This window comes from Larkinella rosea, assembly GCF_003858635.1.
GTDB classification, from domain to species: Bacteria; Bacteroidota; Bacteroidia; order Cytophagales; family Spirosomataceae; genus Larkinella; species Larkinella rosea.
Map to the genome: position 1 here is coordinate 1,451,937 of NZ_RQJO01000007.1, position 230,686 is coordinate 1,682,622.

At 50.3% G+C, this 230,686-nt stretch carries 199 protein-coding genes (2 of these 199 only partly in view); 118 read left to right on the forward strand and 81 right to left on the reverse strand.

Annotation, left to right across the window (positions count from 1 at the left end; all coding sequences use genetic code 11):
* The 3 genes from EHT25_RS06140 to EHT25_RS06150 form a co-directional block, all read right to left on the reverse strand.
* Positions 1-1,761 carry the 5' portion of a putative Ig domain-containing protein gene (locus EHT25_RS06140; protein ID WP_124872201.1) on the reverse strand. Its footprint begins 1,386 nt before the window's first position, so 1,761 of the gene's 3,147 nt are visible here — the first part of the coding sequence; the start codon lies at positions 1,759-1,761; its stop codon lies beyond the left edge, outside the window.
* A 202-nt stretch (positions 1,762-1,963) separates the two neighbouring features.
* Positions 1,964-2,725 carry a LytR/AlgR family response regulator transcription factor gene (locus tag EHT25_RS06145; protein ID WP_124872204.1) on the reverse strand — a complete coding sequence of 254 codons (762 nt, stop codon included), beginning with the start codon at positions 2,723-2,725 and terminating at the stop codon, positions 1,964-1,966.
* Positions 2,725-3,732 (reverse strand): sensor histidine kinase, encoded by a 1,008-nt coding sequence (locus EHT25_RS06150; protein WP_124872207.1) that lies wholly within the window; start codon positions 3,730-3,732, stop codon positions 2,725-2,727. Before EHT25_RS06150 ends, EHT25_RS06145 begins: the two co-directional genes overlap by 1 nt.
* 447 nt (positions 3,733-4,179) lie before the next feature.
* Here EHT25_RS06150 and EHT25_RS06155 point away from each other — a divergent pair, with 447 nt between their 5' ends.
* The 3 genes from EHT25_RS06155 (at position 4,180) to EHT25_RS06165 (ending at position 8,128) form a co-directional block, all read left to right on the forward strand.
* Positions 4,180-5,223, forward strand: a complete 1,044-nt coding sequence (locus EHT25_RS06155) for an ABC transporter transmembrane domain-containing protein (RefSeq protein WP_124872210.1) — start codon at positions 4,180-4,182, stop codon at positions 5,221-5,223.
* 110 nt (positions 5,224-5,333) lie between these two features.
* Positions 5,334-6,695, forward strand: coding sequence for an HlyD family secretion protein (locus EHT25_RS06160; protein ID WP_124872216.1), 1,362 nt, complete (start codon positions 5,334-5,336; stop codon positions 6,693-6,695).
* Positions 6,692-8,128 carry a TolC family protein gene (locus EHT25_RS06165; protein ID WP_124872221.1) on the forward strand — a complete coding sequence of 479 codons (1,437 nt, stop codon included), beginning with the start codon at positions 6,692-6,694 and terminating at the stop codon, positions 8,126-8,128. Before EHT25_RS06160 ends, EHT25_RS06165 begins: the two co-directional genes overlap by 4 nt.
* Positions 8,129-8,164: 36 nt before the next feature.
* Here EHT25_RS06165 and EHT25_RS06170 read toward each other — a convergent pair whose 3' ends face one another.
* From EHT25_RS06170 to EHT25_RS06180, 3 genes are all read right to left on the reverse strand, one after another.
* Positions 8,165-8,866, reverse strand: coding sequence for an OmpA family protein (locus tag EHT25_RS06170; protein WP_229311448.1), 702 nt, complete (start codon positions 8,864-8,866; stop codon positions 8,165-8,167).
* A gap of 143 nt (positions 8,867-9,009) precedes the next feature.
* Positions 9,010-10,797 (reverse strand): translation elongation factor 4, encoded by a 1,788-nt coding sequence (gene lepA / locus EHT25_RS06175; RefSeq protein WP_124872233.1) that lies wholly within the window; start codon positions 10,795-10,797, stop codon positions 9,010-9,012.
* A 192-nt stretch (positions 10,798-10,989) separates the two neighbouring features.
* Positions 10,990-12,216: a DUF819 family protein gene (locus EHT25_RS06180; protein ID WP_124872239.1), complete on the reverse strand. Its 1,227-nt coding sequence runs from the start codon at positions 12,214-12,216 to the stop codon at positions 10,990-10,992.
* Between the two features lie 608 nt (positions 12,217-12,824).
* On the opposite strand from EHT25_RS06180, the gene EHT25_RS06185 reads away from it, so the two are divergent.
* Positions 12,825-13,313, forward strand: coding sequence for an Lrp/AsnC ligand binding domain-containing protein (locus EHT25_RS06185; protein WP_124872244.1), 489 nt, complete (start codon positions 12,825-12,827; stop codon positions 13,311-13,313).
* A 3-nt stretch (positions 13,314-13,316) separates the two neighbouring features.
* Here the strand turns inward: EHT25_RS06185 and EHT25_RS06190 are convergent, their stop codons facing one another.
* Positions 13,317-13,964, reverse strand: a complete 648-nt coding sequence (locus EHT25_RS06190) for a DUF8453 domain-containing protein (protein WP_124872249.1) — start codon at positions 13,962-13,964, stop codon at positions 13,317-13,319.
* A 45-nt stretch (positions 13,965-14,009) separates the two neighbouring features.
* On the opposite strand from EHT25_RS06190, the gene sufB reads away from it, so the two are divergent.
* The gene (gene sufB / locus EHT25_RS06195) at positions 14,010-15,455 is read left to right on the forward strand and encodes a Fe-S cluster assembly protein SufB (RefSeq protein WP_124872254.1); all 1,446 of its coding nucleotides are present in this window, start codon (positions 14,010-14,012) and stop codon (positions 15,453-15,455) included.
* 204 nt (positions 15,456-15,659) lie between these two features.
* Positions 15,660-16,370 (forward strand): DUF1028 domain-containing protein, encoded by a 711-nt coding sequence (locus EHT25_RS06200; RefSeq protein WP_124872257.1) that lies wholly within the window; start codon positions 15,660-15,662, stop codon positions 16,368-16,370.
* A 6-nt stretch (positions 16,371-16,376) separates the two neighbouring features.
* Here EHT25_RS06200 and EHT25_RS06205 read toward each other — a convergent pair whose 3' ends face one another.
* The 3 genes from EHT25_RS06205 to EHT25_RS06215 all read right to left on the reverse strand — a co-directional run bounded on the left by EHT25_RS06205 (position 16,377) and on the right by EHT25_RS06215 (position 19,041).
* Positions 16,377-17,126, reverse strand: coding sequence for a hypothetical protein (locus EHT25_RS06205; protein ID WP_124872260.1), 750 nt, complete (start codon positions 17,124-17,126; stop codon positions 16,377-16,379).
* Positions 17,123-18,229: a serine hydrolase domain-containing protein gene (locus EHT25_RS06210; RefSeq protein ID WP_124872263.1), complete on the reverse strand. Its 1,107-nt coding sequence runs from the start codon at positions 18,227-18,229 to the stop codon at positions 17,123-17,125. The genes EHT25_RS06205 and EHT25_RS06210 overlap by 4 nt, the downstream gene beginning before the upstream one ends.
* A gap of 83 nt (positions 18,230-18,312) precedes the next feature.
* The gene (locus tag EHT25_RS06215) at positions 18,313-19,041 is read right to left on the reverse strand and encodes a hypothetical protein (RefSeq protein WP_124872266.1); all 729 of its coding nucleotides are present in this window, start codon (positions 19,039-19,041) and stop codon (positions 18,313-18,315) included.
* Positions 19,042-19,207: 166 nt separating this feature from the next.
* On the opposite strand from EHT25_RS06215, the gene EHT25_RS06220 reads away from it, so the two are divergent.
* Positions 19,208-19,519, forward strand: coding sequence for a DUF3817 domain-containing protein (locus tag EHT25_RS06220; protein ID WP_124872269.1), 312 nt, complete (start codon positions 19,208-19,210; stop codon positions 19,517-19,519).
* Between the two features lie 234 nt (positions 19,520-19,753).
* The gene (locus EHT25_RS06225; protein WP_124872272.1) at positions 19,754-20,677 is read left to right on the forward strand and encodes a polysaccharide deacetylase family protein; all 924 of its coding nucleotides are present in this window, start codon (positions 19,754-19,756) and stop codon (positions 20,675-20,677) included.
* A 59-nt stretch (positions 20,678-20,736) separates the two neighbouring features.
* Here the strand turns inward: EHT25_RS06225 and EHT25_RS06230 are convergent, their stop codons facing one another.
* On the reverse strand, positions 20,737-21,159 hold the full coding sequence (locus EHT25_RS06230; RefSeq protein ID WP_124872275.1) for a GNAT family N-acetyltransferase: 423 nt from the start codon (positions 21,157-21,159) through the stop codon (positions 20,737-20,739).
* Positions 21,160-21,215: 56 nt separating this feature from the next.
* Here EHT25_RS06230 and EHT25_RS06235 point away from each other — a divergent pair, with 56 nt between their 5' ends.
* The 7 genes from EHT25_RS06235 to EHT25_RS06265 all read left to right on the forward strand — a co-directional run bounded on the left by EHT25_RS06235 (position 21,216) and on the right by EHT25_RS06265 (position 27,218).
* Positions 21,216-22,580: a TrpB-like pyridoxal phosphate-dependent enzyme gene (locus EHT25_RS06235; protein ID WP_124872279.1), complete on the forward strand. Its 1,365-nt coding sequence runs from the start codon at positions 21,216-21,218 to the stop codon at positions 22,578-22,580.
* Between the two features lie 105 nt (positions 22,581-22,685).
* On the forward strand, positions 22,686-23,240 hold the full coding sequence (locus EHT25_RS06240; RefSeq protein ID WP_124872282.1) for a GNAT family N-acetyltransferase: 555 nt from the start codon (positions 22,686-22,688) through the stop codon (positions 23,238-23,240).
* A 140-nt stretch (positions 23,241-23,380) separates the two neighbouring features.
* Complete coding sequence (locus EHT25_RS06245; protein WP_124872285.1) at positions 23,381-24,898, forward strand: malate:quinone oxidoreductase; 1,518 nt, start codon at positions 23,381-23,383, stop codon at positions 24,896-24,898.
* Between the two features lie 11 nt (positions 24,899-24,909).
* Complete coding sequence (locus EHT25_RS06250) at positions 24,910-25,380, forward strand: YdeI/OmpD-associated family protein (protein WP_124872289.1); 471 nt, start codon at positions 24,910-24,912, stop codon at positions 25,378-25,380.
* Between the two features lie 144 nt (positions 25,381-25,524).
* Positions 25,525-26,379 (forward strand): AraC family transcriptional regulator, encoded by an 855-nt coding sequence (locus EHT25_RS06255; protein WP_124872291.1) that lies wholly within the window; start codon positions 25,525-25,527, stop codon positions 26,377-26,379.
* Between the two features lie 69 nt (positions 26,380-26,448).
* The gene (locus tag EHT25_RS06260) at positions 26,449-26,919 is read left to right on the forward strand and encodes a hypothetical protein (RefSeq protein ID WP_124872294.1); all 471 of its coding nucleotides are present in this window, start codon (positions 26,449-26,451) and stop codon (positions 26,917-26,919) included.
* Entirely contained in the window at positions 26,916-27,218 is a 303-nt protein-coding gene (locus tag EHT25_RS06265; RefSeq protein ID WP_124872297.1) for a DUF3817 domain-containing protein, read from the forward strand. Before EHT25_RS06260 ends, EHT25_RS06265 begins: the two co-directional genes overlap by 4 nt.
* Positions 27,219-27,279: 61 nt before the next feature.
* Here the strand turns inward: EHT25_RS06265 and EHT25_RS06270 are convergent, their stop codons facing one another.
* The 7 genes from EHT25_RS06270 to EHT25_RS06300 all read right to left on the reverse strand — a co-directional run bounded on the left by EHT25_RS06270 (position 27,280) and on the right by EHT25_RS06300 (position 34,180).
* Positions 27,280-28,680 (reverse strand): DUF6600 domain-containing protein, encoded by a 1,401-nt coding sequence (locus tag EHT25_RS06270; protein ID WP_124872300.1) that lies wholly within the window; start codon positions 28,678-28,680, stop codon positions 27,280-27,282.
* 69 nt (positions 28,681-28,749) lie between these two features.
* Positions 28,750-30,981 (reverse strand): xanthine dehydrogenase family protein molybdopterin-binding subunit, encoded by a 2,232-nt coding sequence (locus tag EHT25_RS06275; protein ID WP_124872303.1) that lies wholly within the window; start codon positions 30,979-30,981, stop codon positions 28,750-28,752.
* Entirely contained in the window at positions 30,978-31,988 is a 1,011-nt protein-coding gene (locus EHT25_RS06280; RefSeq protein WP_124872309.1) for an FAD binding domain-containing protein, read from the reverse strand. Before EHT25_RS06280 ends, EHT25_RS06275 begins: the two co-directional genes overlap by 4 nt.
* Entirely contained in the window at positions 31,985-32,518 is a 534-nt protein-coding gene (locus EHT25_RS06285; protein ID WP_124872313.1) for a (2Fe-2S)-binding protein, read from the reverse strand. The genes EHT25_RS06280 and EHT25_RS06285 overlap by 4 nt, the downstream gene beginning before the upstream one ends.
* A gap of 70 nt (positions 32,519-32,588) precedes the next feature.
* A complete protein-coding gene (locus EHT25_RS06290) occupies positions 32,589-33,182 on the reverse strand; it encodes a hypothetical protein (protein ID WP_124872318.1) in 594 nt (197 codons plus the stop codon).
* A gap of 3 nt (positions 33,183-33,185) precedes the next feature.
* Positions 33,186-33,617, reverse strand: a complete 432-nt coding sequence (locus tag EHT25_RS06295; RefSeq protein ID WP_124872324.1) for a hypothetical protein — start codon at positions 33,615-33,617, stop codon at positions 33,186-33,188.
* Positions 33,614-34,180 (reverse strand): RNA polymerase sigma factor, encoded by a 567-nt coding sequence (locus EHT25_RS06300; RefSeq protein WP_124872328.1) that lies wholly within the window; start codon positions 34,178-34,180, stop codon positions 33,614-33,616. Before EHT25_RS06300 ends, EHT25_RS06295 begins: the two co-directional genes overlap by 4 nt.
* A 157-nt stretch (positions 34,181-34,337) precedes the next feature.
* On the opposite strand from EHT25_RS06300, the gene EHT25_RS06305 reads away from it, so the two are divergent.
* Both EHT25_RS06305 and EHT25_RS06310 read left to right on the forward strand, forming a co-directional pair.
* The gene (locus tag EHT25_RS06305) at positions 34,338-34,679 is read left to right on the forward strand and encodes a DUF6249 domain-containing protein (RefSeq protein ID WP_124872331.1); all 342 of its coding nucleotides are present in this window, start codon (positions 34,338-34,340) and stop codon (positions 34,677-34,679) included.
* Positions 34,680-34,833: 154 nt separating this feature from the next.
* A complete protein-coding gene (locus EHT25_RS06310) occupies positions 34,834-35,691 on the forward strand; it encodes an endonuclease/exonuclease/phosphatase family protein (protein ID WP_124872336.1) in 858 nt (285 codons plus the stop codon).
* Positions 35,692-35,809: 118 nt separating this feature from the next.
* On the opposite strand, the gene EHT25_RS06315 is transcribed toward EHT25_RS06310, so the two are convergent.
* The 3 genes from EHT25_RS06315 to EHT25_RS06325 form a co-directional block, all read right to left on the reverse strand.
* Positions 35,810-36,655, reverse strand: coding sequence for a mechanosensitive ion channel family protein (locus EHT25_RS06315; RefSeq protein ID WP_124872342.1), 846 nt, complete (start codon positions 36,653-36,655; stop codon positions 35,810-35,812).
* 87 nt (positions 36,656-36,742) lie between these two features.
* Complete coding sequence (gene corA, locus EHT25_RS06320; protein ID WP_124872347.1) at positions 36,743-37,693, reverse strand: magnesium/cobalt transporter CorA; 951 nt, start codon at positions 37,691-37,693, stop codon at positions 36,743-36,745.
* Positions 37,694-37,848: 155 nt separating this feature from the next.
* Positions 37,849-39,579: a serine hydrolase gene (locus EHT25_RS06325; RefSeq protein ID WP_124872350.1), complete on the reverse strand. Its 1,731-nt coding sequence runs from the start codon at positions 39,577-39,579 to the stop codon at positions 37,849-37,851.
* Between the two features lie 199 nt (positions 39,580-39,778).
* Here EHT25_RS06325 and EHT25_RS06330 point away from each other — a divergent pair, with 199 nt between their 5' ends.
* The gene (locus tag EHT25_RS06330; RefSeq protein WP_124872354.1) at positions 39,779-40,690 is read left to right on the forward strand and encodes a helix-turn-helix domain-containing protein; all 912 of its coding nucleotides are present in this window, start codon (positions 39,779-39,781) and stop codon (positions 40,688-40,690) included.
* A 100-nt stretch (positions 40,691-40,790) separates the two neighbouring features.
* A complete protein-coding gene (locus EHT25_RS06335) occupies positions 40,791-41,555 on the forward strand; it encodes an SDR family NAD(P)-dependent oxidoreductase (protein WP_124872357.1) in 765 nt (254 codons plus the stop codon).
* Positions 41,556-41,578: 23 nt separating this feature from the next.
* On the opposite strand, the gene EHT25_RS06340 is transcribed toward EHT25_RS06335, so the two are convergent.
* The 15 genes from EHT25_RS06340 to EHT25_RS06410 all read right to left on the reverse strand — a co-directional run bounded on the left by EHT25_RS06340 (position 41,579) and on the right by EHT25_RS06410 (position 56,656).
* Entirely contained in the window at positions 41,579-42,289 is a 711-nt protein-coding gene (locus EHT25_RS06340; RefSeq protein WP_124872360.1) for a hypothetical protein, read from the reverse strand.
* Positions 42,290-42,360: 71 nt separating this feature from the next.
* On the reverse strand, positions 42,361-42,720 hold the full coding sequence (locus EHT25_RS06345; protein WP_124872366.1) for a DUF4180 domain-containing protein: 360 nt from the start codon (positions 42,718-42,720) through the stop codon (positions 42,361-42,363).
* Positions 42,721-42,840: 120 nt separating this feature from the next.
* Positions 42,841-43,407, reverse strand: coding sequence for a DUF1572 domain-containing protein (locus EHT25_RS06350; RefSeq protein WP_124872370.1), 567 nt, complete (start codon positions 43,405-43,407; stop codon positions 42,841-42,843).
* A 97-nt stretch (positions 43,408-43,504) separates the two neighbouring features.
* A complete protein-coding gene (locus EHT25_RS06355; RefSeq protein WP_124872373.1) occupies positions 43,505-43,786 on the reverse strand; it encodes a putative quinol monooxygenase in 282 nt (93 codons plus the stop codon).
* Positions 43,787-43,795: 9 nt separating this feature from the next.
* Entirely contained in the window at positions 43,796-44,350 is a 555-nt protein-coding gene (locus EHT25_RS06360; RefSeq protein ID WP_185731291.1) for an RNA 2'-phosphotransferase, read from the reverse strand.
* Positions 44,351-44,531: 181 nt separating this feature from the next.
* Positions 44,532-45,614, reverse strand: a complete 1,083-nt coding sequence (locus EHT25_RS06365) for a glycoside hydrolase family 43 protein (RefSeq protein WP_124872376.1) — start codon at positions 45,612-45,614, stop codon at positions 44,532-44,534.
* 62 nt (positions 45,615-45,676) lie between these two features.
* Positions 45,677-45,967, reverse strand: a complete 291-nt coding sequence (locus tag EHT25_RS32950) for a hypothetical protein (protein ID WP_124872379.1) — start codon at positions 45,965-45,967, stop codon at positions 45,677-45,679.
* Positions 45,968-46,040: 73 nt separating this feature from the next.
* Positions 46,041-46,376: a potassium transporter KefB gene (locus EHT25_RS06375; RefSeq protein WP_124872381.1), complete on the reverse strand. Its 336-nt coding sequence runs from the start codon at positions 46,374-46,376 to the stop codon at positions 46,041-46,043.
* Between the two features lie 245 nt (positions 46,377-46,621).
* Positions 46,622-47,764 carry an acyltransferase family protein gene (locus EHT25_RS06380; RefSeq protein WP_124872384.1) on the reverse strand — a complete coding sequence of 381 codons (1,143 nt, stop codon included), beginning with the start codon at positions 47,762-47,764 and terminating at the stop codon, positions 46,622-46,624.
* A gap of 129 nt (positions 47,765-47,893) precedes the next feature.
* The gene (locus EHT25_RS06385) at positions 47,894-48,283 is read right to left on the reverse strand and encodes a VOC family protein (RefSeq protein ID WP_124872387.1); all 390 of its coding nucleotides are present in this window, start codon (positions 48,281-48,283) and stop codon (positions 47,894-47,896) included.
* Positions 48,284-48,595: 312 nt separating this feature from the next.
* Positions 48,596-49,276 (reverse strand): hypothetical protein, encoded by a 681-nt coding sequence (locus tag EHT25_RS06390; protein ID WP_124872390.1) that lies wholly within the window; start codon positions 49,274-49,276, stop codon positions 48,596-48,598.
* A 156-nt stretch (positions 49,277-49,432) separates the two neighbouring features.
* Positions 49,433-50,503 (reverse strand): HNH endonuclease family protein, encoded by a 1,071-nt coding sequence (locus EHT25_RS06395; RefSeq protein ID WP_124872393.1) that lies wholly within the window; start codon positions 50,501-50,503, stop codon positions 49,433-49,435.
* Between the two features lie 261 nt (positions 50,504-50,764).
* Entirely contained in the window at positions 50,765-52,069 is a 1,305-nt protein-coding gene (locus tag EHT25_RS06400) for an amidohydrolase family protein (protein WP_124872396.1), read from the reverse strand.
* A 113-nt stretch (positions 52,070-52,182) separates the two neighbouring features.
* Entirely contained in the window at positions 52,183-55,248 is a 3,066-nt protein-coding gene (locus tag EHT25_RS06405) for an amidohydrolase family protein (protein WP_124872399.1), read from the reverse strand.
* 205 nt (positions 55,249-55,453) lie between these two features.
* On the reverse strand, positions 55,454-56,656 hold the full coding sequence (locus EHT25_RS06410) for a hypothetical protein (RefSeq protein ID WP_124872403.1): 1,203 nt from the start codon (positions 56,654-56,656) through the stop codon (positions 55,454-55,456).
* Positions 56,657-56,999: 343 nt separating this feature from the next.
* On the opposite strand from EHT25_RS06410, the gene EHT25_RS06415 reads away from it, so the two are divergent.
* Entirely contained in the window at positions 57,000-58,217 is a 1,218-nt protein-coding gene (locus EHT25_RS06415) for an acyltransferase family protein (RefSeq protein WP_124872406.1), read from the forward strand.
* Positions 58,218-58,221: 4 nt separating this feature from the next.
* Here the strand turns inward: EHT25_RS06415 and EHT25_RS06420 are convergent, their stop codons facing one another.
* From EHT25_RS06420 to EHT25_RS06440, 5 genes are all read right to left on the reverse strand, one after another.
* Positions 58,222-59,031: a sugar phosphate isomerase/epimerase family protein gene (locus EHT25_RS06420; protein WP_124872409.1), complete on the reverse strand. Its 810-nt coding sequence runs from the start codon at positions 59,029-59,031 to the stop codon at positions 58,222-58,224.
* Positions 59,032-59,135: 104 nt separating this feature from the next.
* Positions 59,136-59,927, reverse strand: a complete 792-nt coding sequence (locus EHT25_RS06425) for a phytanoyl-CoA dioxygenase family protein (RefSeq protein WP_124872412.1) — start codon at positions 59,925-59,927, stop codon at positions 59,136-59,138.
* 44 nt (positions 59,928-59,971) lie between these two features.
* A complete protein-coding gene (locus EHT25_RS06430) occupies positions 59,972-60,877 on the reverse strand; it encodes a sugar phosphate isomerase/epimerase family protein (protein WP_185731292.1) in 906 nt (301 codons plus the stop codon).
* Positions 60,878-60,891: 14 nt separating this feature from the next.
* Positions 60,892-62,262 (reverse strand): Gfo/Idh/MocA family protein, encoded by a 1,371-nt coding sequence (locus EHT25_RS06435; protein ID WP_124872417.1) that lies wholly within the window; start codon positions 62,260-62,262, stop codon positions 60,892-60,894.
* The gene (locus EHT25_RS06440) at positions 62,259-62,993 is read right to left on the reverse strand and encodes a 3-keto-disaccharide hydrolase (RefSeq protein ID WP_124872420.1); all 735 of its coding nucleotides are present in this window, start codon (positions 62,991-62,993) and stop codon (positions 62,259-62,261) included. Before EHT25_RS06440 ends, EHT25_RS06435 begins: the two co-directional genes overlap by 4 nt.
* Positions 62,994-63,108: 115 nt before the next feature.
* Between EHT25_RS06440 and EHT25_RS06445 the strand changes: the two genes are divergently transcribed.
* From EHT25_RS06445 to EHT25_RS06505, 13 genes are all read left to right on the forward strand, one after another.
* Positions 63,109-63,969, forward strand: coding sequence for a helix-turn-helix domain-containing protein (locus EHT25_RS06445; protein ID WP_124872423.1), 861 nt, complete (start codon positions 63,109-63,111; stop codon positions 63,967-63,969).
* Between the two features lie 109 nt (positions 63,970-64,078).
* Positions 64,079-64,834, forward strand: coding sequence for a hypothetical protein (locus tag EHT25_RS06450; protein WP_124872427.1), 756 nt, complete (start codon positions 64,079-64,081; stop codon positions 64,832-64,834).
* A 79-nt stretch (positions 64,835-64,913) separates the two neighbouring features.
* Positions 64,914-65,936 carry an isoaspartyl peptidase/L-asparaginase family protein gene (locus tag EHT25_RS06455; protein WP_124872430.1) on the forward strand — a complete coding sequence of 341 codons (1,023 nt, stop codon included), beginning with the start codon at positions 64,914-64,916 and terminating at the stop codon, positions 65,934-65,936.
* 140 nt (positions 65,937-66,076) lie between these two features.
* Positions 66,077-66,937, forward strand: a complete 861-nt coding sequence (gene hisG, locus EHT25_RS06460) for an ATP phosphoribosyltransferase (protein WP_124872432.1) — start codon at positions 66,077-66,079, stop codon at positions 66,935-66,937.
* 91 nt (positions 66,938-67,028) lie between these two features.
* On the forward strand, positions 67,029-68,297 hold the full coding sequence (gene hisD / locus EHT25_RS06465; protein ID WP_124872435.1) for a histidinol dehydrogenase: 1,269 nt from the start codon (positions 67,029-67,031) through the stop codon (positions 68,295-68,297).
* Between the two features lie 43 nt (positions 68,298-68,340).
* On the forward strand, positions 68,341-68,571 hold the full coding sequence (locus EHT25_RS06470; protein WP_124872438.1) for a hypothetical protein: 231 nt from the start codon (positions 68,341-68,343) through the stop codon (positions 68,569-68,571).
* A complete protein-coding gene (locus EHT25_RS06475) occupies positions 68,568-68,942 on the forward strand; it encodes a type II toxin-antitoxin system VapC family toxin (protein ID WP_124872442.1) in 375 nt (124 codons plus the stop codon). The genes EHT25_RS06470 and EHT25_RS06475 overlap by 4 nt, the downstream gene beginning before the upstream one ends.
* Positions 68,943-68,954: 12 nt before the next feature.
* Entirely contained in the window at positions 68,955-70,052 is a 1,098-nt protein-coding gene (gene hisC, locus EHT25_RS06480; protein ID WP_124872445.1) for a histidinol-phosphate transaminase, read from the forward strand.
* A 15-nt stretch (positions 70,053-70,067) separates the two neighbouring features.
* Complete coding sequence (locus tag EHT25_RS06485) at positions 70,068-70,601, forward strand: hypothetical protein (RefSeq protein ID WP_124872448.1); 534 nt, start codon at positions 70,068-70,070, stop codon at positions 70,599-70,601.
* Between the two features lie 130 nt (positions 70,602-70,731).
* Positions 70,732-74,070 (forward strand): UvrD-helicase domain-containing protein, encoded by a 3,339-nt coding sequence (locus tag EHT25_RS06490; RefSeq protein ID WP_124872451.1) that lies wholly within the window; start codon positions 70,732-70,734, stop codon positions 74,068-74,070.
* Positions 74,071-74,175: 105 nt separating this feature from the next.
* Positions 74,176-76,131: a glycoside hydrolase family 127 protein gene (locus tag EHT25_RS06495; protein ID WP_124872454.1), complete on the forward strand. Its 1,956-nt coding sequence runs from the start codon at positions 74,176-74,178 to the stop codon at positions 76,129-76,131.
* Between the two features lie 195 nt (positions 76,132-76,326).
* The gene (locus tag EHT25_RS06500; protein ID WP_124872458.1) at positions 76,327-77,160 is read left to right on the forward strand and encodes a helix-turn-helix domain-containing protein; all 834 of its coding nucleotides are present in this window, start codon (positions 76,327-76,329) and stop codon (positions 77,158-77,160) included.
* A gap of 135 nt (positions 77,161-77,295) precedes the next feature.
* Entirely contained in the window at positions 77,296-77,811 is a 516-nt protein-coding gene (locus EHT25_RS06505; protein WP_124872462.1) for a dihydrofolate reductase family protein, read from the forward strand.
* Positions 77,812-77,866: 55 nt separating this feature from the next.
* Here EHT25_RS06505 and EHT25_RS06510 read toward each other — a convergent pair whose 3' ends face one another.
* Together EHT25_RS06510 and EHT25_RS06515 are read right to left on the reverse strand one after the other, a co-directional pair.
* On the reverse strand, positions 77,867-78,940 hold the full coding sequence (locus EHT25_RS06510) for an AI-2E family transporter (protein WP_124872465.1): 1,074 nt from the start codon (positions 78,938-78,940) through the stop codon (positions 77,867-77,869).
* Positions 78,941-80,015: 1,075 nt separating this feature from the next.
* Complete coding sequence (locus EHT25_RS06515; protein ID WP_124872468.1) at positions 80,016-81,392, reverse strand: L-serine ammonia-lyase; 1,377 nt, start codon at positions 81,390-81,392, stop codon at positions 80,016-80,018.
* A gap of 115 nt (positions 81,393-81,507) precedes the next feature.
* Between EHT25_RS06515 and EHT25_RS06520 the strand changes: the two genes are divergently transcribed.
* Positions 81,508-83,622: an outer membrane protein assembly factor BamB family protein gene (locus tag EHT25_RS06520; protein WP_124872471.1), complete on the forward strand. Its 2,115-nt coding sequence runs from the start codon at positions 81,508-81,510 to the stop codon at positions 83,620-83,622.
* A gap of 159 nt (positions 83,623-83,781) precedes the next feature.
* Here the strand turns inward: EHT25_RS06520 and EHT25_RS06525 are convergent, their stop codons facing one another.
* From EHT25_RS06525 to EHT25_RS06540, 4 genes are all read right to left on the reverse strand, one after another.
* Complete coding sequence (locus tag EHT25_RS06525) at positions 83,782-85,245, reverse strand: nicotinate phosphoribosyltransferase (protein WP_124872474.1); 1,464 nt, start codon at positions 85,243-85,245, stop codon at positions 83,782-83,784.
* Positions 85,245-86,084 carry a ribose-phosphate diphosphokinase gene (prs, locus tag EHT25_RS06530; RefSeq protein ID WP_124872477.1) on the reverse strand — a complete coding sequence of 280 codons (840 nt, stop codon included), beginning with the start codon at positions 86,082-86,084 and terminating at the stop codon, positions 85,245-85,247. Before prs ends, EHT25_RS06525 begins: the two co-directional genes overlap by 1 nt.
* A 100-nt stretch (positions 86,085-86,184) precedes the next feature.
* Positions 86,185-86,865 (reverse strand): NUDIX hydrolase, encoded by a 681-nt coding sequence (locus tag EHT25_RS06535; protein ID WP_124872480.1) that lies wholly within the window; start codon positions 86,863-86,865, stop codon positions 86,185-86,187.
* A gap of 17 nt (positions 86,866-86,882) precedes the next feature.
* Complete coding sequence (locus EHT25_RS06540; protein ID WP_124872483.1) at positions 86,883-87,731, reverse strand: AraC family transcriptional regulator; 849 nt, start codon at positions 87,729-87,731, stop codon at positions 86,883-86,885.
* 147 nt (positions 87,732-87,878) lie between these two features.
* On the opposite strand from EHT25_RS06540, the gene EHT25_RS06545 reads away from it, so the two are divergent.
* The 3 genes from EHT25_RS06545 to EHT25_RS06555 all read left to right on the forward strand — a co-directional run bounded on the left by EHT25_RS06545 (position 87,879) and on the right by EHT25_RS06555 (position 90,220).
* Complete coding sequence (locus EHT25_RS06545; RefSeq protein ID WP_124872485.1) at positions 87,879-89,072, forward strand: MFS transporter; 1,194 nt, start codon at positions 87,879-87,881, stop codon at positions 89,070-89,072.
* The gene (locus EHT25_RS06550) at positions 89,069-89,455 is read left to right on the forward strand and encodes a VOC family protein (protein WP_124872488.1); all 387 of its coding nucleotides are present in this window, start codon (positions 89,069-89,071) and stop codon (positions 89,453-89,455) included. The genes EHT25_RS06545 and EHT25_RS06550 overlap by 4 nt, the downstream gene beginning before the upstream one ends.
* 90 nt (positions 89,456-89,545) lie before the next feature.
* Positions 89,546-90,220, forward strand: a complete 675-nt coding sequence (locus EHT25_RS06555; protein WP_124872491.1) for an HAD family hydrolase — start codon at positions 89,546-89,548, stop codon at positions 90,218-90,220.
* Here EHT25_RS06555 and EHT25_RS06560 read toward each other — a convergent pair.
* The gene (locus EHT25_RS06560; protein ID WP_124872494.1) at positions 90,198-90,707 is read right to left on the reverse strand and encodes an MOSC domain-containing protein; all 510 of its coding nucleotides are present in this window, start codon (positions 90,705-90,707) and stop codon (positions 90,198-90,200) included. The genes EHT25_RS06555 and EHT25_RS06560 overlap by 23 nt on opposite strands.
* A gap of 332 nt (positions 90,708-91,039) precedes the next feature.
* Here EHT25_RS06560 and EHT25_RS06565 point away from each other — a divergent pair, with 332 nt between their 5' ends.
* From EHT25_RS06565 to EHT25_RS06580, 4 genes are all read left to right on the forward strand, one after another.
* Complete coding sequence (locus tag EHT25_RS06565) at positions 91,040-94,249, forward strand: SusC/RagA family TonB-linked outer membrane protein (RefSeq protein WP_124872497.1); 3,210 nt, start codon at positions 91,040-91,042, stop codon at positions 94,247-94,249.
* A 35-nt stretch (positions 94,250-94,284) separates the two neighbouring features.
* Entirely contained in the window at positions 94,285-95,871 is a 1,587-nt protein-coding gene (locus EHT25_RS06570; protein ID WP_124872499.1) for a SusD/RagB family nutrient-binding outer membrane lipoprotein, read from the forward strand.
* A 152-nt stretch (positions 95,872-96,023) separates the two neighbouring features.
* The gene (locus EHT25_RS06575) at positions 96,024-96,638 is read left to right on the forward strand and encodes a hypothetical protein (protein ID WP_124872501.1); all 615 of its coding nucleotides are present in this window, start codon (positions 96,024-96,026) and stop codon (positions 96,636-96,638) included.
* A gap of 88 nt (positions 96,639-96,726) precedes the next feature.
* Positions 96,727-98,181: an amidohydrolase gene (locus tag EHT25_RS06580; RefSeq protein ID WP_221622259.1), complete on the forward strand. Its 1,455-nt coding sequence runs from the start codon at positions 96,727-96,729 to the stop codon at positions 98,179-98,181.
* A gap of 117 nt (positions 98,182-98,298) precedes the next feature.
* On the opposite strand, the gene EHT25_RS06585 is transcribed toward EHT25_RS06580, so the two are convergent.
* On the reverse strand, positions 98,299-99,933 hold the full coding sequence (locus EHT25_RS06585) for a tannase/feruloyl esterase family alpha/beta hydrolase (RefSeq protein ID WP_124872505.1): 1,635 nt from the start codon (positions 99,931-99,933) through the stop codon (positions 98,299-98,301).
* A gap of 237 nt (positions 99,934-100,170) precedes the next feature.
* On the opposite strand from EHT25_RS06585, the gene fbaA reads away from it, so the two are divergent.
* Positions 100,171-101,250 (forward strand): class II fructose-bisphosphate aldolase, encoded by a 1,080-nt coding sequence (gene fbaA / locus EHT25_RS06590; protein WP_124872507.1) that lies wholly within the window; start codon positions 100,171-100,173, stop codon positions 101,248-101,250.
* A gap of 949 nt (positions 101,251-102,199) precedes the next feature.
* On the opposite strand, the gene EHT25_RS06595 is transcribed toward fbaA, so the two are convergent.
* Complete coding sequence (locus EHT25_RS06595) at positions 102,200-103,558, reverse strand: M24 family metallopeptidase (RefSeq protein ID WP_124872509.1); 1,359 nt, start codon at positions 103,556-103,558, stop codon at positions 102,200-102,202.
* A gap of 194 nt (positions 103,559-103,752) precedes the next feature.
* On the opposite strand from EHT25_RS06595, the gene EHT25_RS06600 reads away from it, so the two are divergent.
* The 6 genes from EHT25_RS06600 to EHT25_RS06625 all read left to right on the forward strand — a co-directional run bounded on the left by EHT25_RS06600 (position 103,753) and on the right by EHT25_RS06625 (position 113,629).
* Entirely contained in the window at positions 103,753-106,452 is a 2,700-nt protein-coding gene (locus EHT25_RS06600) for a DUF5686 and carboxypeptidase regulatory-like domain-containing protein (RefSeq protein ID WP_124872511.1), read from the forward strand.
* 429 nt (positions 106,453-106,881) lie between these two features.
* On the forward strand, positions 106,882-107,109 hold the full coding sequence (locus tag EHT25_RS06605) for a hypothetical protein (protein WP_124872513.1): 228 nt from the start codon (positions 106,882-106,884) through the stop codon (positions 107,107-107,109).
* A gap of 89 nt (positions 107,110-107,198) precedes the next feature.
* Positions 107,199-108,473 (forward strand): TolC family protein, encoded by a 1,275-nt coding sequence (locus EHT25_RS06610; protein WP_124872515.1) that lies wholly within the window; start codon positions 107,199-107,201, stop codon positions 108,471-108,473.
* A gap of 25 nt (positions 108,474-108,498) precedes the next feature.
* Positions 108,499-109,626 carry an efflux RND transporter periplasmic adaptor subunit gene (locus EHT25_RS06615; RefSeq protein ID WP_124872517.1) on the forward strand — a complete coding sequence of 376 codons (1,128 nt, stop codon included), beginning with the start codon at positions 108,499-108,501 and terminating at the stop codon, positions 109,624-109,626.
* Positions 109,627-109,732: 106 nt separating this feature from the next.
* Positions 109,733-112,834, forward strand: coding sequence for an efflux RND transporter permease subunit (locus tag EHT25_RS06620; RefSeq protein ID WP_124872519.1), 3,102 nt, complete (start codon positions 109,733-109,735; stop codon positions 112,832-112,834).
* 69 nt (positions 112,835-112,903) lie between these two features.
* Positions 112,904-113,629 (forward strand): hypothetical protein, encoded by a 726-nt coding sequence (locus EHT25_RS06625; protein WP_229311450.1) that lies wholly within the window; start codon positions 112,904-112,906, stop codon positions 113,627-113,629.
* Here the strand turns inward: EHT25_RS06625 and EHT25_RS06630 are convergent.
* Together EHT25_RS06630 and EHT25_RS06635 are read right to left on the reverse strand one after the other, a co-directional pair.
* Positions 113,607-114,377 carry a LytR/AlgR family response regulator transcription factor gene (locus tag EHT25_RS06630; RefSeq protein WP_124872521.1) on the reverse strand — a complete coding sequence of 257 codons (771 nt, stop codon included), beginning with the start codon at positions 114,375-114,377 and terminating at the stop codon, positions 113,607-113,609. The two genes, EHT25_RS06625 and EHT25_RS06630, sit on opposite strands and share 23 nt — an antisense overlap.
* A complete protein-coding gene (locus EHT25_RS06635) occupies positions 114,374-115,528 on the reverse strand; it encodes a sensor histidine kinase (protein ID WP_124872523.1) in 1,155 nt (384 codons plus the stop codon). Before EHT25_RS06635 ends, EHT25_RS06630 begins: the two co-directional genes overlap by 4 nt.
* Positions 115,529-115,808: 280 nt before the next feature.
* Here EHT25_RS06635 and EHT25_RS06640 point away from each other — a divergent pair, with 280 nt between their 5' ends.
* The 4 genes from EHT25_RS06640 (at position 115,809) to EHT25_RS06655 (ending at position 118,680) form a co-directional block, all read left to right on the forward strand.
* The gene (locus tag EHT25_RS06640; RefSeq protein ID WP_124872525.1) at positions 115,809-116,642 is read left to right on the forward strand and encodes an ABC transporter ATP-binding protein; all 834 of its coding nucleotides are present in this window, start codon (positions 115,809-115,811) and stop codon (positions 116,640-116,642) included.
* Positions 116,643-116,753: 111 nt separating this feature from the next.
* Positions 116,754-117,548, forward strand: a complete 795-nt coding sequence (locus EHT25_RS06645) for a hypothetical protein (protein WP_124872527.1) — start codon at positions 116,754-116,756, stop codon at positions 117,546-117,548.
* 2 nt (positions 117,549-117,550) lie between these two features.
* Positions 117,551-117,922, forward strand: a complete 372-nt coding sequence (locus tag EHT25_RS06650; RefSeq protein WP_124872529.1) for a GntR family transcriptional regulator — start codon at positions 117,551-117,553, stop codon at positions 117,920-117,922.
* An 80-nt stretch (positions 117,923-118,002) separates the two neighbouring features.
* Complete coding sequence (locus tag EHT25_RS06655; RefSeq protein ID WP_124872531.1) at positions 118,003-118,680, forward strand: hypothetical protein; 678 nt, start codon at positions 118,003-118,005, stop codon at positions 118,678-118,680.
* 6 nt (positions 118,681-118,686) lie between these two features.
* Here EHT25_RS06655 and EHT25_RS06660 read toward each other — a convergent pair whose 3' ends face one another.
* The gene (locus tag EHT25_RS06660) at positions 118,687-121,083 is read right to left on the reverse strand and encodes a penicillin acylase family protein (protein ID WP_124872533.1); all 2,397 of its coding nucleotides are present in this window, start codon (positions 121,081-121,083) and stop codon (positions 118,687-118,689) included.
* 107 nt (positions 121,084-121,190) lie between these two features.
* Between EHT25_RS06660 and EHT25_RS06665 the strand changes: the two genes are divergently transcribed.
* A complete protein-coding gene (locus tag EHT25_RS06665) occupies positions 121,191-121,691 on the forward strand; it encodes a GbsR/MarR family transcriptional regulator (RefSeq protein WP_124872535.1) in 501 nt (166 codons plus the stop codon).
* 41 nt (positions 121,692-121,732) lie between these two features.
* Positions 121,733-122,302 (forward strand): hypothetical protein, encoded by a 570-nt coding sequence (locus tag EHT25_RS06670; RefSeq protein WP_124872537.1) that lies wholly within the window; start codon positions 121,733-121,735, stop codon positions 122,300-122,302.
* 3 nt (positions 122,303-122,305) lie between these two features.
* Here the strand turns inward: EHT25_RS06670 and EHT25_RS06675 are convergent, their stop codons facing one another.
* The gene (locus tag EHT25_RS06675) at positions 122,306-123,109 is read right to left on the reverse strand and encodes an alpha/beta fold hydrolase (protein ID WP_229311451.1); all 804 of its coding nucleotides are present in this window, start codon (positions 123,107-123,109) and stop codon (positions 122,306-122,308) included.
* A 98-nt stretch (positions 123,110-123,207) separates the two neighbouring features.
* On the opposite strand from EHT25_RS06675, the gene EHT25_RS32600 reads away from it, so the two are divergent.
* Both EHT25_RS32600 and EHT25_RS06685 read left to right on the forward strand, forming a co-directional pair.
* Positions 123,208-123,453 (forward strand): hypothetical protein, encoded by a 246-nt coding sequence (locus EHT25_RS32600; protein ID WP_185731293.1) that lies wholly within the window; start codon positions 123,208-123,210, stop codon positions 123,451-123,453.
* 11 nt (positions 123,454-123,464) lie between these two features.
* The gene (locus tag EHT25_RS06685) at positions 123,465-123,662 is read left to right on the forward strand and encodes a hypothetical protein (protein WP_124872541.1); all 198 of its coding nucleotides are present in this window, start codon (positions 123,465-123,467) and stop codon (positions 123,660-123,662) included.
* 70 nt (positions 123,663-123,732) lie between these two features.
* Here EHT25_RS06685 and guaA read toward each other — a convergent pair whose 3' ends face one another.
* The 3 genes from guaA to EHT25_RS06700 all read right to left on the reverse strand — a co-directional run bounded on the left by guaA (position 123,733) and on the right by EHT25_RS06700 (position 129,252).
* A complete protein-coding gene (gene guaA / locus EHT25_RS06690; protein ID WP_124872543.1) occupies positions 123,733-125,265 on the reverse strand; it encodes a glutamine-hydrolyzing GMP synthase in 1,533 nt (510 codons plus the stop codon).
* Between the two features lie 126 nt (positions 125,266-125,391).
* Positions 125,392-127,872: a sialate O-acetylesterase gene (locus EHT25_RS06695; RefSeq protein ID WP_124872545.1), complete on the reverse strand. Its 2,481-nt coding sequence runs from the start codon at positions 127,870-127,872 to the stop codon at positions 125,392-125,394.
* Between the two features lie 153 nt (positions 127,873-128,025).
* Positions 128,026-129,252: an exo-beta-N-acetylmuramidase NamZ family protein gene (locus EHT25_RS06700; protein ID WP_124872547.1), complete on the reverse strand. Its 1,227-nt coding sequence runs from the start codon at positions 129,250-129,252 to the stop codon at positions 128,026-128,028.
* 142 nt (positions 129,253-129,394) lie between these two features.
* Between EHT25_RS06700 and EHT25_RS06705 the strand changes: the two genes are divergently transcribed.
* Positions 129,395-130,633: an ABC transporter permease gene (locus EHT25_RS06705; RefSeq protein WP_124872549.1), complete on the forward strand. Its 1,239-nt coding sequence runs from the start codon at positions 129,395-129,397 to the stop codon at positions 130,631-130,633.
* A gap of 35 nt (positions 130,634-130,668) precedes the next feature.
* Here the strand turns inward: EHT25_RS06705 and EHT25_RS06710 are convergent, their stop codons facing one another.
* The 5 genes from EHT25_RS06710 to trpF form a co-directional block, all read right to left on the reverse strand.
* Positions 130,669-133,638 (reverse strand): CotH kinase family protein, encoded by a 2,970-nt coding sequence (locus tag EHT25_RS06710; protein WP_124872551.1) that lies wholly within the window; start codon positions 133,636-133,638, stop codon positions 130,669-130,671.
* Positions 133,639-133,866: 228 nt separating this feature from the next.
* Complete coding sequence (locus EHT25_RS06715) at positions 133,867-137,616, reverse strand: CotH kinase family protein (RefSeq protein ID WP_124872553.1); 3,750 nt, start codon at positions 137,614-137,616, stop codon at positions 133,867-133,869.
* A 682-nt stretch (positions 137,617-138,298) separates the two neighbouring features.
* Positions 138,299-139,309, reverse strand: a complete 1,011-nt coding sequence (locus EHT25_RS06720) for a toast rack family protein (protein ID WP_124872555.1) — start codon at positions 139,307-139,309, stop codon at positions 138,299-138,301.
* A 14-nt stretch (positions 139,310-139,323) separates the two neighbouring features.
* Entirely contained in the window at positions 139,324-139,839 is a 516-nt protein-coding gene (locus tag EHT25_RS06725) for a PspC domain-containing protein (protein ID WP_124872557.1), read from the reverse strand.
* A 144-nt stretch (positions 139,840-139,983) separates the two neighbouring features.
* Complete coding sequence (trpF, locus tag EHT25_RS06730; protein ID WP_124872559.1) at positions 139,984-140,610, reverse strand: phosphoribosylanthranilate isomerase; 627 nt, start codon at positions 140,608-140,610, stop codon at positions 139,984-139,986.
* Here trpF and EHT25_RS33295 point away from each other — a divergent pair.
* Both EHT25_RS33295 and EHT25_RS06735 read left to right on the forward strand, forming a co-directional pair.
* Positions 140,594-140,716 carry a hypothetical protein gene (locus tag EHT25_RS33295; protein ID WP_262707815.1) on the forward strand — a complete coding sequence of 41 codons (123 nt, stop codon included), beginning with the start codon at positions 140,594-140,596 and terminating at the stop codon, positions 140,714-140,716. The two genes, trpF and EHT25_RS33295, sit on opposite strands and share 17 nt — an antisense overlap.
* A gap of 184 nt (positions 140,717-140,900) precedes the next feature.
* Complete coding sequence (locus EHT25_RS06735; RefSeq protein ID WP_124872561.1) at positions 140,901-142,769, forward strand: patatin-like phospholipase family protein; 1,869 nt, start codon at positions 140,901-140,903, stop codon at positions 142,767-142,769.
* Positions 142,770-142,824: 55 nt separating this feature from the next.
* Here the strand turns inward: EHT25_RS06735 and EHT25_RS06740 are convergent, their stop codons facing one another.
* Positions 142,825-143,520 (reverse strand): FadR/GntR family transcriptional regulator, encoded by a 696-nt coding sequence (locus EHT25_RS06740; RefSeq protein WP_124872563.1) that lies wholly within the window; start codon positions 143,518-143,520, stop codon positions 142,825-142,827.
* Between the two features lie 197 nt (positions 143,521-143,717).
* Here EHT25_RS06740 and EHT25_RS06745 point away from each other — a divergent pair, with 197 nt between their 5' ends.
* The 19 genes from EHT25_RS06745 to EHT25_RS06835 all read left to right on the forward strand — a co-directional run bounded on the left by EHT25_RS06745 (position 143,718) and on the right by EHT25_RS06835 (position 167,069).
* Positions 143,718-146,906, forward strand: coding sequence for a SusC/RagA family TonB-linked outer membrane protein (locus EHT25_RS06745; protein ID WP_124872565.1), 3,189 nt, complete (start codon positions 143,718-143,720; stop codon positions 146,904-146,906).
* 13 nt (positions 146,907-146,919) lie between these two features.
* Positions 146,920-148,392, forward strand: a complete 1,473-nt coding sequence (locus EHT25_RS06750) for a RagB/SusD family nutrient uptake outer membrane protein (protein ID WP_124872567.1) — start codon at positions 146,920-146,922, stop codon at positions 148,390-148,392.
* Positions 148,393-148,584: 192 nt separating this feature from the next.
* Entirely contained in the window at positions 148,585-149,496 is a 912-nt protein-coding gene (locus tag EHT25_RS06755) for a dihydrodipicolinate synthase family protein (RefSeq protein ID WP_124872569.1), read from the forward strand.
* 89 nt (positions 149,497-149,585) lie between these two features.
* A complete protein-coding gene (locus EHT25_RS06760) occupies positions 149,586-151,352 on the forward strand; it encodes a sialidase family protein (RefSeq protein WP_124872571.1) in 1,767 nt (588 codons plus the stop codon).
* 29 nt (positions 151,353-151,381) lie between these two features.
* The gene (locus EHT25_RS06765) at positions 151,382-152,536 is read left to right on the forward strand and encodes a sialidase family protein (protein WP_124872573.1); all 1,155 of its coding nucleotides are present in this window, start codon (positions 151,382-151,384) and stop codon (positions 152,534-152,536) included.
* 37 nt (positions 152,537-152,573) lie between these two features.
* On the forward strand, positions 152,574-154,382 hold the full coding sequence (locus EHT25_RS33110) for an exo-alpha-sialidase (protein WP_229311452.1): 1,809 nt from the start codon (positions 152,574-152,576) through the stop codon (positions 154,380-154,382).
* Between the two features lie 80 nt (positions 154,383-154,462).
* A complete protein-coding gene (locus EHT25_RS06775; RefSeq protein WP_185731315.1) occupies positions 154,463-155,566 on the forward strand; it encodes a sialidase family protein in 1,104 nt (367 codons plus the stop codon).
* Positions 155,567-155,577: 11 nt separating this feature from the next.
* Positions 155,578-156,363: an SGNH/GDSL hydrolase family protein gene (locus EHT25_RS06780; protein WP_124872577.1), complete on the forward strand. Its 786-nt coding sequence runs from the start codon at positions 155,578-155,580 to the stop codon at positions 156,361-156,363.
* A complete protein-coding gene (locus tag EHT25_RS06785) occupies positions 156,347-157,288 on the forward strand; it encodes a succinylglutamate desuccinylase/aspartoacylase family protein (protein WP_124872579.1) in 942 nt (313 codons plus the stop codon). Before EHT25_RS06780 ends, EHT25_RS06785 begins: the two co-directional genes overlap by 17 nt.
* Positions 157,281-158,093 carry an SDR family NAD(P)-dependent oxidoreductase gene (locus EHT25_RS06790; RefSeq protein ID WP_124872581.1) on the forward strand — a complete coding sequence of 271 codons (813 nt, stop codon included), beginning with the start codon at positions 157,281-157,283 and terminating at the stop codon, positions 158,091-158,093. The genes EHT25_RS06785 and EHT25_RS06790 overlap by 8 nt, the downstream gene beginning before the upstream one ends.
* Complete coding sequence (locus EHT25_RS06795; RefSeq protein WP_221622245.1) at positions 158,090-159,175, forward strand: PLP-dependent lyase/thiolase; 1,086 nt, start codon at positions 158,090-158,092, stop codon at positions 159,173-159,175. The genes EHT25_RS06790 and EHT25_RS06795 overlap by 4 nt, the downstream gene beginning before the upstream one ends.
* Positions 159,176-159,317: 142 nt before the next feature.
* Positions 159,318-160,595 (forward strand): MFS transporter, encoded by a 1,278-nt coding sequence (locus EHT25_RS06800; RefSeq protein ID WP_124872583.1) that lies wholly within the window; start codon positions 159,318-159,320, stop codon positions 160,593-160,595.
* On the forward strand, positions 160,592-161,236 hold the full coding sequence (locus EHT25_RS06805; RefSeq protein WP_124872585.1) for an RraA family protein: 645 nt from the start codon (positions 160,592-160,594) through the stop codon (positions 161,234-161,236). The genes EHT25_RS06800 and EHT25_RS06805 overlap by 4 nt, the downstream gene beginning before the upstream one ends.
* The gene (locus EHT25_RS06810; RefSeq protein ID WP_124872587.1) at positions 161,233-161,616 is read left to right on the forward strand and encodes a RidA family protein; all 384 of its coding nucleotides are present in this window, start codon (positions 161,233-161,235) and stop codon (positions 161,614-161,616) included. Before EHT25_RS06805 ends, EHT25_RS06810 begins: the two co-directional genes overlap by 4 nt.
* A 9-nt stretch (positions 161,617-161,625) precedes the next feature.
* Complete coding sequence (locus tag EHT25_RS06815; RefSeq protein ID WP_124872589.1) at positions 161,626-163,095, forward strand: M81 family metallopeptidase; 1,470 nt, start codon at positions 161,626-161,628, stop codon at positions 163,093-163,095.
* Positions 163,096-163,165: 70 nt separating this feature from the next.
* A complete protein-coding gene (locus tag EHT25_RS06820) occupies positions 163,166-163,999 on the forward strand; it encodes an SMP-30/gluconolactonase/LRE family protein (RefSeq protein WP_124872591.1) in 834 nt (277 codons plus the stop codon).
* A 43-nt stretch (positions 164,000-164,042) separates the two neighbouring features.
* Positions 164,043-165,071 (forward strand): hypothetical protein, encoded by a 1,029-nt coding sequence (locus EHT25_RS06825; protein WP_124872593.1) that lies wholly within the window; start codon positions 164,043-164,045, stop codon positions 165,069-165,071.
* A 105-nt stretch (positions 165,072-165,176) separates the two neighbouring features.
* A complete protein-coding gene (locus EHT25_RS06830; protein WP_124872595.1) occupies positions 165,177-166,115 on the forward strand; it encodes an aldo/keto reductase in 939 nt (312 codons plus the stop codon).
* Between the two features lie 162 nt (positions 166,116-166,277).
* A complete protein-coding gene (locus tag EHT25_RS06835) occupies positions 166,278-167,069 on the forward strand; it encodes an SDR family NAD(P)-dependent oxidoreductase (protein ID WP_124872597.1) in 792 nt (263 codons plus the stop codon).
* Between the two features lie 4 nt (positions 167,070-167,073).
* Here EHT25_RS06835 and EHT25_RS06840 read toward each other — a convergent pair whose 3' ends face one another.
* On the reverse strand, positions 167,074-168,606 hold the full coding sequence (locus EHT25_RS06840; protein ID WP_124872599.1) for a sulfatase family protein: 1,533 nt from the start codon (positions 168,604-168,606) through the stop codon (positions 167,074-167,076).
* 281 nt (positions 168,607-168,887) lie between these two features.
* Here EHT25_RS06840 and EHT25_RS06845 point away from each other — a divergent pair, with 281 nt between their 5' ends.
* From EHT25_RS06845 to EHT25_RS06890, 10 genes are all read left to right on the forward strand, one after another.
* Positions 168,888-169,274: a hypothetical protein gene (locus EHT25_RS06845; RefSeq protein WP_124872601.1), complete on the forward strand. Its 387-nt coding sequence runs from the start codon at positions 168,888-168,890 to the stop codon at positions 169,272-169,274.
* Between the two features lie 206 nt (positions 169,275-169,480).
* Complete coding sequence (locus EHT25_RS06850; protein WP_124872603.1) at positions 169,481-173,887, forward strand: CusA/CzcA family heavy metal efflux RND transporter; 4,407 nt, start codon at positions 169,481-169,483, stop codon at positions 173,885-173,887.
* Positions 173,888-173,895: 8 nt separating this feature from the next.
* Entirely contained in the window at positions 173,896-175,104 is a 1,209-nt protein-coding gene (locus EHT25_RS06855) for an efflux RND transporter periplasmic adaptor subunit (protein WP_124872605.1), read from the forward strand.
* Between the two features lies 1 nt (position 175,105).
* Positions 175,106-175,816 carry a VIT1/CCC1 transporter family protein gene (locus tag EHT25_RS06860; RefSeq protein WP_124872607.1) on the forward strand — a complete coding sequence of 237 codons (711 nt, stop codon included), beginning with the start codon at positions 175,106-175,108 and terminating at the stop codon, positions 175,814-175,816.
* A gap of 16 nt (positions 175,817-175,832) precedes the next feature.
* The gene (locus EHT25_RS06865; RefSeq protein ID WP_124872609.1) at positions 175,833-176,267 is read left to right on the forward strand and encodes a hypothetical protein; all 435 of its coding nucleotides are present in this window, start codon (positions 175,833-175,835) and stop codon (positions 176,265-176,267) included.
* 384 nt (positions 176,268-176,651) lie between these two features.
* Positions 176,652-177,083: a Rieske 2Fe-2S domain-containing protein gene (locus EHT25_RS06870; RefSeq protein ID WP_310588734.1), complete on the forward strand. Its 432-nt coding sequence runs from the start codon at positions 176,652-176,654 to the stop codon at positions 177,081-177,083.
* Positions 177,084-177,123: 40 nt separating this feature from the next.
* A complete protein-coding gene (locus EHT25_RS06875) occupies positions 177,124-177,564 on the forward strand; it encodes a thioredoxin family protein (protein WP_124872613.1) in 441 nt (146 codons plus the stop codon).
* Positions 177,565-178,518: an FAD:protein FMN transferase gene (locus EHT25_RS06880; RefSeq protein ID WP_124872615.1), complete on the forward strand. Its 954-nt coding sequence runs from the start codon at positions 177,565-177,567 to the stop codon at positions 178,516-178,518.
* Between the two features lie 28 nt (positions 178,519-178,546).
* On the forward strand, positions 178,547-178,771 hold the full coding sequence (locus EHT25_RS06885; RefSeq protein ID WP_221622260.1) for a DUF4266 domain-containing protein: 225 nt from the start codon (positions 178,547-178,549) through the stop codon (positions 178,769-178,771).
* Positions 178,772-178,782: 11 nt separating this feature from the next.
* Positions 178,783-179,988, forward strand: a complete 1,206-nt coding sequence (locus tag EHT25_RS06890; protein WP_124872619.1) for a DUF3570 domain-containing protein — start codon at positions 178,783-178,785, stop codon at positions 179,986-179,988.
* A gap of 119 nt (positions 179,989-180,107) precedes the next feature.
* Here the strand turns inward: EHT25_RS06890 and EHT25_RS06895 are convergent, their stop codons facing one another.
* Complete coding sequence (locus tag EHT25_RS06895; protein ID WP_124872621.1) at positions 180,108-182,561, reverse strand: TonB-dependent receptor; 2,454 nt, start codon at positions 182,559-182,561, stop codon at positions 180,108-180,110.
* Positions 182,562-182,723: 162 nt separating this feature from the next.
* On the opposite strand from EHT25_RS06895, the gene EHT25_RS06900 reads away from it, so the two are divergent.
* Positions 182,724-183,563: an AraC family transcriptional regulator gene (locus EHT25_RS06900; RefSeq protein ID WP_124872623.1), complete on the forward strand. Its 840-nt coding sequence runs from the start codon at positions 182,724-182,726 to the stop codon at positions 183,561-183,563.
* A 418-nt stretch (positions 183,564-183,981) separates the two neighbouring features.
* Positions 183,982-185,178 (forward strand): tRNA 2-thiouridine(34) synthase MnmA, encoded by a 1,197-nt coding sequence (gene mnmA, locus EHT25_RS06905; RefSeq protein ID WP_124872625.1) that lies wholly within the window; start codon positions 183,982-183,984, stop codon positions 185,176-185,178.
* Positions 185,179-185,231: 53 nt separating this feature from the next.
* On the opposite strand, the gene EHT25_RS06910 is transcribed toward mnmA, so the two are convergent.
* On the reverse strand, positions 185,232-186,308 hold the full coding sequence (locus tag EHT25_RS06910; RefSeq protein ID WP_124872627.1) for a hypothetical protein: 1,077 nt from the start codon (positions 186,306-186,308) through the stop codon (positions 185,232-185,234).
* Positions 186,309-186,668: 360 nt separating this feature from the next.
* On the opposite strand from EHT25_RS06910, the gene EHT25_RS06915 reads away from it, so the two are divergent.
* From EHT25_RS06915 to EHT25_RS06925, 3 genes are all read left to right on the forward strand, one after another.
* Positions 186,669-187,193 carry a hypothetical protein gene (locus EHT25_RS06915; RefSeq protein ID WP_124872629.1) on the forward strand — a complete coding sequence of 175 codons (525 nt, stop codon included), beginning with the start codon at positions 186,669-186,671 and terminating at the stop codon, positions 187,191-187,193.
* Between the two features lie 62 nt (positions 187,194-187,255).
* Entirely contained in the window at positions 187,256-188,884 is a 1,629-nt protein-coding gene (locus EHT25_RS06920) for a S8 family serine peptidase (RefSeq protein ID WP_124872631.1), read from the forward strand.
* A gap of 75 nt (positions 188,885-188,959) precedes the next feature.
* Positions 188,960-189,469 (forward strand): O-acetyl-ADP-ribose deacetylase, encoded by a 510-nt coding sequence (locus EHT25_RS06925; protein WP_124872633.1) that lies wholly within the window; start codon positions 188,960-188,962, stop codon positions 189,467-189,469.
* Here the strand turns inward: EHT25_RS06925 and EHT25_RS06930 are convergent.
* The 3 genes from EHT25_RS06930 to EHT25_RS06940 all read right to left on the reverse strand — a co-directional run bounded on the left by EHT25_RS06930 (position 189,466) and on the right by EHT25_RS06940 (position 191,819).
* Entirely contained in the window at positions 189,466-190,668 is a 1,203-nt protein-coding gene (locus EHT25_RS06930) for an NAD(P)/FAD-dependent oxidoreductase (protein WP_124872635.1), read from the reverse strand. The genes EHT25_RS06925 and EHT25_RS06930 overlap by 4 nt on opposite strands.
* A gap of 160 nt (positions 190,669-190,828) precedes the next feature.
* Positions 190,829-191,209 (reverse strand): hypothetical protein, encoded by a 381-nt coding sequence (locus EHT25_RS06935; protein ID WP_124872637.1) that lies wholly within the window; start codon positions 191,207-191,209, stop codon positions 190,829-190,831.
* 82 nt (positions 191,210-191,291) lie between these two features.
* Positions 191,292-191,819 (reverse strand): NUDIX hydrolase, encoded by a 528-nt coding sequence (locus EHT25_RS06940; RefSeq protein WP_310588735.1) that lies wholly within the window; start codon positions 191,817-191,819, stop codon positions 191,292-191,294.
* A gap of 96 nt (positions 191,820-191,915) precedes the next feature.
* Here EHT25_RS06940 and EHT25_RS06945 point away from each other — a divergent pair, with 96 nt between their 5' ends.
* Positions 191,916-192,836 carry a DUF2911 domain-containing protein gene (locus tag EHT25_RS06945; RefSeq protein WP_124872641.1) on the forward strand — a complete coding sequence of 307 codons (921 nt, stop codon included), beginning with the start codon at positions 191,916-191,918 and terminating at the stop codon, positions 192,834-192,836.
* Positions 192,837-192,902: 66 nt separating this feature from the next.
* On the opposite strand, the gene EHT25_RS06950 is transcribed toward EHT25_RS06945, so the two are convergent.
* Both EHT25_RS06950 and EHT25_RS33300 read right to left on the reverse strand, forming a co-directional pair.
* Entirely contained in the window at positions 192,903-194,606 is a 1,704-nt protein-coding gene (locus EHT25_RS06950; protein ID WP_124872643.1) for a sodium:solute symporter family protein, read from the reverse strand.
* Positions 194,603-194,728 carry a hypothetical protein gene (locus EHT25_RS33300; RefSeq protein WP_262707816.1) on the reverse strand — a complete coding sequence of 42 codons (126 nt, stop codon included), beginning with the start codon at positions 194,726-194,728 and terminating at the stop codon, positions 194,603-194,605. The genes EHT25_RS06950 and EHT25_RS33300 overlap by 4 nt, the downstream gene beginning before the upstream one ends.
* Before the next feature lie 164 nt (positions 194,729-194,892).
* Between EHT25_RS33300 and EHT25_RS06955 the strand changes: the two genes are divergently transcribed.
* Complete coding sequence (locus EHT25_RS06955) at positions 194,893-195,681, forward strand: SDR family NAD(P)-dependent oxidoreductase (RefSeq protein ID WP_124872645.1); 789 nt, start codon at positions 194,893-194,895, stop codon at positions 195,679-195,681.
* A gap of 39 nt (positions 195,682-195,720) precedes the next feature.
* Here the strand turns inward: EHT25_RS06955 and EHT25_RS06960 are convergent, their stop codons facing one another.
* Positions 195,721-198,027, reverse strand: coding sequence for an OmpA family protein (locus EHT25_RS06960; RefSeq protein ID WP_124872647.1), 2,307 nt, complete (start codon positions 198,025-198,027; stop codon positions 195,721-195,723).
* Between the two features lie 156 nt (positions 198,028-198,183).
* Positions 198,184-199,551, reverse strand: coding sequence for a tRNA lysidine(34) synthetase TilS (tilS, locus tag EHT25_RS06965; protein WP_124872649.1), 1,368 nt, complete (start codon positions 199,549-199,551; stop codon positions 198,184-198,186).
* 185 nt (positions 199,552-199,736) lie between these two features.
* Here tilS and EHT25_RS06970 point away from each other — a divergent pair, with 185 nt between their 5' ends.
* From EHT25_RS06970 to EHT25_RS07020, 11 genes are all read left to right on the forward strand, one after another.
* Entirely contained in the window at positions 199,737-201,815 is a 2,079-nt protein-coding gene (locus EHT25_RS06970) for an OstA-like protein (RefSeq protein ID WP_124872651.1), read from the forward strand.
* A gap of 187 nt (positions 201,816-202,002) precedes the next feature.
* Entirely contained in the window at positions 202,003-202,644 is a 642-nt protein-coding gene (locus tag EHT25_RS06975) for a T9SS type A sorting domain-containing protein (RefSeq protein ID WP_124872653.1), read from the forward strand.
* A gap of 141 nt (positions 202,645-202,785) precedes the next feature.
* Positions 202,786-203,670, forward strand: a complete 885-nt coding sequence (locus tag EHT25_RS06980) for an outer membrane protein assembly factor BamD (RefSeq protein ID WP_124872655.1) — start codon at positions 202,786-202,788, stop codon at positions 203,668-203,670.
* A 63-nt stretch (positions 203,671-203,733) separates the two neighbouring features.
* A complete protein-coding gene (locus tag EHT25_RS06985; RefSeq protein ID WP_124872657.1) occupies positions 203,734-204,054 on the forward strand; it encodes a DNA-directed RNA polymerase subunit omega in 321 nt (106 codons plus the stop codon).
* Positions 204,055-204,166: 112 nt separating this feature from the next.
* Positions 204,167-205,387 carry a bifunctional phosphopantothenoylcysteine decarboxylase/phosphopantothenate--cysteine ligase CoaBC gene (gene coaBC / locus EHT25_RS06990; protein WP_124872659.1) on the forward strand — a complete coding sequence of 407 codons (1,221 nt, stop codon included), beginning with the start codon at positions 204,167-204,169 and terminating at the stop codon, positions 205,385-205,387.
* Complete coding sequence (gene porD / locus EHT25_RS06995) at positions 205,384-206,301, forward strand: type IX secretion system protein PorD (protein ID WP_124872661.1); 918 nt, start codon at positions 205,384-205,386, stop codon at positions 206,299-206,301. Before coaBC ends, porD begins: the two co-directional genes overlap by 4 nt.
* 3 nt (positions 206,302-206,304) lie before the next feature.
* On the forward strand, positions 206,305-206,547 hold the full coding sequence (locus tag EHT25_RS07000; protein WP_124872663.1) for a hypothetical protein: 243 nt from the start codon (positions 206,305-206,307) through the stop codon (positions 206,545-206,547).
* Between the two features lie 9 nt (positions 206,548-206,556).
* Positions 206,557-208,221, forward strand: coding sequence for a DNA repair protein RecN (gene recN, locus EHT25_RS07005; protein ID WP_124872665.1), 1,665 nt, complete (start codon positions 206,557-206,559; stop codon positions 208,219-208,221).
* 29 nt (positions 208,222-208,250) lie between these two features.
* A complete protein-coding gene (locus EHT25_RS07010; protein ID WP_124872667.1) occupies positions 208,251-208,685 on the forward strand; it encodes a hypothetical protein in 435 nt (144 codons plus the stop codon).
* 70 nt (positions 208,686-208,755) lie between these two features.
* Positions 208,756-209,403, forward strand: coding sequence for an SCO family protein (locus tag EHT25_RS07015; RefSeq protein WP_124872669.1), 648 nt, complete (start codon positions 208,756-208,758; stop codon positions 209,401-209,403).
* Complete coding sequence (locus EHT25_RS07020; protein ID WP_124872671.1) at positions 209,400-209,843, forward strand: c-type cytochrome; 444 nt, start codon at positions 209,400-209,402, stop codon at positions 209,841-209,843. Before EHT25_RS07015 ends, EHT25_RS07020 begins: the two co-directional genes overlap by 4 nt.
* Here the strand turns inward: EHT25_RS07020 and lptC are convergent.
* The 3 genes from lptC to EHT25_RS07035 all read right to left on the reverse strand — a co-directional run bounded on the left by lptC (position 209,840) and on the right by EHT25_RS07035 (position 212,493).
* Entirely contained in the window at positions 209,840-210,394 is a 555-nt protein-coding gene (lptC, locus tag EHT25_RS07025; RefSeq protein WP_124872673.1) for an LPS export ABC transporter periplasmic protein LptC, read from the reverse strand. The genes EHT25_RS07020 and lptC overlap by 4 nt on opposite strands.
* Before the next feature lie 97 nt (positions 210,395-210,491).
* Positions 210,492-211,718 carry a BamG family beta-barrel-assembly machinery protein gene (gene bamG / locus EHT25_RS07030; RefSeq protein WP_124872675.1) on the reverse strand — a complete coding sequence of 409 codons (1,227 nt, stop codon included), beginning with the start codon at positions 211,716-211,718 and terminating at the stop codon, positions 210,492-210,494.
* Between the two features lie 43 nt (positions 211,719-211,761).
* Positions 211,762-212,493: a type III pantothenate kinase gene (locus EHT25_RS07035; RefSeq protein WP_124872677.1), complete on the reverse strand. Its 732-nt coding sequence runs from the start codon at positions 212,491-212,493 to the stop codon at positions 211,762-211,764.
* A gap of 68 nt (positions 212,494-212,561) precedes the next feature.
* Between EHT25_RS07035 and EHT25_RS07040 the strand changes: the two genes are divergently transcribed.
* The 5 genes from EHT25_RS07040 to EHT25_RS07060 all read left to right on the forward strand — a co-directional run bounded on the left by EHT25_RS07040 (position 212,562) and on the right by EHT25_RS07060 (position 218,416).
* On the forward strand, positions 212,562-213,707 hold the full coding sequence (locus EHT25_RS07040) for a mechanosensitive ion channel family protein (RefSeq protein ID WP_124872679.1): 1,146 nt from the start codon (positions 212,562-212,564) through the stop codon (positions 213,705-213,707).
* A 389-nt stretch (positions 213,708-214,096) separates the two neighbouring features.
* Positions 214,097-216,133 (forward strand): transcription termination factor Rho, encoded by a 2,037-nt coding sequence (gene rho / locus EHT25_RS07045; protein ID WP_124872681.1) that lies wholly within the window; start codon positions 214,097-214,099, stop codon positions 216,131-216,133.
* Positions 216,134-216,391: 258 nt separating this feature from the next.
* Entirely contained in the window at positions 216,392-217,318 is a 927-nt protein-coding gene (locus tag EHT25_RS07050) for an OmpA family protein (protein WP_124872683.1), read from the forward strand.
* Between the two features lie 32 nt (positions 217,319-217,350).
* Positions 217,351-217,836, forward strand: coding sequence for a helix-hairpin-helix domain-containing protein (locus tag EHT25_RS07055; protein ID WP_124872685.1), 486 nt, complete (start codon positions 217,351-217,353; stop codon positions 217,834-217,836).
* A gap of 34 nt (positions 217,837-217,870) precedes the next feature.
* A complete protein-coding gene (locus EHT25_RS07060; RefSeq protein ID WP_124872687.1) occupies positions 217,871-218,416 on the forward strand; it encodes a helix-hairpin-helix domain-containing protein in 546 nt (181 codons plus the stop codon).
* An 89-nt stretch (positions 218,417-218,505) separates the two neighbouring features.
* On the opposite strand, the gene htpG is transcribed toward EHT25_RS07060, so the two are convergent.
* Positions 218,506-220,335, reverse strand: coding sequence for a molecular chaperone HtpG (gene htpG / locus EHT25_RS07065; protein ID WP_124872689.1), 1,830 nt, complete (start codon positions 220,333-220,335; stop codon positions 218,506-218,508).
* 295 nt (positions 220,336-220,630) lie between these two features.
* Here htpG and EHT25_RS07070 point away from each other — a divergent pair, with 295 nt between their 5' ends.
* A complete protein-coding gene (locus EHT25_RS07070; protein ID WP_124872691.1) occupies positions 220,631-220,939 on the forward strand; it encodes a rhodanese-like domain-containing protein in 309 nt (102 codons plus the stop codon).
* Positions 220,940-220,944: 5 nt separating this feature from the next.
* Here EHT25_RS07070 and dapF read toward each other — a convergent pair whose 3' ends face one another.
* Both dapF and rplS read right to left on the reverse strand, forming a co-directional pair.
* Positions 220,945-221,715: a diaminopimelate epimerase gene (gene dapF / locus EHT25_RS07075; RefSeq protein WP_124873541.1), complete on the reverse strand. Its 771-nt coding sequence runs from the start codon at positions 221,713-221,715 to the stop codon at positions 220,945-220,947.
* Between the two features lie 139 nt (positions 221,716-221,854).
* The gene (gene rplS / locus EHT25_RS07080; RefSeq protein WP_124872693.1) at positions 221,855-222,226 is read right to left on the reverse strand and encodes a 50S ribosomal protein L19; all 372 of its coding nucleotides are present in this window, start codon (positions 222,224-222,226) and stop codon (positions 221,855-221,857) included.
* A gap of 174 nt (positions 222,227-222,400) precedes the next feature.
* On the opposite strand from rplS, the gene EHT25_RS07085 reads away from it, so the two are divergent.
* Positions 222,401-223,900 (forward strand): NAD(P)H-hydrate dehydratase, encoded by a 1,500-nt coding sequence (locus EHT25_RS07085; protein ID WP_124872695.1) that lies wholly within the window; start codon positions 222,401-222,403, stop codon positions 223,898-223,900.
* A 728-nt stretch (positions 223,901-224,628) separates the two neighbouring features.
* On the opposite strand, the gene feoB is transcribed toward EHT25_RS07085, so the two are convergent.
* Both feoB and EHT25_RS07095 read right to left on the reverse strand, forming a co-directional pair.
* Positions 224,629-226,767: a ferrous iron transport protein B gene (gene feoB, locus EHT25_RS07090; RefSeq protein ID WP_124872697.1), complete on the reverse strand. Its 2,139-nt coding sequence runs from the start codon at positions 226,765-226,767 to the stop codon at positions 224,629-224,631.
* 58 nt (positions 226,768-226,825) lie between these two features.
* Complete coding sequence (locus EHT25_RS07095; protein ID WP_229311453.1) at positions 226,826-227,065, reverse strand: FeoA family protein; 240 nt, start codon at positions 227,063-227,065, stop codon at positions 226,826-226,828.
* 308 nt (positions 227,066-227,373) lie between these two features.
* On the opposite strand from EHT25_RS07095, the gene EHT25_RS07100 reads away from it, so the two are divergent.
* The 5 genes from EHT25_RS07100 to ccsA (EHT25_RS07120) form a co-directional block, all read left to right on the forward strand.
* The gene (locus EHT25_RS07100) at positions 227,374-228,042 is read left to right on the forward strand and encodes a heme exporter protein CcmB (RefSeq protein WP_124872699.1); all 669 of its coding nucleotides are present in this window, start codon (positions 227,374-227,376) and stop codon (positions 228,040-228,042) included.
* Positions 228,043-228,049: 7 nt separating this feature from the next.
* Positions 228,050-228,748 (forward strand): cytochrome c biogenesis protein, encoded by a 699-nt coding sequence (gene ccsA / locus EHT25_RS07105; protein ID WP_124872701.1) that lies wholly within the window; start codon positions 228,050-228,052, stop codon positions 228,746-228,748.
* A 42-nt stretch (positions 228,749-228,790) separates the two neighbouring features.
* On the forward strand, positions 228,791-228,997 hold the full coding sequence (locus EHT25_RS07110) for a CcmD family protein (protein ID WP_124872703.1): 207 nt from the start codon (positions 228,791-228,793) through the stop codon (positions 228,995-228,997).
* Between the two features lie 90 nt (positions 228,998-229,087).
* Positions 229,088-229,528: a cytochrome c maturation protein CcmE domain-containing protein gene (locus EHT25_RS07115; protein ID WP_124872705.1), complete on the forward strand. Its 441-nt coding sequence runs from the start codon at positions 229,088-229,090 to the stop codon at positions 229,526-229,528.
* 85 nt (positions 229,529-229,613) lie between these two features.
* Positions 229,614-230,686, forward strand: partial view of a cytochrome c biogenesis protein CcsA gene (gene ccsA, locus EHT25_RS07120; RefSeq protein WP_124872709.1) — the start only. Its footprint extends 1,570 nt past the window's final position; the window shows 1,073 of its 2,643 coding nt (coding positions 1-1,073); the start codon lies at positions 229,614-229,616; the stop codon falls past the right edge of the window.

The following is a 230,686-nucleotide window of genomic DNA, read 5'->3' on the forward strand; positions in this document are numbered from 1 at the left end:
ACAGCCCGTGATGGTCAGTGAAACCCCCAGCGTGTTTTGAAGAATAGGTAAGGTTGTCCCGACAAGACTCAAAACCGGAGCCGTACCTGCCGAATTGACTGTAAGTTGGAAAACCGCTGAGGTTAGGCTATTGCAGCCCGTAATGACCACTGAATAACTTCCACTCTGACTGTTCTCTACATTACCCAAGGTCAGCGTGGCCGAAGTCTGGTCAGCGAGCAACGCTCCGCCTTTGTACCATTGGTAGCTGCTGACAGTGCCGGTAACCGAAACGCTGGTGGTGACCGTAGCTCCCTGACAAACAGTCGAACTGCTGGCGGGTTGCTGGGTGATCTCCAGTGGCTGGCTCGGTGTTGACTGGTACTCGTAAGCTCCCATGTCGATCCGTCCGCCCACGATGCGGGGATTGCCTGCCAGGTCGGAGGCACCGACGGTCGCGGTGGTGCTGGTGGGATCACCAGCGTTGATGGCCTTTGAACAGGCAGATAGGCTCAGATCGGTTCCGGAGATGAACGGCGAAGTAGTGGTTTTAAGGTTGGTGTTGTCATCGTTGTAACCAGTAACTGCTTCATCGAACAGGCTGTAGCTGGCCGTCACCGAGGAATTTGAAGAATTATAAAATGTATTGCTCCCACCGTTGCTAAAACCCACACAATTAGTAAGGCTTGTTTTACTACCAACTTCGGTAAAATCCATCGGATTAAAATCGCCTGTGTTATATACCCCACCACCGGAGTAACCTGCCGTATTACCCTGAAAACTACAGTTGTACAGACTCGGGCTGCTTTCAGGGCTGTACCCAGTCGAATAGTTATACATCGCGCCACCGTAGTAAGCCGCCGAATTACCCTGAAAGCTACAGGTGTACAGCTTCGGGCTACTGTCATAGTTAAATAACCCTCCACCAATGTTACCTGATAAATTACCCTTAAATTGGCAATTGATCAGGATCGCATTACTACCACTAGAGTTGGCCATTCCGACGCCACGCGAGCCTGAATTGTTCTGAAAAAGACAATTCGTTAGGTTTGGGCTACTTCCAGCATTCTGCATCCCTCCTCCAATACCTCCAAAATTTTCCTTAAAAAGACAATTCGTCAGGGTTGGGCTACAATTAATGTTAATTATACCTCCGCCGTTCCCTGCACCATTGCCAACAAAAAGACAGTTTACCAGGCTCGGACTACTCCCGTCGTTGTACATCCCCCCACCATAAGTATTTGGTCCATCCCCATACGCCTGTCCGCCCGTGATAACAAAGCCGTCCAACACCGCCGTGTTGGTCAGCCCTCCCGGGTTGTTGATTACATGGTAGGAATTGGTACCCGGGCTGAGCTCGCCCGAGAGCGTGCTGGAGGAGGGATTACCCGTCACAGGATTCACCGCCGGGCGATCCGCCAGTTCATCTTCCGCAGCTTCCCCCAGAAATCCTCCGTAAATGGCAACCCCCGCTTTCATGGCAAAACTGGCGTTGCGGTCGATGCCAGGCTTGTAAACACCCTGAGCCACCCAGACCTGGGTCACTCCGATTTCGTCGATCATGGCCTGCAGGTTTCCGCTGGCGGTCTCCCAGGACTGTCCATTGCCAGAACCGCCCGCTTTAACGTAGCGGATCGTGGCGGATTGGGACTGGGCCGTCAGACTGGCCATCAGCAGCAGCCAACCTAGCCAAAAAAACCGTTGATGCCGGGAATCAATCCGGAAAAGTCCTTGGCGCGCGGGCTGAGGGAATTGTAAGAAGGTACGTAGATGATCGTTCATAGTAACATGGGAGTAGGACGCAAAAAATGCAGCGTTGAATAAAAGGAGAAGAAAGCCAGCTCCCGTTCCTTCGCACGGCAGCGCGATGCGGAAAGCGGGTGTTGACCCGTACAAATTCCCAAAGTTGGATTGGCCAGGTAACCCGTTATAAAAAAAAGATCCGAAGTGAACAAATTGACGGTCGAATTGAACAAACCGCTGGTTACTTTTCCATCCAGTTCAGAAATGCGGAGACTTTCAGACGGCTGACAACCGGTTTTTCAGCCGGTTTACAAAGAAGGGTAAGTACTATTTTCCGGTTGAAATACGGTTCAATCGCCACAATGGCCGGGCGACTCACGATCATTTGCCGGTTGATCCGAAAAAACACGGCCGGGTCCAGCACGGCTTCCACCTCATCCATTGTCTTGAACAAGCGAAACTGCTCATTCTTTGTCGTGTACAGACAGACCATATCATTCTCGAACGAAATCACCCCAATATCATTGACCGAAACCGGGACCAGCTTTTCGCGAAGTCGCACCAAAAAAGACGTATTGTAGCGCGTTACGGTCGGCGGATTACTCAGCCGCTGACTTGTGGAAGTTAGATTCGGCAGAAGTGCTTTGGTGATGGTGTCCAGCTTGGTAAAAGCAGCTTGGATGTCGGCCTCCGTCACCGGTTTCAGGATATAATCGATCCCGTTTGTTTTAAAGGCATCCAGCATAAAATCATCATACGCGGTGCAGAAAATAACCGGAGCGGTTATGGAGACCTGCTTGAAAACTTCAAAGCTGTTGCCATCGGCCAGCTTCACATCCATGAACAGCACATCCGGCGTTTGCGTCGATGTCCTGAAGAAGTGAACGGTTTCTTCAATACTACTGCAGATCCCCAATACGTGTGCCTCGGGCCGCACTGATTGAACAAGTTCCTGTAAAATCCGGGCTAACCTGGGTTCATCTTCAATAATCAGAATCGTCATCAGTTGATCAGCGCGATGGATACGGCAAATAAATGGTCGGTCTCCCGGATTGTTACGGCATCAGAACGGCCCAATAACGCATACCGTTTTCGCAGGTTATCGAGCCCGATACCCGTAGATTCTTCCTGCGTCTGCCTGGGTTGTTTGTTATTTTCGACCGTAATCGACGCGGGGCTTTCCTGATAAAGCCGGACCGAAAGTGGCTTACTGGTCGAAACGACGTTGTGTTTGATACAATTTTCCATCAACAGTTGCAAACAGCCGGTAGGCAGGTGTTTGAACTGATTGGTGGCGTCAAGATCAATTAGCAGGTTAAGCCCGGCTTCATACCGGAATTTCAGCATAAACAGGTAGTTTTCCAGAAACCCCAATTCTTCCTGTAACGTTGTCGTGCTATCGTTTCGTTTACTCAGAAACTGACGATAAACCGCTGCCAAACGAAGTATGTACTCCTCCGCATTTTCATCCTTATCACGAACCATAACCCGAAGGGTACCCAGCGAATTAAACAAAAAGTGCGGGTTGATCTGCTGCCTTAATCCTTCCAGCTCCGCGACCAGGTTTTCGTTCCGCAATTGTTCATTGTGTTGAATAAGAACTTCCTTTTGTATGGCATTGATAAACGTGAATTGGACGGAGGTGGTCCAAAGGACCGCCAGAAAGAATCGAACGAAAACCTGCATGTCGAGCAGAAAATAATCCTGAAAGGATGCGAATAAACCATACCGTTTCAGGACAATAAAAAGACCAATGAGCCCAAAATCAGTGAGGGAAATGACGGCGACCTTAACGACCGTTGAAACAGGCTTTTTATTCTTAAAAAAAAAGTAAAACCAGAGATTAACAAACCAGATGATCAGCAGCAGCATGGATACCGCCAGCCCGTACTTTACCAGTTTATAGAGGGATATATTAGGATGGTAAACATCGCGGGCGATCATTCCCATCACCGCAATAAATACGGAACACAAGACGCCCAGCCAGATAATTCGATTTAGTGAACGCATTTTACGGTCGAATGTTTGCTGGGCTGGAGGATGGATGCCGGGACGCTGGAGGACTATTTACCGGATGCAATATCCGCAGCTTTCCTGATGAAACCAACACCGCGGATGAACGGGCAAAAATGGATCGTTTTTTTTCCAGCCTCAAAAACGCTCCGCCTTCCGGTCATTCCACTCCCGGAAATATACCTATACTTCGAAAATAGCATTTTTATACTATTCTGAGACGACTTCTAACCATCCTCTAATTTTGGCTACTACCATTTTCCGTACTTTTGTTGTCGTACACGTGCATTTAGCCTTTTACGTCAAAACTAATACTTTTTTAATTGGTAATATGTTTTTGTAATCATCCAATCTAACGATTTACCAAACCCGGTTTTAAATCGAGCTGGCTTCGAGAACAGCACGATTCTTTGGCGAGGACGATTCACCTTTACTTTAAATCTTATGGCATCAAATACTCAATCACATATCACCCCCCTCCAACGTCTCATTCGGCTGTTGGGTACCGAAAAGCGCGACATCTGGTACGTTTGTCTCTATGCCCTGGTGGCGGGTTTAATCAGCATGTCGTTACCCCTGGGGGTGCAAGCGGTTTTCAACCTCGTTTCGGGCGGAATGGTGTTCAGTTCGGTGTACGTATTAATTGGCCTGGTCGTCGTGGGGGTCATCATCACCGGTCTGATCCAGATTGGTCAGCAGGCCTTGGTCGAAGTCCTGGAACAACGCCTGTTTGCCAAAGCCGCCCTGGAGTTTACCTACCGGCTGCCCCGCATCCGGCCTGAGGCTTTGCAGGGACAGCAGGCTCCGGAACTGATGAACCGGTTTTTTGACGTGCTAACCATCCAGAAGGGCATGCCCAAGCTGTTGATCGATCTGATGGCGGCCGCCATTCAGATTCTGTTCGGCATCATGCTTCTCTCCTTTTACCACCCGGTTTTTCTGGTCTTCGGGCTTTTCACACTGATTGCGGTTATCGTCATTGTCTGGTTACTGGGACCCAGCGGATTACGAACCAGCCTGAGTGAGTCAAAGTACAAATATAAAATGGCCGCCTGGCTGGAAGACATCGCCAATCGGCTGGACGATTACCGGAATCCCCAGCGCGTAAACGAACCATTGATGCGAACCGACGAATACGTCGGGCATTACCTCGAATACCGCAACCAGCATTTTCAGGTGCTGAAGCGGTTTTATTACAATGCACTGGCATTCAAGACGGTGGTAACCGGCGGTTTGCTGATTCTGGGTACGGCCCTGGTAGTCGACCGGCAAATGACTCTCGGTCAGTTCGTAGCGGCCGAACTGGTGATCGTCCTGATTACAGGGTCGGTTGAAAAACTGATCATGGGCATCGATACGGTTTTCGATATGCTGACCGCTGTCGAAAAAATGGGCAACGTAACCGACCTCCCGATGGACGACATTGAGCCCGAATCGCCGGCCAACCAGCCCGTACAATCACCGGTTTTCTCCCCATCCATTTTCTGAATGCCTGGTTAAAACCCGTTTAGAGTTTATGGTTTCGATCGACTCCACGCATTGGTAGCGTGATGGTTGACCTGAACAGTAAACGACAAACTAAAAAGGATACACTAAAAATGCTGAATATATCAAATCAACGAATTGACAAAAAGCAGATCGACGCGCTTCCGCTCAAAAACCTGCGGGAGCTACCCGCGTTACGCGCGGGTCGTCGGCTGGGACGCTGGATGTTGATCGTACTGGCTGTCGGAATCTGTACGTTGTTTTTACCCTGGCGGCAAAACATCAACGGGGAAGGTACCGTAACGGCCCTAACCCCGCAGGATCGACCACAAACCTTGCAAAATGCGATTGCCGGGCGAATCGAACAGTGGAAAGTTCGCGAGGGCCAGTTTGTCCAGCGCAACGATACGCTGCTGGTTATATCTGAAATTAAGGATGAATATTTTGACCCCAAACTCCCGCTTCGGTTGAAAGAACAGTTGCAGGCCAAACAGGGAAGTCTGGTGGCTACCGACGCTAAAATTGCGGCTCTCGATGGTCAGAAAACCGCCCTCGAAAACGGGCTCGCGGTTAAACTGTCGGCGGCAAGGAATAAAGTTCGTCAGGCTCATTTTAAAGTAGTTAGTGATAGCACGGATCTGATTGCCATTCAGAATACGTTCAAAATTGCGCAGGATCGGCTTCAACGGTACGAAAAAGGGTATCAGAGCGGTTTGTTTTCGTTGACGGATCTGGAGTCGCGCCGGTTGAAAGTGCAGGAAGACTACGCCAAAGTGATTGCCCAGGAAAACAAACTGAATGTCACGCGCCAGGAGTTGCTGAATGCGCAGCTGGATCTCGGTACCATCCAGGCCGATTACCAGGAAAAACTTGCAAAAACGCAGTCAGATCGCAGTTCGGCGGTTTCGTACCGGACCGAAATCGACGGCGAAATTTCCAAGCTTGTCAACAAAATCAGTAGTGTTGATGTGCGCCGGGGCATGTACGTCATTCGGGCTCCGCAGAGTGGGTACGTCGTTCGGGCGCTCAAAGCCGGTATTGGCGAAACCATCAAGGAAGGTGAGTCCATTGCCACGCTGCAACCCGACAAACCGCTCGTCGCCGTTGAACTCTACGTTCGGCCCAACGACGTTCCGCTCATTCAGCCGGGTCGGCACGTGCGCCTGGAATTCGACGGCTGGCCCGCCGTGCAGTTTTCGGGATGGCCCAATGTCGCCGTTGGAACTTTCGGGGGACAAGTCTCCGTCATCGACGCCGTCAGCAGCACCAACGGAAAATACCGGCTGCTGATTGAACCGCAGGTGAGTGACAAAGACCCCAATTGGCCTAAGCAGTTGCGGGTCGGGTCGGGCGTCTACGGCTGGGTGATGCTCGACAATGTTCCGATCTGGTATGAAATCTGGCGAAAACTCAACGGTTTTCCGCCCAGTCTGAAAGCAGAGCCAGGCAGTTCCGGGGAGGGGGCGAAAAAATGAAAACCGTCGTCGGTATTTTAAAAATTGTCCTGCTGATCGGAACACTGGTGTTGGGATCAAAACCGGCTAAAGCCCAACCAGCCGACACGCTTACGTTTACGGCGGCTGAGTTCTTCAACGCCGTTACCCAATACCACCCCATCGTCCGGTTATCGTCACTGCTGAGCCAGGAAGCCCAGCAGGAAGTGCTTCAGGCCCGGGGCGCGTTCGATCCAAAGCTGTTTTCGTCTTACGATAAAAAGCAATTTGGAAATACGCTTTATTACGACAAATGGCAGTCGGGACTGGCGGTTCCCATCCTGCCCGGAGGAATCGATCTGAAAATCACCCACGACCGGTTTGGGGGAAAATACGTTAACCCGGAAGAACGGTTGGCAACGCCGGGGCTGACCAGCATTGGCGTGTCGGTGCCAATTGGTCAGGGGCTTCTCATCGATGCCCGCCGGAACACCCTGCGCCAGGCCCAGCTCGCCATCGATCTGGCCGAAGCGGATCGGCTCAAGCTGATTAACAAAACGCTGTTCGATGCCGCCAAAACGTATTGGGACTGGTTTTTTGCCTACCAGCAATTCCGGTTGCTGGATGATGGGTTACGACTCGCCGATACCCGGTTTCGGGCCACCCGCGACCGTGCGCTGCTGGGTGATGTAGCCGCCATCGACACGACAGAAGCCCTCATCACGGCGCAGGATCGTCAGGTTCAGCGCGAGCAGTCCGTGGTTGCCCTGCAAAATACCCGCCTTCGGCTCATGGCGTTTTTGTGGAACGCCGACCGTCAACCGGTTGAACTGCCGGAACGGGTCGTTCCGCAAGGGGCGCTGGTGGGCTATCTCGATGAACCCGTTGTGCAAAACCTCCTCAACCGCGCGGCTGAACTGCATCCGGAGTTGACCAAACTCCAAACCAAGGAGCGCCAGCTGGCGATTGAGGAGCGGTTTCGACGGTCGCTACTGAGACCCCAGTTTAACGTCAGCGCCAGTCTGCTGAGCGGTTTGCCGGTTTTTGGTGAGATCAACGGCCTGCCTGCTTACTACGGTTTTCGCAGCACAAATTATAAAGTGGGGCTCGACTTTGCTTTACCGCTTTTCCTGCGCAAAGAGCGGGGCAAATTGCAGCAGGTTCAAATCAAAGCCCAGCAAATCAATCTGGAGCGCCAGCAGGTCAACCGCGACATCGCCAACGACATCCGGACCGCCTGGAATGAGCTCAAAACGTTGGAGCGGCAAATGCAGGTTCAGCAGCAAACCGTTCAGAATCAGCAGCGTCTGGTACAGGCGGAGCAACAGAAATTTGACATGGGCGAAAGTTCGCTTTTTCTGATCAACACCCGTGAAACCAAGCTGATCGACCTGCAAATCAAGTGGGAAGAAATGAAATCGAAATACCAGAAAGCCATCGCCGACCTGTATTACCGGGCCGGAACGACGCCGTAAGGTTGGACAAAAACGCGGTGTTGGTCCCGGAGGATTTTACAGTTGCAGCACGGTAAATTCCACCCGTCGGTTAAGTTTTTTGTTGGGTTCATTATCGTTGGGAGCCGCTGGCCGGTTATCGCCGTAGCCCTGGAATTGCAGGCGGTTTTCGGCGATTCCCCGCTGGATGAGGTAGTTGGTAATCACCCGCGCCCGGTTTTCGGACAGGGACTGATTCAATCGCCGGTCGCCGACATTGTCGGTGTGTCCGGCGATCTCGATGACCAGTTTGGGATAACGGTTTAGCGTGTTCAGCAATTTATCAAGTTGCGGATACGACTCTTTGCGGAGTATGTAACTACTCTGATCAAAATACACATTATCGAGTCGGATTTTATCATTGACTTTTAAATCCCGAAAAACACTGTCCGGCTTTTCAGCCACCGTTTTTTCTGAAACCGCTTTTTCCATCAAGGCAAGGTGTTCATAGTTGGCGCAGGTATCGCAGGGAACCAGCAGCACTTCTTCCATGACAAAATAGCCTTTGGCAGTTGTGTTGATAATGACGGTATCGGCTTTTCCGAGCGTAAAAGCAAAAGGCCGTCCGGGGACACTTTGCCCCGTAAACGTTTTCTTCGAGAGCACTGCCTTTACGCGATACGTCGCCGGAATTTCAGTTTTAGTTTGTTCGTCCAGCGCCTTGATTACGAAATCGGTAATGTGCGTGGTAATACGTTTTGCCGCAGGTTGAGCCCGCACATTAGTATGGAATAAAATGATTAGCCAAACAACTAAATATCCGTAGCGCATCGGGATTTCAAAAAAATATGGTTTTTAGTTTAGATTGCGAAGACACGAATGCGTCATCCCATCATGAACTAAAAACCATAACTGGCACTTGATTAGTTGATTTTCAAAACCGCCATGAAGGCTTCCTGCGGAATTTCTACGTTTCCGACCTGGCGCATCCGCTTCTTCCCTTTTTTCTGTTTTTCCAGCAGTTTGCGTTTCCGGCTGATGTCACCCCCGTAACATTTGGCCAAAACGTCTTTCCGAAGGGCTTTCACGGTTTCGCGGGCGATGATTTTCTGCCCGATTGCCGCTTGAATCGCAATTTCAAACTGTTGGCGGGGCAACAATTCGCGCAATTTTTCGCAAAGTTTTTTGCCCCACTCGTAGGCTTTATCCCGGTGAACAATAGCCGAAAGCGCGTCGACTCCCTCGCCGTTCAGCATGATGTCGAGTTTCACCATCGTCGATTCCCGGTTACCCAGAAATTCGTAGTCGAGCGAGGCATATCCGCGCGAGATGGTTTTCAGTTTATCGAAAAAGTCGAAAACCACTTCCGCCAGCGGCATTTCAAACTGAAGTTCAACGCGATCGGCAGTCAGGTACACCTGGTTTTTGAACAAACTCCGTTTGTCCATACACAATCCAATGATGGCTCCCACATATTCGGCCTTGCTGATGATCTGTGCTTTAATGAACGGCTCTTCGATCCAGTCGATGCTGCTGGGGTCAGGCATTTCGGCCGGGGCACTCACCTGAAGCGTTTCACCTTTCGTTGTAATTACTTCAAACCGCACCGATGGTACGGTGGTAATGACGGTCATATCAAACTCGCGCTCCAGACGTTCCTGCACGATTTCCATGTGCAGCATGCCCAGAAAACCGCATCGGAAACCGAAACCCAAGGCCGCCGAGGTTTCCGGTTCCCAAACCAGGGAAGCATCGTTGAGCTGCAACTTTTCCATGGCTTCCCGAAGCTCTTCGAATTCGCTGGTATCGACCGGGTAAATCCCGGCAAAAACCATCGGTTTTACTTCTTCAAAACCCTGAATGGCAGTAGATGAAGGCCGGGCCAAATGAGTAATCGTATCCCCTACTTTTACTTCTTTCGCCACTTTAATGCCGGAAATCAGGTAACCGACATCCCCGCATTCGATGACATCTTTGGGAACCTGACTCAGCTTCAGCGTACCAATTTCGTCCGCGAAATATTCTTTCCCGGTCGCCATGAATTTAACCTTATCGCCTTTGCGTATGCGGCCGTTCTTAACCCGGAAAATAACTTCGATGCCTCGATAGGAATTAAACTGGGAATCGAAAATCAAGGCTTGCAACTCGCCTTCGGGATCGCCGGTTGGAGGTGGTACCCGCTCGACGATGGCGTTCAAAATGGCTTCGATCCCGATCCCTTCTTTGCCACTCGCCGGAATGATGTCTTCGCGTTCGCAGCCGATCAGATCCACCATTTCGTCTTTCACTTCTTCCGGCATGGCGCCAGGCAAGTCGATCTTGTTCAAAACCGGGATGATAACCAGATCGTTATTCATCGCCAGATACAGGTTCGAAATCGTTTGAGCTTCCGTTCCCTGCGACGCATCCACGAGCAGCAACGCACCTTCGCAAGCGGCTATAGAGCGGGAAACTTCGTACGAAAAGTCAACGTGACCCGGCGTATCGATGAGGTTGAGCGTGTATTTTTCCCCTTTGTAGAGGTAATCCATCTGAATAGCGTGGCTCTTGATGGTGATCCCGCGTTCCCGCTCCAGGTCCATGTCATCCAGAAACTGAGCCTGCATGTCGCGCTCGCCAATGGTTTTTGTAAACTCCAGTAATCGGTCGGCCAAGGTGCTTTTACCGTGGTCGATATGGGCAATAATGCAAAAATTACGAATATGCTTCACGTTGTGAAAACGGTTGTCTATCTCAGTGGAAATACAAAAATACTCAAAAAACCGCAGATTGCGTTAACCCTGTCAGCGCCGGGCCGTCGATACGGTCGAAGACCCTGCCTGCGGGTTGAAGCTTCTTGTAAACGCAGTCTGGTACCGAAAATCGCTTAGCTAAGTTTGGCTTCGCTTTAACCGCTGACAGGGTTAGGGCGAAGCCAGTTGCATCAGGATTCCGCAAACGTAACCCATGTAGGTTCCAACGGCGTATCCCAAAATTGCCATCAACACGCCAACCGGGGCCAGAACCGGGTGAAACGCAGCCGCAATAATCGGCGCGGTGGCCGGGCCACCAATACAAGCCTGGCTGCCGACCGCCAGAAAGAAGTACGGTGCGCGGATCAACCGGCTGAAACCGATCATCAGCAACACATGAAAAAACATCCAGACCAGGCCTACCAGAATTAATCCGGGGTGGTCGGCAATGGCCAGAATATTCATTTTCAAGCCAATGGTGGCAATCATCAGGTACAGAAAAACCGTAGCGACTTTCGACGCCCCAGCGCCTTCCAAATTTCGGAACCGCGTGAACGAAAGACCAATTCCAATGGCGGTTGCCAGACCGACGATCCAGAAAAACGGCGCATTCAGGCTAAACCGGCTCAGTAAGGGGGAATGCGTATCGATAAACGGGGCGATCCGGTCAGCCAGGGCGTGAGAAACCGCCGTAGCCCCAAAACCAACTGCCAGAATAACGACCAAATCGGTCGCTGTAGGCATTTTCCGAATCGCGTCCACCTGTTGCTGAATCCGTTGCCTGACCTCTTCTACCGCGCTGGCATCGGCCCGCAACCAGCGGTCGATGGCGGTTGAATGACCGGCTCCGTATAATAATACGCCCAGCCAGAGATTGGATATAAAGACATCGACCGTAACGATGGCGGAAAATAAATTGCTGCTGGGCTGAAAGACTTCCTTGAGCGCCGTTTGATTCGCTCCTCCACCAATCCAGGTTCCGGCCAACGTAGCCAGACCTCGCCAGACGGCATTCGGACCCTCCCCGCCCACCAGTTCCGGAGCTACTTTAGCAATGACAAAAACCGCCAGTGGCCCACCGAGCATAATGCTGATGGCTGAAGCCGCAAACATTAGAATCGATTTGCGACCCAGCCGCCGAAACGCTTTAAAATCAACGCTGAGCGTGAAAAGTACCAGCGAAGCAGGCAACAAAATGCGCGAAACCACAGGATATAATGCGGTATTTTCGGCATCGACCCAGCCAAAGGTATTCAGGAGCGAGGGCAGAAAATAGCAGAGCAGCGTGGGCGGAACGTAGTAATAAAACGTTTGCCAGGAAGGTCGTGAACTGTCGGCGGAGGTAAGAACCGCAGCTAAAATCAAAAAGAGGACGCCGAGAGTAATGGTATCCGTCATTGGACTATGATTGCGGTGATGGTTTTGATTTTGATGATGTGAGTAATCTTAAAAACTCAAATAACTGCAAAAATCACGTAATCCGCTAAATCACCAAATCCCACACATCCTTAAATCACTGTCATCATCGTAACAAACAACGCCGGCCTCAACCTGAGCCGGCGTGTTAAGATTACACTTCATCAACAAACTAAAAACCAATCGGAATGCAGCTACAGAAGCGAGCTGCCGAAGCCATTAATTTTGATGTGGCTGATCAAAAATCAGACCATATGCTGTAGGAGGGGGACTCGAACCACCCACGGTGCGGTTAGCTACAGTACAACTTCTGGTGGTCAACCCCAGTCGCTTTTGCAAGCGGCATTATGCTGCGTTTTTCCCGTGATCACCACCCCCGAGACAGGAGGGCACGTCTGCCAATTTCGACATCCTACAAGGTAAAAGAACTGTGTTGAATCAATCTGTTGACCCTGTTGATCGATTTAACAATACAAAGTTAATGCAAATACTAACTTATTTACAAATTCTTTATTAAAAAAAAGGTAAAATTTCTGTTTTCATAAAAGAAAACTTATTTTGTTGAGGAAATTAAAAATTTTACGGTTCAAATGGAAAAAAATTTAGAGATTGACAATATCGATCTCAAAATCCTGACCTTATTGATGGAAGATGCCAATATGGCTTATACGGAAATTGGTAAACGAATCTTTGTTTCGGGCGGAACCGTCCACGTCCGGATGAAAAAAATGGAGCAAATGGGCATCGTCCGGGGGTCGCAGCTGGTGATCGACCACACCAAACTGGGTTGGGACATCAGCGGTTTTCTGGGGATTTACCTGGATAAAAGCTCGCTTTACGAAGACGTGGCCATTGAACTCCTGAAAATTCCCGAGGTGGTCAACATCCATTACACGACCGGTATTTATAGCATATTTGCCAAAATCGTTTGCCGGGACACCCAACACCTGCGCGAAGTATTACACGATAAAATTCAGAAAGTGAGCGGTATTCAACGGACCGAAACGTTTATTTCGCTGGAAGAACGCATTTCCCGACCCATTCCGTTCGGCGTTAATGTACAACCGGACAAGGACTAAAGGTCAATCCGGGCAATCGTTCAGTTGCGTTACTTTCCCATGATCCAAGAGCCAGCAATTGCCGTAAACATCGGAATAGGTAATCCGAAACCGGAACGTCGAGTCAGCAATTACATCGCTCATAAAATTGGCTAAATAATTGTTTTTAAGGACCTTATACAACTCAATTTCATCTCCGGCCTTCACCACATCTCCCGGTCTGATGTCATTCCAGAACCGCCCAGCCTTCCTGACCGAGTCCTGCGATGCCTGTGCGTTCTCGATCTCATTCAGCAGGTTAATGTGAGAAGCATCGCTTTTTCCCCGATATCCGAATTCAACTTTTTTGATTAATGCCGGTCCAATTCCGTTATTTTTTAAAAGGAGTATTAAGTTATTGTCAAGATGATCGCTGGTCAACTGGACATACGGCCAAACCGTCGCATGCTGTTGCTCCCGGGCGATTCGGGTTTGAAAAATAGAAACAATCAAGGCGGCAACACTGAGAAAGGTAGCGGATAAGCCGAGGAGCAATTCAATATTAAGCGTTTTTTTAGGAACTTCGGGTTTATCAGACTCCATAGTGAACGGGCTTAGTTGCGACGGGTTTACCAAATAAAGTGAAAGTTTCCGATATTTGCCTGAACGCAATGGAACAGTCCCTCTGCCCATTGTGTTATTCTATAGACTTTTGCGCGTATTAGCCCGCAACCCATCATGAGCAAAGACGTTGAAATATTAGAAAGCATTACCAATTCCGAATACAAGTACGGTTTCGAAACATTCATTGAAGCGGATGAAGCGCCAATTGGCCTGAGCGAAGACATTGTCCGGTTCATTTCGGCCAAGAAAAACGAACCGGAATGGATGCTGGAATGGCGGTTGAAGGCGTATCGGTACTGGATAACACTGACTGAACCTCATTGGACCAATCTCAAATATCCGCCGATTGATTACCAGGGACTTAAATATTATTCTGCCCCCAAACAGAAAAAAACCGTTAACAGTTTAGACGAAATCGATCCGGAACTGCGCGCGACGTTCGAGCGACTGGGCATTTCGTTGCAGGAGCAGGAGCGGCTTTCGGGGGTAGCTGTTGATGCCGTCATTGACTCGGTTTCGATCGCGACTACCTTTAAAGATAAACTGAAGGAACTCGGCATCATTTTCTGTTCGATGACCGAAGCGGTTCAGGAACATCCCGAACTGGTTAAGAAATACCTGGGATCGGTCGTTCCTCCGCGCGACAATTACTTTGCGGCACTGAACTCGGCGGTTTTCTCCGATGGCTCCTTCTGTTACATTCCAAAAGGCGTTCGTTGCCCAATGGAATTGTCCACTTACTTTCGGATCAATGCAGCCGGAACCGGTCAATTCGAGCGGACGCTGATCGTTGCCGACGAAGGTTCGTACGTTAGTTACCTGGAAGGATGTACGGCCCCGATGCGCGACGAAAACCAGTTGCACGCGGCTGTAGTTGAGCTGGTTGCGGCCAAAGAAGCCCAGATTAAATACTCGACGGTTCAGAACTGGTACCCGGGGGATAAAGAAGGAAAGGGCGGTATATACAACTTCGTGACCAAGCGTGGCATTTGTGAAGGCGCTCATTCGAAAATTTCCTGGACGCAGGTGGAAACCGGTTCGGCCATCACCTGGAAATACCCGTCGGTAATTCTGAAAGGCGATTATGCAATCGGTGAATTTTATTCGGTAGCGGTTACGAACAACTACCAGCAGGCCGATACGGGGACCAAGATGATCCACGTCGGGAAAAATACAAAAAGCCGCATCGTGTCGAAAGGAATTTCGGCGGGAAGAAGCCAAAACTCCTACCGGGGCCTGGTTCAGGTATTCAAACGGGCCGAAAATGCCCGGAATCACTCGCAGTGCGACTCCCTCCTGTTGGGTGATCGTTGCGGTGCGCATACGTTCCCATACATCGAGGTGAACAACCAGACGGCCACCGTTGAACACGAAGCGACCACCTCGAAAATCGGGGAAGACCAACTTTTTTACTGCAACCAACGCGGTATTCCAACGGAACAGGCCGTAGCACTGATTATCAATGGCTACGCTAAAGAGGTCCTGAACCAGTTGCCGATGGAGTTTGCGGTAGAAGCCCAGAAACTGCTGGAAATCAGTCTGGAGGGAAGTGTTGGGTAAGTGGTTTTGATAAGAAATACGAAAGGCAGGCTTCGGCTTGCCTTTTTTTGTTTGGGTGCATTAGAATAGGAAACCGGATTTAACGGAAGGAACGGATTTTATCAGCATGAATCCGTTTTAATCCGTCCAATCCGCGTTCCTACCCTGCTATGCAACTTTAAAATCGAACTGCGCATCTTCGGAGAAATCAGCACCCGACGATTCATGAAATTATTCGCTACATTATTTCTATTGCTTATCTTTTCCCTTCCCTCCTACGCCACCTGGTCGATTATTATTGTTGATCCGAAAACCGGTAAAATTGGTATTGCCGGAGCTTCCTGCACGTACAATTGCTACGGAATCGGAGAAATTGTGCCGGGAAAAGGCGCCATTATCGTTCAGGCGATGAGCCATAAAGGTGCCCGGCAAAAAGGGTTGGCGATGATTCGTGCGGGTGCTTCTCCCGAACAAATCATTACGTCTTTGAAGGATCCGGCATTTGATTATGAAAAACAGCAATACGCCGTCGTCACGCTTAATCATCCGGATGCCTCCGGAACGTATACTGGTACCGAAACCCATTCGTTCAATGGGGCATTGACAGCTTTCGGTGTTTCGGTTCAGGGAAATACGCTGACCAGTGACAACGAATTGCGGTTTATTCTGGATGCGGTTTTGAAAGGGCAAAAAGAAGCATTGCCGATCGACGAGATTCTGATGCGGGCGCTGGTTGCGGGTTCGGAAGCCGGTGGTGATAAACGTTGCGGAGACCAACGCGCAACCAGCGCGTTCATTATGGTGGCAAAATCAGATGATAAACCGCATAAGCCCTACCTGAGTTTACAGTTTTTCGGGCAAAAACGGGGCGGCATGAATGCGGTTTTATTACTTCAGGGAAAATATGAGCGATGGAAACAAAAGCACAATCACTGAGTATCCTTAAAACGTTCGGCGGATTCCTGCATTAAGACTCTGCCGCAGCCAAACCACCTGCCGGGGCTGATCATAGTTAAAATAACTTAACTGATACCGGGCGATAGCCTGAAAACGCCTGCTAAATTGGTAATAATAAGTCAATTGTACATCCGTAATCGGATTCCGGCCCAACCAGGATGCAGCGAATTGCTCTTTACCATAATAGCTGTAATGCGGGCGATATACGGCACTGATGACCGAGGCAAAAGCCTGTAATTCAAGGCCATGAGTCTTGCTAAATTGGTAAGTAGCTTTTGCCGACGCCCCCAGCGAAAGTGCTGCGGTTGCCTGATTCGTGGCAACTTCAATATCCGGCGAATAATTGGTCGAATTACCCGAAAAACGCAGGCCGATTCCGGCGAAAAGCTGAAACCGGTTTTCCACTTTCAACGTTGGCAAAAGTTTCCACTGGTAGTTAAAAGCCGCATCAATCATTTGAGTCGCGGCTTTTCTGGAAACAACCGATTGGGGATTTGCCTGAAAATAGTCGGCTTCCAGTTGCCACAGCGTTTTGATTCGTTGCTGTCCATACATTACCTGCAACCCCAAGCCGGTTCCGCGATAGGTGTATGGCGAATGGAAATGATCCTTGATTTGAAAGGGCATTACACCGGCACTTAAACCGGCAAATTGGTTCCGTTGCTGCGCAAAACTCGCTGTATAAGTCAATAACCCCAGCAGCCAGAAGAGCGGTTTTATTACTAAACTCCTCATAATAAAGCTGTTATTATTTGAAAACGGATCATCCCAAAAATCTGGGCACCAATGCCTGAATTCAGGTTTCCGGCCGTTGATACGACGACTAAATTTTCGGTGGGCAGTACTACGATGAAGTTGCCTCCGTTTCCCGATGCGTAATAAGCGGGGTACATTTTATTGTTGTAATTGAACTCGCGTCGCCACCACAAATAGCCGTATCCCTGATCGCGGAGGATCACCTGTTTTCGGGTGGATTCGTTCACCCAGTCGGCAGAAATAATCTGTTTTCCCTCCCACTGACCTTTATTGAGAAACAACTGGCCGAGTTTGGCCATGTCGCGCGGACGGATGAACATTCTGCCGCTTGTATTCACCTGCCCGGTCGGCATCCGATCCCAGCGAATGGGGGTGATATTGAGCGGTTTCCACAAATTTTCCTGCGCAAACTCATCTACGGTTTTCCCCGTCGCGCGTTGGAGAATGCCGCCCAAAACCGCTACTCCCCCGGTGCAATAATTCGACTCGGTTCCCGGCGTTGTCTTCATCGGCAGACTAAGGGTGTAGCGAATCCAGTCCGTCGACTGGTACATTTTCGCTTCGTTGCCGGGCGACTGCGGATCGTCATCGGCGCACTCCAGGCCCGAACTCATCGTCAGCAAATCCCGGATGGTAATCTGCTGTTTGGCCGGTGTCAGGTTTGGCAGCGGGGATTCCTGCGGAAAATAATCGACGACTTTCTCGTCCAGACTTTTGATCAGTTTTTGGTCGAGTGCAATACCGATCAAAGCCGAAGTAAAGGTTTTGGTGGCGGAATAAATGTTTTCGGGGATTAAGTCCGAATAACCGTTGAAGTAATTTTCGTAAACCAGTTTACCGTTTCGAACAATCAGAAGACTATGAATATTCCGATATTGCTCCGAAACAATCTGATCGGTCAATTGCTCGATCGGTTTCGGGTTCATTTGCTGGCTTGACAAGGAGGCTACCGTCCAGCCATCTGCGATCTGTTCAGGGGCCTTGTACGTATACGTTACCGGCGGATCATTCAGTAATGAACTACAGCCTGCAAAGCCCATTGTCAGCAGGAGATAGTACTTTTTCAATAGATAGCTCATCATTTCAGGTGAATTTTCAGCCAAAGGTGGAGCTGTATTCGAAACGATCAAAATCCCTTGCCGTGACTTAACAAAATTTAACCTTTCTACCCGGCTTGTCCCAGAAAATACATAAATGTGATTAGCAAAACCATCCCAGCCGACCAGCTTAGGATTGTTCGAATTTCCGGTTTAGGGCCGTCGGACAGAACCGTCATACCCAGCGGAATCAGAGCGATACATAGTCCTGATACGGCCAGAATGGACACGACCGAACTCCCTTTTAACACACCCAGCATCAGCCCAGACATGGCTGCCAGCGCGATGGAACGAATCAGGCCAAGCGTACCTGACCAATAAGCCCCAATCGCCAGTACAACCCAGCCCGCCATAATGGCCCCGGACAAGATCGAAACAATGTGGAAAGCCCCGTATGAATCGGCAATGGCCCGGCTGGCCTGATCCAAATCCTGAATCCGGACCAATTGAAACGCAAGATGATTAATGCCGTAATGAAACGTTCGGGCAAACAATCCCAAAATGACCAGCGTTCCACCCCAAACCGCCCAGCCCGGTTTTGACTGCCCGATTAGTTTGGCCACCGTACTGATGGCAGGCCACAACAATAGATTTCCCGCCAAAAAAAGACTGTAGGAAGTGATCATCTGAGTGGGGTGCTGGTCATAAGCCTTTAACTGACTGGGGAAAAAGAAGTCGAACGGAAACCGCAGGAGCTCCCCGCTCAACAACAAGAGGGGGGCAATCACCAGCGCTAGCCCGCCTACCCAACGACCTGGAAACCAGAAACCTTCCCGATTTAATGACTCTGTGTTCATTTTTTGTTTTTTAACAACAAATATGGGCAATACAAGCTACTTTGTTATACCATATACATGAATGGTTTGATTAGTCAATAAATGGCAGCGCTGGATTGTCGGTAGTCACGGAATGCGGTTGTATGTTTGTAGTTACGTTGGTTCGAACTTTCTTAAAATTATCGATATGAATTTTTCTCTCAAAACGCCACTGAGTCGTTTCCGTCTGATCGGAATCCTGGAAGGCATTTCCTATCTGGTTCTATTGGGGATTGCCATGCCCTTGAAATACCTGGCGGGATGGCCTTACGCCGTAAAAGGAGTAGGCTGGGCGCATGGGGTGTTGTTCATTGCCTACCTGATCGCGCTGATTGCCGTTACAATCGATCGGCGCTGGTCCATCATTCGGGTGATTGTCGCTTTTATTGCGTCACTGGTTCCCTTTGGTACCTTCTGGCTGGAAAGCCGTTTGAAAAAAGAAGGGCAGTCGATTGCCTAAGAAACAGAGCACATCGAAGTAAGAATTCGGCATCAGTTCGCAAAACGATCCTGCCGGTGAATACTTAAATAAACCAGCGGTTTTTCGTTTTAACCTGATCGTCAAGGGGAAGTAAACCCGCTAAAAAAAAAGTATCGACCCGTCGGTTTTCCTGAAGTTACCAACAAGACCTTTTATGTATATTGCTTCGTAACCAAAATAATTCCATTTCAATTTGTGTCGTTCCGGAAGAAGATGAGTATCAGAAAAAGTGCATTAATCCCGATTGCCATCTCGTTATTAACAACAGCAACCGTTATTGGCTGCTCCCAAACCAAGGAATCCAGTCAGTCGACGGACGTAAAAGAAGGAGCCGTTGCGGCTACCCCGACGAAACCGTCCTCCACCACCACCGCAACGGAAAACCGGGTTGATCCGGCAACGATTCCGGCCGATAAGATCGCCGACGCTGCCACGATCATCGCCCGCAAGCAGGTGCCGATTCTGTGTTACCACCAGGTTCGCGACTGGCGACCGAAAGATTCGGAAAACGCCCGCAGTTACATCATGCCGATTCAGGTTTTCAAGGACCAGATCAAGATGCTGGCCGACAGTGGCTATCACTCCATCTCGCCCGACCAACTGTATGCGTATCTGACGACAGGAGCTGCCTTACCCGAGAAACCGGTCCTGATTACCTTCGATGACGGCGATGAGGAACAACACGGTATTGCCGCACCCGAATTGGAAAAATACGGTTTTAAAGGCACGTTTTTCATCATGACGGCGTCGATTGGCCGTCGCGGTTACCAGCATTACATGGATAAACAGCAGATCAAGGATTTGGCCGACCGTGGCCACACGATTGGCTGCCATACCTGGGATCACCACAGCGTTAAGAAATACACGGCGGCTGATTGGGTCACTCAGATTGAACAACCGACTAAAAAACTGGAGGAAATTACCGGAAAACCGGTTCGTCATTTTGCCTATCCGTTCGGTCTTTGGAACCACGAAGCGACGGTTGAGTTGAAGAAAAGAGGGTATCTGGGCGCCTACCAATTGGCCGAAAAGAAGCGCGACGAGGAAAATCCGCTGCTGAGTATTCGCCGGATCATTGCCAGTGGATACTGGAGCCCCAAAACGTTGAGTAACAATATAAAAAACAGTTTTAAGTAGTTTTCGAAACAGCCATAATTCATTCTTTCAGCCCACGGTTTTAATCGTGGGCTTTTTATTTAATCCACGTTTTTGTCGGTCAATTTGAGCACGTATTTCGAATACGGAATTTCTCCTTTGTAGAAAACCGCTCCTTCCGGTTCCATGCCAAATCGCTGGTAAAAAGTAGCCGCCGAAAGCCGGGCGTCGCACCAGAGTGTATGGGCACCTAACTTCCGGGCTTCTTCGATTACCCGATCCAATAACCGCATGCCAATTCCCTGCCGTTGGCAATCGGGCCGGGTGGCAAATTTCCGGAAGCGAGCAACGCCATTTTCTTCAAATAATGAAATAACGGCCATTAAGTCTTCATCCCGAAAAGCACCAAAGTGTTGCCCCTCAGCATCTTCGTTCAAAATTACATACGCGAACGGTTTGTCGGGCCACAGAACTTTGTGACGAAGTGTGTAGGTTTCTTCCGGTTTAATTTGTCGAATGAGCATCGAAATACAGCGGGGAAATTGCTAAGTTAGGACTTCATTCCATACTCTTTTAATCAATGGCACAGAAAAAATTCACCCTGACCGAAGCCGACATCCCCGAAAAGTGGTACAATATCGTGGCCGACATGCCCAACAAACCGCTGCCCCCGCTGCATCCGGGCACCAAAGAACCGATCGGTCCGGAAATGCTCGCTCCCCTGTTCCCGATGGAATTGATCAAACAGGAGGTTACGTCCGAAAAGTGGGTCGACATTCCCGAAGAAGTCCGCGATATTTACAAAATCTGGCGTCCGACACCGATGTTCCGGGCGTACGGACTGGAGAAATTGCTGGACACCCCCGCCAAAATTTACTACAAATACGAAGGTGTCAGTCCAGCGGGTTCGCACAAACCCAATACAGCGGTTCCGCAGGCTTTTTACAACAAACAGGCTGGTGTCAAGCGCATCACGACCGAAACCGGGGCGGGGCAGTGGGGCAGTGCTTTGAGTTTCGCGTGTCAGCTTTTCGGGATTGAATGCGAGGTTTACATGGTGAAGGCCAGTTACGATAGCAAACCTTACCGCAAAATAATGATGAATACCTGGGGCGCGTCGGTTTATCCATCGCCCTCGAACCGCACCGAAGCCGGGAAGAAAATTCTGGCGGGCGACCCCGATTCGCCGGGGAGTCTGGGCATTGCCATTTCGGAAGCTGTCGAGCTGGCGTTTCAGGACGAAAACACGAAATATGCGCTCGGTTCGGTGCTGAACCACGTACTGATGCACCAGACGGTGATCGGACTGGAAGCGATCAAGCAACTGGAACAGGCCGGTGATTTTCCGGACATCATTGTGGCGCCGTTCGGTGGCGGCTCCAATTTTGCCGGAATTGCGTTTCCGTTCTTACGTTTCAACCTGGACGAAGGTAAAAAAATCCGCTGCATTGCCGCCGAACCAGCGTCCTGTCCCAAATTGACGCGTGGCGTTTTCCGTTACGATTTGGGCGATACCGTCGGCATGACGCCCCTCCTGCCGATGTACACGCTCGGACATAATTTTATTCCGGCTCCGATTCACGCGGGCGGTTTGCGCTACCACGGGGCGGGGGCCATTGTGAGTCAATTGCTGAAAGACGGATTGATTGAAGCGCAGGCGCTCAAGCAGTTGGAATGTTTCGAAGCCGGAATCAAATTTGCCCGAACGGAAGGGATTATTCCGGCGCCGGAGGCCACGCACGCGATTGCCACGGCAATCCGGGAAGCCGAACGCGCGAAAGAAGAAGGGGTTTCCAAAACCATCCTGTTCAATCTCTGCGGACACGGCCACTTCGACATGGGGGCTTATGAGCAGTATTTATCGGGGAAACTGGTCGAACATGAAGTCACACAGGAGGAGATTCTGGCGTCACTGGCGGAATTAGATACACCGGTAATTGCCTAATTGTTTTCGGGATTCGGTCTACAGTTTTAGGGAGTTGAACCGCGTGTGCAAAGCACGCGTCAGCAACCTAAAACTGTAAACCGTAAACTAAATAACTACCCATTTATGCTGGATGTAAACTTCAATCCGTTTCCGACTTTATCAACCGAACGGCTGGTTTTAAGGCAGTTTCGAAACACGGATGCGGCCCATTTATTTGTGTTGAGGTCCGACGAAAGCATCATGCGCTTTATCCCCAGACCATTGGCGACATCGGAAGCGGATACGGCCGTATTGATTCAGAGTTTCAATGAAAACATACGAACCAATGAGATGATTACCTGGGCGATTGCGCTCCGGGACTCAGATGAGGTTGTCGGAACAATTGGTTTCGTTCGAATGAGCAAGGAAAATTACCGCGCCGAAGTGGGCTATCTGTTACGGACCGATTACCACGGATCCGGCATGATGCGGGAGGCTCTGGTTGCCGTTGTAAACTACGGTTTTCGGACATTGAACCTGCATTCCATCGAAGCCGTTGTCGATCCAAAAAATGTTGCTTCGGCCCGATTATTGGAACGTTGCGGGTTTCAGAAAGAAGGACATTTCAAAGAAAATAAATTTTACAACGGGCGGTTTTTCGACTCGGTTTATTACGCCCGTTTTACGCCCATTGAATAAATTCCAACATAAATTGGACTTGGCAAATGAGCAGTTAGAATTGCCTTAAATAACAACAAACATTCTCTGGAAGTTACTATAAAAGAATGAATCTGCTGGTTAAAAAAATAGTTTTATAAGTTGATACTTGTTACTCAATTATGCCAAAAAGTAGTCGATTTATACAGAAAGATCCGGACGTTGTTTTGATCGGTGCCGGAATTATGAGCGCCACGCTCGGCATGTTGCTCAAGGAATTAGATCCATCGTTGACCATTGAAGTTTTCGAACGGCTGGACGTACTGGCCGCCGAAAGTTCGGATGCCTGGAACAACGCCGGAACCGGTCACTCCGCGTTTTGCGAGCTGAATTATACGCCTGAGCGGGAAGACGGTTCAGTCGATATCACGAAAGCCGTTAAAATCGCCGAATCGTTCGAAGTATCCAAAGAGTTTTGGGCTTATCTGGTCGAGCAAAATATTTCGCCATCTCCCCAAACCTTCATCAACGAAATTCCTCACATGAGTTTTGTGTGGGGTGAAAAGAACGTCGATTACCTCAAAAAAAGGCATGATGCGCTGGATGATCACCACCTTTTTAAAGGAATGCTGTATTCCGAAGATCCGGCCCAGTTGAACGAGTGGATTCCGCTCGTCATGGAAGGCCGCGATCCGTCCGAAAAAGTGGCAGCAACCCGCATGGAAATTGGTACCGATGTCAATTTCGGAGCCTTAACCCGCGCGCTGTTCGATCATCTGCGGAAAATGGACGGGGTCACAATCCGCCTGGCCCACGATGTCCGGGATCTGGAACAGGAAGAAGACGGTACCTGGAAAATTACCGTCAAGAACTGGTCGACGCGGAAAAAACGGGAATTAAAAACCCGCTTTATCTTCATCGGTGCGGGGGGCGGTTCCTTGCCCCTGCTCGAAAAGGCGGCCATTCCGGAAGGCAAAGGATTTGGCGGTTTTCCGGTAAGCGGGCAGTGGCTGGTTTGCAATAATCAGGAAGTCGTGGAAAGACACGAAGCCAAAGTCTACGGAAAAGCTTCCGTCGGCTCCCCTCCAATGTCGGTTCCGCACCTCGACACCCGGATGATCGACGGTAAAAAAGCGCTTTTGTTCGGTCCTTATGCCGGTTTTTCAACCAAATTCCTGAAAAACGGTTCATTCATGGATTTGCCTTTATCGATCAAAGCCAATAACCTGCTGCCGATGATGGCCGCCGGTATTCACAATATTCCGCTGACGAAATACCTCATCGATCAGGTACGTCAATCGCCGGAAGACCGTTTAGCCGCTTTGCGCGATTATTTCCCGGAGGCTAAAATGGACGAATGGGATCTGGAAACCGCCGGTCAGCGGGTTCAGGTGATCAAAAAAGACCCCGAAGAAGGCGGTATTCTGGAGTTTGGAACTGAAGTCGTTTGCGCGGCCGACGGTTCCATTGCCGCATTACTCGGCGCATCGCCGGGGGCGTCTACTTCCGTTTCCATTATGCTGGATTTGCTAAAACGCTGTTTCCCGAACCAAATCAATTCAGAAGCCTGGCAAAACAAGTTGAAGAAGATGATTCCGTCGTACGGCCAATCGCTGGCCACGAATGCGGAGTTAGCCTACCAGACCAGAGCCTGGACGAGCGAGGTGTTAGGGTTAAAAATAAGCGAACCGGTTCTTTAACCGCCCAAGCTATGGCGCCTAATGATGCCATCCATTTTGAATCTGTTATCGATCGGTTCGTCCATCAAAATGGAATGCATTTTATCGACGTTCCTGATGGTGTAGCCCAACTGTTCGTCAGCACGACATCGGTTCGGATGATGTGTCTGTTAAACGGGAAAGTCGAATTTCATTGTGCACTAAGGCCCAAAGGAAATGGTACGTTTTACATCAGTGTCGGAACGCCCATTCGCCAGCAACTTAAAATTCGGTCGGGCGATAAAATTCAGGCTGCGATTTGGAAAGACGATAGCGAATATGGACGCAAAATGCCAGAAGAATTGCAGGAATTGCTGGCCATCGATGAAGAAGGCAACCGGTGTTTTCAGGCGCTAAAATCCAGCGATCAACGCGCCATTATGTATTATGTCGATGGCGCGAAGAATAGCCAGATTCGTATCGATCGGGCAATTAAGATGATTGACCGATTTAAAAAGAAATAATCCGTTTCTGGAAAAATTTATAAATATAAAAGCCGTACTTAAAATCAAGGTACGGCTTTTATATTTATACTTTATCTCAATTTAAATCGGAAAGCCTTGAGCGAAATAAAGTTGTATGATTCATCGTCATTTACGACGAAGTTTATGCCTTCTGACGAGTTAAATGCAATTCTGAAAGGAGATATCCGGAAGTTCTTTATCGTTCGCGTGGAAGAAATGTACCGCCATGTTCATCGGCCCGTACCCGCTTCCCGCTCCACCATCCACTCGTGTTTATACATCACGGAAGGAGAAGCATCCATGAAGATTGGGAGCGAATTGTTTACGATTCATCCGAATGAGTTATTGTTCGTACCGGCGGGGCAGGTTTTTTCATTTCAAGAAAACGATGTAAACAAAGGATATATATGCGGTTTTCATACGGATTTTCTGGTCGGAATATTTGGTAACGGTTTGTTAAAAGAGTTCGATTTTCTACGCGTTTGGGGGAATCCGATGATCCAGCCAGATTTGGATTCAGCCCGATTTATTCAGCAAATACTCGATCGGCTTTTATTCGATTATTCCCGGTCGGGTCTTCAGAATTCCGAACTTCTTCAATCCTACCTGCTGGCGTTGTTGTGTGAAGTAAACCGGGTTTATCGACCCGCATCTTCTGACAATCCGGGTTCTTCCGTTGCGATTACAAACCGTTTCCGGGAGCTCCTCTTTACGATGATCAGTACCCATCACCGGGTTTCCGAGTATGCTTTGCTGCTCAATATCTCCCCCAATCACCTGAATAAAACCGTTAAAGCCATTACCGGGAAGTCACCGACAAAATGGATCGATGAAACAATTTTGCTTGAATCGAAAGTTCTGCTCAGTCAAACCACATTGTCCATCAGCGAAATTGCCTCCGAAGTTGGACTGGATGATTCTTCTTATTTTACCCGGTTGTTCAAAAAGTACGAGAAACAAACTCCTTCCGAATTTCGGCGAATGATTGAAAAGTCCTAGAAACGGCCTTATCCATCCTAACGTTCGACTTCGACGTATTTGATCTTTGCATCAATCAAATGCAAGATCATGTACCCTATTTTATTAACTGTTCATTCTGTTTTCCGTTGGGTGGTTTTGGTCAGCCTCTGCTACAGTATTTACCTGGGCATAACAGGCTGGAGTCGAAAAAAGACATTCAACAAGTCGGCTGATTTTATCCGACACGCCACGGCCACCATTGCCCATATCCAGTTGATGATAGGCTATATTTTGTATTTTAACAGCCCGATTGTTGCGTATTTCCGAGCTCATTTCAAAGAAGCCATCAGGCAATTTGATTTCCTCTTTTTTGGTCTCATTCATATTCTACTGATGACGATTGCGATTGTATTTATTACAATCGGTTCGGCAGTTGCCAAACGGAAAGAATCGGATAACGAAAAATTTAAAACGATGACAATCTGGTTTAGCTTGGCCCTACTTCTTATTTTACTGGCTATTCCCTGGCCATTTTCTCCACTGGCAAATCGTCCTTACTTTCGCGCCTTTCACGAATGAAATTCTTAACAACTAAAATCGGAAGATTACGACTTATTGCTTTTTTAGAAGGCATTTCGTTACTCGTTTTAATTGGTATTGCGGTACCTTTAAAATATGCCAATAACGATCCCACTCTGGTCAGGGCCATTGGCCCCGTCCATGGCTTATTATTCCTGCTGTTTGTGATCAATACGCTGAGTTTCGGAATCGAACACAAATGGCAATTCAGAAAAATTACCTGGAAGGTGATTCTGGCGTGCTTTATTCCATTCGGAACGTTTTATATCGATTATAAAATTCTGTCGAGAATCGGGTAAAACAAAACCGGGTGCTGTCTGAATGACTCAGACAGCACCCGGTTTTTAAAAGTATCAATCGTTATTGCGGACCTCGACGATGGCCAAAGCCGCCTTCCCGGTTGGACGAATTCTGCCGTTCCTGATAGTGTCGGGGTGCCTGCTCTGCCGATCGGGGTTGAACTTGCTCCCGGCTTCGTTCCGACCGCTGAAAACCGCCTTCATTGCCGCCACCGTTCCAGGAACGCTCCATCCGGCTCGAGCGGTCGGGCTGTTGATACGACCGGCTTTCGGCCCGGCGATCATTCATACCGGGATTGTAACCCGGGTTGCTACGGTTTTCAGAGGGAGTTTCAAACCCATTTGGACTGGTGCGATTCCGGTTGTTAAAATCCGGGCGATCAAAACTGCCTGATGAATTATCCGAATTTGAACGATTGTTGAAATCCGGGCGATTCGAGTGATCACTGTTTGAACGATTATTAAAATCCGGACGATTTGAGATATCGCCATTTGGACGATTGTTAAAATCCGGACGACTCATATTATCACTGTTTGAACGATTGTTAAAATCCGGACGATTCGAATTGTCTCTATTTGGACGATTGTTAAAATCCGGACGGTTTGAACTATTGTCCCGATTTGGCGAAAAACCGCTGTTATCAGTTCGGTTCGAACGATTCGAGTTTGGATAATTTCCAGCAATATCTCCCCGATTGTTTCGGTTGTAACCACCATTTCCGTTATAATTTCCCCGATTATCCGAACGATTCGGATCATAGCCACCACGCGCTCCGTAGGTTCCGCGTCGGGCCACATCATTAGCCCGGTAAACCGGAACCCGTTGGCGGGTGTATCGTTCAATTTCTTCCCGACGCGGGCCATAGCCATACGACCGGTTATTGTAGCGATACACGTTGTTAATGATTGTGGTATTGTGGTATACATTCACAACCCGCGTCCGGGGAACGCAATAACTGTAAACCCGGGGACTGGTGAAATAAATCTGGGGCACGAACGTCCAGTAATTGAACGGCAGATTGATGTTCACATTGATGCTCATGCCCGGACCGAGCGGAGCCCAGCCATAATAACCGCCACCGGAACGCCAGCTCACCCAGGCCGGTCCCCATTCTGAATCCGGAATCCAGATCCAGCGACCGTAGTAATCGTCAAACTGCCAGCGTCCGTAATGAAAGGGGGCCCAGCCCCAATCGTAATCCGAGACCCAGGTGTTGCCGTATTCGGTTACCGCCCAGTGTCCATTGGTAGCATAAGGTTGAAAGTCGCCTGGAACATCGGGCATCCACACCTGCCCATAATTCTGGTTGGGAACCCACTGCCCGTAGGGTGCCAGATCGTCATAAAACGATTCAATCGGCACATCGACACCGGGTTGCGCCATCGATTTCTGAGGAACAACCAGGGTGAGTACAAAAAATATAATCAACCCAAAAGCCGGAATGATTCGTCGTGTTTTCATGGCCCAGCGAGCGTTAAAGTAGAATTTCCCTGCTTTGATTCAGGAAGAATGCAAAGGTTTAACACTACTTTACAATAATTTATCCAGTGTAATGGGCAACTCCCGAACCCGTTTTCCAGTAGCAAGAAAAACCGCATTGGCAATGGCGGCCGGCATGGCAATGATTCCAATTTCTCCGAGTCCTTTTACCCCCAGCGGATTGACAATCGTGTCGGATTCATCGACAAAAATGACATCCAGATCCTGAATGTCGGCATTGACCGGAACGTGGTATTCTGCCAGCGAATGATTCATAAACCGCCCAAACTGATGATCCAGGACACTTTCTTCCTCCAGGGCCTTGCTGATGCCCCACACCATGCCCCCGAGAATCTGGCTTCGGGCGGTTTTTGGATTCAGAATTCGTCCGCCCGCAACGGCAGTCACCGCCCGCGTGACCCGAACCGTTCCAAAATCCTCATCGACTTCGACTTCTACAAAGGCCGCCGAATGGACACTCCGGGCATACTTGCGCTGCTCCAGAAAATCCGGCGTCGAAGTCGATGTTTCGCTCACTGCGCGTCCACCATTTTGCCCCACAATCTCCCGAAGTGAAACCGCAATGGCAGGGTCATTCTTCAGGCGGATGTGCGCGTCAGCGAAAAAGATGTCATCCGGTTTTGCGTTGGCAAACGGCGAATTTTTCATTTTCTGGGCCATTTTAAACAGTTTTTTCCCCAGGTCCTCACAGGCCACTTTCACCGCCGAACCAACGGTAGCCGCCGTCCAGGAACCGCCCTGAATCGGTGCCAGCGGCATATCGCTATCACCCAGTTTAAACAGGACATCTTCAATCGGCATTCCGAGCGTATCGGCAGCAATCTGAGTCATGATCGTGTACGTACCGGTTCCAATGTCGGCGGTTGCACTACTTACCCGCAGCTTTCCGTTAACTGTCAGAACAGCTTCGGCCCGGGCGGGCCCTTGCGTTGCGTCCCAGATACCGGTTGCCATTCCCCAGCCAATCAAGGTATGTCCCCGGCGTGTCGAACGGGGTGTCGGGTTGCGGTTGGACCAGCCGAACCGCTCGGCACCCTGCCGGAAACACTCCCGAAGTTCCTTGCTCGAATACGGCAAATCGGAGTTCATATCCCGGTCTGTATAGTTTTTCAGCCGCAGTTCAACCGGATCGATGCCTGCTTGATGGGCCAGTTCATCGATGGCACATTCGAGCGCCGGAACCCCGGTAACCCCGCCGGGAGCCCGCATGTCCAAAGGCGTATACACATCCAGCGGCACTAGCTTGTACGACAATTTTGTGTTCGGCGCAGGGTACAACATACCCGACCAGTTTACCACAATTTCGGTGTAGTCTTCAAATTGCGATGTTTCGGCAATGGCATCGTGCCGAATTGCCGTTAGAGTGCCATCGTTCAACGCACCAAGGGAGATATGCTGGACGGTAGCCGGACGATGCCCGAACGTAAACATCTGCTGGCGCGTCAGGGAAACCCGCACCGATCGTTTGAGTTGCCGGGCTGCTAAAACCGCTAAAAACAACTGGTATTGCGGGCGCAATCCCGAACCAAAACCGCCCCCCACGTAGGACGAAATAACCCGAACATCTTTAAATGGCAAGCCAAACACCTGCGAAACATACAACTGGCTGTTCGGAGCGCCCTGCGTTTTGTCGTAAATGGTCAATTTGCCCTTCTTTTCGTACACCACCGTGGTCGCAAACATTTCCATCGGGTTGTGGTGTTCGGCGGAATGAACGTACTTAGCCGAAACCTGCACCGGCGCTTCACTGAAAGCTTTTTCAAAGTCTCCGCGTGGTTTGGGTGGGGGCGGTTTCAGCAAACTGGCGACACCAAGTTTCGGGTCCCGGGCTTTACTCAGATTGGCGTGCAGATCGGTTGCGTGTTCCTCCACTTTGTATTCGACCCGAATCAGCGAGGCTGCGTAGCGCGCAAGCTCAAATGTCTCGGCTACCACCAGCGCAATGGGTTGACCGCTGTACTTCACCTCAGCATCGTGCAATGGCCGGAATGGTGATCCCGGCGGAGCATCCTGATCCTTGTAACTCAGATCGAACCACGCCAGACCGGGGCGGTTTTCGTGGGTAAATACCTGTACCACCCCCGGCACTTGCAGGGCATCGGCGGTATGAATATGCGTAATCGCTCCTTTCGCAATATCACTGGAAATAACCCAGCCGTACAGCAAGTCGGGGGATTTGAATTCCGCTGCGTATTTGGCCTTACCAGTTACTTTTGCCACTCCATCAACGCGGCTAATGGGTTTTCCGACGTATTTTGTCATGCGGTTGGTTCAAGTTTAGCGGCTTGTTGCAACGCCCGGACGATGGCGCGTTTGGCCAGTTCAATTTTAAAAGTATTGTGACCGTATCCTTTTGCCCCGTCGATCAAAGCTTCCGCCACTGCCTGAAAATTGGCTTCCGAAACCGGTTGGCCGATCAGCGTTGCTTCCACCTCGGGTTTGCGCCAGGGTTTGTGCGCAACTCCGCCAAGGGCAACCCGGGCATCCAAAATCCGGTTATTTTCGATCTCCAATGCCACCGCAACCGATACCAATGCAAACGCATAGGAAGTTCGGTCCCGCAATTTGATGTAAGCGAAGTTCGTCGAAAATCCTTTCGGTGGCAGATCGATGGCCGTCACCAGTTCCCCGGGATTGATGGTATTGTCGCGCCAGGGTTCATTGCCGGGTAACCGGTGGAAATCGGCAAACGGTATTATTCGCTCACCCGCCGGACCCGTTACCCGAACCACTGCTTCGAGTGCGGCCAGGGCGACGCACATGTCCGACGGATGCGTTGCAATACAAGCCGTTTCGGAATTCTGATCACTGGTGCCCAAAATTGCATGAATGCGGTTATATCCCCGCAGCGCCCCGCATCCCGACCCCGGTTCCCGTTTGTTGCAGGGCGTTGCCAGGTCGTAAAAATAATAGCAGCGGGTGCGCTGAAACAGATTTCCGCCATTGGTTGCCATGTTACGAAGCTGCGCTGAAGCACCTGCCAGAATGGCCTGAGATAACAACGGATAGTGGGTTACAACATTTTCGTGGTAAGCCGTATCGGCGTTGGTGACCAAAGCCCCCAATCGAAGACCGCCGTCTGCCGTGGCTTCGATGGTGTTCAAACCCAGGTGGTTAATATCGATCAAATGGCTGGGGCGCTCGATATTCTCTTTCATCAAATCGAGCAGGTTGGTGCCACCTGCAATGAATTTCGCTCCTTCGCGTTTGGTTAATTCACCAAGTGCCGAGTTGAGATCTTCGGGTCGAGAATAGGAAAAATTGTTCATACGGTTTCGTTGGAATCGATTTTCATGACCTCCTGAAGGGCATCGACGATGTTCGAATAGGCTCCGCACCGGCAGATGTTACCACTCATCAGTTCGCGGATGTCCTGGAGTGTCTTGGCATGTCCTTCGTTGATCATGCCAATGGCTGAGCAAATTTGGCCGGGCGTGCAATAGCCGCACTGATAGGCATCGTGCTCGATAAAGGCAGTTTGCAGCGGATGAAGTCCGTTTTCGTTCGCCAACCCTTCGATCGTGGTAATTTCAGAACCTTCTTTCATGACGGCGAGCGTCAGGCAGGAGTTGATCCGTTTGCCATCGACCAGCACCGTACAGGCGCCACACTGGCCGTGATCGCACCCTTTTTTGGTGCCGGTCAGTTGCAGGTATTCGCGCAACGCATCAAGTAAGGTTGTCCAGGGAGCGAGTTCCAGTTTGTGAACCAAACCATTGATCGTCAGGGTAATACTACGTTTTTCCGGAAGGACGTTTTGTGAACGCGCCCCCGTTTCGGAGGAAAGAATCGTTTGCATAGTGAGTATTCCAGATTGGATACTATGCAAAGCGGTTTACGGAATAAATGTTGGAGATTGATTCGATTAGTTAGGCTCCGGTCTGCAGGTACGCGTTTGTAACACCTCGCTTGTCCACTAACCAGCGTACCAGCGTGTAGTCAAAAACCAGCGTAAACGGAATCACCGTCAGGTTTTTAAGAAAAAAGACAATGGGCATTGAAGTAGCTGATGCCTGCATCACACCGGTCTTTTTCAGGAAAGGCAGAACCGCCGAATGATCCGCCAGGAGACCATTGACCCGATTAAAACCGAACGCGATCAAGCTGAATACCAGCAGATTCCATAACAAAACCGGCCAGAACTGACGAAGAGTCAACCGCATTTTCCGCCCAAAATCTGACCATTGTTGCCGATTAGATCGGTATATCCCAGCCACTTTCCGGATTCCAGCAGACAAACTTCCACAACCGATAATAGCCAGAAGCGTTACGATGCGGGCCACTTCTACTATAACTTCCAGACTGATTGACAAAGGCGAAGAGATTGGCCCAAAAAACCGCATCTGAACGGCCCGGCCCAAAGCCGCAAACAGCATCCAGAAGGAAATTACTCCGAAGTGTCTGAACCAAAACCGGAACGCCCAAACGACCAGATCGCTTGATAAAAATCGCAGAAAATGCATGGATTATGGAAGTTTAGAACTCAATTTTCGCTTCACAAACCGACGATCCGCCCATTGGATTAAGCTCAATAGTGCACTGATGAACAAGACTGGAAATTTGATATCATCGAGCGCCCGAAGAGTTTCTATCAGTCCATTGACCCGATAAACAGCCTGTATACTTAACACTACGATCAACATCAGAAACAGACACAATCCTACCCAAATGTATGCCTGCCGCTCCCGGCGACAGGTTTCTTTGACCTGAATTTGTCGGACAACTGAAACCGAAAAACCGTAGCTCAATCCAACCACTGGCTCCACTGAAAGTTCATCATATAGCTGCTGGTAAAGCCGAACCGCTTCGTCCTCCGGTTCTGACTTACCCGGTTTTCGATTTGATCGGTTAGAAGCATCCAACCACTCCTGTAAGTCGTCGTCGCTTATGTCGTTCATCGCCATTGTTCGCTGTTTTTATACCGTTGCAAGGCTTCTTTCAACAACCTTCTCGCCCGAAACAGGTAATTTTTGACGGTACCTTCCGGCAAAGAGGTCACCTGTCCAATTTCTTCGTATGACAGTTCTTCCAGATGATACAACGTCAGAATCGTCCGGTACTGAATCGGCAGTTTGGCAATCTGTGCATGTAGAAACGCCTTCCAGTCCTGGTGCATCAGCATTTCTTCGGGATTTACCAGATTCGCATCTTCCGGCTCTGAAGCCCATGTTTCTGGAAAACCGCTTACCGGTCCCCGGCTTATTTTTTTACTGTGATTAATCGCCGTTCGGTACGCAATCGATGCAATCCAGGTCGATAACTTCGAACCAAACTGGTAATCCGGCAAATGTTTATAAACTTTAATGAACACTTCCTGACAAACATCCTCGATGTCTTCCGGCTGACGAATGATCCGGCCAACCATGTGCAACACCAGTCGCTGGTAGCGTTCCACCAACGTCTGATAGGCGCGAACATCGCCTTGCACGATCCGGCGGACCAAAACCTCTTCGTCGTTCATTTCCGCATTAGACAATGGGAGAGAATTAAATGTTGCAAGGTGACTATTGACCATTGACCGCCGTCAATCGTCAACCGCCGACCATCGTCAATCGTCAATCGTCAAATTGCAACCTTTCAGGTTGCAGAAGTGTCTAATGGCAAAAATCTTAAAAAATATGCACGATCAATACGGGGTGCAGGGGGCGTATGTCACCTTAGCCATTGCTTTCGGTATTTACCTGATCATGAAGCCATTTACCAAATACCTGCTGCGTCGCCGGCTGATGGAGTTGGGGCAATGGAACGAAGAAAGTCTGCGACAACTGGAAGATGAAGAAAGTTTGCCGACCGACAACCTGAAATGGGGATTGATCCTGCTGTTTTTTGGGCTGGGGCTGATTCTGGTGGCTTTTGTGCCGGGATCTTACGATTCGAGTTTGCCTTATGGCATCGTTTCGGTTACAACGGCCATCGGTTTTCTGATTTATTATGCAATTATCCCCAAACAGAAATCCTGACCCAGGATCTTACAAAGGGCAAAGCGGCAACTTCAATAACCGTGGTATTCGAACAACCTAACCAAAATGAGCGGTTTTCGAAAAATAACCCAATTGGGTTGGTTTTCAGATTGGCTTAGGCTTATTTCGTCGTGACCAAATCGAATCCACCTGCATGAAATGGCGTTTATTTATCGCAATTGTGTTAACGTTTGTTTCCGAACTTTCGGCTCAGCCAGTTTCGCAGTTTCCGTTGAATGTCCTCTCGTTTAATATTCGTTACAACAATCCGCAGGACGGTTTGAATGCCTGGCCAAACCGGAAGGAAATAGCGGCCGGTGTATTTACAAGTTACCAGGTGGATTTTGCCGGATTACAGGAAGCGCTGGCCGGACAGATTGCTGATTTACAGGACCAATTACCCAATTATGGCTGGATTGGTGTAGGTCGGGACGACGGCAAAACGCAGGGCGAATTCTCACCAATTTTCTACAACAAGCAAAAATTTGAGGTCATAAAACAAGGCACGTTCTGGCTTTCGGAAACGCCCGATGTGCCCGGTAGCAAATCCTGGGATGCGGCTCTTCCTCGCGTGGCCACCTACGGTATTTTTAAGGACAAACGGAATGATAGCCAGGTTATGGTCATCAATACGCATTTCGACCACATCGGCGAAACCGCCCGTCAAAACAGTGCGAAACTGCTCATTCAGAAGATTAAAGAACTGTCAGATGAGTTGCCGGTGATTCTGACCGGCGATTTCAACACGCCTGATGTATCTCCTGCCATCAAGACTCTGACAAGCGACCCGACTTTCCAACTCAGCAACTCCGAGAAGCTTTCGGAGAGTCCGCACACCGGCGGCAACAGCACGTTCAATAACTTTCAGACCCGTCAAAGCGGCTTGGTGATCGACTTTATTTTCGTCGGCCCGAATGTGGAAGTGAAGCGGCATGACTATCTGCCGATCCTGAAAGGAAATGTGTTCGTTTCCGATCACTGGCCGGTTTTGAGTCGGGTTTTGGTAAAATAAAACGGAGTTATTTCGCGGAGCCAAGCGGAGAACGGCAGAGTTGAGCGGAGAAATTTTAAATAATCTTTGCTCATCTTTGCAAACTCCGCTTAGCTCCGCGAAATAACTCATCTTCACCTCAATTCACTCGCCCGACCGAGCTGAAATCGCCCATAACTGTCACTGTTGGCTCCGGCCCTTTGACGCCATCTTTGGCAAACTGCCGGGCGATTCCTTCATGCACAAAATAATACGTTTCCCAATACGTCGCGCTGTTGGTCCAGACCCGCACGTCGAAATGAAACGCCAGTTCGGTTAGTTTGGTGACAAGAACATCATGATCCCGGTTTTTCAACGCATACGGGCAGGCATCGACCACATGCCTGATCGACGCCTTCACCTCATCGACATCGTTGGTATTACCGGCGGCAAAAACCATATCGACCCGGATCGTTCCCTTGCCGGAAATGTTGGTAATCGGCGAAGTGGACAAGGAGCCATTGGGCAAAATAATTGTGCGGTTATCGAGGGTCACCAGAATGGTGTTGAAAATATGAATCGCTTCTACATTTCCGGTAAAGCCCTGGGCCGAAATCAGGTCGCCCACCCGAAACGGTTTAAAGGTTAGAATGAGAACCCCACCGGCAAAATTGGCCAGGCTTCCCTGCAACGCCAGCCCAACGGCCAATCCGGCGGCCCCAATGATGGCCACAAACGAGGTTGTTTCGACACCGAGCGTACTGGCAACACTGAGTAGCACCAGCACTTTTAGAATGGCACCCACCAGCGAAAGCAAAAAAGGCTGGACATCCCGGTCGACCTGGCGTTTGTTCATCACCGTCGACAGCATTTTGACCAGCTGATTGACCAGCCAGAGGCCAACAATCAGAATGACAATTGCCAGTAAAATTTTAAAACCGTACAGGGTGGCAAACGCCATTACCTGATCGGTAACATTTTGAAAGGAGAATTTGGAGGGTTCCATCAGACTGTTTTTAAAGTTTCTACAGTTATGAAGCGGTAACCCTCGAAAAGTAACATACTAAGTGAAATTAATTAACAGACAGTCGACTCAAAGCCAATTCTTCCGCCTGAAAATCAGCAGGGTTACGAGTGAAGACAGGACAATGGAACCCAGCGCGATAGGGTACCCCAGCTTCCAGCTTAATTCGGGCATATTCGTAAAGTTCATCCCCCAGATGCTCGCCAGCAGGGTCGGCGGCAGAAACACCAGTGAAACCACGGTGAAGATTTTCACAATGCGGTTTTGCTCCAGATCAATCAAACCGAGGTAGGTATTTTGCAGAAACTCCAGCCGCTCGAAGATGAAATTCGTGTGGTCGATCAGCGAGTTGATGTCTTTGATCAGCGTCCGAAGCCGCTGCTGTTCGTCGTCGGTAAACCAGCCGTCGCTGCGGATCATGGAGGTAATTACGCGCTGCTTATCGACGACATTTTCGCGAATCGACATGGTAAGCTCCTGGTAATCATTGATTTTCAGAAGCATTTCCCGATCCAGGTTGGCATCGAGATCCAGTTGGCGGTTAATGGTTTTGATTTCCAGTGAAACCGACTCGATCAAATCGGCGTCGTAGTCGATGCGGGATTCGAAAATCGTGATCAGAATCTGAGCCCCGTCGTTGAACATCGACCGGCGCGATTTGATCCTTTTTACCGTATCGGCAAACGATTTTAAATCGGCATTTCGGTACGTAAACAACGTGTCGTCTTTCAGCATAAAACTGACCGGAACCGTCACGTACATCTGCTCCTTGTCGGGAACCATGAAATTGGAGTTCGCAATCAGAAAATCATCTTCTTCAATGTACCGCGAACTGCTCTCGATCTCGGCCTGCTCCTGCTGTGTCTGAAAATTAACATCGAACTTGTCCTCCACGCTCTTGGTTTCGTCGCGCGTCGGATTTTGTAAATCTACCCAAAGGGTTCGTTCAGTATCGGAAAACGATTCGATATCGCGGACTTTCCGAACCGCAGCTTCATCCTGTTGAAAAATGCGAATCATAACTTAAATTTTCAGAGCCAGTTCCACAACGTATTCAATATTGATCAGTTTAGAGTTTATCATTTACCGTTGAGATTATTTCACTAGTCATCAACGAGTTGACTATAAACGGTAAACCTCCTTAAGCCACTTCAGGCTACTGTTTTCTTTTCCGGTTAAGGAACGCGTTTGCCGGGCATGTCTCTCCCGTTCTGGTGCAGAATCAATTGCGTAACCTGGCCTTTTTCGTCCCTGACAAAAGTTACCTTCGCGGGCACGACCTTCAAATAAAATTTGGTCTCGGTTTCGGGAAAAAGTTCAAATTTCCCCTGACCGGTTGCCTGACCAAAGAGCTGCGAATCGGTTCGGGTAATTTCGATGCTGAATGTCGGCGCCAGTTCGTATTTGCCCACGTATTTTTCCAGCATCTCCACTGAAACCGTCGCGTCTTTGGGGGCTTCCACGGTTTCGCCCAACTTCTTCAACATCTCCCCTGCATTGGTATTTCGGGGGTCCAGTTCGAGCGATTTTTTGTAATCTTTGATGGACAATTCCTTGTCGCCTTTCGCCATGTATGCCTCGCCCCGACTGTCGTAGACATTGGACGAATTCGGAAACGATTCGGCATTCAGGTTAAAAACCGCCAGCGCTTCGTTCAGTTTGCCGTCACGCATCAGCTCGTAGCCCAGCGAATTCATTTCGTCTTCGTTCAAGCCGTATGCTTTGTCGTTTTTCAACACCCTAAACTGTTGAATGGCCTTTTCCAGCGTCGAAGTTGCAATGGTTTGCCGAAGAGCAGCCGCAATCGGTTTTTTCGGGTTTTCGTACGGTTGGTCGTAAAGAATTTTCAGAATGTTGTCCTGCATGGCTCCCAACGTCGTTCCACCCGTATTATTCAACAGAATAATCGTGTGTTTTTCTTTGGGAATTCGGGTAAACTGCGTATTGAAGCCATTGATGCCTCCACTGTGCGAAACCAGTTGCACACTGTCTTTTCTCTGACCAATTTTAGCCTTATTAACTCCCCATCCATACGCGTAATGGTCGCGAAATGGTGTAAAAAGGGCGGTTTTGGAAGCGGCTGACAGTAATTTATCGGAATATAAAATCTGATCCCAGCGATACAGATCTTCCACCGTCGAATAGAGCGACCCGGCAGCGTACGGAATGGTCATGTCTATATAGGGCGCATTGACAAAACCGCCCCCGTTTCGTTCGTAGGCTGCCGCCCGCTTCGGAATGATCGGTCCAGCCAGGTCATAACCGGTATCTTTGAGTTGAGCCGGAGTCAGAATGGCTTCCTGCAATACCGTCGCATACGGTTTTCCGGTTACTTTTTCGATGATCACGCCTAGTAAAAAATAGCCCGAATTGCTGTACGAAAATTTCGAACCAGGCTCAAATTCAAGCTGCATGTCGGCAAACTTTTTGACAAATGCCTCAGGCTTATACGGATTTCGGCTTTCGTCTTGGAAAAATTTCGGGAACGAGGTGTAATTTGGAATACCGGAGGTGTGAGTCAGCAGATGGTGAATCGTGATTTTATCACCGGTTGCTTTCGGATAATCGGGCAAATAGGTCGTCACTTTTTCGTTGACCTTCAATTTTCCCTGATCCACCAGTTGCATAATCAGAAAAGCCGTAAACTGCTTTGTCACCGATCCCAGCCGGAACTTGGTGTCGGGCGTGTTGGCGATGTTCCATTCCATGTTCGCCAGTCCGTAGCCTTTCTTGACAATCACTTTCCCATTCTCCGCCACCAAAACCGTTCCGTTGAACTGCCGGTTTTCGTGATATAGGCGCATCAGCGCATCAATTTTGTCGGCTTTGCTCTGCGCAAACGCGTACGGCGACAGCAATACGGTCAGGATAAATGCAAGAAGTCGGTGGGTAAAACGCGTGTTCATGGGATGATGGCAGTTGTCGTTGAAAAAGAGGAAGGTGCTGGTACCAAGCAATTGCCAAAACTAAGCCTTTCTGCTTGAATAGTATAGCGTAGATAAGAGCCGGGTGCGGTTTTTATTCACGCCGACGGATTCGAAATGGTTGCCGGATCGGATTCAATGGAAATTGCTTACATTTGAATTTCGCAAATCAAACCGGTTTATGGAAATCACCACACTGGAAAAATTCTATCAGGAAACATCAGCGCTGTTTCCCGAAGGTATTAGCAAGGAAATCGGTCATTTCAACGTATTTAAAACGCACGATGTGGTGGCGAAATACCGGAAGAAACCGACCCACGAAATGCCCTATAACCGGCGCGCGTATTACAAAATCAGCCTGATTGGCGGTCGCAACAAAGCCGAATATGCCGACAAAGTGGTCGATATCGAGAAAAATGCCCTGCTGTTTGCAACCCCAAAAATCCCGTATCACTGGCTGCCGCAGGACGATGACCAGTCGGGTTATTTCTGCATTTTCACCGACGAATTTCTGGTTCATTCCAAAAGCGGGGTGGTATTGGATGACCTGCCGATTTTTCAACCCGGCGGTGTTCCCATTTTCCAGCTGACCGACGAAGCCGCCGTAGACATTGATTACATCTTCCGGAAAATGTACAAAGAACTGTCTTCCGATTACGCTTTCAAGTATGATCTGTTGCGGAATTACGTCCTTGAACTGATTCACTACGGCCAGAAATTACAGCCCGCAACATCCTTATATCCAACGCATACGGCTTCGGCCCGGGTTTCTTCGCTGTTTGTGGAATTGCTCGAACGCCAGTTTCCCATCGAATCGCCCAACCAGAAACTCAACCTCCGAACGGCCAAAGATTATGCCGACCGGCTGGCCGTTCACGTCAATCACCTGAATAAAGTGCTGAAAGAAAATACCGGCAAAACCACCACCGACATCATCAGCAGCCGGATCGTTCAGGAAGCCAAGATTCTGTTGAAACAAACCGACTGGACTATTTCGGAGATTGCGTACTGCCTCGGTTTTGAGCAGGTGGCCCATTTTTCCAATTTCTTTAAAAAACAGACGACCTTTGCGCCGATCAGCTTTCGGGCCTAAACCGCTGATTTGAATTTCGCAAACAATGGATTGATGTTCGCAAACTACCCGGTGGGTCGGCCATTTACCTTTGTTCCATCGAATTAACCAATCAACAACGATGGAATCTCAACCTAAAATTGCACTTGTAACGGGCGGTAGTCGCGGACTGGGAAAAAACATGGCCCTGAGTCTGGCCGAAAAAGGAATCGATGTCGTTCTGACGTATAATAGTCAAAAAGATGATGCGATGGCGGTCGTCGCCGAAATTGAAAAAACCGGTCATAAGGCTGCAACGTTGCAACTGAATACCGGCGATGTGAAAAGCTTCGACGGTTTTTTGAACGAACTGAAAACGGTTTTAAAGGAAACATTCAAGACCGATCATTTTGATTTTCTGGTCAATAACGCCGGCATTGGCCTTCACAAACCGTTCGCTGAAACGAGCGAAGACGACTTTGACCGGTTGATGAACATTCATTTTAAAGGCGTTTATTTTTTGACCCAAAAGTCATTGCCGTTGCTGAATGACGGCGGTCGGATCATCAATATTTCGACCGGTTTGGCCCGTTTCACGATGGCAGGGACCTCGGCTTATGCTTCCATGAAAGGCGCCATTGAAACCTTGACCCGTTATCTGGCCAAAGAATTGGGCGCGCGCGGCATTGCGGTCAATACCGTGGCACCCGGAGCCATTGAAACTGATTTTAGTGGCGGCTCCGTGCGGGATAATGCCCAGGTCAATGCGTTCGTATCCGGTGTAACGGCCCTGGGTCGAGCCGGTTTGCCCGACGATATTGGCGGAGTTGTTGCCTTTTTGTGTACGGAAGGCGCCCGGTGGATCAATGGGCAGCGGATCGAGGTTTCGGGCGGTATGAATTTGTAATGAATCGGGCCGGATACGAGACGTTATCCGGCCCGATTCTCAACGAAAATCTGCTTGATTTTTGCCACGAACCACGGCACAGGTTCGACCCCGATTTCGCCATTTTTAAACGCATCAAGTACCGGTTTCCAATCGGCGCAGTAGTCAAATAAGCCAAATTGATTCAAGGTCAAGCCGAATTTCTCCGTCAATTCGACTCCGATGCCGTGGCAGTGAAACGAATGAAAGCTACCTCCCATTTCAATTCCAACCAGATCGTAACCGATGGTTGTTTCATCGTTGTCCTCGTTTTCCGGCACTTTTCGGGAAAGCATCTGGTCCAGACCACATTCACCCATCGTTGCGGTTTTCGGTTTCAACTCCTGAATGATTGCCTCGGCAGCCGGTTCATCGAAATACATCGCCAGCAATTTAACGGAATCGAGGTGGGGGAAAAATTTTTGCCGGTATTCCCGGGCGGTATTCAGATCCATAAACACATTGGGGTAGCCAATTTCCCCTACCGCCAGTTTTTTATCGGTCCAGTGCCGGATGGCGGTCACATTGGCACTATTCAAACCAACTAATTCCTCCGCCGTATTTAAATGGTCCACCCGTTCGTTCACCCAGCGATACGACCAGGTATTCAACAGACTGTCATTGATGCAGGTGCTACAGGTGTACACCTCCGGGATGGGCGACCAGTCGAATGGTTTTATTTTAAGCAGGAAATAACCGCCGAGAAAATAGCTCATGGTTAAAAGTTGATCGTTAAAACACCTTAGTCGAGTAACATGTGCGCTGTGGAAACGGTCGGCCTTGAAATTCAGCGGGAAAGTGCATCCAGCGCTTCAGCTTTCGATGGAACAAAATTGATGTGGCCAGTTTTGTTGCTTTCGAACATAAAATCCCGGATACTTTTGCTTTGGTACGATTCAAAATCACCAACGATGGCCAGCCGAACCCGGTAATTGGAAAACTTTTGCAGAATTTCACCCGCGATACCGGTTCTCAAATCGAAAAAAGCCGGGGTGATGTTTTTTTCATAAATCAGAATGGTATCGAAGCCCTGGTAATATAAATTTCCGAGTAAATCCAGGCCGTCTTCCACAGTTGCTACCACAATCTGATCGGATTTAACTTCCGCCATTTTCTGTCCCTTCACTTCGTGTTCTTCGATTTCCACTATCTACCCGGTTTTTTAGTTTCGCGGAGGTGAGCGGAGAATGCAGAGGTAAGCGGAGATATTCTGTTCTCTGCTTACCTCTGCATTCTCCGCTCACCTCCGCGAAACAATCCTACTTTTTCATTCTTTTTTCTCAATAAACTCATCCGCAAAATGCTCCTTCCGTTTCGGTTGTGAGAACTTCTCGGCATTGTAGGCCGTTGAATTTCCTCGCGGAATAGATAAAGATTTCCAGCGATCATCACAGGCCATTTTGCCGATGTAGACGATTTGCCCGATGTGATAGGGATAATGGGCCAGTTGCCGGTTGATGGCTTCCAAAACCGTATGGCCCATGTTTCGGATGTAAATTTCCGTCGTCAGATCCGATTCCGTTAGCGAGTTCAGGGCGTCGAACAGGCATTGCCAGCCTTCATTCCATTTGGCCAGCAGTTCTTCCCGGTTTTTGAGATCATTGTCAAATTCGGCGTCGCGCTGTCGCCATTCTTTTTCGCCATCGGAGGTCAAAAAATCGGTCCAGCGGGATAGCATGTTGCCCCAGAGGTGTTTGACAATGGTCGCGACGCTGTTGCTTTCCGGGTTGAATTGCCAGAATAGCTGTTCGTCCGAGAGTTGATGGAAGGTCTTTTCGCCGAGCGTTTTATAATACTCGAACTGTTTGATGACGCTGGATAAATAGTCGTTCATGGCGTTCGTTGGTAAGGGGTTGCTTCCATTTTCCGATTTAGAGCGAATTTCGAAATCTTCCCGGACGAAGTTAGCAAGCGGTAGCTGGAAGTTAAAGCTATAATATTCCCTGTTCCAGTTGGTCCAGATAAATGAACTCAGGAGCCTTCACACCCGCTTCTTTGCGGATCTGAACCAGGCGGGGCGATTCAAAAAAATTTCTGGCGTTTTCCAGGGAAGTCCAGACCGAAAAATGCACGATTTTATTCGGGTTTTGATCGAACTTCAAGACCTGATACGAGATTTCACCCGCTTCTTTCCGGATGGTGGCCGCCTTGTCGAAAATGGCTTTCCAGGCGTCGTAGTCTTCCACTTCATGAATAATTAAAACGTGTTTCATCAGGCGGTTTTATTCCTCATTCCGTTTCAAATAGTTTACCGGAACTTCATGGGTCAGCCAAACACCATTGTCTGACCGATAGAACTCGAATTTGTCATTGTACATCTGTTTTGCAAAGACTTTGAACACGAACGGTATTCCATGTCGTTGCCCAACTTTGAGCGCGGTTTCAAGATCGCTGCTCAAATGAACATGTTGCCGATTCCGTTTCTCAAGTCCCGTTGCCAAAATGGATTGCACTGATTTTTCAGCGGTTCCATGATATAAAATTTCGGGTGGTTCCTGGCTGGCATATCCCAATTCGATTGGTACCGAATGTCCCTGGTTCGCCCTGATTTTGTCCTGTGCTGCATTTAGCGCAAAACGTTGTTTCGGATTGGTATCAACGATGTGTTTTAGCATTTCCAAGTCAAACGGTATCCCGAAACGATTTGACTTTTCAAGTAAATCTGCCACATCCGTCCAGCCATTTTCGTCCAGTTGAATGCCAATCTTTTCCGGTTTGTGCCGTAAAACCATGCTTAAGAACTTACTGATTTCGGTTATTCTCTTATCACTTATCATGTTACAATAACGCGAACTATGAATTTTTTGATTGATTATCAGCTAGTGAAGTGCCATCGGCACGGCAAGTTTGTAGTCAATAGGCGACGGGATTCCTCTCGCTTGCCTATTGGCTACAAAAATCAGTCCGCTACGCGGCCAATAATGCCATCGTCCGCGATACAACTGCACTTCTGAATCACTATTTTTTATTCGGATAAGCCTCCTCCAATGCCTTCGCTTCCGCTGCGGTTAAGCGGGAAACACAGCCGTGCCGGGCTTCCGACGGAAAACTGACTTCCTCTTCCACTTTCCAGTGGAGCAAATCGGGCGAGGACGAAACGCCAAACCGGTTGGTCATGCAATAATCGTAAAGCAACAACCAGCCGGATTTACGGGGATCTTCCATGACGGTGGGACCTTCGGTGATGACCGGAACGAGCTGGCCTTTGTTCATTTCGCCCTCAATAACCGTGTAAGGTCCCTCCAGACTCTTCGAAGTAGCTACCCGAATGGCGCGCCTTTCACCGGTTTTTGCCCCAAACTCTTCTTCCTTGTGAAAGAGGTAATAGGTTCCCTTGTGTTCCAGCAAAGTGCCGTCGATGACGGAATACGGCGGATTGAACAAAACTTTGGCCGGGGTGAACGTTTTCCAGTCGCGGGTTCGGCTGAACCAGAGCCGACTCTCTTTCCAGCCCGCATCTTTGTAGGACGATGACCAGAACAGGACATACTCACCGGTTTTGGCATCGTAAAACCATTCGGGCGCCCAGATATTCCGGGCCAAAGCGCCGGACTCATCCCGGGCGTCTTTCATCAAGGGCAACTGACCTTCCTCCTGCCAGTGAATCAGATCCTTCGAGGTCACGTACAGACAACTCGGCCCGACTTTCTCCCGGTCGCTCCGGCCTCCCCCACCGGTTGATAGAATCCGCCAAAGCCCGTCCGGTCCGCGCCGAACATACGGATCGCGCATGTGGTGCTCCCAAACCGGATTGTTATCGTTCAGGGGCGTCCAATGCCGCCCGTCGGTCGACAGGGCAATGTGCAACTTATTAATCAGCATGGGGTTTTCCAGCGGCACCTCCACGGTTTTTCCCTGCGCATCGATCTCAATCCGGGTTGGATACCGCTGGCGGAAATACGTCAACATCCAGACCGGTTTATCTTTTTGACTAATAAGCGGTTTGGGTGCTCCTGAATCGTTCAGCACGGACTCTTTTTTGGGTTGAGGCAAGGTTCCCAACTGGGTAATAAACAGGGTAATCAAAACAGTCAGTTTCATGTTATACGGTTTGATAACAGGACAAAGAAAGTGACAATTTCGTTTATTTCCCGATTAGTGGATTAATCAACCGGCATGGTTAAATGGAGGTAAAAGAGATAACCCGTCCAGGAAAAACCGACCAGAAAAGCAATTCCCGAGAGAAGTTTCTTCTTTTTAACCGTGGTAAACTCATGAACCAACAAACTGTATAACAAGAGTAAGGGTCCTGAAAGTAAAATACCGAAGAGTTGCAGCGTAAATCTGACATATCCACCCGGCAATTGTATTTGAGCAAAGTCGCACAAAGCCAGCGGAATTGGAATCGACAGGAGGATCAGGATAGTTAATAGCTTTTTTGACGATTGAAACATGGTGTGGAGCCAATAAAAAGTTGTCTGGCATGGTTGAAGGGAACGCCCTCAACCATGCTTTTACCGAATCTTATCAATTCCACAAGGTACCGTCCAACCCCAGCACGAAGCCCATCCACAGGCCAACGAGGAAAATGAGCAGACTTGCGGTTTTTACCAAGGCGGTATTCCAACCGTTCTGGAAGCGCAAAAAGTCCAGAAAGTAATAAACCGCTCCCCCGGTTGCACCGGCCAGTGGAACGATGATCAACGGCCGCAGCATCCAGAACGTCGGCCAGTTGGGGTCTGGATTTTTAACGCCCAACAGAAAAACACCAATGAGGACTAAGCCAATTGCGGCACCAATCAGGGCGCGTTTGGTCAGCGCAGCGGGTCGTAGCGGAGAGTTGAGTTCGTTTGATTTGTGCATGTTCTTTGCGATTAAAAGGTCCGAATCAAGTTCCAATCGAAGTCTGCCCGCTCCGGTGAAATCGCCAGAACACGAGAAACAAAAAGAACTTTGTATTTCAAAGTAATGGCTTTATTTTGAAACTTTCAAGTCCCTTTCCAAAAAATTGCGATTGTTTTATTGCTGTAACCCGGTTCTCAATCCGTTTGCATGTCGCTTATCCGATTTTTCAGTCGCATCCGACTTCTCTGCCGGTCTGTTTCCGTTCAGCGGACGGTTTTTGAAACGCGCAAAAGACGTTTCGTTAGAAACCGGCGGACTGGTTCGTCGTATAATTTCAAGCATCCATACGCCAACAGGATTGAACCCATCACCAACGCGACAGCTCCGGGCAGCGATTGCGGGAAGGTGAGATTCTCATTTTTAACCCAGGCATAATACCAGTAAATAAAGGGGTAATGGACCATGTACAGCGGGTACGAAATATCGCCTAAAAACCGGCAGATTCGGGTAGACAGCTGGTCCGTTGTTTTTCCGGAAGCACCCAGGTAAATAAGGACCGGAAAGAGAATAACCACACAGAAGGTGTCGTATAAACCGTTCATCCACAGATGTTCACTGCCACCCATCCGCGGAAGTGCAGAGAGAATACCAATCGCCAGACTGCCGATCCAGAACGCTCCTTTTACCGGAACCGGGTTGAATACGCGGGACAGCAGCAATCCGGCCGGAAATGCGAATAAAAGCCGCAACGAACCGCCGATTATATTTTCGCCGGTCAACGAAAATCCAACGCAGATATCACCGTAAGGCCCCAAAATGGCAAAGGCCGCTAATCCAAACCCCGCCAGTAAAACGACGATCGCGAGTGCGTTGGTCGACAGTTTACGGAGAAAGAGCGCATAGCCCAGATTGCCAATGTATTCAAACAGCAGCGACCAGCTTGGGCCATTCAGCGGGAACATTTCACCCACGCCCCGGATTTCAAAACCGGGGGTTGCGGGAATCAGAAAAGCATTGATGAGGGTGGCTACCAGCAAACTCGGAACCGATACTTGTGACACATCCCAGGTCGCGCAACCCTGAAAATAGAACAGCACAGCGCCAATCACCGCCCCGATCACGACCATCGGATGCAATCGAATAAACCGCCGGGTGACAAATTCAGTAACGGTCATCGTTTTCCAGCGGTCATCGTAGGCGTAGCCCATCACAAAACCGGACAGGATAAAGAAGAAATCGACCGCCAGATAACCGTGGTTGATTTTTTGATCCAGGTGGCTCGTGGCAAAAGCTTCAAACAGGTGAAAACAGACCACGGTGAGGGCCGCGACGCCCCGTAATCCATCCAGAATGGGGTAATGCGGTTTGGTATTCGAAAAGGCTGCTGCAGGTTTGCTGGTTGACATCAATACGGAATCGATTACGGTAAAATCGGGATCAAATATAAACCTACCCGACATCCGTAGATCAATTTAGAGGAGAAAAGGCCCTGATTTAAGAAGAAAGTGAAGCCGTTCCGCTAATTTCAAAGGAAGCTACAGCTTGAATCCTAATTCCCAGGTGTGCCCGAAGGGGTCTTTCAGTTTGCCAATCCGCCAATCGTCTTCCGTGGTCATGGGGCAAATCCCGGTGGCTCCCAGCTTTAGGGCTTTCGCGAATAAATCGTCCGCCTGTTCCGTTTCCAGAATGATCCGGATGGCGTTTGCGGCTGTTGCCTCCGGGCTTACATTTCCGAATTCCGGTTCTTCATCCGCGACATAAAACAAGGCCCCGTCGATGCTGATTTTGGCAGAGATTTTATCATGGGGCAGGTCATACCGTGCCATTTCCGTTGCACCAAAAGCCGACACATAAAAATCGACCGCCTTTTTGGCATCGGTAACGGTCAGGAAGGGCGTCAGGGTTGTTTTGGTATCGTTGGTCATACCTGTCTTTTAGTTAAAATCCGGTTGAAGCCGGAAGTTACCTCAGGAATCAATACGGTTTTCAAGAAGGTCTCTCAAATTATGCTTCAGCAGATGATTCCAACCCCAGGCAAACCGCTCCCGGCTGAAATGCGGATGATGGGGGAAAATTTCCAGATTGGTTTGGGGGATCCTCAATCGGGTTTTCTCGTTTTCCGGGAACAACTCAAATATCACCTCCGACTTTCCCGCATACCCCTCATACGCCCAACTGTGCGCGAAGATGCAAGTATAGGCAGTGCAAGGTTATCCGTGGTAAGCCTGAGTTTAGCCTCAACTTTCAGAAATAAATTGAATAAACTCTTTGCCTAATCGTGTAGTTCTTTCTGCTAATGTTCCGTCTCCGGACATCATTGTCTTCAAGCCGCCAGTACTGTGAAGTCCCGCATCGTGCAAATCATTCCAGATTAGGTCAACCAACTCGTCTTGCCCTTCTAAATTAGGAAATGCAGTTTTGAGAACGCTAAACATATTTCCTATCATTAAATTAGGCGGTGTCTGTCCAGCTTTTTCAAACCAAGTTTTGGGTTTGTCAAAGAAAGTCAATATTGTTAAATGCCAAACAGTAAATGAGTCTACGAGATTCAGAAATATTTGACTTTTTGTTTTGTCTGGTGCTTCGTTAAGTGCTGTATTTATAACTGCATTTCTTAAGGCTACAATTTTTTCTTGCTCACTTGTTTTGATAGCAATACTTGACGCTTGAACTATTGTGTCTATGAACTGTTCGTTTTGGGATAAACTTGAAAAGTCAACTAGATTATTTTGCTCTAACAATTTTATCTTTTCAGCAACTTCATTCATCCATTCTTGTCTTCTTTTGTCAAGTGGAGGAGTAACCACTAAACCAAATAACTCTGTCGCAGCCGAGCCAAGCACAGGTATGCTCCCAAGTCCAGCTTTAACAGTTGCATATAAAATGTCTGCCTTTGAAGTTTTGTTTATATCGCTCATGGTGAGATTGTATTATGTATAATGGTATGTGGTCTTGGCGTTCGAGCGGGTTTCGAAGTACAAAAGCTGAAGTTATTTCGAATATCCAACTGGAGGCCAATTTTTGAATTTTGCAATTCAGCCCGGCTAATGCAAAACCCCTATTATGTAACATTATTATAATTTCATCATTTGTTTGTCAATTTCTACAACAAACTTAGACGTTTCAAATATTAGGTCGTTAATTTCAGCTTTACCAATTGTGTGCTCTGCAAATACTTTGGTTTTCTTGTCCATTTTTGTCTTTCCGTTTCGATGAACAATGTCATGACGAATTTGAATGGCAACGAAAATTTTTTTCATGTCTTTTGGAAATTCAACATTAAATGTATCTTTAAACATTGGTTTGATGGTCTGTAGATTATGATAAATAATTCCTATAATTTCATCTGTAACGATTTCCTCAATCTTATTATACTTAGTAAATATCTCAGAAAGCGTAAACTTATGTGCATTCTCGTTTCCCTTAAATCTGGGATAGGTTTCCACAAACTTTCTTAAATACAGGGTGTTGTTGAAAATAGTATTTACGAAAACATCTGCTAAGTAAGTTTCTAATGCGGTTATCACATTAGCATATAATAAATAAGCAATAAGTTTATCTTCACCTGATTTATCTTCCAATCTACTAGTTACTTCTAATATTTTTTTAATATTTTCATTAAAGGCTTGATAAATAGTCTTCCTATCCTCTTCAATATTTATACTTGGGAATATTGATTGAATTTGCTGTACATTTTCGGACTTTCTTCTTAATTCGACTAACTCTGGTCGATTTAATCCAAGTGTTGAGATTGTGACTTTCCCTTTTTCTGTAAATCCGGTTAGTAGTCCTGAATTTACATCGAGTCCAATATGTTCGTTCGGATCTTCAATTGAAGGGTTAATTAATAACGGATTTTCGTTATCGTCAGTCGGAAAATTATTTGCTTTGCGAATATTACAAACTTGACAACAAAGAATTAAACTTTCCCATTCAAAAGCATTTTTTCCAAATTTACTTTTAGGAAAAAAGTTATCAATATTAGGTAAGCTTGTGAGATTTAAATCACATTCGCAATAACCGCATTTATTGTTAAATTCTTTTATAAGATCTTGTCGAATTTGCCTAAAATATTTATGGTAATTTTTATCATCTATATTTAAATCTTTAAAATATTCAGGTTCATTTCGTGGAACAAATTTCATAGTTAGTATTCGATTATTATATCACATAACTTGTAAATAAACGAAAGTTTTGTCAATCCAGCCAAATGATTTCATTTCTACAACGGAAAGCAATCAACACTTAACTCATTTTCAACTCACTACAATTAAAATCCAAAAAACAATACAAAACGCTCAATTCGCAAATCGAATTGTAGTTACCATATGCAATACAATACACAAACCTGCCTACAAAAAAAAGAGCCCAATCCTTCGGGCTCCCAATAATAAGCAAAATCAGCATCACTTTCCAATATCCGGCTGCCCGTATTTCTCGCGGTACATGTGAAATAACCGTTTGTGTTTGTCGTCGAGGTTGATGTGACGGCCCTGGATATACGCGTGTTCGATCACGTTGGTCCGCATGTCCAGTAAATCCCCTTTCGAGACCACCAGTGTCGCGTATTTACCCTTTTCGAGCGTGCCCACCACGTTGTCGATGCCCATGATCCGGGCGGTGTTCGACGTAATCATTTTCAGGGCTTCTTCCTTATCGATCCCGCTGAAACCGGCTGCGGTTCCGGCCTGGAAGGGCAGGTTGCGGGTGCGCCACCATTCGCCGTTGTAGCTCAGGCTCACCAGCACTCCGGCTTTCTGCAACATACCCGGCAGTTTGTAGGGCAGGTACACGTCCTCATCCTGCAAGTTGGGCAGCCGGTGCATCGGCCCCAGAATCACCGGTACGCTGTTTTCCTTCAGGAAGTCGATCACCCGGCCCGCGTCTTCGGCCCCGACAATCACCGGTTTTCGCACACCCGCCTGTTTCGCAAACTTGATCGCTTCAATGATGTCCTTGCCGTAATTGGCGCGGATGTACAGGCATTTCGAGCCATCGAACAGGCCCTTCATGGCTTCAAACTTGAGGTTTTTCGGCGCCGGATTTTTCAGGTCGGCGTAGGCCCGCGCATCCGAGAAAGTGGCCATCATGGCGTTGATGGCGTCCTGCCGCTGCTCGTTCTTTTTCAGGCTCACCGCAAAGGTGTCGTAATCGAAACTGCGGGCAAAATAGCCCGGCCAGCTCAGCCACAAACCGTCGTCGGCTTTCAAAACCGCATCTTCCCAGTTCCAGCCGTCGGTGTTCATGATCGAGGAGCTGCCCGAGATGAAACCGCCGTCGGGCATGGCCTGCGTCATCAGCAAGCCGTTGTTGCGGATCGTCGGAATGATTTCAGAATCCGTGTTATACGCAATCAGCGCCCGAACATTCGGATTAAACGAACCGGTTTCCTGGTAATCGATTGTCGCCCGAACCGACTCAAATTCCTGCAAACCGACCGTGGCCGCCGGAGAAATCAGGCCCGGATAAATGTGTTTCCCGGCCACCGAAATTACCTCCGCGCCGTTGGTCGGCGTTTCGCCGTTGCCCACCGCCGTAATGACACCTTTATCAAACACGATGGTGCCGTTCGAAATCACCTGCCCGTTGCCAACGTGAATGGTGGCGCCCGTCAGCGCAATGGCCCGCGCCTGCGGCCCCGCCGGGGCCGGATTCTGCGCAAAACCGCCAAGCGACGCGAAGAGAAGTATGGATAGTGTTCGTTTTTTCATGGTTTTTATTAGAAGTTAGTTACCCCACCCCAACCCCTCCCCCGTAGGGAGGGGCTTTACAAGCGAATTGGTTTAGCCCCTCCCTACGGGGGAGGGGTTGGGGTGGGGTTGCCTTATTTTTCCGCTTGCCTCTCTTCCCCTTCCGCCATCGCGCCTTCCACGTCCTCGCAGTGGAACATCCGTTGCCGCCGGAAGGTCGGGCGTTGGGTTTGGGCACCACCGGCTTTGGCGGTTAACATCTTCTGAATCAGCCGGGCGCGTTCTTTTTGGAGTTCGTCGTGCTTGCGGTCTTCGTCCTGCGCATCGAAGTAAACCGTACCGTCGATGATGGTTTTTTCGGGCCGGGCGTAGATCGCCAGCGGGTTGTTGTTCCAGAGCACCAGGTCGGCGTCCTTGCCCGCACGGATACTGCCGAGTTTGTTGTCGAGGTGCAGCAGTTTCGCCGGGTTAAGCGTCACCATTTTCCAGGCATCTTCTTCCGAAATACCGCCGTATTCCACCGCTTTGGCGGCTTCCTGATTCAGCCGACGGGCCATTTCGGCGTCGTCGGAGTTGATCGAAACCGTTACCCCCGCCCGCGCCATCAGGGCGGCATTGTACGGAATGGCGTCTTTCACCTCCATTTTGTAGGCCCACCAGTCGGCAAAGGTCGAACCGCCGACGCCGTGTTTCGCCATCTTGTCGGCCACTTTGTAGCCTTCCAGAATGTGCGTGAACGTGTTCACTTTGAAACCCAGCGAATCGGCCACCTTCATCAGCATATTGATTTCCGACTGCACGTAGCTGTGGCAGGTGATAAACCGCTTTTTGTTTAGGATTTCGGCCAGCGCGTCCAGTTCCACATCCCGACGGGGCGGAACCGCCCTGGCTTTCTCTTTGGTACTTAGAGCGTTATAGGCTTTCCAGGCGTTGTCGTACTCGCGGGCGCGGGTGAAATGGTCGAAATAGACCTGCTCCACGCCCATCCGGGTTTGCGGAAACCGGATCCGGACCGCATCGCCCCAGTTCGACTGTTTGACGTTTTCGCCGAGCGCAAACTTGATAAAACCGTCAGCCCCTTTCAGCATCATTTCCTGGGGAGATTCGCCCCATTTCAGTTTCACGATCGCCGATTGCCCGCCGATGGAGTTGGCCGAACCGTGCAGCAGTTGCGAAGTCGTAACCCCACCGGCCAGTTGACGGTAAATGTTAATATCCTCTGAATTAACCACATCGCTCATCCGCACCTCCGCCGAACTGGACTGTCCGCCCTCGTTGATGGAATACAGCGCAATGTGCGAGTGCTCGTCGATGATGCCGTTGGTCAGGTGTTTACCGGTTCCGTCGATGGTTTGGGCACCCGCCGGAGCCGTCAGGTTTTTACCAATCTGAGCAATTTTGCCGTTTTGCACCAGCACATCGGTCGTTGGAAGAATACCATCTTTTTCGTTGGTCCAGACCGTCGCGTTCCGAATCAGGAGCGTTTGTGCTTTCGGTTTCTCCAGATTCCCCATGCCGACAAACGGGAACAGCAATTTTCCGTACTCCGGAGCGGTTTTCTTTGCCGAGTCTCCTTTCGCAGTAGCCGTCATGGAAAAAGGTTGTGAAAGAACCGCCGTCCATTTGACGGTTTTTCCGTCCGGCAATTCACCTTCGCCTTTCAGACTCGTACCCTCCCTATAACCGGTCAGCCGGGTCGTTCCCGGCGTGGCGACGCCCGGCTGTTTTTTGTCCAGTTGAAGCTGGATCGACAGCAGGTCATTGGCGACGGAAATTTTTGGTGTCACCTTCACGGTGTCCACCAGTACCTGATACTCCGGTTTTCCCGGTTTTCCGGTGATGGTCAATTTCAAATTGCTACGGTCGCCAATCGTCAGCGCGTAAGTTCCGCGCAGATCGGGCGTGTTTTTGTCCGAGTACACATATTGTTTCCCGCGAATCCAGTTTTCCAGAATCACATTATCGGGGCTGAACAGGTTATCGGAGGTAATGATAAAATTGGCGAGCAAATCGGTTTTCAGACTGCCCACTTCGTTATCGATTTTAAGAAGTTGGGCGGGCGTGGTCGTCAAAGCCGCTAAAGCCTGTTGCTCGGTCAAACCGTAGTCGATGGCTTTGCGGAGGTTCGCCCAGAAATCGGTTTTGTTCCGCAGGTTGGCGGTCGTCAGCGCAAACGGAATCCCGGATTTGGCCAGCATCGCCGGATTGGCCGGAGCCATTTCCCAGTGCTTCATTTCCGCCAGCGTCACATTGTCGGCATCCCAGGCGTCTTCCACGTCGAAAGCCTGCGGGAAATTGACCGGCACAATCAGCGACGCTCCCGTGGCCTTCACCTCGTCGAGCCGCTGGTATTCGTCACCTGCGCTTTTGATAATGTATTGAACGCCAAACTCTTCACCGATTTTATCGGCCCGCAGAACGCCCAGTTTATCGGGCACTTCAAAAACCGAAGGCAGGCTTTGCAACTGATTGAAGGCAGCAAGCGAGATGTTGGCTTCGGCGGTTTTACCGGCTTTTTTGTACCAGTCCGCATCGTAATAGGTTTGCCGCAACAAAGCCACGGCCCCCATCGGCGAATTCGGGTAGGTTTGGGTCGACGTTCCTTTGCTGAACGAATAATGTCCCGAAACCCGCTCCCGAATCATGACGAGGTTTTCGCGGTCGTCGGCCAGCGTGACCAGCGCCGAACTGCCGCGCGCAATGCCATCGTGCGGGTGCGTCACCACCGCGCCAAAACCGAGTTTCCGAAGTTCGAGCGCCTGCGGCACATTGGCTTTAAAAACCGCACTGGCTTCGGTTTCCGGCTGAATGGCCTGATTCCAGTTGAACGCGCCTTTTTTATTGGAGTCGTACTGCGGAGCCCCGCGACCACCGCCGGGTGCATTTCGCTGGAGAGCGGGCATGCCGTAATCGGAATCGATGTCGACCAGCGACGGATAAATCCGCTTGCCTTTCAGATCGGTAACAACGGTTCCGGCCGGAATGCTGACGGTTTTTCCGACGGCTTCGATCCGGCCGTTGCGGATGAGTAAAGTTGCCCCGTCGAGGGTCGTTTTTGAATCGACAATGATCGTGGCATTCGTGAACGCGTACAATCCCGATCGTTCATCGTATACGCCATTTCGGGGAAAGGTAACTTGCGACCAACCAACCTGGGCAATACCCCAGGCCAGCACGGCAGTCAGGAAAAGTTTCCGCATGTAGGAATTAGTTAGGTGATGAGAAACGTAGACAATTTTACAAATCTACGAAAGGAGTAACTTCATCGACCTATTAAAATGGAACTAAATCCCACGAAATTCTGGCCGAAATCCGTTTTTCACGCAGATAAGCAAGCCACTTTGAACAAAATCGGAACGAATTTGCGTCTGGCCGGAATAAAAATGCGGTCAATTCGAAAAGCAATCACTTTTCCCTCTTTCGGCTGATCACCGGACAGCGTTTAAACGGTTTGGTTCGGTCGAACAGGTAGCGGTACGTAACGTGGGTTTTGACAATCGTTGAACCCAACTGGCTGACAAACCGCACCATAATCGGGTTAAAATCACCCACCCAGTTCATTTCCAGTTCGGTATATTGAAAAGCGGGATTGTGGGCGGCTTCGTGGGGCATCCGGAGCGCAATGGCCGCTTCGAGCCCTTTTCCCTGGTGGGCGGGAGCCACACCAAACACGACGCCGAACGCCTTGTGGTTGGTTTTACGCAGCATGTGCCACAAAAACTTCAGTTTCCCGACCAGATCCAGTTTGCCGTTGACGTGCTTGAACACCTGATTGAGTTCGGGCAGGCAAACGAAAAAAGCCACGGGCTCCTCGCCATAGTAAGCAAAGTAGATGATCTTTTCGTCGATGACCGGTTTCAGTTTCTGCATCAACAGTTGCGCCTGACCAGCCGACATTTCCTTTACGCCACTGTGCCCTCCCCAGGCCGCGTTGTAGATGTGCCGGAATTGCTCGGCGGCTGCGGGCAGTTGCCGCTTGTCGATGGTGCGAAAGCTGTAGTCGGGGTTTTCGTAGATGCGCTGGGCCCGGTCTTTCACGGTCTGCGACATATTGACCAGTTTCGACCAGGTGGTTGGAATTCCGAACGTAAACTGTTTGAAGTAATCCTGAAAACCGTATTCCTCGAAAAAGGCAATATAGTACGGTTTTGTATACGGCATGCAGTAATTCGGCTCCCGGTCAAACCCATCCACCAGCAAGCCCCACCAGCGGTCGCGATCCCCGAAGTTGATGGGTCCGTCCATCGCTTCCATCCCCCGGTTTTGCAGCCAGCTTTTGGCCGTATCGAAAAGCAGAAACGCGGCCGCCCGATCGTTGATGCACTCAAAAAAGCCCAGCCCGCCCGTCGGTTGGTCATTGTCGAGATTGGCAATGTCGCGGTCGATGAAAGCGGCAATGCGCCCAATCGTTTCCTGACGATCGTTGATCAGCAAAAACCGAATACTCTCGCCGTTTTCGAACCGTTTGTTACGGGTGGGATCAAAAACCTCTTCGACATCGGTGTCCAGCGGCCGTATCCAATTGGGATTATCGCGGTACAGTCGGACCGGAAACTGAATAAACTCACGTTGGTATCTGGCGTTTTGGGCAACCTCAATTATCTGCATTCAGCCGTCGCATTTGGGGTTGCAAATGTACTGATCAATACCGGTTTTTCAACCGATTCAGCATAAACACATTCACGACTTCTGCCGGTCGGAAATCGAGGAAAGATGGTTTAGTCCCTTACGCTTACCATTCGCTCAAAAATTTAACCACCGACCGGGACGAAAAAGTATATTCGTTCGATTTCTTAACATAAGAAACTATCAATCAATAGGTTAATCTTTTCATATCTGATCTTTTACGAATGATTTATTGTCATCGGTTTGAAATAACACGACTCATTCAACGCATGCATTTCTATTCATATACCTACTACTCCTTCTGTCAATCCATTTAAAAACCGGCATGAAACCCTCAACTCCGTACTTAGCCAATCTTACTCCCCTGCGCGGAATTGCCGCCCTGCTCACGGTTATTTACCACGCCGACCTGATGCTGGGAATGGGTGGGAACCTCCTGGTAAAATTTGAAGATTCCTGGCTCATTAACCGGATGTATCTGATGGTGGATTTCTTCTTCATCCTGAGCGGTTTTGTGCTGTGCCATGTTTACGGTAAATGGTTTCAGGATTCAGTGGAAAGTCCTGAATTCAAGCGATTTACCATTGCCCGATTTGCGCGGGTTTATCCGCTGCATTTCGTTTCCCTGCTGGCGACGGTTGCCATTTTTGGTGTTTCAGGCTGGCTTGGCATTCCCAAAAATCCGGTGCTGGAGGCTAATAATAACCTCTATTCATTCCTTACCAACCTGTTTCTGCTCCAGGCCATGAACCTGCACGACTGGTTTTCGTGGACCCATGCCGCCTGGTCGATCTCGGTGGAATGGTGGATGTACATGCTGTTTCCGTTTCTGGTCAAACCGTTTATGCAGTTGAAACCGCTGGGCCGAATCGCCGTTGTGCTGGCCTGTTTCGGCGGTTATCTAGTTCTGACGTTTCTGATCATTCCGAATTTACCCGCACCAGCCGCCCTCCCCTTTTTCAAACCCGATCCCCTGAACAATACCGTCAATGCAGCCGTTCAATACGGTTTTCTGCGGTGCCTGTGCGGTTTTGTCCTCGGCATGTTGATGTATCAGGGGTATCGCGAAAACTGGGGGAAATCGTGGCTGGCGAACGGTTTTACATTGTCTTTTCTAACCGTCGGACTCTTTACCTGCATGCATTTTGCCCTGGCGGATGTGTTTTCCGTGAGTTTTTTGCCGTTCATTCTGTTGTCGGCTGCGTACGGCAGTCCATTTATGGACCGGTTTCTGGGAACGAAACCCTTGCAACGGCTGGGCGACTGGTCGTTTTCAATTTACCTCGTTCACCAACCGTTGCTGTTCCTGCTCGGAAACGCCTATGCGTATCACCAATTCGCACAGGACGGCGCGTATGGGCAACCGCCAAAACCGGATTGGCTCACCGGCTGGCTGCTTACGCTGGCATTTATTGTCATTACACTGGCCGTTTCGGCACTGACGTATCGCTCGGTTGAAGTTCCGGCCAGAAATTACATCAACAACCGGTTTGGTGGCCGAAAAAAAGTATATACCGCCGATCCGTCGGCAACGACTGCCTGAACCATTACCCCACGGAATACCGGTTTTTCAACAGATTCAGCATGAACACATTTACATCCCACTGACTGGCGACCGGCATTTGGGTATAGGGCAAAGTGTGCAAATACGGCGCCGGGCCAAACTCGGTTGTGACGGTCAACCCGGTTTTAGCCTCCCGATGCGTGGCCACCACCTGATCCCACCAGGTGAGGTGAGCCTCCAGAAAAGGTGCCCATTCCGGAGCGCGCGGATCACTGACCTGCGGTCCTTCGGGATGCCCCACCCGGCTGTGAATGTGATCGGTGTGGCGAATAGCCAGTTTGACGGCATCGTCCTGATTCTCAAGCATGGATTCGTGCACCGCACACCAGTGCGAAATGTCGAGCGCCAGCCGGAGATTAGGAAGTTTTTGCAGGTAATCGCGGGTGATGTGGGCCGCAAACAGGGATTTGCCGCGGTGGGTTTCGTGGATGATTTTCACCCCGGTTTCACCCGAGATCCGGTCGGCCACCTCGAACAACCGGCGGTTTTGTTCAAACGTAAAAAAGTCCTTCCCCGTCTGGCAATTGATGAATAATGGCTTAGCTGCACTCAAATGCCGCAGGTATTTTTCGTAATTTCGGGCGTGCTCATCCAGATCCGTTTCAAACGATTGAAAATACTGCCCGATCAACGCCAGTCCATGTTTGTCCAGACTTTCCAGAATGGTGTTTTTATCAGCCACATCGAACGGCACGGCAATTTCAACGCCATTGTATCCAGCCGCTTTCACGTTCTCACAAAACCGGTCGAACGGCAGCGTATTTCCCCAGGCAGGTGCAAAAAACTTAATCATTTTTAAGAGGTAAGGTTTTCAGTTTGGCTAGAATGACGATTGACCATTGACCATTGTCAATCGTCTGCTTTCAATGGTCAATCGTCGATGGTCAATCGTCATTCTCACCTTTTCACCAGAAAATCCGCCGTTTCCGAAATACCGGCTTCATCTTCCGCCAGCAGGTCGCCGTCATAAAAATCGATGGGCGTATAGCTACTTTCGTGGACATCCTTATACGGTTTGTTGCTGGCCAGGTTATATGCCGTGATGATCGACCAGCGGGGTTTGTCCGAGAGGTTAGCTGCCGAAGCATGAAGGGTATTGCAGTGGAAAAATGCCGTGTCGCCGGGCTCCATTTCCAGGTATTCCAGTGGCATAATTTTCAGGGCCTCGTTCACCTTTTCCAGATCCGCCCCCACCTGTTCGCCCGAAAAACCGTGTTCGACCCGACCCATTTTATGCGATCCTTTGATCATCTGAAGACAGCCATTCTCCTGGGTTGCGGGCGTCAAAGCCGTCAGCACCGAAAGCATATCAGGAAACAGAAAACCGTTGTTTTTGTACCAGTATCCGTAATCCTGGTGCCACTCCCAGGCCCCCCCCGTCCGAGGTTCTTTCTGCATCAGCTTGGAATGGTAATGAGCCGCCCGCCCGCCCAGAATCTGCTCTACTCCTTGCAGAATCCGCGCCGAACGGGCAAATTTACTGTACAGGCTGTCGTCCAGCGCATACCAGAGCGCCAGCCGGGTTTTCATCCCCGAGGCATCGACCCGGTCGTAGGTTTTCGTGGTCAAAACCGCATCGCCGACGGCCACTCCGTAAAGCCGTTCCACTTCAGCTTTCGTAAAAAGATTGCGAACGATCACGTAACCGTCTCGCTGGTAAGTTTCGAGGTGTTCGGAAGTAAAGGTCATGATTTCGGGTAAATAGAGAAGAAAGATGAATGCGAAAAAGCCCTTCAGCGTTTCACCATACGTGTTTTATAGTGTTTCCAGACGGCCATTGTATTTCGAAGATTGGTCGGTTTGTCTCCTTTCATAGCGTAACACTGCACGCCGATCGGGCCCTTGAATGCCAAATCCTGCACCGCAAACCGCACCAGTTCGTAGGTATCGAAACTGCCGGTTCCCAGCGGCAAAATGTACTGGTTCCAGATGCCGGTGGGCCCATTGTCCAGATTTGCGGCATCTACGTTGTTGGCTCCGCTGATGGTCATCATTTTCAGGTGCGGTTTCAGCGAGGTAAGCAAGCCTTTCCAATCCGTCCGGTCGGCTTTGGGTGTAGTCGCGAGCCAATGGCAAAGATTAAACGTCAGCCCCACATTCGGTCGGTCGATCTGGTTGACCAACCGCAGCGCGTGATCGACCCGTTCGACATAAAAGCCAACGTGTGGATACAACGCGACCTGCAAATTCGCCGATTTTGCCCAGTCGGCCAGTTGCCGAATCTGGCGCACGACGATGGAATCGGCCATTCCGGACGATGAAGCAAACCGTTTTTTATCACTGACAATGTAGGGAGCCAGTACGGTTTTGGAGTCTTTCAGCGCCCGGATGTCGGGTTCGATGCGCGGGTCGAGCGTCGGTGAATCGACATCGATTTTGATGTAAAAATACGAACCGGTAAACCGGTGTTTATCGAGTGCCGCTTTCATCCCCTCAAAGGAATCCAGCTGATTGATCTCCACACCGTCGAAACCGAGGCTTTTGATAAAGGCCACCTGCTGATCGAAGGTTTTGTAGGTCGAATCGCCCCGAATGGCGTTATGCAGGACAAAAAAGTCGTTCTGCACTTTTGCCGGTTTTTGCGCCATTAACTGACCCGTCAGCAAAACCGCCCACAGGAAAAAAATCCGTTTTTTCATCGTCGATCCATGGATTACATCGCCCATTCTTTACGTGCCAATGGGGCCGCCAGCAAGGCATTGGCCGCATTATTACCTACGAATAATTCCTTTTCGGGATTCCAGCTCAATTTTTCACCTAACTGACAGGCAATCAACCCAATCTGGGAGAGCGAAATCGTGCGGTGGCCCACTTCGATGGGTTCCAGCGTTTTGCGACCGGTTTTGATGGCGTCTACAAAATCAGCTTTATCCCAGAGGGTTTTCGACAAATCCAGCTCACTTCCCGACGGTTTTGACGTCAGCAGGGCGGGGTTGCTGCTGGTGATCACGCCCGGGTAATTATCGACCAGAATCCAGCCTTCCGAACCCGTGTATTTAATACCCGGTTTGCTGGTGGGTGTTTGCCGGCAGGTGATTTCAACACCATTGGCATACCGGTAGGTCACTGAAAAATTAATCATCGAGTTCCACAAACTTTTCGGAAACTCGCCGTTGCCTTCCACTTCCACCGGCCCCGAATATTCACTGTTGTTGGCCCATTGCGCCACGTCGAAATAATGAGCCCCCCAATTGGCAATCATGCCCTGCGCATAGGTGTCGACCCGCATCCAGTTCGGGCGTTTCGTCAAATCAAACGGCGTATGAACCCGCATGTCGGTGTAGGGAACATACGGCATCGGGCCGAGCCACAACTCATAATCGAGTTCTTTCGGAACGGGCATATCCGGTTGGGGCGGAACGGGCGTCGGGTCCGAGGGAAATGAGATGTCGATTTTCTGCAACTTCCCGATTCGTCCATTCCGAACGAGTTCAACGGCATGATTCTGTGGACGAACCGAGCGAAATTCACTGTCGGTACGATTCACCACACCGTATTTCTTCAGGGCGTCGACCAACGACCGGCCCTGATGGACGCTCATGCTAAGCGGTTTTTCGCAACTAATGTGCTTTTTTGCTTTGGCGGCCAGAATTCCCATCGGAACGTGCCAATAGTCGGGCGTCGAAATCATCACGGCATCGATGTCTTTGCGGGCAATGATTTCCCGAAAATCGCGGTGGGTCGAGCAGCCTTTGTACGTTCCGCCGGGTGTTTTTTTGGCGTAGTGCTTTTCGACCGCCGTTTTAGCCTGGTTCATCCGCCAGCTATCGACGTCACAAACCGCTACAACCTGAACATCAGGCACATCGAGCAGACCCGGAATTCGGACGCCAAGCGCCTGAAGTTCGGAGCCCTGTAAATTCTGACCATACCCTTGCCGGCCCGTGCCGATCAGGCCGATCGGAATGCGGTTCGAAGGTGCATTTTTACCAAATACCGAAGCCGGAACGATCGTCGGCAAGCCAATCGTAGGCAGAGCCGTAGCGACTACGGCGCTATTTTTCAGGAAATGACGGCGGTTCATGGGATGGGTTTAATTTTAAGGTTTCGGAAGGAAACACTGTGGCCATGATCCTGAAGCAGAATATGGCCTTCCGGAATCTGGGCAAAACCGGGATAATCCTTGAATTTGCTATCCATCACTCCCTGGCGGAAAGCCGCGGAGGTTCGGTCAACGGCCAGCACTTTTACGCCGTCGAGCCAATGTTCGATCCGGTTGTGGTTCACGACAATGCGCGATTGGTGCCACTGCCCCAGGGTGACATCGGGTTTGTTGGCCGCTACCACGTCGTAGATCGAAGCGGTTTTCAGATCGGCAGGGAGGTGTTTGTCGTTGTAAATGTAATCGGCATCGTCAATCAACTGGTACTCGTATCCCGCCTGCGAACCTTTGGCGGGTTTGGGCTGGCGTTCTTCGATGAAATACTTCACCCCACTGTTGCCGCCTTTGCCTAATTTCCAATCAAACGCAAACTCGAAATTGCGGTATTTTTTCAAGGTCACAATATCCCCCGCATCGCCCGATTCGGCACCTTCGCGGAGTTCGCCCCGCAGTTCACCGTTTTTAACCACCCAGCCTTTGGCGGGAAATTGGTCGGCGTAGGCACCCCGCCAGCCGGTTGTGGTTTTGCCGTCGAAGAGCAATTCCCAACCGGCCTTTCGTTCGGCGGGAGTAAGCACATTGGCAGTTTGTGCGGAAATGACCGGGCTAACGAACCCCAGACAAACGGTTATTACAATTGATGCACTGTTCATACTGCAAATATTCCGCTATTTTCTTTCATTATTCTGACACATCTTTTGCCAATTTTATAATAAAATTTGCACCTTTCACCTTTTTACAGGAAATACTGCAAATAATTTATAATCTATGCGCCCCGACCGACTTCTGGTTCCGCAACAACCCCATCGCTCGTTCGACCTCCGGCACGAATGTCTTCCTTACTTTACGAACCCCTGGCATTTTCATCCCGAGATTGAATTGAATTACGTCGTTTCCAGCGCCGGAATGCGGTTTATCGGGCACAACATCGAACGGTTTTCGGGGGGCGAGATTATCCTGCTGGGGTCCAATCTGCCGCATTACTGGAAGAATGACGCGGTGTATCCGGATGCCGAAAACGAACGGCCGGCGGAAGCCATTGTCGTGCGGTTTACGCCCAATTTTGCGGGTGAACCTTTCTGGGAACTACCCGAAACGAAACCCATTCAACGACTTCTTAACCGCGCAGGAGTCGGTTTGCAACTACGGGATCCGCTCCGGGCCTCGATCGCCGAACAGCTTCAGGAGCTGGTCGAAAAAGACGGTTTGGCCCAATTGACGGCGTTGCTGCACATTCTCGACCAGGTGGCCCGCTCCGAAGCCGTCGTACCCATTTCGCCCGGCTACGTTCCGAACCCCCAGTTGACCCGGCAAAGCGAACGACTGAGCCGGGTAGTTGGTCACCTGATGCAACGGGTGGAAGCCCCGGTTTCGCTGCCCGAAATTGCCGAATTAGCCAACATGAATCCGGCCGCGTTTTGCCGGTATTTTAAATCACAGACGGGTCAGACGCTCACGCAATTTGTGACCGATTTACGGATTCGTTACGCCTGTGATTTACTCACTCGCACCGAAGGCAGCATTACACTCATCAGCGAACAGGCTGGTTTTGAGAACGTTTCGTATTTTGTTCAGGCATTCCGCAAAAAACAGGGCGTTACACCGGCCCGGTTTCGGCAGCGGTTTTAAATCACTCTCTTGCCGAATTGTAGTAGCAATAACTACCCCAGGCTCCCGATTGCAAGTTTTGCGGTATTCCTTTATCATTGCAATACCAAACCTATGTTAGCAAATCTTCATGAACAAACTCGCTGCCCGTTACGGCTTCCTCCTCTCCCTATTGGTTTCTGGTCTGACGGCCAAAGGCCAAACAATCCCCAATGTTACCCGCGATCTGCTCAATCAGGGGGCGTATTTAAAGATGTCGAATTATGACGTAACCCCGATTTACACCATGGCCGGGCCGGAAGGAAAAATCCTCGGTTATCCGTATCTGGACACGACTTTTGCCAAAACGACGGTAGTTTTTTATCAGAACATTGCCAAACCGGGCAGCAAACCGATTCTGGAAATCCCGGATACGCCGGTTCGCTACAACATTACGGCCAATGATCTCGAATTTCTGATGGACACCAAAACCGTCAAAGCGATCAGTGGTGAACGGGCAAAGCTTTTTAAAATGGAACGCAATGGCGAAACGATGACCTTCATCAACGCTACTGAAGTGGGGGCTCCGGTGGATGTGCGGGGCTTTTTTGAACAACTGAACGACGGCAAACTGAAACTTTTGATCCGCCACCAGATTTACGTTAAAAAACCTACTTACAATCCAGCCCTGAGCGTGGGCACAAAAGACACCGAACTGATCAAGGAAGCCATTTGGTACACCGGCGATGGCAAAAAGCTCGCAAAGTTTTCACCCGGCCGGAAAGGGTTGCTGTCGGCCATGCAGGACAAAGAGGATCAGATCAGCGCCTATTTAAAAGAAAAAAAACCGGATCTGAAAAACCGGCAGGCTTTGATCGATGTATTTACGTATTATAATACGTTGTAAAGCAGACTTTTATCTGTTTGTTAACCGATTTGCTGGTAAATTGCACTTCATTTTAGTTTAACTGACTCTCCCCAATTGCATGAAAAGTAGGCGTTCGTTTCTCCGGTTAAGTACATTTTCATTACCCTTTTTCAGTTTTGCCGATTTCTCAGAAAATCACATCGCCGGAAAACCCATCGTTGTTTCGACCTGGGATAGTGGCACCATTGCCAACAGTGGAGCCTGGCCAATCCTGCAACAAGGCGGGAAAGCCATCGACGCGGTGGAAAAAGCCGGTATTGCCATCGAAAACAACATCAACTGCTGCGTTGGTCTGGGCGGAAACCCGGATCGGGACGGGCGCGTAACGCTCGATTCCTGCATCATGGACGATCGGTTTAACTGCGGGTCGGTAGCCTTTCTGGAACGAATCAAACACCCGGTTTCGGTGGCCCGGAAAGTGATGGAAACCACGCCCCACGTCATGCTGGTGGGCGAAGGAGCGCAAAAGTTTGCGGTGGCCAACGGTTTTCCGCTTGAATCCGGCAAACTTTCGGCCGGTGCCCAGAAAGCCTACCGGAAATGGCTGGAAAAATCGGAGTACAAACCGGTCATCAATATTGAAAATCAAAAACCGGGGAAAGATAAAAGTGCTTTTGCACCTAACAAACTCGACGATGGTACGCTTAACCACGACACGATGGGCACAATTGCCCTTGACGCGGCTGGTAACCTCTCGGGGATGTGCACCACCAGCGGAATGGGTTTTAAAATGCGGGGACGCGTCGGCGATTCGCCCATCATCGGGGCGGGTCTGTACGTCGATAATGAAGTAGGAGCCGTCACCTGTTCGGGGCAGGGCGAAGAAGTCATTCGCATGTGTGGCTCGCACCTGGTCGTCGAATTCATGCGTCAGGGCCTGAGTCCGAAAGAAGCCTGCCGCCGGGCCATCGAGCGAATTGTTAATCGCGACCGGGCGAGAGCCAAAGACTTCCAGGTAGGTTTTATTGCGCTGAATCGGAAGGGCGAGATCGGTGCCTTTTCCGTTCAGAAAGGGTTTAATTACACCGTTACGTCGGCGTCTATCAACCAGAAAATTTACGACGCCGAACACTTTCTGTAACGAAAACCGCTACGCTTGTAAAAACCGGTTCTCGAAAGGAACCGGTTTTTTTGGCGGCATTTGAACTTGTCTATGGGCAACGACAGTGACTTGGGTAGTTTTTTTGTACCTTTGCGCTTCAAATTCAGACCTGAATCAAAGTGTCTTCTATCCTTCGTATTGCTTTACAAAAATCCGGTCGACTGAGCGAGGATTCGTACCAGTTGTTCAAAGAGTGCGGTATCCGCTTCGATTACGGCACCGGCAAGTTGAAATCCGTTTCATCGAATTTCCCCGCCGAGTTTCTTTTTCTACGCGACGATGATATTCCGGGCTACGTCGAAGACGGCGTGGCTGATCTGGGTATTGTGGGCGAAAATGTGGCGGTTGAATCCACCCATCAGGTCGAAACCGTTCATCGACTGGGTTTTTCCAAGTGCCGGTTATCGCTGGCGATTCCCCGCGGAACCGACTGGAATGGCATTCAGGACCTGGACGGGAAAAGCATTGCGACTTCGTACCCGCGGATTCTGGGCGACTATTTGACCTATCACAACGTTTCGGCCGAAATTCACCAAATCAGCGGTTCGGTTGAAATCGCGCCGGGAATCGGCCTGGCCGAAGCGATCTGCGACATCGTCAGTTCGGGTAGCACCTTGCTGAGCAACGGATTAAAAGAAGTGGAAGTCATTTTCCGCTCCGAAGCTATTTTGATTGCCCGAACCACGCTGGATGCCGAAAAACAGCGTTTGCTCGACAAATTGTTGTTCCGGATCAAAGCTGTTCAGGCCGCCAAAAACAATAAATACATCGTTCTCAACGCCCCGAATGAAGCCCTGGAGCAAATTACCTCGTTGCTACCGGGCATGAAAAGCCCGAGCGTGATGCCACTGGCAACCGCAGGCTGGAGTTCCGTTCATTCGGTGATCAACGAAAACGATTTCTGGGAAAACATCGAAGCCATTCGTTCCGCCGGAGCCGAAGGCATTCTGGTGATCCCGATTGAAAAAATGATTTATTGATTATTGAGTGATGAGACGTTAGACAAGAGAGAAGAGACTTGATAGCTCGTTTTTTGTCTAACCTCTCTTGTCTCTCCTCTTACTTCTCCTGATGAAAATCCTTTCTTTTCCGCCCCGGGCCACCTGGCCCGCGTTGCTGGCCCGTCCGGTTCAATCTACCGAAACAATTGAAAAAGCCGTGGCTCCCATTCTCGAACAGGTTCGAACCCGGGGTGATCAGGCTTTGGCGGAGCTTTCCGAGAAATTTGACAAGATACCGTATTCGGGCATACCGGTTCAGCATGACGACCTGGCTGCCGCCGAAAGCCAGCTTTCCGAAGAATTAAAAACCGCTATTCAGCAGGCGTATCAAAACATCCGGAAATTTCACGAAGCGCAACGGCAACCGGTTGAAAAGATCGAAACCATGCCGGGCGTTGTGTGCTGGCGTCGAAGCGTCGGTATCGAAAAAGTCGGACTCTATATTCCGGGCGGAACGGCACCCCTGTTCAGCACGGTTTTAATGCTGGGTATTCCAGCCCAACTGGCAGGCTGTCGGGAAATTATCCTCTGCACCCCCAGCGACCACCCGGCCATTCGGTATGCCGCTCAACTCGTGGGCGTTACCAAACTGTTCCGCGTTGGCGGAGCGCAGGCGATTGCGGCTATGGCGTACGGAACGGCGTCCATTCCTAAGGTTTACAAGATTTTTGGACCGGGAAATCAGTACGTAACGGCGGCTAAAATGCTGGTCGCGAAAGAAGGAATTGCGATCGATATGCCCGCCGGACCGTCGGAGGTAGCGGTTTACGCGGACGAAACCGCCGTACCCGCTTTCGTGGCCGCCGATTTGCTGTCCCAGGCCGAACACGGCGCCGACAGCCAGGTGCTGCTGGTTTCAACGAGCAAGAAGGTGGTAACTACGGTCAATCTGGCCTTAGTGACACAACTGGAACGGTTACCCCGGCGCGATCTGGCCGCTCAGGCCATTGAACACAGCAAAGCCATTCTGGTTGAAAATCAGGACGATGCTATCGATTTACTGAATCAATATGCTGCCGAGCACTTGATTCTCAGCGTTGACAAGGCTGAAGAAGTAGCCGAACGAATCACAAACGCGGGTTCCATTTTCCTCGGGAATTATACGCCCGAATCCGCCGGAGATTACGCATCGGGAACGAACCACACCCTGCCAACCAACGGTTTTGCCCGTGCCTACAGTGGGGTGTCGCTGGATAGCTTTGTCAAAAAAATTACCGTTCAGCACATTTCGTCCGACGGAATTAAAGTGCTGGGCCCCACAATTGAAGCAATGGCCGAAGCTGAATCTCTGTTGGCGCACCGCCACGCGGTTAGCCTGCGGTTAGCGAGTCTGGAATGAAGTTCGTGACAGATTTGTTACATTGCTTTAAAATAGGAAAATCATGAGCCAACTGCTGATTGAAATCGATTCACCGGAAGATGAGGCTATTCTGTTATCACTACTCCCCAAATTAAATGGCCGGGTATTAGAGAAAAAAGGCAGCACGAGACGTTCGTTGAAAGATGCTTTAGATGACTTAGCCAAAACGGACATTGCCGAAAAGTACGGCGACCCATCCGAATGGCAACGTGAAATTCGTGAAGATCGACCTTTACCCGGACGAGAGAAATGATTGTTGATACCAATATTATAATCTACTCGATTCAACCAGAATTCGGTTACCTTCGTGATTATCTGGGAGTTAATCAGCAGATTCTTCGGGTGCCAGTCATAAGCAAAATTGAGAGATTGGGTTTCCATAAACTCTATGTGAACGACAAAGAAAAGTTTGAAGAATTCTTCCAGATTGTCTCTCCCGTTGCCCTTACTGATAAAATCATTAATGAAGCCATCCGGCTACGCCAACAACTCAAACGTTCATTGGGCGACTCAATCATTGCCGCAACGGCGTTGTTGCACGATTTACCGATTTTAACAAATAACACGATTGACTTCGCCGACATTTCGGGTTTGCAGGTCATTTCGTTGCAGTCAATTTCCTAAGTTTTTGCTTGTATGTTTGACCTCAATACCGTACTCCGCCCCCACATTCAGACACTGACGCCCTACTCTTCCGCCCGCGACGAATACACCGGAAAAGAGGGCATTTTTCTGGATGCCAACGAAAATGCATTCGGATCGACGCTCGACGGATCGAAGGTTGACGATGTAGCTTCGGAGGAACACTATAACCGCTATCCCGATCCGCACCAACTGGCGATCAAAGCAAAACTGGCACCGATCAAGGGCGTTCGGCCAGGACAGATTTTTCTCGGCAATGGCTCCGACGAGCCCATCGACCTACTCGTTCGGGCAACCTGTACCCCGGGTCAGGATTCGATTCTGATTCTGCCCCCGACCTACGGGATGTACGAGGTTAGCGCAGCCATCAACGATGTTACCCTGATCAAAATCCCATTGACACCGGATTTTCAGGTAGACGTTCCGGCGGTTTTATCGGCCATTCAGCCCCGTACCAAACTGCTGTTCGTCTGTTCGCCCAACAACCCGACAGGTAATTTGATCGACTCGCGCGACATTAAAACGCTGCTGGCCAACTTCAACGGCTTAGTGGTGGTCGATGAAGCGTACATCGATTTTGCGGATACACAGTCGTTTACAAGTCTGTTGGATCAGTATCCCAACCTGGTTGTTCTCCAGACGTTCTCCAAAGCCTGGGGGCTCGCGGCCCTGCGGTCGGGCATGTGTTTTGCATCCGAAGAGCTGATCAACGTGCTCAATAAGATAAAACCGCCTTACAACATCAGTGGTCCGACGCAGCACCTGTTGCTGAAAGCGCTCGATAACGTACCGTCGAAAGACACGATGGTGGCCCGGATTCTGGCCAACCGGAAAGAATTAATTGCAAATCTGCTCAATTTACCGCTGGTTCAGCACGTTTATCCCTCAGATGCTAATTTCATTCTGGTAAAATTTGAAGATCCCAAAGCGGTTTTCGACTTTCTGATTGACCAGCAAATCATTGTTCGCGACCGGCATCGGGTCAAGCTCTGCGACGGCTGTCTGCGGATTACCGTTGGTACGGAGTCGGAAAATGAACAATTGCTGGCTACGCTCAAAACATTCGCAAACCGGCTAACCACAACCGTATAAGTACTGATCCATCCTATGAAAAGAAAATTTTCGCTGTTACTCATTTTGTTGGTTGGCTTGGCAATCGCCCAGAAAGCCGCTGCCCAGACGAACAATTGGGCTGTCGGCTTCCGCATCGGCGAACCGTCGGGCGTTAACGTCCGGAAGTATTTTGGCGAAAACCACGCCTTCGATCTTAATTTTGGAACCTACGGGGGGATTTACGGCACCCGACGCAGTTACCGCAAAGGTGTCTATAAAAACGTCGGTTTCAGCGTACAGGGGCATTATCTCTGGCATGGTTCGTTCGGAAAATCGGAAACCCTGCACTATTACTTCGGCTTTGGCGGGCAATTGAACAGCCGTCGCTACTATTCCGATCAGTTTAGTTACGTCAATGCCTACGATAAAACCATCTCGGTGGGCGGTTCGGGCGTAGCGGGTGTCGAATATTTTTTGCCTAATAAACCATTCTCCATTTTTCTGGAAACCGGTGGCTACGTTGAAGTCATTCCAGCCCCGTTCTTCCTCGGCCTGCAATCCGGCCTCGGCGTCCGGTTGAATTTTTAGAAGGAGTTGTATCGCGGAGTTGAGCGGAGGAAAGGGAGTTAAGCGGAGTTAATTTTATTTTTTCTTCGCTTAACTCTTTTCTCCTCCGCTCAACTCCGCGATACAACTCCAATCTTCTTATCTTTCCGGTATGTTCAAGATTTTCAGTTCATCCGCCGGATCGGGGAAGACGTACACCCTGACCAAAGAGTACCTCAAATTGGCGCTGGGTGATCGGTCCGCAGGCGGAAAAACGTTTGAATCTCACCAGTTTAAGAACATTCTGGCGGTTACTTTCACCAACGCAGCAGCGCGCGACATGAAGGACCGGATTCTGGAACAGCTTCAGAAAATTACCGCTGGGGACCTCAACTCGCAATTAAATGAATTGGCAGTCGAGTTATCGATTGAACCGGCAGAGCTCCAAAACCGGGCACGGCTGACGTTTCATTCCATTCTTCACGATTATTCCTCATTTTCGGTTCTAACCATCGACAGCTTCGTCCAGCGCGTCGTCACGGCTTTCACCGACGACCTGGAATTGCCGTATAGCTTTGAGGTAGAAATGGATACCGATGCCGTGTTGCAAACCGCCATTGATCGATTGCTGGAAAAAGTTGGGCAGGAAGATCACCCGTATTTATCGGAAGCACTCGAAGAGTTTTATCTCGACAATGCTTCCGATGGCAAAAGCTGGTACGGGCTGGCCAGCACCCTCGCCGAATTCTCCAAAGGCCAGTTGGGCGATCGGAATTATGAGTACGTTCTGAAGCTAAAAGAACTGAATCCCGACAATTTCCGAACGATCCGACGCAACCTGCGCAGGAAAAACCGGGAGATCGAAGAACGGATCGAACAACTGGCCCGCAACGGTTATCAGCTTATTCAGGAAGCCGGTTTGCCAGACAAGGCTTTTTATTACGGCGACAAGGGCGTTGGCACATATTTCCGGAAACGGATTTCGCTGACCGGTTTTCCGGAAGACCCCAATTCGTACGTGCGGAAAGCCATTGACGACGACGTCTGGCATTCCGGCAAGAAAAATCTGACACCCGAACAGCTTCAGATTGAGGCCATTAAAGACTCCTTACGGGAATACATCCTCCAGATTGAACAAATCCGGACCGATTCATTGCTGCGGTACCGGACTTTCGGCGCCATTGAACAGCATTTGCAAAAAGTTGCCCTGCTGAAACAAATCAAACAGGAGTGCGACGATTTGCTCCGGGAACAGAACCGGATTCATATCTCCGAATTCAACCGCCTGATTGTCAAAGTAGTGACCGACGAACCCGTGCCGTTTATTTACGAACGGCTGGGCGAGAAATTCCACCACATTCTGATCGACGAATTTCAGGATACGTCGAAACTCCAGTTTGTCAACCTGTTGCCGCTGATCGACAACAATCTGGCCTACCAGCGGTTCAATCTGGCCGTGGGCGATGCCAAGCAAGCCATTTACCGGTTTCGCGGGGGCGATATGGATCAGATTGTGGCCCTCCACAGCCGGAAGCTCGATCCGCTGTTATCGGCACACGAAACCAGCGAAATGACCCTCGAGCGGTTGTCCGGTCTACATCCGCACCTGCGCCCCGACCGACTGGGGACCAACTGGCGGAGCGCCGAATCCATCGTGGAATTCAACAACAGCTTTTTTCGGTTCATGGCCGACTTTTACGCCGACACGGAGTTCCAGAAGGTGACGGAAGTGTTCGATGAACAGTTTCGACAGGCACCGGCCAAAGCTGGCATTCCGGGTCATGTTCAGATTGATTTCATTGAAAAACCGGATCGGTTTGCCGCCAAAGAGGAAACCGAAGAACCGGATTTCAATACCCGAATGGTGGAAAAAACGCTGGAATTTATCCAAAAAGCCGTGGCTGACGGCTACCAATACGGCGACATTGCCGTTTTATGCCGGTTCAAGAAAAATGCCCGCCGGATTGCCGACTACCTGGAAACCAATAACATACCGCTCACTTCGGAAGATTCGCTCACGCTCCAGTCGTCGGAACGGGTGCGGTTTCTGGTGTCACTATTGCAACTGCTGCACCAGCCCGAAAACCGGATGGTGCGCTACGACATGCTGTTTCTGTATCACCGGCTCGTCAACCCGAATCTGCCGAACGCGGCCTGGATGGAGTTCATGGACAAAATGGCGAAAGCCGAAGACGAGGGCGATATTTTCGAGTTGATCTCAAAAATTGACAAAACACCGCTTGATCCGACGGCCTTGCAGCAGCTCAGCATTTATGAACTATCGGAAAAGCTGGCGGATTATTTCGAACTCTTTGACAATGACCGGGATAGCGCCTACCTGTTTCGGTTTATGGATGAAGTACTGACGTACAGCAGTCGATACAGCAATCACCTTTCGGATTTCCTGAATTACTGGGAAACCGCGCAGGAAAAAGTGTCGGTCAGCGCACCAACCGATCAGAATGCGGTCACGATTCAGACCATTCACAAATCAAAAGGGCTGGAATATCCCGTCGTGGTCATTCCCTTTGCCGACTGGTCATTCAAACCGCGCAACAACGATACGATGTGGGCCGACTTATGGCCATTGGGCGAGGTCGACGAACTGGCGATTCCCGGGCTGGAGCATCAGGAAATCCGACGCCTGCAAACCGCTTCGATTACCGTCAAAAAAGACCTGGACGACACTCCGCTATCGGGCCAGTACCAGGACGAACTATACCGGACGTTCGTCGAGTGTATGAACCTGGTTTACGTGGCATTCACCCGACCGACTGACCGACTTTATATCATTGCCGCAAAGCAGGATTTTTCCCCATCAAGTAAGGACGGCGGTTATAAAAATGCCAACGGAATTGATTTCTGGTTGTATACCTATCTTACTGACCTTCGGGGAAATGCGAGTTGGGAAGAAGGAAAATTAAGTTATGCGCTCCACGATTTTGTAACCCAATCGTCCAAAGATCGGTTAACAACAAGTGACCCTTTTCAGGTAAACTTAGCAAATCGGGAAGGAACGCAGCCGCTTCGACTCCGTCGCATCGAGCGGGCGATTGATACGACGGCCTTCGAGAAAAGCCGGGCGTGGTGGCAAAAAGTCGGCACGGCCCTCTCGCTGATTCAGACTTCGGACGACGTTGCGAAAGCCATTCAGCGGATGATAGCCGAGGGCATTTTACGAAGCACGGAGCAGGAAGCCATGCAATCGGCATTGCAAACGCTTTTAAGTCATTCTGAAATCGGCCGGCTTTTCCAGCCCGGCCAGCGGGGCGACGCCAATCGCCGAATTCTGGTTAAGGTGGGAAATAATGGAAAACCGCAGCGAAATGGCCCGAACCGCGTGGTGCAATTTCCGGGAAAAGTGGTGCTGGTCAATTTTATAACGGAAGAGACGGATGAACAGCATGCGACCAAAATGCGGTCATTTATCAAATTATACCAACAAATGGGCTATTCATCAGTCGAAGGCTGGCTGGTCAATGTCACCGATTGCCGTATTGTTAAAATGTAAAAACATATACGGTTTTCGGTATTCGGATTCCGGTTTGCTGACGTATTCATTTTGGGCTAGTGTCAGCCATCCGAAAACCGCATACTGAAAACCAATCCACTTACTATGAAGTATTCAACCTGGTTACTGGCCGCCGGACTCTCTGTTCAAATTGTATTTTCGCAGGATTATCCGATCACAGCCGTACCGCTTTCGAATGTGAAATTGCAACCCGGTTTTTGGTATAACCGCCTGGAAGCCGCCCGTCAGGTGACTATTCCGCACGCGTTTCAAAAGCTGGAAGAAAACGGAAAATTCGACAATTTTGCCGTAGCCGGTGGCTTGAAAAAAGGAACGTTCAATGGCGTTCGATTCGACGAATCGGATGTGTATAAAGTCATGGAAGGGGCTGCCTACACGCTCCAGAACCACTACGATGCCAAGCTGGATCACTACCTCGATAGCCTGATTACCCTCGTCGCGGCTGCTCAGGAACCCGACGGATATCTCTACACCATTCGCACGATCTTTAAAGACAGTACGGGTTTGAAAGACTGGATTGCCGGACCGTCGCGCTATTCGTTCGAAAATGGCAGCCACGAACTGTACAACGTGGGCCATCTATACGAAGCGGCCATTGCCCATTTCCAGGCCACCGGTAAGCGAACGTTTTTGGACATTGCCATTAAAAACGCCAATCATCTGGTTAAAACCATCGGCCCGAAACCGGGGCAGATGATCGTAGTTCCGGGTCACGAAGAAACGGAACTGGCACTGGTTAAACTGTTCCGCGTAACCGGCGACAAACGCTACCTGGATCTGGCACGTTTCTTCGTCGACATGCGCGGCCGGGCCGACAAACGCGCGCTGTATCAGGATGCGCACAATCTGGGGCCTGCTTATTTTCAGGATCTTAAACCGGTTGTGCAACAGTCCGAAGCGGTTGGCCACGCCGTTCGGGCACAGTATTTGTACGCAGCCATGACGGATCTGGCGGCCATCCAGCACGATCAGCCGATCCTGAATGCGGTTTTAAAAATCTGGAATGATGCCACCACCCGCAAGCAATACATCACGGGTGGAGTCGGTGCGCGGGAAAACGGCGAAGCCTTCGACGATCCCTACGTGCTGCCCAACGATGCCGCCTATGCCGAAACCTGCGCAGCGACGGCCAACCTGCTCTGGAACCACCGGATGTTTTTGCTGACGGGCGAATCGAAATACATGGACGTTTTCGAGCGGGTGTTGTACAACGGTTTTCTGGGGGGCGTTTCAATTGAAGGAAACAAGTTTTTCTACGTTAATCCGATGTCGTCGAACGGCAAAAAAGACTTTGGCAATGGGGAACCGGCCCTGCGTTCGCCCTGGTTTGGCATCAATTGCTGCCCAAGCAATGTCGCCCGGTTTTTACCTTCCCTGCCCGGATATCTCTACGCGTTGCGCAATAACGAACTCTTTATCAACCTCTTTGCCGACAGCCAGACGGAAGTAAAGATGAATGAAACGCCGGTGAGCGTTCAACAGCAAACCAATTATCCGTGGGATGGGGCTATCAAAATGACGATTTCGCCCAAAAAGCCGATCGCTTTTCCACTTCTGATCCGGATTCCGGGTTGGGCGACGAACCAGCCGATGCCCGGCGATTTATACCGGTATGTTACCCAACTACCCCAATCGATTAAACTGACGATCAACGGCCAGGCCACGGCGGTTGCGGTGGAAAACGGTTATCTGAAACTCCACCGAACCTGGAAACCGGGTGACGTGGTGACTCTTACGCTGGCCATGCCGGTGCGGGAAGTAGTCGCAATCGATAAAGTAAAAGCCGATCTGGGAAAAGTGGCGATTGAACGCGGGCCGATTGTTTACTGCGCCGAAGGAGTCGACAACGGCGGTCTGGCGCTGAACCTCCGTGCGCCAGCGAATCAACTTTATTCTCCGGAACTTCGGAAGGATTTGCTGGGTGGCGTAGTAGTTTTGAAATCCGCCGGAGCAAAACCTACGACCTTAATTCCGTATTATGCCTGGAATAATCGCGGAGCAACCGAAATGGCAGTATGGTTCGGGAGAATAGGAAAATAACCGGATTTGAAAAATTGTCGCATAATTTTCCATATTCCCTGCTAGCAGTGCACTTAGACGTAAGGGGGTATAAAAAGTAACGGTGGCGAAACATTTTTTTAAAAATTATTTTTTCAGACGATCAGCTACCGGATTTTATTTCCCGAAACTTAACGAAAACTGCCTGCGTTGAAAGGGAAAGCGTGTTGTTCATTCATGAAGGTCATTGTCCGAAATCCACCCGAATCGCTCCGTTTATTTGTCAATAAATTCTGGTACATTTCAGCCGACCGGTTTGATCAGGAGGATTTCTGTTTGCCCGTTTTGCAATACGAGTTCATGTTCAATTTCTCCGACCACTTTTCGGTTATTGAACAAAACCAGTCACCCATTATTCAGAATGAACAAAACTGGATCAGCGGGTTGTATACGCGTCCGCAACGAACCGTCACATCGGGTCGGCATGAAACCTTCGGGGTATTTTTAAAACCCTGGGCGTTGCAATCATTGACCGGAATTCCGGCATCGGAACTGACCAATCAGATTGTTTCGGGCCATACGGTTTTTCGCCGGACCATGCCCGAATTCAACGATCAATTGCAGGAAATAGCGGATGCCAATGCAAAACTCTGCTTGCTCGAGCGTTTCTTGGAAAACCGGTTCTCGGACAAAGATGTCCCGGCTTACGTCATTTACGCAGCCGACTATTTACAGCAGAAACCCTGGCACGACGGAATGGTTCGGGACCTGTCCAATGACCTTCGCATCAGTCCCAAATCGTTGACGGCCGCTTTTAAAAAACACATTGGAATTTCGCCGGTGCGGTTTTTGCATCTTCGCCTGTTCAACAACATTGTAAGCGATCTCGCCCGGAACCCGCACCAATCCCTGACCGAACTGGCTCACCACCACCATTTTTACGATCAGGCGCATCTGAATCACCTCTTTAAATCCCTGGCAAACCTGACCCCCGGCGAATACCGGAAACAGGTTCTGGCCGGTCACGTCGACCCAGCATCACCCTGTTATTTTACATTACCGAAAAACTAAACTTTTCAGGATTTCCCTTCCCCATCCTGCGCTTTACAGACTCCATTCATTTTTGACGAATGAAAATCCGCCGGGTAATTTTTATACAATTTCCAGCGTTGCCAATCCGCTACTTTTGTCAAAAAAAATCCACTCATGAGAAAGGTAAAATTGTACATTGCCAGCAGTATTGATGCCTACATTGCCGGACCCAACGGGGAAATCGACTGGTTATTTACGGAAGGGGAATTCGGGTACAATGCGTTTATGGAAACCATCGACACCACGCTGATGGGCCACGACACGTATAAATTGGTCGCCGGTTTCAACGATTTCCCGTATAAAAACCAGACCAATTATGTTTTCACCCGAAACCCCACTACTCCGGAAGCGCCCTACGTGCAGTTTGTTTCGGAAGACGTTGCGTCATTTGTCGAACAGTTGAAACAACAGGATGGAAAAGATATTTTTCTGATCGGTGGAGGTCAAATTAACGCCATTTTGCTCGAAGCCGGGCTGATCGACGAACTACAGGTGTTTGTTCATCCCATCATTTTGGGAAAAGGCATTCCGATGTTCCAGCCGACATCAAAACCGGATGTGTGGCAGTTTGTCGAAACCAAAGCGTTTGAATGCGGCCTGGTTGAGTTACATTACGTGAAAAAGGGATAGCTGGACTTACGTTTGAAATGAAAAATGAAAACCGGTGACCCGGTTTTCATTTCAATCAGCGTTTGGTATCCCGACTGGTTTTTTCCTCAATGACTTCTTCCTCTTTAGTCCTTTCCAGGCGTAGTCTTCGGTTTTGGCGTTCAAATACTTTGAACAAAACCATGAAATAGGCCAGCAAAAGTGGTCCGATGACCAATCCTAAAATGCCAAAAACCGGAACGCCCAGCACAATTCCCGTCAGGGTAACAAACGGGTGAACATCGCCCATTTGTCGGGCCAGCATGACCCGTAGCAGGTTATCGACATTGATGATCACCACCGCTCCTACGACCAGAATACCAATTCCATTGCCCGTATTGCCTTGCGAAATCATCAAAATTCCCGCTGGTCCCCACACCAGCGGGGTTCCAAGAATCGGGATGAAGGCAAAAAAGAAAGCCACTGTTCCCCAGAAAGCCGCATCCGGCACGCCAAAAATCCAGAGTGTCAAACCGGTCAGGACGGACTGAACCAGTGACACCAGAGCTTGACCTAACACGTTGGCATTCACCATGTTTTTCAAGTCTTCACCCAATTCGTTGAGGGTATCGTTTTCAAATGGCAGGTATTTTCGCAATCCTTTCAGAAACTTTTCTTCATCCATGAAGATGAAATAAAGGCCGACGTACAACAAACCCAGCGAAATAATAACGTCCAGTGTGCCACTCAGCAGCGACGGAAACTGACGGCTGGCAAAACCGGCGCTTTGTTGCAACAGATTTTTAATGTTGGCCTGATTGGTGAGCTGTATCCCGGTCGCCTTTTCCAGTTTGTCGATTAATTGCAGAATCTGATCCGTATGCTGGCTGTAATATTGAATTCGATTGATCAGCAATAAACTGAGTGCCAGAAACGGCATGATGATGACCAGTATCGAAAACAGAATCAGTAAAATGGTGACGAGCAAGCGGTTCCACTTTCGTTTATGCACCAGATTCGTAAACCATGGACGGAAAATGACGTAAATAATACCGGAACCTAATAGGGCAATGGTGTATTGACGCAGCCCAACCAGGATAAAACCGGCAATGATGATCAGACTGACAATTAAGAGTATGCGTTGCTGTTTGGGGGTGTAGATAGTGGCCATAACACGTTTAATAAAGAATCTCCTTATGTAACACCCGATGTTACAACTTTTGTTTTGGTAAATTCAAAACCAGCGCCTTTTTTAGAAAGGTCTAAACACGAACGGCACGGCGGAAATTCGCCTTGCCGTTCGCCTGAAAAAACCGGTCGTTTGGGTTAGTTGGCGTCGCCTTTCACATCGTCGCTGTTCACCTTGCTCATCTTCATGATGTAGCCAGCACCACTATTCTGTTGATGATTAAGCGAGCCGGATGGGATTTGTCGGGTCAACAACCAGATCGCCGGTCGTGTGGCCCACCTGCTACTGAAACGGGCTGTCGATCTGCCGGAAGATGGCGCGAATGCGCGTGGTAAAGTGCTTGGTTTCTATGCCCTAGCCTGCGTTGCATTGGCAGGTTACAAAGGTTGTCATGCCTGAGGCCGAACGAAAAAAAATTGTTGCCAGGTCGGGATTTTCGGGTGCAGAATCCGGCTTTTTCGGTGCTGAATGCTAGCTGCATTCTGTTCAAAATGGAGATTAATTAGAAATTAAAATTACCTTTGGATCAGGGTGATTTTTGGCCCAATCCAACGCTATAGGGTTTAAAACGCACTTTTTTTTGAAACGGATGCAACTTCCTGCCTTAAAAAGGAGACTGAACATACAGGAGGCCTAAGAACCCTCCGGTTAAAAAATTAATAGAGATGGTAGTAGGACAGGCCCGGTTTTTAGCCGGGTTTTGTTTTTTAAGCTACCGGATAAATTTCCGCTGTAGCCAAACGGTTTCCACTTGCCATCATTTACCCCAGCCACTCCTTCAAATCGGCGATGCGGTCCCCTCTGACGAACACTTCCAGCCGGGCTTTGGGTTGAAGATCGAACCGTCCTTTTCCGGCCGAATACGTGTGAATGGTTTCCGTAATGCGGTTTCAATCAATAGTCGATACTAATGGCCTTACATGCCTGAATTACATACTTAATGGGCGTGGTCAGTTTCTCCTCCTCGATAACCCGAATCGCCAGCCCGCCCTGCATATGGATATCCATAAACACCAGATCCGGTTTTCCGCATCCGCCTGCGAAAACCAGGCAACGGCTAACACTCCGTCGCACTCAGTGCCAACCCAGCTTCCGAAGTTTCCTTGTATTTTGTGGACATATCGCGCCCGGTGGCTTTCATGACTTTAATGACGGCATCGAGCGAAATTTTCTGATTGGCGGGCGTTCCGGCAGTCGCCAGCAAAAAAGCATTGTAGGCTTTTACGGCCCCCATCGCGTTGCGTTCTATGCATGGAATCTGGACGTAACCACCGATTGGATCGCAGGTCATGCCGAGGTGATGTTCGATGCCGATTTCGGCGGCCGCTTCCACGGCTTCGATCGGCTTTCCCGCACAATAGGTTAGAAAAGCCGCCCCCATCGCCGACGCCGTTCCGATTTCGCCCATACACCCCATTTCAGCTCCCGAAATGCTGGCGTTGTGTTTCACCAGAAAACCGATGGCCGCTGCCGCCCACATGCCCGCCCGCAAGGTAGCTTTGTCGTAATGGAAATGGTGTTTAGCCAGATACGTCAGGCCCGGAATAACGCCCGAAGCCCCTGACGTTGGGGCGGTTACGACGATGCCACCGGCCGCATTTTCTTCCGAAGCCGCCAGGCAATACGAGTTCAAAAAGATCAGAAAACTGTCCGACGATTGCACCAGCCCCCGCGCCTGCTGAAACAATAAGGGTGCTTTCCGACGCAGTTTAATCGATCCGGGCAGCGTTCCCGTATGCCGCAATCCGCGCCGGACGGCCTTGTGCATAAAGTCCAGAATCAGGTCAATGCGGCTGCTGATTTGTTTCACCGAACGCCCGGTCAATGCGGTTTCATTCGCCAGCATCAGTTCCTCCAGCGTCAGGTTATGGATTTTCAACTGCGCTTTCAACTCCTTCATGGTCTGGTACGGATAAGGCACCGAAATAGCCGATTGATCGGCGGGCTCCTCTCCTTTTCGTAAAATAAAACCGCCCCCGATCGAATAATACTCCTCTTCGTAAAGCCCATTTTCGCCATCCATCAACTTGAAAACTACGGTGTTGGCATACGGTGAATCGTATTTTTTTCGCTCAAAATGAATAGTCTCCACGCCCAAATGAAACGCCCGTTCACCAACCTGCACCGGATACGTCACGGTTGGATCTTTCAACAAAGCCAGCAAAGCCGCCGGGTCAGTCGATTCGGGTTGCCAGCCCAACAGTCCGGCAATTAAAGCGCGATCGGTACCGTGCCCTCTGCCCGTCGCGCTCAGCGATCCGTACAGATACACCTGAATGGAACCGGCGGTTTGAATCGTCGATTCGGGAAGTTGCTCTAACCGTTTCAGAAAGTCAAATGCCGCCTTCATCGGACCAATGGTGTGGGAACTCGACGGCCCCGGGCCAACCTTGAACAGGTCAAAAATGGAGGTGGTTATGGGTGAATTATTCATGAATAAGCGTCAGGAATGTGGATGAAGTTGTATATTTCCGGGCGATATTACGTGCAATGGGTGACTTTTTTGTCATCACATCGCAATCAGCCCAATTTTGTACTTCCTAAACCGAATGAAACGTTTTGTATTTCCTGCCGCCCTGCTACTGACGGCCTTATTTATCGCAGCCCGGTTATCTACCGACGAGCCCAAACAAGCCGGCATTTCCCGCGAATGGCCCGAATACCTCGGCGGCCCCGACCGGAATCACTATTCGCCACTCGACCAGATTAACGCGTCCAACGTCAGTAAGTTACAAATTGCGTGGGAATATCACGCCAAAGATTCGGGGCAGGTGCAGTGCAATGCCATCATTGTCGACGGTACCTTGTACGGCGTAACGGCTACCAGTCAGGTGTTTGCGCTCGATGCGGCCACCGGAAAGGAAAAATGGCGGTATGCCGAAAGCAACCGGGGCGGGGTCAACACGACACGCGGAGTGACGTACTGGAGTAACAACGACGATAAACGCATCCTTTTCGCATCCGGATCATCACTTTGTGCCGTCGATGCCCGCACGGGCGTTCTGATACCTGGTTTTGGAACCAATGGAAAAGTGAGCCTGAAAGCCGGATTGGGGCCAACGGCGGTCGATAAGTTTGCCATTTCAAATACCCCCGGAACTCTCTTTGGTAACCTGATAATCATGCCTTTACGGCTTTCGGAATCGTCGGATGCCGCACCGGGCTACATTCAGGCATTCGATGTGGTGACGGGAAAAATCGCCTGGGTGTTCCGCACCATTCCGTATCCCGGCGAATTTGGGTACGACACCTGGCCGAAGGATACCTATAAAAACAAGAATGTCGGCGGGGCCAATAGCTGGTCGGGCATGTCGATCGATCGGAAACGCGGGATTGTGTACGTGCCGACCGGTTCGGCGGCTTTCGATTTTTACGGTGGAAACCGCAAAGGCCAGAACCTGTTTGCCAACTGCCTGCTGGCGCTGGACGCCAAAACCGGCAAACGCATCTGGCATTACCAGTTTGTTCACCACGACATCTGGGACCGCGACCTGCCCGCGCCCCCGAATCTCGTCACCATCCGCAGCCACGGGAAACTCGTCGATGCCGTGGCGCAGGTCACCAAAACCGGCCATGTGTTTGTTTTTGACCGGGTGACGGGAAAACCGCTCTTTCCGATTCGCGAAACGCCGTATCCGAAATCGTCGCTGCCCGACGAACCAACCTGGCCGACGCAGCCCGTTCCGACCCGCCCCGCTCCTTTTGCACGGCAGACCATTACCGAAGCGGACCTGAACCCTTACGCCGAAAACCGGGATTCGCTGCTGGCAACGTTCCGGCGCTCCAAAGTGGGACCGTATCAACCGCTGGGCAAAACACCGACGTTGGTGTATCCGGGCCTGGACGGTGGGGCTGAATGGGGCGGTGCAGCCGTCGATCCGGACGGGATTATGTACGTGAATGCCAACGAAATGGCCTGGGTGCTCAGTCTGCGGGATACCCCGAAAGAAGAAGAACTGGCCCACCTCAGTCCCGGCGAACGGCTCTATACGCTCAACTGCGCGGTTTGCCACCGCCCCGACCGCAAGGGCAACCCAGCCAGCGGCTATCCGTCGCTGGTAAACATTGGTCAACGGCGGGACCGCGACTTTGTCAGCAAATTGATTACCAGCGGCAAAGGCATGATGCCCGGTTTTACCCGACTGACTGAAATCGAAAAGCAGTCGTTGACGGCCTTCCTGTTTGGGGATGAAAAAGTAGAAGCCAGCGCGGCCAAACCGGGTTCAAAAGAGCGGTACGTGCCCTATAAATTCAATGGATATACTAAATTTCTCGATAATAAAGGCTATCCGGGTATTCGTCCGCCCTGGGGAACGTTGACCGCCATCGACCTCAATACCGGCGAGCACCTCTGGCAAAAACCCTTCGGTGAATTGAAAGAGCTGACTGCCAAAGGCATTCCGCCAACCGGGGCCGAAAGTTACGGCGGCCCCGTGGTGACAGCCAGCGGTCTGTTATTCATTGCCGCCAGTAAAGACGGCATGTTTCGGGTAATCGACAAAAAAACCGGGGCGGTTTTGTGGCAAACAGAGCTTCCGGCTGCTGGATATGCCACGCCCAGTACCTACGAAGTCAACGGAAAACAATACATCGTCATCGCTTGCGGAGGAACCAAACTGGGGACGAAAAAGGGCGATAGTTACGTGGCATTTGCGTTGCCGTAATAATCGTTTTGAACCGCCGGGCGGCCCCGTGGGATTATGCAGATTAGAGCATTAAAGGATTAACTATGATTGCCTTCTGCAATTTTTCTTTTAAATCCTGTTAATCCCGCTACGGCGGACCGTTTTAATCCGCGTAATCCCACGGGGCCGCCCAGCGGTTCAGACCTGCTCTTCCAGCCGCGCCCGAATCTCGCTTAACGTCTGTTCTTTGACCAACTTACCGTCGGCGAAAACCGTTTCGAGCAGGCCGGTTTCTTCCTGTTCGCGGGTTTCCTGATCTTCCATGACCAGCGCACCGGTTTCATCGCTTAGCAGTCGAATAAGACCTTTGGCGCTTTTCTTGGTGCCGTCGTCGGTTTTGGGATCTTTGAAAATCGCCCGCCCTTCGCCGTTTACTTCGCCATAGGTCGCTTTGACGGCAAAGCCAAACGTGTCGCGGGTGACGTATTGGTAATTATAACTTCCGATGCCCAGCACCACATTGGTGGAAGCAAATCCTTTTTGGTACAAGCCTTCGCAAATGGCTTTGCAGCGCTCCAGATTGATGCTGTCGCCGTAAATCAGGCCGATGTGCGGGTCGAGGACGTTGAATCCGTTGGCAGTGGTGCTTCCACCAAAAATCTCCCACAAACACTCGATGGCCCCTTTGAATTCGGGCGTTCCGGCCACTGCATCGGGATCACCGCAGATGATTTTAACGGGGTCGCCACTGTCGGGTCGGATCACGACCTTGCCTTCCCGCGCCAGAATGAGCGGTTTTAGACGGGGCAAATAATCCGCAATGACCTGCCAGAAATCCCAGGTGTCGGACACGATACTGACCACTCCTTTTGGGTAAACGTCCTGAATCAGCCGCCGGAATGTTTCGATTTCCCCATCCTTCATGCCCATACACATGACCGAGTGTTCAGTCGCCGGAACGCTGCCGCCAATCAGTTCAAGGTCGGAGTTAGCACCGTAATACTGCTCCAGAAAATCGATGGCCGGAATGGTGTCCGTTCCCGTAAAGCTCAGTAAATGAGCCGCTCCGCTCAACAAAGCCGCTTCCAGCCCGCCCATTCCGCGAAAACTAAAATCATGACCCTGCCAGGGCACGAAAGCCGGATCGCCCCCGGTTTTTTCGGCGTAAGCGTTCAGGATTTTCCGGTATTCAAAGGCCGTCGTCGCACTTGTGCAGGGCAGCCATAGGATGCAGGACAAAATGGTTTCCAGAAAGTTGGTCAGCCAGAAATCCTCCGGTCGGGTGTTTTTAATGGTAAACATCGGCATCCGCATCGGCACCCGGGTTCCTTCCGGAACCGCCTTGATTTCGATGGGCAGGTAGCCCAGATCATGCAGGTTTTCGATATGGTCGTACGTGATGGCGCCGGGGCCGAGGTAACTTTCAATCCGCCGTTTGTAGCTGGCCACGACCACTTCTTTCGGGCGACCAAAGAAATTCTGATTGTAATCGTCGATCAGGTATTTTTTGATAAAGTACTGTAACCCAAAGAAAACCACGCTGTCGACATTTTCCAGACGGCTTTTGCGGGGGGTCCAGTTGGAGTAAACCAGTTCAGTTCCGGTGGGATATTGCCGACGGTGATCTACTTTGTAACCGTCGGAAAGGTGCAGGGTGTTCATTACTTCAGGAATGATAAGAAGGTTGAAATAGAAATTTGTTGAAGGATGGGATGATTGATTTCCCGAATCGAATCGGTGGTAAAAACCTTTTTGAACTGAGCCGCCAGTGGTTCAATGCCTTTGCTGAAAATGCCGTGACTGACAATCAGATACAGGTCGCCCGCGCCGTGTTTCTTCAGTTCGTCGGCCAGGCCGATGAAGGTCGCTCCGCCGTCACAGATGTCGTCGACAATGACGCAGCCAGCACCTTGCAAATCCGGCCCCGATACGAAAAAACCGGATAAGTCACCGGTTTTCACATCCCGCCGTTTGCTGCATTCGACGACCTCGATTCCGCCCAGCGCTTCCGACAGCTTGTAGATTTTTTTCAGGGCTCCCCCGTCCGGTGCAATCAGTTTACAATCACCGATCTGATCCAGGCATTCTCTCACAAACGCATGATTGTCAATCACCTGAACTGAATTCAGTAAAGCCGGAGCAACATCCGAGTGCGGATCGAACACGGTGATTTTGTGGTAATGCTGCGCATTCAGCAGGTCGGCGTAAACCTTCACGGTCAGTGGTTCGCCCGGAATCATGACCCGATCCTGACGCGCACCGGGAAAATACGGAACAAACAGGCTGATGCGTTCAGCCCCGGCCCGGCGCAGGGCATCGGTTGCCACCAGCAACAGACCAACGTCCTGAAAACTGTTCAATCGGGTGGTAATCAGTATGTCGGTTGTGGTGAGTTCTTCCGTTAATTTGAGGTGTGGTTCTCCCCCATTGAAGGTAAAAGCTTTGAACGGGATCGATGGTCCGTAAGGTGCAAAGCCGGGAGAAAGGTGTAGATAAATCATTTTGCGTATTTTTTACGCAAATTAAATACATTCCAACGCCCACTACCAAATCAGCACGGCATTAATTTGCCACCTTTGAGCGAACGGTAAAAACCGGTCGTTAAAGTTCAAAATAAAAACCCTGTTTCTTCAATTTAAAATACTGATCCTCATCGAATTGAAACAAATTCGCCGGACGCCCTTTCCCATCCGAGCGTTTTTCAGCCAGTTCAGTCAGGATGCCAAAACTCATTACTTTTTTTCGAAAATTCCGCCGATCGATGGGTTTGTTTAGAATCGTCGAGTAGAGTTTTTCGAAATCGGAGAACAAAAACCGCTCGGTCAGTAAACCAAAGCCAACTGGCTCGTAGGTCAGTTTATTTCGCAGTCGTTCCAGTGCGTGTGTTATAATTTTCGCGTGGTCGAACGCCAGCTCGGGCAAGTCGTTCACATCGAACCAGCGGACATCATCGGCATCGGTGGATGCGGCAATTTCAAAAGCATCCGGTTTTACGAGGGCATAATAGGCCACGGCAACAGCCCGAAACCGGGGGTCCCGGTCGGGGCGGCCAAAGGTGTAAAGTTGTTCCAAATAATTGATCGTCACATTCGTTTCTTCGTGCAACTCCCGGATAACAGCCGCTTCCAGGCTTTCATTGTCCAGCACAAAACCGCCCGGCAACGCCCAGCCGCCCCGGTACGGTTCCAGTTTTCGTTGAATCAAAAGGAGAAATAAAGTCTGATTTCGGTACCCAAAAACAACGGCATCGACGGCAACTTTGATGGTTTGGGAAATGTCCATGAAATGTAGATTTAGCCTTAAACCGTCAGCGCCCGGCGATACATACCCGGCGTCTGCCCTGTTCGCTGCTTGAACACCTTGTTGAAATGCGAGAGGTTGTTAAAACCGCTGTCGTAACAGACGTCGCTGATACTGCGCTCGCCGGTCAGCAGTTTTCGGGCTTGCGTGATCCGAAACTCGTTGACAAAATCCGTGAACGTCATCAAGGTCATCTTTTTGAAATACCGACAGAAAGCCGGAATGGTCATGTTGGCGAGTGACGCTACATCCTGTATATCAATCGACTGTGCATAATTCGCTTCCACAAAGCCGTAAATCCGGTTGATTCGGTCCTGCTCCCGCCCATTCAGATCCAGGCTGATGCTTTCTGCATTCAGGATCTGGTATTCGGTCGAAACGGCCAGTTGCTGAAAAATCGTCAGTAACGCCAGCATCCGTTCAAAAGGCGGCAATTTCACCAATGAGGCCACCTGCTGACCCACGCGCTGCTTGGTTTCGCCGTAAAACGACATGCCCTGGTGCGCCCGGTCGAACAACCGCCGGACAGCGGCCAGCTCCGGTTGTTGCAGGAAATCCTTGCCGAGAAAATCTTCGCGCAATTGCACCACAATTTCCTCAAATTCGCCCACCACGCCATGACCAAAGTTCAGGTGCGGCAAATTGGGGCCCAGAAATACTAATTCCCCGTCCTCATACGATGAAACGTGGTGGCCAATGTGCCGCTTTCCATTGCCACGCGGAATGTAAACAATCTCATATTCAGGATGATAGTGCCAGTATACCCAGCAACTATCCGGTTCCGTGTGGTGAACCAGTTTAAAGGAACTTCCAAATTCCGGTTCTATTTTTTCAAACTGGGGTTTCATCGTTTCACCGAAATAGATGCACCATTAACATTTAATTAATCAAGAACCAACAAATTAAATCAATAGAGCACCAAAATAAGGTAATTAAACTAAAAAGTAACTAAGAAAACCGCCCTATTTTTGCCACAGGTAAAGATTTAGCATACCATGAACGTTACCATCGACGAAAAACCGCACTCCGCACCAACGCTCACCGGAAGTCTCCAAAATTTCTTTTTGAACCCACAGGCTCGTGCCGTTGGTCTGGTTTTTACAACGGAAAGTCTGCTGCTGGGTGGTTGGGTGGCCCATATTCCTTATGTGAAGGACAAACTGCATCTGACCGACGCCGGTTTGGGCATGGTCTTGTTTGCAATGCCCGCCGGATTACTGCTTATGAATCCCCTGACCGGTTGGATCATTGCCCGGCTTGGCGTAGCCCGTGCTTGTTTTTTGAGTGCTTTATTACTCTGTATCAGCACCTTGCTACCCATCAACGCGCCCAACATCGCCCTCATGGCTGTCGGACTGTTCTTCGTTGGTCTGAGTGCTGCGTTGCTAAATGTGGCCATGAACACCAGCGCGGCTGATGTCGAACGGGCAAACAACATCCAGATTATGTCGTCCTGCCACGGTATGTGGAGTCTGGGCGGTATGGTCGGTTCGTTGCTGGCCGGTATTTTGATTTCACTGCACGTTTCGCCCTCGATCCACATGCTGGGGATGACGGTCATCCTGTTGCTGCTGACTTTTGCCCTCCGCCCTGTTCTGGCAGCCATTCCGGCACAACCGCCCACCGAATCGTCGGCGGCTTTTGTGCGACCGAATATGTTGTTATTGATGATGATTCTCATTGGGTTAGCGGTTGCGATGGGCGAAGGAGCCGCGCTGGACTGGAGTGCGGTGTACCTACACGAATCAGCGGGAGCTTCGAGTCAGATTGCGGCTTTGGGTTTCGGTTGTTTTTCGCTGGCCATGACGCTCGGGCGGTTTATGGGCGACGCCCTCATTCCCCGGTTTGGTGCCCGATTAATCCTGAGCGTGGGCAGTCTGGTGGCGGGTGCCGGTTTGTTGCTGGCTATTGCGGTTCCGATTCCGGCCGTGGTGCTGACCGGTTTTGCCCTTCTGGGCGCGGGCTGTTCGTTGGGGGCTCCGATTTTATACGCAGCTTCTTTACGCGTTCCGGGCATTCCGGCGGCAACCGGTTTGGCAACCTTCGCGACCTTCAGTTTTATCGGTTTTCTGGCGGGGCCTCCGGTCATTGGCTTTGTCGCAGAAGCTTACGGGCTTAATTACGGCCTTGGCTTAGTAGTTGTGTTGCTGCTCATCTGCGCCGGAATTTCAAGAAAGATCAACTTATGATTGCTCACCTGGCGATCTGGACGCAGGACCTGGAACGGATGCGAACCTTTTACGAAACGTATTTTGGGGCAAAATCTTCCGCGATTTACCAGAATACTACCAAGCAATTTACGTCCTACTTCCTTTCCTTTGGCGAAGGCTGTCAACTGGAACTGATGCACCGACCTGACGTTCCATCCGATTCAGCCGATCCGTTTATTCAGCGAAGTGGTTTAATTCACTTTGCGGTTTCGGTCGGTAGTCACCGGCAAGTCGACGCGCTGACCAACCGGTTGAAAGCAGATGGTTACGAAATAGCGGATGGCCCCCGAACCACCGGCGACGGCTATTACGAAAGTGTGGTTCTCGACCCGGAAAAAAACCGCATCGAAATCACAATTTGATTAAAAAAAACAAAACAGAATGCGGGCATCGTGCGGTTTTTATTCCCTAACTGCGCGGGCAGACCCGCCACTTATTCACTCATTTACAACATGAAAGCCGTACTATTTGATATGGATGGTGTGATTGTCGATACCAATCCCCACCACCGCATTGCCTGGCGTACCTATTTCGAGCAGAATGGAAAACCGCTCACGGACGCCGATTTTGTGCAGTATGTTTCGGGTAAACACAACAAGGACATTCTGACTCACCTGTTCCCGGACCGGAGTCTTTCCCCATCCGAAGCCCGGCAGTTGGCCGCCGAAAAAGAAGCGCTGTTTCGGGAATTGTACTTGCCGGAAATAAAACCGGTCGCGGGGCTGACCGATTTCCTACAACTGCTCCACAAGTCCGGGATTCTGACCGCTGTCGCCACGTCGGCGCCGGTCGAAAACCTTGATTTTGTCATGGATGCCTTAAACCTGCGTTCCTATTTCAACGTTTTGCTCGACGAAAGCAAGGTTTCCCATCCCAAACCGAATCCCGAAATTTATCAGAAAGGGATGCAGTTGCTGGGCGTTGAGCCGACTGAAAGTGTCATTTTTGAAGATTCGACCACGGGCATTCGGGCCGCCAAAGCGGCAGGCGCGTACGTGATCGGCGTATTGACCACGGATTCGGCAGAAGAGTTGACCGGTGTCGGAGCCGACGAAGTAATTCGTGATTTTACGGAATTAACGCCCGACCGGTTTCGGTCCATTGTCAATCGTTCGGTCTCGGTTTAGCTGTCGATACAACCGTCACGGCATCGCTCAATCGAATTATTCCGCCCCGAATCACCCGCGCCGTGAGCCCACCGTGGCCGCGCATGGCGTTGTAACCGCCCGGCCCGAGGTTCGTTTCCATGCGTGAACAGGGATGGCAAAGTCCGGTAATTTCCAGAATGACGGCTTCACCGATCTGAATCTGATGGTCTTTTAACGCCAGCAGATTCAGACCGGATACAATTATATTTCTACGCAGTAAAACCGGGTCGATGAACGATCGCCCGGTTAAACCGGCCACCACGGGCAGGTGTTCCGCCTGCAGGAGTGTCACATGCCGGTTGCCGCTCCGACCGCTATAATGGTCGCCCACCATACCTTCTTTTTCTGACACCTCGACTTCTTCAACAATCGTCAACGGTTCTTTCCGAACGGGTCGAATTCCAATCCATTCGACCCGACCTGCACGCGGGAAGGTTTCCAATAATTTCTTCAACTGAACTTCCATTGATCACCCATTTAGCAGTATTGAAGATACCGGTATCAGCCTAAAAACGAAAATAAAAGTATTCACATTCTCCTTTTCCAGTACGTTAGATACGTCATAAGTCCGACGTATTTTTTGTACAATTCAGATACAATAATCTTAATTCCTGCATTTATTAGATTTTACAATTTTCCCAAAACAGCTTTAAATATTTAGTGATATTATTCTAAATAACTTAGATTTTTAAAAATTATGTTTTAATCTGAATTTAATATTCCAGAAAAATCATTTATTTTGAAATAATCAGTTTGTTTTGATACCTAACCTATTTTTCACATTCCATCTCTAATTTTATGATTAAATGTGTACGATTCACGTTATTTCTACTCCTGTTACCTTTTCTAAGCCAGGCTCAGCAGAAAGCCGTACGGGGTAAAGTAATCACCGCCGAAGAACGGACGGTTTTACCCGGAGTAACCGTTTCAGTGAAGGGTAACCAGCAGGTCGGAACCGTCTCCGGCGCACAGGGCGAGTACCAAATCAATGTCCCGGCGGGAGCCACCACGCTCGTCTTCTCCTCCATTGGCTTCCAGACGCAGGAAGTAACCATCGGTTCCCAAACGACTATCGACATCGCATTGGCCGCCGACACGAAGCAATTGACGGAGGTTGTTGTAACCGCCGTCGGCATAGCGCGGGAGAAAAAAGCGCTCGGTTATTCAGTCAGTACCATCAACAGCAGCCGGATTGCCCAGATTTCGGAACCCGACCCGCTCCGTTCGCTGTCGGGCAAAGTAGCTGGTGTCAATGTGCAGGGATCGGGCGGAGCCGCCGGGGGATCGACCAACATCACGATTCGCGGCAATTCGTCACTTTCGAACAACAACCAGCCGCTTTTCGTGGTCGACGGCGTCCCGTTCGACAACTCCTCATTTCTGACTGACGGCGGGCAACAGGGCGGGGCGAGTTTTACCAACCGTGCCTTTGACCTCGATCCGAACAACATCGAGTCCATGACGGTGTTGAAAGGGGCGGCTGCGGCTGCGCTATACGGTTCGCGGGCGGCTAATGGGGCCATTATTGTTACGACGAAAAACAACCGGAAGAAGTCGAAAAAGGGGCTGGAGATTACGTACAACACCTCCTATTCGTACGAAAAACTCGCCAGAGCGCCTGAATACCAGACGACCTACGGCCAGGGCACGGAGTGGGATACGCGTTACGGCGTTTTCGGAACCTGGGGAGCGCCTTACTCCCAGATCGACTCGATCTTCCATCCGCTTGGCGTTCGGTTGCCGACGGTTTTCCCGGAACTGGCGAACAAAAAAGTGAAATACGAACCGTTTGGGCAGCAGAACTACGAGAATTTCTACGAGCCTGGTTTTGTGTATGAAAATGCCTTCAGTGTTTCGGGAGGAAACGAAAAAGCGAGTCTGACCGCCGGTTTTTCCAGAACCGCTAACAAAGGGATCGTTCCGTACAACAAAATCAACCGGACCAGTTTCAACATCGGCGGGAATGCGCAGCTGGACAACGGTTTTTACCTCAATGGCTCACTGACGTACGTCAACATCGACCAGACCTCACCTCAGCTTACATCGAGCATCGGGAACGGCCCCTCGGCCATCGAGATTCTGCCATGGACGCCCAACAGTTACGACCTGACGAACTACCCGAATACCAACCCGTTAACGGGCGGCAGTGTGTATGACCGCGTGGGAATCGACAACCCCTACTGGTCGGTGGTCAACAGCCCGGTGACGAGCAAAGTGGATCGCTATTACGGAAAATTTACGCTCGGTTACGATCCGTTTTCGTGGCTGAACATTCAATACACCGCCGGTTTTAATGCGTATACCGACCGCCGTCGGAGCGTGAATGGAAAAAACGGCGAAATCTATCCGAACGGGAACATCACCGATGATAACATTTACCGTCAGGAATTGGACGGCAACCTGCTCATCACGGCCACGCGGGATTTTGGGCCGGATTTCAGTTTGCGAGCCATTGTTGGTAATAACGTCAACCAACGGCTTACTGACCGCCAACTGGTGTTTGGCGATGGCATTATCGTGCCGGGAATCAACGACTTAGACAATACGCGCATTCAGCAAACGTTTGGTGGAAACCTGATCAAACAGCGGTTTATGGCGTTCTTCGGCGATTTCCAGTTGTCGTACCGCAACTACGCATTTTTGAACGTGGTGGCCCGCAATGACATTTCGTCGACACTGCCGAAAGGAAACCGCAGTTATTTCTATCCGGGGGTCAACGGCTCGTTTGTCTTTACGGAAGTCCTGAAAACCAACCCGGCGGTTTTGTCATTCGGGAAAATTCGCCTGGGCTACGCGGTGGTCGGGAACGAAGCCAGTCCGTACCAGACCCAGACGGTTTATAACATCAATCCGTCCTTCACGCACCCCGGCCCGGTCGATATTCTGGCCCCTTTCAATGGCATCAACCTGATGACGTACAGCAATCGACTCGGCAGCGCGACGCTGAAACCGGAGTTTATCCGGGAATTTGAAGCGGGTACCGAACTTCGTTTCCTGAAAGACCGCATCGGAATCGACCTGACGTATTACCGCAAAATCAGTACATCGCAGATTTTCACGGTCGATGTGGCGCCTTCGTCGGGTTACCTGACGCGGGTGGTCAATCTGGGGAAAGTGAAAAACGAAGGGATCGAACTCGGCCTGGACCTCACGCCCATCAAGCTGAACAACGGGTTTAAATGGAACATCTATACGGCTTTTACGCGGAACCGGAACCTGGTGCTGGATCTGGGTGGCGCAACCGAACTCTTTTACAGTCAGGCGAATGCGACCAACACCATCGGTAGCATGCACATCGTGGGTCAGCCCTACGGTTTGATTCGCGGAAGCTATTACCTGCGCGACGACGAAGGAAATCTGCTGATCAACCCAGCCACCGGAAAAGCCATTCTGGCGGATCGGCAGGGACCGGTTGGTAATCCGAATCCGAAGTTTACGATGGGCGTCACCAACACGTTCACGTATAAAGGTGTCACGCTCAGTGCGTTGTTCGACTGGAAACAGGGAGGTGATTTGCTGTCGGTTTCGGTGGCTGAGATGTTGAGTCGCGGCATCACACGCGACAACGAAGACCGTAACAAAGTTCTTGTTCCCGTGGGTGTTCTGGGCGATCCGAATACCAAAATGCCCATTCTGACAGCCGACGGTAAGAAGCAGCCCAACAACATTCCGATTTCGGTGAATGAGTACTATTTCGGAACGGGTGCATTCAGCGGAAGTCAGGGAACTGCCGACGAGTTCCGGGTTTTCGATGCGACGGTTTTCCGACTGCGTGAAGTGTCGCTGGCCTACCAGATTCCGGCGGGTTGGCTGGCTAAAACCCCCTTCGGTTCGGCTTCAATTTCGCTGAGCGGCCGAAATCTGTGGTATAAAGCGCCCAACTTCCCGAAATACATGAACTTCGATCCGGAAGTGAACTCGCTTGGTGCGGGAAATGCACAGGGCTTCGAGCTGGTTGCCATTCCGACCACCAAACGCTACGGCGTCAACCTGCGGTTTACGTTCTGATCCGAAATTTTCCTTCAACATTTACGACATTCACGATGAAAAATAGATTTAAACTGATCATCGGCATCTTCCTGACGCTCACGTTCAGCAGTTGCAACGATTTTCTGGACATCAACGTCGATCCGAATACGCCCGCTCAACCGGTTCTGGATCTGCTGCTTCCGGCCACGCAGGTTTCCATTGGGGTTCACATCGGCGGAGGAGCAACCAACCGGATTGCGACGGTCATCATGCAACATGCCACGCAAAACGGCCCCAGCCGCTTCGAATTGACGGGTTCCACCTTCCAGACACCCTGGAACGGCATCTATTCGGAAGCGCTGAACGACCTTGAAATCATCATCCGGGAAGGGTCGGCAAAAAATCAGTGGGGGTATGTGGGCATTGCCAAGCTCGAAAAAGCGTACGTCTACAGCGTTCTGGTCGATCTTTGGGGCGATGTACCGTTTTCGGATGCATCGAAGGGCGACGGAAATTTGAGTCCGAAATTCGACAAAGGTGCCGATATTTATAAGGCGGTTTTTTCGATGATCGACGAGGCCATTACCGACCTGAACAAGACGCCTTACGTTTCTCCGGGTAATGCCGACTTGTTTTACAAGGGCGACCGCCTAAGCTGGATTCGGGCCGCCAATAGCCTGAAATTGAAGCTATTGAATCAGATTCGATTGGTTCCGGCCGAACAGGCGCGGGTAAAACAGGAAATCAATGCACTGATCGCCGGTGGCCAGTTGATTTTGACGAATGCGCAGGATTTCACGTTCAAATTCGGAACAACCGAAACGCCCCAAAACCGCCACCCGATTCACATCAGCGACTACCGCGCCACGAAGGATTTCTGGATGGATCAGGGGTTTATGGAGCGGCTCTACAACACCGACGACCCGCGTCTGCGCTATTACGTTTACCGGCAGACTAATAACGCCGGGGTGAATTTTACCCGAACCAGCAACGGGTACGGCGGTCGATATACTGGCGACCCCACCGGCGCTCCCGCCGACAATGCCGTTCGGGCAACCTTCGGCATTTATCCGTACGGCGGTTTATACGACAACAATACGATCAGCGGGTTGCCAGCCACAAATGTTTTCCTGACGAATACCGGTGTCAACAATCCGGCGAATTTCCGGGTCGTGACGACCTCCGACGGTTCGGGAGCCGGCATTTTTCCGATCGTAACGGCATCGATGGTCAATTTTATTCTGGCCGAAGCCGCCCTGACGCTTGGAACGACGGGCGATGCCAAAGAATATTTCAGAAACGGGATTACGCTGAATCTCAACGGCATCAACAGTTTTGTGCAGGCACCGGGCAATTCGGGAACGGTGATGGCGGCAACGACCGTGACCAATTTCGTCAATGATCGGGTGAAAAAATACGAAGACGCCAATGCGGCCGGAAAACTGACAGCGGTGATGACCGAAAAATACATTTCCCTGTACGGCAACGGCATCGAATCGTATAACGACTACCGCCGGACGGGCATCCCGACCCTGATGGCGCCGATTTCACCCCTGAATCCGTTCCCGTTGCGGTTTACGTATTCTCAACGCGAGCTGAATACCAACACGGCGGCTCCGGCACAAAACAATTTCGTCACCCCGGTTTTCTGGGATTTGTAAGACTGTTTTCGGTATTCAGTTTACGGTTTACAGTGGCTGACGCATTCAATGAGCCAGTGCCTAAGCTTTGGTATGTATTAATTCTTTAGTCAAGAATGCGTTAGCCACCGTAACCGAATACGGAAACCACAAACCATAAATTTTTTGAAGACATGAAATCACTCGTTTATATAACCTTATTGTTGACCGCGATGGTCATTTCGGACGCTTGCCAGACCAAGGATCCAATTCCGCTGGCACCGGCCGGGGCGGTTGCAGTCGCCAAAGTCAATGCGGCCAAAGCCTATTTCGATGTTACCAACCTGGCAACCACCGAGTTTGAGTTTCAGTTGAGTGGCGAAGATTTTGGGCAAGGTGTCGGCGTCAAGGCCATCGAGGTTTGGGTGGGTCTTAACAGCCCCAAAATTGCGCTGGCGGCTTCGATGACGGCTTGCGGCAATGGCGTGGGCTGTCTCTATCCGAGCGGTGCCCTGGGGCCATTGCCCAGTCGTCTGGTCGCGACCGATAAACTGTGGAAAACGTTTTCGACATTGCCCGCAACAGTCTCCATCAAAGCCAGCGAAGCCGCAGCAGCCGTAGGTGTGGCGACAACCAGTTTGTTGCTGAACGACACGTTTCAGTTGAAATTTGTCGTCCAAACCAACGACGGTCGGCGGTTCGATGCCTTCCACGACGGAATTTGTGACGAAACCCGCGGCCAGGTGGGTGATTGCCGGCTGGTGATCCGGGTGGATAATAAGAAAGCATTGTACCAACCTTTAAAATAGATTACTATCTTCATCAGCGAAATGGCCGTGCCGGGTAAAACCGGTACGGCCTCTACAAACCGGTTTTTAACTCCTGCGTATGCGAAAAATGACACTTCATCAACTTACCTTTCTGGCCGTTGGTTTGCTCTCAATCCAACTCCGGGCGCAACCGACGTTGACAAAAGAACAGCAGGAGGTTTTGTCGGGACTGGATGGTAAATCAAGCCATTACGGGACACTTTCCAAACAGATCTGGGACTGGGCCGAGGTGGGGTATCAGGAAGAAAAAAGCTCGGCGTTGCTGCAGCAGGAATTGACCAAAGAAGGTTTTTCAGTGAAAGCCGGAGTGGCTGGTATTCCAACGGCGTTCGTCGCAACGTTCGGCAGTGGAAAACCGGTCATTGGCATTCTCGCCGAATACGATGCCCTGCCGGGAATTACGCAGGATGCAACCCCCGAACGCAAACCGATCGATTCGAAAAAAGCCGGACATGCCTGCGGGCACAATCTATTCGGCCCGGGTTCGGTGGCATCGGCCATTGCGGTTAAAAACTGGTTACAGAAAACCGGTAAAACCGGCACCATTCAACTGTACGGAACTCCGGCGGAAGAAGGCGGTTCGGGAAAAGTGTACATGGTTCGGGAAGGCATGTTCACCAACACGGATGTGGTTTTACACTGGCACCCCGCCGACCGGAACGGTGCTGACCCCTCGACCTCGTTGGCCAATATAACCGCTAAATTCCGGTTTCGGGGCATTGCCGCCCACGCGGCTGCTTCTCCCGAGCGCGGACGTTCGGCCCTCGACGGTGTGGAGTCGATGAATTACATGATCAACATGATGCGTGAACACATTCCGTCGGACACACGGATTCATTACGTGATCACGAAAGGTGGGGAAGCGCCAAACGTGGTTCCCGATTTTGCGGAAGTGTATTATTACGTTCGTCACAAAAACCGCACGATTTTGCAGGACGTCTGGAAGCGGATGGTGAAAGCCGCCGAAGGGGCTGGTTTGGGAACGGAAACGAAAATGGAATACGAAATCATCGGTGGAGTTTACAACCTCCTGCCGGTCGAATCGCTTTCCAAATTGATGCACAAAAACCTGAGTCTGGTGGGAGGAGTCACTTACTCGCCAGAGGAAACCAAATTTGCCGAAAAAATGGGCGAATCCTTCGGAGCCTCGTTCGGTTCGATTCGAAAACCGGTTGAAGCCGCCACGGTTTCGCCGTTCTCGAACAACGACCTGCTGAGCAGTGCCTCGACGGACGTGGGCGACGTGAGCTGGGTGGTTCCGACAGTCGGTTTATCAGCGGCCACCTGGGTACCGGGAACAGCCGCTCATAGCTGGCAAGCTGTGGCATCGAGCGGCACGAGCATCGGCGTCAAAGGCATGATGGTAGCTGCCAAATCCCTGACCTTCACGGCCATCGATCTCTTCAAAGATCCTGCCCTGATTCAAAAAGCGAAATCCGACTGGCAACAGGCCCGTGGAGCGGGTTTTCAATACGAAGCCCTGCTTGGAAACCGGAAACCGGCGCTGGATTACCGGAAGTGAGTAGTTTTAGAGAGTTGTTTCGCGGAGTTGAGCGGAGGAAAAGGGAGTTACACAGAGATATTTTTCTCTGCTTATCTCTTATAACTCCGCTCAACTCCGCGAAACAACTCTCTAAAACTACTTCAGATACCGCTCTGCCGGTTTCAAAACCGCTCGCTTGGGATACGCCACACCTTTATAACTGCCGAGCGATTTAGGGTCACCGCCTGTATAGCTGGGCAACTTTGGAAAGGGATAAATGGGTCGCTGAAACCGGATTCCATTCGCGGGGACACCGCCCGTGTAAGCCGTTGCGATGAGTTTATCCGGTGCGTTTCCTTTTTCAACCCAGTTCATCAGAGCCGTTAATACATCGTGTTCACTGTCTTGTGGAACATTCAACGCCAGATTCTGACCGCAGTCGTTCAGCCCCGGCCCTCCCCCGCAGTGCGCCATTCCGGGAATCAGGTAAAACCGGAAAAAATCAGCGGCTCGCTTCGCCCCACCTTGTGCTTCGATTACCCGCTCATAATAGCTCACGGCATCCTGGTATGGCACGAGTGGGTCAGCCGTGCCGGTGTACATCAGAATTTTTCCACCGCGTTTTTTTAAGGGTTCTAAATCCGGATTATTGGCGTTGAGAATCGGGGCCAGCACCGAATCCATTTTGTCCTGATCGCGGTCAAAATCAAACGTTTTGTAATCGAACTGGCGTCCAAAGACCCACAAATACTGGTAGAAAAGCGAGTTAGGGGCTTGTTTCGGATTTTGCTGGTATTCCAGACCGGACGAGGAATTTTCGCTTCCGATTGGCAAAGGCGTATAAATCCGTTCACCCGTGCGCGGATTGACCGGCCCGGCCATGATTTTTTTCAAGGCTGTCAATTGAACCGACGTCAGACAGGTCACGTCATCGGTCCCATTCGGGCATTTGGGCAGCGTTTCCGAATTGAACTGACATGCCCGCGGATCGGTCAGGAAATCATCGCCGGGCGCACCACCGTCTTTTCCGGCACATGCTTTCAAAACCGCATTGGTGATTAGGGCAATTTTTTCTCTTGGCAGAAATGCGCTTCCCGGTTGTTCATTGGTTACCTTGTAATTCCAGACAAAACCGGTGTGCAAATGGGTGCGGTTATTGGCGGGTGCGCCCACCAGAATCCCATCATAATCATCAGGATACCGCTGCGCTTCCATCAAAGCCTGCTGGCCCCCGGTCGAGCAACCCGCGAAATACGCGCGCTGAGCCGGTTTCTGGTAATACGCCTGCGTAATGGCTTTAGCGGTTTTTGTCATTTCGTGCGTGGCGCGGTGACCAAAATCCGTCCAGCGTTCGGGATGGCCAACGGCCTCATTTGCGTTTGGGGACGTTCCCATGTCGGTGTTCGTCGTCGCAAATCCGCGCTTCAGTCCATTGACGAGTGCGCCATAATTGATGATTCCCGCACCCCCGCCCGTTCCGGTTCCCAAAAACCGCCCGTTCCAGCTCGATTGGGGCAACCACACTTCAATTCGGATGTTCGACTCGGCAGTCGGTTTCAAGGTCGCGGCAACCCGGCAAAATGCGGGCAGATCAGGAACCGCAACGCCACTACCCGGCAATTTGAAAGTACCGGCGGCTATGCACTCGGCGGTTGTAAGAGTTGCGGTGGGGAACGCTTGTTTAGCCAATTGCTGGCAGTTGCAATCGGCGGTTTGGGCTTGGGCGTCCCGATTTGTTATACCCCATTGAAGCACTAACAGGAAGAAGAAAAGGCAGTTTTTAGATTTCATATTGAGCGGGTTCGGGACTGGTTCAAAGGTAATTGTTTCGCGGAGGTAAGCGGAGAAGAGCAGAGTTAAGCGGAGATTATTTTTTTTCTCTGCGTAACTCTGCTCTTCTCCGCTTACCTCCGCGAAATAACTTTACAAAATAAATCGTACTTTGCAGACTGATTCGGAGATTTGGTAACAGTCTAGGAATCAGCCTATTTTTTCTTTAAGCTATCTATTTTTTATTCCCTACTGACTATGAGCGAAGTAGCCACCCGATTTAAACCCGGCGTCGTCACCGGAGAAGGCGTCTCCGAAATTTTCCGTCACGCTAACGAAAATGACTATGCGCTTCCGGCGGTAAACGTTGTCGGTACCAATTCAGTCAACGCCGTTTTGGAAACCGCTAAAGCCGTTAACTCACCGGTTATCATTCAGTTCTCGAATGGCGGAGCTATTTTTTACGCGGGCAAAACCCTGTCGAACACCAATCAGCAAGCGGCTATTGCGGGTTCGATTTCCGGGGCAAAACATATTCACGCGATTGCTGAATTATACGGTGTGCCGGTGATTCTGCACACGGACCACTGTGCCAAGAAATTGCTCCCCTGGATCGACGGTCTGCTCGACGCGGGTGAAAAACATTTCGACCAAACCGGGAAACCTCTGTACAGCTCGCACATGCTCGACCTGTCGGAAGAACCGATCGAAGAAAACATCGAAATCTGCGCCAAATATTTCGAGCGGATGGCGAAAATCGGCATGACGCTGGAGATTGAACTCGGCGTGACGGGAGGTGAAGAAGACGGCGTCGATAACTCGGACGTCGACGATTCAAAACTGTATACGCAGCCTTCGGAAGTAGCATTTGCCTACGAAGAATTGAAGAAAATATCGCCGAATTTCACCATTGCGGCCGCTTTTGGCAACGTTCACGGCGTTTACAAACCGGGTAACGTGAAGCTGTCACCGATCATTCTGAAAAACTCCCAGGACTACATTCAGGAGAAATTCGGAACGGGTCCGCTGCCGGTCAACTTCGTTTTCCACGGCGGTTCAGGGTCAAGCCGGGAAGAGATCCGGGAAGCTATTCACTACGGAGCCATCAAGATGAACATCGATACCGATATTCAGTGGGCAACCTGGGAAGGCGTTAAAAACTACTACGAAGCCAACAAAGCGTATCTGCAAGGTCAGTTGGGGAACCCCGCCGGGGCAGATTCGCCGAACAAAAAATACTACGATCCGCGCGTCTGGTTGCGCAAAGGGGAAGAAAGTCTCGTAAGCCGTCTAAAAGTGGCTTTTGAAGATCTGAACTGCATCAATCGCCTGGCGTAAGGAGTTAAAATGAGGCCGCCCTCGCGGTTAAAAAAAGAGTTACGGGCTTCGGCTTGTAACTCTTTTTTGTTTTAATGCCAGAAAAGTGCCGTTTACACATTGGTCCTACCCGCCCTTTCTTTCGTCCGCTGGATTGGTCAGCGTCCGGTGAAAATCTCGGATACGAACTACAGCACCCAGCCCTACTCTGCCGTGAAGGTATACCGGTTTGGACTTGCCGACCGGATTGACAAACCGCCCGGTTTCTCTCCTTCCAGCCCGATGTTCTGTGCATTTTTTAAATGAACAGAACAATCACAAAATCTGAAATAACCAAAAATATACTTTTGTAAAAATAAGTATCAAAAAATAGTGTATTCAACTATTAATGTCTGATAGTTCATTTAAAATTCCCTTTATACAGCTTCTTTTTATCGAAAATTAGTAATCGCCGTTGAATTGAAATGCGAATTTCTAAAAAGTATTCAAGAATTTAGTATTTATACCTAGTAGTAGGTAGCCCGAATTAACTCGTTTTGCGTATCTTGGGAAAGCCAATACGAAACGTGTCATGAAAACTTTGTCCCTTTTATCAACGACGCTCAACGTCGTGTTCATTTCCCGACGGTTTACCACCAGCAAAGAGTGTCCACACTGTGGTCGGGATCAATCCGCAGCAGAACGAATCCCCCGCTCAATACTCACGAAAAGTATGTTGTTTTTCATTCCGAATCGCACGTATCGCTGCATGGGTTGCCGTAAATCGTTCGTAAAAATCGGCAATTATTAAATAATACAATACGGATTTTTACTCAATTGTTACCACTAAAATTGAAGATATAATCGTCTGATAATATCATTTATTTTCCGAATGAATCAATCGGCAGTTTCAATTTTATGATCAGAAATAAATTTCACTCCCGTTATCATTTCAATTTCTCTATAACTGAAATGATAACGGGAGTGAAATTTATTTTACGTACAATAATTTACGGGGAATGGTGTAAATCTCGATTTGCCGACCGTCGATGTATCGAAAACTCGTTCCATCGAAAAAACCGTCTTCCTCGAGCATGATGCGAACGGTTTTCTTCCATTCCGGTACCTCGACGGCCGCATTCAGTTCAATCGAATAAGCGGTGTTGGCAAATAGTGGGTAATCGCCCGAGCCAGGTACGCCTTTCTGCTGATCCCACATCCCAATGGTCGGGCCCGCTGCGTGACCGTGAACGCCAATTGGGTGGGTATAAATGGTACCCGTGATTCCCTCCTTTTTCGCCTGCTCCAAGGCTTCGAGGAGCAACTGATTACCGGTTTTTCCGGCCCGAAACCGTTCCGTCAGAATATCCTGCAGGCGGTTTCCCTGCTGAAACGCTTTCCGAATGGCTTCGGGCACTTCGGTTTCGCCGGGGCGGAGGATGTAAACGTGTTGCTGCTGATCGGTGTTCAGTCGCAAATAGGTTATGCCAAAATCGACGTGCAGCAGATCTCCCGGCATAATGACCTGCATGGACGGTTTTTTAGAGAATGTTCTGAGATGTTCAAACTGCTGATTATCCGCACGTTGAATGTCAACCGTTGGATGAAACCAGGTTTCGAGGCCCAAATCGGTAATCCGCTGGCGAAACCACCAGACGACGTCGTCGGTCGTCGTCACTCCCGGCTGAATAACCTGCTCGGAAAACCCTTCCTGAATGATCTGGTGCGACAACCGGCAGATGAGCGGATAAATCGCCATTTCCTTTTCTGTCCGCGTTTCCAGCCAGCCAACCGACAGTTTTTCCGCCGAAACAAGCTTTTTTTGGTATTCAACTGGCAGTTTTTCCAGAAATTCGCCGTGCTCGGTAAATGTCAGGCCGTCGGCGTGAGCGTAGTTTTTGGAAAAGTTGATCCCGATTTTATTGGGCTTGCGATCCTGAATAATCTTCGCCAGCGCTTCCCACTGATTCGGCCGCACGTCAATGTCCCAGGCGCCTTTCAGCAGATTCCCGACATCATAACGGGCAATCGCCAGCTTCTCCACGCCTTTTTCCACGCCCTGATCGTAGAAAACCATCATGGTCCGCCGACGCGCCGAGAGCCAGGTGCTGGGCAACATGGTTTTCAAAACCGGGTCTTCGTTGTATTCCCGCGAAATGATGATCCACATATCGATCCCTTCCCGGCGCATCAACTGCGGCAATAGGTTATTAAACCGGTATTCCAGAATTTCATCAACGACGCGGGAGCGCTCCCGTTCATTTAGAATGGCAGACGGCGAAACCGGTTGAGCCAATACGTGGAAAGTTGAAAATAACACCAGGACGAGCGGAAGGAGATGTCGATTCATAGGCAACAGAATACGTTATTGTTTGTTAAAAATACGGATTTTCTACGCTGGTGAGCAACCGTAGCCTATCTTTCGACATCTTGCAGCAAAACCAGCCGACGGGCATACCGATGCGCAACAATCCGTTCGTTACTCCTTTATTGCAACAGTGGTCCGGAATCCCTATTTTCCATTACGAATACTAACCTGATTGTATGAAATACTTGCTTACCATCCTCTTCATCGTCTTTTTTACGCCATACATCGCTGCCCAGGGAATCCGGGGAACCATCAAAACCGCCAAAGGTGAGGTACTCCCCTACGCGGCCATTGTGGTAAAAGGGACGTCCAGCGGGGCCATCACCAATACCGAAGGGCGCTACGAAGTCGCGCTGAAACCGGGCAAGTACAGCGTCATTTTCCAGTATCTCGGTTTTCAGGCGCAGGAAAAAACCGTTGACATTGGCAGCGACTGGCAAACGATCGACGTCACGATGGAAGAACAGGCATTTCGCTTGCAGGAGGTTCAGGCCCGCGAGGGCAAGGAAGATCCGGCCTACAGCATCATGCGCCGGGCCATTGCGAAGGCCAAATACCACGAACTTCAGGTGATGAGCTTTACCGCCCGCGCCTACACCAAAACGACGTTTACCGTAACCGATCTGCCGATGCAGTTCATGTACCGGAAACAGTTGAAAGAAGCCGAAAAAGACGGCTTTAAGATTGGCGTTCCGATGTTGTACGAGTCCGTTTCGGAAGTGACGTTCAAGCAACCGAACACCTACCGCTACCACCTGATCGGTTCCCGGAATTCGATGGGCGACAACCTGTCAGTAAGCGATTATTTTCTGACGAGTTTCTACCGTCCGGAGGTCAACAACGCGGTTTCGCCCCTTTCGCCCAAAGCGTTTGCTTATTATAAATTTGAGTATCAGGGAACGTTCAGTGAGCGCGGCATCGACGTGAGCAAGATTCAGGTCGTGCCGCGGGCGTATGGCGAAGGGGTTTTCCGGGGCTATATTTTTATCATCGAAAACAGTTGGGCTATTCACAGTTTGCAGCTCGAAACCCGGAATCCGCTCGGTTTCGATATCAAAATCCGGCAGGTGTATAGCCCAGTGCAAAACGTCTGGCTGCCGGTCAACCAGCGGTATAACCTGGAAGGGAAAATCATGGGAGCTGCCGGAAACGCTCAATTCATTATCAATCAATCCTTTAAGAGCCTCCAGGTAAATCCGGCTTTTGTGGAAGAAGTCAAAATTGTGGACGAAAAGTTTGATAAACCGGCGGTTTCGCTTTCCAACAAAGACATCAAAGGACAAAAACTGGAAGATAAAATTGCCAAACAGAAAGAATACTCGACCAAAGATTTCAAAAAACTGCTGAAAGAGTACGAAAAGCAGGAATACAAGGCTAAAAAAGAACGGAAAGAAGAGGTCGAGGTTTCACGGAACGACTCCACCATTGTCGACTCGCTGGCCGGAAAACGAAGTAACGCCTTCTGGGATTCGCTGCGGGCAGTTCCGCTGACAACGGCGGAATTGAAAAGTTACGTCAAGCGGGACAGCCTGAAAATTGTCCGAAAAATTGAAGTTACCAAAGACAGTACGAAAGCCGTCCGCGATTCGACGAAGAAAAACCGGGCCAGCAAAACCTTTAAACCGGGTCAGTTAATTTCGGGAAATACCTGGAATTTCAGCAAGCGAACGGCGCTGACCTGGGACAGCCCGCTCCAGAAAATTTATTACAACACCGTGGAAGGCTACACGTTCGATCTAGGCCTGCGACTGCGGTATTTTCTTCGAAAACCGCAACGGGATTCGACCCGCCGACGAGTGGTTAACAAACCAACGCCCGACTTAACCATCGGCGGAGCCGGACGCTACGAGTTCGGTATGAAGCGGTTCATCGGAACGGGATTTGTCGGTTACAACTACAAAGGTACGAACGTCAGCCTTTCCGGCGGGCGCTGGGTCAATCAGTTGAATCCCAACGAACCGATCAGTCCGTTCCTGAACTCCATCACTTCGTTGTTGTTCGAAAAAAATTACGCGAAGTTTTACCAGCGCGACTTCCTGCGCCTGAACGTGGCCGCTCGTCCTTTCCAAAACCGCATCAGTGTCAACAGCAGCCTGGAATACGCCGAACGAACGGAACTGGCAAACTACAAGGAGAACCTGAAACCGTGGATCGACTGGAATCAATTCAGTTATTCGCCTAACCGGCCAACCAATGCCGAAGGTTCGGCGGGATTTGCAATGAACCAGGCGCTGATTTTCAATTTGTCCTTATCGGGTAAACTGGCGGCCACGCGGTACCGGATTCGCAATGGTCGGCGGGTGGCCAGCCGCAACAACAGTCCCGAACTGACGCTGAATTACCGCAAAGGCATTCCGCTGAATTCCGGAGGTTCCGGAATTAGTGATGTCGATTATGACTTTTTGCAGGCCGGTTTGAGCCATTCGTTCGAAACCGGTATTCGGAGTCGGTTGAGTTACAACGTGTCGGCGGGCGGTTTTCTGAACGACAAGGCAGTGTTCTTCCCGGATTTCAAACATTTTCAGGGCAACGAGTTTTTTCTGCAACAGGGCGATCCGACCTCTATTTTCCGCATGTTGCCGTATTACCAGTACAGCACCGGCAAGCGGTTTGTCGAAGGGCACGTGCTGATGGAATACCGCAAATTTCTGATTACCCAACTGACGGTTGTCCGGTTGACCGGTTTGAAGGAAAATCTCTTTGTGCATTACCTCGGCACCCCCAACTCCAAAAACTACACCGAAGTGGGTTACGCCCTCGATGGCCTGATTCCGGGCATTTTCCCGTTCTTCCGGGTCGAAGTGATTTCGCAGTGGCAGGATTGGCAATACCAGAAGCTCGGTTTCCGCATTGGCACGACTTTAAAGTTCCGCTAACCCGGTGAGCGCCGGGCCGACGATTTGGTCGAAGACCCCGACAGCGGTTGGACAAATCTCAGCATCGTTCCAATGCGGTTTTCTAAAGAGTGTCGTTAATTCAGGATTAAAATGCCGTTTTTCGCTTGATTTGCTCGTTTTTAGCCAGAAATTATAAAAAGCTAAAGGGAAGTTAACCTACCGCTAACCAGGCTTTCAGCCGCTGTCAGGGTATTTTAACTTCCTTTTAACTCAAATTTCATATGCTTTAAATCTACTCGCTCTTCATTTGTACCAACAAAAGACAGAAAAATGGGTCTTCTCCGAAACATAGCACTAACTGTTGGCCTGATTTTGGCAGTGGTTTGCCGTGTTTATCCCTCTGTCGCCGAAACGGTTTCATTCTCGCATCCCGCTAGGCAGACGACCGTCATTCAGGAGAACCACACAGTGAATCTTTCCACAGATTCGGCTTTCTATTTTATTCAGGACGAAAACGAGGAACACGCCCCAACGCTCGATTCAAACTTCCTGCCGTCGCTGCCAATTGAATGGAATAACTGGCTGACGGTTTTGGAATCTTCCCAGCAAAGCCTTTTTATTCCCGTTGGCAAACGGGCCGGGCCGCATCAGCCTTATTACTTGTTATTCTGTTCATTACGCATTCCTTCGCTTTAATTGCCCCGGACGAGTTCGTCCCATTGCTTCCAGGTTTCTTTGAACGCCATCCGGCGCAGTACACTCTTAAAACATAGCAAATATTCACCATGAAAAGGATTCTTCTTTTCGTGTTTGGGTGCCTTGTCAGCTTTCCAATGGTTTCGTTTGCCCAAAGCGATACCCTGCGGCTGACCCTCGCCCAGGCCGAAGCCCAGTTTCGCCAGAACAACCTTCAACTGATGGCGACGAAGTTGGGCGTCAATGAAAATCAAGCCTACGAATTTCAGGCTAAACTCTGGAACAACCCGAATATCTACATTGAGCAAATGCCCTACAATCACCAGACGAAGGAAGTGATGCCTCTCCGGCAGCAGAATTCGGAACAGGTGGTTCAGTTGCAGCAATTGCTCCTGCTGGCCGGAAAACGGAACAAACAACTGGCCATTGCCCGCACGAACACCGAGCTCGCCAACGACCGGTTTTATGATCTGCTGCGGACCCTGAACTACCAGCTACGCACCACGTTTTACGACCTGTATTATACGCAGCAGGCGCTCATTGTGTACGAACAGGAAACCGCTACCCTCCGCCAGACCGTCAATTTGTTTCAGGAACAATACGATAAAGGCAACGTGCCGCTGAAAGACCTGACCCGGCTGAAAGCCTACCTGTTCAACCTGACCAACGAGCGTCAGCAGCTGCTTCGAAAATTGACCGACGACCAGGCCGATCTGGCCGTCTTACTGAATGCCAGCCCTTCTGTACCCTTGAAACCGTTGCTGGAAAATACGGAGGCCATCCAGCCTGCCGTCGGTCAACTTTCTGTTGATGAACTGATTAAACAGGCGACCGAAAACCGCTTCGACCTGAAAGCGTTCCGCGATCAGGCCTTGCAGGAAAAACAGAACCTCGCCTTGCAGAAAGCGCTGGCCGTACCGGATTTGACGGTTCAGGCCACGTACGACCGCAATGCGGGCTACATTCCAAACTACCTGGGCATCGGCGTGGGCATTAACCTGCCGGTTTTTAACAAGAATCAGGGGAACATCAAAGCCGCTACAATCCGGACCCAGAGCAGCCAGCAAATTACCGATGCCTACACCCTTCAGGTCGAAAGTGATGTGCAGCGGGCATTCAAAAAAGTGCAGCAAACCGACCAGTTGTACAGGACGTTCGATCAGAAATTCAACAACGATTTCAGCCGGCTGATCGACGGCGTCATCACCAATTACCGCAAACAGAACATCGACGTCGTCGAATTTCTGGACTTCTTCGACTCGTACAAAGCCAGTCAGATTCAATACAACCAACTGCAAAACGACCGGATGCAAAGTCTGGAAGAATTGAATTTCGCCGTTGGCACGAACCTATTCACCAAATAAGCCGCGGTTTTCGAACCGTACCCTCATGAAAACGAATCATCTCGCCATACAATCCATGAAGCTGCCCATCCTTCAGGCCACTTATTTTCTCTCTTTTCTGCTTTTAATAAGTCTGGCGGGTTGCCAGTCTTCCGCCAATCCCGATGACAACGAAGACGACGCTACCAAACAGAAAGTCAACCTGTTAGCGACTGCCAAAATCGACACGGCCCGGTTGCTGCCCGTCAATAATGAATTGAACCTGACCGGTAAAATCACCTTCAATCAGGACAAAGTCGTGAAAGTGTTTCCGCTGGTCGGCGGCCACATCGAAGAAGTCAAAACCGATCTCGGCGATTACGTCAAACGCGGGCAGGTGCTGGCCGTTATTCGCTCCGGCGACATGGCCGATTTGGCCCAGCAGGCCATCACCGCCAAAGGGCAACTGGCCGTGGCGCAAAAAAACCTTCAGGTAACGGAAGATATGTCAAAAGCCGGTCTGGCCGCCCAGAAAGACCTGATTGCGGCTCGCGAACAAATGCAAGCCGCTCAGGGTGAGGTCAATCGGGTGGCCGAACGCAAGAGTATTCTCGGCGGTTCCGGCTCCATTTACGTCGTCAAAGCACCCAATGACGGTTTTGTTGTCGAAAAAAATGCGTCGCAGGGTATGGAACTCCGCTCCGACGATCCGGAAAATCTATTTACGATTTCGAACCTCGATCAGGTTTGGGTACTGGCCAATGTCTATGAATCGGATCTGGCGAACGTCAAGGAAGGTTTCGACGCATCGATCTCCACACTTTCGTACCCCGACCGGGTTTTCAAAGGAAAGATCGATAAGATTTTCAACGTGCTCGATCCCGAAAGTAAGACGTTGAAAGTGCGGGTGACCCTTCAAAACGCAGACTTTACCCTGAAGCCCGAAATGTTCGCCAATGTGCGGGTTCAGTACGCGGGACATGAGCAACGTATAGGCATACCGGCAAAGGCGATTGTGTTCGATAAAAGCCGCAATTTCGTCGTGGCCGTTAACTCCCGTAACCAGCCGGTTGTTCGCGAAGTCGACGTGTTCAAAACCATCGGCGACGTTACGTACCTCAACAGCGGCCTGAAAGCCGGTGACCGCGTTGTGAAACAGAATCAGTTGCTCATTTACAATGCCTTAGGAAACTAATTGGAGGAATAATGGAGGAGAGGATGAATGGATAAAAAGTAAAATAATTCCTTCAGCCGCCTTATCCTTCATCCGCTCCTCCTTTACTCCTTTCATCCTTCACTCCATGAACAAGTTCATCAAAAATATCATCTCGTTCTCGCTGAAGAACCGGTTTTTTATATTCTTTCTGACCGCATTGGCCGTCGTCGCGGGTTTTGTCAGTTACCAGAACACACCGATCGAAGCTTTCCCGGACGTTACCAACACCCAAATCACCATCATCACGCAGTGGCCGGGCCGGAGTGCGGAAGAAATCGAGAAGTTTGTCACCATTCCGATTGAGATCGGCCTGAACCCGGTTCAGAAGAAAACTGACATCCGTTCCACGACGCTGTTTGGTTTATCAGTGGTTAAAATCATGTTCGAAGACAACGTCGATGATGCGTTTGCCCGCCAGCAGGTCAACAATTTGCTCAGTAGCATCGACATTCCGGACGGCGTCAAACCGGATGTGCAACCACCCTACGGCCCGACCGGTGAGATTTTCCGCTATACGCTCAAAAGCAGCACCCGCACCAGTCGCGAACTGAAAACGCTCCAGGATTGGGTGATCGACCGTCAGTTAAAAAGCGTTCCGGGTGTGGCCGACGTGGTTAGTTTCGGTGGTGAAGCCAAAACCTACGAGATTTCAGTCGATCCGCGTCGATTGCTCGATTACGGCATTACGCCCCTTCAATTGTACCAGGCCGTTGCCAATTCCAACGTCAATGTCGGGGGCGATGTGATCGAGAAAAACTCGGAAGCCTACGTCGTACGCGGCATCGGTTTGCTGAAAAACAGCCAGGACATTGGCAATGTCATCATCAAAAACGCCAACGGAACGCCGATCATGGTTCGGAATGTGGCGCAGGTGTCGGAATCGGCCTTGCCAAAACTCGGTCAGGCCGGGCGCGACAATCAGAATGACGTCGTGGAATGTATCGTCGTCATGCGCAAAGGCGAAAATCCGAGCGAAGTGATCGAAAACGTGAAAGCGAAAATCAACGAACTGAATACCCGCATTTTACCGTCGGACGTTCAGATCGATACGTTCTACAACCGCGAGACGCTGATTCATTTTGCCACGCACACCGTGACCCACAACCTGATTGAAGGACTCGTTTTCGTGACAGTTATTGTGTTCCTGTTTATGGCCGACTGGCGCACCACCGTTATCGTCTCGATTGTCATACCGCTGGCGTTGCTGTTCGCGTTTATCTGTTTGCGACTTAAAGGCATGTCGGCCAATTTGCTGTCGATGGGCGCGATCGACTTTGGAATCATTGTCGACGGCGCGGTGGTAATGGTCGAAGGAATTTTCGTCACGCTCGACGAAATGGCAATTCACAACGGGATGCCAAAGTTCAACAAACTCGCCAAACTCAGCGTGTTGCGAAAAACCGGCACGGAGATGGGCAAGGCGATTTTCTTCTCCAAACTCATCATCATCACCTGTCTGATTCCCATTTTCTCGTTCCAGAAAGTCGAGGGTAAAATGTTCTCCCCGCTGGCCTGGACGCTCGGTTTTGCCCTGCTCGGTGCACTTATATTCACGCTGACGCTGGTGCCGGTCATGGCTAGTTTCCTATTGAAAACGAATGTTCGGGAAAAACACAACCCGATTGTTAACGTCATTACCAAGTATGCAACCAAGACCTTCGGCTTTACGTTTGCGCACAAAAAATTGAGTTTGCTGGTGGCTTTTGGCCTGGTGGCTGTTGGATTGTCCGGTTTTAAATTGCTGGGAACGGAGTTCTTGCCGGAACTCGACGAAGGCTCAATTTACGTGCGGGCCAGTATGCCAATGAGCATTTCGCTGCCCGAATCCGTCAAGCTGACCACGCAGATGCGGCACGTTTTTGAGCAGTTTCCGGAAGTCAAAGGCGTTATTTCGCAAACCGGCCGACCCAACGACGGAACCGATCCGACCGGTTTTTACAACATCGAGTTTCTGGTCAGTATTTTTCCGAAAGAGGAATGGAAACGGCCCATCTCGAAGGAACAGTTGATCAACCAGATGCAGAAAAAACTGGCGGTTTTTCCGGGGGTCGATTTCGGGTTTTCTCAACCCATCATGGACAACGTGGCCGAAGCGGTTTCGGGTGTCAAAGGGTCGATTGCCGTGAAAGTCTACGGCCCGGATCTGTACACGCTGGAACACAAATCGACCGAAATTGAGAAACAACTGTCGACCGTCAACGGCATTACTGACTTGGGAGTAATTCGCAACATTGGTCAGCCGGAACTCCGAATCGAACTGGACGAACAGAAACTGGCGTTGTACGGCGTCGATAAAGCGAATGCGCAAACCGTAGTCGAAATGGCAATTGGTGGAAAAGCCGCGACGCAGATTTACGAAGGCGAACGGAAATTTGACCTGCGGATTCGCTACGACCAGCCGTTTCGCTCGAACGAAGCTGCGATTGGAAATCTGATGGTGCCGACCAATAACGGTTCGCAGATCCCGATCAAGGAAATCGCCAAAATTTACACCCAAACCGGGCCCATTCTGATTTACCGCGAAGGCAACCAACGCTACGGCGCCGTGAAGTTTTCGGTGCGGGGCCGCGACATGGGGGGCGCCGTGGCCGAAGCCCAGCAGAAAGTGACCGCCAACGTCAAACTGCCGCAGGGGTATTCGATCAAATGGGCGGGTGACTTTGAAAATCAGCAACGCGCCACCGCCCGATTGACGCAGGTCGTTCCGCTCAGCCTGCTCGGTATTTTCTTCATCCTGTTCGTGCTGTTCGGCAACGTCAAAGACGCCGGGCTGGTGTTGTTCAACGTGCCATTTGCAATCATCGGGGGCATTGCGGCTTTGCTCATCACGCACGTCAATTTCAGCATTTCGGCGGGTATCGGCTTCATCGCCCTCTTCGGAATCTGTATTCAGAACGGCGTGATTCTAATCTCGGTTTTTAAAAAGAATCTGCATAACCGGCTCAGTCTCAATGAATCCATCCGACTCGGTGTGATTTCGAGGGTGCGACCGGTCGTCATGACCGCGATGATGGCGGCCATTGGTCTGATTCCGGCGGCCATCTCCACCGGCATCGGTTCCGAGACCTCGAAACCACTCGCGATTGTGGTGATTGGCGGGTTAATCACGGCCACTTTTCTGACCCTGTTCATCTTTCCGCTCGTGTTTTACGTCTTCTACCGACCGAAAACATTAGCGCCCGTTTAAAAATTTTTTGACAATGTTTTAAGAGAATCGGTACAGACCCGCCAACTTTGGCGGGTTTTGTCTTGGAACATGAGAGCGGTTTTGATTATTTGCTGGTTAGTTAGTTGGGGAATTTCGGCGGGTTGGGCGCAATCGGTGGGCATTCAGCCGCCGGTTGATTCGCTCCAAACGCCCAAACGGTATCCCGTTCGATGGACGCTCAATCTCGATTTTCGGAATTCGTTTATCAACCGGCAACCCGTCAATGTGTGGGGAGTGAATACGGGAATTGTTTATGGCCAAAAACGGCACCAGATCACAATTGGTTATTATTGGTTGTCCTACAATTCGTACCTGCGCCTGATCAACTGGCACCGAAATGCGTCAAGACGGCTGAATCTGGAGTATTATACCAAAACCGATATGGCCTACGGAAGTCTGATGCTGTGGCCTAATCTGATCAATAACCGCCGGTGGCTGTTCAGCGTTCCGGTCGAAATCGGGGCCGGATTGGCGTCGGCGGTGCGCACCGACACCCGAACCGATACACTGAAAGGTAATTCGCGCAAGGATTTTTTCATGCCCATTCAGGCGGGAGTTTACGGGCAGTATAAAGCGTCGCGCTGGGTGGGTTTCAGCGCGCAGATTGGTTACCGGCTTTCGGTTTTTCAAACCAATGTCAATCAACACTATAACGGAACCTATTACAGTTTTGGAACCGTCATTTATCCCGAATTTTTCAAGGAAATCTGGGGGTATATCCGGTATCGAAAATGGGAGAGAAAACCATTTTTCAACGCCCCAGCCACTCTTTAAACGCCGTTACGCGGTCGATGCTGACGAAGATTTCCTGACGCGATTCGGGTAACAGGTCGAGTTTCAACTTACTTCCCGAATACGTATAAACGGATTGAATGGCCGAAAGCGCCACCAGAAACGAGCGGTTGATCCGGAAAAACTGGTTGGGGTCGAGCAACTGACCCAGTTTGTCGAGGCTGTAGTCGATGATGTAATGCTGGCCCGGAAACGTGGTCAGGTAGGTTGCTTTGTTCTCGAAATAGAAATACGCAATGGTGCTCGTCGGCACACTCATTAGCCGCGGGCCAACGGTTACCATAAACCGGTCGCGGTAGGATGACGGCCGTTGATCTATCGTGAATGGCTTCAACCCATCCGGATTGGACGCCGACCCGGTGTTGCCCAGCCGAAGCTTTTTAAATTTATCGATGGCCGCAGCGAGTTCGTCGGCATCGATCGGTTTCAGCAAATAATCAACGCTGTTGGCTTTGAAAGCCTGGAGCGCATACTCGTCATACGCTGTCGTAAAAATGATGGGCGTCGTTAAATTGAGCTGTTCGATCAGCCGGAAACCGAGGTCGTCTTCCAGATGAATATCCAGAAAAATTAAGTCAGGCATCCCCTCATCCGCCGTTTCAAACCACTGAATCGACTGCACCACCGACGGCAATTGAGCCAGAACGCGGATAGACGGATCGTAATCATGCAACAGACTAGTCAATCGCCGGGCGGTCAATTCTTCATCTTCAATGATCAGAACGTTCATGGTAATAGCGGAATTTGAACGACAAATTCACCCGTTTCTTTCTCGACCAAAACCGGCAATTTGGTCAGCAATTTATACCGACTGATGATGTTCTGCAAACCGAGGCCGGTCGAAACCTCGGCTTGCGGACGAAGTTGCATGACATTACTGATCACGAGATTTTCATCTACTTTCCGAATATGCACAACCAGCGGTTTTTCGTTCGACATCTGGTTGTGTTTGACCGCATTTTCGATCAGCAATTGCAACGTTAGCGGAGCAATGCCGTAGCGGGAAACGTCGCCTTCCGGAATGTCGATGATCACGTGCAATTTGTCCGCAAACCGGATTCTAAGCAGAAAAAGGTAGGAATCTACAAATTCCAGTTCGGATTTCAGGCTGATTCGTTCGGCATTTCGCTGTTCCAGAATATACCGGTAAACCTTCGACAACCGGCTGATGTACTGAACCGACAGCTTGGTATTGGTTTCCACCAGCGACGACAGAATACTGAGGCTATTGAACAAAAAATGCGGATTGACCTGGTTCTTCAGAGCCGAAAACTGCGCCTGAACGGCTTCCTGTTTGAGTTGTTCCGCTTTGACCCGCACATCTTCCAGACGCTTGTACCCGCGCCGGTTGGCCGCCAGGTAAAACAGCGAAAGCATGGCCATCACGGTCAGGCCGTTGTTCATTTTCCGACGTCGTTCGAGATCGATTTCCAGGCAATCCTCCTCAACAAAAAAACGCCAGGTTGATATTTCGGTATAATGAAGGTTGCGTTCCAAAAAACCGCTGATCGATACCCAGAGGTTATTAAAAACCAGGTTAAACAAAACCGCCAGCGCTCCGGCAATGACCAGGGTCGCCAACTGCGCGGGCAATTTGAACTCAACCAGAAATTCTTTCCCCTTCTGGTTGAAAAACCGTTGCTGCATCCACTCAGTTACGCTGAGCCAGAGGGTAAAAAAAAAGATAGTAAAGGCAATTTCCATCAGCCACAAAGGCCAGACGCGATCCAGAATGAGCCAATTGTGCGTATTCAGGCTATTGGCCGGTCTGATGGGCCAGTTCACGTAAATGCGAATGGGCCAGTAAATGGCAAAAACGCTGGCTGCGAGTTGCCACTTTTGAAGGTTCGTCAGATGGGTAGAGATGGGTAAGGTAGTCATGGATTCGTTAAGACAAATCCCCGGTTAGGGCCGGGGACTGTACAAAATAAAACCAATTATTACAAAACTAATAAAGCGCAGAACGCTTTACAGGGTCCAATTTCCCTTTGGATGCGCAATAAACCAAGCCAAATACGCTGAATGCCGTTTTTGGGTAGTCGAATGCCCTGTTCGGCCTGATGAGTTAGTATGATAATTCGTAGGATATGAAATTTTCCTTGACATTTTAAAATCAATTATTGTCCTTTGTAGTGTATTAGTTAAATAGTACACTAAAACTATGATTAACATCACGAACCTGACCTTTGGGTACTCACCGAGGAAAACGATGTTCCGGAATCTGACGTTGTCGCTTCCGGCCGGAAACATTTATGGGTTGCTGGGCAAAAACGGCGCGGGCAAATCGAGTCTGTTGCGGCTGATGGGCGGAATGCTGTTCCCCCTTTCCGGAACGGTGGAGGTGGCTGGTTACACGCCCCGAAAGCGCGAACCCGCTTTCCTGCAGGAACTGTATTTTATCCCGGAAGAAATCTATTTGCCCTCGGTATCACTCAGCCGTTACATCGACACGATGGGGCCTTTTTATCCGAAATTCAATGAGTCGCAGTTTCGGAAATACCTGACCGAATTCGACGTACCCGCCGATCAGAAACTTACTGCGATGTCGTACGGGCAGAAAAAGAAGGTCATCATCAGTTTCGGACTGGCCACCAACACCCGGGTTCTGATCATGGACGAACCGACCAACGGCCTCGACATTCCCTCGAAAAGCCAGTTCCGGAAAGTGGTTGCCTCGGCCCTGGCGCCCGACCGGCTGATGCTGATTTCAACCCACCAGGTGCGCGATCTCGACAACCTGATCGATGGCGTTATCATCATCGACGAAAGCGAAATTCTGTTGAATCATTCCCTAACCGACATCAGTGACCGCCTGATGTTCAATACCCTGACCAGTCTGACCGAATCGGACCGGGTTTTATACGCAGAACCATCGCTGCGGGGCTATTCCGTCATTCAGGAAAACCGGGAGCAGGAAGACAGCCGAGTGGATCTGGAGCGGCTTTTCAACGCCATTGTCACCAACCGTGAAAGCATCAAAAATCTTTTCAGCTAAACGCCATGAGCATTTTTGCCATTTTCCTCCAACTTTTGCCAGCCCTGCTGTCGGACCTCCCCGCTCCATTGTTTTCTTTCGTCTCAACTCTCCTCTCTTTCCTCTAACCTCATGAACCAGATTTTTGATTTTCAGCGGTTTACACTGGTGTTGAAGCTGCATCTTTCGGAACATCTTAAATCATACCTCCTCGGCATTGGCGTTCTGGCTGGTGTCTGGTTGATGATGCTTTTACCGGATGCGACCCGGATTTCGGTTTTCAATGAATCGATCTACCGGAAACACGGAATTTTCTTTGCGTTTATTTTTTGCGGAGCCGGAGCCTGGTTTGCCAGCGAAGCCTTTCGAATGGTCAGCACGCCCGTTCGGGGAATTCCGTACCTGGCATTGCCCGCATCGCAACTGGAAAAATTTTTATCCGTATTTCTGATGGTCTTGTTATTCATACCGGTATTTCTGGGCATTTTCTACGCCATCGAAGGTATTACATTTTCGGTAATGAACGCCCGCTTGCCTGCAGGTAGCCCGCGCTATCAATTACTTGATTTAATGAGTAACTACTTAGAAAAAGATCTTCGGTATCTGGCCTATCTGGTTCCGCCTTTTTTCCTGGTCGGCTCGATTTATTTTTCCAAAATACCCTTTATAAAAACCGGGGTCATTGCCTTTCTCATCTTTTTTATCACGTCTTTGTTTTTAAACGAATTCATCCTTCGCCGGATCTTTCCAGCTCGTGAACATTACGGAGTTACGTTATTTCAGGAAGTTAGTTTTATTGAAAACCGTCGGCCGTACTTGGTTACTTTAGCCGGAGTGCCCCGATTGATCATTAATTCGATCCTGCTGCTGTTCGTGCCGGCCTTGTGGTATATTGCCTACGTTCGATTCCGGGAAAAAGAGCTATAACTATGGATTTCCAAGATAAAAAAGCCATTTATTTACAAATCGCCGATTACGTCTGTGATAAAATACTGCTGGCGCAATGGCCGCCGGGCGTGCGAATACCGTCGGTTCGGGATCTGGGTGTTGAGCTGGAAGTCAATCCCAATACCGTGATGCGGACGTACGACTTTTTACAGCAGAAAGAAATCATTTATAACAAGCGGGGCATCGGTTATTTCGCGGCCGACGACGCCATCGACCGCATTAAATCCTACCGCCGGGAGCAATTTCTGGAAACGGAATTACCTCATTTTTTCCGAAATCTGTATCTACTAAATATCAGCCTGGAAGAAATTGAGGAGCGTTTTAAAGCATTTATTGAAGTAGAGTTTAAATAAAATTCCAGTTAAAAGGGTTGCCGGTTTATTCATTAAAAACCACACCATTCACTGAATGGAATAGCAATAACGAAAACCGTATGAAAACAAGTAATATGCTGGTAATTGCCCTTTTTATAACGGGCCTGCTTACGCTGATCGGTGCCAATGTGGCCTTGAAAGCAGAATACGACAAAATCGATTTCAACGACCCTTTTTCCGGTCTTTCGTCCATCACACTGAAGCCGTTTCGCATCCTGAAACTGGAAGGCAATTTAAACGGCCTGGTCAGCGTCGAAACCGGAAAAACGTCTGAAATACGGCTTCAGGAAGACGTAAAAAGCCAGTTCACCTTTCGCTCATCGGGCGATACGCTGGTGGTCCTCTACAAACCGGAATCTTCACCCTGGCAATCGCGGCCCAATCAGTACATCAATGCGGTTCCTGCAGCAACCATTCTGACGCCCTCGCTGCACACACTGATCACGGACAAAGTAAGCTGTAATCTCAATCGCTTAACCACTGAAAATCTGACAATTAATCAGCAGAATGCCGGGGTATTGCTAACGAATAGTACCATCGGTACGCTCACCGTGACGGACAGTCGGGGCAGCGAACTTCACACCAAACCAACGAATCGTATCCGCAACGCGGTCATTTTTTCCCGCGACAGTTCCAATATCACCGTCGAGCGTAACATTTTTGACTCATTTGCCCTGGAATATGATAGCCTGACGAAGCTAAAAATACCGGGCAGTTTGTTGAAAAAGATAAAATAACGACGTTTACGGTTCCAGAACCGTCTGCTTTTCCGTGACGGTTCTTACTTTTTCTTTTGAGAAATAAACCGGAAAATAGTCGTTCTTTTCCCAGAGCGGAAACAGGTCGCGGTAGTGGGGGCTCGTCGGATCGCCCGACTGGCCGGGGCTGTTGATTCCCAGCGTTTTGTCCCAATCCTGGGTATCGACCAGAATCCGGAAACTCGCGCCATTTTCCTGATTCAGCAAATTTCCGGTGCTGTTGACCGTTTCGCCGTAGCCGCCCCGCGGAGCCGGGCCAATGGCGTATTGGGATGCCTGTTTCGGGCTCATCAGGTTACTGAGTGGGTGAGAAAGGTAAACATGCTTATTTCCCGTCTGACCATACCACCAATGCGTCCGGTCAAAACCCAGTCGTTCGTTCAGGTCGGCAATGGCATTTTCGAGGCCGGTAAGCAATAAATCCGTCCGGTCGATGTTCTTCAATGGGCCCTGAGAACCGGGTTGTAACCACTCGATAACCCGTTCGGTTGGAATGGACGGATTATATCGCCAGACTTTTTCCGGTACTGCGGCTTCATACACCTCCGACCACAACTGGGTTTCCCAGGCCACATAAATGGCCGCCGTGATGGAGCCTGGTTCAAGCTTAAAATCCCAATCCAGCAACTGCTGCCGGGCCCATTCAACCGGCTCACTTTCGGCTTTCAATCCCGCTAAAAGTGGCACCAGTTTTCGGGCAGTCATCGACACATAATCCGCCTGCAACGATTTAAAATCGGCTAACGAATGCTTTGGTTTGCTTTTTAAAACTTCGGCAATGCGGTTTGCCCGCGCCGGCGAAGCCCACTCCCACCCAACGGCATCACGGTGTGGGAACGTGTTCGGAATCAGGTTGTTATTGGCCGTAGCAATATATCCTTCCGCCGGATCGACTTTGCTAGGCAACTGCTGAATGGGCAAAAAACCGCTCCATTCAAACCGGCCGTCGCCCGGCACCGGCACCAGCCCCGTCCAATTTTTACTCCGAACAGGCGAAATTCCGGAAGCTTGCCAGCCAATTGCACCCTTTTGAGCTGCTGCATTCCGTCCTGCCCAAACCATGTTTTCGCCGGGAATCCGGTTGAAGGTACATGACTGCCGAAATTCGTTCCAGTTTTTTGCCTGATTCATCCGCAAACTGGCCAGATATGGCGCTCCGCCGACCTCGAGCCAGGCCGACCGAACGGCGTACAATTTCCGGTTTTTCACGTCTTCAAAAACCACGGGGCCGTGCCGCGTATATTTCAACTGCACAACAACCGGTTTTTGCGCTTTTACCGCGATCGTGTCCGAAATTACCCGAACGGTTTCCCAATTTCCCTTGTACCGGTACTGGTTCTGATTGGCAGGGTTGGTTTCGTAAACGTATAAATCTTCGGTATCGGTTTCGAAAATGGTTAATCCCCAGGCACCGAACTCATTGTGGCCCACCGAAACCCCCGGCAAGGCCGGTTCTCCCGCCCCGACGACATGCCAGCCCGGTGCGTGCAGATCGACCCAATACCGCAACGCCGGCACCCCGATCGCCCGGTGCGGATCATTGGCCAGCATTGGAAAACCGCTCGCCGATCGCTTGCCGCTGACAACCCAGTTATTGGAACCGGTAAACTGCTTCTGGTTATCAAACCAAACCGCTGCCTCTTCCTCCGTTGCGCCCGGTCCCTGGTCTTTGTCCGTAAATCGAACGGGCAGTCGGAAGGCTTCGTACAGTTCCAGAATGGGTTGGAAAAGCTCCTCGCCATTGACGTGAAGCGTCAGATCCGGTTCGCCGGTTTTGGATACAGGTTGAAACCGGGAGAGTTCCCGCACCTTTTCCGGGCCCAGTAAATGCACCATCCGGCCGAAATCCAGTTCGGAGCGGATATTTTCCAGCAATCCCTGATGGCGGCTGATGACCACTTCCGGCGTCCAGAAACCGGGTTTTGTTTTTAAGAGCTGGAACTCCACCGGAAGCTGATCGGGCGTCTGATTGATCTGTCGAATGTAGGCGTTGATTCCGTCGACAAAAGCGTTGACGATCTGCGGCCCGTTGGGGTGGTAGTGTTTCAGTTCCTGCTGCAGATTGCCCCTAAATTTGAACAGTCGCGCGCCCTGATCACGCCTGATTTCCTTCGGTCCCAGTACTTCGGCCAGCGTTCCGGTGGCCTGCCGACGCCACATTTCGAGCTGAAAAAGTCGGTCAGAAGCGACATTGTAGCCCTGGGCAAAAAACAAATCGTGTTCGTTTCGGGCGTAAATATGCGCTACTCCCCAGCGATCCCGCAGGATTTCGACCGGCTGTCGCAATCCGGGGAGTTTGAGTTTTTCGGCGGATTGCGTGCAGGCAGTCGGGCTGCTGAAAAGCAGCCAGCAGGCAGAAAGCAAAACCGTTAATCGCATCATTCGGGGGTCAGGTTAAGTTATTAAAGTACTCTTTTTAGAAACAAATAAAAATTCCAACAATTTTCATTTTTTATTGAAAACTCAGAAACATCTTATACATTTGAGATATGACGTTTGATGAAGCAAAAAACCGGTTTATTCAGTCTTGGGGAACCCTGGCAACCCAGTGGGGAATTAATCGTACAATGGCCCAGATTCATGCTTTGCTTATGATTTCACCGGAACCGCTTGACACGGACGTCATTATGGAGTCTTTACAGATTTCAAGAGGAAATGCCAATATGAATCTTCGCGATTTACTCGACTGGGGGCTTATCTACAAACACCTTAAAATGGGTGAACGTAAAGAGTTTTTTTTCGCCGAAAAAGACGTTTGGAAAATTGCCCGGCAAGTGGCGAAAGAACGTCGTCGTCGGGAAATTGCCCCGGTTATTGAAATTTTGGAAGAGCTAAAAACCGTTGAAACGAACACGCCCGAAGCGAAAGAATTTCAGAAAGTGATTACCGAAATCAGCAAAGTGGTTGGCTTTGCCGATAACACCATGAACGCCGTCATCAAAGCCGAGGAGAATTGGCTGATGGGCCAGTTTCTGAAGGTATTCCGATAATTTTTTTAACTATAATTTTCATTATTTTCTGAAAATACAATATGAAAAATAACAAAATTATTGACTTGGTAAGCCAAAAATGGTACAGGATGTGGGTAATTCTCCCAATCCTGATGTATGGTTTGTGTATTGCTGGTGAAGGATTAATTTACTATTTCCCGATCTTACTCGTAGCCGCCCAATTCATCTCAATTCGCTTCCATCCTTTGTCTGAGCATTCCGGTTGGTGGTGGGCGTGGCTTCTGGGCTCAATCTTTTGCTACCTTATTGCCTGCAAAATATTTAGTCCTGTAATTACTTATCTAGGGGTTCCGCCTGATTATTCCTATGTAAAAAATGTCACCCTATACATTCTTTCATTTTACATAAGCCAAATGCCAGCCGAAATCGTATTGATGTTGATATTCCCGCAATGGCGGTTTGGATGGTGGATTTTCGGCAATAGCCTGGCGGCAATTGGCTGGATGGGAGCATTTTTAGTTCTCTATTATTTCACCCCATTTCCCTATTCTGTTGGGGATAGATTTACTTTTTTCTGGGGGTTCATTGGCCCTAGTATCCTTGGGAACGCAATAACCGGTTATTTTCTGGACATCGGATCAAGAGAATAGTTCTTATTTCGCCGACTTCAAAAACGCCAGCACTTCCCGGGCGAAACCTTCCGATCCGGAGGTATTGCCGTGATTGCCCGGTACGGTTTTCAAGGTTGAATTCGGCAGTAATTTTGCCAGATCACCGGCGCGGCCATTGTCCTCATCCTGATCACCGGAAATAATCAAAACCGGTATTTTCACTTTGCTTAGTTCTGCCGGGCTGGTCGACGGCTGGGTCTGTTGCTGAAACCCGAGCGCGAGCGTGTCCAATCCGCGGGTTTTGGCCGAATTCAGCGCGCCCTGAAACTCGGGGTGCAGGTGGGCTTTGCCACTGAACAATTCGGCAAAGGCCATTCGGCGCGACCAGTTCGGATTCGTAAAGTCGGCGCCCATTCCGCCCAAAACCGCCGAGCGCAGGTTTTTATCCAACACCAGCAGCCGCGCCGTGATGATCGATCCGCGGGAATAGCCGACGGCATCGTAGTTCTTCAGCTTCAGGTGCTTCATCAACCCCATGATGTCTTTGGCTTCGGCATCATTCCGGTACGCTTCGACGGTATGCGGTTTATCCGACAAGCCGTTTCCGCGCAAATCCAGTTGAACCACTTTGTAACCGGCATCGAGCAGGGTTTGGCGCAGGACCGATTTTTGCCAGGATGTTCCATTGCCCATAAAACCGTGGACGAGCACCACCGGTTTTCCTTCACCAGCCACTTCATAGTGGATGTTGGTCCCATCGAATGAAGTAAAAAGTGGTTCGCGGGCGGTTTGCGCCGAAGCGATTCCCGGCAGCGCCAGCAGGAGAAAAGCGAGAAGTTTTTTCACGGTTAAGGTGTTCAGGCTGGTAAGTTAGTAAAAAAACCTTTCCCGGCTGGATTGGTTATTTAGCTATTCACGGACTAAAGATTGTGAATACGGAAATTATGAAAACGGAAATGGAAGAATTGTTGACTGACTTCCGGATTTCGCATATGAACCCCGGCATCTTCAAAAACCAGAGCGGAGCGGCAATGGAGGATGGAGATGAAGACGAACTGGACGAAATCGAGGAGGAGGAAGACCTGTACGATGAGCCGCTGGACGAAGACGGCGATCCAACCGGCGAGCACGATCACCATCAGGACGACAACTATGCCCTCGGCGGCAAAGTAACCCGCAGTGGCACTTAACTCAAAACCGCATGGAAACGTATAACCCAGCTGAAGACGAAAACCAGGGCATTGCATCCACCATGGCTCGCCATGATTCGGGCACTGGTGAAGAACTGGAACCGGGCATCAGCCCATCCGGCAACCTCCCCAGCCCCGATCCCGACCTGACCGAAACGACTTTGTTTGACGAAGCGGATGAAGAAGACGGACTCTCTAGTGAAGAATGATGGATGCTGGATAATGAACGATGAATCATGGTATTAAGCCATCCATCGTTCATTATCCAGCATTCTTATTTTACTCCCACTCAATGGTTGCGGGCGGTTTGGAGGAGATGTCGTAGACGACGCGGTTGACGCCTTTGACGCGGTTGATGATTTCATTCGAAATGTCCGCGAGGAATTCGTAGGGCAGGTGCGCCCAGTCGGCGGTCATGCCATCGACGCTGGTAACGGCCCGCAGAGCCACGACGCGTTCGTACGTCCGTTCGTCGCCCATGACGCCGACGGATTGAATTGGCAGCAAAATGGCTCCGGCCTGCCAAACCTGATCGTACAACCCGTATTTTTTCAAACCGTTGATGTATAACGCATCAACTTCCTGCAAAATCTGCACTTTTTCGGCGGTAATATCGCCCAGAATTCGAATGGCCAAACCGGGGCCGGGGAACGGGTGACGTTTCAGGATGGTATCGGGTAAACCGAGGGCCTTGCCAACCGTCCGAACTTCATCCTTGAACAACGTATTCAACGGTTCGACAATCTTCAGCTTCATAAAATCGGGCAAACCGCCGACATTGTGGTGGGATTTGATGGTGGCTGATGGACCTTTCACCGAAACCGATTCGATAACGTCGGGATAAATTGTGCCCTGTCCCAGCCAGTCTACGTCTTCAATCAGGTGCGATTCCTGATCGAAGACCTCAATGAAGGTCCGGCCAATGGCTTTGCGTTTGGCTTCCGGATCAGTCAAACCGGTAAGGGCCGAATAAAACTGATCTTTGGCATCAACGCCTTTGATATTTAATCCCAGGTGCCGGTACGATTCCAGCACCTGCTCAAATTCGTCTTTCCGAAGTAGTCCGTTATCGACAAAAATACAGTAGAGGTTCTGGCCAATTGCCCGATGAACGAGCGTAGCTGCCACCGACGAATCCACGCCACCCGAGAGGGCCATGACGACCTTGTCGCTGCCGATTTTCTCTTTCAGGGAAGCAATGGTCGTTTCCACGAACGACTCGGCGGTCCAGTTCTGCGAACAACCGCAGATGTCGACCACAAAGTTTTTTAATACGGTTTTCCCCTGTGTCGAATGCGTTACTTCCGGGTGAAACTGAATGCCGTAGGTTTGTTCGTTGGCAATCTGAAAAGCCGCAACCCGAACGGTTTCGGTAGAGGCAATGATCTGAAAATTGTCGGGCACCGACGTGATGGTATCCGCGTGCGACATCCAGACCTGTGTATTGGTTTCCAGCCCCTTCAGCAGCGGATTCTCCGTGTTCACCGTACTCAGTTTAGCCCGGCCATATTCACGAATGGTCGACGGTTTTACTTCGCCCCCGCTGGTGTGTGCCATCAATTGGGCTCCGTAGCAAACGCCAAGGATGGGTAGTTTATGACGAAAGGCCGCCAGATGAACCATGGGTGCATCGGCATCCCGGACCGAGCAGGGACTTCCGGATAGAATAATACCCTTAACGTCGGGGCTTATCTTTGGAATGTGATTGTAGGGGTGAATTTCGCAGTAAACGTTGAGTTCGCGCACCCGGCGGGCAATGAGTTGGGTGTATTGCGAACCGAAATCGAGGATCAGAATTTGTTCGGTTGTCATGATACGATTCTAAAAACCAAAATTAGGGTGTTTTTAGGAAACTGACAACTTTAACGCTTGAATCCGGTATTTCTATTCAAAATTCGGACCAGCAGCCGCACAGTCGGCTGCTGGTCCGAACCGAATTTATCGGCTAATGAGCACTTTTTTAACCGCTGATGCATTCCCTATTTCGGCAGAAATCAGAACGGACTGCAAAACCGTATTCGGCACCTCAACGACCTCGTCATGGATTTTACCCAGACCCAGTACGGTTTGTTGCCACACCACTCGACCGGAAACATCAAGCATTCGCAAGAAAGCGGTTTGCTTTTCAGGAATGAACAACCGTATGTTCAATCGTCCAGCCGTTGGGTTCGGATACACCGTAACCGCCAGATTGACTTCGGGTGCTTCCGCGTTTGTCCGGGTATTATTCGGACATGTCATATTTTTCGGACTACCCGGCAGGAAGTAACCCGTACCCACAACCCGCACCCGAATGGATTGATTCTGACCATTTTTAACCGTAGACGGTGGCGTATAATTAAATCCGTGCTCCCCATTTCCTTTATTGGCGTTCTTCAAATCCTGACGGAAATTAGCGGCTTTGATCGAGCCAACCACGACATTATTGGCTAAAAACTCCACCGTAATCGGCGCATTGGGAGCATCGACATTATACACCCAGCCCCAGATGTTCCCACAGCTTACGCCATCCAGATTTCCGCCGTAATTCGTTCCCGGTGGATTGGGCGAAGGATTCGTCGGCGGATTCGTCGGGGGATTTTCGACGGGCGGAACGGGCGTACCGGTATTGGCACAGGTCATATTTTTCGGACCTCCCGGCAGGAAATACGTCGTACCCACAACCCGAGCCTTAATTTCCTGATTCAAGCCGTTTTTAATGGAAGCCGGAGGGGTAAAATTGAACCCATGCTCGCCATTTCCTTTACCGGCATTCTTCAAATCCTGACGGAAATTAGATGCGACAATGCTGCCAACCACGACATTATTAGCTAAAAACTCCACCGTAATGGGCGCATTCGGCGAACTGACATTGTACACCCAGCCCCAGATATTTCCACAGCTTACGCCATCCAGACTTCCGCCATAATTCGTTCCGGGCGGGTTGGGCGAAGGATTCGTCGGCGGATTTTCAACCGGCGGATTTTCCGTTGGAGGGGTCGTTGAAGCGGCTTCCAGTGTCACTTTATGAAACGTAAGGGCCCGCATTCCGCGTCTGTTTACCAGGAAAGGCCCGCCAAAGGGGGTTGCAAAATTGTTGGGTAAATACGTAATGGTGGATGCCGAAACCGGTTTTGTCAGTTTCAAAGTAATGCGGTTTCCCTCCGCCGATCCGCTGGCAATAACCCGCTCCTGCTGGACGTTGTTGTAATCGAAATAAATAAAATCCCGAATATCCCGCAACACACCGCTTACAACGGTGTCCTGCTTCCAAACCATCGTCGCACCTGGTTCAAACTCCAGTACGACTTCTTTCTTATCGGCGGTTTTGTAATACGCCTTTTGAATATTGGGGGATGAAACATTGCTGACATCGCTTGATTGGTAGAAATCCCGCGCCAGTAATCGGAAGACTTCCTTCGCAAACTGAATTTGTCCTTCCGGGCCGTAATGAACCCCGCCGTAGGCCGGAAGACCCACGGTTGCAATGGCTTCCGTTCGTGGGAAAATCTGAGGAGTTCGGCGCTGAAAATCACGCAGTTGAGCAGCGCCCTTATTCCCATCCGGTAATAAATTCACCTGGGCAACATAGTATTTCCCGATATTGGGATAGTCGTTCTGCCAGTTTCCAAACAAGGTTCGAATATCATCTTCATAACCTATGGTTGAACCGCCACCGGCTTCGTTTTCGCCCTGCCGCCAGATAAACGCCTTTATTCGGCCAATGGCACCGGCTTTTTGGGCCCAATAGAGGAGTCGGCCGTATAAGGTCGTGTGATCCGCCGGATTCGCGGGGTTGCGGTAGATGTGACTTTTGATGGATGTTCCGCCCACTGATCCGTTGATCATACAGGTCGGCATATTGAAATTTTCAAGAATAAGGCGCTGGATTTCAGTCGCGATGCGTCCCACCTGGCCGTCCTGAACATTGGATAACCGCCAGATTGTGTCGGGTTTCGCACCCGCGCTATTTCCGAATGCCCGAACGAAATTGTTCCGATAAAAATAGTCGTTGGGGTTATAACCGGTTAAATTGGATTGTCCATTACACAGAATAATATCTCCGCAAACAATATTATCCCGGCTATCCACCAACACAGAATCTTTTCCTTCGATGGCGTACACCATGAATTTATACTGATTCAAACCGGCTTCGATGGTGGGATTGAACTGGATTTGTGATTGATTACCGTTTTTGGAAACCGCAACCCGCTGGTATTTCCATTTCACATCGTTTTTGAACACCCAAACCGACGCGGTGGAGTATTTGGTGGTCTGTAATTGCCCGACAATGGGCACCTCCGACTTGTTCTGATTATCACGGGGATAAAGTTGAAGATTAGCGGGCCACTTCTGCCACTTAACGCTAACTTGAGCAAATGAAAAATAGGGGCATAGAAGTAATAATACCCACCAGAAACCAGTAGATTTTTTTCTCATGTATACACGTTCAAAGTACGTGCGTAAAATTCAGGCTTTTAACGGTTTATGCTACTTTTTGACGAATAAATATTACTATGTTTTATTATTCGGTTACAATGTTAATTCTAAACCTGAACAAACACGAATAAATCCGCTGGTCGATCACCGGATTTACGGGTAAATCAGGTACTTTTTTCGCATCTCCTTATACTGGCTCAAACCCGGCTCCCAGGTTTTCCGAATGGCTTCTTCCGTCAAACCCAATTTGAGCTGATTCGGCAGTTGATCGTTTCCGTACAGTCTAAAAATATAGTTGGTAGCCAGAAAGAAGTGCTCTTTATCGACGGCTTTTTTGTAAAAATCAATCAGGTAATTGAGTTTTAAACCCTGATTTGTGGCATCGACGGCCGACAGATCCAGGCCGTAACACAGCTTTCCTTCCTGCGGAGGATTAATCGCCCCCGGTTTGTCGACCGGCGTAAACTGGTATGATCCGAACTTCGGATTACCGGGTCCGCCAATGACCTGAAACTGTTTGTCGGTTCCACGCCCCACGCTGACAATCGTACCCTCAAACAGGCAAAGCGTCGGGTAAAGCAGTATCGACTGCTGATTCGGCAGGTTGGGAGAAGGCGCTACCGGCAGGGTGTAGGCAACCTGATGGTTATAATCTTTTACGGGAATAACGGTCAATGGGCAACGTAAATCAGCTTTAGCCGTATCCGGTTTTTTGAGCCATTTCTCGCCGTTGATCATCCGCGCCAGTTCGCCCACCGTTAAACCGTGGAGAATCGGAATGGGGTGCATCCCCACAAATGATTTGAATTGCGGGTTCAAAATAGGGCCGTCGACGTACTTGCCGTTCGGGTTGGGCCGATCGAGCACGACGAACGGTTTTTTGTTTTCAGCGCAGGCTTCCATCGCGTAATGCATCGTGCTGATGTAGGTGTAAAACCGGGTTCCCACATCCTGAATATCGAAAACGATCACGTCGAGCGAGTCGAGCTGGGCCACGGTTGGTTTACGATTGGCGCCATACAGCGAGATAATCGGCACCCCGCTTTTGGGGTCACGCCCATTGCTGATCGTTTCGCCATCCGTGGCCTGTCCCCGAAATCCGTGTTCGGGAGCAAAAATGGTTTTGATCGTGACGCCCCGCGACAACAAACTGTCTACCAGATGGGTTTTGCCAATAACCGACGTATGATTGACGATCATTCCCACCCGTTTTCCGAGCAGCGACGGCAAATACAGGTTCATTTGTTCGGCTCCGGTGCGAACGGTTTCGGGGGTCGATGCGCTGGCGGGCTTTCGGCCGGTTTGTGCCGAACAGCTGATCGAAATTCCGGCCAGGCTCAAAAAACAGGTAGCAACGAGCAATTTTACGGATGAAGTCATTAGTCGTTTGATCATTTATAGTGCAAATCTGTTACTTTTATGTGGTATTTTATACAAAACAATCTCCCGGTTCTGCGTTTTTCAGTTAATTAATATAAACCGGTTTGCTGATTCAACCAACCGACCACTAAATCCATTTCGCTTGAACGTTCCGTTTTTTATTGCACGGCGCATCCGTCACACCCCTACATCGAGTTTTTCGGCGACCGTCACCAAAGTTGGAATTGCCAGTATTGCCATCGGGTTGGCCAGCATCATCATTGCCTTTGCGGTTTTGCTGGGCTACAAACAGGGCATCGAGCAAAAAATTTTCGCATTCGGTTCCCACATCACCGTCTCTAAATTTTCGCTGAATAATTCGTACGAAGAAACGCCCCTGCCAGTAAAAACCCCACTTTTTGAACAGGCAGACAAAATCAACGGAATTCGGCATATTCAGGCAGTTGCCACCAAAGCCGGGATGCTCAAAACCGCCGACGAGTTATCAGGAGCGATATTGAAAGGTGTTGGCCGGGAATACGATTGGGATCTGTTCCGGAGTGCGCTGGTAGCCGGGAACGTTCCGCAGTTTTTCAAAGATAGTTCCCAGTGCAACCCGAATTATTCATGCCAAATCCTGATTAGCAAGCGAATTTCGGAGCGGCTTCAGCTCGACGTCGGCAAGGATGTGATCATGTATTTTATCGGCAACACGTTGCGTCCCCGCAAATTGCAGGTCTCGGGCATTTACGACACGGGCCTTGAAGAAGGTGATAACGTTATGATTATCGGCGACTTACGACTCATTCAGCAACTCAATAACTGGGGAGCAGATTCGGTGGGGGGATACGAAATCTTTGTCAAGGATTTTAACCAGCTCAACGAAGCCTACCGGGGGGTTCGCGATGCGGCTTCTCCCGACATGCGGCCCATGCGCGTGACGGATACCTATAAACCGCTGTTTGACTGGATGACGTTGCTGGATCAGAATACCGGCATTTTTCTGGTGTTGATTCTTTTCGTCGCCGGTTTTAATATGGTAGCAATTCTGCTGGTACTAATGATGGAACGGACGCCCATGATCGGCTTATTAAAGGCGTTTGGTAGTCCTAATTCGCTGATCCGGCGCGTGTTTCTGTACGTCGGACTGAATATGGTGATCAAAGGCCTGGTGATTGGCAATCTGATCGGAATCGGTTTGTGCGCGGTTCAGTATTATTTCGAACTGATTCCACTCGATCCCAAAAATTACTACATGAATACGGTTCCCATCGCCTGGAGTTTCCCGATTATCGGTCTGGTCAATCTGGCCGCCATCACCCTGATCGGCCTGGTAATGTGGTTGCCCACACTGGTAGCCACAAGGATTCAACCCATTAAAGCCCTTATATTCAAGAAATAGAAGGCGTTTCGGCGCCTTCTATTTTCTGCACGCCTTTACTTTCCAATGCTGATTTTTTTTGATTGAATCGAATTTCCCTGCCGCAATTGAATCAGGAAAAAACCGTTGGCGCCCACCAGCGAGACTTTTTGGCGCTGCACGCCCTCTCCTTCTACGGTTTTCCGGAACCAACCCCGCCCCGCAGCATCCAGAATCGATAACTCACCCGGTTTTCCGCCTTCCAGCCGATAGCCAATTTCGAAATTCCCATCCGTCGGATTGGGCCAAACTGTCAGCTCATAACCGGATTCACCTTCCGCACTCAAGCGGCTGCCCGATGGACAATTCAGCGGTTTGGGTGACCAGCTCAGCGTATAATTGCTGTTCTGAACTTTGGCACTGATCTGGAACGTAGTCCCGGTTTTGACACTGGAAGGTGTCGGAAAATTATATACGTGGGACCCGTTACCTTTCCCGGCATCTTTCAAATCCTGGCGGAAAATGTTCGCATTAGCGGTTCCGATGGAAGTGCCGTTGGCGAAAAACTCCACCATCATGGGCGTATTGGGTTTGTTACGATCCCAGACCCAGCCCCGAATCGTACCGCATTCCACTTTGTCCAGATACCCTTCAAAATTGCCCGTTACCACAACCGGTGGCTCTGAACTGGCCGGGCTGATGGTGAGTGTCACGACTACAAAATTACTCGCAGCCTGGTTATCTTCAGCCGCATAGGTCAGACTGAAGGTGCCGCTGACGGTGGGTGTACCGGCCAGCAGTCGGGACCCCGACGTGAAACTTAAGCCGCCTGGCAAGGTGCTGATCGAGTACGTTAATGGATCGCTGTCGGTAAATACCGGGAGCGTCGTCGAAAAAGCGGTATTGACGGTGGCCGACAACGGAGCAACAACCGGTGCCTCCGGAGCGGTGTTGGTAACGCCGGTATTGCTCACCACCAGCGAAATAAAAGCGGACGTTGTGGACTGGCCATCATTGGCCGAATAGGTCAGGCTAAACGTGCCGCTTACCGACGGTGAACCCGAAATAAGTCGCGTATCGGCCGCAAAGCCCAACCCGTTTGGCAAACCCGTGAGGTTGTACGTCAATGGATCGGTATCGGTAAATACGGGAAGCGTGGTTTCAAAACCGGAATTGATTGTGGCTGACAAGGGAGAAATAGCGGGCGCAACCGGTGCAGGATTTGATGGTGGCGGAGTACCCGTGCCGTTTCCGGGGCAGTTGATTGTTTTAAAGGATTCTTTCAACACATAGCCCGTTCCTTTCACGCGGGCACTGATGTAGTGCGGTTTTCCGTCCTTCAGAAAGTCGGGCGTTGAAAAGGTGTACCCGTGCGATCCATTTCCTTTCCCGGCATCCTTCAAATCCTGCCGAAAGGTCTCGGCGGTTTTCTCTCCCACCACCGTATATCCTTCAAAAAACTCAACCACGAGCGGTGTGTTGGGCATCGTTTTATTCCAAACCCACCCGCGGAAAGAGGAGCAGTCGGCACCGGACAAAAACCCTTCCAGATTGTCAATCGGAGCTCCCTCTTCCGGAATAGATGCGAAAAAATGATCCATGTAGGCGGCCCGCTGGTCAACCCAGTTCTGCATATAAGCTAGCGCCCCATTATCCACCGAAGATGACCATTTCATTTTCTCCCGCTCATACACGCCTTCGCTCTGCAAAAGAGTATAGTTATCAGACAAATATTTTTTGAGATTTGCCGTAGTTAATACATTTTTCCGCAATTCGAACCACCGTTTTCTAAGTTTGTAATTTATGCCGTCGGCATTTCGATTCAGCAAACGGTTAAATAATCCGTTCGTCAACATATCGTTGGTTGTCGGAATTTTAACGGCATTAAACTGATATCCCAATGTACCATCCAGATCCCAGGGAATGAGAAAATATGGCTCATTTTCTTTATACCGGGCCAGAAATACATTCTTGCCGGTGTTATCCGTCGCGCGTACCAGGTTCAAAAACAGATAATAATCGACGATATTATCCATAACAACCCAGTTTTTAATTGAAGCATTAAATGTTTCAACCGAAGAATTAACAATGAACTTCAGATAATCATAAAGGTTATTCCAATTGTAAGGATCTTTGGGAAGTTTCATCTCATAACCAGACCAGTCCTGTCCATTTCCACCGTTAAAAGCAGGCAGAGGAGTTGCGTATGACGTTGCGTTTGACCAGCCATCTGCCTTGTATAATTCGCCCCTGATTTGCCCATTATCTGCCGTCTTTTTCAGTTTAAGCTGCTTGCGATCCATGTCTTCGGAAAAGGCATAAACCCCTAGGTATGAATCATTTGTAAACACATCCGCATACCGGGTTCGGATACCCGACACGGCATCCGGTTCTTTATTCGCATAGTATAACGTATGCATTTTTATCCAAAGAGCGTGCGAAGTAACGTTTGAAATCCGCATCGGTTCATTGTACATCGCCAGCAACAACCATTCACTGTCTTCGCGCATGCCCAGTAGTGAAGCATCCCGGGATTCCGCCCCGGCCGCATCAGTCGAAAGCTCTATTTTGTAGGATTTTTTGGGATATAAACGCGACGTAGCTCCCCGCACTTTTACCCCCATATTTGACGTAAAGATCTCACCAGATGACTGGCTAATCGAAATCGAGCCCCGGGTCAGATCGTCGTTTTCGCTGATTTTCGCATTGTTTGTATTGATTCGGATAATTGGCAGATTCGTAAAAAACAGTGCATACGTAATACCGTCTTTTGTAGTGCTGTATTTTTTTCCGATTTCAAAGGGGGTCGTGATCCCGGAAAGGGCATATTCCTGCTGATCAAACAGGATTTTTGAAGGCGTTTCTCCCGATGATCCGGGGAGTTGGTTACAGACAATGATTTTGGTTGATTTATCAATTTGGAATCGCCCCTGATCAATGGCAATCGATTGAGCATATACGTTTGTCATTCCTATAAAATAAATCAGGTAATGCACCCGATTGAAGACATCCCGCATGTTCCTTAAAAGCGTAATTTTTGTTTTCATATCATTTAGGGTTAACAGATAAATTCATAGTCGATCACCGCTTAATGTAAAGGCAGTAAACACAAATGTATGATAATAAGTATAAGAAGAATATATATCTATTAATGAATTATCATTCGGCATATTTTATTCAATTACTTCGTAAATAAGTGCCTATAAAAAACGGGGCTGGAAATTTCCAGCCCCGTTTTTTATACGAATCAAATTACTTCTTCGTAATATCCGATCTCACTTTCCTATACTGATTTTTTTACTTTGTATGCTGTTTTTCTGCCGCAACTGGATCAGGAAAAAACCGTTGGCGCCTACCAGCGAGACTTTCTCGCGCAGCACGCCCTCGCCTTCTACGGTCTTCCGGAACCAACTCCGGCCCAGCACATCCAGAATCACCAGCTCACCCGGTTTTCCACCGTCGAGCCGATACCCGATTTCAAAGTTGCCATCCGTCGGATTAGGCCAAACCGTCAACTCATTGCCGGACTCATCGTCTCCATTCAACCGACTTCCCGCCGGACAACTGAGCGGTTTGGGAGCCCAGCTCAATACAAAAGTGCTGTTCTGAACCTTGGCGCTGATCTGGAACGTAGCCCCGGTTTTGACGCTGGAAGGTGTCGGAAAACTGTAGACGTGATAGCCGTTGCCTTTCCCGGCGGAAACCAAATCCTGGCGGAAAATGTCGGCATTCGCCGTACCAATCGATTGATTATTCGCAAAAAATTCCACCGTCAGTACTGTATTGGGTTTGTTACGATCCCAGACCCACCCCCGGATCGTCCCGCATTCCACCTTGTCAAGGTACCCCTCAAAATTACCGGTCACCGACGTTGGAGCCGATAGGGTGGCCGAATTACTGACTACCAGTGAAATATAAACCGGTGTAGTGACTTGTCCGTCATTGGCCGTATACGTCAGGCTAAAAGTTCCGCTCGTGGTCGGTGTTCCCGATAACGTGCGGCTGGCCTTCGCAAAACTCAAACCGTTCGGCAATCCCGTCAAATCATAAGTCAACGGATCCGTGTCGATAAACGGCGGCAATGCAGCAGAAAAAACCGTGTTGACCGTGGCCGACAAGGGTGAAGTAGATGGTGGCAGCGGGGGTTGGTTGGTTACTGCCGAATTGCTGACGGTCAGCGAAACATACACGGAAGTGCTCACTAAGCCATCATTGGCCGTATATGTCAGGCTGAACGTGCCGCTCACAGTGGGCTTTCCGCTAATCGACCGCGAAGCTGCCGTAAATTTCAGCTCATTTGGCAAACCACTCAGGCTATACGTCATGGGGTCCGTGTCGGTGAAGGGAGGAAGCGTAGTTGAAAAAACGGCATTGACCGTGGCCGAAAGCGGTGCCATAGCGGGAGCCTGGGGAGGTTGGTTACTACCCGTACCAGCGGAATCGCTGATGATCAGTGTAACCTGAACAGGTGTAGTCAGGTTACCGTCATTGGCCGAATAGGTCAGGCTAAATGTACCGCTAACGGTTGGTATTCCGGTAATCTTGCGGGTGATGGGTTCAAATGACAATCCATGGGGTAAACCGGCCAGGCTGTAGAAAACGGAACCGTATTCCTGATCGAAAAACATCGGCAATGTCCAGGAGAAAGCCGCGTTGACGGTCGCTGATAGAGGTACAAGCGTCGGGGCCAATGGGGCAACATTCACATTCGGGCAGGTCACGGTTTTAGGCGCCTGTTTCAACACAAACGTGCTGCCCTGCACCCGGGCGGAAAGAACGTGCGGTTTATTATCGTATAAACTTCTGGGCGGCTCAAACGCGTAAGCGTGCAGTCCGTTGCCCTTTCCGGCGGATTTCAGATCGGTCCGGAAAATATCCGCAACGATCAATGAGATCACATTCTGCCCTTCGAGTATCTCCACGACAACCGGTTTGTTGGGTTTGTTGCCATCCCAGGCCCAACCCGAAATAACAGTGCAGTTGGCGCTCGACAAATAACCGTCGAGCGCTGTCGGCACATTCACATTGATGGTCATGGGTTGCGAAAAGGCGCTTTCGCATCCGATCGCCGACCGACAGCGAGCCTGGTAGGTTGTCGTTGTGGTTGGGCTGACGGTTAGCTGAGTGCCGGTCTGGCCCGAATTCCACAATACAGTGCTGGCGCAACCCGTTGCTTTCAAAACCGTACTTTGTCCGGTATTAACAGCGGTCAGGCTGGCTGTCAGGCTCGGGGGTGCTGGTGGCGAGAGGCAACTTCCGATCAAAACCACTTCGCTGTATTTATACAATTCGTCCTTATTGACAATTTTTAATCGGTAATAAGCCACCGTCGACGCATCCGAATGCGTAAATGGGTATGTTTTTTCACTGGAACTGTTTCCCGTTGCGGCTACCTGACCCACTTTTGAAAACGACAAACCGTTGGTGCTAAACTCAATTTCAAACCGGCTGGCGTCTTTTTCCAAACTGGTTTTCCACTGCAACTGTTTTTCGCCTGCAACCGCTTGTCCGGTAAAACTCGCCAACGTAACCGCCACTGCGGAGGGGTCTTCTTCCGGAAATTCCCCAAAATACTGATCCAGAAATGCCATTCGGTTATCGATCCAGGTCATGACCGGATTCTGGTCGGCCAACCGCATCGTTGACGGCCATCTCAATTCCTCCCGCTTGTAGGCCCCTTCATTGGTGAGCAGTGTGATGTTATCGGTCAGATTCTTTTTAAAATTTGCCGTTGCCAATTCGCCCTGTCTCAAGGCAAACCATCTTTTCCGCATCCGACTCTTAAAACCGTCTGGATTGAGCGTCAATAACCGGTAGTAAAAACCATTCATCCGAACGTTTTCTGCCACGTTTGTCATTACGCCATTTACGTTACCAAAGCTGACATCGAAGTCCCACGGCAGGAGAATATAGGGCTCGTTTTCTTTGTACCGGCCAATGAATTGGTTATTTCCAAAATTATCGTCCGTTGCGCCGATTGAATTCAAGAACAAGAAACAATCGATCACATTATCGAGCCGGAATTTCGTTTTAATCTCATTTTTAAAGTCAGCATCCGGCGATTTATTGATAAAAGTGGCTAATGCATATAAACTATTCCAGTACGGCAATTTGGGATAATCCATTTCATACCCGCACCAGGTTGCCGACGTATTATCGTAAGGCGGCAGGTTGTTTTTGTTGAATACACTCGTAAAAAACGCGGCATCGGTTTTGGCTCCCGACTTATACAATTCGCCCCGCATATCGCCATTATCTTTTGTCTTCTTCAGCTTAAGCTGTTTCCGATCCAGATCTTCCGTCATGATATAGACCCCGTTATAGGAATTGTTTATAAAGACATCGCAATACCGGGTCCTGATTCCGGGCAATGCCTCCGGCTCCTGACCCATATAATAGAGCTGGTGCATTTTTAACCAGATCGCCCACGAAGCGACATTATTTACCCGCATTGGCTCACTGTACATCGCCAGCAACAGCCACTTACTATCCTGTCGCATGCCCAGTAATGACGTTTCAAATTCTTCGTTACCACTTCCATCTTTCCAAAGCTCCATATTATACGACTTCTTGGGATTTAAACGTGATGTGTTGCCCCGTACCCGGATTCCCATACTGGAACTGAACACACTCCCGGCGGGATTCGCGACCGAAACCGTGCCTTTGGTTCGGTTATCATCCTCACTGATGGCTACCCCATTCGTGCTCAAACGAATGATCGGGAAAGTGGTAAAATATAGTTTATAGCTACCAGAGACGCTTCCGAGGGTATATTCTTTCCCAATTTGAAAGGCCGCTCCCGCGCTTACATAGGAATAGCTTTTATCAAATACCAACGTCAGCGTTGATGCACTGCCCGGAATTACCGGTATTTTATTACATACGATCAGTTTCAATCCGTGATCGACCTGATAGTCGCCTGCTGAAATTACAATTGTTTGTGCACTCACACTAATAAAGCTCACCAGAAACAGACCGAGCAGCCAGCCGGTTATGGGCTTACAATGTGTCAATAAAGTGTTCATAGTTGACAGAGGTTTAACGCACTTTCTATTATCGGGAATTATCCTAGAATTAAAGTCAGGCGGTTTGTTTAAAACTCAGCCCGGCCATCACGTTATTTTTATAAGGAGGCAGCCCTACCCGCCCAGATCCGGCTACCTTAGCAAAAAACAGTATCGCGCAACTATAGGAATTATACGTTAGACAATTAGAAAATACGAATTAGAATAGATGTTATTTTTACTTACAAATAGAGCAAATTTCAACTAAATAATTGCACCTAAACTCAAAATACATTACATTATTTTCATTAATTACAAAATTGGGTGTATTTTAAACTATTATTTCCCTGTAGTCAATCTTATTTGGGTATTATTACTAAACGGCGGCAAAAATAATTTACATTTTTAATATGTCACATTTATTGCCAGCGTCAGTCCCTTACTATGTACACCTTTTTTTCGAAAGTGGATCCCTGATTCTACTTAGCACTGACTCCGGCCCGTTCAACTCCTGGCCGGGTCAAATCCGTTTGGAAATCTAATTTCCGATGCTGACTTTTCTGGTTTGAACCGAATTTCCCAGCCGCAACCGGATCAGGAAAAAATCGTTGACACCCACCAGAAATCCGGGCACAAAAAAATGGGCCAAATCCCATTGGCCCATTCGCACAAAATTGTCAGTTTGTTATTTTCAGACTACGTCTTAATACCGTTCAACGGCAAACCGGGACACCCCGCCTTCGTAGTGAATGATTATTTTTTTGGCACTGGCCCCATACCCCGGGGTTTGGTAATTTCCTCCTCCGATTTCGTCAAAACCGTCGAGCTTTTTGAACGTAAGGGCGCCCTGGGTTTCAACCTGACAACCAACAGTTTTCGGAATTTTCAGTGTTACTGAGGTTACCCCGGACTCGATTTTTACGTCCGACAAGGGAGCGCGGTCACCCAATTTCAATTCGATCTCGGCGGCTCCGGCCCCCAGCTTCACCGATTTTACGGCGTAGGCGCTTAAATCGAAGTTGGCCTGCCCGGCACCGATTCCAAAGTCAAACGACCAGGTAGGTTTCGCATTCAGTCGCAGATCCACCAGATTGACCAACTCCCCGGATTTAATGTCAATTTCGTCGTCGTCCAGCTTCAGTTCAATATCCGCCGAACGTGAGTTATCATTGCGGTTGACCGACATGCTGTATTTACTGACGCTCATTTTGGTATCCGCTTCCACCAGACTATCGGAAGGCGTGCCGATGTAAAACCGCCCCGCCCCGCTTTCAAACTTCAGCGTTGCCTGGTCGATCGTGGCATCCATCGGCTCAGCAATGTGACTGGTTTGCACCTTGGGGCGGTTTTCATGCTGATCGTCGTCATTGTCATGATCGTCGTCGTTTGAATTGTCATCATCATCGTCCTCATCATCATGATTGTACCGATAGTCGTACCTGTCATTTCCCCACCGGCCGTGATTCCAGCGATCGTTATGGAAAAATCCGAAGAAAGCGAGCGGCACCGAAACCGCCAGCAGAACGGTAGTGACCAGAGCCGCAGCCGGATTTGACCGGGAGAATATCAGATTCAAACCGGCCAGAATGATCAGGACCGGCCAGAACCGGGAGAAAAAATCCCAGTCGATGTAAAACCAGCCGTAATTCCGCGCCATAAACAGCACGCCCAGCGTGATGAGGGCAATGCCCCAGAATAATCCTGTTCGCTTCATGTGTCGGCGGGCGGTTATTGTGGCGGATTGTTTGAAGCATACGGATCAGACGTGCCGGTATTGTACGGATCGGATCCGCTGGTATACCGGTCGTTGGAAGGAGGTCCGTCGTGATGGGAACCTTTGTTCCGATCCTTGACAATCAGCCAGGCACCGATGCCAATCAGAATGAGCGGCCACATGTCGCCGAAATTGATGTCAAACCACCGGTCGAGTAGAAAGAGAAACCCGATTCCGACCAAAATTGCCCCACCGACGAGGTTACCATTGCGTTCATTCGAATTCATGGTTGTGTACAGATTAGTTGAAGGTTCAGACTGATAAGTTGAATAAGAATAAGCGGAAACCCGTTCCGGTAATACAATCCACAAGATAATGTAAATTATCAGGGACGGAACATGCGGCAGGAAAAAGCCGGCAACGAACAGGACACGAACCAGGGTTCGGTCGATGTTGAAATAATTGGCCAGACCGGCGGCTACCCCACCCAATTTGGCTTCGTCGCGAAGACGTTCTAAGCGTTTAGTCATGAGCGTATTAGTTAAAATACGATGTAAACGTAGAGCGGTTTTCGGTAGCTTGAAAGGAAGAAAGGAAGAATGGACGCGGGTTCGGATGAAAGTACGTATTACATGATAATAGGTAATACATACTACCGGGTTTAACCTAATAATTCAATCGTCGGTCTCCAGGATTTCCAGAATATCCATCAAATCGCCAAAATCCCGGGAACCGGGACGGTCTTCGTCTCCACCCGTCAACGCAATTCCCTGAATCGGAAGTTCGCCCAAAATTTCGGTTACGGTATCCGCCGTAAAGCCAATCCCGAGCAGAATGGGATACCGTGCCGCCAGATTTATTAAGACGGTTTTCAGGTCCTCATCCAGGTGTATGGCGCCTTTTGACTCGAGTAAATAATAGTCGACCTGATCGGACTGGCTGGATGAAAAGAACGACTCCAGCTGATCGAGCGTCAGTTGCGAAAGGTCGGTTTTCAGAATGACCCGGCAATCGAACGTCGAGATGTAGGGTAATAAGGCCGATTCTTCGATCTGAAGTACGTCCGGTTGGTACTGTTCCAGCAATCGCTCAATCTCGATGGCATCAATGGACGTCGTTTCGCCGACGATGTGCAAACCGGCCACCCACGACCGGATTTCCTTGAATGTATCCGGAGCCACGTACTCCGGCGAACTTGCGTCCATCGAAAAACCGAGTAGATCGACGCCCATGCCGGCACAATACCGGGCATCACTCAGGTTGGTTACATTACTTATTTTAACGATGGTTCGAAGCGCCATGCTGGTTTTTGGTTTTCAGTTTGCGGTTTTCAGTGCGTTTGAATGGTTGTGTACAAATCACAACAAATCCGTTCGGGAAAGCACCGAAGCACTGGGGTTGATCTAAAAACCGAAACCCGTTTCGCAAAAGTAAGACCGGTTTGAACATTCAAACCACGAATTCCATAAAAATTGTTTGCGGGAAGGTCGAATACATTTACTTTTCATCCTTTTACATTTATCATTGTTGTCAGACACACTGCTCTGAAATCCAGACTGCGATTCACACAACTTAATTCCTACTCCCTTGCATGGCAACCCGACTAAATCCGGCCCAAAACAACCTTCTACAAACCAGTCTCACCCAGTTATTCGGCGACTTTGATGCGCCAACCCTGGCCACGCTTACCCCCCTCCTGGAGTGGGTCGAAATCCGGGGTGGCGAATGCCTGTTACGCCAGAACGAGCCCGGCGATTCGATGTATTTCGTCATCAGCGGCCGCTTACAGGCTTTGGTAACGGCGGAAAACGGCCAATCCCGAAAAATCGGGGAAATCATGCGGGGCGAAACGGTGGGCGAAACCGCCCTGATTACGAACGAACCCCGGAATGCCTCCGTTTTTGCGCTGCGGGATACGGTGCTGGTCCGCCTGTCGAAAACCGCCTTCGATCAGGTCATCAACAAACACCCGGCGGTTGCCTTAAACATGGCCAGGTGCATTATTCAACGACTGAAAAAAACGCCATTTTCGGAGCGTTTTCACAAAAAACCGGTCAATATTTGCCTGCTTGCACTGCACACTACGGTCGATTTAAGCGGAATTGCGCAAAAACTTCATGAACTCCTGCGGCTGAAAGGTACGGTTTTGTTGCTGACAAGCGACCAGCTCAGTCAACTGAAAACCGGTGAGAACGACAACACCGCCGACTCTCCGCTCCGCCAGTTTTCGCACCGGCTCGATGACCTGGAGTCCCAGTATGAGTACGTGTTGCTCGTTGCCGATCCGGCGGATTCGGGGGGTACGCTGTCGGAGTGGTCGCAATTCTGTGTCCATCAGGCCGACGACATCTTACTGCTGGCCGACGCCCAGCAACCCTCAGATCGGTCGGCGGTTGAAGATCAACTGTCTCAAAAAGGGTTAATTAACGGACAGGCCGAAACCCTGATCCTCATTCATCCGGCCGACACCCTCATTCCCCGACATACGTCAAACTGGCTGAACAAACGCCCCCAGATTCATGCCCACTACCACATTCGCCGGGATTCGGAGCGCGATCTGGCCCGATTGAGCCGCATATTAAGCAACACGGCCATCGGTTTCGTACTGGCCGGGGGCGGTGCACGCGGATTTGCGCACATAGGCGTCTTGAAGGCCCTTCAGGAGTACCGCATCCCCATTGACTTTGTGGCCGGAACCAGTGTGGGCGGTTTAATTGCCAGTGCCATATCGTTTGATCAACCGGCCGAGACAGTCCGGAAACACGCCCGGAAAGGAGCGTTGTTCAATCCATCAAAAGATTACAACTTCCTCCCGCTGATTTCCCTCATCCGCGGCCAGCGGATGGAGCAGATGATCCGAAATACCATCGGCGATTTTCTGGGGAATATCGAACCAGACATTGAAGATTCCTGGCTAACGTTCTTTACGCTCTCCAGCAATTACACGCAGGCCCGGCCGGAAATCCACACCCGGGGATCAATGATTTATTACCTGCGGGCCACGACGGCCATTCCGGGTGTTTTTCCACCGATCATCGATGGCGATGATTTTCTGGTGGATGGCGGTTCGTTCAATAATTTCCCGGCCGATGTAATGAGCCGGATGCCCGTTGGAAAAATCATTGGCGTGGATCTCACGATCGACAAGCCCCGGAAACTGACGATCACCCGCATTCCCAGCCCGACGGCGCTGCTGCGCGACCGGTTTCGGGCTAAAAAGCAGCGTAAATACCGCCTGCCTTCGCTTTCCTCGATTCTGCTCAATTCAACGCTGCTCTACAGTTCGTCACAGCGCGGGGCAGCCCGACAAATCGTCGATCTGTATTTCAACCCCGATGTCAGCCGGTTTAGCTTGATGAAGTGGAGTTCTTATGATAAAATTGTTGAAAAAGGATACGAACACGCGATGATCGTTCTGAAGCAGATGAGCGACACCGAACTGGCGGCCTACCGGTCCTGAGATTTTCTGGTGGCAATCCGGCGGCAGTTGGGCGGTTTTCTAGAAGATCGCCCAACTACCGCCGGATCGAATTATAATAAACCGATAAATGAATGTGCATTGCTTTTCGGAATTCTTCCGGCGTGCCATCGTTCAGGATTTTGAACAGATCGTAGTGCGTAACCGGGTTAGCGGGTGCAACATGGTCGGCGGTGGTGGTGAGAGTCGCAAAAACATGTTCAAAAACCGGGAACAGCAAACTCTGAAACCGCTGGAAAGTTTCGTTACCGGTCATATCATACAGCTTCCCGTGAAATTCGATTTCGTCTTCTTTGCTTAAAACCGGTAGCGTTTTCTGTTTTTCGACAATCGCTTCCAGCTCGTCCAGGTCCTGCTGCGTTTTCCGGGCAAACAAAAATTCGGCAATCCCCATTTCCAGAATCAGCCGCAATTCAAAAATATCCTTCTGATTACTCTTGCTGAGAATAAACGGATTCAGCACTTTCTCAATCCCGGCCAGCAAATCCGGTTGCGCCATGATCATCCCGCGACGGGGACGGGCCTCGACCATCCCCAGCATCCGTAACCGACTCAGAGCTTCCCGCACGACATTCCGGCTGACATTCAGTTTCTGCGCAATCTCCAGTTCGTTTGGGAGCGCATCACCCGGTTTGAAAGCGTTCTCGGTAAAATACTCCCGCAGGATATTTTCGACACGGTCCGTCATCGATAAACTCTCCAAGGGTTCCAACAGGCCTGATTTGGGATTCATTGTCTTTTTTTTGGTGCAAATGTAATGCAAACCGGTTGTATTAATCACTTTTTGAAGGATTATATCTTTTTTTATACAAGTTCATTGTAATTAAAATACGACTATTATATTTGTAGGACAAATGAAAAGATAGTATTTAATTCTCCCTTACAGCCACATCCCACTATATCATTCTATGATTCTAACTATCTACTTCCATGAAGACACTGCCAGGAAACTTTTTTAAGCTCATCGTTCTTTGTTGCTGGCTGATTCTGGGGCATCTCGCAAATGCCCAGACGCCATTGGTCAAAGGAACTGTCACTTCGGGAGCCGACAACGCACCTCTCCCGTTTGTAACCGTGGTGGTCAAAGGCACTCAGACCGGGGTCACAACGGATGCCGCCGGCAAATTCACCATCAATGCCCCCGCCGACAAAACACTGGTTTTTAGTTACATCGGTTACGTCACCCGAGAAGTGACGCCCGGTAACCAAACCGAGCTGAGTGTCGTGCTGGAACCGGATCAGAAAACCCTGAACGAAGTCGTTGTCGTCGGTTACGGCTCGCAATCCCGCGAAACCGTCACCACTTCGATTTCCAAGCTGGATAACAAGGTATTGGAAAACATTCCCTACGCCAATGCGGCTTCGGCTTTGCAGGGAACCTTACCGGGCGTTCGAGTGCAGACGACCACCGGCCAGCCCGGTGCTGCTCCACGGGTCATCATTCGTGGCGGAAATTCGATCAACAATCCGGACGGTTCTTCTCCCTTATACATTATTGATGGCGTCATCCGGGCCGACATGAACGACATCAATGCCGACGACATCGAAACCCTGCAAGTGCTGAAAGATGCTTCCTCCACGTCAATTTACGGCGCGCGGGGCGCGAACGGCGTGGTGATTATTACAACGAAAAAGGGGAAAGCCGGGAAAATGCAGATTACGTTTCGCCAAAACACCACCTTTTCGCAACTGGCGAAGAAGTATAACATGATGTCGGCGCGGGATTACGTCTACTTTGGCCGATTGGGCGTATTGAATTCGGCTAAAAAGATTCCGGAACGCATGAGCGTGCTGAGCATTGCCAACAGCTTTGGAACCGGTAACGATCTTTCCAACCGCACGTATTCGACGGTGCAATACCTCACGCCCCAGAACCAGTATAAACTCAGCGAAGGTTGGGAAAGCATTGCCGACCCCGCCGATCCGACCAAAACCCTCATCTTTAAAAATACCGACTGGCAGGATGTGCTGTTTCAAACCGGTATTTCCCAGAACTATTATCTGGGCGCAATGGGCGGCACCGAAAAAGGCAGTTACAACCTGGGTGTGGGGTATCTGAAATCGCAGGGGATCGCCATCAACACGGATTTCCGGCGATTTACCTTCGATCTGAGCGGTGATCTGAAGATTCGTGAGAAGCTGAAAGTGAACGCCTTTACCAACTTTACCAATTCGGGTAACAATCAGGTTTTCAACGATAACCAGATTTTCCAGCGGGCGCTGGCCCTTCCGCCTACGGCTAAACTGTATTTTGAAGACGGAACCATGTCACCCGGTTTTAACCGCTCGATCGGGAACCCGCTGTACCAGTTAAACCGCTATACCACCGATAACCAATTATACCGACTCACACTTGGTGGCGGTTTGACCTGGAATATCCTGCCGGGGCTGACGTTCGAGCCTTCGACCTCGCTCTACGTCATCGAAACCAACAACAACTCCTTCCAGAAATCGTACCTGAACGGCCCCCTGGCGTTCATCGATTCGCGGGTGGCGACGGGCATGCGCCAGACGCACTGGCAGCAGCAGGTCGACGCGATTCTGTCGTACAACAAAAGCATCAACCAGCACGGCCTGGATTTCATGCTGGGTACCTCCTATTTTGACCGGAAAATATCGATGCTGTCGGCCACGGGCCAGGGCGCTTCGACGGACATTATTCCGACGCTGAACGCTTCGGCTACGGCGGTTGCTGTCAGCAGCTCGATTACCCGCCAGCGGATCATCAGCTTTTTCGGCCGCGCCAACTACAATTTCGCGCAGAAATACCTGCTTTCGCTGAACGCCCGCTACGACGGGGCTTCCAACCTCGGTTTGAACAACAAATGGGGTTTGTTTCCCGGAGCTTCCGTGGGCTGGAATATCCATAACGAATCATTCTGGAAAAGCCTCGGTCTGACCGGCGTAGTGAACACCCTGAAGCTGCGGTCGAGCTACGGTGTCAATGGAAATCTGGGACAACTGGGTGATTTTCAGGCGCAGGGCAACTACAACGTCGGCGCGCGTTACGACGGCACGGCGGCCATTCAGAATACGGTTATTCCCAACTCGAACCTCAAGTGGGAACAGACGCAAACCTACGACGTCGGTCTGGACATCGGGCTGTTCAACGGACGCGTCAACCTGCTCGTCGATTATTTCAACAAACGGACCGACAACCTGCTGACCAACCTCGAACTGCCGCTGGAAACCGGCTTTCAATCCATTCTGACCAACTACGGCAGCCTACAGAACCGGGGTTTTGAGGTTGAAATTTCGGGTACGATCATCCGCACAGAGTCCGGTTTCAACTGGAACGCCGGTTTTAACATCGCCACCAATCAGCAGAAAATCCTGAAACTCCCGGCCAATGGCAACGAGCGAAACAGGGTCGGCGGAGTGCTGGTGTACGATCCCGAAACCGGCAAAAACGAGTGGCGTGGTGGTTTGCAGGAAGGCGGACGCATCGGCGATTATTACGCCTACAAGCAGCTCGGCATTTTTGCTACGGACGAAGAAGCCGCTGCCGCACCCATCGACAACATTGTGCCGCTGGCCAGCAAAGTCAAGTTCGGGGGCGATGTCAACTGGCTGGACGTCGACGGGAACAAGCAGATCAATTCGTACGACCGGGTGTATCTGGGCAATCCGTACCCGACCGTTACCGGCGGTTTTACGACGGCGTTCGCCTACAAGAACTTTACGCTGAATGCCCGGGCCGATTTTACGCTGGGCCACACGATTTACAACTATACGCGGGCCTTGTACAACGGTCAGTTTGTGGGCGAAAACAACGCGTCGAACGACATTCTGCGCTCGTGGCAAAAACCGGGTGACCAGACCGACATTGCCCGCTATTACTACGCCGATCAGCAGGTGCAAAGCAACCTCTTCCGGCAGAATTCGCTGTATTTTGAGAAAGGCGATTTCCTCGCTATCCGTGAACTTACACTCGGATACAGTTTTCCCGGCGCACTCACCACGAAACTCGGACTGAGCAACCTGCGTCTGAATGTAACCGCTAATAACCTGAAATATTTTACGAAATATTCCGGTCTGAACCCCGAAGAAGGTGGGCAGGACAACGGGCGGTATCCGGTTCCCCGCAATTTCATTGTTGGTCTGAATGTGTCATTTTAATTAAGGAACGATCATGAAAAATAACCTTATTGCCTTGATATTCATCTCTTTGCTGTGTTCCTGTGATAAAGAACTGGATGTAAAACCGGATAGCCAGATCACGGCGGCTTCGTTCTGGACCACGCAGGAAGATGTGACCGGCGCCCGCAGCGGGATGTATGCCCGTTTCCGGACTTTCACGGATTTCAACCTGTATTACCTCGGCGAATCCCGCAGCGAAATCATGGGAACCGGGATTCTGAATGCCGATTTCCGGATTCCGTATTTCCAGAACCGTCTGAACAAAATTACCGCTCCGGGCCCTGACTGGGGCACCATTTACACGGTCATTCACGACATTAACCTGATTCTGAAATACGCACCGGGCATCAAGTTCACGTCGGAAAGCACGAAGAATACCATCCTGGCCGAAGCCTACACGATGCGGGCCTTTCTGTATTTCGTACTGGTACGCACCTGGGGCGGAACGCCGTTGCTGCTGGACCCCACGGAGTCGTTCGATCCGGCCACGATTTACAAGCCGCGGGCCAGCGAAGATGAAATGTTTAAACTGATCACGGACGATCTGGCGAAAGCGCTGGAGCTTTTCCCGGTCAACACCTATCCCACCCGGCGGGGGGCGTGGTCGAAACCGGCGGCCAACGCCCTGAAAGGCGATGTCTATTTATGGATTGCCAAGCGCCGAAACGGTGGTGAAAGTGCATTGAATACCGCGCTGGCGGCTTTGCAGGAAGTGCAGAAAACCGATGTAGGCCTGCTGCCTAATTTTGCGGATGTGTTCAGCTACGCCAACAAAGGCAACAAGGAAATTGTGTTTGCGGTGCGGTATCAGGATTTGGAAGCGGTCAACAACTACAGCGGGGATATGTACATCCGCGACAGCGATCTGCCGCCGGGAACCGACGCCGAAACGCTGAAGAAAATCGGTCTCGGGGGTGGAATGAACTGGTGGGCGCCTTCGGAAACGATGCGGAAGCAATTTACGGCCGACGACAAACGCAAGGACAAATCGTTCGTGGAAATTTACGGCAAAAACGCGCAGGGCAACCCGACTTTTTACACCTCGATCATGACCAAGTTTAGCGGTTTTATCGACGCCAACGGCCGTCGGTTTCTGGACGACATCATCATTTACCGCTACGCCGACATTCTGCTGATGATTGCTGAAGCCAAAAATGCGCTCGGTCAGGACCCCTCGGCCGAAATCAACCTGGTGCGGCAACGGGCGTACGGCGATCAGTTTGAAAAACACAAGTTCGTGTCATCGTCAAAAACCGTCAACGACGACGAAATTCTCCGGGAACGGCTGTTCGAACTCGCTTTTGAAGGAAAACGGTGGTGGGATCTGGTCCGCTTCAACAAAGCCTTCGACCTGGTTCCGTCGCTCGCCGACCGCAAAGGTCAAACCAACCTGCTGCTCTTCCCGCTTTCCGAAACCGTGATGAGCCGCAACTCCAAACTCGTCCAGAATCCGGGATACGAATAGCGGTTTACGGTTTTCAGTATTCGGTTTTCGGTGGGCCGCCGGAGCGGTTCCCCGCTGTGGCTGACACCTTCGATATTCGCTATTCAATATTCATTATTCGATATTTATTGAATGCGTCAGCTACCGAATACTGAAAACCGTAAACCTAAAAACCAAAAACCTTAAACTACAAAAAACAAGTACACAAACACCATGAATCATTCCCCAATCGGTGGCCTGTGGCCAGCCCTATTCACACCAGTCGATCAAAACGGAAATCCTGATTTTCAACAACTTGAAAAAATTGTCGAATTATGCATTAAACAAAAACTGGACGGGCTGTATATTTTAGGCTCCACCGGGCAGGGGTTTTTGTTCTCCGAACAACAACGGATGGCGATTACCCAAACCGTAATGGAAACCGTCAACGGAGCCATGCCGGTGATCGCGCAGGTGGGCGCGCTGAACACGAACGAATCGATCCGGCTGGCGCAGTCGGCGCAGGAAATGGGCGTTTACGGTATTTCGACCGTCGGGCCGATTTATTACCAGTCCGGCGTCCGGAATGCCCTGGCACACTACTCCGCCATCGGGTCATCCATCGACATTCCGTTTTTTCCGTACCACATTGGTAATCACAGTGTTTTTGGTGGCGACGCGCGGAAGTACATCGAGCAGATTCTCGCGCTGCCCAACATTGCGGGCATGAAACTCACGACGCAGAACCTGTACGAAATCAGCCTGATTCACATTCTGTCGCAGGACAAAATGGTGCTGTTCAGCGGGGCCGACGAATTGTTTTGCCAGGCCACGCTCTGCGGAACCGTAGGTGCCATCGGGAGTTTTTTCAACCTCTGGGGCGAGGAGTGCAAGTTTGTGCGCGAAGAGTTTATCAAAGGCAATTTTGAGCTGGGCAACCGGTTTATGCTTACGTTCCAGGAGATTATCTTCGACGTGTTGCCCAACATCTGGTCGTTCTTCCACCAGGCCATGCTGCTCAAACACGACATCAACATCGGTGCGCCCAACCCGCCCCTGGGGCTTGGCAATTCGCCCTGGAAAGAGAAAGACATCGTGGACATCTGCGACCGGATTTCTGCCGTGAGCGGCTTGGTCAATAATTAAATGACGGCCTTGAAACCGGGCTGAATGAAAAACCGGCCCGGTTTCAATCGCCAGCGATTTTTCACGAAAACAGTACTTGCGCCGTAAAAATGACGATTCGATTTCTACCCAAACACCTGACCGCAACGCTCCGGAATTCCCGATTCGTCGGAATCTCCGTGTATTGTCTCGGTGTTTTTTGGGGAATCGAAAGTTACGCGCAGCGCCCGGATGAGTCGTCGTTCGGGATGCGATTGCGCGGGGTCCCGCAACGGGCGGCCGATGTTTTTGAACCGGTTTTCGTAACAGCCGCCCCCACGAATGAAGCCACGCTCATCCGTACAAAAAACGGCGGATTAACGATTTTTTACGTCAACCGCCCCGGCGAAGCCGACAAACTCCTGTCGATTTCGTCACCGGATGGTTTGCACTGGTCCGAGCCGGTGAAGGAACTGGACCTGCCGGGCCAGGCGTATTATGCCAACCGTGTCCTGGAAGATCGGAATGGCGGGCTGAATTGCATTTTTCACCTGTGGAGCACGGGCGATAACGGCTACCGGGGTAAGCACCTGGATGTCTGGTATTGCCGGAAAACCGCTGCGGAAAAACCGTGGAGTTCGCCCCGAAAAATTTACGACGGCTACGTGGGCTCGATGCGGAGTTTTATTCAACTGACCACCGGCGAATTGCTGATTTCATTCGCCAGAGCGGTTCCGCAACGTCTGGAGAAACCCGCAGACGGTCAGAAGGATTACGGCTGGAACGACATTCTGGTACTGCTTTCGGACGATAACGGGCAAAACTGGAAACCGTCGGCGGATCAACTGCAAGTCGAAATCGACGGAAGCATGCCGGTTCGTTACGGCGGGATTGAACCCAACGTACTTGAGCTGGCCGACGGACGGTTGTGGATGCTGATTCGCACGAATAAAGGGCAATTGTACGAATCGTTTTCGACGGATCGCGGCAGGAGCTGGCAATCGGCTCAGCCCTCCCGCTTCATCTCTTCGGATTCACCGGCGGAACTGCTCCGGCTTTCGGATAATCGTATCGTACTGTTTTACAATGGCAACCAGCGCTGGGACAATCCCCGCAGCTATGCCGCCGGAGGTCGCGAAGTGCTGCACGCGGCCGTAAGCCGGGATGAGGGAAAAACCTGGAAAGGATTTCGGGAAGTATTGACCACGCCATCGGCCCAACAAAAAGCCACCAGCGACCGGGGCACCGCGTATGCGTCGGCAGCGGAAACCATCGCCGGGAAAGTGGCCTTCGTGGCCGGGCAGGGTGAAGCCAAAGCGATGGTGCTGTTTGATCCCGACTGGCTCGAACAAGCCGAAGTCCGGGACGATTTTTCGGCCGGTCTGGTGCAATGGACGTTGTATGACGCCGACAGCCTGATTCGGTTAACGCCAGATCCCAAAACCGGACAGAATGCCTTGCTGGTGACTGCGGGTAGCGGAAAAACGAATGCGGCAGCCCTCTGGAATTTCCCGGCGACCGCCCAGGGAACGTTGAAAGTTGAGCTGGAACTACCGCTGGATTCGCCAGTGGTTTCGCTGATGCTAACCGATCATTTCTCGGTTTCGACGGACTCAAAAGCCGCTGATCACGCGGTAGTTGGGTTTGTGTTTAAACCCGCCAACCGCCCGGGAAAACCGCCGAAAAACCGCCGGACGGTTTTGGAAATCCGGTGGAATTCGGCGGAAAACAAAGCCAATTTGTACGTCAACGGCCGGCTGGCAGCCCAATCCGACTTCCATCGTCGACCCGGGTGTGGCCTTAATTACCTGCGGATCGGGCTCGCTGAGCATTCCGTCCCTCCGGCCACCTTTATGATTCGTTCAGTAGCACTTTCCGCCCAAAAGAACAATAACTAGCTGACTCTAAACCCTTAACATTTTTTTGTATGAACGTCTTAAAATCAATAAAACCGGCCATCTTGCTATTTATCAGCGGGCTGGCCGTGTTGAATAATGGAACGGTATTGGCCCAAACCACCGGGCTTGACAAATCCGGTGGCAAAACGACGACTTCGGGTTCCTGGATTGCCGACAAGGTCCAGGAAATCCCGGGGCTAAAAATGGGGCCGTTTGTTCGACTGGCCGACGGCGGTATTCTGACAGTTCTGAAAACCAAAAGCCTGATTAGCAAGGACGAAGGCAAAACCTGGACGGAATACACGATTTTCAACGATCCCGAAAAATTTGAGATCAGTGAGGAACGGGCGTTGATCCGCACCAAAAAAGGGGCAATTATTCTGGCCTGCATGAACCTGAAAGAACGCGCCAACTGGAACTGGCAGAAGGAAATTTCCGATTCGCCGGACGCCAAATTGCCGACCTACACCGTCCGCAGTCTCGACGGCGGAAAAACCTGGCAGGATGTTCAAAAACTGCACGACGAGTGGACCGGAGCGATTCGTGACATGATCGAAACCAAAGACGGCAGCATCGTTTTTACCTCCATGATGATGCAGCACAACCCGGGTCGGCATTCCGTTTTGACCTATTCATCGAAAAACGACGGCAAAAGCTGGACCCGCAGTACCATTATCGACCTGGGCGGCACCGGCCACCACGGCGGGGTGACGGAAGCGACCGTCGAGCAGTTGAAGGATGGCCGTTTGTGGCTGCTGCTCCGCACCAACTGGGGCAGCTTCTGGGAGGCTTATTCGAAAGACGACGGCGTTACCTGGAGCGGTTTTAACCCGACCAAAATCAGCGCCAGCTCGGCCCCCGGTTTGCTTAAACGACTGAAAGACGGCAAGTTGGTGCTGGTCTGGAACCGCCGTTTTCCGGAGGGGAAAGTGGAATACAAACTCAGCGGGGGCGATAACCAATGGTCGGAAGTTCCGGCCAGCAACCACCGCGACGAGCTGTCGATTGCGTTTTCGAGCGACGAGGGCAAAACCTGGAGCAAACCGGTCGTTTTCGCCGAGCGCGGCACCCAGCCCCGCCTGTCGTACCCGTACATTTTTGAAGAAAAACCGGGCCTGCTCTGGATCACCGTCATGCAGGGTGAACTGCGCGTCAAACTGGAAGAAAAGGATTTTTTGCGGTAGAATCGGTCGTTGACCAACCCACTTTAAACGGAAATTTATGCGTTTTCGGATACTAATTTTTCTGACAGCGGTTTTCGCTTTTTCCCTCAGCGTTCCGGTTTTTTCCCAAAAACCGGGGTCGACGGATAAAGATAATCTGACGATTGTGGCTTTCGGAAACTCCATTACAGCCACCCGAAAAACCATCAATCAGGTGTTTGCGCAGCGGCTTCCGCAGTTGCTGGCGCAGAAAGGCGTGAGTGCCACGGTGATCAACGCGGGCATTCCGGGCAGCCACACCGGTCGCCAGACGGACCATAACCTGTTCAAAATCAGACACGCGCTCGACCGGTTTGAGACGGACGTGCTGGCCCATCACCCCGACCTGACCATTATCGGTTTTGGCATCAACGATGCGCACATCGACAACGGGGGCGCCACCGGGCCGTCGCGCATTCCCCTGGAGAAATACCGGCAAAACCTGGCGTTCATGATCGAATCGCTGCAGAAACAGGGCAGTAAAATCATCCTGACCGTTCCGAACCCGCTCGGTAAAAAGTACCCGGAGTATCAGAACGAACGCTTGCAGTCGTACCTTGAAACCGTCCGGAATTATGCAAAGAAATACCAAACCGGGCTGGTCGATAACAACAAGGCTTTTCGAGATTACCAGACGCAAACCGGGGTGAGTTTTGATTCGCTTATGCTCGACGGGGTTCATCCGAACGACAAAGGTCACGAACTCATTGCCGCGAACATGGCGCAAGAAATTCTGCGGATTACCGGAAACACGCCAACGAGCCTTTCGGCGCAGAAAAAGCTGGTGTTGCAACTGAATCCGGGTCCCGGCAATCCGCGCAACAGCGAAGGCGATTTCGTTACGCTGAAAGACGGCCGGATTCTGTTCATCTACTCGCGGTTTCTCGGCACGTCTTCGAGTGATTTTGCCGCAGCTACGTTGGTGGGGCGGTTTTCCAGCGATGGCGGCAAGACCTGGACGCCGGAAGATACGCCGATTGTGAAAAACGAAGGCGACATGAACGTGATGTCGGTGTCGTTGCTGCGACTGCAAAACGGAAACATTGCGTTGTTCTACGCCCGCAAAAATTCCATCGACGACTGCATTCCGATGATGCGGATTTCGACCGACGAAGCCAAAACCTGGAGCGAGGCCGTTCCCTGTATTACCGACCGGAAAGGCTATTTTGTGCTGAACAATAATCGCGTTATTCAACTGAAAACCGGTCGGCTGGTCATTCCGGTGGCCCTGCATGAAACGCCCCCCGGTGCCGGTTTCAACGGGAGAGGTCGGTTGTTTACCTATTATTCCGACGACAACGGCCAGAACTGGAAAGTGAGTCAGGAAGTCGCTAATCCTGACGCCATCACGCACCAGGAACCAGGCTTAATTTCCCTGAAAAACAATCAGTTGATGATGATCATTCGGACCGATGCCGGTGTGCAGTACGCGTCGTATTCCACGGATCAGGGGCAAACCTGGAGTCCGGCGCAACCGACTTCCATTGTGTCGCCCGTATCACCCGCAACCATCGCCCGCATTCCGGCCACCGGCGATCTGCTGATGGTCTGGAACAACAACGACAACAAGGAGGGCAACCCGATCAAAGGCCGACGAACGCCCCTGAACATTGCGGTGTCGAAAGACGAAGGCAAAACCTGGCAGAACGTCAAAAACCTCGAAGCCGACCCCGACGGCTGGTATTGTTACACGGCCATTCATTTCGTAGGCAAAAAAGACGTTTTATTGAGTTATTGCGCCGGAAACCGCCCCAAAGGCACCGGTTTGTCGGTCACCAACGTCACCCGGCTGAGCCTGGATTGGATTTACAATATAAATCGACGATAGACGATTGACCATCGACGATTGTTAAACGTCAATGGTCGATGGTCTATCGTCTATCGTCCATACACAACTTCCTGATCACCATGACCAAACTTATTTTTTGTACGCTTCTTTTGTTGACTTTCGGAACGGTTTGGGCGCAGACTGACCCGGTTTCCAGCGTTGCCCTGCAGTTGAATCCCGGCGACGACAATCCCCGCAACAGCGAGGGTGATTTTATCACGTTGAAAGACGGACGAATCCTTTTTGTGTATAGCCACTACACCGGCGGAAGCACGAGCGACCACGCACCGGCTCATCTGGCGGGGCGGTTTTCAAAAGACGGTGGCAAAACCTGGACCGACCAGGATCAACTCATTGTAGCGCGGGAAGGCGATATGAACGTGATGTCGGTTTCGCTGCTGCGGTTGCAAAACGGGAAAATCGCGCTCTTTTACCTGAAAAAGAACTCCGAGCAGGACTGCATTCCCCAGATGCGGATTTCGACCGACGAAGCCAAAACCTGGAGTGCACCCATGCCTTGTATTACGGATAAAGCCGGTTATTTTGTGTTGAACAACAACCGGGTCATCCAATTGAAAAACGGGCGTTTACTGATGGCCGTTGCGCAGCATCAATCCCCGGGCGGTAAATGGCAAAACCAGGCTACCCTGTTCAGCTATTTTTCGGACGACAACGGAGCCACCTGGAAGTCGAGCCCGGCGGTTCCCAATCCGGAAAACGTATTGACGCAGGAACCGGGTGTCATTGAGTTGAAAGACGGCCGTGTGATGATGATCATTCGGGCAGGAGGTGGTTTTCAGCAGTTATCCTATTCAAGTGACAAAGGCCAAACCTGGAGCCCGATTGAACCCAGTACGCTGCACTCCCCCGTTTCTCCGGCAACCATCGCCCGCATTCCGTCAACCGGCGATTTGCTGGTGGTTTGGAACAACAACGATGGCAGCAACCCGGAAATCAGGAATGCCCGAACGCCGTTGACGGTGGCAATTTCGAAAGACGAAGGCAAAACGTGGCAACACATCCGCAACATCGAGTCGGACCCGCAGGGCTGGTATTGTTACATCGCGATTCACTTTGTCAAAAAAGACGTGCTGCTGAGTTATTGCGCCGGAAACCGCATCCAGAAAAATCACCTGTCCATCACCCGAATCAATCGGCTCAATCTGGCGAAGTTGTACCAATAAACCGGGTTTCCATGAAAAACGATTCCGCGCTTTCCCGCCGATCATTTATCAAAACCGCCGGGATCGGCCTGGCTTTTCCGGCGGTTTTGACACCGGTTTTTCCCGAAGCGTCGGCGACGGGTCAGGACGTTCCGGATCTCGGAAAAGTCAAGGAACTGCTGGCCCGAAAAGACCCGAACGTCTGGCTTTTTACCGGCGACAGCATCACGCACGGGGCCAAGCATACGCACGGTTCGCGCAGCTATCCGGAGATTTTTTCGGAACGGATTCGCTGGGAATTGAAGCGGGTGCGCGACCTGGTGATCAATACGGGCATCAGCGGCAACGCCACCAGCAACATTCTGAGTGATTTCGAATGGCGGGTTGCCCAGTTCAAACCGGCGGTGGTTTCGCTGATGATCGGCACTAACGATTGCGCCCGAAAAGAAATAACGACCGCGGTTTTTGAACAAAACCTGACCGATCTTGTCCGGAAAATCCGGGCGTTGAGTGCCATTCCGATTCTGCATACGCCCAATCCGATCATCATCGAAAAAGCGCCGGAACGGAAGACATTGCCGGATTATATCCCGGTGATCCGACGCGTGACCGAAACGCAAAACGTGCTACTTGTTGATAATTACCAGCATTGGCAGACTACCACCGCCATCAACGTCAACCGCGAATGGCTGAACGATCCGCTGCATCCGGGCGCGCGCGGGCACCAGGAAATTGCCCGCTTGCTGTTCAAAACACTATCCATTTTTGACCCGCAGGAGCCCACCTGTGGGGGCGCTTATTATGAAGGAGAACACTGAAAACCGCTTCTATAAACGGATCGACGGCGTTTTGCCAGGGTCGCACGTGTTGCTTACGGCGGGTGTCCACGGCGACGAATACGAACCGATGCTGGCGGCCAGGGCGCTGATGGACGAGCTGGAAGGAAAGCTGGCAGCAGGCCGGGTTACGATTGTGTCGGTTGTGAATGAAAGTGCGTACGAACGGGCGAACCGCTGCGGTGCCGACGGGCTCGATCTGGCCCGAATTTGTCCGGGAAATCCGGATGGTTCGGTATCGGAGAAAACCGCTTCTTGGATTAGCTCGCTGATTCAAGAAGCTGATTATTACGTCGACATGCACACCGGCGGTTTAGCGTATGACATTTTTCCGCTGGCGGGTTACATGCTGCATCCGTCGCCGGATGTACTTGAAAAGCAGCAACAAATGGCGATTGCCTATAATTTGCCCATCGTCTGGGGAACCGATCACCGACCCAATGGCCGAACGCTTTCGGTGGCCAGAGATGCGAATATTCCAGCTATTTACCTGGAATACGGCGGAGGAACCGGCCTGCGCGAACCGGTTGTAGCTGCGTACAAAGACGGTTTTATCAATCTCCTGAAACACCTGAACCTGATTGCCGAACCCGTTCAAACCGCCCCGATTGCCGAGCGGTTTTGGGTGGAGGATCACCGACCGGATAGTGGCTATCTGCAAGCCAAAATGCCTTCGCCCGCCGATGGCGTTTTTGTGGCCGCCGTCAAACCGGGTGAGGTGGTCCGCCCCGGACAGGTTTGGGGCCAAATCCTCGATCCGGTTTCGGGAATCCGTACGGAAGTAACGACGGAATTGGGTGGCCTGGCATTTCTGTTGCGAACCAGTGTAAAAGTAAAAGAAGGCGATGCGTTGGGCGGTATTCTGCCCATCGACAAACCCGGTAAACGGATTAGTAAGAATGGATAAAAGAGTGGTCATCATCACCGGCGCAGCGGGCGGAATCGGGCGGGCAACGGCCGAAAAATTCGCCACTGAGAACTTCCGGCTGGTGCTTTCTGATATTGCCGAAGAACCGCTCAAAACGTTAGCGGCTGATTTGAAAAACCGCTACAGTGCTGACTGTTTGCCGGTTGTCGGCGATCTGGCGCAGTTGCCGGATCTGGAACAGCTCGTCGCCCAGACGATTCAGCAATTTGGGCGGATCGATGTGCTGGTGAATAATGCGGCCTGGCGAACGCTGGAAACACTGCGAACGATGGAAATCGAAACCTGGGAAAAAACGCTGCGGGTGTGCCTGACAGCCCCGGTTTTTCTGACCAAATGGGTGGCGCAGCACATGGAGAAACAGGCCAATGGGGGCGTCATAATCAACATTTCCAGCGTCATGGCGGCCCGGCCTTCGGGCTGCGGCCCGGCGTATATCGCGGCCAAAGGCGCCCTCGAAAGCCTGACAGCGGAACTGGCGATTACGTACGGGCGCAAAGGAATACGGGTCGTTGGCGTCGCACCGGGGTACATCGATACCGAACTCAGCAATGATTACGTAGACCCAGAAGGCGAAAACATCAGCGCTAAAATAACCGCTGAACTCACCGGTTTTATCCCGATGGCGCGGGGCGGAAAGTCCCGTGAAGTGGCCGAAGCAATCTTCTGGCTGTGTTCTCCGCAGGCGTCCTACATCAGCGGTACCACCCTCACCATCGACGGTGGTTTGAAACCCAATTTCAATTCGTATTCCATCAAGAAGTTACAATTTCCCAACGAGTTTTGAACACGATCTGGAAATACCAAAACCAATTGCCGGCGGTTTCGCCCCACCACCGCGTATTGCTGGGCGAAGGCCAGACCCCGCTCGTCCGTTCGCGCTCGATTGGAGCTTCGCTGGGAATTGATAATCTGTATTTTAAGCTGGAAAACCTGAATCCGAGCGGTTCGTACAAAGACCGGTTTGCAGCCGTTCTGGTTAGTGAAATGAATGCCAAAGGCCAGAAAATCTGCATTGCCACCTCGAGCGGAAACACCGGCGCGGCTCTGTCGGCCTACTGCGCAGCCGCCGGAATGACCTGTATTCTGGTCGTGGTGGACGGGGCACCGATACCGAAAATCCGGCAAATGCAGTTGTACGGCGCTCGTATCTTTATGGTAAGCGGTTTTGGCAAAGATCCCGCCATTACGACGGCGGTTTTTGATGAACTCGAAAAACTGTGTCGTTCCTACCAAATACCGTTGCCAATCAGCGCGTACCGCTATTGTCCGTCCGCCATGCAGGGCGTTCAGACGATTTCCGCCGAAATTCTGGAAACGCTGAATGGTCAGGTCGATCATATTTTTTCACCTGCGGGTGGCGGAGGACTGACGCTGGCAGTTACCCTGGGCGTTCTGGCCGAAAACCCGGCAACCCACCGAACCAAAGTCAACTGTGTGCAACCTGAAGGGAACGATACGATGGCCAGTTCGTTGCGGAATAACGGAACAGCGAAAGCGGTTTCTGCCTCAACCACCACCGTCAGCGGTTTGCAGGTTCCCGGCGTTCTGGACGGTGACCGGGTTATTGAAAACGGGCGAAAAACGGGCGGTAATGGCTATATTGTCACGGACGAGCGGGTTTTTGCGTGGCAAAAAGCGCTGGCCCAGCAGGAAGGTATTTTCAGTGAACCCGCCGGAGCCGTGGCATTGGCCGGGCTGGAAGACGCCGTTCGACGCAACGAAGTGAACCGAAAGGAAACCGTCGTTTGTCTGGTAACCGGCAGCGGTTTTAAGGACATGGCTTCGGTTGAAACGAATTTTGGCCTGCCGCCGGTGCAAACCGTCGACGTTGGCCAGACCATTGCGCTGATTCAGCCGTTTTTGTGATTGACTGTTTGAGCTGCTGACAGGGTCTTCGACCGCTTTCAGGGCGTGCGAAACCCTGACAGCGCCGGGCCGTCGATACGGCCAAAGGCCCTGTCAGCGGTTAGTTTGCATCCTGATTCAGAACTTTTAAAATGATAAAGCCATGATTTCACCGACACTCCAAAAACCTTCGTTCTATCCGTGGCTGGTCGTGGGGTTGCTCTGCGTCGTCGGTTGTCTGAATTACCTCGACCGGATGATGATCACGACCATGCGGAGTTCTATTCTCGCGGAAATCCCGATGACCGACGGCCAGTTCGGCTTGCTGACGTCGGTTTTTCTCTGGGTATATGGTTTGCTGAGTCCGCTGGCGGGTTTTCTGGCTGATCGGTTCAACCGCAGCAGGGTCATTGTGGGCAGCTTATTTGTCTGGTCGATCGTGACCTGGTGTACCGCACAAGCGACCACTTTTGAAGAATTGCTGTTGACGCGGGCGCTGATGGGCATCAGTGAAGCCTGTTACATTCCGGCTGCGCTCGCGCTGATTGTCGATTACCACCGCGGCACCACCCGGTCGCTGGCGACGGGCGTTCACATGGGCGGCATCATGATTGGGCAAAGTCTCGGTTTTGTGGGTGGCTGGCTGGCCGAAAGCCGAAGCTGGAGCTACGCATTCGGTGTATTTGGTGTGGTTGGAATTGGCTATGCGGTGCTCCTGGCCCTCGTCCTTCGCGACCCGGTTGCTGTTGCCTCAGGTCCGGTAATTGGCGTAAAACCAGATTCCAACATCAGCTTCAAGGCCGCCATCGCTGACCTGTTTAGCCGTAAAGCGTACATCGTAGCCCTTACACTCTGGGGCTTGGGCGGCATTGTGAGCTGGCTGGTTGTGGGCTGGTTACCAACCTATTACAAAGAACATTTTAATTTGTCGCAAACCGTCGCCGGGTTGTATGCAACCGGTTATTTTCATACGGCCTCGCTGGTGGGCGTGCTGACGGGCGGTTTTCTGGCCGACCGCTGGAGCCGGACCAATCCGCGCGGACGCATTCTGGTCCCATTTATCGGGCTGATTATCGCGGCTCCGGGTATTTTTATCGCAAGCAGCACCTCCGTTCTGTCCGTTGCCATTGTCTGCTTCATGATTTATGCTTTCACGCGGACCTTCCTCGACGCCAACATGATGCCGATACTGTGCCTGATCGCCGATCAGCGCTACCGCGCCACGGGTTATGGTATTCTGAATCTGGTAGCCTGCATCATCGGTGGAATAGGCCTGTACGCAGGTGGTATTCTGCGCGATGCCGACATCGATCTCAGCCGGATTTTCCAGTTTGCCGCCTTGACGATGCTGATTTCCGCCGGTTTGCTCTACACCCTGAAACCGAAGCCCGAAGACATTCCCGAAAGTCCTGAAATCCAGAATAAACCCGTTTTAAAATGAATTTTGACGAATTAAAAGACAAGCTATACGTGGCCGTTTTGTCGGACGTCCTCGATCAGTTAGGCTACACCCACCAGGCCACCCGCATTCCGTTTCACGCGTATACCGGGATTCCCAAATTGCTGGGCCGCTGTAAAACCACGCTCTGGGCGGACATGTACGACGTCGATAAAAATCCGTACGAACTGGAACTGCAGGCCGTCGATTCCTGCCAGCCGAATGATGTGCTGATTTGTGCTGCGGGCGATTCCCGCCGTTCGGGCATCTGGGGCGAATTGCTGTCGACAGCGGCCCGCAACAGTGGCTGTGTGGGCGTCATCGTTCACGGGGGTGTTCGGGATATCGACAAAATGCGGGCGATGGAATTTCCGGTTTTTGCCACCTCCAAAAATCCGTACGACAGTCAAAACCGCCAGCGCGTGGTCGATCTGGATGTGACGGTGGAAATCGACGGCGTCAAATTCCGACCCGGCGATCTGGTCATGGCCGATGAGGACGGGATTGTCGTGATTCCAAAAGAAATTGAAGATCAGGTCATTGTGGCTGCCCTTCAGAAAGTGGACGCCGAAAACGGCACGCGCGACGCGATTAAGAACGGCATGAAAGCCTGGGAAGCTTATCAAAAATTTGGTGTATTATGAACGAGAAAAAAGTGGTCAGCGGGCTGAACATTCCAAAAAGTCACCTGCCTTTTTCACCCGGTATTATTTCCGGCGATTACCTGTTTGTGTCGGGCCAGGCTTCGGTGGACGATAGTGGTCAAATTGTCGATGACACCTTCGAAGGCGAATGCCGACGGTCGTTTGAAAACCTGAAACGGATTGTGGAAGCCGCCGGAGCGAGTCTGGACGATGCGGTTCAGGTGCGGAATTACGTCGGCAAACAGGAATACCTGGCCGAATTCAACGCCATTTACCGGGAGTATTTCAACGCGCCGTTCCCGGCCCGAACCACGCTCATCGGCTGCCTCGGCGACCTGCTGAAGTTCGAAGTCGATGCGGTGTTTTTGGTCAGAAAGTAAATTTCAGTCATGCCAAAACGAATTGCCCTGCTGGGTATTTACCACGAAACCAACACCTTCATTGAAACGCCCACGACGCTGGATGATTTCAAAAATGGCTACTGGCTGGCGGGTGACGCTATCCGAACTGAATACGAGGGCGCTCACCACGAAATCAGTGGCGTCATCGAAGTAATTGATAACCAGCCTGATCTGGAACTGGTGCCGGTTCTATACGTGTCGGCGACACCGGGCGGGATGATCGAGAAAGGTGCCTATGAATTCATATTGGCCGAATTAATGACGGCCATCGATGCGGTTTTGCCCCTGGACGGCTGCATTGTGGTGCCGCACGGGGCCGGTGTTGCCAATTCATATCCCGACATGGACGGCCACTGGCTGGGTTTGTTACGCGAAAAACTCGGCAGTGAAATTCCGATCACGGGGACATTGGACCCGCACGCCAACGTCAGCCCGGCGATGGCGTCGGCCACGGATGCGCTGGTTGCCTATGCCACCAATCCGCATGTCGATCAACGGGTTACGGGCCGGAAAGCTGCCGAACTGCTGGTGGAAACCTTGCGTGGTAATCGGCGTCCCGTGCAGCATCTGGTGCAACTGCCGATGGCGATCAGCATCGAGCAGCAATACACGTCGCAGGAGCCTTGCCGAAGCCTGTACGAGTTCGTAGACCAGACAAAAGAGGAGAACCGCTTGCTTTCGGCGAGCGTGCTGCTCGGTTTTCCGTATGCGGATGTGCCGGAAATGGGTTCGGCCTTTATTCTGGTTGGCGATGAGAAACAAAACCCGGATGTCCGTTCGCTGTTGCAGTCGATCGGGCAGCAATTAGCCGACCATATCCTCCACCGAAAAGAAGATTTTAACGGCAGAAAAACCGGTATCTCCGAGGTTCTTCCTTCACTGGCAACCTTACCCAAACCGATCCTGATGCTCGACATGGGCGACAACGTGGGCGGAGGTGCGCCCGGAAATAGTACACACTTACTTGATTACCTGGAAGATAAAAGCTCATCATTGGTTTTCTGTTGCCTCTATGATCCAATGGCGGTTTTGGAAGCGGGAAAATACAAGGTCGGTGACTCGTTTCGATTGGCAATGGGTGAAAACGGAAAGAAATTGGAAACGGACGTGGTACTCGACCAATTGTCGGACGGAAAGTTTACCGAATCGACCCCTAAACACGGCGGTTTTGTGAATTACGACATGGGCGAAACGGCGATTGTAAAAACCGCCAATGGCAATACCATCATGCTGACGACCCGGCGAACCCCACCGTACAGTCTCCGGCAGATGACGGCTTTCGGACTAGAACCGGAATCGTTTGCGATGATCATCGCCAAAGGTGTCAACGCCCCGATTGCGGCCTACGCCCCGGTTTGTCCGACCATTGTGCAGGTCGATACGCCCGGCGTCACCCAGGCCGATATGACGCTGTTTGCGTACAAAAACCGCCGAAAGCCATTTTTCCCATTTGAATAGTAGTTTTCAATTTGCGGTATTCGGTTTACACCGGGCTGGCGTAAACCGAATACTGAAAACCGTAACCCAAATGACACATTCCATCAAAAAACTCCTTGACCTGCCCTATTACACCGAGGGCCCGGCGGTGGATCAGGAAGGTAATCTTTTCTTTTCCACCCTAACAGGGGGAGCCATTGGCCGATTGGATCGCCAAGGCAACTATTCCGTTTGGGCAAAAACCGCTTGCCCCAATGGACAGGTCATTCTGCCGGATGGGACGCATTGGGTATGTGATCCAAAGCAGGCAGCGGTTAGCGTGTTCAATGCAAAGGGGGAATTCCAGGAGACGGTCGTTCAGGGAGTTTGCGCGAATAAAGTAGTGGAGTCGCCAAACGATCTGATCATTGATTCGCACCAAAATCTGTATTTCACGGAATCGATCCGAACGGATGGAAAAGTCTTTTTTGTGGGTTCCGACGGCCATGAACGGGTCGTTGCCGACGGCATCGATTACGCAAACGGTATTGCCTTATCCCGCGACGAGCGGTTTTTGTACGTGGCCGAAAGTTTTAAAAACCGGGTGCTGGTGATCGAACTCGCTGAGCCCGGAATTCCGAAAACGAAGCCGAAGGTCTTTGCCAATTTACCCGTTCATCGCTCCGGTAAGCCAACCGACAATTTGCCGGATGGGCTGGCGGTTGATCATGCCGGGAATGTCTGGGTGGCACATTACGGGATGCAGGCCATTCAGGTGTTGACGGCGCGGGGCGACTGGCAGTTTTCCATCGACACGACCTTACCCTTGACGAGCAATCTCTGTTTTCTGGAAGACACGGCGCAACGCCAGACTTTGCTGGTCACCGGTGGCTCCGGCGAACCGGGTCCGGGTGGAGTGGTTCAGGTGACGGTTTTCCCAAAATAACGGCAAGATGATCAACCGGTTTTTTCGATTAGGTTTTCTCCTTATGATGACTGCTTTTAAAACCGTCGCGCAGTCGGCGGTCGAGTGGAATGAGTTGCCCGAACTGCCGGGAGGTAAAGGGTGGGCAGGGATGTACGCGGGCGTAAGCCATGACGCACTGATCTGCCTGGGCGGAGCTAATTTCCCCGAAAAATACCCCTGGGAAGGCGGAAAAAAGAAATGGTATGACGATATCTATGTATTGGTTGACGGTAAAAACTGGCAGAAAGCGGACGAAAAGTTGTCTGTTCCGGCGGGTTATGGTGCAACAGTGTCGTACCAGAATACGATTATTTTGATTGGCGGAAGCAACGAAAACGGCCATTTAAACCGGGTGATCGGATTGGAATGGGACGGAAAAAAGTTGCTCCAATCCAGTTTCCCCGATCTGCCGATTCCGCTGGCGAACATGGCTGGAGCGCTGGTGGGCGATGTCATTGTCATCGCCGGTGGCATCAGCTCGCCGACCGGAACTCCCTTGAAAAAATGCTACCTGCTGGATTTAAAAAACCGGTCTCAGGGCTGGGCCGAGATAGATCCGTGGCCGGGTCCGGAACGCCAGCTTCCGGTTTGTACGGTTTATCGTGGCCAATTCTATTTGTTCGGGGGCGAAACCGTAGGTATCAACTCCAAAGGCATTAATTTCCGATCTATCTTGCTGGATTCGTACCGGTTACGTCTTCGTCGGAATGCAGGCAAGTGGACTGCTTTTTGGGACAGGCTGGCCCCTATGCCCCGGGGCATGTCGGCTGGCGGAACGATTTTACCGGTATTGCACAACGACCGGTTTTTGTTCTGGGGTGGCGTCGATGGGGTTACGGCCATGTACAAAACACAGGCGACGCATCCCGGAATTATTCAAAGTATGCTTTATTATTTTCCCGAAACCGATAGCTGGGAATTTATCGGCCAGCAAACGAAAATTCTGGCGCGGGTGACACTCCCCACGGTTTTCTGGAACAACCACTGGGTTTACATCAGCGGAGAAATCAAACCGGGCATCCGGACGCCTTCGGTGGTTGGGGTGAAGTAGGTGGTGGGTTGTTTATGGTTACTGGTGAGTCGGCTATATTATGGACCATTGATGATTGACCATTGACCACAAGCGGTGGGCTTTGCACTCTAAACATTTAACAAAATGAAATACAGAGTTTTCCGCGATTACCGGTTTTCTCAATTAACGCTGGGAACCGTGCAGTTGGGATTGAATTACGGCATTTCGAATTCGGAAGGAATTCCGGATCAGGAAGAGCGTTTCCGGATGCTGGACTTTGCGGCCCGGACCGGCATCAACACACTCGACACCGCGCGTCAGTATGGCTTTTCGGAACGGGTGCTGGGCGACTTTCTGGAAAAAACCGGTGATCGGTACGCGCTCAATCTGGTTTCAAAATTTAAGATTAGTCCGGCCCATTTCGGCAATCTGGAGCGGGCCTGGAACGAAGTTCATCAGAGTGTAACGGAGTCGTTATTAACTCTGAAAATCAACCAATTACCAGTTTGCCTCCTCCATAAAGGCATGGAAGAAATGCGTGATGTAATTGGCATTCTCCCTCCCATTCTGTCCCGACTGAAGGAAGAAGGACTGATCGACATTGGCGGGGTTTCGGTTTTTCGTCCCGAAGATGTCGAATACATTCTCGACGAGGACCTGATTGAAGCAACTCAGATTCCGTTGAACATCTTTGACCAGCGCTTGCTCAAAACCGGTTTGCTTCATCAACTCCGGGCGCAGTCGAAGCTCGTGTTTGCCCGCAGTGTGTTTTTGCAAGGATTGTTTTTCATGAATCCGGGGCAGTTGAACGGAACCCCGAAAAAGGCGGAACACCTGCTGATCGCGCTGCAGAATCTGGCCGAACGGGCACGGATGTCCGTTGCCCAGCTCGCGTTTTCGTTTGTCCGGGACCTGCCAGCCGTGGATAGCGTGGTCTTTGGCGCGGTCAACCAGCGACAGATTCAGCAAAATACCGAGTTGCTGGCGGGCCCGCCAATTCCTTCGGACCTACTGGCCGAAATTCAGGACGTGTTTGATTCTGTGGAAGAAGAAATTATTACACCCGCAGTCTGGAAAAGTTAAGGTTTTCGGTATACGGTTTTCGGCGCGGTTCACTGCCAAGACTGATACTCAATTAATGGTTCATTGTAATTGTTCATTTCTCTCGCTTCAGCCACCGTAGCGACGGCCCGGCGTAAACTGAAAACTGTAAACCGAATACCATAAATCATAACCCGATTATTCATGAAAAACCTATTCAGTCTCGAAGGCAAAATCGCCATAGTAACCGGTGGCGCGGGCTTTTTCGGGACACCCATTTCCATGGCATTAGCCGAAGCCGGTGCAACGGTCATTATTGCGTCGCGCGATGGGGAAAAATGCCGGAAATTTGCCGCAACGATTCAGGAAAAAGGCTATCAGGCCGAAGGAATGGCGTTAAATCTGGAAGATGAACACTCCATCCGGGCGTTCGTTGACGCGGTGAAAAACCGGTTCGGACGAATCGATATTCTGGTCAACAATGCGGTTTCGCGGGACGGTTTTCAAAATCTGGAAGACATCGACAAAGCCAGCTGGGAAAAAGCCCAGCGGATTAATTCGACCGGTTTGGTACTGATTACGCAGGCGGTTATTGAAGTGATGCGTCCGCAGCAATCCGGCAACATCATCAACATCAGCTCAATACAGGGCGCGGTTGGCCCCCATTTTCCCGTTTACGGCAGCACCGGCATGACGAGCCCGGTCAATTATACGTACGACAAATGGGGCATGGTGGGGTTCACCAAATGGCTCGCCAATTTTTACGGAAAAGACAACATCCGGGCCAACTGCATCAGCCCCGGTGGCTACGGCCCCGGCGTTGCACAAATGATTGGGAAAGAGGAGTTTGTCGAAAACTACAAACGCCTGACACCCCTCAGGCGGTTTGCCAGCGACGACGACATCAAAGGCCCGATTGTCTTCATGGCCTCCGATGCATCGGCATTTGTTACCGGGCAGAACCTGCTGGTCGACGGCGGCTGGACGAGCTGGTAGCAGCTCAGTTAGAAACACGTACGTTGCTTTGCCGAATTTTGGTCAACAACTCCGTTAATTCTTTCACTTTTTCCGGTTGTTGGCTGTAAAGATCCCGGGTTTCAGCAACATCGGCAGCGAGATTATAAAGCTGACCGGTGGGCTGTCCGGCCTGCGGTTTCACTTCCTTTGGCTCCGTAAAACCACCCGAACCCAGGCCTTCAATCAGTTTCCAATCACCTTTTCGAATCGCAAAATAACCGATCGACGAACTGTGCACGACAGCGGGCTGGCCAGTCACCTGCCTGCTTTTACCCAACAAAACCGGCAAAATACTGTAGCTGTCTTCGGGTGAAGGGGTCGGGGCTTTTTGCCCAAGGATTTCCTGACAAGTTGCCATCAGGTTCGTCAGGGTGGTGGTGGCCGCGCTCGTGCTGCCCGGTTTTACGTTACCCGGCCAGCGGACGATAAACGGGATGCGGTGCCCGCCTTCAAACGCGTCGCCCTTCATTCCCCGGAATTCGCCAGCCGCTTTGTGATTGAATTGTTTGACAAAATTTTCCCGCCAGTAGGGGCCATTGTCGCTGGCAAAAATGACAATCGTATTGCCGGCCAGGCCGGTTTCCGATAAGGTTCGCAACACCTCCCCGACCGCAGCATCGACCTGCTGCACAAAATCGCCGTATTCGCCGGCTTTCGATTTTCCGGTGTAGTTTTTAGTCGGCACCCAGGGCGTGTGGGGAGCGGCCAGTGGCAGATACAGGAAGAACGGTTTTTGCGCCGTTTGCTTTTTCAGGAACGCAGTGGCCTTTTCCACGAAGCGGGGCAGCACTTCGAAAAAATTGAAGGAAGGCGCCATCTTGCCTTCGCGCCAGAACGGACCCGTATAGCCGGATTCCAGCTTGTTCCCGTTGGTGTAGCCCGTTGGCAACTCGGTCAGTTTCTGGTTTTCGAGGTAACAATACGGCGGCATGTCGAGCGAAGCCGGTAGAATATACGAGTAATCGAACCCGATGGTATTTGGGCCTTGCAGCGGTTTTTTGGAAAAATCAATGTGGTCGGGATTCATCTCGGTTTTGATGCCGTAACCTTCGGCAGTCAGGAGCGTTTCATTGCCTTTCTGCACGTCCCAATCCAGTCCCAGGTGCCATTTACCCACCACGGCGGTTTGATATCCGTTGCTTTTCAACAGCGAAGCTACCGTCGGGCGATCGGCTTCAATCAGCGTCCGGCTATAGCCCCGCAACACCCCAACGGGCAGACGGCTACGCCAGGGATAGCGGCCCGTCAGCAAACCGTAGCGGGTGGGCGTGCAGACTGAGGATGGCGAATGTGCATCCGTAAACCGCATTCCTTCCGAAGCCAGTTTGTCAATATTTGGCGTTTTAATTTGGCCGGTGGGGTTGTAGGCGGACACATCGCCGTAACCCAGGTCATCCGCCAGAATGTAGATAATATTGGGAGATTGTTTTTTGTCGGATTGATTGACCAGACCTAAACAGAACAGGAGCGAAACCAAACCGCCCGCAACACAACATATTTTTACCAAACGGGTCATCTTCTTTAACTTCGTTTTTGTGGGTTATTACTATCCAGAACGCAACGAATCCATTTTTTTACTGTGAAATCGGCAAGAAAGGTGTTGTAAAATTGCCACGCATCTCAGAATGCCCGGTTTTTACCATTAAACCGCCGGCGAGCGTCTGTAAATTGGCTTATACCTCCTGGCAAACCTACAGTCGCTCTGTACGAGTGGTCTATTTCTAAATTAGGCCACCGTGTTGGTAGCGTCAAACTTTCTGATAAACTTTACGAAAAAGCGTTGATCGCATTGTTTTCATGAAGTCGGTAGTTGCTTTATTGCTGGTTTTACAGATGCTGGGAAGCGGTTTACTTCCAGGCTTCGGTATCGATCAGTCGACCAAACTGGTCGATCTGCTGCAGCATTTTCAGCACCATCGGCAAACCGAACCCGATCTGGGCTTTTTCGATTTCATTGCGATGCATTACGGGGCGAATTCAGACCACCAGAAGCATCCCAACCATAGCCATCATAATTTGCCCGCCGTTGGGCATACGGCTCCGGCATTTACTGCGCCCGCGATGGATTTGTTTTCACTAACGTCAATCTCCGTCTGGTTGCCGGCGAAAACCGCCTGTTTCCGCTACGCCAATCTCTATTCATTTGTCAGCGTATCCTCACTGATCAATCCACCCCGACGCTAGCCGGAATGCGCCCGTTGGCCGCATTGTATCCCTATAGGTCGGTATTTCTACCATTTTCCTGTCTGTTTTCCGGTGCTTTAGCAGCGAGCTGGGACGCCTGGGCGTCCCGCTGCACATTGCATCCGCACGACGCTTAGGCACACCGGCTTGGGCCTGTGCCCCCGCCTTTCCGATTATTCATTGGCTGACTTATTGTTCGTTGTCACGTGCTGAACGCAATCATTCATTTTTCAATTCATCATAAATTAATCATTGCCCTGTCCACGCTGGCGTTGATCGGATGGGGCATCTGGTCGGCGTCGCAATTACCCATTGATGCGGTGCCCGACATCACCAACAACCAGGTGCAGGTCATCACGAGTAGCCCGTCGCTGGCGGCTGAAGACATCGAACGGCTGGTGACCTTTCCCATCGAAGTGAGCCTGTCGAACATTCCGGGGCTGACGGAGCTTCGTTCGTTCTCCCGTTTTGGCCTCTCCATTGTAACCGTTGTATTTACGGACGCAACGGATGTTTACTGGGCGCGTCAGCAAATCAGCGAACGGTTACAGAACGTCGTGGGGCAGATCCCCCCCGGTGTGGGCACGCCCGTTATGGCACCGGTAACGACGGGGCTGGGCGAAATTTTCCAGTACACGGTCGTTCCCAAAAAGGGTTTTGAAAACCGCTATTCGCTTTCGGACCTGCGGACCATTCAGGACTGGACCATCCGGCGGGCGCTCCTGGGGACGCCCGGTGTCGCCGATGTAAGCGGTTTCGGCGGTTTGGTGAAACAGTACGAGATTGCCGTTGATCCGGATCGCCTGCGGAGCTTTGGCATCACCATTACCGACCTTTTTACGGCCCTTCAGCAAAACAATCAGAACACGGGGGGCGCTTACATCGATAAAAAACCGAATGCCTTCTTCATCCGTTCGGATGGCTTGATTCGCACCACCGACGACATTGCGGACATCGTCGTTCGCCTGAACCAAGAGGGATTACCGGTCCGGGTGCGCGACGTTGCCCGGGTCCAAAACGGCTCCGCTGTGCGTTACGGGGCCGTTACGCGCAACGGCCAGGGTGAAACCGTGGGCGCCGTGGTGATGATGATCAAAGGCGAAAACTCATCGGCCGTTATCAAACGAGTCAAAGAAAAAATCGCCCAGATTCAGCAGACGCTGCCGCCGGGTGTACAGATCATTCCCTTTCTGGACCGCACCAAAATGGTGAACAGTGCGATCGGTACGGTGGAACGAAACCTGTTGGAAGGCGCCACGATTGTCATCGTTGTGCTGGTGCTGCTAATGGGCAATTTCCGGGCCGGTTTTGTGGTGGCCTCCGTTATTCCGCTGGCGCTACTGTTTGCCATTTCGATGATGACGCTCTTTGACGTGTCGGGGAATCTGATGAGCCTTGGGGCCATCGACTTCGGATTGATTGTCGACGGGGCCGTCATTATTGTGGAAGCGACCCTGCATCATATTACCCTGCGCAACAAGGACAGAATCCTTACCCAGGCTGAAATGGACGCGGAAGTGATGCAGTCGGCGAGTCGCATTCGTTCGTCAGCGGCCTTTGGCGAGATCATCATCCTGATTGTATATTTGCCCATTCTGGCCCTGTCGGGCATTGAAGGGAAAATGTTCCGACCCATGGCACTGACGGTTGCTTTTGCCATTCTGGGGGCTTTTATTCTCTCGCTCACGTATGTGCCCATGGTTTCGGCCTTTCTGCTCAGCAAGAAAATAGTGCACAAAGAGTCGTTCTCCGACCGGATCATCAAGCGGATTCACCGGTATTATGAGCCGGTTTTACTGGGGGCGCTCAGGCATCGGTTAGCGATTCTGGCGGGCGCGGTGGCGCTGCTGGTCGGGGCGGTTTTCCTGTTTTCCCGGATGGGGGGCGAATTTATTCCCCAGCTTGATGAAGGTGATTTTGCCGTCGATACGCGCACGCTCACGGGCAGTTCCCTCTCCGAAACCGTCGATGCCACCTTAAAAGCCCAGCGAATTCTGCTTAAACAGTTTCCCGAGGTTGAACAGGTGGTGGGTAAAATCGGCTCCGGTGAAATTCCGACCGACCCCATGCCGATCGAAGCGTCGGACCTGATGGTGATTCTCAAACCCAAAGACGACTGGACCTCTGCTACCACGCGCGATGAACTGGCGGGCAAAATGGCCGAAGCCTTGTCGGTCATTCCTGGCGTCACGTTTGGGTTTCAGCAGCCCGTCCAGATGCGGTTTAATGAACTGATGACCGGCGCCCGGCAGGATGTGGCCCTGAAAATTTACGGCGAAGACCTAACCCGACTCACTCAATTGGCCGATCAGGTCGGCAGTCTGATTCGGACCATCGAGGGCGCAAAAGACCTGTACGTGGAACAGGTGGGCGGACTATCGCAAATCCTGATCCGGCTCGACCGCGCACAGATTGCCAAATTTGGCCTGAACGTTGCCGACGTAAACCGGGTCATCAATACCGCCTTCGCCGGGCAGTCGGCCGGCGTCGTGTTTGAAGGTGAAAAGCGCTTTGATCTGGTGGTTCGATTAGCCGCCGACAAACGCCAGAGCATCGATGACATTCGGAATGTCTACGTGGCCGTTCCGGCCAGCGCCACCGGCCCCGCGCAGCAAATTCCGCTGGGTCAGATTGCCCAGGTACGTATTCAGGAAGCGCCCAACCAGGTTCAGCGGGACGATACGCACCGGCGGATTACGCTCGGTTTCAACGTGCGCGGGCGCGACGTCGAAAGCATCGTTACGGAACTCCAGCAGAAAGTGGGGCAGCGTATCCGGTTTCCGCCCGGTTATTCGATTAAATACGGGGGGCAGTTTCAAAATCTGGTCGATGCGAAAAACCGCCTGAGCATTGCCGTGCCTATTGCGCTCAGCCTGATTTTTGCCCTGCTGTTTTTCACCTTCAACTCCGTTCGGCAGAGCCTCCTCATTTTCATGGCGATTCCGATGGCGGCCATCGGGGGCGTGTTTGCCCTGCTGATTCGGGGCATGCCCTTCAGCATATCGGCCGGGGTGGGCTTTATTGCGTTGTTTGGGGTTGCGGTTCTCAATGGCATCGTGCTGATCGCGGAGTTTAACCGACTTCGGCACGAAGAGGGCCTGACCGATTTGACCGAAATCATCCGTCGGGGGGCCGAAGTCCGGCTTCGTCCCGTCATCATGACGGCCCTGGTCGCTTCGTTCGGTTTTATCCCGATGGCCATTTCGAATTCGGCGGGGGCTGAAGTTCAGAAACCGCTCGCTACCGTTGTGATTGGGGGCCTACTGACTGCAACCTTGCTGACCCTCCTCATTCTCCCCATTCTGTATTCCCTGTCGGAGCGAAAAGCGGTGGAAAAAGAAGCCAAAACCGCTACCAAGTCAGGACCGACCTCATCCGTTAAAACTGCAAGTGTGCTGATTCTGACGGCGCTAACCGCCAGTAGCTGGGCCCAGACTCCTCCGCTCGTCACCCTGAATCAGGCAATTCAGCAGGCTACGAGCCGAAACGGACAACTCCAGGTAGCTACGCTGGGAATCAGTCAGCAACAGGCTTTACGACGGACGGCCTACGACGCCGGTCGGTTGTCGGCTACGCTGATGGTAGGTCAATACAACAGCCGCCGGTTTGACAACAACGTAACAATCAGCCAGTTAATCCCAAATCCGACCCTGATGCGTCGGCTGGCGGAGTTAAATGATCAGACCGTGAAGGCCCGGCAGGCGGAACGGGCCGTTACTCAAACCGACATTCAGTATGAGGTTAAATCGGTTTACTACGAACTGAATTACCTCTACCAGAAACGCAGGCTTTTTCAGCAGCAGGATACCGTCCTGACTGAATTCGTGAAAGCCGCCACCCTCCGTGTCAAAACGGGTGAAACCGGTAGCCTGGAAAAAGCAACCGCCGAAAGCCAGTTGACCGATCAGCGGGTCCGGCTGATTCAGAACGACGTCACCATCAGTGCCCGCCGGAGTCAGTTACAGATCCTGCTTTACAGCCCGCAACCGGTTGAGATCGTAAGCGACCCGCTGCCCAAACCGACGCCCAATGACATTCCGGACAGTGTGGCGCTGGCGCATCATCCGCAACTTCTGCAGTTGCAGCAACAACTACAGGTTGCCGAACAAAGCAGCCTCGTGGAACAAGCTCGCCTTAAACCCGATTTTATGGTCGGCCTGTTCAATCAGACGCTCATTGGTAGTCAATTGATTAATGGTCAGGAATTGTATTTCGGGCCGAACAAACGGTTTACGGGCGGACAGGTCGGTGTTTCCTTTCCCTTGCTGAGTCAGCCGCAGAAAGCCCGCGTCCAGGCAGCCCGCCTTGGAGCGCAAATGGTTCAGACGGAATTCCAGCATCGACAGCTTGCGCTTTTTCAGCAACTAAACCAGGCCGTTCGGCAATACAATCAGTACCAACAGGCTCTGACCTATTATGAAACCACCGGTTTGCCCCAGGCCGAACTGATTCAAACCAACGCCCGACGCGCCTTCAGCAGCGGGGACATTGGTTACGTCGAATTTGCGCTGGCGCTGCAACAAGCCTTCACGATCCGGTCAAACTACCTCGATCTGCTCAATCAATACAACCAGTCGGTTCTCAACCTGAACTACGTACTGGGTAATCCCTAATTAACCTCATGGCGTCCAACCTTCATTCCCTCTTCCTGCCAGCGCTCCTGATCACTACGCTCCTGATCAGCTGCCATTCGTCTCAAGATCCGGAGACCAAGGATACGACTACCCCAACCGCAACGACCGTGATCCCAGGTGACTCGGTCCGATCGGGGGTCGTTCGGGTTTCGCTGACGCAGGCGCAATACGACGTAGCTTCCATTGAGCTTGGTCGGCCGATGCTGCGCACCCTCAAAACCACGCTGAAAGCAAACGGAACGATCGATGTGCCGGCATCGAACCAGGTTTCGGTGGCCGTGCCCTTTGGGGGTTATATCCGAAAAATTGACCTGGAACCCGGTATGGCCGTTCGGAAAGGGCAGCCGCTGGCGGTACTGGAAAATCCCGAATTCATTCAGTTACAGCAGGATTACCTGGACACGAAAGCAAAACTGGAATTTGCCGATCTTGAATTTGTTCGCCAGCAGGAATTGAGCCGTGATAATGTAAACGCCCTGAAGGTGTTTCAGCAGGTTCGCGCAAACCGTCAGAGCCTCCAGGCGCAACTGGCTGGGCTGAGCCAACGGCTCGCCATCCTGCACATTGACGCCAATCAATTGAGCCCAAGCCAATTAACGCGTCTGGTCACGATTCCCTCCCCGGTCTCGGGTTTTGTTACCAATGTCCCCGTTAACAACGGGCGGTTTTTGAATCCGTCCGACGTGCTGGTAGAAATTACAAATGTCGACCATTTGCATGTCCGGCTGAGCATTTTTGAAAAAGACATCCACCGGGTTCGAACGGGGCAGGTTGTCCGCTTTGGAATGGGCGGTGATTCGTCATTCGGGCATCGGGGAACGATCTTTCTCCTTGGAAAATCCATTGCGGCCGACCGGGTCGTTTCCGTGCTGGCACATCCCGACGGGTATGCCCCGGATTTCCTGCCCGGAGGCTACGTATCGGCCCTGATCGATGTCAAAACACAGCCGTTGCAGACGCTCCCGGAATCGGCGGTGGTCAGCTACGGCGGCAAGGCCCTGGTGTATACTCTGGAAAAAAAACAGGGTAATCCGATCAGCTACCAATTTCGGCAGGTAGAGGTCAAAACGGGCATTCGGGAAAATGGCTACGTAGCGGTGGTACTTCCCTCCGATTTAAACGCCACCTTAACGCCGGTTGTGGTAAAAGGCGCATACAGTTTACTGGCAAAACTCAATAACAGCGAAGAAGAATAAGATGAACCCAACAACGCATAGCCACCCGCATACGGAACAGCATCTCCGCAGTTCAGCCGTTATTTCTGACATTGTCATCGGCATGTCGGATGGACTAACCGTACCGTTTGCCCTGGCCGCCGGTTTGAGCGGTGCGGTTGCCAACTCGTCCCTGGTCGTTACAGCAGGCATTGCCGAGATCGTGGCCGGATCAATCGCCATGGGATTAGGCGGTTATTTGGCGGGTCGTACCGAAACCGATCATTACGAGTCCGAACGCCGACGCGAGATCAGCGAAGTGGACACGATGCCGGAGCGGGAAAAGCAGGAAGTTCGCGACGTATTTGCCAGCATGGGGCTCAGCCCGGCGCTCCAGACGGCCGTTGCCGATGAGTTAGTTAAAGATAAAAACCAGTGGGTGGATTTCATGATGAAGTATGAACTGGGCCTGGACGAACCGGACCCCAAGCGAGCCACCAAAAGCGCTTTGACCATCGGGCTTTCCTACGTCGTCGGGGGGCTGGTTCCCCTGTCACCGTATTTTATCCTGACCGATCCGTCCGAGGCCCTGGCCTACTCCTGTGGAGTCACCCTGCTCTGCCTTTTTATTTTTGGCTATTTCAAAAGCAAAGTTACGGGACAACCTCCCGTGAGCGGGGCCTTCAAGGTGCTGTTCATTGGAGCCCTGGCAGCTGCGGCTGCATTTGGCGTAGCGCGTTTCATTTCTAACTAATCAGCTCGTTTTTCGTGTGAAACCTGTTCGCTTTTTCACTGACCAGCAAACGGTCTGGTATAATCTAACCGACTACATTGAGTTGTTATTGAACACGAAGACCATCCACACCCAGCGGTCGCCGTCGCTTCACAAGCGCAGAAGGGATTCCAAATCGGTTTATCAGGTGCTACTGGCAAAAATAAACCGACTCAGCCCCGTTTACCAACGGCAATTGCAGGGCGAGGTCTACATCGATTGGGTCGTTTTCGAGCATGTCTACCGGTTTTTACGTCCATTTCTGGTCAGGCCCGAAGACTGGCTGGACGGCGATCGGCTATTCCGGCAACTGCGGTCCGTGATCGAACATTCCCGGCAATTAAATCAGGAGCTCCATTCGGAAACCGTGCGCCGTTACTTCACCCAGATACCGAACGGCCCTCCGGCTGACAACCCGCAGTCGGGAACCTGAACGATTAATGATACCCGGGTCTTTTATATTCTAGACCCTCGCGGGCATGGCACAATTTTGAAGCGGTTATTCGATTTTCTGGCAATGGCGGCAACCTCTCTCCCCCGATTCCGATCCGGGCCTTGAACCGTCTTTCGTTGTTTTTCGGCGATTTCACACCGCTCTGATCTGTCACTCGCTTCCCTGCGGTTATAATTAATTTAGACAGCCTACAATTAATGATTTTTGGCGAACGAGTGCAACACCCCTCTTTTAAAAGGGGTATTGTTTACTGAATACGGGTTGTTTTTACCTGGTGATCAATACTTTTTGATACGAATCATAATGAACCGTTTTGACTTTCTAAAATCATTGGGATTTACCGGCGCTGCACTCCTGGCCGCTATGACTTCCTGCATTCGTGAAGAAGATACGATGGTGGATGCGTTGACCATTCCCGGCGCACAGACCGCCCCCCCGAGCTCACCGGTTTCCAACACCACCGCCACCAGTTCCGCCGTGGACCTGAGCAAAATTACCAACCGGTTGCTAACTATTGACCTAAACAGCACGACGGCCTTGAAAACCGTGGGTGGTTACATCAGCCGGAGTGGCATTGTGGTTGCCCAGGTGAGTGCGGGTGTCTACATAGCCGTTACGCAGACGTGCAGTCACGAACCCCGTAAAAACATCATCTTTAACAAAACAGAATTTTACTGCACCGTACACGGCGCCCGCTTCGACCTGATTGGCAAAGGGAAAAATAGCTTCGGCAGCCGAGGCCTTAGCGTCTATAAAACCGCTACGGACGGTCTGACGCTGGTGGTTTATAGCTAAAAATGTACACAGGCACTTTGAATCAAATCAGAACAATACAATGAAAATCGTACTTCTTTCCCTCATCTCCCTGCTGGCCGTATCGACGCAAAGCTGGCAACTCAATTTTGAACAGGCCAAAACCGAGGCTGCACAAAGTCATAAATCCATTCTGCTCAATTTTTCGGGTTCCGACTGGTGCGGGCCGTGCATCAAGCTGAAAAAAGACATCTTTGAATCATCCGAGTTCGCGCAATTTGCGGCCGATCATCTGGTGCTGGTTCGGGCCGATTTTCCGCGTTTTTCGAAAAACCGGTTAAGCAGGGAGCAGGAAGCGCACAACGAAGCGCTGGCCGAGAAATATAACAAACTGGGAAAATTCCCCTTTACGGTTTTGCTGGATGCCAGCGGGCGCGTCATTCACGAGTGGGATGGTTATCCCCAGGGAGCAACACCGGCTTCTTTTATTGCCACCATTCAGTCGGCCCCGGCAATCAAGTAAATGGAACAACTTCTGCACCAGCGGGTCCAGCGACTCATGGGCAACCGCTTTGAAATCAGCGTAGTCAGCGATGATGCCGCCTGGGCCAACGATAGGATCGATGAGGCCATTGCCGAAATCAGCCGGATCGAGCGGCTGCTAACCACCTTCGACGAAAACAGTCAGACCAACCAGATCAATGCCAGCGCAGGAATCCGGCCGGTAGTGGTTGATACCGAGGTTTTTGACCTCATTGAGCGGTCTCAACGGTTGTCGGTACTCACGCAGGGAGCTTTTGATATTACGTACGGTTCGATCGACAAGCGACTCTGGAACTTTGACACGACCATGACCGCCCTGCCCGATCCGAAAACGGCGAAAGGAATGGTGCGACTCATCAATTACCGAAATGTGGTGCTTAACCACCAGCACCAAACCGTATTTCTGAAAGAACGGGGAATGCGCATCGGTTTTGGTGGGATTGGCAAAGGCTATGCCGCTGAGCAGGCGAAACACTTGTTACTGAGCAAAGGAGTAGAAAGCGGCATTGTGAATGCGGCCGGCGACCTGACAACCTGGGGCACGCAGCCCAATGGCCAACCCTGGACCATCGGCATTGCTGACCCTAACCGGAATGGAAAGGCCGTGCAGGCATTCTCGGCACTCCGTATCAGCAACATGGCCGTTGCCACCTCAGGGAACTACGAAAAATACGCGGTGATCGACGGGCAGCGGTATTCGCACACCATTGACCCCAAAACCGGGTATCCCGTAGCGGGGATCAAGAGTGTCACCATTCTCGCGCCCAACGCTGAATTGGCCGACGCGCTGGCTACGCCCGTCATGGTAATGGGGGTGGAAGTTGGGCTCCACCTGATTAACCAGGTGCATCACATCGCCTGCATTATTATTGACGACCACAACCGGTTATACACCTCGAACAACATTCGATTAATGCAGCCAACGGTTTTATAACCCGTTATTTACGACACAACCAATCATGATGAAACGATTCTTCACCGTGCTGCTGCCGAGCGCAGTGCTACTGGCGACGGGCCTAACGGGCTGCGTCACCGTCAAGGAATACCAAAAGAGCCGGGTCAACGACGCCGAAATGGAACTTTCGGCCCGGAAATCCGAGAAATTTGAACAGAATTTTTACCTCTACCGCGAGGGAGCTGCCGGCGCAAATGGGGGCAAAAGTGGAGGAGGATGCGGTTGTAATTAAGAAGTTGTCGGATGAAAAAAATCTGTTTATCGGTTAGCCTGTTGCTGGGCCTCCTGCGAATGGGTCAGGCTCAGGAGGCTCCTGCCTACACAAAACGTAAATTGCAAATTCAGGAAATCAACCTGGTTTCAAGTTATTATGAACAGGGCGGCAACAATTCGGCGGTAACGGGCGGCATTGGCTCCGAATTTCTGCGGGATTACGCCCAGTCCTTCGATCTGGTTCTGAAAACAACCGACCATCGGAACCGCCAGCACACCATTGCGTTTGATTTCAACGTCGATCACTACACCTCGGCTTCATCCGATAAAATTGATCCGCTCACGATTTCGTCCGCTTCCCGCAGTGATACGCACATCTATCCGTCCATTTCCTGGAACGTGCACGACGAAAACCGGCGCGTGACGAAAGGAATTTCGGTGGCGTATTCGACCGAATACGATTACAAATCCTACGGCGTAAGTGTGAATTTCAGTAAGCTATCCGTTGATAATAACCGCGAACTGACGCTGAAAGCCGGTGCCTTTTTCGATACCTGGACGGTCATTCTACCCGCCGAACTGCGACCGGAAGGATATGGATCGGGGGCGGATGGCGACCGCGATCCGGTGGATCATAAACCGCGCAACTCCTACAACGCCAGTTTTTCGCTCTCGCAGGTCATCAACAAGCGATTACAAGCATTTTTTACCGTCGAACCGGCTTTTCAGCAGGGCTTGTTAAGCACGCCTTTCCACCGGATTTATTTCAACGACGGGTCGGAAACCGTCGAGCGGCTACCTGGTTCACGAATGAAGCTACCGGTCGGCCTCCGCTTGCACTACTTTTGGGGTGACCGCGTCATCCTCCGAACTTTTTACCGGTATTACCTGGATAACTGGGGCATGAAAGCCCACACGATTAGCCTCGAAACTCCCATCAAACTGACGTCTTTTGTGTCGTTGAGCCCATTTTTTCGCTTCAGTAATCAGACGGCGGTGCGGTATTTTGCCCCGTATGGTACCCACGCGCCCACCGATCGATATTATACCAGCGATTATGACATTTCAGGGTTCCACAGCCAGTTTTTTGGCACCGGCCTCCGATTGGCCCCGCCAGGCGGTATACTGGGAATTAGGAACTGGCAGAGCGTTGAACTGCGATACGGTCACTACGCCCGGAGTGCCGGGTTAGGCATGCAGGCCAATAGCTTAACCTTACTGGCGAAGTTTAAGTAAAACCGGTCTTGTCAAAATGCGGCAAGATGCCCGATAACGGAGGTTTCCTGATCAGACAAGCGTTTTTTTGATTGTCCCCTACGGGTATGGTACCTATTGTCAACGTTGTCGGTCCGCAATCAGAACTCTTTCTCGCCAAACTCATTGGTTGGTAATTTAGCCGGTTTAGTGCGCTGGCGGATGGAGTAACTGAGGTTGAGCAGCAGAATGTCCCGCTCCTGGATGTAATTGGTTGTGGTATAAAAAGTCGCTCCTCGAGTTGTAATCCGCTGCTCGTTGCTGGGTAGCCAGCCCATGCCGATGTTTTGCCACTGAAACATCACCGACAGCCGGTTTTGGGCAAAACTTTTCCTAACGGATAAATTAGGCAAAAAGAAACGCGAGTCTTCCCCCTGCGCAGTAATGCGTTGCGAAAGGTAGTTCAGATTGAACTGGAGCATCCAGGTGGAAGAAGGCTGCACGGTGGTATTGGCATTGATCGAATACACCCAGGCCTGATTGGTAAACACCACTGAATTTTGAAAAAGCTGACCGGCTATCATCGACCGGTATACGGTGCCGCCGAGATAGAATTTCCAGTGTTTGGTAATGCTCAGGTCCGAAGTAAGCTCCAGGCCCAGTCGCCGGGCCCGACCGGCATTCGTAAATATCCGGTTCAAAATCGTATCGGCATAAACACTGTTGACCCGGTTAACAATGTTTTGCACGTTTTGATAATACAAGGTTGCCTGCCAGGTATTCCGGCCGTGTGTGCGTGTTACAACAGCTTCGCCCAAGTCTACAAACTCGGGCAGCAAAGCGGGATCGCCCTGCTCGAGCGTTTCTGAGTGCTCGCGCTCAGGCAATGGATTAAGCGCCAAATTGCTCGTGCGCTGCACCCGTCGACTGTAGCCCGCCCGCAATTGCCAGTCGACTTCCGGTCGGTATACCACGTTCAGCGAGGGGAACAGGTTATTCAGTGTCAGGGGATAAGACTTCCCTTGCGGGCGGATATCCACTTCCCGACGGGCCGACTCGAAACGCAAACCCGCTGTGTATTCCCACGCTTTGGATTTGTGACCGTACTGCGCATAAAGACTGTGGATCTGATTGTTAATTTGAGCCTGTCCCGTAAAAGCATCAATGACCAGCAAGGGTGCTCCCCGGCCGTCCTGGTTTAGGTACCGATACGTTCCATGATCGTTTTGAAACCGGTATTGATAGCCTGCCTCAAGCCGGCCGCCCGCCAATGGCCAGCTTGCGTCAATCGTGGTCCGGATATTCCCGATCGGACGATCGGTCGTAGTGCGTGTGTATTGCAACGTATCCCGGATATCGGTAAGACGAACATTCAGGTTACGCGTAAAACCGTCCAGATAGTCATATTCATAAAGAAATCCGGTGTTTAATGTCGCTTTGTTCCTGAACGTATGATTGTAGTCGAGGTTGGCCGTTACAAACTGCCCGCGTTTCCGGACCAGATTGGCGTTAAAATAATCGATCTGACCAATCAATAAACCGGTCTGCCGATCGGTAGTGCGGTTTGTGTAGACCAGATCGGCGATGCGATCTTCGGTGCGGGAGCCATAATATAAACCCGCCGACCACACGTCCGATTTTGTGGGCGTAAAGCTCACGGCGAGTCGATTGGTCAAGGTATAGCGATTAAAACTTCGTTCTCCCAGACTTGGAAAGCGCGTAAATCGATTGCCCAGGATGGTGTAGACATCGCCCTCACGCCGACCCGCCACATCATTCCGCAGGTACGCTGTGCTGAAGGCCCAGTCCCAGCGGGCGGTTCGGTAGCTGAGCGATGCGTCAGTACCATATCGAACCGGGTGATGGGTATTGTCGAACGCATTCAGGCTTGGTAAACCACCCTGCAAATTGACCAGCACCGACAATCCCCGATCAGTCCCCGATTTGGTAATGATCGCAATGATTCCGGCTTTGCCGTCCGGATCAAAACGAACTGAAGGGGTCGTAATAACTTCAATAGACTCGATGGTATTGGCTGGGAGTTGATTCAGCAAGGTTCCTAAATTAGCCTGTACGGGTTTGCCATTCAGCAGGACCAAAAAACCGTTGGCTCCCCGTTGCGTGACTTCCCCTTCGGCGTTGATGCTGATCCCCGGGAGGTTACGTAACAGATCGGTCGCCGTTCCGCCCACGGCGGAGCCAAACTGGGCAGCCCGGTAGGTTTGCCGATCCGATTTTATGGTTAAATCGGATCGCTGTCCCGTCACAGTAACTTCATTTAATTGAGCATTGATGGGTTCGAGAAGTACCGTTCCCAGCTTGAGCACTTCCCCTCGTTTGAGGGTCACGGAGATTGTCCGGGGTTTGTAATTGATAAAAAATGTTTTCAACCTGTATGCACCGGGGGCCACCTGGGTGATGCGAAAAAAGCCAGCTGAATCCGAAAGCGTACCCGTTACCGCCACTGAATCGGCCGGTCGATAGAGGGCTACACTTACGTAAGGCACGGGGCCGGCGGTAGAAGCATCAACGACGACTCCCTGGAGTTCGGCCTGTGCACAAATGAAATGGCTGTAAATAAAGAGGAAAGCTAAAACCGGAAGTCGTTGTTTCATTGCAGATCACTGCTCAAATACGGGCAAAACAAACAGTAGTTTGCCTGCGTGCCCCATACGGTTACAAAGGTATTGGGGCAGAAGTAGACCATTGTGGTCATAATTTCCCTGATTTTGGTATTTTTGAAACAAAACAATCTCAACCGTCAACTTTTCGACGCGATGCTTCACACGGAACCTGCTGTTTTTCCGGTAAAGAATAAATTAGAAAATGAGCAATTATTCAAACTTTCCCGCTTCAAGGAAGTCATCAAACGAACAAAGCCGCACCGGCATGATGGTTATTTTGAATTGATTGTCTTACTGGAAGGGTCCGGTTTTCACTGGGTAGATACCAAGCTCATGCCAATTGCTCCACCGATGGCCTTTTTTCTTTCACCGGGGCAACTTCATTGCTGGCAGTTGACGAGCGTACCGAAAGGATTTGTGGTTATGTTTCGGGCCGATTTTATCGATCCCAAACACAGTGCCGATTTGTATCCCCTGGCCCAGCAACTCGAACGTAAAAGGGAGGTTTTATTACCACAACCGGCTCCGTTTGCGGATCTTCTTACTGCTATTGAGACCGAATACCAGAATCCATCGCGGCACAGTCTGGTGATTCTGCGCGCCATGACACAAATTCTGCTGGCTCGCCTGCTGGAAGCCGATCAGCAGGAATTCGCCCCCGCCAGAACCGGGGATCTGACCTTTCGTCGATTTATTGACCTCTTGCGGCAACCCGGACATTTAGCCCATCGGGTCTTTTATTATGCCGACTTATTGGGAGTTTCTCCCCAACATTTAAATACCATCTGTCGGCGGATGCATGGCAAATCCGCCGGTGAGCTGATTACCGAGCAGATTATCCTGGAGGGAAAGCGGCATCTTTTACACACCGATCAAAGCATTACGGAAGTTGCCGAACAATTGGGCTTTGCCGATCCTTCTCATTTCGTGAAATACTTTAAAAAAATAACCGGTCATACTCCTGCCTCGTTTAGAAAACTCAGCGGGTTCTGACGGAGCGGCTTCAGCTTACGGTCAGGCGAATTCCATGACCACACTAATTTCCTAATGATCAAGACAACTGAGGATCGGCGAAATAGCTTCGTTCGGCAGGTTACTCCATTTTTAGTCAGTCGGTGGCCGATTGGCGGGAGGGATAAACCGCCCGGGTTTGCTTCCAGGCGGAAAACCATTTACGGAGCAGAAGCCTCGAAAGTAACCCATTCCGAGTGAATGAATTTCACTAAAAAAATGTTACCCCGTATCTTTGGCCGATGCCGGGTAAGATTGGTGCTAGGCGAGCGGGGATAAAAAACCCACGGTTTTACCTGATTCTTCCCACATCAACCTATTTATATTTATCTGATTATCAGTCATTATCAACACAAATTACACCAGCTATCGCAAGGCTTTGAACCTTGTCAGATAAGTTATGAGCAAGCACGGACGTATTTTGGTCGCCATGAGTGGCGGCATCGATTCTTCAGTAGCGGCAGTTATGCTGCACGAACAAGGGTACGAAGTCATTGGCATGACCATGAAAACATGGGATTATGCCTCTTCCGGCGGTACTAAAAAGGAAACCGGCTGTTGCAGCCTCGATTCCATCAACGATGCCCGCAACATCGCCGTCAACCTCGGTTTTCCGCATTATATTCTCGACATCCGGTCCGAATTCGGGGACTCGGTTATCGACCATTTTACCGGTGAATACCTGGAAGGCCGTACGCCCAATCCGTGCGTCCTCTGCAACACCCACATCAAATGGGACGCCCTGCTCCGCCGGGCCGATCGCCTTGACTGTGAATCCATTGCAACGGGACACTACGCCAACATCCGGCAAATAAACGACGAAAGTTCCGCCAACGGGCGGTACGTAATTTCGAAAGGAATTGACAACCTCAAAGACCAATCGTACGTCTTGTGGGGCGTTTCGCAGGAAAGTCTGAGCCGCACCAAGCTGCCGCTGGGGCACCTGCGGAAGTCCGAAATCCGGGCGATGGCAACCGAACGCGGTTTCACGGAGCTGGTCACCAAGGCGGAATCGTACGAAATCTGTTTCGTGCCCGACAATGATTACCGGGGTTTTCTCAAACGGCGCGTTCCGGGCCTGGAGCAGGACGTTGCGGGTGGTAATTTTATACTGGAAGACTCCGCGTCCGGCACCCGAAAAGTGGTTGGCAAGCACGAAGGGTATCCTTTTTACACAATTGGGCAACGGAAAGGGCTGGGCATCGCCTTTGGTTACCCGGTTTTTGTAACCGATATCCGAAAAGATACCAACGAAGTAATTCTTGGAATCGATAAAGATTTGTACCGCGATGGCATGGTGGTCAGCCGGTTGAATCTCCAAAAATACGCGGCAATTGAAAAACCGCTCGAAACCGTTACGAAGGTGCGCTACAAAGATCCGGGAACGCCCGCGGTGATTTCGCAGGAAGGAGAAAAAATCAATGTCCTTTTCGAACAGGGCGTTTCAGCCATTGCACCGGGTCAGGCTGCCGTTTTTTACGAAGGTGATGATGTTATTGGGGGTGGCTGGATCATGAAAAGCTTCCGCCAATCGGACCCCGGAAATTCCGAAACTACGGCGTTTCCCATGCCCGCCATCCGGTCAACCGCTCGATAAATGGACACCCGGTCAGCCATTCAGCATCCAGACTAGCAGACCGGGTGGCTCCCCTAAAAGTTTGTCCACTTCAACCGAATGTAGGCTTCGGCGCGCGTTGCACCGGGCATTTGAGTCGGCGGAAACTTGGTGATGGTTACATCATTTTCGAGGATCAATTCGCCCATTTGCGTCGCAACACCACTTTCCGGTGCGGGTTTTTTAACCTCAAATGAAAGCGTAAATTCTTTTCCGAGGGTTTCATCCAACTGCAATCCGGTTATCACCGGACCGTGGGCGTCGACTTCCGCGTTAAAATCAGAACCTGACTGGCCCCACCCAATCAGATATCCTTTATTGACCGGATAGTTTGGCTTATGAACTCGCTTGACGATCCACCTGGCGTCATAAATCAGGAACGGACCTTCCTGTTTTTTACAATCCGTAAACGGCAATTTGATGACCGGCCCGTTTTCAACCTGGGTGGTTTCGTACAGAACCGTGCCGCTTTTCCCCAGAATCTGAAACTTAATCATTTGAAATTCACAGGGTAACGGCCGGATCACTCCGGTTTTTACCGAACAGGCAGACGCGAGAACAGTTCCAACCGGAACCGCAATTCGAATGGCCTCGGACGGATATACTTCGATGGTGGTGGTTTTCGGAAATTTGCCGGGTTTGGATTTGTCAATCATTTTTTCAGTACGTCCGAGTTGGTATTCCAGGTGGGTTGTCGCAGCTGGAACAATCTGGTCTGCCGGATTTGAGGCTTCGGCATTTTTGTTGATAGTTAGTTTGGAAGTTTGCAGAACCTGCGTTTTTCCATCCTTGATCATCAGCGCCTGCCGCCGGACAAACCAGTTTCCTTTCGTCGGTGGCTGCTTGATCGGATTTCCGGGTTTGAATGCCGGATCAACCTTGATTACCTCCTGATAAAATAAATTCTGAAATTCTATTTTCTTTGGATACGGCAGTGACGACGCCGTTAGGGTGGTTGTTCCAGCCGGGATTGGCAAACTACTGGTTTGTTGGCCAAAGCCTATCCAGGTAACACTGGTGATTCCGGTAGATGGCGCTTTGGGAGCCACTTTGGGATGTTTCCGAAATGAAAAAAGGCTGATAAGAAGCCAGCAATAGACCAGAGCTTTCATGTGCGCAAGTGAAATAAATCGATTTGATCGTATCAGCACAAGAAAGGCATTTCGGCCCATATACGTTCGTAAACCGTTTATTTAACGGTCATTTTATTGAGTCTTCGGAAATTGGCCGACTGTCGATCACCGTGCGCTTCGGCCAAGCAGGCTCGAATGATAGATCAACACCAAGCCCCCAATTACTATTCTGCATCAGCCGTTTGTCAGACTCCCGATGTCTTACCAAACAAAAAGCCCGCCGATTGGTTAGCCAAATACGCTGGTTTAATAACTTGCCTATTCAGGATGGAATGAACGTAGAAATCGTGCAACTTTGTCGGTCGACAGCGCGGTTTTTAACCAAAGAAAATTCAATTCATGCTATATCTGATCTGGACTTTGGTGAACATTGGCTTATTTGTTTATTTCATTTTTCTTTGCGCCCAATCCGCCAGATTGCTGAAAGAGAAAACCGGGTTTTACGCATCCGTCATTTTTGTTTTTGGACTTGTATCCTTAGCAGTCAATTCAGGCAGAAAGACATCTATTTTCAAAGGAAATCCCGATGAGCGTACCTGGAAATTGGTTGAGAAAAAGGAAATCATACCAAATTCGATCCGGTTTTCCGAGCAGGCAATTGACGATAATATGTTATTTAGCATTCTATTGAGAGTCGAAAACGGAACAGAAAAAACGACTGCGAAAACCATTCCGGTTGAAGCCCATTCATTTGTTATCGGATCCATTACCGGATATCAATGGGAACCGACTCTCATTTCGGTAAACGCAACAAATGGCGCGAATTATGCGTATAGGGTCATAGGTATACTACACTGGAAATTACTGGGAATCAGTTTGTATTCGCAGCCTAAAATGTACGCTGGTATTGTCGGAATGAAGTGAAGAATCGCTGCGGATTAATGAAACGGGAAAAGTGGATATCGATTGCCTAATTTGAATGATCTATGAAAAAAAACATACTTCTCCTGCTCATTCTGATTGTGGCCGGTGGCTTTTCAGCGCAGGCTCAGAACCGCAAGTATCTGGTTTTGCTGAAAGATAAAGCAAACACGCCCTATTCCACCACCAAACCGGAGCAGTTCTTGTCGCAACGCGCCATTCAGCGCCGGGAAAGACAAGGCATTTCGGTTCAGGAAAAAGATCTGCCCGTCAATCCGGCGTATGTGTCGGCTCTCCGGCAGGCCGGGGCTAAAATCTGGTTTAGCTCGCGCTGGGCCAATGCCGTACTGGTCGAAACAACGGAGGCCAATCTTGCAGTGCTTCGGGCTTTGCCATTTGTGCAAGGCATCGACGGAAACCGCTCCATCGGTAGTGCCCGCATTGGGGCGGTTCAGCAGCCCGTCAGCCATCAACGCAACAAACTGGAACAGGTCGATGATCCAAGCCTGTATGGGAATTCCAGCGAACAACTGGTCCAGATCGGGGTGGATAAAATGCACGCCAAAGGGTTTCACGGTGAGGGTATGCTGGTTGCCATTCTGGATGCCGGTTTTCAGAATGCCAACAAGGTTCCGTTTTTGAGTCCGCTTTTTCTGGAAAACCGGGTTGTCGGAACGTACGACTTTGTCAAAAAAGAAACCAGTGTTTACGAAGACGACGCCCACGGCCTGAACGTGTTGTCGATCATGGCCGGGTATCAGGAAAAACTTTTAATTGGCCCGGCCTACAAATCCTCCTACCTGCTGCTGCGAACGGAAGACGCGGCCACTGAAAACCCGGTTGAAGAAGTCAACTGGTTGTTCGGTGCCGAATACGCCGACAGCTCGGGAGTCGATATCATCAACTCTTCCCTGGGCTATACGACCTTTGATGATCCGTCGCAGGATCATACGTATACCCAAATGAATGGCCAAACCACCCTGATCAGCAAAGCGGCCCGCTGGGCGGCTGAAGCCGGCATCCTGGTGGTGGTTTCGGCTGGTAATGAAGGAAACGATCCCTGGCATTACATTGGCGCCCCCGCCGATGCTGCACCGGTTTTATCGATCGGCGCCGTGGATCGCAACGGCATCAGGGCGCCGTTTAGTTCTTTTGGTCCTACCGCCGACGGCCGCATCAAACCGGATCTGGTGGCGCAGGGAGCAGGGACGGTTTTAGGATCGCCCGGCGGTTCGATTTCTGCCGGTAACGGGACTTCCTTTTCAGCTCCGCTCGTTGCGGCTTTAGCTGCAGGCTTCTGGCAGTCCAATCCAAGATTGACGGTTCCGCAGGTGATCGAATGCCTGCGACAGTCGGGGAGCCAGTTTGCCAAACCGGATTTCGAGCTAGGCTACGGCATTCCGAATTTTGAACGGGCAGCGGCCATAGCGGCTGAATCGTATACCTTGCTGGTCTTTCCCAATCCGTTCACCAACGCCGATCGGCTGACGGTGCAATGGAACGAAATACCGCTGAACCAGACGATCAACGCGATGGTGACCAATTCGGCCGGTCAGGTGGTATGGCGGCAAAATTATTCGTCTGACCGCGTGGCCAACTTTTCATTGCAGTCGCTCAGTTTATCACCCGGTTTGTATTTTTTGACGCTGTCGAGTAACCAAACGAAGCGGACGGTTAAACTCATGAAGTATTAGCTATCCACAGACATTGGTCCGGGCTTTTTACAGGTGACAATAGTCGATTAAACGCGGCTTAAAATTCGTGGGTACATGATTCAGGTTATTCAGGGTGATATTACCAAACTGGCCGTCGACGCCATTGTCAATGCGGCCAACTCCAGCCTGTTGGGTGGCGGGGGTGTCGATGGCGCCATTCATCGAGCGGCAGGTCCTGAACTGGTGTTTGAATGCCGGATGTTGCACGGCTGCCAAACCGGTGACGCGAAACTTACGCATGGATACAACTTACCCGCCCGTTACGTGATTCACGCGGTTGGACCCGTCTGGCGGGGCGGCCACAACCACGAATCGGAATTGCTGGCGAGCTGCTATCGCCGGGCACTGGAAATTGCGACGGAACGCGGTTTAACATCCATTGCGTTTCCGAATATCAGCACCGGAATTTACGGTTTTCCCAAAGAAAAAGCCTGTCCGATTGCCGTTGAAACCGTTCAGAAATTTCTTGAAGAGCAGCAGACTTCCGTATCAGACATCCGGTTTGTGTGTTTCGACGAAGAAAATTACCGGCTTTACCGGGAAAAAGTGGCCGAGAGTCATTAACGGCCAAACCGGTAGTAATGTAATTCGTCCGGTTTTTTCCCCCGCAATACATCCCGGATTAGCTGAGCCGCCGTTACGCTGAACGTGATGCCATTCCCACCAAAACCGAGGGCAAAATAACTGTGCGGAAAAGCCGGGTGTTCGCCAATGTAGGGCAGTCCGTCTTTGGTTTCACCAAACGTTCCGGCCCACGCCAGATCCGGAACAAAAGCCAGATCGGGGTAAAGTTCCCGAACTTTTTCGGTCAGCATTTGCCGCTTTTGGTCGATCAGTTTATCCCGTAAAGCGGCATTTTTGAAGGGCTCATCTCCCCCGCCAACCAGCACCCGGTTATCGTCCGTAGTTCGTAAATAGAGGTACGGGTCCTGCGTATCCCACAACAAAACCGATCGTAATTCCGGAGGTAATTCTGCCAGCGGTTCACTGACCACGGCAAAGGTACTTTTCAGGTCAACTACTTTTCCCGGCAGCATTTCCTGCGACTCATAACCGGTGCAATAAATAACATTCCGGGCTTCAATCATCGCCAGATCTTGGGTCAACACCCGAACCCCGTTGGGGTCATACTCCGTCGACTGGATTTCAACGTGATCGAATACCCGCAATCCCTTCGCAACTGAGGCTTTTAACAACTCGTGCGCAAACCGATAGGCATCGATTTCCGCGGCTTCCGACGAGCAGATGGCTGCCACTGCCGCCAGCCCAAACCGGTTGCGTAAACTCTTCCGGTTCAGCCATTGAACGTTAAAACCGTGTTTTCGGCGGGACTCAAATTCCTTTCGCAAAAACGCTTCGTCGTCGGGAACAGCTGCGATGTATAAACTTTTCTTCAGCTTAAAACCCGATCGGCTCTTTAGTGCCTTCACTATGCGATTAATCTCGCCAATGGCGTTCAAACAGGATTCATACGCTTTAACGGCTCCCTCCTCCCCAATCATTGGAATGAGTTCGTGCAAAGCCGTATCGATTTCGTATTGCAACATGGCCGTGCTGGCCGAGGTGCTGCCCGTCGCCACATCCCGCTTGTCGATGACAACCGTATCAAAACCCGCCTGAACCAGCGAATGCGCCATTAATGCGCCGGTAATACCGCCCCCAATAATCAGCACGTCGCAGGACAATGATTGACGCAGGGATGGATAAGAATGTAATAATCCGTTTTTTAACAACCAGAAGGGTTCCTGAGAATGAACGTCCATACAAAAGACAAGAGAGTTAAGATCAGCGAGGAAAGACAAAATACCGCTCAATTGGCCTGTCTTTCCACTTTTGTTTCCATTAACTGTTTGTGATCGGCAAGAGTTTTGACACAAAAAAACCACCTCATTGCTGAGGTGGTTTTTAAATGGGCTATTCAGATCAATTTCCGACACTTTCGTCGGCTTCAACCCGGGTAGCCACTTCCGGTTTAGTGGCCGGTTGCGGTTTTATCATCAAATTCTGCTGTTTGTAGTTTCGGTTTGCCATTGATGGCGTGGCCGGAATGGCAATGGCCGGATCACCAAGCCCACCCCGGCGCTGTTGCTCCCGGTAGGTAGCAATGTTTTGCGGCTGGCGTTTGCGCTTCCGGAATTCGATACCCGCTTCGGGTTCCCACTGACGGGCTGCCGTGGCTTTGTTGGGATGTTTATAATTAGCCGTTGAATAGGTGGGGTCGTTTTTTAATTTATTCTGAGCAGTTGCCGGGATAACCAAAGCTAGCGCCAGCAGACCCAGGCAGGTCTTCAAAATCGTCTTCATAATTGCTGTGGTTTTGTTGTACTAAGAAAACAAGTACTTTGTTTTCGCTGGCAATATAGAACGATTTTTAATACCTAAAATACTAGTTATTAACTTTATTCTTACAATTCATTCGATTTATTGATTTTTCTGTAGTCAATTCGGCTATTTCGTCCGTTTCGACCCAACGAATGTCTTTTGATTCCGGTGTCCGGATGAACGGCTGTTCTGGATCAGCTTCCAGTAAAAACCGGATGTCGTAATGCCAGTGTTCGGGCTCGGCACCCCGGGCGGGAATCCGATGGACGTCCACATCAAAAATCGCGGGGCTAACAATTTTCAGATTCGTCAAACCGGTCTCTTCCGTTGCTTCCCGCAAAGCAACTCCCAACACATCCGGATCTCCGTCCGCGTGACCACCGGGCTGGAGCCAGCGGTCGAGTTTGGCATGATGGATCAACACAACCTTCCGGCGATCGGGGCTAACCACCCAGGATGAACCCGTCACGTGTCCGATGGACAACTGACGATCAAAACAATCCGCATGGCTTTCAACAAATTGAATCGTTTGCTCCAGCATCCTCCGTTCGTCTTCGTCGGTGGGCCGGTATTTCCGTAGCAGATTTAGCAAGGGTTGTCGGTGCATATTCACAAATGAATGGTGGCTTTCGATAAAAAAACCACAATTTCGTTCTAATTTTACTACGACGTACAATTAACTAACACGATGAAAAAGATTTTCATTCTAGCCACACTTGCCCTGGTTGCTCAGGCAGGAATCGCCCAGATCAAATTGCCCCAGGCCAGTCCGGGCGCAACCCTTATCCAGACGGTCGGAACCACCGATTTTACCGTCACGTATTCACGTCCCAGTTTGAAAGGTCGGACGGCTTTGGGTAATCAGACACCGTTGGCACCATTCGGCCAGCTCTGGCGGACCGGCGCCAATGCCGCAACCAGTTTCAAAACGACCACCGATGTCTGGGTTCAGGGGCAAAAGTTGCCCGCCGGCACGTACTCGGTTTTTACCATCCCAAATCCGGGCGAATGGACTTTAATTTTCAACAAAAACGTGACGGCCAGTGCCGAAGAAGGCATTCCTAACGGGTATAAGAAAGAAGAAGATGCCCTGCGAGTCCAGATCAAATCCGAAAAAGTGACCCGCCCCTACGAAACATTTGGAATGGGTTTTGCCGATTTGACGGACAGCACGGCTAATTTCAACATCTACTGGGCCGACACCCGGGCTACGGCGGCTTTAAAAGTCGATGTGCTGGCCAATGCCCAGGCAAATGTAGAGAAAGCCGTCGCCGAAAAACCGGAAGATGCGGCCGTTCTGCAGGCTGCCGCCAATTGGAATCTCTCCAAAAACCGGAAATTAGATCAGGCGCTGGCCTGGGCTGATAAGTCGATCGGTTTGAAGGAAACGTATGCTAACCTTTGGACCAAAGCGCAGATTTTGTCGAAAATGGGAAAGGTAGCCGAAGCGTTGCCGCTGGCTCAAAAAGCTTTGGCCGTTGGGGAAGCTTCAAACGACCCGATTTTCCGGTTTTTCAAAGACGGCATTCAGAAGGGAGTTACTGATTTTCAGGCGCTGATTCCGCCGGTTACCACGAAGGCGATCAAAGGCAAAAAGAAGAAAGCGTAAGGATCATTCCTCAAAACCGCCTTTCGTTGCTGGTGAACAAAACGTCCAGCAACGAAAGGCGGTTTTTTATTGAGCGGAAATTGAACGCTGGTTTGGCATGACTCGTTGCAATAGCCAGGCAATTCCGATGACGAGCACGCAGCCGATCAAATTTAACCACAGGAAAGCCGTCAATTCGACCTGCCAACACCAGACGACCAGCCCTTCGGCGATCACGGCGGCCCAGAACGTGGCTTTTCCGCCGATCGATTTGAAGTAAAATGCCACCAGAAATATGCCAAGGATTACCCCGTAAAACAACGAGCCCAAAATATTGACGGCCTCGATCATACTCCCCATTTTACTGGCAAATTGCGCCACCACGATGCAGAATACTCCCCAGATAATTGTGGAAACCTTCGAAGCCATCAGGTAGTGACTGTCGGAATAGTTTTTGCAAAAAAGCCGCTTGTAAATATCAACGATCGTAGTGGAAGCCAGCGAGTTATAGGCTGCTGCAATGGACCCCATCGAGGCACTGAAAATAACGGCGATCAGCAAGCCGATTAATCCGTGGGGAAGGAAATCCAGCACAAACCGCAGGAAAACATAATTTACATCACTGGTATCGCCCACCGGATTGTTCTTTTTGATCAATTCAACCACCTTGCTTTTGACGGCTTTTGCGGCTTCCGTGGTTTCGTTGATGGCCAATTTGGATTGCTCAATCGAGGGGGTGTTTTGTTCGGAAAGGGCCTTATTCAGGGTTAATACGGCCTGTTGACGCTGGGCCTCGATTGCTTTGTGTTCGTTTTCCAATGACCGGTACTGAGCCGCATACGGACTTTTCAGCAATTGATCGGTTTCAACTTTATTGAAAAAAACCGGAGATGGGTTAAATTGGTAAAACACAAAAACAAGCACGCCCACCAGCAGAATCAGGAACTGCATCGGCACTTTCAACATCCCGTTGGCGAGCAATCCCAGACGGCTTTGGCCAATCGACTGACCGGTCAGGTACCGCCCGACCTGTGACTGATCTGTCCCAAAATAAGACAATTGTAGAAAGAATCCACCGATCAGGCCCGACCAGAGATTGTACCGGCTATCGGGGTCAAATTTCAGGTCGATCGTGTTGAGTCTCCCTGCTTTTCCGGCCACATTCAGCGCATCGACAAAACCGACATCTGACGGGAGCAGGTGAACCGTCATCCAGCCCGCTATAAACATGGCGACCGTCACAATCAGCATTTGCTGCAAGTGCGTGTAGGAAATGGCTTTGGCTCCTCCGGTTACGGTATATGCCAACACAATTCCGCCCATAATGATATTGGTCCAGAAAATATTCCACCCCAAAATGGTCGACAGAATAATGGATGGTGCGTAGATGGAAAGCCCGGTCGACAATCCGCGCTGCAGTAGGAACAACAAGGCGGTAAAGACACGGACGCGGGCATCAAACCGGGATTCCAGGTACTCGTAGGCCGTAAAAACCTTCAGTTTATGAAATATCGGCACGAACGTGATCGCCAGCACCACCATGGCCAGCGGTAGTCCAAAATAAAACTGCACAAACCGCATTCCATCTGTAAAAGCCTGGCCGGGGGTTGACAGAAACGTAATGGCACTAGCCTGGGTGGCCATCACCGACAGACAAACGTGGTACCACGGCAGCGATTGGTTCGCCAGCAGGTACTCGTCCATATTGCGGTTATTCCGGCTGCGGATAACCCCGTAAACGACAATAATCGTCAGCGTACCCGTTAGAATGAGCCAATCCAGAATGCTCATGAAAAGGACGCCATAAACCAGTAAAACAAGATAATTTCGAGCAGCAAACTGCCAATGACCAGCACATAGAGCTGGCGCCATGATCGGACAAAAGAAGGTAAATCGGACGATTTTTGGGTCATGGATATACGGTGCTTGCGGCTGACACTAGTTTGGCAACGAAAATATACAATCTCTCGTATATGACATCATATTAAAACGATCCAACCTTATTTTTGAAATGTTCAATTTAAACGATAGTTTGCGAAAAGGCTTTCCTCTACAACCCGACAAGATAAGTTCAAAAATGGAAAAACTACCCGTCATCGATCGTGAGAAAACCGTATTTGGTTTAAACGGCAAAGTTGCACTGGTCACCGGTGCGAGCAAAGGAATTGGTGAAGACATTGCCCGCCTGTTCGCCCGCTTCGGTGCCAGAGTGGTCATCAGCAGCCGTCGGCAGAGCAGTCTTGATGAGGTCGTTGCCCAAATTCGGGAAGAAGGTGGTGAAGCCATTGGTATTGCCGCCCACATTGGTGACCACGATCAACTTCGCCATCTCATTGACAAGACGGTCGAATTATACGGTGGAATTGACATTCTGGTTAATAATGCCGCGACGAACCCAGTTTTTGGACCGGCGATTGACTGCGACCTGACCGCATTTGATAAAATCATGCAGGTAAACATCAAAGCTCCGTTTGAACTCAGTAAAATGGTGTATCCTATTATGAAAGCCCGGGGCGGTGGCAGCATCATCATGATGAGCAGTATTGCCGGTGAAACGCCCGACCCCGGTTTGGGAATTTATAGTGTCAGCAAAGCCGGGCTGAATATGCTGACGAAGGTGCTGGCGAAAGAATGGGGAACCGACCACATCCGCGTCAACGCCATCTGTCCCGGTTTGATCAAAACCAAATTCAGCCAGGCCCTCTGGAAAGACGAAAACATTCTGGCTCACTTTACCAAACACCTACCCATCGCCCGCATGGGTACGACGGATGAAATCAGCCCCCTCGCCCTATTTCTGGCCTCTGATGCATCGGCCTATTGTACCGGGAGCTTGTTTCATGCCGATGGCGGAACACTGATTTAACCGGCGGGAATTCGAACGGGACGTGCGGTTTTAATCAACTTATTTCCCGTTCGTTTCTGTGGCCTTACGCTGAACCGAAACAATTTTAAATTCAGTCCGGCGATTTTTCTGGTGCATGGTTTCCGGACACGCAATTTCATCCGTGCAGCCATTCAATATTTCGCTTTCGCCATACCCCTGGGCATTGAGCCGACCCGGTTCGATGCCCTTGTTCACCAGGTAATCAACAGTTGCCCGAGCCCGGTTTTCCGACAATTGCATATTATAGGCATCGCTGGCCCGGCTATCGGTGTGCGACCGTAATTCAATCTTCATTTCGGGGTATTTCTGCAGCAATGCAGCCACATGATCCAGTTCGCGGGCGGCATCGGGGCGAATAAAGAACTTGTTGAGGTCGTAATAAATGTTTTTCAAGACAAAAACATCGCCTTCGCCATATATACCGTGCTGTTTTTCAATCAGTTTCGGATTCTTACCGGTTTTCATTTTCGGGAGCTGTTCCTGATTGGCGGTATACCGGTTTTTCTGGGTAGTCAAGGTGTAGGGGGCGCCCGGTTTCATCTCAAATTCATATTTTCCGTCGTTTCCGGTCACCACCTGCTGTTCAGACTTGTCCTTTTCATTGCGGAGTGTCACCGTGACCCCCGGAGCAGGCAGTTGATTGACCTCGGTTTTAACGGTTCCTTTCACCAGCGTATTTTCGCTCTTTTCCAGGTAAATCGATACCGTCATCACCGGCTTCTCCGACTGGGTCATGGTTGAAAACCGGATGCTGTTCGTCGAATAGCCTTCTTTGATGGCCTTGAATTCGTAATCGATATTGGCATCGACGCAAAAACCGGTTTTGCCATCGGGGCCCGTAAACCGCAGGTCCTGATTGACCCCGGCCTTGATCACCCGAACGTCGGCCACCGGAATGGGTTCGTTGGTTTTGGCGTCGTAAACAAAAATATTCAGCTGTTTGCAGGTACGGCGAAAACTGTAAATGTTATCATCGCTGATGCCACTTTTCCGGTTGCTGCTGAAATAGCCCGACGACCGGTTTTTAGTCGTAATCAACCCGAAATCATCTTTTTCGGAATTGATCGGATAGCCCATGTTCTGAACCCCTTTAAACGCGACACCTTCCCGGAGTTCGGCATAAAAAAGATCCAGCCCGCCCAGTCCTTCGTGTCCGTCCGATGAGAAATACAGGTTGTTGTTTTCATCGACAAAGGGAAACATCTCATTGCCTTCGGTGTTCACTTCCTTCCCCATGTTCACCGGAGATGACCACTTCCCATCCGTGTATTCAACTACGTAAATGTCAGTTCCACCAAAACCGCCCGGCATGTCGGAAACAAAATAAAGCTTCGAATCGTCGGGCGATAAAGCCGGGTGGCCGACGGAGTAATCATTGCTGCAAAACGGGAGTTCTTCCACATTTTTCCAGTTTCCTTTCTCATTTTCAGCGATGTACAATTTGAGTTTACGAATGCCGTCGTTGCTTTTGCCGCCTTTTCCTTTGGCGGTATTGTTGCGGGTGAAAATAATCCGCGACTGACCCTTGAAAAAAGTCATTGGCCCTTCGTGGTATTTTGTATTCAGCGTCCGGCTAAACACTTCGGTTTTCGAAAGCGATTTGGACTCTAAGGGTGCCGTTTCCAATACCTCGGCCGTCGCATTGCTCCCTCCCAACGAAGCCGCCTGGGCCGCGAGGTCCAGATTCTTATGTAGTTCGGCCGTATCGGGATAAAAATATAAATCCAGGAATGGAGTTTGATTCCAGCCAAAAACCCGTTTGACCGGACCGGTTTCATTGCGGGCCGAGACAAATGCCAACCCGTTCTGGTAATACATGGGACTAAAATCCGCCTGTCGGGAATTAACCGCCAGAAATTCGACCCGGTAGGACGATGAATCCTGATAAAACCGGTTCATATCCATGTACGAAACCGTAAACTTTTTGCCCCGCAGATCCTCGTTTTGCTTTTCGCCGTACTTGCTGTACATTTTCTGGGAATCCCGGTATTTCCCGTTTGCAGCCAGCGCCTGGGCGTAATAGAGGTAATTCTTCGAGTCGGTTTCAGGGAATTCTTTCAGTAAATCGGCATAGATTCGTTCCGCATTTTTGGTATCCTGCAACGCCCGGTAACTATACCCCAATTTAGTGTAAGCCTCCTGGATTTCAGCCGGTTCCTTTCGTTTGTCCAGTCGCAGGAAGTCTTCATAAGCCCGGGCCGCATTCAAATAGGCCAGATTTTCAAACTGTTTGTTAGCGGTTTTCAGACGCGCACTTTGTGCCTGAACAACCAGTGCCCCCATACTCAGAACGGCACTCAGCAGGAACAGCCTTATTGGATTCATAATGCATTGAAAGGGTTGTGACCTATTAATATCAAAATGAATGCCAAATTGTTTGTACATCCCAATTTACTACCTGATTCATCGAAATTTTAGGAGGCTCAGCTTGAGCCTGATGGCCGAAACAGCCAGCTTGGCAGCGCCACTCCGGTTGAAAGTTTATTCGAACTTTAGCTGCTCAATTTTGAGTATTTGGGTAGTTTGATCGGTTACCCGGAAGGCATGATCCAGCCGATAGCCGATAAGCCAGACAATCTGATTTTCCGAAACCATCACCTGGGCCGAGCGCCGATCTATCCGACTTACTTTGTTGTTGGTAAGAAAGTTACCAATGGTTTGCTTCCCTTTCATGCCCAGCGGAGAAAAATGGTCCCCGTTCTGCCAGGGCCGAATGGTCAACGGCCATTGAATTAGGTTAGCATCCAGATAAACCGTTCGCGGATTCGACGGAAACTGAACGTCGGCCGGTTTTTTCATCAATTCAAACCTCAACTGGTATTGATTGGAAATCGGTACCCGCTCAGCGGGGAGACCGGCAATAACCGCAGACTGAGAAGCATTCATCTGAAGCCGTTCAATCACCAAAAACGCCCGATCACGCAGAATACGATGCGTGGCCGATTGAAACGTCTGCCCAAAACCGGAGGATTGCACCGCTTCAGCAATTGGTCCAATCTGAACATACTGAAAACCGTACGGTTTCAGCCATTCCGCCAATCGAAAACGCCATTCACGCTGGGTAAGCAGCGTTTGGATGGGAAGGAAAATACCATTTGGACGGATTTCGGCGGTTTCCTGCCAGGATCGTTCCATTTCCTGATCGAGCAAGACATCCGCCGATTGTAGCCGCTGGACGGTGGCTTGCAGGGTTTGCAACAAATTGGGATTCAGTTCTTTTAACACGGGAATAACCTGATGCCGAAGTTGATTTCGGCGGTATTTATCGGACGCATTCGAGCTATCCTCCCGCCAGTTTAGCCCTTGAGCAAGCGCATAGGCTTCGATTTCTTGCCGGTTTGAAAACCATAGCGGTCTCACCATGCGTCCCTGCCGAACAGGAATTCCCCGCAACCCGGTCAAACCGGTTCCGCGAACGAGATTCAGCAAAATGGTTTCCAGCACATCATCTTGGTGGTGGGCCGTTGCGATTTTTTGATAGCCAAACTCGGTGGCCAACTGGTCAAACCAGTCGTACCGAAGTTGGCGAGCCGCCATTTGGGTCGAAATACCACGTTCTTCGGCGTATTGTTCGGGGGGAAGCCGGATACCATGAAACCGGACCTGGTGACGTTCCGCCAAAGCTTTTACAAAATACTCATCTTCCTCAGAATCAGCCCCGCGCAATTGAAAATTGACGTGAGCAATTCCGTACTGAAGACCGGTCAAACGAAACAGCTCGGCCAGCACTACCGAATCCAACCCGCCACTAATCGCCAACAGGATGCAATCAGTTTGGCGAAATAGTTGTTCTCTCTTAAAAAAGCTTAAAAACTGGTGTTCAATCGCCTGGTTTTGAGTGAAAGCCATAATTTTGTATTCAGAAACGTTCTGAACCGGGATTACCCGGATGAATGAGATTACGCAGGATTACCCGGCAATTTATCGAATCCTGGCTAATCATTTAATCCGAGTAATCCCGGTTCAGAAAGTTTAGCAGATTTTTTTCCATGCGTCGCAACCCTTTGAATAAAACGAGCGTCTATTACACTAAAATGATACACAGGCTTCTGGTCATGCTACTGGTTTTGCTGGCAGGTTCGGCAAACGCTCAGGTTGGCAGGCTAGCAACTGACGGCACGAACGATATTGTCATTATCAAGCGGGCCGACCAACTGGAAGGTCTTCAATCCGGTACGGAGGAGATTCGAAAACTGACCGGGAACGTCGAACTTCAGCAGAAAAACATGCTGATGTACTGCGACCGGGCGATCCAGAATCTCACCACCAATGTCATTGAAGCCTACGGCAATGTGCGGATGATCCAGGGGGATACGCTCAGTGTCAAGGGCGATACGGTTTTTTATTACGGAGCCAGTCGCCAGTCCGTTGTTTCCGGCCGAACGGTGGTGCTGAAAGACCGGAAAATGACGTTAACCACCCGAAAGCTGGAATACGATCTGGCCAATGGTATTGCACACTATCCGGTAAACGGCCGGATTGTCGATCGAGAAAACATCCTGACAAGCCGTGAAGGCTATTATAACACCCGAACGAAGCTCTTTACATTTCGTGAAAACGTGAAACTGGTGAACCCGCAGTATACGTTAACCGCTGATTCATTGCTTTATAACTCGTTCAGCAAGATTGCCACGTTTCAGGGGCCGACCAAAATTGTGAGCAAAGAAGGAACCCTGATTGCCAAAGACGGCGATTACAATACCGTCTCGCGGTTGTCAAATTTTCAGCGCCGGGCAACGATTGAAACGGAAAAATATACCTTGACCGGTGACACCCTGTTCGGGAATAATGCCAATGATTTTTACACTGCCCGGGGCAATGTCGTCCTTTTTGCCAAAGGTGATCAGACGATTCTGACCGGCGATTTTGGGCGCTACAACCGAAAGGCGGGCGTAGCCCGGATGATTGGCCACGCTGTCGTCAAGAGCATTACCAGTTCCGATACACTCTATATGCGGGCCGATACGCTTTGGTCGTTTGAATTGCCAAATCCGAAGTGGAAGAAAAGCCGCACCAATACCGACTCGACGTACCGCCGGTTAATCGGACAGAAAAATGTGCGGGTTTTTAAAAATGATTTGCAGAGTAAGTGTGATTCCATCGTATACGAAACCGCTGATTCAACGATCTTCTTTTTCAAAGATCCGATCGTTTGGAGCACAAACTACCAGATGGAAGGCGACTCGATAACCGCGTTAATGAAAAATAATCGCATCAACAAGATGTTACTTCGGGGGCATTCTTTCGTCATATCACAAGATACCCTGCTCAATTTTAATCAGGTAAAGGGTCGGACTCTGACCACCTATTTTACCTATGACCGAAAAATTGATCGCTCTGACATCGACCACGTGGTGGTTGAGGGCAACGGTGAGAGTCTGTATTTCGCGGTCGATGACAATAATAAAATGGTGGGGATGAACCGGGTGTTATGCAGTAAAATGACCATTCGTTTCTCAGACCGAAAGGTAAAAAAAATCAGTTTTTACGGACAACCGGATTCGAAACTGGTTCCACCGAAAGAGCTTAAAGAAACCGACAAACGGCTGGATGGATTTAACTGGCGAATCGCTGAAAAACCAACCAAAGCCAACGTGCTTGGAATACCGGAAGTTCAAACCAGTCAACCGATTGTTTCGGGCATTGAACGAATTAAAAATGAGGCTGCTGCGAATTTACCTGACGCATCGGCAACGATAAAACGGGAGGTTCCAACCACTGAGCCAAAGCTAAAAAACCTGATCAAAAAATTACCGGCTACAACGGGCCAAAGTGCCATTTCTAAAACGAGCTCATCCGGTAATAAACCGATACCGGTCTCGACCGTTGAGCCCAAAAATGAAGCGGGTTCCGCTGGTAAAACCAACACGAAGGCGACTGGTAGTACCGCCGTTGAAGAGTTAAAAACCGCTCCTGTAAAAGTGGAAACAATCCAAAAAACAGGGGTTGCTACGACGGAAAAACAATCACAATCGCCCGATAGTTTGTCAAGCGAACCAGTAAAAAAAGCAAAAAATAACACCCTACCTGCGCGTCGCACCACACCGGCAACGGAAGAAAGCGATCTGGAACGGGAACTGAATAAAAAACCGGTCCGAAAAACCGGCAATTGACTCGCCAATTGAGGGTTACGAAATAAATTTTTGAGCCAATTTTAAACCTTTGAAAGACAATAACGTTCTAACTGACAAAAATGCAGATGAATTGCAATTTTTTGTGGAAGCGGTCGTTGACTTTCTCGTTTTTTTAAATATGTTTGTGATGGGGTATTATATCCACCCAATTACCGAATGACTATCTATGAAACAACCTGTACGTTTATATGCCTGGCTAACCGGACTGGCGTTGTTGATATCCCAGAGTCTACTGGCTCAAACGGATACCAGCAAACCTAAAAGCCGGTTGGAGTTGGGACAAAAACCGGCACCAACCAGTCGGGTTATTCACTCCCACAATTTTCCTTTTCTGAAACACCCAAGCGTTTCCAGTCTTGATCGGGGGGTGACGGCGCAGAAAAATACCGCCATCAATCAGTTTTATCGCAACCAACTGCTGAATACAGCCTCAAGTAAAACTCCGGTTCGCACCGCTGGTTCAGACAGTGGTTCACTTCTGGTGCCGGAAGCCCGCCAATCGGCGGAGGAAACGCGCAAAGCGGATGATCGGATGTATGCCAACGAGCGGATTACGGTTTCCAATATTTATCCCAATCCGGCCAACGAAAGTGCCGAAATTGATTACCAGATTTTGGGCAGCGTGAAAGATGCCAAATTGACTTTCTTTAATGTGTTAGGGGCCCAGGTTGGTGAGTACGCACTGGACCGAAACGAACGGAAAGTTCGGATTGCGACCAGTGAAATGAACTCCGGAATGTATTTTTACCAACTGTCGGTGGAAGGCAAGAAAATCGCCACCAAAAAATTAATGGTTAGTCATCAATGAATTACTGAAAACTTACTGTAAGCAGTAAACAGTTATTCTGTTTGCTGCTTCTTTTTTTGCCCATTACTACCCTCTGGTTCAGTACTATTTAACCGGCCTGATCGTTAATCTTACAGAGTTTTTTATTAATTTTGCATTCTTATGCAGCATAGTTTGAAAGCAGGTACATTAGCGGTTGTGTTGTTGGTATTTTTTACGTCATGCAGCCCATTTCAGAAGTTACAGAAAAAAGGTACGGACGATCAAAAGTATCAGGCTGCCGTAACTTACTTCAAAAAAGGAGAATTTTACCGGGCAGGATTGCTGTTCGAAGAATTGATCCCGATTCTGAAAGGAAGTACGGAATCCGAAATGGCCCAGTTTTATCGGGCTCATTGTGAATACCAGCAACAGAATTATCAGTTGTCGGCTTTTCACTTCAAGCAGTTTTACGAAACGTTTGCCCGCAGTGACTACGCGCACGAGGCCATGTATTTTTATGCGCTTTCCTTATTCAAGGATTCGCCGAATTACAACCTGGACCAATCCAATACCCTGACGGCAATGGCTGCCCTGCAGGATTTTGTCAATGCTCACCCGGAAAGCCCCTTTCGGCAGGAATGTACGGGTTACATCGTGGTTTTACGGGACAAACTGGAACGGAAAGCGTACGATAAAGTCAAGCAGTATTACAAAACCAGTTCGGCCAATATCGCCAATTACCGGTCAGCCGTAGTTTCCATTACCAACTTTCTGCGTGAATACCCGGATTCAAAATACAACGAAGAATTGGCTTATCTCCGGGTCGACTCCCAATATCACCTGGCCAAAAACAGCTTTTATGATAAATGGAAAGAACGGCACCAGGACGTAATGAATTATTACCTGGCTTATGTCGATAAATTCCCGAAAAGTTCAGATCTCAGAAAAGCAGAGCGGATGTACGAAGACAGTCGCAAGATTTTGGAAGAAATTGCGACTCAGGAGAAAGAAAAATTAAATCAGCAGCAAAAGCCCGCCAAGGTTACCGCGACGGCATCCAATTAATTAGTAAATCGTTGGTTGTCAGAAGTCGGCAACGAACCACAATTCAGCGAAAAACCAAAAACTATGGCAAATAATCCTTCAATCATCACCCGCGATACCGATAAAATTGCAGCAGCGACGGGTAATCTCTACGAATCTGTATCGATCATTTCAAAACGGGCCCGGCAGATTTCGAGCAAAATGAAAGAAGAACTGAGCAATAAACTTTCTGAATTTGCATCGGCAGTCGACAACCTGGAAGAGGTGTTTGAAAACCGCGAACAGATCGAAATCTCAAAATATTACGAGCGTCTGCCTAAACCAACCACGGTTGCAACGGACGAGTTTCTGGAAGGCAAATTGCAATGGCGTACGGTCGAAGAAGATTCTGCGAACACCTTGTAATTTAGGTACGAAAAAGTAAAACCGGGGCCGCACCGAGACCACAGAGAAAATCGCCCAGCGACGCTTCTTTGTGACTTCTGTGCTGTCCCGCTTTGCATTAAATGGGGTTGCCATGTCAAATCTAACGGGAAAGAAGATCATTCTGGGCGTAACCGGGAGCATTTCCGCCTACAAATCGGCTCTACTGACTCGATTACTGGTTAAATCCGGGGCGGAGGTGCAGGTTTTGATGACCCGGGCCGCCCGGGATTTCATTACTCCACTGACGCTGGCAACGCTTTCGAAACGTCCGGTACTTTCCGAGTTTACCAGCTCCAGTGGAGCTGGTGAAGGACAATGGAATAACCACGTCGAATTAGCACTCTGGGCCGATCTGATTGTAGTTGCACCGGTTTCGGCTCATTCGCTGGCGCGGTTTGCCCACGGTTTTTGCGATGATTTGCTCGCAGCAGTTTATCTGTCGGCCCGATGCCCGATTTTTCTGGCTCCGGCTATGGATCTGGACATGTACCACCATCCGGCAACCCTCGAAAATCTCCGGCGTCTGGAAACATTTGGAAACCGGATCATTCAGGCTGAACACGGTGAATTGGCAAGCGGGCTGGTTGGTGAAGGGCGTTTGGCCGAACCGGAACACATCCTGGTTGAATTGGAACGGCATTTTGCCCAAAGACCGGTTTTTCGGCACAAGCAAATTCTGATCACGGCCGGACCTACTCAGGAGCCCATCGATCCGGTTCGTTTTATCAGCAACCATTCGAGCGGCAAAATGGGGTACGCCATTGCCCGGGCATTTGCCCACGCAGGAGCCGATGTGACGCTCATCAGCGGTCCAACGGTTCAACCCCTCCCCGATCCAACAATTCGGCGCATTTCGGTGCGTTCGGCCCGGGAAATGTTCGATGCAACAGCCGCCGAGTTTTCAAAAGCGCATATTATTGTGCTGGCTGCGGCCGTGGCCGATTACACACCAGCGGAACCTGCTCAGCAAAAAATAAAGAAGAAAGAAGCGGTTTTTGCGTTACAAATGACGAAAACGATCGATATTGCCGCTACGTTAGGTAAGCAAAAACGACCGGATCAGATTACGGTGGGTTTCGCGCTGGAAACCAATGATGAACTCTCCAATGCCGTATCGAAGCTTCGCGCTAAAAACTTTGATTTCATTGTCCTGAATTCACTGCGCGATCCGGGAGCCGGTTTTGGGCACGATACCAACAAAATTACCGTTATTGACAAGGACGAGCAAGTGTATGAATTTGACCTGAAATCGAAGGATAAAGTGGCCGAAGATTTGCTCAATCTCGTTCAGGAACAGCTAGCAATGGTATGAAATTTCAATCGATCCTATTAACCATCGCGGTTTTAACTGGCCTGTCAGCACGGGTTAGTCTGGCGCAGGAACTCAACTGTCAGGTGACGGTAAACTTCAACCAGGCACAATCGACCCAGGTGACCGACCGCCAAATTTTTCCGCAGTTGCAGGGTTTTATTACGGATTTCATGAACAACCGTCGGTGGACTAACGACGCGTTCAATCCGGAAGAACGCATCAATTGCAAACTCATCATTGACATTCTGAAGGTTCCCTCCCAAAATTTCTACGAGGGACGGGCTCAGGTGATTGTCACCCGACCGGTTTTCGGCAGTAATTATGAAACGGTTACGCTTCGGTACATCGACAACTCGTTCAACTTTCCGTATCGCCAGAATGACGCGATGTATTACAATGAAAATGCGTACTCCAGCGAGCTCACTTCCTTGCTGGCTTTTCATGCCCTGATCATGCTGGGTGTCGATTATGATTCGTTTAGCCGACAGGGCGGAAAATTGTTTTTCCAGCGGGCCTACACCGTCATGACCCAGGCCAGCCAAAGTGTTGGCGGTGGAGCCTGGGGTGCTCAGGGTGATATTCGAAACCGGTACTGGTTGATCGAAAACCTGCAAAATCAGCAGTTTATTCCTTATCACGAAGCACTTTACACTTACCACCGGCAGGCACTGGATAATTTCACGACCAACCCCGCCGGTTCGCGGGCGCAGGTGCTGGATGTGTTATCAACGATTCGACAGGTCAGCCAGCAACGACCCAATTCAATCGTGATCAATATCTTTTTCGATGCCAAAGGCGAGGAGTTATTCAATATCATGAACGAAGGTTCACGCGATGAACGGCAGAAAGCCTTCACGCTCCTTTCGACCCTCGACCCTGCCAAAACAGAAGTTTACCGAAAGTTACTCAGATAATTCATGGGTAAACGTTTAATTCGCATTCGGGCTTCGGACCTTCTCAATCAGTGGACCGCCGAAACAACCGCCAGGCTGACCAACGCCGAAGTGAACGTAATTTTCACCGATGGCCGAACCTTGCATGGTCAACTGGTCGGCAGGAAAAACACGGAACTGGCGGTGCGCGATTTCATCGGGCATCAGCATACCGTGCCGATCCAAACCATTGACGAAGTCATCCTGGATGAAAAAGCTCCTTTTTAGAATTGTACTATGCTCTCGCATTTACTGATAAAGAATTACGCCCTGATTGAACACCTGGAAATGGATCCCGATACCTCGCTGAACACCATCACGGGGGAAACGGGGGCCGGAAAGTCCATTATGCTTGGTGCCATCGGTTTATTGATGGGCAATCGCGCCGATAGTAAAGCGCTCTATACTCCCACCGAGAAGTGCGTAATTGAGGGTTTTTTTGATGTATCTGGTTACGTTATCGAGAATTTATTCGAAGAAGAAAACCTCGATTATGACTCGACCTGCGTGGTTCGGCGGGAAATCAGTCCGAGTGGCAAATCGCGGGCTTTTGTCAATGACACACCGGTCACCCTCGACATCCTTCGGCGGGTAACCAGCCAATTGATGGACATTCATTCCCAGCACGACTCTATTTTGCTGGGTTCGAACGACTACCAGCTCCAGATTGTTGACACCTACGCTCAGAACGACGCGCTTCTGCGTCAATACCGGACGGATTACCGCACATTCCGGCTCAAACAGGAGGCTTATGAACACTTGCTGAACGAGACGGCTTTGATGAAAAAAGAGTTTGACTACAACCATTTTCTGTACGAGGAACTCCAGAAATTAACGTTGCAAACCGACGAACAGGAACAACTGGAGCAGGAACTGACCATTCTGGAAAATGCGGAAGATATCAAAGAACGACTCCAGTTATCATCCGATTACCTGGACAATGCCGAACAGTCGGTCGTGGTTTATCTCAAAAATGTAGTCAATAATCTGAATTACGTTACCCGACTAACGGATCGGTTTAGCCAGATTCGGGACCGGGCGCAAAGTTCACTGATCGAATTGCGTGATCTGGCGAATGAAATCAGCGCGGAACAGGAAAATATCGAAACCAACGATGCCCGGGTCGATGATATCCGCGAACGGCTTAATTTAATTTATAATCTGCAGACTAAACACGCCGTCAAAACCGTCGCCGAACTCCTGACCATTCAGGCGGAACTGGGGAAGAAAGTCAGTAAAATCCTGAACTCTGACGAAGAACTGGCTCAGGCAAAAGCCGCGAACGAAGCCGCCGAAAAACAACTGATGGAGAGTGCCCGGGCGCTGGCCACTTCGCGTCTGGCGGTTATTCCGGATATCGAAAAACAGGTGGATAGTTCACTGGCCGATCTGGGCATGCCGAATGCGTCGCTGAAAATCAATGTAGAAACCGGTAAGCCGACTCACAACGGCATCGACACGATTTCTTTTTTATTCAGCGCCAACAAGGGTGTTAAACCGCAGCAGCTTAAAAATGTGGCCTCAGGGGGGGAGTTTTCCCGCCTGATGATGACGATCAAGTATATTCTGGCCAGCAAACGTTCGTTGCCAACAATTATATTTGACGAAATCGACACCGGTGTTTCAGGTGAAATTGCCATCAAAATGGGCAATATGATGCGCGAAATGGCCACCAGTCACCAGATTATTGCCATTACCCACCTGCATCAGATTGCGGCTCAGGGCAAAGCCCATTATTATGTCTACAAGGACAATTCGGGCAATAAAACCGTAAGCCGGGTTAAAAAGCTAAGTTTTAATGAGCGGGTTCAGGAAATTGCGCAGATGATTGGCGGTAACAATCCTTCGGCCAGTGTGCTGAAAAATGCGAAAGAACTCCTGTCACCCAAGGCCATGTCCTAATCGATTCCCCATCTCAATCCCAATCTACGATGAAAAAAGTACTATATTCCCTAACTGTTCTTGGTTTTACCACGTTCGGTTGTCAGAAATCCGGTGACAAGGAGGGCATTGAAAAGCTCCAGAATCAGGTGATGGCGGTTCACGATGAAGTGATGCCGCATCAGGAATTGATGATGGACTTAAAAGAAAAAATCAGTCACCAGATCGACAGCCTGTCCAAAATCACCCCATCGACCCCGGCTCTAAAAACCCGTCAGGAAGAAGGCATAGCCGCGAATAAAAACCTGACCGAAGCCGTCACCATGATGGATGATTGGATGAACCAGTTCAAACTCGATTCGGTCAAAACGCTGGATGATACGCAGGCCAAAGCCTACCTGAATAGCGAATTGGAAAAAATAACGACCGTTAAGACGAAAATAAACGGCGGAATTACGCAGGCAAAAACATTTTTAGGTAACTAATCACGCCTTCTGTCTGTTGATTGATTAACCGGTTTTCTTATTTGTCTTCACCGGTTTTTACGGTTTTAGTATGTACTCTGCATTAAAAAATAGCTTCGCGGTCGTCCTTCTTGGCTTTTTGTCGGCCTGCTCATCGAGTGAAAACCGCTTGCCCATCATGGGCGAACGGGACGTTATCACCAAAGAAGTGGACGGAAAAACCGTTACGGATACGGCCTATTACCAGATTCCGCCGTTTCAGTTTGTCAATCAGGATAGCCTGCCGGTTTCTGACAAGACCTTCGACGGAAAAATTTACGTGTCCGACTTTTTCTTCATTTCCTGTCCGACAATCTGTCCGAAAATGAAGACCCAAATGAAGCGGGTTTACGACAAATTTAAAGGAAATCCGGATGTGATGATTTTGTCATATACCATCGACCCGGTCCACGATACTCCCCCTGTTCTGAAAGAATTTGCTACGAACCTGGGCGTCACCGGCAACCAATGGCAGTTTGCCACGGGGAAAAAAGAGGACATTTTCAAAACCGGTAAGAGCTACATGGTGGTGGCCCAGGAAGATGCCGGTGCGCCGGGAGGGCTGCTACACAGCGGCCATTTCGTATTGGTCGACAAGGAAAAACACGTTCGGGGGATGTACGATGGCACAACCGAAGAAGGCGCGGATAAACTCATGGGGGATATCGACCGACTGCTGGCCGAATACAAAAAGCAATGAGAAAATTTTCAATTGGACTAGTCGTTGTTCCGCTGCTGTTGCAAACCGCCTGCCAAAGTCAGGAAGAACTGAAACAGGAAAAATATTTTGTTGAAGGCTACCAACTCTACACCGAACACTGCGCCAACTGCCACCAAACCGACGGAAAAGGTCTCGAAGCACTTTATCCACCTATCAGCGGTTCTGATTACTTAAAAAATAAGGAACAGATCATTTGCCTGATCCGGTATGGACAGAACGAACCGATTGTCGTGAACGGACGCTCGTTTCACCGGCCAATGCCCGCTAATCCGCAATTAACGGACATCGATGTAGCCGAAATTACCACCTTTCTCTACAACAAATGGGGTGGAGAGTCTGTCATTACGGACGTAAAAGAAGTCAGCAAGATACTTGATACGTGCCGGGTTCAGCGGGAAAGAGCAAAGGTTATTAATTAGTTTCCGTCACCTTTCAGTCGGAAAACACCCGTTGGTTTACGAATAAAATAATGAGAGAACGATTGATCGGTATCTAAACCGACGCCCTCCAGTCGTTCGTTGGACTTTTTGCTGAGGATCTTCACCGGTTTTTCGGTATACACTTTCTTGGTCGTTGGATTCCAGTTCAGTTCCGGTGTATACAACTCCTCATTTTTCTTCTTATTGACTACCACCACGTTGCCCATGACGCGGTAGTAGTTCTGAGCCTGGAAGTAACGACCGGAATCAGCACGTAGCGTGGTTTCGACCTGCTGATCGGGGCCGTAAAACTCAATGTGGACGGTTTTTGGATAAACACGGTCGCTGGATTGGTATTTGTACTGCAAAGGCGTTTCCATTTTGACCTTCAACTGTCCCAATTCGCTGTAATGAATCCGCACATCGTTGATTTCTTCCAGCGGACCGGTGTAAGGCTCCGTCTTTTTAACCGCCGACTCTTCCTTACATCCGGTTAAGCCGAGCGCTAAGATACTTGCCAGTAAAGAACTGAGAATAAGCCTGCCAATCATTTTGTTGGTGTGAATTTACCTTCCAAAAACACCGTCAGTACCTGCTGGGTTCATTCAAATGATCAAATGGCAAAGCAAGTCGCCTGAAAACCGGCTTTTAATCGACTTTGGAGCGATGGAACCACTGCTGATTGAGCGACAAGCCTAGCCCAATCTTAACATACCGTTCCTTGATCTGATTATCGATCACGGTTCCGCGCTGACCGCCGGTTAAGGAAATGGTCATTGAATTGACAAATTGTCCCACCGGCAATGAAAATCCTAAACTGGCACTCATATCCGTTGGCTGTTTTCCACTGACTGAATACGGTAATTTGGAATAGTTGAAGCCGACTCGGTAGGGAATCAATTCCAAATAACGCAGCGAGCGGGTTTTGGGGGTAAACTCCAGACCGGCACCGAACGAATAACTGTCTTTTAAATTACCGGGCGTACCCCCCAAACCTTTGTATTTCGACCAGGGCTGGTATCCAAATTCCACACCAAAAGCGAGTTTTTGCGATTTTTCAAGAACGATTCCGCCTTTAAACTGAGCAGGCAATGTAATGGAGCCATTCGTACGACTGCTAACGGTATCGGGGGTCGAAATCTGGGTTCCGCTGGCATCGATTTGCTGGTAAGTATCGACCGATTTACCGCCAAGTCTGGTCATCGGATCAACCGTTGCACCGACGTTCAGGAACCAGTCTTTGGCAATTTTGGGGCGCCAGGCTGCCCCAAACCGCCAAACTACATCGCTATAACTGGTAAGTGTCGAGCGTTTAACGGTAATATCATCTCCGCCGATGAGCAGGCGCGAATCTGAATCGTTGGTAATATTCCCAAAGAGAAATGCGGCTTCGACCCCGACAAAAAAGTTTCTGGTAATGCTAAACCCGTTGGTGAAAACCGCTTTGTTAAGCCCGCCTTTTCCGTGATAGACGTATTCTGACTCGTAAATGGTACCCGGTACTTTCTGATACTGTGTCGTTTGGTAATCGACGTAGCTATATGGCCGTAACCCGATACCCGCCGACCAGTACCGGGTGACCGGAAACGTCAACGTCAAGTAACTAATGTTAGCGCCAAAATCCCGCTGGCTTTGTCCCCGGCTATCCGAAAGCCGTTTGGTTTGCCCGAGCAACCCCACTTCAAAAATGGTATAGCGGTTCCGGACCAGCAAAGCCGGATTGACACTATTCAGGAAAAAACCATTTGCGTAGGCCGTTCCCAGGCCACCCATCCCCATGTTGGTGATGTTGTTGTTGCCGTAGATTTCACCAATACCCAGCGCTGAATAAGGAGAATTGCCTAAACCTTGTGCCTGTGCGGGCAACTGAGCCATTCCAAGCAGGAAAAAGGCGGTAAATAAGACGGAGTAACATCCGTTACGAGAGGTCGACATTATGTTCTAAAATACGATTCAATCCGATAAGCACCAGTTCCGGTACTACAAAGATGGGGGGTTTCAGGCTACTTTCAAAAAACGGAGCGTCTCCCCCACAGATTAACACCCTCACAGCCGGGTGATCCTGACGGTGCGCGTCGATAATTCCATTCAGTTCGGCCAGCAATCCGTTGATGACGCCAGCCTGCATGGCCTGCCGGGTATTTTTCCCCAGCAACGTAGGACGACGTTCCTCCGGTTCAACCAGAGGTAGCCTTTCTGTAAACGAATGCATTGCCCGGAATCGCATACGAAAACCGGGAGAAATCATTCCGCCGTGAAAAACCGAGTCTTCATCCACGTAGTCATACGTTACACAGGTACCCATGTCAATCACCAGGCAAGCATCCTCCGGAAACTGTACTTTAGCCCCCACAGCCGACGCGATCCGGTCGGAGCCGAGGGTGTTTGGTGTATCATACCGTTTCTCCATCGGCACCGGTGTACGACCGTCAACCGATAGCCAGAATGTTCCGGTTTTCAGCACCAACTGCTCCCGCAATTGTTCTGCCGGACGATTGGTCGATGAAATAACCACTGCGGCCGGCGCATACCTTTCAAGCAATTCCTGTAAATTCCCGATGGTTAATTGAGTATAAACGTCCACCGGTTTTCCATCCTCGAAAAAACCAGCTTTGATGGCGCTGTTACCCCAGTCAATGGCGATATTCATTACTGCAAAAATTGCAAATTGGTACCAGATTCCTCCATACAAGACGTTAAAAATGCTTAAAATGCGGCATGGAGTCATTAAAAATTTGGTTTGAGCATCGTATCCTGGAAAATTCCGTAGGCAATCTGCTGGTGTTTGTCCTCATTATATTGTTGAGTCTGTGGCTGAAGCGAATCCTTTCGATGCTGTTGAGTCGCTTTTTTTACCGGTTGGTTAAACCGGAAGCGGGCTCCATCCCGATCAGCGACTTTATCCGGTTGATGCGCAAGCCAATCGAGTTTTTTATCCTGTTGGTCATGCTTTTTCTGGCCTTCGATCGACTGGCCATTCCCGAGCAATGGGGCCTGGTGCCGCGTACCGAGTTTGGCTATCGGCTCGTCGTGATCCGGCTTTTCCAAACCACGCTGATGATTACCCTGGCCTGGATCGCCATCCGGTTTGTGAAGTTCATTGGCCTGATTTTTCAGAAACGCGCTGAACTGACCAAAACCAAACTCGACGATCAGTTGGTGCCGTTCGTCCGCGACCTGATGATCATGGTGGTGCTGGCCATTGCCTTTTTTGCCACGCTAAGCATCGTTTTCGACGTTAACGTCATTGCCCTCGTTACGAGTCTGGGTATTGGCGGTTTAGCCATTGCGCTGGCCGCCCGCGAAACGCTCGAAAATTTATTTGCGTCGTTTGCCATTTTACTCGATCGACCTTTTATTACGGGCGACACCGTTACCGCCGGTACGGGGCCAAATCAGGTAACCGGTACCGTTGAAAAAATCGGATTCCGCAGCACCCGGCTCCGCACCGACGACGGCAGCCAGATTGCGGTTCCCAACCGGCTGATGATTTCGCAATCGCTCGACAACCTGACCCAGCGGAGCCAGCGACGCACCAAATTTTTCCTTCATCTGGCGCTCGACACCCCTCCCGAAACACTCCGGAACATTGTAGATGAAATTAAACAATGGCTTGACAATGAGCCCCAAACCAATCAAAATCCGGCTCTGATCCAATTCGATTCTTTTGGTGAAAGTTCCCTCGACATCCTTATCCAGTATTACGTTGCAACCAGTGATTTCCGGGAATTCAGCAAGGTAAAAGAAATCGTGAACTATCAATTGATTGATATTGTTAAAAGACATGACGGGCAGTTTGCATTTCCGGCAAGAATGTTGTATCTTCGAACTCAATCAGCGACCCCGCTCGAAAATCAAAAATAAATAACCGGCTACTTTTGATTAAATTCTAAAACATTTGCGGGTTTTGCTCGTTCTTGTTGACAAAGCGGGATTAAACTCTTAACATTGTGGTCATATAGGTTCTGACCCGATTCACTGGTGTTCTGCCTTTTATCCATGTAATCTGAGGCTGCAAGCCAAATCCACCTGAACAAACTGTCCCCGTTAAAGCGCACCACGCACCAGCGTAGTGGGATTGTTACTAAAACAGTTTCTGCATGTGATCGGTCAAGCAAGTATCTGACTTGTAATTAATCATAAATTTAAAGCAGTACTTTTCCCCATTTGGATTCATTCATCCACGGCTCGCCGTAGCGACAATTATCTCTCATTCATCAAGTAAAGCCCTCTTTGCTTACTCTGGCTTTTTTATGTACAATAAGGAAGAACTCGAACTGAAACTATTATCAGAATTAAAATCGATTGCTGAGTCATTCAGTATTCGTGACATTAGTAAATTCAATAAAAAAGAGTTGGTCTACAAAATCCTGGACCAGCAGTCTTTATTGCCTGACCCCGTCCCGACCGCTTCTGAAAACGGTAAACCCGTAACGGCTGAAGCCGCTCAGGCCGCACCAGCGGAAGCCCCCCGTCGCGGTCGCCGTCCCCGATCGGAACCAGCGCCGGTAGCTGAATTGGCCCCGGTTACCCAACCAGACCCGATTCCAGTCGCCGAGCCGGTGCAACCCGTGCAACCAATGCCCGCTTTGGAGGCCCAACCCGAACAACCCAGGGTTTCAAACATCCGTCCGCCCCGTGATACGAATCCGAATCAACGCAACGGACGTCCAACTGAACCCACTCAGGCCCGGCCTCAAAACCGCCGTGGTCCGGAGCAAACCGGCCCGGTCCGTCCGGTTCGCAATGAGTATTCCGATCCGAACGACCGGCGGGTACGCCAGCGCATCCGCAAAGATGATGAAGGGAACAAATTAGAAAGCCCAGCCACTTCCTCGGTTGACAAACCAGCTGAGAATAAAGGCTTTCAAAATAAAGGTTCCCGTTCGGATCAACCCCGCAACCGGCAAAATGAACTCGAACAACCCGCGTTGGATTTGTCAATCGAAACCGATGCTGACGATTTTTACACCGCGCCTGCTGAAACCGAAACGGAACAAACCACTGCTGCCCCATCTCCGGAAACGTCCGAGTCGCCCGTACAAGTGGCTCAGCCAGAACCGACCACCAGCCAGGTTACAACCCAAACCGACCGTCAGCCACGTGAAGTTGCGCGTCCGGATGAGTATACAAACCGCATCCGTCGGCAGTATAACCAGCACATTCGCGAATTCGACGGTATCATTGAAAATGAAGGCGTGCTGGAAATTATGTCTGACGGGGGCTACGGATTCCTGCGGTCGGCCGATTACAATTATCTGGCCAGTCCGGATGACATATATGTGTCACCGTCACAAATCAAACTTTTTGGTTTGAAAACCGGAGATACCGTCCGTGGTCAGATTCGCCCGCCCAAGGAAGGGGAAAAATATTTTGCGCTGCTGCGTGTTTCGTCGGTTAATGGAAAAACGACCGAAGAGATTCGTGATCGGATTCCGTTTGAATACCTGACCCCACTTTTCCCGGAAGAGAAACTGAATCTAAGCTATCGCGCCGATCAGTATTCGACCCGAATCGTGGATATGTTTGCTCCGATCGGCAAAGGCCAGCGGGGGATGATTGTAGCACAGCCGAAAACCGGTAAAACCGTGCTGCTGAAAGACATCGCCAACGCCATTACGAAAAACCATCCGGAGGTTTATCTCATCATCCTGCTGATTGACGAACGTCCGGAAGAAGTTACCGACATGGCCCGCAGTGTCAATGCGGAGGTTATTTCATCGACATTCGACGAGCAGGCTGAACGGCACGTAAAAGTAGCGTCGATGGTGTTGGAAAAAGCCAAGCGGATGGTGGAATGCGGTCACGACGTCGTCATTCTGCTCGATTCTATCACGCGTTTGGCGCGGGCCTATAATACGGTTGTTCCGTCATCCGGTAAAATTCTGTCGGGTGGGGTCGATGCCAATGCGCTGCACAAACCGAAGCGGTTTTTTGGAGCAGCCCGGAACGTCGAAAATGGCGGCTCGCTGACGATCATTGCAACGGCCCTGATTGACACCGGTTCGAAGATGGATGAAGTCATTTTTGAAGAATTCAAAGGAACGGGTAACATGGAACTTCAGCTCGACCGGAAACTGTCCAACAAGCGGGTTTATCCGGCCGTGGATGTGCTGGCTTCCGGTACGCGTCGGGAAGATCTGCTGCTCGACAAAGAAACCCTGCAACGCATTTGGATTCTCCGCAAACACATGGCCGATATGAACGCTATGGAGTCGATGGACTTCCTGCTCGACCGGATGCGCGGAACCCGCAACAACGACGAATTCCTGGTATCGATGAATCGATAAACCGGTTTTTCACCGAATGTTTCTTTCAAGCCGACCCGCAATCAGAACTGATTGCGGGTCGGCTTTTTTAATAAATGCGTTTTTTTCTTCATCCATTCGTCATTCTATTAAACCCGCGAACCTTTCTTTTCGCACTTATCACTTTTGTATTTAGGTGAAACTGAAAGGAGTAACAAAAATAATTAGGGATCTGCATGACTTTCCGGCTCTGCCTCCGTCATAAGGAAAGATTGCAAACTTCAAATCCCCCGTTATTTCATGTTCACCAATAAAACTCCCTGGGCTGTTCTGCTGCTACTCTGGATGGCTGGATCAACCTATTGGCACGTGTGCCAGATTAAACAGCTTTGCGCCGACGATGATGCTCCATCTCCTGGGGCAGTTTCCGCAACCGGGGCGACTTCCGCCTTTACCGTTCCGGGATTAGCGTTTACCGACGGTTCTGCCGCTTCGTTCCAGTCGTCGGGTCACCTGGCCTTTGCCAAATCCGGCGCTGCGGTCAACCCGACCGGTGTTCAGTCTTTGCTGGATTCGTTATCGATGTACCTGAAAGCAAATCCCGGAAAAAGAATGCAGCTGACCGGTTTTTACGATCCAAATGAACAAAATCCATCGACCGATGCCAATCTGGGAGTTGCCCGCGCCAACAGCATCCGGACTTACCTGAACAGCCTGGGCATTCCTGACAGTTTGTTTACGGTACAGGGGGAAGAAAGTACCAGTCTGGCCTTCACTCCCACGGGTGATTCGCTCTACGGCGGTGTTCAGTTTTCGTTTCTGAACGAGGTGGTTGTAAAAGCACCTCAGGAAGAAGAACTAGCTAAGAGTCAAAAGTTTGCGTCCATTTTCGAGCCCATGGACCTGTATTTCAATACCGGAAAAACCACCTACATCAAAACCGCCGAAACCGCTGAGTTCCTCGCGAAAACCAGGGCATACCTGAAAGAAAATCCCGATCAAAAGCTGGTCATCACCGGTCATACCGACAATGTGGGCTCCGACGCCCTGAACCTTGCCTTGTCCAGAAAACGGGCGACTGCGGTGAAAACCCAATTTGTTAACGACGGTATTCCCGCCAGGCAGGTAATCGTCGAAGGCAAAGGAGAAGCTCAACCGCTGGCATCCAATGAAACCGAAGAAGGTCGTCGGACCAACCGACGGGCCGCCATCGTCGTCCAGAAATAATCGTCCTCAGTAAACCATAACCCATTACCACTATGTTCGAAATGAATCCCCACCAGTTGCCTAACGCCGTTATGCAGCACTGGATTATGTTGCTGGTTTCCGGCGCTTTAGGTTTCATTATTGGTTACATCGGCCGAAAGGCAACCATTCGCCAGCTCGAAATCCAGATTAGTGCCACGGCAGGTCAGGTGGAAGACTGCGTGAAATTTAGTCAGTCACAACAGGAAGACGTCGTGCTGCAGCGGATTTCTTCGCGGGCCAACGAAATCAATTTTACCCGAATTGGTCAAGCCACCTTATTACAGGCCGACGACCTGAAGGAAATCAACGGGATCGGGCCATTTTTTGAGAAAAAGCTCCACAGTTTGCGCATCTATACGTTTCGGCAGCTGGCAAACTGTACAGCCGAAGATGTGGAGAAAATCAGTGATATCATTGAATTCTTCCCCGATCGCATCGAGCGCGAAGACTGGATTGGCCAGGCCAGAAAGCTGCACCGCCGGAAATATGGAGTTTAAAACCCAATGTTTGACATAAAACAGCCACTATACCATGTTTAATTTAGATCCATTTAGCCGGGGCGTCGCCATTACTGAAATTCTGATTTTGTTGGCATTCGCTGCTCTGGTGGGCTATCTGTTGGCCCAATTGAGCACAAATGGCCGAATTAGAGAATTGAGAGCGGCCCTGGACGAACAGGAAAATGCACTGGAAGAATGTCACCGCAAACGGAGAGCGATTGCTTCGGTGGTGATTCCTCCCGCGCCCAAAACCGGTGAAAAAGTAGTCAGCGAGGAAGAAAGTATGTTCCGGAAAATCGCATCCCGCGCATCGGAATTGAACTTCACGCGCATTGGCTACTCAACCCTCAGCGAAGCGGACGATTTGAAGGAAATTGTGGGAGTCGGGCCTTTTTTTGAACGGAAGCTGCACACGCTGGGTATTTTCAGCTTTCGTCAATTGGCGAACTTCACGACCGAAGATGTAGAAAAAGTCAGCGATATCATCGAGTTCTTTCCTGACCGGATCGAACGGGAAGACTGGGTGGGTCAGGCCAAGCAACTGTACCAGGAGAAGTACGGCCGCGCGGTTAAATAACCAGTCATTGGTTTACGGTATTCGGTTTACGGCTGCTGACGCATTTTTTATTTTCGCGCTGGCAACCGTAAACCGAATACCGTAAACCGTTATAACGTTTTCACCGTCCGGCGGATGAACGCCGTCAGATCTGAACCAGACAGCATTCCTTGCGCCAGCTTAGCCAAATCCAGGCTTTGTTTCACCAGAACTTTTTGTTCGTCGGGATCGCTGGATTTCAAAATTCGGTCGGCGAGTGGGTGATTGGCATTTACGGCGATATTATAACTGTCCGGCATCGCACCAAACATATTGCGTTCGCCACTCAACGCCGACATATCTTTCATCCGGCGGAAAAATTCCGGCAACGTAATAATCACCGGTAGTTCGTCGGCTGGCATCGCTTCGACGCTCACCGTTCCTACTTTATTTTCCAGTGATTCTTCAAACAACGTTTTAAGTTTCGCCGAGTCATCTTCCGATAAAACGCTTTCGTTGTTTAACCCCTTGTCAATCAACTTGTCAAACGTATCGGCGTCGACGCGTTTCAGGCTGGTTTTTTCGAGTTTGTATTCCAGTTGATTGATAAAGTGGCTGTCGATAACCGTATCGAAGAGCAATACTTCATACCCGCGCTTCTGCGCCGACTCAACAAAACCGTGTTGTTTTTGAAGATCTGTTGTATACAGCCAGACGACTGAACCACTTTTATCGGTCTGGTTTTCCTTAACGGCCGCCGTAAATTCCTCAAACGTAAAATACTTTCCATCCACGTTTTTCACCAGACAAAATTCCTTGGCTTTTTCGTAGAATTTCTCGTCGCTGATAATACCGTATTTCACAAACAGGCCAATATCGTCGAATTTCTGCTCGAAACCAGCCCGGTCGTTGCGGAAGAGTTCCCCCAGTTTATCCGCTACTTTACGGGTAATATAACCGTTGATTTTCTTCACATTGCTATCGGCCTGCAGGAAACTCCGCGAAACGTTCAGCGGAATATCGGGCGAGTCAATCACACCGTGCAGCATCATCAGGAAGTCGGGCACGATGTCTTTCACCTCGTCGGTAATAAACACCTGGCGACTATACAACTGAATTTTTTCGCGACGAATCTGGAAATCGTTTTTCACCCGCGGGAAATACAGTACCCCCGTCAGGTTAAACGGATAATCGACATTCAAATGAATCCAGAACAAAGGTTCCTCCGACATCGGATAAAGTTCCTTGTAGAAATTCTGGTAATCTTCGTCCGTCAGCTCCGACGGCGACTTGGTCCAGATGGGCGTCGTATTATTAATGACATTTCCGTCAAACTCGATCGTTATCGGTAAAAACCGTCCGTATTTTTCCAGAATCGATTGCAGGCGGTTTTTGTCCAGAAACTCTTCCGAATCGGCGGCCATGTGCAGGATGACATCCGTACCGTGTTCGGCCCGTTCGGCTTCCGTGATTTCGAACTCCGTTGATCCGTCACAAATCCAGCGGGCCGCTTCGGAGCCTTCCTTATACGATTTGGTGATGATTTCGACGTGATCAGCTACCATGAAAGCCGAATAGAAGCCCAGGCCAAAATGGCCGATGATCGCCCCTTTCTCGTCCAGTTTGTCTTTGTACTTTTCCAGAAATTCCGAAGCCCCGGAAAACGCAATCTGGTTAATGTACTTCTTGATTTCTTCGGCGGTCATCCCGATTCCGTTGTCGCTAACGGTGATGGTCTTCGCTTCTTCGTTAAGCGTGACAGTCACTTTCAAATCGCCCAATTCGCCGTTGAATTCGCCGAATCCGGCCAGTTTTTTCAGCTTCTGAGATGCATCGACGGCATTTGAAACCAATTCCCGTAAAAAAATCTCGTGATCGGAATAGAGAAATTTTTTAATGATCGGAAAGATGTTTTCCGTATGAATCGAAATTTGACCTTTTTCCTGAATGGTCGAGCTCATGACAATAAATTGATAAAGTATGATTGACGCAATAAACTGATGCTCACACGCTACCAACAACTGTTCCAGAGCTACAAAGTGTGACAAGTTGGCAGACAAACCGGTTAATCTTTTACAGAACGGTTCAGGAGCAGGTCTGTAGGACAAAAACCCGGTTTTGGGCCTATTAAACACGAGAATCAAACGGTTCCGTGTACTATTTTGCTCAATGGCCGATATTTTCTGACCATCGAAAAACCGCACCCGCGTTTTTCGTGTTCTTCAGTCAACACCGTCTACACCAACCTTGATCCTTGTGAGCGCAAAAACGTATACTGACATTACTACGGAAGAGATGGAATCGCTGGTGATGGAACCGGAAACCGTCATAGTCGATGTCCGCGACGAATGGGAATTTGAAGAATTCAACATTGGTGGCCTGAATATTCCGCTGGCCGAAATCCGCGACAAACGCCATTATCTGCTTCCTTACGACAATGTGATTGTGGTCTGCACGAACGGCGTGCGCAGCCGGGTGGCGGTCAAAGATTTTTGCCGCCATCCCGAAATGGAAGAAAAACACCTGTATCACCTGAAAGGTGGTATTCTGGGAGCCGACGAATAAGAGAATCAGGCGTTTACCGAACCTTCATACACCCGAACGGCAGGGCCGATCAAATACAGATCCGAAAAACCGCCATCGGAATTGGCAACGAACGAAACCCTTAAATTGCCGCCAATGGTTTGAATGGAAACCGGGCTATTCATGCCGAGTTGCTGATGCGCTACCAGTGCCGAAGCCGTTACGCCCGTACCGCAGGAATACGTTTCGTCTTCAACTCCACGTTCATACGTTCTGACAAACAAGGCATTAGCACCAATCGGCTCGATAAAATTGGCATTTGTGCCACCGGGCGCAAACCGGTCGTCGTAGCGAACGGGCCGCCCTTCAGCCACCACATCCATCGACTCGACATCCTCGACCACTTTCACAAAATGCGGGGAACCCGTGTTCAGAAACGCGTAATCAGGGTGTTGTTCGATGCCGGAGATTTCATTCATTTTCAGCGAAACTTCCTGCTCAGTTACTGCCGCCGTGTGTTCGCCGTCAACTGCCAAAAACCGGGTTTCCGATTCGAACAGACCTAAATCATGCGCAAACCGAACGATGCACCGTCCGCCGTTGCCGCACATGCTGCCTTCGGCGCCGTCGGCGTTGAAGTATATCATCCGGAAATCATAATCCGGATGAGTGCGGAGCAGAATCAGGCCGTCGGCGCCAATCCCAAACCGCCGGTGACACAGCCGGGCAATCAGCTCCTGCGAAACCGGAAACGTTTCGTCGCGGTCGTCGATGAGGATAAAATCATTGCCGGTTCCCTGGTATTTGAAGAAATCGATCATTTTCTGAATTAAAAATTACCAGCAAGCTGAGGTCTAAATTCTCTCAGCTGTCTTTATAATTGTTAATTTTTATTTTTTTTGGATACAAAAAAAGCCGCCTTCACAGACAGCTTCCTTCCTGATGGGCAAGACCTGATTAAGCCTGTGGTGCTTTTGCCTTGCGTTCCTTGATCCGTGCAGCTTTTCCCTGACGACCACGCAGGTAGAATAACCGTGCGCGACGCACTTTACCCAGACGCACCAGTTCAACTTTGTCGATATTGGGCGACAGAATCGGGAAAATCCGCTCTACACCCACACCGTTTGAAATTTTGCGTACCGTAAACGTTTCTCCGTTGGTGTTTGGGTTCCGGCGTTGAATCACCGTTCCGGTATAAACCTGAATCCGCTCTTTGTTTCCTTCACGGATTTTAACGTGCACATTGACTGTATCGCCTGCTTGAAAGTTCGGAAAGTTAGACCGACGACCTGCGTTTTCAGATTCGACCAGTTTAATTAAATCACTCATGACCGTAGATATCTTCGGGGGTATAATTCTTATTGAGCCGCAAAGATAGCCAATATTTCCCGTTATATAAATAGTTGACCTGAAATAAATTGATTGAACGCCGAATGGTTGGAAGGTTAGCGGGTTTTTAGCTAATTCGCCGTTGAAGATTAAACCAGCCCTTGACAAATCCGAATGAAAATTCTGAGTGTTGAACAAACCCGTGCCCTCGATCAGTATACCATCCAACACGAACCCGTTGCGCCCATCAACCTCATGGAAAGGGCGGCTCAGGCTTTTACCGACTGGTATGTAGCCCGATTCGATAAGAGTCGGCCCGTGCGGGTATTTTGCGGTTTGGGAAACAACGGGGGCGACGGTTTGGCCATTGCCCGGCTTTTAACACAGCTGGAATATTCGGTACAAACGTACGTGGTTCGATACGCGCCCCGCGAGTCGGAGGATTTTATGCATAACCACCGGCGGCTGAAATTGATCTCCTCCATTAATTACATCGAAAATGAACGCGATATTCCGGTGATTCGGAATCGCGAAGTGGTAATTGACGCTATTTTAGGCCTGGGTTTGTCTAGAACGACGGATGGAATCGTTCAATCTGTCATTGACGCGATCAACCACAGCCCGGCAACGGTCGTAGCCGTGGATATTGCCAGCGGTCTTTTTGCCGATGCAGCCAACGGTCCCAATTCCACGATTATACGGCCCGATTATACGGTAACGTTTCATTTACCCAAATTGGCCTTTCTGCAACCGACCCTCGGAATTTACGTGGGAGAATGGCAGTGGGTTGATATTGGGCTGAGCCGGACATTTATTGAACGGGCCCCTACCACTTATTTTTACAGTTCGGAGAGTGAAGTCCGGCATTTGCTGCGTCCCCGCGACCGGTTTTCGCATAAGGGATCGTTTGGGCATGCGTTGCTGTTGGTGGGAAGCTACGGCAAAATCGGAGCCGGCGTACTGGCGTCCAAAGCCTGTCTGCGGTCGGGCGTAGGATTGCTGTCGGTTCAGGTTCCCCGTTGCGGTTACGAAATTCTGCAAACGACAGTTCCGGAAGCCATGTGCCAGCCCGACGGCCATCTGCACATTCTGACCGGCCAATCCGAAGTCGAAATTCCGGACCTCGGGACGTATTCCGCGATTGGCGTTGGGCCCGGCATTGGAACGGCACCTGAAACGCTGGCCATGCTCCGAAAACTGCTTTCCGAAGCCAAAAAACCGATGGTGATCGATGCGGATGCCATAAACCTGATTGCGCAGAATCGGGAATTGCTCGATAAAATACCCAAAAACAGCATCTTAACTCCTCACCCGAAAGAGTTTGAACGACTGACCCGACGCTGGACCAGTGATTATGACAAGCTGGGAATCCTGCGGGATTTTGCTCAGCGAAACCGATTTGTGGTGGTGCTGAAGGGAGCACACACGGCCATTGCGACTCCCGACGGTACGACGCACTTCAATTCGACCGGGAATCCGGGCATGAGCACGGGCGGAACCGGCGACGTGCTGACGGGAATTCTGACAGCATTGATTGCTCAGGGATACGATCCGGTAGAAGCCGCGGTGCTGGGTGTTTTCGAACACGGCCGGGCGGGCGACCGGGTGGCCGAAAAGCGCGGACAAATCGGATTAACGGCTTCCGACCTCATCGAAGCGCTCCGCTGGGATTAGCCGTCAGACGCTGTATCGATTGGTTCTTTTACACCTGATTTATCCGATCCGGCATGCGTAAAGACGTGCGTTTAAAAAAATATTTTTCTCCTCAATCCAATTGCCTTACAACCCTCGTAAATATTACCGGGTCTAGACCTGTGTAAATCATTCCCAATGAGTGGGGAATAGTTTCCACAATTCATCTTTTTTTTCCATTTATATAAAAATTCAAAAATTGCTTTTTACCACTTTCCTTAGCCGTAATTGTCTGTATATCAGCGCTATTCTTTAATTCTTGGCGAGGAATTGAAAAACCGGTTTCACTTGGAATAGTATTTGAAACCTTTTTAAGTAATTCAGAAAAAGGGGTACCAGAAAACTACCTGTTTTTAAAATCACGTAGTTGTACGTACGCTAAAGCCAATCCGATTGCTGAATTTTGTATCACATATCCAACAGATACTATATCAACACCATAATCTGAAAGTTACCATGAAAAACGTTGTGCATAAAGAATGGAGAATTAACCGCCCTGGCCGTCGGTTCCGTTTTGAAGTCGATCAGATTTCTTTACTCGGTGTGTTAACGGTGATGATATTCGCCTATATTCTTTTCCACTTCATTTATCCGATCATTTCGAAAGGATTGTTCTGGTAACAGCCACACCACGAACACGAAAAGAGAAACCGATTTCCCGCAGAAACACCGTATTTAGAACCGGAGATTCTGTGGGAAATCGGTTTTTTTTATTTCATCAACTGGTAGACTAAAAAGGCTGAAACATAAGCCAGAACGCTCATATAAGCTAATTGAATCATGGGCCATTTCCAGCCTTTTGTTTCGCGGTAAACCGTTGCAATTGTGCTCATACACATCATAGCAAAGACGTAAAAGATGAGCAGCGAAAATGCTACGGCGGGCGTGTACATGGGGCCGCCGGTCTCCGGATTGATTTCTGTGGCCAGTCTCTGTTTAATGGTGGTGCTGTTTTCCTCATCGACACTACCAATGCTGTAGATGGTCGCAATGGTGCCAACAAATACTTCACGTGCGGCAAATGAGCTAATGAGCGCAATTCCAATCTTCCAGTCGTAACCCAGTGGTTTAATGGCTGGCTCCAGGACCTTACCGAACCGACCGGCATACGAGGCTTCCAGCTTTTCAGAAGCCACCCGGTTTTCAATTTCTTCCGCGGATCGATTCGCACTTTCCCGCCGGGCACGGTTTTCGGCCTGTTCAAGGGCATCGCCCGGCCCATAAGAAGCAAGCACCCACAATACGATTGAAATGGCAACAATGACCCGCCCGGCTTGCCAGACAAAGGAAGTAACGCTATCCCAAACCGTAATGCCGACGTGATTCCAGCGTGGCCATTTATAGGTGGGCAACTCCATCACAAACAGGCTGCGCTCCCTTGCTTTAATGATGATTTTAAAGATATAAGCTCCCAATAGGGCCGCCGAAAGGCCGAGGAGATACAAACCCATCATGACGATTCCCTGCAAATTGAGAAATCCCAATACGGTTTTTTCCGGCACAACCAGGGCAATCAAAATGGTATAGATGGGTAATCGGGCCGAGCAACTCATCAGCGGAGTTACCAGAATAGTAATCAGCCTTTCGCGCCAGGAACCAATGCTACGGGTAGCCATCAGGGCCGGAACGGCGCAGGCTACGCCCGAAATCAGCGGGACCACGCTCCGGCCATTCAGGCCAAACTGCCGCATCACGCGGTCCATCAGAACCATAACCCGCGACATGTATCCGGATTCTTCAAGCAGTGAAACCAGCAGAAACAGGAATGCAATCTGGGGGATAAACACAACGACCCCCCCTACTCCGGCAATGATCCCATCGGTTAGTAAATCCGTCAGCGGACCTTCCGGTAAGCTTTCGTGCAAGGTGCCGTTGAGCCAGGCTACGCCCGCGTCGATGCCATCGACAAACGGCTGCGCCCAGGCAAAGATCGCCTGAAAAATCAGCAGCAAAACCGTTGCGAAAATGGCGTATCCCCAAACCGGATGCAGTAAAAACCGGTCAATCCGCTGGCTCCAGGTTGACTGGTCGAGGGGGCGGCTGTCGGTCACAACGTTTTTAACAATATCGCCAATGTGCTGGTAACGCCCAATGGTCTCTTTTGCCTGAAAATCAAGCTCTTTGAACTGGTATTTCTCAATCAGATCGTCCAGCTTAACCCGTTGAGGAGTTTCCAGAAATGAAAAACCGTCGTGCTGAATGAGGTATTGCAAGGCAATGTAATTATTAGTCAACTGATAGTGTTGACGAACGTCCGCCATCAGTCCCTTCATATCCTGTCCCGACGCATGCATCGCGAGTTCTGGATCAAAGAATAATTTTGAAGCTGTCACCGGATGCGCGATCTGCCTTTCAATTGCCTGTTTCAAGAGGTCAAGCCCCTCGCCCACCCGAGCATTGATTTTGACAACCGGAACCCCCAGTTGCATCGCCAACCGAACGGCGTTGATTTCTACCTGTTGCTGCCGGGCAATGTCCAGCATGTTCAGTGCCAGAATAACCGGTACACCCAAATCCTGAATCTGGGTAAACAGCAGCAGATTACGATTTAAATTGGACGCATCGACCACCACAATGGCAACATCGGGATAATCCGGGTGTTGCGGATTGGCCAAAATATCGGTTACGACCTGTTCGTCGAGCGATTTAGGATAGATACTGTATACACCCGGCAAATCGACCACCGTCATTTCGGTGGTTTCATTCAGAAAAGCTGTTCCTGATTTTTTATCGACCGTTACACCGGGGAAATTGCCTACTTTCTGCCGAAGTCCGGTCAGTTCATTAAATAACGAAGATTTTCCGGAATTCGGATTGCCAACAAGGGCGACGACTGGTTTTGATTTCAATGATTCAACAGTATTAATAGCTAGTAAACGCCTGCCGTTTGCCAGCTAAGGAATGATATTATTCAACCAAAATGGTGGCCGCTTCCGATTTTCGCATCGACAGACAATAGCCCGAAACGTTGAGGCAAATTGGATCTCCGAGGGGAGCTTTACAATGGAGTGAAACCTCCGTACCCGGCAAACAACCCATTTCGAGCAGCTTTAACGACATCCATTGATCGCTGAAGGATTGAATCACGGCCTTTTCACCGAGCTTCAGATCCGCCACACTCCGCTTGCCAGCCTTTCGAGTCATCATGGCAATTTATTTAGAATTATTACAAACTAACGCAAGTTAATGCTTATCCATTCGTATTTACAACTAATGGCGTGAAAATTCCCATTTTAGAATCGAATTCGAAAAAACGATAAAACTAGTTAGAATTACCTGAGTGATCGATTACCGCGAAATAATCCCAAACCTGTAGACTATTATCAAAAAAACCGGAATTTTTATCAAGCTGAACTGGGGTTTGTGTTGTAATTTTGCGAAACGGAAACAGGACTACGAAAACGTTCCTCCTACAATCCGGTCATTAATGGACCTACGTCCAACGCCAGAGCGAAATGCAACAGATCAGGGTGCTAATCGGCAAGGAATTTCGGTTGGAATGGCGGCAACGCTACGCCCTGAATGGCATGCTGCTGTATATTGTCAGTACGGTTTTTGTCTGTTTTCTGAGTTTTAGCCTGCGCCGAAATCAACTGACGCCGATGGTCTGGAACACCCTCTTCTGGATTATTCTGCTGTTTACCGCCATCAATGCCATCGCCAAAAGCTTTGTACAGGAACGTTCCGGACGGCTTTTGTACTATTATACGCTGATCAGTCCGCAGAAAATCATCCTGTCGAAAATTCTGTACAATACGTTGTTGATGCTGGTGCTGGCCGGTTTGGGGTTCACGATTTATACGCTGGTGATGGGTGTTCCGGGTCAGGATATGGACATGCCGTTGTTTATCGTTAATCTGTTATTGGGCGCGGTTGGCTTTGCGGCTTCACTGACACTGGTGGCTGGCATTGCTTCAAAGGCAGAAAATAGCGCGACGCTGATGGCGGTTTTGAGTTTCCCGGTGGTGCTTCCGTTGCTGCTTATGCTGATTCGTGTATCAAAAAATGCACTTGATGGCTTAGACCGTAGCGTTAGTCTGGACGAAATCGGTACTTTGCTGGCCATCGACGCCATCGTTCTGGTACTTTCGATCCTGTTATTTCCCTATTTGTGGAGAAGTTAATATGACTATGAAAAAAAATTGGTGGAAAGCCCTGGCCGTCGTCATCATGACGTACGTTATCTGGGTTGGAATCATGGGTAAAGTTCCTCGTCAGCCGATTCTGAACGAGAGCATCCGGAACGTTTATTTTCACGTACCGCTGTGGTTTTCAATGGTAATCCTCATGCTAACGTCCATGATCTTTTCCATTCGTTACCTTCGGAAAGGCCGGCTGGACGACGATCATGTTTCCGTTGAATTTGCCAATACCGCCATTTTATACGGTATTCTGGGTTGCGCGACGGGCTCGCTTTGGGCCAGCATTACCTGGGGGGATCCCTGGCCAAACGACCCGAAACTGAACAGTGTGGCCGTGGGTATGCTCATGTATTTTGCCTACCTGATCCTGCGCAACTCATTCGACGACGAACTTCGCCGAGCCCGCATCTCGGCGATTTACAACATTTTTGCTTTTGCGGTTTTTGTTCCGCTGATTTTCATATTGCCCCGGCTCACGGATTCGCTGCACCCGGGCAACGGCGGCAACCCGGCTTTTGGAAAGTACGACATGGACAACGGCATGCGGATGGTGTTGTATCCGGCCGTCATTGGGATGACCCTGCTCGGCGTCTGGATGACGCAATTGCGGGTGCGCCTTCGCCGACTCCGCGATCACCTGGACAACGTAAATGATACGCTGCCGAAAGCCCATTCGACCGCGGAATGATTACCCGTTTAAACTTGTTACCACTTTACACTACTCACTACTATGATACATAAATTCCTCGTCCTTTGCTTCCTGTTACTGCTGTCGTTCCGTTCGCAGGCTCAGGAAATTGAGATGGCAGACAAACTGCGGGCCGACGGTAAAATATGGGTTGTCGTCGCCGTATTTTTAGTCACGTTTGCGGGCGTTGTTTTGTACCTGATCCGCCTGGACACCAAAATCAGTAAACTGGAAAAGGAGATTAAATAGCTAAATAGACAAGAGAGTTTAGACAAGAGAAGTGAGATTTTACTGGTTGTAGTGTCTTTACGCTCTTATCTAACGTCTTTCCTCTAAATCATGAAAAAAACACATATTCTCGGTATTGTTGTCATTGCGCTGGCCATTGGTATTATCATTTCGACCGCCGGTGACGCCAGTTCGTATGTTACATTCACCCAGGCCGCCGAAATGGCTAAAAGTGGGGAATCCGATGGCGTTCACGTGGTTGGTAAACTGACCAAGGATGCGCAGGGTAAAATCATCAACATGGTTTATCAGCCCCAGATCGACCCGAATCGTTTTGAATTCTCGTTGGTCGACACCGAAAACCACACGCAGAAAGTGGTGTACAATTCACCCAAACCGCAGGATTTCGACCGCTCGGAACAAGTGGTTGTTATTGGCAGCATGCAGGGTGATCATTTCCGCGCCGATAAGATTCTGCTGAAATGCCCTTCGAAATACCAGGAAAACAAGCTGGAAACAAAGGAGTACGAAGCTAAAACTGCAAAATTGTAAATGGATAGTTCTAAATGGTTAAATTAGAAAAAGCGCTTAGCCATTCAACCATTTTCAACCATTTAAGCCATTCGATCCTTCCATCATGATTCATACGACCGTCGGTAATATCGGCCATCTTTTTGTTATTATTTCATTTGTAACCGCTTTGATGTCGACGGTTGCCTACCTCCGGATTTCGCTGGCGGGCAACGACTTACTTCAGAACAAGCAGGAAGTGACGCAATGGCGCTGGCTGGCCCGTGGTGCGTTTTACGTTCATGGTGTCGCCATTTTCGGCATTGTTGCCTGCCTGTTCCAGATTATTTCCAACCATTATTACGAATACCACTACGCCTGGAATTACTCTTCACGGGCGTTACCAACCGAGTACATTATCTCCAGTTTCTGGCATGGACAGGAAGGAAGTTTTCTGCTGTGGTTGTTCTGGAATGCGATTTTGGGTGTCGTTCTGATTCATACAAACCGCGACGACCGCGCCAAAAGCACCAGCTCGCGGCAGTGGGAAGCCCCGATGATGACGGTTTTTGCCCTCGTTCAGGCCTTCCTGGCGTCGATGATCTTAGGCATCGTATTTGGCGATACCTTCAAAATCGGCAGTTCGCCGTTTATGTTGCTGCGGGATGCTATACCTGATGCGCCGATCTTTACCAGTAATCCGAATTACGTTCCGGAAGACGGTAAGGGCATGAATCCGCTTTTGCAGAATTACTGGATGGTAATCCACCCGCCGACCCTGTTTCTGGGATACGCCACAACGTTGATTCCGTTCGCGTTTTGCATTGCCGGTTTGTGGAAAAATGAGCCAAAAGAATGGATGCGCCCCGCTCTGCCCTGGGCGTTGTTTTCGGCAATGGTGCTGGGGGTTGGTATTCTGATGGGTGGCTACTGGGCGTACGAAACGCTCAATTTTGGCGGTTACTGGAACTGGGACCCGGTCGAGAATTCGGTTCTGGTGCCCTGGATGGTGCTGATTGCCGCCATTCACGCCATGTTGATTGCTAAAAAAAGCTCGACGGGTTTGAAAACCGCCATTATTCTGTCAGTTGCTACTTTTCTGTTGATTCTCTATTCTACCTTCCTGACCCGCAGCGGTATTCTGGGCAATTCGTCCGTACACTCCTTTACGGATTTGGGGCTTTCGGGCCAGCTGCTGAT

Excerpts from the sequence above, each read along its gene's own strand:
- EHT25_RS06145 (WP_124872204.1), bottom strand. The coding sequence starts at position 2,725 with ATGACGATTCTGATTATTGAAGATGAACCCAGGTTAGCCCGGATTTTA.
- EHT25_RS06150 (WP_124872207.1), bottom strand. The coding sequence starts at position 3,732 with ATGCGTTCACTAAATCGAATTATCTGGCTGGGCGTCTTGTGTTCCGTA.
- EHT25_RS06155 (WP_124872210.1), top strand. The coding sequence starts at position 4,180 with ATGGCATCAAATACTCAATCACATATCACCCCCCTCCAACGTCTCATT.
- EHT25_RS06160 (WP_124872216.1), top strand. The coding sequence starts at position 5,334 with ATGCTGAATATATCAAATCAACGAATTGACAAAAAGCAGATCGACGCG.
- EHT25_RS06165 (WP_124872221.1), top strand. The coding sequence starts at position 6,692 with ATGAAAACCGTCGTCGGTATTTTAAAAATTGTCCTGCTGATCGGAACA.
- EHT25_RS06180 (WP_124872239.1), bottom strand. The coding sequence starts at position 12,216 with ATGACGGATACCATTACTCTCGGCGTCCTCTTTTTGATTTTAGCTGCG.
- EHT25_RS06185 (WP_124872244.1), top strand. The coding sequence starts at position 12,825 with ATGGAAAAAAATTTAGAGATTGACAATATCGATCTCAAAATCCTGACC.
- EHT25_RS06190 (WP_124872249.1), bottom strand. The coding sequence starts at position 13,964 with ATGGGCAGAGGGACTGTTCCATTGCGTTCAGGCAAATATCGGAAACTT.
- sufB (WP_124872254.1), top strand. The coding sequence starts at position 14,010 with ATGAGCAAAGACGTTGAAATATTAGAAAGCATTACCAATTCCGAATAC.
- EHT25_RS06200 (WP_124872257.1), top strand. The coding sequence starts at position 15,660 with ATGAAATTATTCGCTACATTATTTCTATTGCTTATCTTTTCCCTTCCC.
- EHT25_RS06205 (WP_124872260.1), bottom strand. The coding sequence starts at position 17,126 with ATGAGGAGTTTAGTAATAAAACCGCTCTTCTGGCTGCTGGGGTTATTG.
- EHT25_RS06210 (WP_124872263.1), bottom strand. The coding sequence starts at position 18,229 with ATGATGAGCTATCTATTGAAAAAGTACTATCTCCTGCTGACAATGGGC.
- EHT25_RS06215 (WP_124872266.1), bottom strand. The coding sequence starts at position 19,041 with ATGAACACAGAGTCATTAAATCGGGAAGGTTTCTGGTTTCCAGGTCGT.
- EHT25_RS06220 (WP_124872269.1), top strand. The coding sequence starts at position 19,208 with ATGAATTTTTCTCTCAAAACGCCACTGAGTCGTTTCCGTCTGATCGGA.
- EHT25_RS06225 (WP_124872272.1), top strand. The coding sequence starts at position 19,754 with ATGAGTATCAGAAAAAGTGCATTAATCCCGATTGCCATCTCGTTATTA.
- EHT25_RS06230 (WP_124872275.1), bottom strand. The coding sequence starts at position 21,159 with ATGCTCATTCGACAAATTAAACCGGAAGAAACCTACACACTTCGTCAC.
- EHT25_RS06235 (WP_124872279.1), top strand. The coding sequence starts at position 21,216 with ATGGCACAGAAAAAATTCACCCTGACCGAAGCCGACATCCCCGAAAAG.
- EHT25_RS06240 (WP_124872282.1), top strand. The coding sequence starts at position 22,686 with ATGCTGGATGTAAACTTCAATCCGTTTCCGACTTTATCAACCGAACGG.
- EHT25_RS06245 (WP_124872285.1), top strand. The coding sequence starts at position 23,381 with ATGCCAAAAAGTAGTCGATTTATACAGAAAGATCCGGACGTTGTTTTG.
- EHT25_RS06250 (WP_124872289.1), top strand. The coding sequence starts at position 24,910 with ATGGCGCCTAATGATGCCATCCATTTTGAATCTGTTATCGATCGGTTC.
- EHT25_RS06255 (WP_124872291.1), top strand. The coding sequence starts at position 25,525 with ATGCCTTCTGACGAGTTAAATGCAATTCTGAAAGGAGATATCCGGAAG.
- EHT25_RS06260 (WP_124872294.1), top strand. The coding sequence starts at position 26,449 with ATGTACCCTATTTTATTAACTGTTCATTCTGTTTTCCGTTGGGTGGTT.
- EHT25_RS06265 (WP_124872297.1), top strand. The coding sequence starts at position 26,916 with ATGAAATTCTTAACAACTAAAATCGGAAGATTACGACTTATTGCTTTT.
- EHT25_RS06270 (WP_124872300.1), bottom strand. The coding sequence starts at position 28,680 with ATGAAAACACGACGAATCATTCCGGCTTTTGGGTTGATTATATTTTTT.
- EHT25_RS06275 (WP_124872303.1), bottom strand. The coding sequence starts at position 30,981 with ATGACAAAATACGTCGGAAAACCCATTAGCCGCGTTGATGGAGTGGCA.
- EHT25_RS06280 (WP_124872309.1), bottom strand. The coding sequence starts at position 31,988 with ATGAACAATTTTTCCTATTCTCGACCCGAAGATCTCAACTCGGCACTT.
- EHT25_RS06285 (WP_124872313.1), bottom strand. The coding sequence starts at position 32,518 with ATGCAAACGATTCTTTCCTCCGAAACGGGGGCGCGTTCACAAAACGTC.
- EHT25_RS06290 (WP_124872318.1), bottom strand. The coding sequence starts at position 33,182 with ATGCATTTTCTGCGATTTTTATCAAGCGATCTGGTCGTTTGGGCGTTC.
- EHT25_RS06295 (WP_124872324.1), bottom strand. The coding sequence starts at position 33,617 with ATGAACGACATAAGCGACGACGACTTACAGGAGTGGTTGGATGCTTCT.
- EHT25_RS06300 (WP_124872328.1), bottom strand. The coding sequence starts at position 34,180 with ATGAACGACGAAGAGGTTTTGGTCCGCCGGATCGTGCAAGGCGATGTT.
- EHT25_RS06305 (WP_124872331.1), top strand. The coding sequence starts at position 34,338 with ATGCACGATCAATACGGGGTGCAGGGGGCGTATGTCACCTTAGCCATT.
- EHT25_RS06310 (WP_124872336.1), top strand. The coding sequence starts at position 34,834 with ATGAAATGGCGTTTATTTATCGCAATTGTGTTAACGTTTGTTTCCGAA.
- EHT25_RS06315 (WP_124872342.1), bottom strand. The coding sequence starts at position 36,655 with ATGGAACCCTCCAAATTCTCCTTTCAAAATGTTACCGATCAGGTAATG.
- corA (WP_124872347.1), bottom strand. The coding sequence starts at position 37,693 with ATGATTCGCATTTTTCAACAGGATGAAGCTGCGGTTCGGAAAGTCCGC.
- EHT25_RS06325 (WP_124872350.1), bottom strand. The coding sequence starts at position 39,579 with ATGAACACGCGTTTTACCCACCGACTTCTTGCATTTATCCTGACCGTA.
- EHT25_RS06330 (WP_124872354.1), top strand. The coding sequence starts at position 39,779 with ATGGAAATCACCACACTGGAAAAATTCTATCAGGAAACATCAGCGCTG.
- EHT25_RS06335 (WP_124872357.1), top strand. The coding sequence starts at position 40,791 with ATGGAATCTCAACCTAAAATTGCACTTGTAACGGGCGGTAGTCGCGGA.
- EHT25_RS06340 (WP_124872360.1), bottom strand. The coding sequence starts at position 42,289 with ATGAGCTATTTTCTCGGCGGTTATTTCCTGCTTAAAATAAAACCATTC.
- EHT25_RS06350 (WP_124872370.1), bottom strand. The coding sequence starts at position 43,407 with ATGAACGACTATTTATCCAGCGTCATCAAACAGTTCGAGTATTATAAA.
- EHT25_RS06355 (WP_124872373.1), bottom strand. The coding sequence starts at position 43,786 with ATGAAACACGTTTTAATTATTCATGAAGTGGAAGACTACGACGCCTGG.
- EHT25_RS06360 (WP_185731291.1), bottom strand. The coding sequence starts at position 44,350 with ATGATAAGTGATAAGAGAATAACCGAAATCAGTAAGTTCTTAAGCATG.
- EHT25_RS06365 (WP_124872376.1), bottom strand. The coding sequence starts at position 45,614 with ATGAAACTGACTGTTTTGATTACCCTGTTTATTACCCAGTTGGGAACC.
- EHT25_RS32950 (WP_124872379.1), bottom strand. The coding sequence starts at position 45,967 with ATGTTTCAATCGTCAAAAAAGCTATTAACTATCCTGATCCTCCTGTCG.
- EHT25_RS06375 (WP_124872381.1), bottom strand. The coding sequence starts at position 46,376 with ATGCACAAATCAAACGAACTCAACTCTCCGCTACGACCCGCTGCGCTG.
- EHT25_RS06380 (WP_124872384.1), bottom strand. The coding sequence starts at position 47,764 with ATGTCAACCAGCAAACCTGCAGCAGCCTTTTCGAATACCAAACCGCAT.
- EHT25_RS06385 (WP_124872387.1), bottom strand. The coding sequence starts at position 48,283 with ATGACCAACGATACCAAAACAACCCTGACGCCCTTCCTGACCGTTACC.
- EHT25_RS06390 (WP_124872390.1), bottom strand. The coding sequence starts at position 49,276 with ATGAGCGATATAAACAAAACTTCAAAGGCAGACATTTTATATGCAACT.
- EHT25_RS06395 (WP_124872393.1), bottom strand. The coding sequence starts at position 50,503 with ATGAAATTTGTTCCACGAAATGAACCTGAATATTTTAAAGATTTAAAT.
- EHT25_RS06400 (WP_124872396.1), bottom strand. The coding sequence starts at position 52,069 with ATGAAAAAACGAACACTATCCATACTTCTCTTCGCGTCGCTTGGCGGT.
- EHT25_RS06405 (WP_124872399.1), bottom strand. The coding sequence starts at position 55,248 with ATGCGGAAACTTTTCCTGACTGCCGTGCTGGCCTGGGGTATTGCCCAG.
- EHT25_RS06410 (WP_124872403.1), bottom strand. The coding sequence starts at position 56,656 with ATGCAGATAATTGAGGTTGCCCAAAACGCCAGATACCAACGTGAGTTT.
- EHT25_RS06415 (WP_124872406.1), top strand. The coding sequence starts at position 57,000 with ATGAAACCCTCAACTCCGTACTTAGCCAATCTTACTCCCCTGCGCGGA.
- EHT25_RS06420 (WP_124872409.1), bottom strand. The coding sequence starts at position 59,031 with ATGATTAAGTTTTTTGCACCTGCCTGGGGAAATACGCTGCCGTTCGAC.
- EHT25_RS06425 (WP_124872412.1), bottom strand. The coding sequence starts at position 59,927 with ATGACCTTTACTTCCGAACACCTCGAAACTTACCAGCGAGACGGTTAC.
- EHT25_RS06430 (WP_185731292.1), bottom strand. The coding sequence starts at position 60,877 with ATGAAAAAACGGATTTTTTTCCTGTGGGCGGTTTTGCTGACGGGTCAG.
- EHT25_RS06435 (WP_124872417.1), bottom strand. The coding sequence starts at position 62,262 with ATGAACCGCCGTCATTTCCTGAAAAATAGCGCCGTAGTCGCTACGGCT.
- EHT25_RS06440 (WP_124872420.1), bottom strand. The coding sequence starts at position 62,993 with ATGAACAGTGCATCAATTGTAATAACCGTTTGTCTGGGGTTCGTTAGC.
- EHT25_RS06445 (WP_124872423.1), top strand. The coding sequence starts at position 63,109 with ATGCGCCCCGACCGACTTCTGGTTCCGCAACAACCCCATCGCTCGTTC.
- EHT25_RS06450 (WP_124872427.1), top strand. The coding sequence starts at position 64,079 with ATGAACAAACTCGCTGCCCGTTACGGCTTCCTCCTCTCCCTATTGGTT.
- EHT25_RS06455 (WP_124872430.1), top strand. The coding sequence starts at position 64,914 with ATGAAAAGTAGGCGTTCGTTTCTCCGGTTAAGTACATTTTCATTACCC.
- hisD (WP_124872435.1), top strand. The coding sequence starts at position 67,029 with ATGAAAATCCTTTCTTTTCCGCCCCGGGCCACCTGGCCCGCGTTGCTG.
- EHT25_RS06470 (WP_124872438.1), top strand. The coding sequence starts at position 68,341 with ATGAGCCAACTGCTGATTGAAATCGATTCACCGGAAGATGAGGCTATT.
- EHT25_RS06475 (WP_124872442.1), top strand. The coding sequence starts at position 68,568 with ATGATTGTTGATACCAATATTATAATCTACTCGATTCAACCAGAATTC.
- hisC (WP_124872445.1), top strand. The coding sequence starts at position 68,955 with ATGTTTGACCTCAATACCGTACTCCGCCCCCACATTCAGACACTGACG.
- EHT25_RS06485 (WP_124872448.1), top strand. The coding sequence starts at position 70,068 with ATGAAAAGAAAATTTTCGCTGTTACTCATTTTGTTGGTTGGCTTGGCA.
- EHT25_RS06490 (WP_124872451.1), top strand. The coding sequence starts at position 70,732 with ATGTTCAAGATTTTCAGTTCATCCGCCGGATCGGGGAAGACGTACACC.
- EHT25_RS06495 (WP_124872454.1), top strand. The coding sequence starts at position 74,176 with ATGAAGTATTCAACCTGGTTACTGGCCGCCGGACTCTCTGTTCAAATT.
- EHT25_RS06500 (WP_124872458.1), top strand. The coding sequence starts at position 76,327 with ATGAAGGTCATTGTCCGAAATCCACCCGAATCGCTCCGTTTATTTGTC.
- EHT25_RS06505 (WP_124872462.1), top strand. The coding sequence starts at position 77,296 with ATGAGAAAGGTAAAATTGTACATTGCCAGCAGTATTGATGCCTACATT.
- EHT25_RS06510 (WP_124872465.1), bottom strand. The coding sequence starts at position 78,940 with ATGGCCACTATCTACACCCCCAAACAGCAACGCATACTCTTAATTGTC.
- EHT25_RS06515 (WP_124872468.1), bottom strand. The coding sequence starts at position 81,392 with ATGAATAATTCACCCATAACCACCTCCATTTTTGACCTGTTCAAGGTT.
- EHT25_RS06520 (WP_124872471.1), top strand. The coding sequence starts at position 81,508 with ATGAAACGTTTTGTATTTCCTGCCGCCCTGCTACTGACGGCCTTATTT.
- EHT25_RS06525 (WP_124872474.1), bottom strand. The coding sequence starts at position 85,245 with ATGAACACCCTGCACCTTTCCGACGGTTACAAAGTAGATCACCGTCGG.
- prs (WP_124872477.1), bottom strand. The coding sequence starts at position 86,084 with ATGATTTATCTACACCTTTCTCCCGGCTTTGCACCTTACGGACCATCG.
- EHT25_RS06535 (WP_124872480.1), bottom strand. The coding sequence starts at position 86,865 with ATGGACATTTCCCAAACCATCAAAGTTGCCGTCGATGCCGTTGTTTTT.
- EHT25_RS06540 (WP_124872483.1), bottom strand. The coding sequence starts at position 87,731 with ATGAAACCCCAGTTTGAAAAAATAGAACCGGAATTTGGAAGTTCCTTT.
- EHT25_RS06545 (WP_124872485.1), top strand. The coding sequence starts at position 87,879 with ATGAACGTTACCATCGACGAAAAACCGCACTCCGCACCAACGCTCACC.
- EHT25_RS06550 (WP_124872488.1), top strand. The coding sequence starts at position 89,069 with ATGATTGCTCACCTGGCGATCTGGACGCAGGACCTGGAACGGATGCGA.
- EHT25_RS06555 (WP_124872491.1), top strand. The coding sequence starts at position 89,546 with ATGAAAGCCGTACTATTTGATATGGATGGTGTGATTGTCGATACCAAT.
- EHT25_RS06560 (WP_124872494.1), bottom strand. The coding sequence starts at position 90,707 with ATGGAAGTTCAGTTGAAGAAATTATTGGAAACCTTCCCGCGTGCAGGT.
- EHT25_RS06565 (WP_124872497.1), top strand. The coding sequence starts at position 91,040 with ATGATTAAATGTGTACGATTCACGTTATTTCTACTCCTGTTACCTTTT.
- EHT25_RS06570 (WP_124872499.1), top strand. The coding sequence starts at position 94,285 with ATGAAAAATAGATTTAAACTGATCATCGGCATCTTCCTGACGCTCACG.
- EHT25_RS06575 (WP_124872501.1), top strand. The coding sequence starts at position 96,024 with ATGAAATCACTCGTTTATATAACCTTATTGTTGACCGCGATGGTCATT.
- EHT25_RS06580 (WP_221622259.1), top strand. The coding sequence starts at position 96,727 with ATGACACTTCATCAACTTACCTTTCTGGCCGTTGGTTTGCTCTCAATC.
- EHT25_RS06585 (WP_124872505.1), bottom strand. The coding sequence starts at position 99,933 with ATGAAATCTAAAAACTGCCTTTTCTTCTTCCTGTTAGTGCTTCAATGG.
- fbaA (WP_124872507.1), top strand. The coding sequence starts at position 100,171 with ATGAGCGAAGTAGCCACCCGATTTAAACCCGGCGTCGTCACCGGAGAA.
- EHT25_RS06595 (WP_124872509.1), bottom strand. The coding sequence starts at position 103,558 with ATGAATCGACATCTCCTTCCGCTCGTCCTGGTGTTATTTTCAACTTTC.
- EHT25_RS06600 (WP_124872511.1), top strand. The coding sequence starts at position 103,753 with ATGAAATACTTGCTTACCATCCTCTTCATCGTCTTTTTTACGCCATAC.
- EHT25_RS06610 (WP_124872515.1), top strand. The coding sequence starts at position 107,199 with ATGAAAAGGATTCTTCTTTTCGTGTTTGGGTGCCTTGTCAGCTTTCCA.
- EHT25_RS06615 (WP_124872517.1), top strand. The coding sequence starts at position 108,499 with ATGAAAACGAATCATCTCGCCATACAATCCATGAAGCTGCCCATCCTT.
- EHT25_RS06620 (WP_124872519.1), top strand. The coding sequence starts at position 109,733 with ATGAACAAGTTCATCAAAAATATCATCTCGTTCTCGCTGAAGAACCGG.
- EHT25_RS06625 (WP_229311450.1), top strand. The coding sequence starts at position 112,904 with ATGAGAGCGGTTTTGATTATTTGCTGGTTAGTTAGTTGGGGAATTTCG.
- EHT25_RS06630 (WP_124872521.1), bottom strand. The coding sequence starts at position 114,377 with ATGAACGTTCTGATCATTGAAGATGAAGAATTGACCGCCCGGCGATTG.
- EHT25_RS06635 (WP_124872523.1), bottom strand. The coding sequence starts at position 115,528 with ATGACTACCTTACCCATCTCTACCCATCTGACGAACCTTCAAAAGTGG.
- EHT25_RS06640 (WP_124872525.1), top strand. The coding sequence starts at position 115,809 with ATGATTAACATCACGAACCTGACCTTTGGGTACTCACCGAGGAAAACG.
- EHT25_RS06645 (WP_124872527.1), top strand. The coding sequence starts at position 116,754 with ATGAACCAGATTTTTGATTTTCAGCGGTTTACACTGGTGTTGAAGCTG.
- EHT25_RS06650 (WP_124872529.1), top strand. The coding sequence starts at position 117,551 with ATGGATTTCCAAGATAAAAAAGCCATTTATTTACAAATCGCCGATTAC.
- EHT25_RS06655 (WP_124872531.1), top strand. The coding sequence starts at position 118,003 with ATGAAAACAAGTAATATGCTGGTAATTGCCCTTTTTATAACGGGCCTG.
- EHT25_RS06660 (WP_124872533.1), bottom strand. The coding sequence starts at position 121,083 with ATGATGCGATTAACGGTTTTGCTTTCTGCCTGCTGGCTGCTTTTCAGC.
- EHT25_RS06665 (WP_124872535.1), top strand. The coding sequence starts at position 121,191 with ATGACGTTTGATGAAGCAAAAAACCGGTTTATTCAGTCTTGGGGAACC.
- EHT25_RS06670 (WP_124872537.1), top strand. The coding sequence starts at position 121,733 with ATGAAAAATAACAAAATTATTGACTTGGTAAGCCAAAAATGGTACAGG.
- EHT25_RS32600 (WP_185731293.1), top strand. The coding sequence starts at position 123,208 with ATGAAAACGGAAATGGAAGAATTGTTGACTGACTTCCGGATTTCGCAT.
- EHT25_RS06685 (WP_124872541.1), top strand. The coding sequence starts at position 123,465 with ATGGAAACGTATAACCCAGCTGAAGACGAAAACCAGGGCATTGCATCC.
- guaA (WP_124872543.1), bottom strand. The coding sequence starts at position 125,265 with ATGACAACCGAACAAATTCTGATCCTCGATTTCGGTTCGCAATACACC.
- EHT25_RS06695 (WP_124872545.1), bottom strand. The coding sequence starts at position 127,872 with ATGAGAAAAAAATCTACTGGTTTCTGGTGGGTATTATTACTTCTATGC.
- EHT25_RS06700 (WP_124872547.1), bottom strand. The coding sequence starts at position 129,252 with ATGACTTCATCCGTAAAATTGCTCGTTGCTACCTGTTTTTTGAGCCTG.
- EHT25_RS06710 (WP_124872551.1), bottom strand. The coding sequence starts at position 133,638 with ATGAAAACAAAAATTACGCTTTTAAGGAACATGCGGGATGTCTTCAAT.
- EHT25_RS06715 (WP_124872553.1), bottom strand. The coding sequence starts at position 137,616 with ATGAACACTTTATTGACACATTGTAAGCCCATAACCGGCTGGCTGCTC.
- EHT25_RS06720 (WP_124872555.1), bottom strand. The coding sequence starts at position 139,309 with ATGAAGCGAACAGGATTATTCTGGGGCATTGCCCTCATCACGCTGGGC.
- EHT25_RS06725 (WP_124872557.1), bottom strand. The coding sequence starts at position 139,839 with ATGACTAAACGCTTAGAACGTCTTCGCGACGAAGCCAAATTGGGTGGG.
- EHT25_RS33295 (WP_262707815.1), top strand. The coding sequence starts at position 140,594 with ATGGTTCGAAGCGCCATGCTGGTTTTTGGTTTTCAGTTTGCGGTTTTC.
- trpF (WP_124872559.1), bottom strand. The coding sequence starts at position 140,610 with ATGGCGCTTCGAACCATCGTTAAAATAAGTAATGTAACCAACCTGAGT.
- EHT25_RS06735 (WP_124872561.1), top strand. The coding sequence starts at position 140,901 with ATGGCAACCCGACTAAATCCGGCCCAAAACAACCTTCTACAAACCAGT.
- EHT25_RS06740 (WP_124872563.1), bottom strand. The coding sequence starts at position 143,520 with ATGAATCCCAAATCAGGCCTGTTGGAACCCTTGGAGAGTTTATCGATG.
- EHT25_RS06745 (WP_124872565.1), top strand. The coding sequence starts at position 143,718 with ATGAAGACACTGCCAGGAAACTTTTTTAAGCTCATCGTTCTTTGTTGC.
- EHT25_RS06750 (WP_124872567.1), top strand. The coding sequence starts at position 146,920 with ATGAAAAATAACCTTATTGCCTTGATATTCATCTCTTTGCTGTGTTCC.
- EHT25_RS06755 (WP_124872569.1), top strand. The coding sequence starts at position 148,585 with ATGAATCATTCCCCAATCGGTGGCCTGTGGCCAGCCCTATTCACACCA.
- EHT25_RS06760 (WP_124872571.1), top strand. The coding sequence starts at position 149,586 with ATGACGATTCGATTTCTACCCAAACACCTGACCGCAACGCTCCGGAAT.
- EHT25_RS06765 (WP_124872573.1), top strand. The coding sequence starts at position 151,382 with ATGAACGTCTTAAAATCAATAAAACCGGCCATCTTGCTATTTATCAGC.
- EHT25_RS33110 (WP_229311452.1), top strand. The coding sequence starts at position 152,574 with ATGCGTTTTCGGATACTAATTTTTCTGACAGCGGTTTTCGCTTTTTCC.
- EHT25_RS06775 (WP_185731315.1), top strand. The coding sequence starts at position 154,463 with ATGACCAAACTTATTTTTTGTACGCTTCTTTTGTTGACTTTCGGAACG.
- EHT25_RS06780 (WP_124872577.1), top strand. The coding sequence starts at position 155,578 with ATGAAAAACGATTCCGCGCTTTCCCGCCGATCATTTATCAAAACCGCC.
- EHT25_RS06785 (WP_124872579.1), top strand. The coding sequence starts at position 156,347 with ATGAAGGAGAACACTGAAAACCGCTTCTATAAACGGATCGACGGCGTT.
- EHT25_RS06790 (WP_124872581.1), top strand. The coding sequence starts at position 157,281 with ATGGATAAAAGAGTGGTCATCATCACCGGCGCAGCGGGCGGAATCGGG.
- EHT25_RS06800 (WP_124872583.1), top strand. The coding sequence starts at position 159,318 with ATGATTTCACCGACACTCCAAAAACCTTCGTTCTATCCGTGGCTGGTC.
- EHT25_RS06805 (WP_124872585.1), top strand. The coding sequence starts at position 160,592 with ATGAATTTTGACGAATTAAAAGACAAGCTATACGTGGCCGTTTTGTCG.
- EHT25_RS06810 (WP_124872587.1), top strand. The coding sequence starts at position 161,233 with ATGAACGAGAAAAAAGTGGTCAGCGGGCTGAACATTCCAAAAAGTCAC.
- EHT25_RS06815 (WP_124872589.1), top strand. The coding sequence starts at position 161,626 with ATGCCAAAACGAATTGCCCTGCTGGGTATTTACCACGAAACCAACACC.
- EHT25_RS06820 (WP_124872591.1), top strand. The coding sequence starts at position 163,166 with ATGACACATTCCATCAAAAAACTCCTTGACCTGCCCTATTACACCGAG.
- EHT25_RS06825 (WP_124872593.1), top strand. The coding sequence starts at position 164,043 with ATGATGACTGCTTTTAAAACCGTCGCGCAGTCGGCGGTCGAGTGGAAT.
- EHT25_RS06830 (WP_124872595.1), top strand. The coding sequence starts at position 165,177 with ATGAAATACAGAGTTTTCCGCGATTACCGGTTTTCTCAATTAACGCTG.
- EHT25_RS06835 (WP_124872597.1), top strand. The coding sequence starts at position 166,278 with ATGAAAAACCTATTCAGTCTCGAAGGCAAAATCGCCATAGTAACCGGT.
- EHT25_RS06840 (WP_124872599.1), bottom strand. The coding sequence starts at position 168,606 with ATGACCCGTTTGGTAAAAATATGTTGTGTTGCGGGCGGTTTGGTTTCG.
- EHT25_RS06845 (WP_124872601.1), top strand. The coding sequence starts at position 168,888 with ATGAAGTCGGTAGTTGCTTTATTGCTGGTTTTACAGATGCTGGGAAGC.
- EHT25_RS06855 (WP_124872605.1), top strand. The coding sequence starts at position 173,896 with ATGGCGTCCAACCTTCATTCCCTCTTCCTGCCAGCGCTCCTGATCACT.
- EHT25_RS06860 (WP_124872607.1), top strand. The coding sequence starts at position 175,106 with ATGAACCCAACAACGCATAGCCACCCGCATACGGAACAGCATCTCCGC.
- EHT25_RS06870 (WP_310588734.1), top strand. The coding sequence starts at position 176,652 with ATGACTTCCTGCATTCGTGAAGAAGATACGATGGTGGATGCGTTGACC.
- EHT25_RS06875 (WP_124872613.1), top strand. The coding sequence starts at position 177,124 with ATGAAAATCGTACTTCTTTCCCTCATCTCCCTGCTGGCCGTATCGACG.
- EHT25_RS06880 (WP_124872615.1), top strand. The coding sequence starts at position 177,565 with ATGGAACAACTTCTGCACCAGCGGGTCCAGCGACTCATGGGCAACCGC.
- EHT25_RS06885 (WP_221622260.1), top strand. The coding sequence starts at position 178,547 with ATGAAACGATTCTTCACCGTGCTGCTGCCGAGCGCAGTGCTACTGGCG.
- EHT25_RS06890 (WP_124872619.1), top strand. The coding sequence starts at position 178,783 with ATGAAAAAAATCTGTTTATCGGTTAGCCTGTTGCTGGGCCTCCTGCGA.
- EHT25_RS06895 (WP_124872621.1), bottom strand. The coding sequence starts at position 182,561 with ATGAAACAACGACTTCCGGTTTTAGCTTTCCTCTTTATTTACAGCCAT.
- EHT25_RS06900 (WP_124872623.1), top strand. The coding sequence starts at position 182,724 with ATGCTTCACACGGAACCTGCTGTTTTTCCGGTAAAGAATAAATTAGAA.
- mnmA (WP_124872625.1), top strand. The coding sequence starts at position 183,982 with ATGAGCAAGCACGGACGTATTTTGGTCGCCATGAGTGGCGGCATCGAT.
- EHT25_RS06910 (WP_124872627.1), bottom strand. The coding sequence starts at position 186,308 with ATGAAAGCTCTGGTCTATTGCTGGCTTCTTATCAGCCTTTTTTCATTT.
- EHT25_RS06915 (WP_124872629.1), top strand. The coding sequence starts at position 186,669 with ATGCTATATCTGATCTGGACTTTGGTGAACATTGGCTTATTTGTTTAT.
- EHT25_RS06920 (WP_124872631.1), top strand. The coding sequence starts at position 187,256 with ATGAAAAAAAACATACTTCTCCTGCTCATTCTGATTGTGGCCGGTGGC.
- EHT25_RS06925 (WP_124872633.1), top strand. The coding sequence starts at position 188,960 with ATGATTCAGGTTATTCAGGGTGATATTACCAAACTGGCCGTCGACGCC.
- EHT25_RS06930 (WP_124872635.1), bottom strand. The coding sequence starts at position 190,668 with ATGGACGTTCATTCTCAGGAACCCTTCTGGTTGTTAAAAAACGGATTA.
- EHT25_RS06935 (WP_124872637.1), bottom strand. The coding sequence starts at position 191,209 with ATGAAGACGATTTTGAAGACCTGCCTGGGTCTGCTGGCGCTAGCTTTG.
- EHT25_RS06945 (WP_124872641.1), top strand. The coding sequence starts at position 191,916 with ATGAAAAAGATTTTCATTCTAGCCACACTTGCCCTGGTTGCTCAGGCA.
- EHT25_RS06950 (WP_124872643.1), bottom strand. The coding sequence starts at position 194,606 with ATGAGCATTCTGGATTGGCTCATTCTAACGGGTACGCTGACGATTATT.
- EHT25_RS33300 (WP_262707816.1), bottom strand. The coding sequence starts at position 194,728 with ATGACCCAAAAATCGTCCGATTTACCTTCTTTTGTCCGATCATGGCGC.
- EHT25_RS06955 (WP_124872645.1), top strand. The coding sequence starts at position 194,893 with ATGGAAAAACTACCCGTCATCGATCGTGAGAAAACCGTATTTGGTTTA.
- EHT25_RS06960 (WP_124872647.1), bottom strand. The coding sequence starts at position 198,027 with ATGAATCCAATAAGGCTGTTCCTGCTGAGTGCCGTTCTGAGTATGGGG.
- tilS (WP_124872649.1), bottom strand. The coding sequence starts at position 199,551 with ATGGCTTTCACTCAAAACCAGGCGATTGAACACCAGTTTTTAAGCTTT.
- EHT25_RS06970 (WP_124872651.1), top strand. The coding sequence starts at position 199,737 with ATGATACACAGGCTTCTGGTCATGCTACTGGTTTTGCTGGCAGGTTCG.
- EHT25_RS06975 (WP_124872653.1), top strand. The coding sequence starts at position 202,003 with ATGAAACAACCTGTACGTTTATATGCCTGGCTAACCGGACTGGCGTTG.
- EHT25_RS06980 (WP_124872655.1), top strand. The coding sequence starts at position 202,786 with ATGCAGCATAGTTTGAAAGCAGGTACATTAGCGGTTGTGTTGTTGGTA.
- EHT25_RS06985 (WP_124872657.1), top strand. The coding sequence starts at position 203,734 with ATGGCAAATAATCCTTCAATCATCACCCGCGATACCGATAAAATTGCA.
- coaBC (WP_124872659.1), top strand. The coding sequence starts at position 204,167 with ATGTCAAATCTAACGGGAAAGAAGATCATTCTGGGCGTAACCGGGAGC.
- porD (WP_124872661.1), top strand. The coding sequence starts at position 205,384 with ATGAAATTTCAATCGATCCTATTAACCATCGCGGTTTTAACTGGCCTG.
- EHT25_RS07000 (WP_124872663.1), top strand. The coding sequence starts at position 206,305 with ATGGGTAAACGTTTAATTCGCATTCGGGCTTCGGACCTTCTCAATCAG.
- recN (WP_124872665.1), top strand. The coding sequence starts at position 206,557 with ATGCTCTCGCATTTACTGATAAAGAATTACGCCCTGATTGAACACCTG.
- EHT25_RS07010 (WP_124872667.1), top strand. The coding sequence starts at position 208,251 with ATGAAAAAAGTACTATATTCCCTAACTGTTCTTGGTTTTACCACGTTC.
- EHT25_RS07015 (WP_124872669.1), top strand. The coding sequence starts at position 208,756 with ATGTACTCTGCATTAAAAAATAGCTTCGCGGTCGTCCTTCTTGGCTTT.
- EHT25_RS07020 (WP_124872671.1), top strand. The coding sequence starts at position 209,400 with ATGAGAAAATTTTCAATTGGACTAGTCGTTGTTCCGCTGCTGTTGCAA.
- lptC (WP_124872673.1), bottom strand. The coding sequence starts at position 210,394 with ATGATTGGCAGGCTTATTCTCAGTTCTTTACTGGCAAGTATCTTAGCG.
- bamG (WP_124872675.1), bottom strand. The coding sequence starts at position 211,718 with ATGGCTCAGTTGCCCGCACAGGCACAAGGTTTAGGCAATTCTCCTTAT.
- EHT25_RS07035 (WP_124872677.1), bottom strand. The coding sequence starts at position 212,493 with ATGAATATCGCCATTGACTGGGGTAACAGCGCCATCAAAGCTGGTTTT.
- EHT25_RS07040 (WP_124872679.1), top strand. The coding sequence starts at position 212,562 with ATGGAGTCATTAAAAATTTGGTTTGAGCATCGTATCCTGGAAAATTCC.
- rho (WP_124872681.1), top strand. The coding sequence starts at position 214,097 with ATGTACAATAAGGAAGAACTCGAACTGAAACTATTATCAGAATTAAAA.
- EHT25_RS07050 (WP_124872683.1), top strand. The coding sequence starts at position 216,392 with ATGTTCACCAATAAAACTCCCTGGGCTGTTCTGCTGCTACTCTGGATG.
- EHT25_RS07055 (WP_124872685.1), top strand. The coding sequence starts at position 217,351 with ATGTTCGAAATGAATCCCCACCAGTTGCCTAACGCCGTTATGCAGCAC.
- EHT25_RS07060 (WP_124872687.1), top strand. The coding sequence starts at position 217,871 with ATGTTTAATTTAGATCCATTTAGCCGGGGCGTCGCCATTACTGAAATT.
- htpG (WP_124872689.1), bottom strand. The coding sequence starts at position 220,335 with ATGAGCTCGACCATTCAGGAAAAAGGTCAAATTTCGATTCATACGGAA.
- rplS (WP_124872693.1), bottom strand. The coding sequence starts at position 222,226 with ATGAGTGATTTAATTAAACTGGTCGAATCTGAAAACGCAGGTCGTCGG.
- EHT25_RS07085 (WP_124872695.1), top strand. The coding sequence starts at position 222,401 with ATGAAAATTCTGAGTGTTGAACAAACCCGTGCCCTCGATCAGTATACC.
- EHT25_RS07095 (WP_229311453.1), bottom strand. The coding sequence starts at position 227,065 with ATGATGACTCGAAAGGCTGGCAAGCGGAGTGTGGCGGATCTGAAGCTC.
- EHT25_RS07100 (WP_124872699.1), top strand. The coding sequence starts at position 227,374 with ATGCAACAGATCAGGGTGCTAATCGGCAAGGAATTTCGGTTGGAATGG.
- ccsA (WP_124872701.1), top strand. The coding sequence starts at position 228,050 with ATGAAAAAAAATTGGTGGAAAGCCCTGGCCGTCGTCATCATGACGTAC.
- EHT25_RS07110 (WP_124872703.1), top strand. The coding sequence starts at position 228,791 with ATGATACATAAATTCCTCGTCCTTTGCTTCCTGTTACTGCTGTCGTTC.
- EHT25_RS07115 (WP_124872705.1), top strand. The coding sequence starts at position 229,088 with ATGAAAAAAACACATATTCTCGGTATTGTTGTCATTGCGCTGGCCATT.